The 230,686-nt window shown below is 51.8% G+C and carries 217 protein-coding genes, 4 tRNA genes, 1 other RNA gene and 4 pseudogenes (2 of these 226 running past the window's edge); 93 read left to right on the top strand and 133 right to left on the bottom strand.

Going from position 1 to position 230,686, the window contains the following annotated elements; all coding sequences use genetic code 11:
* A protein-coding gene (locus DY231_RS20400; protein ID WP_115631164.1) for a LysR family transcriptional regulator crosses the window boundary here: on the bottom strand, positions 1-112 show its 5' portion. The gene continues 779 nt to the left of window position 1, outside the view; 112 of the gene's 891 nt are visible here — the first part of the coding sequence; the start codon lies at positions 110-112; its stop codon lies off the left edge, out of view.
* Positions 113-218: 106 nt separating this feature from the next.
* On the opposite strand from DY231_RS20400, the gene DY231_RS20405 reads away from it, so the two are divergent.
* Positions 219-920: a pirin family protein gene (locus DY231_RS20405; protein ID WP_115631912.1), complete on the top strand. Its 702-nt coding sequence runs from the start codon at positions 219-221 to the stop codon at positions 918-920.
* A gap of 33 nt (positions 921-953) precedes the next feature.
* Positions 954-1,124 (top strand): protein YhaL, encoded by a 171-nt coding sequence (locus DY231_RS20410; RefSeq protein ID WP_226812040.1) that lies wholly within the window; start codon positions 954-956, stop codon positions 1,122-1,124.
* Position 1,125: 1 nt separating this feature from the next.
* On the opposite strand, the gene DY231_RS20415 is transcribed toward DY231_RS20410, so the two are convergent.
* The 8 genes from DY231_RS20415 to DY231_RS20450 form a co-directional block, all read right to left on the bottom strand.
* Complete coding sequence (locus DY231_RS20415; RefSeq protein ID WP_115631168.1) at positions 1,126-2,433, bottom strand: L-cysteine desulfidase family protein; 1,308 nt, start codon at positions 2,431-2,433, stop codon at positions 1,126-1,128.
* A gap of 43 nt (positions 2,434-2,476) precedes the next feature.
* Entirely contained in the window at positions 2,477-3,799 is a 1,323-nt protein-coding gene (locus DY231_RS20420) for an SLC5/6 family protein (RefSeq protein ID WP_115631170.1), read from the bottom strand.
* A 509-nt stretch (positions 3,800-4,308) separates the two neighbouring features.
* Positions 4,309-5,406, bottom strand: coding sequence for an AAA family ATPase (locus tag DY231_RS20425; RefSeq protein WP_115631172.1), 1,098 nt, complete (start codon positions 5,404-5,406; stop codon positions 4,309-4,311).
* Between the two features lie 104 nt (positions 5,407-5,510).
* Positions 5,511-5,889: RNase P RNA component class A (gene rnpB, locus DY231_RS20430), an RNA gene on the bottom strand.
* A 42-nt stretch (positions 5,890-5,931) separates the two neighbouring features.
* On the bottom strand, positions 5,932-7,077 hold the full coding sequence (garK, locus tag DY231_RS20435; protein ID WP_115631174.1) for a glycerate 2-kinase: 1,146 nt from the start codon (positions 7,075-7,077) through the stop codon (positions 5,932-5,934).
* A gap of 113 nt (positions 7,078-7,190) precedes the next feature.
* Entirely contained in the window at positions 7,191-8,081 is an 891-nt protein-coding gene (gene garR, locus DY231_RS20440; protein ID WP_034493014.1) for a 2-hydroxy-3-oxopropionate reductase, read from the bottom strand.
* Positions 8,082-8,108: 27 nt separating this feature from the next.
* On the bottom strand, positions 8,109-8,879 hold the full coding sequence (gene garL / locus DY231_RS20445) for a 2-dehydro-3-deoxyglucarate aldolase (RefSeq protein WP_115631176.1): 771 nt from the start codon (positions 8,877-8,879) through the stop codon (positions 8,109-8,111).
* Between the two features lie 37 nt (positions 8,880-8,916).
* The gene (locus tag DY231_RS20450; RefSeq protein ID WP_115631178.1) at positions 8,917-10,248 is read right to left on the bottom strand and encodes an MFS transporter; all 1,332 of its coding nucleotides are present in this window, start codon (positions 10,246-10,248) and stop codon (positions 8,917-8,919) included.
* A 397-nt stretch (positions 10,249-10,645) separates the two neighbouring features.
* Here DY231_RS20450 and garD point away from each other — a divergent pair, with 397 nt between their 5' ends.
* Positions 10,646-12,217, top strand: a complete 1,572-nt coding sequence (gene garD, locus DY231_RS20455) for a galactarate dehydratase (protein ID WP_115631180.1) — start codon at positions 10,646-10,648, stop codon at positions 12,215-12,217.
* A gap of 50 nt (positions 12,218-12,267) precedes the next feature.
* Here the strand turns inward: garD and DY231_RS20460 are convergent, their stop codons facing one another.
* Positions 12,268-13,197: a LysR family transcriptional regulator gene (locus DY231_RS20460; protein WP_115631913.1), complete on the bottom strand. Its 930-nt coding sequence runs from the start codon at positions 13,195-13,197 to the stop codon at positions 12,268-12,270.
* A 136-nt stretch (positions 13,198-13,333) separates the two neighbouring features.
* Between DY231_RS20460 and DY231_RS20465 the strand changes: the two genes are divergently transcribed.
* Positions 13,334-14,728 (top strand): MFS transporter, encoded by a 1,395-nt coding sequence (locus DY231_RS20465; protein WP_115631182.1) that lies wholly within the window; start codon positions 13,334-13,336, stop codon positions 14,726-14,728.
* Between the two features lie 50 nt (positions 14,729-14,778).
* On the opposite strand, the gene DY231_RS20470 is transcribed toward DY231_RS20465, so the two are convergent.
* On the bottom strand, positions 14,779-15,591 hold the full coding sequence (locus DY231_RS20470) for a DeoR family transcriptional regulator (RefSeq protein WP_115631914.1): 813 nt from the start codon (positions 15,589-15,591) through the stop codon (positions 14,779-14,781).
* Between the two features lie 251 nt (positions 15,592-15,842).
* On the opposite strand from DY231_RS20470, the gene kbaZ reads away from it, so the two are divergent.
* The 9 genes from kbaZ to DY231_RS20520 all read left to right on the top strand — a co-directional run bounded on the left by kbaZ (position 15,843) and on the right by DY231_RS20520 (position 25,212).
* Positions 15,843-17,144, top strand: coding sequence for a tagatose-bisphosphate aldolase subunit KbaZ (gene kbaZ / locus DY231_RS20480; protein ID WP_115631915.1), 1,302 nt, complete (start codon positions 15,843-15,845; stop codon positions 17,142-17,144).
* Positions 17,145-17,162: 18 nt separating this feature from the next.
* Positions 17,163-17,636, top strand: coding sequence for a PTS N-acetylgalactosamine transporter subunit IIB (gene agaV / locus DY231_RS20485; RefSeq protein ID WP_034492996.1), 474 nt, complete (start codon positions 17,163-17,165; stop codon positions 17,634-17,636).
* 10 nt (positions 17,637-17,646) lie between these two features.
* Entirely contained in the window at positions 17,647-18,429 is a 783-nt protein-coding gene (gene agaW / locus DY231_RS20490; protein WP_034492995.1) for a PTS N-acetylgalactosamine transporter subunit IIC, read from the top strand.
* Positions 18,419-19,294, top strand: a complete 876-nt coding sequence (agaE, locus tag DY231_RS20495) for a PTS N-acetylgalactosamine transporter subunit IID (RefSeq protein WP_064540468.1) — start codon at positions 18,419-18,421, stop codon at positions 19,292-19,294. The genes agaW and agaE overlap by 11 nt, the downstream gene beginning before the upstream one ends.
* 29 nt (positions 19,295-19,323) lie before the next feature.
* Complete coding sequence (gene agaF / locus DY231_RS20500; protein WP_115631184.1) at positions 19,324-19,758, top strand: PTS galactosamine/N-acetylgalactosamine transporter subunit IIA; 435 nt, start codon at positions 19,324-19,326, stop codon at positions 19,756-19,758.
* Positions 19,755-20,888 carry an N-acetylglucosamine-6-phosphate deacetylase gene (gene nagA, locus DY231_RS20505; protein WP_115631186.1) on the top strand — a complete coding sequence of 378 codons (1,134 nt, stop codon included), beginning with the start codon at positions 19,755-19,757 and terminating at the stop codon, positions 20,886-20,888. Before agaF ends, nagA begins: the two co-directional genes overlap by 4 nt.
* A gap of 303 nt (positions 20,889-21,191) precedes the next feature.
* Positions 21,192-22,346, top strand: coding sequence for an SIS domain-containing protein (locus DY231_RS20510; protein ID WP_115631188.1), 1,155 nt, complete (start codon positions 21,192-21,194; stop codon positions 22,344-22,346).
* Between the two features lie 12 nt (positions 22,347-22,358).
* Positions 22,359-23,237: a tagatose-bisphosphate aldolase subunit KbaY gene (kbaY, locus tag DY231_RS20515; protein WP_115631190.1), complete on the top strand. Its 879-nt coding sequence runs from the start codon at positions 22,359-22,361 to the stop codon at positions 23,235-23,237.
* Positions 23,238-23,313: 76 nt separating this feature from the next.
* Positions 23,314-25,212, top strand: a complete 1,899-nt coding sequence (locus tag DY231_RS20520) for an enterotoxin (protein WP_115631192.1) — start codon at positions 23,314-23,316, stop codon at positions 25,210-25,212.
* Positions 25,213-25,258: 46 nt separating this feature from the next.
* Here DY231_RS20520 and DY231_RS20525 read toward each other — a convergent pair whose 3' ends face one another.
* Both DY231_RS20525 and rsmI read right to left on the bottom strand, forming a co-directional pair.
* Positions 25,259-25,555 carry a hypothetical protein gene (locus tag DY231_RS20525; protein WP_115631194.1) on the bottom strand — a complete coding sequence of 99 codons (297 nt, stop codon included), beginning with the start codon at positions 25,553-25,555 and terminating at the stop codon, positions 25,259-25,261.
* 112 nt (positions 25,556-25,667) lie between these two features.
* Positions 25,668-26,534: a 16S rRNA (cytidine(1402)-2'-O)-methyltransferase gene (rsmI, locus tag DY231_RS20530; RefSeq protein WP_034492975.1), complete on the bottom strand. Its 867-nt coding sequence runs from the start codon at positions 26,532-26,534 to the stop codon at positions 25,668-25,670.
* A 62-nt stretch (positions 26,535-26,596) separates the two neighbouring features.
* Here rsmI and DY231_RS20535 point away from each other — a divergent pair, with 62 nt between their 5' ends.
* Genes DY231_RS20535 through dolP form a run of 4 tightly spaced genes read left to right on the top strand, consistent with a single transcriptional unit; the run spans position 26,597 to position 30,223 of the window.
* Entirely contained in the window at positions 26,597-28,675 is a 2,079-nt protein-coding gene (locus DY231_RS20535; RefSeq protein WP_115631196.1) for a penicillin-binding protein activator, read from the top strand.
* Positions 28,633-29,028: a YraN family protein gene (locus DY231_RS20540; RefSeq protein ID WP_115631198.1), complete on the top strand. Its 396-nt coding sequence runs from the start codon at positions 28,633-28,635 to the stop codon at positions 29,026-29,028. The genes DY231_RS20535 and DY231_RS20540 overlap by 43 nt, the downstream gene beginning before the upstream one ends.
* Before the next feature lie 19 nt (positions 29,029-29,047).
* Entirely contained in the window at positions 29,048-29,638 is a 591-nt protein-coding gene (gene diaA / locus DY231_RS20545) for a DnaA initiator-associating protein DiaA (protein WP_034492968.1), read from the top strand.
* 9 nt (positions 29,639-29,647) lie between these two features.
* Positions 29,648-30,223: a division/outer membrane stress-associated lipid-binding lipoprotein gene (gene dolP / locus DY231_RS20550; protein WP_115631200.1), complete on the top strand. Its 576-nt coding sequence runs from the start codon at positions 29,648-29,650 to the stop codon at positions 30,221-30,223.
* Positions 30,224-30,321: 98 nt separating this feature from the next.
* Here the strand turns inward: dolP and DY231_RS20555 are convergent, their stop codons facing one another.
* The 11 genes from DY231_RS20555 to DY231_RS20605 form a co-directional block, all read right to left on the bottom strand.
* Positions 30,322-32,232 carry a BglG family transcription antiterminator gene (locus DY231_RS20555; protein WP_115631202.1) on the bottom strand — a complete coding sequence of 637 codons (1,911 nt, stop codon included), beginning with the start codon at positions 32,230-32,232 and terminating at the stop codon, positions 30,322-30,324.
* A gap of 15 nt (positions 32,233-32,247) precedes the next feature.
* The gene (locus tag DY231_RS20560; protein WP_115631204.1) at positions 32,248-33,354 is read right to left on the bottom strand and encodes a lactonase family protein; all 1,107 of its coding nucleotides are present in this window, start codon (positions 33,352-33,354) and stop codon (positions 32,248-32,250) included.
* Positions 33,355-33,387: 33 nt separating this feature from the next.
* Positions 33,388-34,128 carry a 2-dehydro-3-deoxy-phosphogluconate aldolase gene (dagF, locus tag DY231_RS20565; RefSeq protein ID WP_115631206.1) on the bottom strand — a complete coding sequence of 247 codons (741 nt, stop codon included), beginning with the start codon at positions 34,126-34,128 and terminating at the stop codon, positions 33,388-33,390.
* Positions 34,125-35,243: a DgaE family pyridoxal phosphate-dependent ammonia lyase gene (locus tag DY231_RS20570; RefSeq protein WP_115631208.1), complete on the bottom strand. Its 1,119-nt coding sequence runs from the start codon at positions 35,241-35,243 to the stop codon at positions 34,125-34,127. Before DY231_RS20570 ends, dagF begins: the two co-directional genes overlap by 4 nt.
* Positions 35,227-36,360, bottom strand: coding sequence for an amidohydrolase/deacetylase family metallohydrolase (locus DY231_RS20575; RefSeq protein ID WP_115631210.1), 1,134 nt, complete (start codon positions 36,358-36,360; stop codon positions 35,227-35,229). Before DY231_RS20575 ends, DY231_RS20570 begins: the two co-directional genes overlap by 17 nt.
* A 48-nt stretch (positions 36,361-36,408) precedes the next feature.
* A complete protein-coding gene (locus DY231_RS20580) occupies positions 36,409-37,050 on the bottom strand; it encodes a DUF4310 family protein (RefSeq protein ID WP_115631212.1) in 642 nt (213 codons plus the stop codon).
* A gap of 11 nt (positions 37,051-37,061) precedes the next feature.
* A complete protein-coding gene (locus tag DY231_RS20585) occupies positions 37,062-37,838 on the bottom strand; it encodes a DUF4311 domain-containing protein (RefSeq protein WP_034492954.1) in 777 nt (258 codons plus the stop codon).
* Positions 37,839-37,861: 23 nt separating this feature from the next.
* Positions 37,862-38,158 carry a DUF4312 family protein gene (locus DY231_RS20590; protein WP_034492952.1) on the bottom strand — a complete coding sequence of 99 codons (297 nt, stop codon included), beginning with the start codon at positions 38,156-38,158 and terminating at the stop codon, positions 37,862-37,864.
* A 2-nt stretch (positions 38,159-38,160) separates the two neighbouring features.
* Complete coding sequence (locus DY231_RS20595; RefSeq protein WP_034492950.1) at positions 38,161-38,523, bottom strand: SFCGS family glycine-rich protein; 363 nt, start codon at positions 38,521-38,523, stop codon at positions 38,161-38,163.
* 17 nt (positions 38,524-38,540) lie between these two features.
* Entirely contained in the window at positions 38,541-38,858 is a 318-nt protein-coding gene (locus tag DY231_RS20600) for a glycine dehydrogenase (RefSeq protein ID WP_115631214.1), read from the bottom strand.
* Between the two features lie 502 nt (positions 38,859-39,360).
* On the bottom strand, positions 39,361-40,227 hold the full coding sequence (locus tag DY231_RS20605; protein WP_256682684.1) for a DUF2971 domain-containing protein: 867 nt from the start codon (positions 40,225-40,227) through the stop codon (positions 39,361-39,363).
* Positions 40,228-40,840: 613 nt separating this feature from the next.
* On the opposite strand from DY231_RS20605, the gene DY231_RS20610 reads away from it, so the two are divergent.
* Positions 40,841-41,098 (top strand): helix-turn-helix domain-containing protein, encoded by a 258-nt coding sequence (locus DY231_RS20610; RefSeq protein ID WP_256682685.1) that lies wholly within the window; start codon positions 40,841-40,843, stop codon positions 41,096-41,098.
* A gap of 243 nt (positions 41,099-41,341) precedes the next feature.
* Complete coding sequence (gene nadS / locus DY231_RS20620) at positions 41,342-41,626, top strand: NadS family protein (RefSeq protein WP_115631220.1); 285 nt, start codon at positions 41,342-41,344, stop codon at positions 41,624-41,626.
* A gap of 33 nt (positions 41,627-41,659) precedes the next feature.
* On the opposite strand, the gene DY231_RS20625 is transcribed toward nadS, so the two are convergent.
* From DY231_RS20625 to DY231_RS20635, 3 genes are read right to left on the bottom strand one after another with little or no spacing between them, the layout of a single operon-like run.
* Positions 41,660-42,967: a TRAP transporter large permease gene (locus DY231_RS20625; RefSeq protein ID WP_034492934.1), complete on the bottom strand. Its 1,308-nt coding sequence runs from the start codon at positions 42,965-42,967 to the stop codon at positions 41,660-41,662.
* A gap of 12 nt (positions 42,968-42,979) precedes the next feature.
* A complete protein-coding gene (locus DY231_RS20630; RefSeq protein WP_115631222.1) occupies positions 42,980-43,522 on the bottom strand; it encodes a TRAP transporter small permease in 543 nt (180 codons plus the stop codon).
* A 47-nt stretch (positions 43,523-43,569) separates the two neighbouring features.
* On the bottom strand, positions 43,570-44,583 hold the full coding sequence (locus tag DY231_RS20635) for a TRAP transporter substrate-binding protein (RefSeq protein ID WP_115631224.1): 1,014 nt from the start codon (positions 44,581-44,583) through the stop codon (positions 43,570-43,572).
* A gap of 271 nt (positions 44,584-44,854) precedes the next feature.
* Here DY231_RS20635 and DY231_RS20645 point away from each other — a divergent pair, with 271 nt between their 5' ends.
* Complete coding sequence (locus DY231_RS20645; protein ID WP_034492933.1) at positions 44,855-45,793, top strand: LysR family transcriptional regulator; 939 nt, start codon at positions 44,855-44,857, stop codon at positions 45,791-45,793.
* On the opposite strand, the gene mdcH is transcribed toward DY231_RS20645, so the two are convergent.
* The 8 genes from mdcH to mdcA all read right to left on the bottom strand — a co-directional run bounded on the left by mdcH (position 45,777) and on the right by mdcA (position 52,871).
* Positions 45,777-46,685: a malonate decarboxylase subunit epsilon gene (gene mdcH / locus DY231_RS20650; protein WP_115631228.1), complete on the bottom strand. Its 909-nt coding sequence runs from the start codon at positions 46,683-46,685 to the stop codon at positions 45,777-45,779. The two genes, DY231_RS20645 and mdcH, sit on opposite strands and share 17 nt — an antisense overlap.
* A gap of 2 nt (positions 46,686-46,687) precedes the next feature.
* Positions 46,688-47,305: a malonate decarboxylase holo-ACP synthase gene (locus tag DY231_RS20655; RefSeq protein ID WP_172588746.1), complete on the bottom strand. Its 618-nt coding sequence runs from the start codon at positions 47,303-47,305 to the stop codon at positions 46,688-46,690.
* Positions 47,306-48,265, bottom strand: a complete 960-nt coding sequence (locus DY231_RS20660) for an AEC family transporter (RefSeq protein WP_115631232.1) — start codon at positions 48,263-48,265, stop codon at positions 47,306-47,308. It abuts the gene before it with no gap.
* A gap of 134 nt (positions 48,266-48,399) precedes the next feature.
* Positions 48,400-49,200, bottom strand: a complete 801-nt coding sequence (mdcE, locus tag DY231_RS20665) for a biotin-independent malonate decarboxylase subunit gamma (protein ID WP_115631234.1) — start codon at positions 49,198-49,200, stop codon at positions 48,400-48,402.
* A complete protein-coding gene (locus DY231_RS20670) occupies positions 49,197-50,030 on the bottom strand; it encodes a biotin-independent malonate decarboxylase subunit beta (RefSeq protein ID WP_115631236.1) in 834 nt (277 codons plus the stop codon). Before DY231_RS20670 ends, mdcE begins: the two co-directional genes overlap by 4 nt.
* Complete coding sequence (gene mdcC, locus DY231_RS20675) at positions 50,023-50,322, bottom strand: malonate decarboxylase acyl carrier protein (RefSeq protein ID WP_115631238.1); 300 nt, start codon at positions 50,320-50,322, stop codon at positions 50,023-50,025. Before mdcC ends, DY231_RS20670 begins: the two co-directional genes overlap by 8 nt.
* Positions 50,323-50,331: 9 nt before the next feature.
* Positions 50,332-51,216 carry a triphosphoribosyl-dephospho-CoA synthase gene (locus tag DY231_RS20680; RefSeq protein WP_115631240.1) on the bottom strand — a complete coding sequence of 295 codons (885 nt, stop codon included), beginning with the start codon at positions 51,214-51,216 and terminating at the stop codon, positions 50,332-50,334.
* The gene (gene mdcA / locus DY231_RS20685; RefSeq protein ID WP_034492912.1) at positions 51,216-52,871 is read right to left on the bottom strand and encodes a malonate decarboxylase subunit alpha; all 1,656 of its coding nucleotides are present in this window, start codon (positions 52,869-52,871) and stop codon (positions 51,216-51,218) included. Before mdcA ends, DY231_RS20680 begins: the two co-directional genes overlap by 1 nt.
* A gap of 357 nt (positions 52,872-53,228) precedes the next feature.
* On the opposite strand from mdcA, the gene DY231_RS20690 reads away from it, so the two are divergent.
* Positions 53,229-53,546, top strand: a complete 318-nt coding sequence (locus DY231_RS20690; protein WP_115631242.1) for a type II toxin-antitoxin system RelB/DinJ family antitoxin — start codon at positions 53,229-53,231, stop codon at positions 53,544-53,546.
* Positions 53,488-53,793 carry a type II toxin-antitoxin system RelE/ParE family toxin gene (locus DY231_RS20695; RefSeq protein ID WP_115631244.1) on the top strand — a complete coding sequence of 102 codons (306 nt, stop codon included), beginning with the start codon at positions 53,488-53,490 and terminating at the stop codon, positions 53,791-53,793. Before DY231_RS20690 ends, DY231_RS20695 begins: the two co-directional genes overlap by 59 nt.
* Before the next feature lie 59 nt (positions 53,794-53,852).
* Here DY231_RS20695 and DY231_RS20700 read toward each other — a convergent pair whose 3' ends face one another.
* The 3 genes from DY231_RS20700 to pmbA form a co-directional block, all read right to left on the bottom strand.
* The gene (locus tag DY231_RS20700; protein ID WP_115631246.1) at positions 53,853-54,437 is read right to left on the bottom strand and encodes a hypothetical protein; all 585 of its coding nucleotides are present in this window, start codon (positions 54,435-54,437) and stop codon (positions 53,853-53,855) included.
* A 63-nt stretch (positions 54,438-54,500) separates the two neighbouring features.
* Positions 54,501-54,887: a cytochrome b562 gene (gene cybC, locus DY231_RS20705; protein WP_115631248.1), complete on the bottom strand. Its 387-nt coding sequence runs from the start codon at positions 54,885-54,887 to the stop codon at positions 54,501-54,503.
* A gap of 53 nt (positions 54,888-54,940) precedes the next feature.
* Positions 54,941-56,293, bottom strand: a complete 1,353-nt coding sequence (pmbA, locus tag DY231_RS20710) for a metalloprotease PmbA (protein ID WP_115631250.1) — start codon at positions 56,291-56,293, stop codon at positions 54,941-54,943.
* Positions 56,294-56,392: 99 nt separating this feature from the next.
* Here pmbA and yjgA point away from each other — a divergent pair, with 99 nt between their 5' ends.
* Positions 56,393-56,944, top strand: coding sequence for a ribosome biogenesis factor YjgA (gene yjgA, locus DY231_RS20715; protein ID WP_034492900.1), 552 nt, complete (start codon positions 56,393-56,395; stop codon positions 56,942-56,944).
* A 63-nt stretch (positions 56,945-57,007) separates the two neighbouring features.
* Here yjgA and mpl read toward each other — a convergent pair whose 3' ends face one another.
* Positions 57,008-58,378 (bottom strand): UDP-N-acetylmuramate:L-alanyl-gamma-D-glutamyl-meso-diaminopimelate ligase, encoded by a 1,371-nt coding sequence (gene mpl, locus DY231_RS20720; protein WP_115631252.1) that lies wholly within the window; start codon positions 58,376-58,378, stop codon positions 57,008-57,010.
* Between the two features lie 175 nt (positions 58,379-58,553).
* On the opposite strand from mpl, the gene fbp reads away from it, so the two are divergent.
* Positions 58,554-59,552 carry a class 1 fructose-bisphosphatase gene (fbp, locus tag DY231_RS20725; RefSeq protein ID WP_034492895.1) on the top strand — a complete coding sequence of 333 codons (999 nt, stop codon included), beginning with the start codon at positions 58,554-58,556 and terminating at the stop codon, positions 59,550-59,552.
* Between the two features lie 97 nt (positions 59,553-59,649).
* On the opposite strand, the gene DY231_RS20730 is transcribed toward fbp, so the two are convergent.
* The 5 genes from DY231_RS20730 to ytfQ form a co-directional block, all read right to left on the bottom strand.
* Positions 59,650-61,203 carry a methyl-accepting chemotaxis protein gene (locus DY231_RS20730; protein ID WP_115631254.1) on the bottom strand — a complete coding sequence of 518 codons (1,554 nt, stop codon included), beginning with the start codon at positions 61,201-61,203 and terminating at the stop codon, positions 59,650-59,652.
* Between the two features lie 79 nt (positions 61,204-61,282).
* Positions 61,283-62,284 carry a galactofuranose ABC transporter, permease protein YjfF gene (gene yjfF, locus DY231_RS20735; RefSeq protein ID WP_034492890.1) on the bottom strand — a complete coding sequence of 334 codons (1,002 nt, stop codon included), beginning with the start codon at positions 62,282-62,284 and terminating at the stop codon, positions 61,283-61,285.
* Positions 62,271-63,302, bottom strand: a complete 1,032-nt coding sequence (gene ytfT / locus DY231_RS20740; protein WP_115631255.1) for a galactofuranose ABC transporter, ATP-binding protein YtfT — start codon at positions 63,300-63,302, stop codon at positions 62,271-62,273. Before ytfT ends, yjfF begins: the two co-directional genes overlap by 14 nt.
* A 10-nt stretch (positions 63,303-63,312) precedes the next feature.
* Positions 63,313-64,815 (bottom strand): galactofuranose ABC transporter, ATP-binding protein YtfR, encoded by a 1,503-nt coding sequence (ytfR, locus tag DY231_RS20745; RefSeq protein WP_115631256.1) that lies wholly within the window; start codon positions 64,813-64,815, stop codon positions 63,313-63,315.
* 85 nt (positions 64,816-64,900) lie between these two features.
* Positions 64,901-65,857, bottom strand: coding sequence for a galactofuranose ABC transporter, galactofuranose-binding protein YtfQ (gene ytfQ, locus DY231_RS20750; protein WP_115631257.1), 957 nt, complete (start codon positions 65,855-65,857; stop codon positions 64,901-64,903).
* Between the two features lie 293 nt (positions 65,858-66,150).
* Here ytfQ and ppa point away from each other — a divergent pair, with 293 nt between their 5' ends.
* Positions 66,151-66,678 carry an inorganic diphosphatase gene (gene ppa / locus DY231_RS20755; protein WP_034492882.1) on the top strand — a complete coding sequence of 176 codons (528 nt, stop codon included), beginning with the start codon at positions 66,151-66,153 and terminating at the stop codon, positions 66,676-66,678.
* Positions 66,679-66,780: 102 nt separating this feature from the next.
* Here the strand turns inward: ppa and DY231_RS20760 are convergent, their stop codons facing one another.
* Genes DY231_RS20760 through tamA form a run of 3 tightly spaced genes read right to left on the bottom strand, consistent with a single transcriptional unit; the run spans position 66,781 to position 72,634 of the window.
* Positions 66,781-67,125 (bottom strand): gamma-glutamylcyclotransferase family protein, encoded by a 345-nt coding sequence (locus tag DY231_RS20760; protein ID WP_115631258.1) that lies wholly within the window; start codon positions 67,123-67,125, stop codon positions 66,781-66,783.
* 2 nt (positions 67,126-67,127) lie between these two features.
* Positions 67,128-70,904 carry an autotransporter assembly complex protein TamB gene (gene tamB, locus DY231_RS20765; RefSeq protein WP_115631259.1) on the bottom strand — a complete coding sequence of 1,259 codons (3,777 nt, stop codon included), beginning with the start codon at positions 70,902-70,904 and terminating at the stop codon, positions 67,128-67,130.
* Positions 70,901-72,634, bottom strand: a complete 1,734-nt coding sequence (gene tamA / locus DY231_RS20770) for an autotransporter assembly complex protein TamA (RefSeq protein WP_115631260.1) — start codon at positions 72,632-72,634, stop codon at positions 70,901-70,903. Before tamA ends, tamB begins: the two co-directional genes overlap by 4 nt.
* Positions 72,635-72,859: 225 nt before the next feature.
* Between tamA and msrA the strand changes: the two genes are divergently transcribed.
* Positions 72,860-73,498: a peptide-methionine (S)-S-oxide reductase MsrA gene (gene msrA, locus DY231_RS20775; RefSeq protein WP_115631261.1), complete on the top strand. Its 639-nt coding sequence runs from the start codon at positions 72,860-72,862 to the stop codon at positions 73,496-73,498.
* 676 nt (positions 73,499-74,174) lie between these two features.
* Here the strand turns inward: msrA and DY231_RS20780 are convergent.
* On the bottom strand, positions 74,175-74,969 hold the full coding sequence (locus DY231_RS20780) for a hypothetical protein (RefSeq protein ID WP_115631262.1): 795 nt from the start codon (positions 74,967-74,969) through the stop codon (positions 74,175-74,177).
* Between the two features lie 11 nt (positions 74,970-74,980).
* Positions 74,981-77,209, bottom strand: coding sequence for a type VI secretion system Vgr family protein (locus DY231_RS20785; RefSeq protein WP_115631263.1), 2,229 nt, complete (start codon positions 77,207-77,209; stop codon positions 74,981-74,983).
* Positions 77,210-77,579: 370 nt separating this feature from the next.
* Here DY231_RS20785 and hflK (DY231_RS20790) point away from each other — a divergent pair, with 370 nt between their 5' ends.
* From hflK (DY231_RS20790) to DY231_RS20810, 5 genes and pseudogenes are all read left to right on the top strand, one after another.
* Entirely contained in the window at positions 77,580-79,547 is a 1,968-nt protein-coding gene (hflK, locus tag DY231_RS20790) for a protease modulator HflK (RefSeq protein WP_115631265.1), read from the top strand.
* Positions 79,544-80,536, top strand: a complete 993-nt coding sequence (hflC, locus tag DY231_RS20795; protein ID WP_115631266.1) for a protease modulator HflC — start codon at positions 79,544-79,546, stop codon at positions 80,534-80,536. Before hflK (DY231_RS20790) ends, hflC (DY231_RS20795) begins: the two co-directional genes overlap by 4 nt.
* Positions 80,529-81,581: an SPFH domain-containing protein gene (locus DY231_RS20800; protein ID WP_115631267.1), complete on the top strand. Its 1,053-nt coding sequence runs from the start codon at positions 80,529-80,531 to the stop codon at positions 81,579-81,581. Before hflC (DY231_RS20795) ends, DY231_RS20800 begins: the two co-directional genes overlap by 8 nt.
* A complete protein-coding gene (locus DY231_RS20805) occupies positions 81,578-83,476 on the top strand; it encodes a heavy metal translocating P-type ATPase (RefSeq protein ID WP_115631269.1) in 1,899 nt (632 codons plus the stop codon). Before DY231_RS20800 ends, DY231_RS20805 begins: the two co-directional genes overlap by 4 nt.
* A gap of 22 nt (positions 83,477-83,498) precedes the next feature.
* Positions 83,499-83,639, top strand: a pseudogene (locus DY231_RS20810) (type II toxin-antitoxin system ParD family antitoxin); the annotation flags it as partial.
* Between the two features lie 93 nt (positions 83,640-83,732).
* Here DY231_RS20810 and DY231_RS20815 read toward each other — a convergent pair.
* Complete coding sequence (locus DY231_RS20815; protein WP_115631272.1) at positions 83,733-84,101, bottom strand: hypothetical protein; 369 nt, start codon at positions 84,099-84,101, stop codon at positions 83,733-83,735.
* A 143-nt stretch (positions 84,102-84,244) separates the two neighbouring features.
* Between DY231_RS20815 and DY231_RS20820 the strand changes: the two genes are divergently transcribed.
* Both DY231_RS20820 and paeA read left to right on the top strand, forming a co-directional pair.
* Entirely contained in the window at positions 84,245-84,412 is a 168-nt protein-coding gene (locus tag DY231_RS20820) for a hypothetical protein (protein WP_115631273.1), read from the top strand.
* 254 nt (positions 84,413-84,666) lie between these two features.
* On the top strand, positions 84,667-86,004 hold the full coding sequence (gene paeA, locus DY231_RS20825) for a polyamine export protein PaeA (protein ID WP_115631275.1): 1,338 nt from the start codon (positions 84,667-84,669) through the stop codon (positions 86,002-86,004).
* A gap of 62 nt (positions 86,005-86,066) precedes the next feature.
* Here the strand turns inward: paeA and DY231_RS20830 are convergent, their stop codons facing one another.
* A complete protein-coding gene (locus DY231_RS20830; RefSeq protein WP_034461209.1) occupies positions 86,067-86,273 on the bottom strand; it encodes a DUF1107 domain-containing protein in 207 nt (68 codons plus the stop codon).
* Between the two features lie 340 nt (positions 86,274-86,613).
* On the opposite strand from DY231_RS20830, the gene DY231_RS20835 reads away from it, so the two are divergent.
* A complete protein-coding gene (locus DY231_RS20835; RefSeq protein WP_034492862.1) occupies positions 86,614-87,171 on the top strand; it encodes a YtfJ family protein in 558 nt (185 codons plus the stop codon).
* Here DY231_RS20835 and cysQ read toward each other — a convergent pair.
* The gene (gene cysQ / locus DY231_RS20840) at positions 87,161-87,901 is read right to left on the bottom strand and encodes a 3'(2'),5'-bisphosphate nucleotidase CysQ (RefSeq protein ID WP_034492859.1); all 741 of its coding nucleotides are present in this window, start codon (positions 87,899-87,901) and stop codon (positions 87,161-87,163) included. The genes DY231_RS20835 and cysQ overlap by 11 nt on opposite strands.
* Before the next feature lie 203 nt (positions 87,902-88,104).
* Here cysQ and DY231_RS20845 point away from each other — a divergent pair, with 203 nt between their 5' ends.
* Positions 88,105-90,036, top strand: coding sequence for a bifunctional 2',3'-cyclic-nucleotide 2'-phosphodiesterase/3'-nucleotidase (locus DY231_RS20845; protein ID WP_115631276.1), 1,932 nt, complete (start codon positions 88,105-88,107; stop codon positions 90,034-90,036).
* Positions 90,037-90,131: 95 nt separating this feature from the next.
* Here the strand turns inward: DY231_RS20845 and DY231_RS20850 are convergent, their stop codons facing one another.
* Entirely contained in the window at positions 90,132-90,521 is a 390-nt protein-coding gene (locus tag DY231_RS20850) for a winged helix-turn-helix transcriptional regulator (protein WP_115631278.1), read from the bottom strand.
* Positions 90,522-90,612: 91 nt separating this feature from the next.
* On the opposite strand from DY231_RS20850, the gene DY231_RS20855 reads away from it, so the two are divergent.
* From DY231_RS20855 to ytfE, 4 genes are all read left to right on the top strand, one after another.
* Positions 90,613-91,461, top strand: coding sequence for an SDR family oxidoreductase (locus DY231_RS20855; protein ID WP_115631279.1), 849 nt, complete (start codon positions 90,613-90,615; stop codon positions 91,459-91,461).
* Between the two features lie 63 nt (positions 91,462-91,524).
* A complete protein-coding gene (locus DY231_RS20860; RefSeq protein WP_115631281.1) occupies positions 91,525-92,349 on the top strand; it encodes an AraC family transcriptional regulator in 825 nt (274 codons plus the stop codon).
* A gap of 86 nt (positions 92,350-92,435) precedes the next feature.
* A complete protein-coding gene (locus DY231_RS20865) occupies positions 92,436-93,410 on the top strand; it encodes a DMT family transporter (RefSeq protein WP_115631283.1) in 975 nt (324 codons plus the stop codon).
* 84 nt (positions 93,411-93,494) lie between these two features.
* Complete coding sequence (gene ytfE / locus DY231_RS20870) at positions 93,495-94,157, top strand: iron-sulfur cluster repair protein YtfE (protein ID WP_115631285.1); 663 nt, start codon at positions 93,495-93,497, stop codon at positions 94,155-94,157.
* Between the two features lie 42 nt (positions 94,158-94,199).
* Here ytfE and cycA read toward each other — a convergent pair whose 3' ends face one another.
* A complete protein-coding gene (gene cycA, locus DY231_RS20875) occupies positions 94,200-95,612 on the bottom strand; it encodes a D-serine/D-alanine/glycine transporter (protein WP_115631287.1) in 1,413 nt (470 codons plus the stop codon).
* 296 nt (positions 95,613-95,908) lie between these two features.
* Positions 95,909-96,529: a BamJ family beta-barrel-assembly machinery protein gene (gene bamJ / locus DY231_RS20880; RefSeq protein WP_034492832.1), complete on the bottom strand. Its 621-nt coding sequence runs from the start codon at positions 96,527-96,529 to the stop codon at positions 95,909-95,911.
* Between the two features lie 237 nt (positions 96,530-96,766).
* Here bamJ and DY231_RS20885 point away from each other — a divergent pair, with 237 nt between their 5' ends.
* Positions 96,767-97,372: an OapA family protein gene (locus DY231_RS20885; RefSeq protein WP_115631289.1), complete on the top strand. Its 606-nt coding sequence runs from the start codon at positions 96,767-96,769 to the stop codon at positions 97,370-97,372.
* Positions 97,373-97,455: 83 nt separating this feature from the next.
* Here the strand turns inward: DY231_RS20885 and rplI are convergent, their stop codons facing one another.
* From rplI to rpsF, 4 genes are read right to left on the bottom strand one after another with little or no spacing between them, the layout of a single operon-like run.
* On the bottom strand, positions 97,456-97,908 hold the full coding sequence (gene rplI / locus DY231_RS20890) for a 50S ribosomal protein L9 (protein WP_034461193.1): 453 nt from the start codon (positions 97,906-97,908) through the stop codon (positions 97,456-97,458).
* A gap of 39 nt (positions 97,909-97,947) precedes the next feature.
* Positions 97,948-98,175 (bottom strand): 30S ribosomal protein S18, encoded by a 228-nt coding sequence (gene rpsR / locus DY231_RS20895; RefSeq protein WP_002210155.1) that lies wholly within the window; start codon positions 98,173-98,175, stop codon positions 97,948-97,950.
* 4 nt (positions 98,176-98,179) lie between these two features.
* The gene (priB, locus tag DY231_RS20900; protein WP_034492830.1) at positions 98,180-98,497 is read right to left on the bottom strand and encodes a primosomal replication protein N; all 318 of its coding nucleotides are present in this window, start codon (positions 98,495-98,497) and stop codon (positions 98,180-98,182) included.
* Between the two features lie 6 nt (positions 98,498-98,503).
* Complete coding sequence (rpsF, locus tag DY231_RS20905; RefSeq protein ID WP_034492828.1) at positions 98,504-98,899, bottom strand: 30S ribosomal protein S6; 396 nt, start codon at positions 98,897-98,899, stop codon at positions 98,504-98,506.
* Positions 98,900-99,259: 360 nt separating this feature from the next.
* Here rpsF and yjfY point away from each other — a divergent pair, with 360 nt between their 5' ends.
* Positions 99,260-99,535 carry a DUF1471 family protein YjfY gene (yjfY, locus tag DY231_RS20910; RefSeq protein WP_115631291.1) on the top strand — a complete coding sequence of 92 codons (276 nt, stop codon included), beginning with the start codon at positions 99,260-99,262 and terminating at the stop codon, positions 99,533-99,535.
* 236 nt (positions 99,536-99,771) lie between these two features.
* Here yjfY and DY231_RS20920 read toward each other — a convergent pair whose 3' ends face one another.
* The 6 genes from DY231_RS20920 to DY231_RS20945 are packed head-to-tail and all read right to left on the bottom strand — an operon-like array spanning position 99,772 to position 104,186.
* On the bottom strand, positions 99,772-100,461 hold the full coding sequence (locus tag DY231_RS20920) for an L-ribulose-5-phosphate 4-epimerase (RefSeq protein ID WP_115631295.1): 690 nt from the start codon (positions 100,459-100,461) through the stop codon (positions 99,772-99,774).
* Positions 100,448-101,314 carry an L-ribulose-5-phosphate 3-epimerase gene (locus DY231_RS20925; protein ID WP_115631297.1) on the bottom strand — a complete coding sequence of 289 codons (867 nt, stop codon included), beginning with the start codon at positions 101,312-101,314 and terminating at the stop codon, positions 100,448-100,450. Before DY231_RS20925 ends, DY231_RS20920 begins: the two co-directional genes overlap by 14 nt.
* A 9-nt stretch (positions 101,315-101,323) precedes the next feature.
* Positions 101,324-101,980, bottom strand: coding sequence for a 3-keto-L-gulonate-6-phosphate decarboxylase UlaD (locus DY231_RS20930; RefSeq protein ID WP_115631299.1), 657 nt, complete (start codon positions 101,978-101,980; stop codon positions 101,324-101,326).
* Positions 101,981-101,990: 10 nt separating this feature from the next.
* A complete protein-coding gene (ulaC, locus tag DY231_RS20935) occupies positions 101,991-102,461 on the bottom strand; it encodes a PTS ascorbate transporter subunit IIA (protein ID WP_115631301.1) in 471 nt (156 codons plus the stop codon).
* A 9-nt stretch (positions 102,462-102,470) separates the two neighbouring features.
* On the bottom strand, positions 102,471-102,776 hold the full coding sequence (ulaB, locus tag DY231_RS20940) for a PTS ascorbate transporter subunit IIB (RefSeq protein WP_064540712.1): 306 nt from the start codon (positions 102,774-102,776) through the stop codon (positions 102,471-102,473).
* 12 nt (positions 102,777-102,788) lie between these two features.
* On the bottom strand, positions 102,789-104,186 hold the full coding sequence (locus DY231_RS20945) for a PTS ascorbate-specific subunit IIBC (RefSeq protein WP_115631303.1): 1,398 nt from the start codon (positions 104,184-104,186) through the stop codon (positions 102,789-102,791).
* A gap of 378 nt (positions 104,187-104,564) precedes the next feature.
* Here DY231_RS20945 and ulaG point away from each other — a divergent pair, with 378 nt between their 5' ends.
* Positions 104,565-105,629, top strand: coding sequence for an L-ascorbate 6-phosphate lactonase (gene ulaG, locus DY231_RS20950; RefSeq protein WP_115631305.1), 1,065 nt, complete (start codon positions 104,565-104,567; stop codon positions 105,627-105,629).
* 96 nt (positions 105,630-105,725) lie between these two features.
* The gene (gene ulaR, locus DY231_RS20955; RefSeq protein ID WP_115631307.1) at positions 105,726-106,481 is read left to right on the top strand and encodes an HTH-type transcriptional regulator UlaR; all 756 of its coding nucleotides are present in this window, start codon (positions 105,726-105,728) and stop codon (positions 106,479-106,481) included.
* Here the strand turns inward: ulaR and yjfP are convergent, their stop codons facing one another.
* On the bottom strand, positions 106,482-107,207 hold the full coding sequence (gene yjfP / locus DY231_RS20960) for an esterase (protein ID WP_115631309.1): 726 nt from the start codon (positions 107,205-107,207) through the stop codon (positions 106,482-106,484).
* A gap of 194 nt (positions 107,208-107,401) precedes the next feature.
* Here yjfP and bsmA point away from each other — a divergent pair, with 194 nt between their 5' ends.
* On the top strand, positions 107,402-107,731 hold the full coding sequence (gene bsmA, locus DY231_RS20965; protein ID WP_115631311.1) for a biofilm peroxide resistance protein BsmA: 330 nt from the start codon (positions 107,402-107,404) through the stop codon (positions 107,729-107,731).
* A 151-nt stretch (positions 107,732-107,882) separates the two neighbouring features.
* Positions 107,883-108,158, top strand: coding sequence for a YdgH/BhsA/McbA family protein (locus DY231_RS20970; RefSeq protein ID WP_034461185.1), 276 nt, complete (start codon positions 107,883-107,885; stop codon positions 108,156-108,158).
* 50 nt (positions 108,159-108,208) lie between these two features.
* On the opposite strand, the gene DY231_RS20975 is transcribed toward DY231_RS20970, so the two are convergent.
* The 15 genes from DY231_RS20975 to nnr all read right to left on the bottom strand — a co-directional run bounded on the left by DY231_RS20975 (position 108,209) and on the right by nnr (position 125,955).
* A complete protein-coding gene (locus DY231_RS20975; protein ID WP_115631313.1) occupies positions 108,209-109,843 on the bottom strand; it encodes an isovaleryl-CoA dehydrogenase in 1,635 nt (544 codons plus the stop codon).
* A gap of 102 nt (positions 109,844-109,945) precedes the next feature.
* Positions 109,946-110,677, bottom strand: a complete 732-nt coding sequence (rlmB, locus tag DY231_RS20980; RefSeq protein WP_034492799.1) for a 23S rRNA (guanosine(2251)-2'-O)-methyltransferase RlmB — start codon at positions 110,675-110,677, stop codon at positions 109,946-109,948.
* Between the two features lie 100 nt (positions 110,678-110,777).
* Positions 110,778-113,246 (bottom strand): ribonuclease R, encoded by a 2,469-nt coding sequence (gene rnr, locus DY231_RS20985; protein ID WP_115631315.1) that lies wholly within the window; start codon positions 113,244-113,246, stop codon positions 110,778-110,780.
* A gap of 39 nt (positions 113,247-113,285) precedes the next feature.
* Entirely contained in the window at positions 113,286-113,711 is a 426-nt protein-coding gene (gene nsrR, locus DY231_RS20990; RefSeq protein ID WP_034492795.1) for a nitric oxide-sensing transcriptional repressor NsrR, read from the bottom strand.
* 284 nt (positions 113,712-113,995) lie between these two features.
* The gene (locus tag DY231_RS20995; protein WP_034492792.1) at positions 113,996-115,294 is read right to left on the bottom strand and encodes an adenylosuccinate synthase; all 1,299 of its coding nucleotides are present in this window, start codon (positions 115,292-115,294) and stop codon (positions 113,996-113,998) included.
* Positions 115,295-115,396: 102 nt separating this feature from the next.
* A complete protein-coding gene (locus DY231_RS21000) occupies positions 115,397-115,594 on the bottom strand; it encodes a DUF2065 domain-containing protein (RefSeq protein ID WP_034492791.1) in 198 nt (65 codons plus the stop codon).
* A 66-nt stretch (positions 115,595-115,660) separates the two neighbouring features.
* The gene (gene hflC, locus DY231_RS21005; RefSeq protein WP_115631317.1) at positions 115,661-116,665 is read right to left on the bottom strand and encodes a protease modulator HflC; all 1,005 of its coding nucleotides are present in this window, start codon (positions 116,663-116,665) and stop codon (positions 115,661-115,663) included.
* Positions 116,666-116,667: 2 nt separating this feature from the next.
* Positions 116,668-117,930, bottom strand: a complete 1,263-nt coding sequence (hflK, locus tag DY231_RS21010) for an FtsH protease activity modulator HflK (RefSeq protein WP_034492789.1) — start codon at positions 117,928-117,930, stop codon at positions 116,668-116,670.
* Positions 117,931-118,004: 74 nt separating this feature from the next.
* Complete coding sequence (gene hflX / locus DY231_RS21015; protein WP_115631319.1) at positions 118,005-119,285, bottom strand: ribosome rescue GTPase HflX; 1,281 nt, start codon at positions 119,283-119,285, stop codon at positions 118,005-118,007.
* A gap of 76 nt (positions 119,286-119,361) precedes the next feature.
* Positions 119,362-119,670, bottom strand: a complete 309-nt coding sequence (hfq, locus tag DY231_RS21020) for an RNA chaperone Hfq (RefSeq protein WP_034461169.1) — start codon at positions 119,668-119,670, stop codon at positions 119,362-119,364.
* 102 nt (positions 119,671-119,772) lie between these two features.
* Positions 119,773-120,720: a tRNA (adenosine(37)-N6)-dimethylallyltransferase MiaA gene (miaA, locus tag DY231_RS21025; protein ID WP_115631321.1), complete on the bottom strand. Its 948-nt coding sequence runs from the start codon at positions 120,718-120,720 to the stop codon at positions 119,773-119,775.
* Positions 120,713-122,620, bottom strand: a complete 1,908-nt coding sequence (gene mutL / locus DY231_RS21030) for a DNA mismatch repair endonuclease MutL (protein ID WP_115631323.1) — start codon at positions 122,618-122,620, stop codon at positions 120,713-120,715. The genes miaA and mutL overlap by 8 nt, the downstream gene beginning before the upstream one ends.
* 9 nt (positions 122,621-122,629) lie before the next feature.
* A complete protein-coding gene (amiB, locus tag DY231_RS21035; RefSeq protein ID WP_115631325.1) occupies positions 122,630-123,961 on the bottom strand; it encodes an N-acetylmuramoyl-L-alanine amidase AmiB in 1,332 nt (443 codons plus the stop codon).
* A gap of 13 nt (positions 123,962-123,974) precedes the next feature.
* Positions 123,975-124,436, bottom strand: coding sequence for a tRNA (adenosine(37)-N6)-threonylcarbamoyltransferase complex ATPase subunit type 1 TsaE (tsaE, locus tag DY231_RS21040; RefSeq protein ID WP_034492778.1), 462 nt, complete (start codon positions 124,434-124,436; stop codon positions 123,975-123,977).
* A complete protein-coding gene (gene nnr / locus DY231_RS21045; protein ID WP_115631327.1) occupies positions 124,429-125,955 on the bottom strand; it encodes a bifunctional ADP-dependent NAD(P)H-hydrate dehydratase/NAD(P)H-hydrate epimerase in 1,527 nt (508 codons plus the stop codon). The genes tsaE and nnr overlap by 8 nt, the downstream gene beginning before the upstream one ends.
* Between nnr and queG the strand changes: the two genes are divergently transcribed.
* Positions 125,954-127,093: a tRNA epoxyqueuosine(34) reductase QueG gene (queG, locus tag DY231_RS21050; protein ID WP_115631329.1), complete on the top strand. Its 1,140-nt coding sequence runs from the start codon at positions 125,954-125,956 to the stop codon at positions 127,091-127,093. The genes nnr and queG overlap by 2 nt on opposite strands.
* A gap of 270 nt (positions 127,094-127,363) precedes the next feature.
* Here queG and DY231_RS21055 read toward each other — a convergent pair.
* The 4 genes from DY231_RS21055 to orn form a co-directional block, all read right to left on the bottom strand.
* Positions 127,364-127,439, bottom strand: a tRNA-Gly gene (locus DY231_RS21055).
* Between the two features lie 35 nt (positions 127,440-127,474).
* Positions 127,475-127,550 (bottom strand) — tRNA-Gly (locus DY231_RS21060).
* A gap of 67 nt (positions 127,551-127,617) precedes the next feature.
* Positions 127,618-127,693: transfer RNA gene (locus tag DY231_RS21065), tRNA-Gly, on the bottom strand.
* Positions 127,694-127,867: 174 nt separating this feature from the next.
* Positions 127,868-128,413, bottom strand: a complete 546-nt coding sequence (orn, locus tag DY231_RS21070) for an oligoribonuclease (RefSeq protein WP_034492766.1) — start codon at positions 128,411-128,413, stop codon at positions 127,868-127,870.
* Between the two features lie 113 nt (positions 128,414-128,526).
* Here orn and rsgA point away from each other — a divergent pair, with 113 nt between their 5' ends.
* From rsgA to mscM, 3 genes are all read left to right on the top strand, one after another.
* Positions 128,527-129,582 (top strand): small ribosomal subunit biogenesis GTPase RsgA, encoded by a 1,056-nt coding sequence (rsgA, locus tag DY231_RS21075; protein WP_115631331.1) that lies wholly within the window; start codon positions 128,527-128,529, stop codon positions 129,580-129,582.
* A gap of 79 nt (positions 129,583-129,661) precedes the next feature.
* A complete protein-coding gene (gene asd, locus DY231_RS21080; protein WP_115631333.1) occupies positions 129,662-130,609 on the top strand; it encodes an archaetidylserine decarboxylase in 948 nt (315 codons plus the stop codon).
* Between the two features lie 63 nt (positions 130,610-130,672).
* Positions 130,673-134,011, top strand: a complete 3,339-nt coding sequence (mscM, locus tag DY231_RS21085) for a miniconductance mechanosensitive channel MscM (protein WP_115631335.1) — start codon at positions 130,673-130,675, stop codon at positions 134,009-134,011.
* A 95-nt stretch (positions 134,012-134,106) separates the two neighbouring features.
* On the opposite strand, the gene epmA is transcribed toward mscM, so the two are convergent.
* Positions 134,107-135,084: an elongation factor P--(R)-beta-lysine ligase gene (gene epmA / locus DY231_RS21090; protein ID WP_115631337.1), complete on the bottom strand. Its 978-nt coding sequence runs from the start codon at positions 135,082-135,084 to the stop codon at positions 134,107-134,109.
* 330 nt (positions 135,085-135,414) lie between these two features.
* On the opposite strand from epmA, the gene frdA reads away from it, so the two are divergent.
* The 6 genes from frdA (at position 135,415) to DY231_RS21120 (ending at position 140,609) form a co-directional block, all read left to right on the top strand.
* Positions 135,415-137,208 (top strand): fumarate reductase (quinol) flavoprotein subunit, encoded by a 1,794-nt coding sequence (gene frdA, locus DY231_RS21095; RefSeq protein ID WP_115631339.1) that lies wholly within the window; start codon positions 135,415-135,417, stop codon positions 137,206-137,208.
* Positions 137,201-137,938, top strand: a complete 738-nt coding sequence (locus DY231_RS21100) for a succinate dehydrogenase/fumarate reductase iron-sulfur subunit (RefSeq protein WP_115631341.1) — start codon at positions 137,201-137,203, stop codon at positions 137,936-137,938. Before frdA ends, DY231_RS21100 begins: the two co-directional genes overlap by 8 nt.
* A gap of 10 nt (positions 137,939-137,948) precedes the next feature.
* Entirely contained in the window at positions 137,949-138,344 is a 396-nt protein-coding gene (gene frdC, locus DY231_RS21105) for a fumarate reductase subunit FrdC (protein WP_115631343.1), read from the top strand.
* Between the two features lie 10 nt (positions 138,345-138,354).
* Positions 138,355-138,714 (top strand): fumarate reductase subunit FrdD, encoded by a 360-nt coding sequence (gene frdD / locus DY231_RS21110; protein ID WP_115631345.1) that lies wholly within the window; start codon positions 138,355-138,357, stop codon positions 138,712-138,714.
* Positions 138,715-138,811: 97 nt separating this feature from the next.
* Positions 138,812-139,963, top strand: coding sequence for a CMY2/MIR/ACT/EC family class C beta-lactamase (ampC, locus tag DY231_RS21115; RefSeq protein ID WP_115631347.1), 1,152 nt, complete (start codon positions 138,812-138,814; stop codon positions 139,961-139,963).
* 112 nt (positions 139,964-140,075) lie between these two features.
* A complete protein-coding gene (locus DY231_RS21120) occupies positions 140,076-140,609 on the top strand; it encodes a lipocalin family protein (RefSeq protein ID WP_115631349.1) in 534 nt (177 codons plus the stop codon).
* On the opposite strand, the gene sugE is transcribed toward DY231_RS21120, so the two are convergent.
* Entirely contained in the window at positions 140,606-140,923 is a 318-nt protein-coding gene (sugE, locus tag DY231_RS21125) for a quaternary ammonium compound efflux SMR transporter SugE (RefSeq protein WP_034492734.1), read from the bottom strand. The genes DY231_RS21120 and sugE overlap by 4 nt on opposite strands.
* 240 nt (positions 140,924-141,163) lie before the next feature.
* Here sugE and DY231_RS21130 point away from each other — a divergent pair, with 240 nt between their 5' ends.
* On the top strand, positions 141,164-141,742 hold the full coding sequence (locus tag DY231_RS21130) for a LuxR C-terminal-related transcriptional regulator (protein ID WP_256682686.1): 579 nt from the start codon (positions 141,164-141,166) through the stop codon (positions 141,740-141,742).
* A gap of 45 nt (positions 141,743-141,787) precedes the next feature.
* On the opposite strand, the gene ecnB is transcribed toward DY231_RS21130, so the two are convergent.
* From ecnB to efp, 3 genes are all read right to left on the bottom strand, one after another.
* Entirely contained in the window at positions 141,788-141,934 is a 147-nt protein-coding gene (ecnB, locus tag DY231_RS21135; RefSeq protein WP_034492730.1) for a lipoprotein toxin entericidin B, read from the bottom strand.
* 102 nt (positions 141,935-142,036) lie between these two features.
* On the bottom strand, positions 142,037-142,171 hold the full coding sequence (locus tag DY231_RS21140; protein ID WP_115631353.1) for an entericidin A/B family lipoprotein: 135 nt from the start codon (positions 142,169-142,171) through the stop codon (positions 142,037-142,039).
* A gap of 61 nt (positions 142,172-142,232) precedes the next feature.
* Entirely contained in the window at positions 142,233-142,799 is a 567-nt protein-coding gene (gene efp / locus DY231_RS21145; protein WP_115631355.1) for an elongation factor P, read from the bottom strand.
* Positions 142,800-142,839: 40 nt separating this feature from the next.
* Here efp and epmB point away from each other — a divergent pair, with 40 nt between their 5' ends.
* Positions 142,840-143,868, top strand: coding sequence for an EF-P beta-lysylation protein EpmB (gene epmB / locus DY231_RS21150; protein ID WP_115631357.1), 1,029 nt, complete (start codon positions 142,840-142,842; stop codon positions 143,866-143,868).
* A 65-nt stretch (positions 143,869-143,933) separates the two neighbouring features.
* On the opposite strand, the gene DY231_RS21155 is transcribed toward epmB, so the two are convergent.
* The 4 genes from DY231_RS21155 to DY231_RS21170 form a co-directional block, all read right to left on the bottom strand.
* Positions 143,934-144,287, bottom strand: coding sequence for a DUF4156 domain-containing protein (locus DY231_RS21155; RefSeq protein WP_034492720.1), 354 nt, complete (start codon positions 144,285-144,287; stop codon positions 143,934-143,936).
* A gap of 157 nt (positions 144,288-144,444) precedes the next feature.
* On the bottom strand, positions 144,445-146,088 hold the full coding sequence (gene groL, locus DY231_RS21160) for a chaperonin GroEL (RefSeq protein ID WP_115631368.1): 1,644 nt from the start codon (positions 146,086-146,088) through the stop codon (positions 144,445-144,447).
* A gap of 48 nt (positions 146,089-146,136) precedes the next feature.
* Entirely contained in the window at positions 146,137-146,430 is a 294-nt protein-coding gene (locus DY231_RS21165) for a co-chaperone GroES (protein ID WP_034461121.1), read from the bottom strand.
* Between the two features lie 137 nt (positions 146,431-146,567).
* Positions 146,568-147,053 carry an FxsA family protein gene (locus DY231_RS21170; protein ID WP_115631370.1) on the bottom strand — a complete coding sequence of 162 codons (486 nt, stop codon included), beginning with the start codon at positions 147,051-147,053 and terminating at the stop codon, positions 146,568-146,570.
* A 340-nt stretch (positions 147,054-147,393) separates the two neighbouring features.
* Here DY231_RS21170 and aspA point away from each other — a divergent pair, with 340 nt between their 5' ends.
* The 6 genes from aspA to DY231_RS21200 all read left to right on the top strand — a co-directional run bounded on the left by aspA (position 147,394) and on the right by DY231_RS21200 (position 153,169).
* Entirely contained in the window at positions 147,394-148,830 is a 1,437-nt protein-coding gene (gene aspA, locus DY231_RS21175; RefSeq protein ID WP_034492708.1) for an aspartate ammonia-lyase, read from the top strand.
* Between the two features lie 113 nt (positions 148,831-148,943).
* The gene (locus DY231_RS21180; protein WP_115631372.1) at positions 148,944-150,245 is read left to right on the top strand and encodes an anaerobic C4-dicarboxylate transporter; all 1,302 of its coding nucleotides are present in this window, start codon (positions 148,944-148,946) and stop codon (positions 150,243-150,245) included.
* A 97-nt stretch (positions 150,246-150,342) separates the two neighbouring features.
* On the top strand, positions 150,343-150,666 hold the full coding sequence (gene cutA / locus DY231_RS21185) for a divalent cation tolerance protein CutA (protein ID WP_115631374.1): 324 nt from the start codon (positions 150,343-150,345) through the stop codon (positions 150,664-150,666).
* Positions 150,642-152,357: a protein-disulfide reductase DsbD gene (locus DY231_RS21190; RefSeq protein WP_115631376.1), complete on the top strand. Its 1,716-nt coding sequence runs from the start codon at positions 150,642-150,644 to the stop codon at positions 152,355-152,357. Before cutA ends, DY231_RS21190 begins: the two co-directional genes overlap by 25 nt.
* A 46-nt stretch (positions 152,358-152,403) precedes the next feature.
* Positions 152,404-152,979 (top strand): transcriptional regulator, encoded by a 576-nt coding sequence (locus DY231_RS21195; RefSeq protein ID WP_115631378.1) that lies wholly within the window; start codon positions 152,404-152,406, stop codon positions 152,977-152,979.
* A gap of 114 nt (positions 152,980-153,093) precedes the next feature.
* A tRNA-Phe gene (locus DY231_RS21200) sits at positions 153,094-153,169 on the top strand.
* Between the two features lie 63 nt (positions 153,170-153,232).
* Here DY231_RS21200 and DY231_RS21205 read toward each other — a convergent pair.
* From DY231_RS21205 to DY231_RS21235, 7 genes are all read right to left on the bottom strand, one after another.
* Positions 153,233-153,691: a GNAT family N-acetyltransferase gene (locus DY231_RS21205; protein ID WP_115631380.1), complete on the bottom strand. Its 459-nt coding sequence runs from the start codon at positions 153,689-153,691 to the stop codon at positions 153,233-153,235.
* A gap of 182 nt (positions 153,692-153,873) precedes the next feature.
* Positions 153,874-154,188, bottom strand: a complete 315-nt coding sequence (locus DY231_RS21210; RefSeq protein WP_034492695.1) for a BON domain-containing protein — start codon at positions 154,186-154,188, stop codon at positions 153,874-153,876.
* A 101-nt stretch (positions 154,189-154,289) separates the two neighbouring features.
* Positions 154,290-155,411, bottom strand: a complete 1,122-nt coding sequence (locus DY231_RS21215) for a DUF4056 domain-containing protein (RefSeq protein ID WP_115631382.1) — start codon at positions 155,409-155,411, stop codon at positions 154,290-154,292.
* Positions 155,411-156,544 carry a BamA/TamA family outer membrane protein gene (locus DY231_RS21220; RefSeq protein WP_115631384.1) on the bottom strand — a complete coding sequence of 378 codons (1,134 nt, stop codon included), beginning with the start codon at positions 156,542-156,544 and terminating at the stop codon, positions 155,411-155,413. The genes DY231_RS21215 and DY231_RS21220 overlap by 1 nt, the downstream gene beginning before the upstream one ends.
* Complete coding sequence (locus tag DY231_RS21225; RefSeq protein ID WP_172588720.1) at positions 156,544-157,518, bottom strand: hypothetical protein; 975 nt, start codon at positions 157,516-157,518, stop codon at positions 156,544-156,546. Before DY231_RS21225 ends, DY231_RS21220 begins: the two co-directional genes overlap by 1 nt.
* Positions 157,519-157,566: 48 nt before the next feature.
* Entirely contained in the window at positions 157,567-158,718 is a 1,152-nt protein-coding gene (locus tag DY231_RS21230) for a BamA/TamA family outer membrane protein (protein ID WP_256682687.1), read from the bottom strand.
* On the bottom strand, positions 158,715-160,328 hold the full coding sequence (locus DY231_RS21235; protein ID WP_115631386.1) for a mechanosensitive ion channel family protein: 1,614 nt from the start codon (positions 160,326-160,328) through the stop codon (positions 158,715-158,717). The genes DY231_RS21230 and DY231_RS21235 overlap by 4 nt, the downstream gene beginning before the upstream one ends.
* 215 nt (positions 160,329-160,543) lie before the next feature.
* Between DY231_RS21235 and DY231_RS21240 the strand changes: the two genes are divergently transcribed.
* The 10 genes from DY231_RS21240 (at position 160,544) to DY231_RS21285 (ending at position 171,820) form a co-directional block, all read left to right on the top strand.
* Positions 160,544-161,638, top strand: a complete 1,095-nt coding sequence (locus DY231_RS21240; protein WP_256682688.1) for a GGDEF domain-containing protein — start codon at positions 160,544-160,546, stop codon at positions 161,636-161,638.
* 386 nt (positions 161,639-162,024) lie between these two features.
* On the top strand, positions 162,025-163,614 hold the full coding sequence (locus DY231_RS21245) for an arylsulfatase (protein WP_115631388.1): 1,590 nt from the start codon (positions 162,025-162,027) through the stop codon (positions 163,612-163,614).
* A gap of 59 nt (positions 163,615-163,673) precedes the next feature.
* On the top strand, positions 163,674-164,969 hold the full coding sequence (locus DY231_RS21250; protein ID WP_115631390.1) for an anaerobic sulfatase maturase: 1,296 nt from the start codon (positions 163,674-163,676) through the stop codon (positions 164,967-164,969).
* On the top strand, positions 164,966-165,964 hold the full coding sequence (locus tag DY231_RS21255) for an AAA family ATPase (RefSeq protein WP_115631392.1): 999 nt from the start codon (positions 164,966-164,968) through the stop codon (positions 165,962-165,964). Before DY231_RS21250 ends, DY231_RS21255 begins: the two co-directional genes overlap by 4 nt.
* On the top strand, positions 165,964-166,869 hold the full coding sequence (locus DY231_RS21260) for a DUF58 domain-containing protein (protein WP_115631394.1): 906 nt from the start codon (positions 165,964-165,966) through the stop codon (positions 166,867-166,869). Before DY231_RS21255 ends, DY231_RS21260 begins: the two co-directional genes overlap by 1 nt.
* The gene (locus tag DY231_RS21265) at positions 166,870-167,310 is read left to right on the top strand and encodes a DUF4381 domain-containing protein (protein ID WP_115631396.1); all 441 of its coding nucleotides are present in this window, start codon (positions 166,870-166,872) and stop codon (positions 167,308-167,310) included.
* Positions 167,303-168,280 carry a vWA domain-containing protein gene (locus tag DY231_RS21270; RefSeq protein WP_115631398.1) on the top strand — a complete coding sequence of 326 codons (978 nt, stop codon included), beginning with the start codon at positions 167,303-167,305 and terminating at the stop codon, positions 168,278-168,280. Before DY231_RS21265 ends, DY231_RS21270 begins: the two co-directional genes overlap by 8 nt.
* On the top strand, positions 168,277-169,800 hold the full coding sequence (locus DY231_RS21275; protein WP_115631400.1) for a vWA domain-containing protein: 1,524 nt from the start codon (positions 168,277-168,279) through the stop codon (positions 169,798-169,800). Before DY231_RS21270 ends, DY231_RS21275 begins: the two co-directional genes overlap by 4 nt.
* Positions 169,797-170,813: a BatD family protein gene (locus DY231_RS21280; protein WP_115631402.1), complete on the top strand. Its 1,017-nt coding sequence runs from the start codon at positions 169,797-169,799 to the stop codon at positions 170,811-170,813. Before DY231_RS21275 ends, DY231_RS21280 begins: the two co-directional genes overlap by 4 nt.
* Positions 170,810-171,820, top strand: a complete 1,011-nt coding sequence (locus DY231_RS21285; protein WP_115631404.1) for an HAD family hydrolase — start codon at positions 170,810-170,812, stop codon at positions 171,818-171,820. Before DY231_RS21280 ends, DY231_RS21285 begins: the two co-directional genes overlap by 4 nt.
* 53 nt (positions 171,821-171,873) lie before the next feature.
* Here DY231_RS21285 and DY231_RS25445 read toward each other — a convergent pair.
* From DY231_RS25445 to DY231_RS21315, 6 genes and pseudogenes are all read right to left on the bottom strand, one after another.
* Positions 171,874-172,392 (bottom strand): annotated as a pseudogene (locus DY231_RS25445) (GNAT family N-acetyltransferase); the annotation flags it as partial.
* 3 nt (positions 172,393-172,395) lie between these two features.
* A complete protein-coding gene (locus tag DY231_RS21295; protein WP_115631408.1) occupies positions 172,396-172,665 on the bottom strand; it encodes a type II toxin-antitoxin system TacA family antitoxin in 270 nt (89 codons plus the stop codon).
* A 185-nt stretch (positions 172,666-172,850) separates the two neighbouring features.
* Positions 172,851-173,063, bottom strand: a complete 213-nt coding sequence (gene cspE / locus DY231_RS21300) for a transcription antiterminator/RNA stability regulator CspE (RefSeq protein ID WP_034461105.1) — start codon at positions 173,061-173,063, stop codon at positions 172,851-172,853.
* 308 nt (positions 173,064-173,371) lie between these two features.
* Positions 173,372-174,208 (bottom strand): shikimate dehydrogenase family protein, encoded by an 837-nt coding sequence (locus tag DY231_RS21305; protein WP_115631410.1) that lies wholly within the window; start codon positions 174,206-174,208, stop codon positions 173,372-173,374.
* 2 nt (positions 174,209-174,210) lie between these two features.
* Positions 174,211-175,527 (bottom strand): MFS transporter, encoded by a 1,317-nt coding sequence (locus DY231_RS21310; RefSeq protein WP_115631412.1) that lies wholly within the window; start codon positions 175,525-175,527, stop codon positions 174,211-174,213.
* A gap of 75 nt (positions 175,528-175,602) precedes the next feature.
* Positions 175,603-177,468, bottom strand: coding sequence for a bifunctional sugar phosphate isomerase/epimerase/4-hydroxyphenylpyruvate dioxygenase family protein (locus tag DY231_RS21315; RefSeq protein ID WP_115631414.1), 1,866 nt, complete (start codon positions 177,466-177,468; stop codon positions 175,603-175,605).
* Between the two features lie 193 nt (positions 177,469-177,661).
* On the opposite strand from DY231_RS21315, the gene yghU reads away from it, so the two are divergent.
* Together yghU and DY231_RS21325 are read left to right on the top strand one after the other, a co-directional pair.
* A complete protein-coding gene (gene yghU / locus DY231_RS21320) occupies positions 177,662-178,528 on the top strand; it encodes a glutathione-dependent disulfide-bond oxidoreductase (RefSeq protein ID WP_115631416.1) in 867 nt (288 codons plus the stop codon).
* A 150-nt stretch (positions 178,529-178,678) separates the two neighbouring features.
* Positions 178,679-179,071, top strand: coding sequence for a KPN_03583 family lipoprotein (locus tag DY231_RS21325; protein WP_115631418.1), 393 nt, complete (start codon positions 178,679-178,681; stop codon positions 179,069-179,071).
* Between the two features lie 109 nt (positions 179,072-179,180).
* On the opposite strand, the gene DY231_RS21330 is transcribed toward DY231_RS21325, so the two are convergent.
* The 4 genes from DY231_RS21330 to DY231_RS21345 form a co-directional block, all read right to left on the bottom strand.
* Positions 179,181-179,582 (bottom strand): Spy/CpxP family protein refolding chaperone, encoded by a 402-nt coding sequence (locus tag DY231_RS21330; RefSeq protein WP_115631420.1) that lies wholly within the window; start codon positions 179,580-179,582, stop codon positions 179,181-179,183.
* A 493-nt stretch (positions 179,583-180,075) separates the two neighbouring features.
* A complete protein-coding gene (locus DY231_RS21335; RefSeq protein ID WP_115631422.1) occupies positions 180,076-180,618 on the bottom strand; it encodes a YfaZ family outer membrane protein in 543 nt (180 codons plus the stop codon).
* Positions 180,619-180,732: 114 nt separating this feature from the next.
* Positions 180,733-181,782 (bottom strand): porin OmpA, encoded by a 1,050-nt coding sequence (gene ompA, locus DY231_RS21340; RefSeq protein ID WP_115631423.1) that lies wholly within the window; start codon positions 181,780-181,782, stop codon positions 180,733-180,735.
* Between the two features lie 309 nt (positions 181,783-182,091).
* Positions 182,092-182,721, bottom strand: coding sequence for a helix-turn-helix domain-containing protein (locus tag DY231_RS21345; RefSeq protein ID WP_115631425.1), 630 nt, complete (start codon positions 182,719-182,721; stop codon positions 182,092-182,094).
* A gap of 311 nt (positions 182,722-183,032) precedes the next feature.
* Between DY231_RS21345 and DY231_RS21350 the strand changes: the two genes are divergently transcribed.
* The 4 genes from DY231_RS21350 to DY231_RS21365 all read left to right on the top strand — a co-directional run bounded on the left by DY231_RS21350 (position 183,033) and on the right by DY231_RS21365 (position 185,976).
* Positions 183,033-183,362 carry a DUF3302 domain-containing protein gene (locus DY231_RS21350; protein ID WP_034492619.1) on the top strand — a complete coding sequence of 110 codons (330 nt, stop codon included), beginning with the start codon at positions 183,033-183,035 and terminating at the stop codon, positions 183,360-183,362.
* 16 nt (positions 183,363-183,378) lie between these two features.
* The gene (locus DY231_RS21355) at positions 183,379-184,518 is read left to right on the top strand and encodes an HlyD family secretion protein (protein ID WP_115631426.1); all 1,140 of its coding nucleotides are present in this window, start codon (positions 183,379-183,381) and stop codon (positions 184,516-184,518) included.
* A 24-nt stretch (positions 184,519-184,542) separates the two neighbouring features.
* Positions 184,543-184,932 (top strand): EamA family transporter, encoded by a 390-nt coding sequence (locus DY231_RS21360; RefSeq protein ID WP_115631428.1) that lies wholly within the window; start codon positions 184,543-184,545, stop codon positions 184,930-184,932.
* 78 nt (positions 184,933-185,010) lie between these two features.
* Positions 185,011-185,976: a GGDEF domain-containing protein gene (locus tag DY231_RS21365; protein ID WP_115631430.1), complete on the top strand. Its 966-nt coding sequence runs from the start codon at positions 185,011-185,013 to the stop codon at positions 185,974-185,976.
* Here the strand turns inward: DY231_RS21365 and yghX are convergent.
* The 5 genes from yghX to DY231_RS21390 form a co-directional block, all read right to left on the bottom strand.
* Complete coding sequence (gene yghX, locus DY231_RS21370; RefSeq protein ID WP_115631432.1) at positions 185,973-186,860, bottom strand: YghX family hydrolase; 888 nt, start codon at positions 186,858-186,860, stop codon at positions 185,973-185,975. The two genes, DY231_RS21365 and yghX, sit on opposite strands and share 4 nt — an antisense overlap.
* A gap of 64 nt (positions 186,861-186,924) precedes the next feature.
* On the bottom strand, positions 186,925-187,812 hold the full coding sequence (locus DY231_RS21375; RefSeq protein WP_115631434.1) for a DMT family transporter: 888 nt from the start codon (positions 187,810-187,812) through the stop codon (positions 186,925-186,927).
* 162 nt (positions 187,813-187,974) lie between these two features.
* Positions 187,975-189,495: a glutamate/gamma-aminobutyrate antiporter gene (gene gadC / locus DY231_RS21380; protein WP_115631436.1), complete on the bottom strand. Its 1,521-nt coding sequence runs from the start codon at positions 189,493-189,495 to the stop codon at positions 187,975-187,977.
* Between the two features lie 84 nt (positions 189,496-189,579).
* Positions 189,580-190,971: a glutamate decarboxylase gene (gad, locus tag DY231_RS21385; RefSeq protein WP_115631919.1), complete on the bottom strand. Its 1,392-nt coding sequence runs from the start codon at positions 190,969-190,971 to the stop codon at positions 189,580-189,582.
* 42 nt (positions 190,972-191,013) lie between these two features.
* Positions 191,014-191,616: a DUF308 domain-containing protein gene (locus DY231_RS21390; RefSeq protein ID WP_115631438.1), complete on the bottom strand. Its 603-nt coding sequence runs from the start codon at positions 191,614-191,616 to the stop codon at positions 191,014-191,016.
* Between the two features lie 231 nt (positions 191,617-191,847).
* On the opposite strand from DY231_RS21390, the gene DY231_RS21395 reads away from it, so the two are divergent.
* Positions 191,848-192,477, top strand: a complete 630-nt coding sequence (locus DY231_RS21395) for a YfdX family protein (RefSeq protein ID WP_115631440.1) — start codon at positions 191,848-191,850, stop codon at positions 192,475-192,477.
* A gap of 100 nt (positions 192,478-192,577) precedes the next feature.
* Here the strand turns inward: DY231_RS21395 and DY231_RS21400 are convergent, their stop codons facing one another.
* From DY231_RS21400 to DY231_RS21410, 3 genes are all read right to left on the bottom strand, one after another.
* On the bottom strand, positions 192,578-195,820 hold the full coding sequence (locus DY231_RS21400) for an ATP-binding protein (RefSeq protein ID WP_115631442.1): 3,243 nt from the start codon (positions 195,818-195,820) through the stop codon (positions 192,578-192,580).
* A gap of 4 nt (positions 195,821-195,824) precedes the next feature.
* On the bottom strand, positions 195,825-196,439 hold the full coding sequence (evgA, locus tag DY231_RS21405; RefSeq protein WP_115631444.1) for an acid-sensing system DNA-binding response regulator EvgA: 615 nt from the start codon (positions 196,437-196,439) through the stop codon (positions 195,825-195,827).
* A 433-nt stretch (positions 196,440-196,872) separates the two neighbouring features.
* Complete coding sequence (locus tag DY231_RS21410) at positions 196,873-197,646, bottom strand: SDR family NAD(P)-dependent oxidoreductase (protein WP_115631446.1); 774 nt, start codon at positions 197,644-197,646, stop codon at positions 196,873-196,875.
* Positions 197,647-197,803: 157 nt separating this feature from the next.
* Between DY231_RS21410 and DY231_RS21415 the strand changes: the two genes are divergently transcribed.
* Positions 197,804-198,718 carry a LysR substrate-binding domain-containing protein gene (locus tag DY231_RS21415; RefSeq protein WP_115631448.1) on the top strand — a complete coding sequence of 305 codons (915 nt, stop codon included), beginning with the start codon at positions 197,804-197,806 and terminating at the stop codon, positions 198,716-198,718.
* Positions 198,719-198,720: 2 nt separating this feature from the next.
* On the opposite strand, the gene DY231_RS21420 is transcribed toward DY231_RS21415, so the two are convergent.
* The 8 genes and pseudogenes from DY231_RS21420 to DY231_RS25150 form a co-directional block, all read right to left on the bottom strand.
* Positions 198,721-200,046, bottom strand: coding sequence for a PTS sugar transporter subunit IIC (locus DY231_RS21420; protein WP_115631450.1), 1,326 nt, complete (start codon positions 200,044-200,046; stop codon positions 198,721-198,723).
* A gap of 1 nt (position 200,047) precedes the next feature.
* The gene (locus DY231_RS21425) at positions 200,048-201,436 is read right to left on the bottom strand and encodes a glycoside hydrolase family 1 protein (RefSeq protein ID WP_115631452.1); all 1,389 of its coding nucleotides are present in this window, start codon (positions 201,434-201,436) and stop codon (positions 200,048-200,050) included.
* Positions 201,437-201,445: 9 nt separating this feature from the next.
* Entirely contained in the window at positions 201,446-201,760 is a 315-nt protein-coding gene (locus tag DY231_RS21430) for a PTS sugar transporter subunit IIB (protein ID WP_115631454.1), read from the bottom strand.
* A gap of 363 nt (positions 201,761-202,123) precedes the next feature.
* Positions 202,124-202,594: a hypothetical protein gene (locus DY231_RS21435; RefSeq protein ID WP_256682689.1), complete on the bottom strand. Its 471-nt coding sequence runs from the start codon at positions 202,592-202,594 to the stop codon at positions 202,124-202,126.
* A gap of 143 nt (positions 202,595-202,737) precedes the next feature.
* Positions 202,738-203,013: a hypothetical protein gene (locus tag DY231_RS21440; protein ID WP_172588643.1), complete on the bottom strand. Its 276-nt coding sequence runs from the start codon at positions 203,011-203,013 to the stop codon at positions 202,738-202,740.
* 18 nt (positions 203,014-203,031) lie between these two features.
* A pseudogene (locus tag DY231_RS25635) lies at positions 203,032-203,217 on the bottom strand (DUF6862 domain-containing protein); the annotation flags it as partial.
* Positions 203,214-203,510: a barstar family protein gene (locus DY231_RS21445; RefSeq protein ID WP_115631456.1), complete on the bottom strand. Its 297-nt coding sequence runs from the start codon at positions 203,508-203,510 to the stop codon at positions 203,214-203,216. The pseudogene DY231_RS25635 and the gene DY231_RS21445, both read right to left, overlap by 4 nt.
* Positions 203,507-205,363 (bottom strand): annotated as a pseudogene (locus DY231_RS25150) (DUF6862 domain-containing protein); the annotation flags it as partial. The pseudogene DY231_RS25150 and the gene DY231_RS21445, both read right to left, overlap by 4 nt.
* 72 nt (positions 205,364-205,435) lie before the next feature.
* Here DY231_RS25150 and DY231_RS21455 point away from each other — a divergent pair.
* On the top strand, positions 205,436-205,600 hold the full coding sequence (locus tag DY231_RS21455; protein ID WP_115631457.1) for a SymE family type I addiction module toxin: 165 nt from the start codon (positions 205,436-205,438) through the stop codon (positions 205,598-205,600).
* A 63-nt stretch (positions 205,601-205,663) separates the two neighbouring features.
* On the opposite strand, the gene DY231_RS21460 is transcribed toward DY231_RS21455, so the two are convergent.
* The 5 genes from DY231_RS21460 to crfC form a co-directional block, all read right to left on the bottom strand.
* Entirely contained in the window at positions 205,664-206,116 is a 453-nt protein-coding gene (locus DY231_RS21460; protein WP_115631458.1) for a hypothetical protein, read from the bottom strand.
* On the bottom strand, positions 206,113-216,111 hold the full coding sequence (locus DY231_RS21465) for a hemagglutinin repeat-containing protein (protein ID WP_115631459.1): 9,999 nt from the start codon (positions 216,109-216,111) through the stop codon (positions 206,113-206,115). Before DY231_RS21465 ends, DY231_RS21460 begins: the two co-directional genes overlap by 4 nt.
* A 12-nt stretch (positions 216,112-216,123) precedes the next feature.
* Entirely contained in the window at positions 216,124-217,767 is a 1,644-nt protein-coding gene (locus DY231_RS21470) for a ShlB/FhaC/HecB family hemolysin secretion/activation protein (protein WP_115631921.1), read from the bottom strand.
* A gap of 197 nt (positions 217,768-217,964) precedes the next feature.
* Positions 217,965-218,822, bottom strand: a complete 858-nt coding sequence (locus DY231_RS21475; RefSeq protein ID WP_115631460.1) for a diguanylate cyclase regulator RdcB family protein — start codon at positions 218,820-218,822, stop codon at positions 217,965-217,967.
* A complete protein-coding gene (gene crfC, locus DY231_RS21480; protein ID WP_115631461.1) occupies positions 218,819-221,185 on the bottom strand; it encodes a clamp-binding protein CrfC in 2,367 nt (788 codons plus the stop codon). The genes DY231_RS21475 and crfC overlap by 4 nt, the downstream gene beginning before the upstream one ends.
* 384 nt (positions 221,186-221,569) lie before the next feature.
* Here crfC and DY231_RS21485 point away from each other — a divergent pair, with 384 nt between their 5' ends.
* Entirely contained in the window at positions 221,570-221,905 is a 336-nt protein-coding gene (locus DY231_RS21485; protein WP_115631462.1) for a zinc ribbon domain-containing protein YjdM, read from the top strand.
* 155 nt (positions 221,906-222,060) lie between these two features.
* Positions 222,061-222,501, top strand: a complete 441-nt coding sequence (gene yjdN, locus DY231_RS21490; protein WP_115631463.1) for a VOC family metalloprotein YjdN — start codon at positions 222,061-222,063, stop codon at positions 222,499-222,501.
* Positions 222,502-222,593: 92 nt separating this feature from the next.
* Here the strand turns inward: yjdN and DY231_RS21495 are convergent, their stop codons facing one another.
* The gene (locus DY231_RS21495) at positions 222,594-223,808 is read right to left on the bottom strand and encodes a phospholipase effector Tle1 domain-containing protein (protein WP_115631464.1); all 1,215 of its coding nucleotides are present in this window, start codon (positions 223,806-223,808) and stop codon (positions 222,594-222,596) included.
* A 190-nt stretch (positions 223,809-223,998) separates the two neighbouring features.
* On the opposite strand from DY231_RS21495, the gene phnC reads away from it, so the two are divergent.
* The 9 genes from phnC to phnK all read left to right on the top strand — a co-directional run.
* Positions 223,999-224,781 (top strand): phosphonate ABC transporter ATP-binding protein, encoded by a 783-nt coding sequence (gene phnC / locus DY231_RS21500; RefSeq protein ID WP_115631465.1) that lies wholly within the window; start codon positions 223,999-224,001, stop codon positions 224,779-224,781.
* A gap of 34 nt (positions 224,782-224,815) precedes the next feature.
* Entirely contained in the window at positions 224,816-225,832 is a 1,017-nt protein-coding gene (gene phnD / locus DY231_RS21505) for a phosphonate ABC transporter substrate-binding protein (RefSeq protein ID WP_115631466.1), read from the top strand.
* A 111-nt stretch (positions 225,833-225,943) separates the two neighbouring features.
* Entirely contained in the window at positions 225,944-226,726 is a 783-nt protein-coding gene (gene phnE / locus DY231_RS21510; RefSeq protein ID WP_115631467.1) for a phosphonate ABC transporter, permease protein PhnE, read from the top strand.
* A 16-nt stretch (positions 226,727-226,742) separates the two neighbouring features.
* Positions 226,743-227,468: a phosphonate metabolism transcriptional regulator PhnF gene (phnF, locus tag DY231_RS21515; protein ID WP_034492573.1), complete on the top strand. Its 726-nt coding sequence runs from the start codon at positions 226,743-226,745 to the stop codon at positions 227,466-227,468.
* A complete protein-coding gene (gene phnG / locus DY231_RS21520) occupies positions 227,469-227,930 on the top strand; it encodes a phosphonate C-P lyase system protein PhnG (protein WP_034492571.1) in 462 nt (153 codons plus the stop codon). It abuts the gene before it with no gap.
* A complete protein-coding gene (gene phnH, locus DY231_RS21525; RefSeq protein ID WP_115631468.1) occupies positions 227,927-228,511 on the top strand; it encodes a phosphonate C-P lyase system protein PhnH in 585 nt (194 codons plus the stop codon). The genes phnG and phnH overlap by 4 nt, the downstream gene beginning before the upstream one ends.
* Positions 228,511-229,575 carry a carbon-phosphorus lyase complex subunit gene (locus DY231_RS21530; RefSeq protein ID WP_115631469.1) on the top strand — a complete coding sequence of 355 codons (1,065 nt, stop codon included), beginning with the start codon at positions 228,511-228,513 and terminating at the stop codon, positions 229,573-229,575. The genes phnH and DY231_RS21530 overlap by 1 nt, the downstream gene beginning before the upstream one ends.
* Entirely contained in the window at positions 229,568-230,416 is an 849-nt protein-coding gene (gene phnJ, locus DY231_RS21535) for an alpha-D-ribose 1-methylphosphonate 5-phosphate C-P-lyase PhnJ (RefSeq protein WP_115631470.1), read from the top strand. The genes DY231_RS21530 and phnJ overlap by 8 nt, the downstream gene beginning before the upstream one ends.
* Positions 230,413-230,686 carry the beginning of a phosphonate C-P lyase system protein PhnK gene (gene phnK, locus DY231_RS21540; protein ID WP_115631471.1) on the top strand. 485 nt of this gene lie beyond the right edge of the window, so 274 of the gene's 759 nt are visible here — the first part of the coding sequence; it begins with the start codon at positions 230,413-230,415; the stop codon falls past the right edge of the window. The genes phnJ and phnK overlap by 4 nt, the downstream gene beginning before the upstream one ends.

The raw sequence follows: 230,686 nt of genomic DNA on the forward strand, positions 1-230,686 counted from the left end.
GTGCCGACGGCACGCGCCCCAGCTCATCGGCGGCTGCGGCAAAACTTCCGCGTCGGTCAATGGCATCCATGACCCGCAACGCCTCCAGCGTCAATGCTCTCTCTTTAGCCATCTCGTTCTCATTCAGGAAATTTGAACATACCAAGCAGATTAACTGGCTAACAATGAAGCGTCCAGAGTTTTACCATGGGCATAGTGTAAAAAGAGGTCAAAAAATTATGATTACGCCAAGAACTGCCAAACAATGTGGGAAAGCGGACTATGGATGGCTGCAAGCCCGCTATACGTTTTCCTTCGGTCACTATTTCGACCCGAAATTGCTGGGCTATGCTTCATTGCGCGTTCTCAACCAGGAAGTGTTGGCGCCCGGCGCATCGTTCCAGCCACGTACCTATCCAAAGGTCGATATTCTTAATCTGATTCTCGAAGGTGAAGCGGAATACCGCGACAGCGAAGGCAACCACGTTCAGGCCAAAGCGGGTGAAGCTTTGCTGCTTTCGACTCAACCAGGGCTGAGTTACAGCGAGCATAATCTCAGCAAAGAGCACTCTCTCACGCGCATGCAGCTGTGGTTAGATGCCTGCCCGGAGCGTGAAAATCCGCTGGTGCAAAAACTCACGCTTGCAGAGGAGCCGCAGCAATTGCTGGCTTCACCTGATGGACGCAATGAGAGCCTGCAACTGCGCCAGCAAGTGTGGATTAACCAGATTGAACTGGAAAAAGGTCAGCAGTTGAGTTTCCAGTTACATGGGCCACGCGCTTATTTGCAGTCGATTCACGGAACCGTTCACGCGATCACCGCCACCGAGGAAAAAGAGGGGCTGACCTGTGGCGATGGTGCTTTTATCCGTGACGAGGCTAACATTACGCTGGTTGCAGATACCCCATTGCGAGCATTACTGATAGATTTACCGGTCTGACCAGTATCAGGAATGGACCAACAGGAGTTATCCGTGAGCAAGAAATCATCGACGAAGAAAACGGCCAAAAAAGCAGTGTCAGCGGTTGTGGTTGCGACAACAACCGCTGATGTCGAGCTGAGTTACGACGAGATGCTCAATGAACTGGAAGCGATTGTTGTCGAAGCAGATGTACGGCTGGCGGAAGAAGAAGCCAGCCTCTGAATTACGCGACCTTACTCGCCATAATCGCAATGATCTGACGATCGGTGTGTTGCATCGCCTGGCTTGCCAGGGCACAAAGATTACGGATCGACTGCTCCACATCATGAGCAACGATCCCTTCATTTCCGCTGACCGACGTATTATCGAGCGCCATCAGCACCGCTTTCCATGCCGAAGCGGCACTGGTAGACACTTTCATCGCGCAACTGTTTGAAGCACCATCACAAATCATCCCGCTAACATCGCCAATCATATTGCTGATAGCCATTGAGATACTCTTATAGCTGCCGTCGATTAACCAGGTGATCCCTGCTGCTGCACCCATTGCTGCGGTGGTTGCTGCGCATAACGCAGAGAGTGACGGCAACTGATGGTGAATATAAATCGCCGTCAGATGCGACAGTATCAGCGCCCGCGCCAGCTTTTCACTGTCACACGCGAGATGTTCAGCCACGACAACCACCGGCATTGTCGCGGCGATACCCTGATTGCCGGATCCCGAGTTGCTCATTGCCGGAAGACACGCGCCTCCCATACGCGCATCAGAAGCGGCGGCAGTGCGAATCATAATATCGCTCAACAGATCCTTTGCCATCAGGCCACGGTCGAGCTGGCGCTGTAACGTCGCACCGATATGCAAACCGTACTGCGCCCGCAAACCTTCACGGGAAAGCTCGTTATTCAACAAGGCCGCGTCGAGAATAAAACCAATCTCATCAAAGGGGACACACTGCGCAAACTCAACAATCTGCTCAAGGCTTACCTTTTCCATAGAGCAGGTTTGCGCCTTCCCTTCCGCCTGGCAATCTTCAGCGGCATCAAACAGCACATCACCGTCTTTCTCGATTCTGATGACTCGCGTGTGTTCACCCGCGATGACTACCGTTGCCGACTCTTTGGCGGTAAATACCGTCACGCAGGTATATAAAATCTCATCGCACGGTTGTTGAATGCTGACCTTCACATCACTACGCGCCAGCAGCAACTTCGCGGCGGCAATCGCTTCAACCGGCGCACCTTTCAGCACTTCCAGCCCCGCCAGTGGGTCGCCCCCGAGCGCACCCACCGCGGCGGCGATAGGCAGGCCGACCATCCCGGTTCCCGGAACGGTAACACCCATACCATTTTTCATCAGATTCGGTGAAACGCGAGCCTCAATACGTGTCACTGGTCCCGCCAGATGCGAGGCGGCCAATGCGCTTGCCAGCGCCAGCGAAATAGGTTCTGTGCAGCCCACTGCGGGCTTCACATTTTGTTTCACAGCAAGGATGAGTTCAGCCCATGCCGGGTTAATTGCAGAATTTGCCATTTTTTAGCCTTAACGCTTATATCCAGAAAACACACGCCCGCACTCAGGAGAATGCAAGGAATGGAGAAATACACAATAAGAGGCCAGTGATAATAATAATGACCAGTGAGACACCTTTATATTTATGCAATGCCGGGACTTTATAGACCAGCCACGCTGGAATTAAGCACCCTACCATGCCAAATATTGGACTACAGATTGAGGTAAAACTTAATACCGGAGCATTCAATACAATCGCACTCCACGCCAGCAATATGGCGAATACCATAATGCCGCGCTGCACCCATTTCTCATTAATTTTTTCCGCAGGCATTTTGCGACGCAGAATATTAATTACGATACCTTGCGTGGCTTCACGGAACCCGAGATAAACACCAAAGAAGGCGGTCATAACAGCGAAGATATTTAATATTACGCTGACCACCGTGACCCATGCACCGGCATTTCCGTTAATAAACTGGGCGGCAATAGCCAACGCTGAAATATTTTGTTCATACGCTTTTACCGCTTCGTCATGCCCCATAGCCAGAGTGAAAGAGACGGCATAAAAGAACACGGTCACAAACAGAATACCGAAAGCGATATTCATCGCACGCAGCGCTTTAAAACGAGCCACTTCGCGTGACTTTTCTTTAGAACGGTACGAGATAACCATCGGGCTAAGCGTCTGGATAAACAGAATAGACGTCAGTGTAAAGGGCAGCGTAATAATCGCATTCTTCAGCAGCAAGCCCATTGGCGGCAGTGTGCCTGCGTTATACAAATGCCACATGCCGACCATTGAAACACCCAGTGCGGCGACCACTAAAAGCTTGGTTAGCACCATGTATCTTGAAACTTTAAATAAGAGTTTTTCACCGCGCGATGAGATAGCAACCAGAATACAAATCAGCGCCAGGCCATAGAAAGGGTTATCCGATAACAGCCCTTCCGTGACGCCAAACGTATGTAAATAAGAGGCGCTGTCATTAGTGATGGCCGTGGAGTAAACAAACATCCAGATAACCAGCATAATGAAGTAGAGTAAACCCAATAATATTCCCCAGTTTTTACCCAAATAACCGCTTATTACACTCGGGTAGTCTTTACACTCCGGGGATTCCGCCAGCGTATTAATAAATAAACGCTGAAACAGATACATGGCTGGATAGCCGACTATCGAGGAAAGAAGGAAAACCCATAATCCCATTAATCCAACCTGAACCGGTAAGAAAACTATTCCCGCCCCGATTGCCATGCCGATACTCATAATGATCCAGCCGACATCAGTGCTGTCAAATTTGGTGGCGGCTTGCCATTCACTTTCCGTCATTCCTGCACGATTCGATGCCGGAATATTAACGGCAGTAATGCTTCCTGTTTCCATAAAAATGCTCGCTTAAATGTGTAGGTTTTAATTGTGAGTGTTAATTACAGAGTGATTTTCCAGACCATTAAAAACCTGAATGCGTGTTTTCTGGTCTTATTCGAATGTAAAAAGGATAGCGCGAGCAGAGGAGAAAAAATTTGCTACTCCATCTGTGCAATCGGAATAAAAGAGTAAAAATTTCTCCATTCAGAGAAATATCTTCAGTTTTGATTCACGTTTTGCATTTTGAGTAGTAAATAATTATCAAGGTAGTTAAGGTAATGACTTAAAGTATTGTTTTTTAAAAAGTTTTACTGAAATATTTGTCAAAAGCTAAATTCAGCCCCAGCAAGGCAATGTGAGCTGACGCAACAACCGAGGTTAATAGCCTGTGACATTAGAGCATATGTATTTTGATACACTTCACACTCTGGCAGCGCTTTAGCAGGAATCTCTGATTATTGTTTCAATAAGGTTAAGGTTGAGATTTTTTCACTGCTATTAAGACATTTCCATACAGTAAACGATCACGAGAGACGGTTAACGCAAGTTTCTCCGTTCTCAATCCCCAGTTGGTAGAGCGTAAACGGTGTGTGTTTTTCGATAAGTGTCGCCAGTTCAGGCGAATGGCTGGTGAGCCAGATTTGCGTGTAACGACTCGCCTCGGCAATCAGGCGTGCCAACGCAGGTAGCATCTGCGGATGCAGGCTATTTTCCGGCTCATTCAGAGCAATAAAACGTGGGGGACGCGGACTGAGCAATGCCACGGTCAGGCAAAGAAATCGCAGCGTGCCGTCAGAAAACTCAGCTGACTCCAGCGGGCGATTAATGCCCTGCCGGTGCATCATCATCTGGAAACGCCCGTTGCTGTTATCACAGAAAAACAGGCATTCCGGAAACGCCTCAGCCAACACCTCAAACAGCAATTCGCTATCGCCAATCTCAACGATGGTCTGGAAGGCCGCAGCCAGATTCAAACCGTCTCCAGACAAAACGGGTGAGCGATAACCCACCTGCGGCAAACGCAGACCCGCCCCTTTAGTAATGTCGAATTCGTGATAAAAGCGCCAGTTGCGTAGCGTTTCTCGAGCGCTGGAGACTTCCGGATAAAGATGCGGTTCGCCCAATTGGCCAAACAACGATTCATTTTCGTAAAGCGTCGCTGCATGCGTCACTTTCTCGCCGTTGACATCGTTGAGAAAAACCGCCTGGTTGCGGCGATGCATAATGGATGACGAAGGGCGACGACGAAAACCACTCAGCCAGATTTGCTCCTCTTTCACGATAGGATCGAGATCGAACATGGTCGGATACGGCAGTTTATCTGGGAATCCGACCTGCAATTCGTACTCGAAATCGTCGGTATCTACCGCAAGCGTCATCCGCCGAGGCGCGCTGGCATAACCTTTGGCGCGATCGCCTGCCCACATAACCTTCTGGATCCCACCCTCATCTGACAACCAGTGTGAAAGCTGCCCGGTTGCTGCACCGTGAATCAGGTGAATCGCCTTATAAATGTTGGATTTTCCGCAGCCATTCGGGCCGAAAACGACATTCAGGCGACCGAGATCGATGGAGAGTTTGCGCACTGAGCGGTAGTTGTCGATGTACAGAGACTTGATCATGGCGGTGTGGGATCCGGTGATGGCGGGAGTCATATTATGGCAATTGTTTGCGCTCATCCCAACCCAAAAACAAAAACCCCGCCGAAGCGGGGTTATTGTTGAATGGTTGAAGCTGACCGATAAGCCGGGTTCTGTCGTGGACAGTCATTCATCTAGGCCAGCAATCGCTCACTGGCTCAAGCAGCCTACCCGGGTTCAGTACGGGCCGTACCTTGTGAACCCCTATTTGGCCTTGCTCCGGGTGGAGTTTACCGTGCCACGAACTGTTACCAGTCGCGCGGTGCGCTCTTACCGCACCCTTTCACCCTTACCTGATCCCGCTTGCGCGGGCCATCGGCGGTTTGCTCTCTGTTGCACTGGTCGTGGGTTACCCCCCCAGGCGTTACCTGGCACCCTGCCCTATGGAGCCCGGACTTTCCTCCCCTCCGCCCGTCTCCCCCCGAAGAAGGACGACGACGAAGCGGCGACTGTCTGGTCAGCTTCGGCGCGGATTATAGAGGGTTTGCCCCCCCATGTCACGCATGCTTAACGAGTGATGTTCATCCCAATCTCAACGGTTGCTGCAATATCACGCGAGGCGCGGTAAATATTATCGAACGCATTTTTCAGCGCGTCTTCCAATGTGCCGATACTATTGAGCACGCTAAACACGGCATCAATGCCGTACTGATGAACAATAGCGACATCACTGGTCAGCGAACCGGCAATCCCAATCACCGGTTTGTGGTACTTTTTGGCGACCGCAGCCACGCCTACCGGGACTTTGCCACGAATGCTCTGGCTGTCCATGCGCCCTTCACCCGTCACCACCAGCGAACAGTCGTGAATATGCTCTTCAAGATGTAGTGCTTCGGTCACGATCTCTACACCGCTGCGTAAATCTGCGCCGAGGAATGCCATTAATGCAGCGCCCATGCCGCCTGCGGCTCCGGCACCTTCTGCATTTTTCACATCAACATGTAAGTCTTTTTTAATCACATCAGCAAAGTGGGCAAGATTAGCGTCCAGCTCAACAATCATCGCTTCACTGGCCCCTTTTTGCGGCCCGAAAACGCGCGAAGCACCATTGTCGCCAATGAGTGGATTGGTGACATCACAGGCCACGTTGATCACGCAATCCGCCAGCCGACCGTCGAGACCTGCAACATCAATGCTGTTTAAACTCATTAAACTGCCGCCACCGTGGCTAATCTCTTTGCCTGTCGCGTCGCACAGTTTCGCCCCCAGCGCCTGCACCATGCCCGCACCACCATCATTGGTCGCACTGCCGCCGATGCCGATAATAATATTGCGTGCACCGTTATCCAGAGCGCGTAAAATCAGCTCTCCGGTTCCATGCGACGTGGTAATCAGAGGGTTGCGTTCCTCAATCGGCACCAGCGCTAAACCACTGGCTTCTGCCATTTCGATAAATGCGGTTTTACCGTCACCAGACATTCCCCAATAAGCACTCACCGGCTCACCCAATGGGCCCGTCACTGTCGTGGTGATTTTCCTGCCCTGCGTGGCACTGATCATGGCATCGACCGTACCTTCCCCGCCATCTGCAACCGGGACCGATATATATTCCGCATCAGGAAATATTTCGCGGAAACCTTTTTCAATGGCTTTAGCCACATCAACCGCGCAGAGGCTTTCTTTATAAGAGTCGGGTGCGATTACGATTTTCATAATGTGTCCATGCCTGATCTACCGCTGACTTGCAGGTTTTGTAGGGTGGATAAGCGCAAGCGTCATCCACCAATTATTAGCGGGAGCGCACGGCTTACCCGCCCTACGATTGATTACTTGCTGACTTCTACTTTCGCCAGTTTTTCGTAGTAGCACGCGATTGCGCTGTGGTCATCGTTACCGTGGCCATCTGCACGCAGCGCCTGCATCATTTCCATGACCGCCGCTGTCAGTGGCAGTTGCGCGCCCACGCCGTGGGAAGTATCCAGTGCGTTTGCCAAATCTTTAATGTGCAGGTCAATGCGGAAACCTGGCTTGAAGTTACGATCCAGAACCATTGGCGCTTTCGCTTCCAGAACGGTGCTGCCCGCAAGGCCGCCGCGAATCGCCTGGAAGACCAATTCAGGATTCACACCTGCTTTGGTCGCCAGTACCAGCGCTTCAGACATCGCCGCAATGTTCAGCGCCACAATCACCTGGTTTGCCAGTTTGGTGACGTTGCCTGCGCCGATATCACCGGTGTGCACCACGGAACCGGCCATGGATTTCAGCAGGTCGTAATATTTGTCGAAAATCGCTTTGTCGCCGCCAACCATTACAGATAGCGTGCCTTCAATCGCTTTTGGCTCGCCGCCACTCACTGGCGCATCCAGCATGTCGATGCCTTTGGCTTTCAGCGCTTCGCTGATTTCACGACTCGCCAACGGTGCGATCGAACTCATGTCGATAACCACAGTGCCCGGCTTCGCCCCTTCAATAATTCCGTTCTCACCCAGCGCGACTTCTTTCACATGCGGGGAGTTTGGCAGCATGGTGATAATCACATCACACTGCTCGGCAATCTCTTTCGGGGTAGCAGCAGTTTCTGCACCGGCTGCGATGATTTCAGCAATCACCTCTGGATTACGGTCAGCAACCACCAGTGAATAACCGGCTTTGATGAGGTTTTTACTCATTGGTTTGCCCATGATACCCAGGCCAATAAACCCAACTTTCAGTGTCATAATTCAGTCTCTCTTTTCAGGTGGTGGTTATTTTTTAAAAGAATCAGCCAATTTCTGGGTTGCCGAACGGAAGCAGCCTAAATCACTGCCCACAGCCACAAAGGTGGCGCCCCATTCCATATAACGACGCGCGTCGGCTTCTACCGGAGCCAAAATGCCAGCCGGTTTACCGTGAGCTTTAGCACGAGCAAAGATGTGTTTGATGCATTGCTGCACTTCAGGATGCGAGGCATTTCCCAAATGACCTAATGCCGCCGCCAGATCGCTTGGACCAACGAAAATGCCGTCCACGCCATCTGTTGCGGCAATCGCATCAACGTTGTCCACGCCCTGCTGGCTCTCGATTTGCACGAGTATTGAGATGTTCTTATTGGACTGCGCGAAATAATCCGGCACGGTGCCAAACATATTGGCGCGGTGAGAAATGGAGACGCCGCGAATCCCTTCTGGCGGATAGCGGGTTGAAGACACCGCCAGCGCCGCCTCTTCCTGAGTTTCAACAAACGGAATCAGGAAGTTGTAGAAACCGATATCCAGCAAACGTTTGATGACCACCGGATCGTTGGTTGGCGCACGAACCACTGCCGCACTTTCGCTGCCTTTTAACGCCATCAGTTGTGGAATAAAAGTGGTGATGTCGTTTGGCGCATGTTCGCCATCCAGCACAATCCAGTCGAATCCGGCCAGACCCAGCACTTCGGTGCTGATAGGGTTTGCCAGCGCTGACCAGCAACCAATTTGCGTCTGGTGTGCTGCCAGTGCTGCTTTGAATTTATTGGGGAAAACGTTGGTATTCATCTGTTGCCCTTATTTATTCAGTTATCCGTTGAGTGAATTACTTCTGCAATTCCATACGTTTAATGTCACCCACTACGAACAGATAACAAACCATTGCCATCAGCGCCGAACAGCCAACAAAGATCAGCGCCGCATTGAAGGAGTGAAGTTCAGAAACCAGGTAGCCAATGACCAGTGGAGTCACGATAGACGCTACGTTGCCAAACACGTTGAATACCGCACCGCACAGGCCAACCATCTCTTTTGGCGCCGTATCAGCAATCACCGGCCAGCCCAACGCACCGAAACCTTTACCGAAGAAAGCGAATGCCATCAGCGTGACAACCAGTGCCGTGCTGTCGGTGTAGTTACACAAAATGATGGTGGAAGCGAGAAGCATCCCGAGCACAATCGGTATCTTACGAGCGACGGTCAGTGAGTAACCGCGTTTGATTAACGAATCAGAGAATACGCCGCCCAACACGCCACCAGCAAAACCGCACAGCGCCGGGATAGAAGCCACCATCCCCACTTTCAGAATCGACATACCTTTATCTTGCACCAGGTAAATCGGGAACCAGGTCAGGAAGAACCAGGTAATGGTGTTGATAAAGTACTGACCGAAGAACACGCCCAGCATCATGCGGTTAGTCAGCAACTGCTTGATGTAATGAAGTTTTGGCCCTTCAACGACTACACCTGGTTTTTTGTGGTCCATATCAACCACGGCGCCACCTTTCGTGATGTAGTCCAGTTCTTCTTTAGACATACGAGGGTGGTCAGTTGGGTTGTGAATAAACTTCACCCACAGGAAAGTCAGCACAAAACCGATTCCACCCATCACGGTAAAGACATGCTCCCAGCCCCATGCGAAGGTCAGCCAACCGAGCAATGGAGAGAACAGTGCCAGGGAGAAATACTGTGCGGAGTTAAAAATCGCAGAAGCGGTACCGCGTTCTTTGGTCGGGAACCAGGCCGCTACAATACGGGCGTTAGCCGGGAATGATGGCGCTTCGGAAAAGCCGAGCATAAAGCGCATAATAAACATGGAGATGCCCGCATACGCCAGCGGCACCATATCCACAAACCCTTGCATGAACGTAAACAGCGACCAGAAGAACAGACTATAGGTATACACTTTCTTCGAACCGTAGCGGTCAAGCAACCATCCGCCAGGGATTTGCATCAGCAGGTAAGCCCAGCCAAAAGCTGAGAAAATATAGCCCATTGAGATTGCACTGAGCTGTAATTCTTTTGCAACTTCAGTACCCGCAATAGAAAGAGTGGCGCGATCGGCATAGTTAATCGTCGTCACAATAAATATAATTAATAATATTAAGTAGCGGGTGTGCTTCCCTTTTTTTGCTTCCACAGCTGTATCTAAAATCATTTTCTACATCCTCTGTTGCGGGTACTTAATTCAAGGATTTTTTATTTATATAAAGCGTTATCTCACGAATATTTGTTCGGATAATACCGCTCTGGAAATTGACCTGGTGTTTGTCATTCGCAACACAGTATAGCCAGCACAGAACAAATGGACATTAGGCGTATGCACAATAGATAGCATTAAAAATATCTAATAGTTAAACTTATGCACATGTTTGTGGGGCGTATTGCACAATTTTATAGATTGCACCCCCTAAGGAATAAGGCGTCACGACATTAAGTGATCAACGTCACATTTTTATTTCTCGTGTCCTGACATTCTTTATTTAGCTTGTGAGACAATCACGATTAGAAAATTATTTAATTAACATTCAGGTTGATTCTGGAGAATAGCGACAATGTCAAATATAGAAATTAAACAACAACCCCCTGGGTCGTTTTATATAAAAGTTCATGAGACAGATAATGTCGCTATTATTGTTAATGACAATGGCCTGAAAGCGGGTACGCGTTTCCCGGATGGTTTGGAGCTTATCGAACATATCCCTCAAGGTCACAAAGCCGCTCTGGTCGATATTCCTGCCCACGGTGAAATCGTTCGTTATGGCGAAGTGATCGGCTATGCGGTACGGGATATTCCACGCGGTAGCTGGATTGACGAATCATTGGTGGAATTGCCAAAAGCCCCACCGCTACACACCCTGCCATTAGCGACCAAAGTACCTGAACCATTGCCACCGCTGGAAGGTTACACCTTTGAAGGCTATCGCAACGCAGACGGCAGCGTCGGCACCAAAAACCTGCTTGGCATCACCACCAGCGTGCATTGCGTCGCAGGCGTGGTGGATTATGTCATCAAAATTATTGAACGTGATTTACTGCCGAAATACCCGAATGTGGACGGCGTGGTCGGCCTGAATCACCTGTACGGCTGCGGTGTGGCGATCAACGCACCTGCGGCTGTCATTCCCATTCGCACCATTCATAACATCGCCCTGAACCCGAACTTTGGCGGCGAAATTATGGTGATTGGCCTCGGCTGCGAAAAGTTGCAGCCAGAGCGTCTGCTGGAAGGCACTGATGACGTTCAGTCAATTAATGTCGGCGATGCCAGTATCGTGCGCCTGCAAGACGAACACCACGTCGGCTTTAAATCGATGGTCGAAGATATTCTTAACGTCGCCGAACGCCATCTCTCTAATCTGAACAAACGCCAGCGCGAAACCTGCCCGGCTTCTGAACTGGTAGTCGGTATGCAATGCGGCGGCAGCGATGCTTTCTCCGGCGTGACCGCTAACCCGGCTGTCGGTTACGCATCAGATCTCCTGGTACGCTGCGGCGCCACGGTGATGTTCTCGGAAGTCACTGAAGTGCGCGATGCCATCCATTTATTAACGCCACGCGCCATCAACGAAGAAGTCGGTAAGCGCCTGCTCGAAGAGATGGAATGGTATGACAACTATCTGGACATGGGTAAAACCGACCGTAGCGCCAACCCCTCTCCCGGAAACAAAAAAGGCGGCCTGGCAAACGTGGTGGAAAAAGCCCTCGGCTCCATTGCTAAATCTGGCCAGAGCGCGATTGTCGAAGTGCTTTCGCCGGGTCAACGCCCGACCAAACGCGGCCTGATTTACGCCGCCACACCAGCCAGTGATTTCGTTTGTGGCACACAGCAAGTGGCTTCCGGTATTACAGTGCAAGTGTTCACTACCGGTCGTGGAACGCCATACGGCTTGCTGGCAGTTCCGGTGATTAAAATGGCCACCCGCACCGCACTGGCCAACCGTTGGTACGACTTAATGGATATCAACGCGGGCACCATCGCCACCGGTGAAGCGACCATTGAGGATGTGGGCTGGGAGTTGTTTGAATTTATTCTTGATGTGGCGAGCGGACGCAAGAAAACATTCTCGGATCAATGGGGGCTTCACAACGCATTAGCCGTTTTCAACCCGGCACCAGTGACCTGATTTGATTCACAAATGGCGGATGACGCTAACGCTTATCCGCCCTACAACCGCTATCCCGGCACTTTCTCGCGGCAAACCTTCAACACTAACTGCCGCAGCCAGCGATGCGCCGGATCTGCTTCCGAACGCGGATGCCACATCAACGACACCGTAATCTCATTGGTTTTCACCGGCAGCTCAAAAACATGAAGCCTCGCTTCCCCGGAATTGCCATATAACCCCGGCTGGTTAAGCAAGAAAGTCGCTGGCACCAAAGCCACTAAATCAGACGCCTGAGCCACTGCCAACGCAGCAGGAAAACCCGGCACCAACGCGGCAATCTTACGTTCTAAACTCAGCTCAGCCAGCAGCATATCAACCGGGCCGATTCCGCGATCGTGACGCGACACCACCACATGCCCCAACGCAGCATACCTCGCAGGGGTAATTTCACTTTCTTGCTCAAGCGGATGACCCTTTCTGACCACGCCGACAAACTTGTCGCGATATAACGCCGTAATGCGTATCTCTGGCCCCATTTCCCCGAGCACGCCGACTTCAAAATCAATCTGCCCCTCGCGTAAATACTTCGCCGTTTTCTCCGGTTTAGGCATAAAACGCAGTTGCACGAAAGGTGCAACAGTGGCGACCGCCGCAATCAGCGCGGCACCAAATATCTCGATAAATCCTGCATTGGTGCGCAGGGTGAAACTGCGCTCAAGCGTGGCAAGATTGAGCGCGGCTTTTGCCGGACGCAGAATCGCACGGGCCTCAAACACTGCGTTTTGCGTACGCGGCCGAATCTCTTCTGCGTAAGGTGTGAGCACCATATTGCCCCCGGCGCGCACCAGTAAAGGATCGCCCGTGGTATCGCGCAGGCGGCTTAACGTACGACTCATGGCCGACGCGCTGAGTCCCAAACGACGCGCAGCACCCGCCACACTTCCTTCAGCCAGAAGCACATCAAGCGCAATGAGTAAATTCAAATCGGGTTCATTCATATTCAGGATGGTCACTCGTCATTGAAAATGAGAGATGGCGTTTCATGCATCTTATAAGTGCAAATGCTGCGCCTTCCGCCATATCTAATACACCGCTATATTTCCGCTATCAACCCGTAAAATAGAGTTCCCACAAATGGCGTTATTTTCCAATCTACCCGGCGATGAGGGTTTACCCGGCTTCGAACGCGGTTTAGCGATGGCCGCCGTCATGACAATGGCGGCAATGGTGGTGTTCGACGGCTCGATGATTAACATCGCGCTGCCGCAAATCGCCCGTTCACTTAACGCCTCCGTTGGCGCGACCGTCTGGGTGGCGAACGGTTACCTGCTATCGGCGGCAATGACGCTGGCGATCTTCGCCGCACTTTCCAGCCGCCTCGGGTTCCGCTCCATTTTCACTTTTGGCCTGAGCGTTTTCACGCTCGCCTCTGTGGGTTGCGCGTTATCGACATCACTGGATATGTTAATCGCCATGCGCGTCTTACAAGGGATTGGCGGGGCTGCCACGTTAAGTATTGGCCCGGCCATTCTGCGCTCGGTTTTCCCTAACCGCCTGTTAGGGCGTGTCCTGGGTCTCAATGCCTTACTGATAGGCACCAGCACCGCTATCGCGCCCATTCTCGGGGGAACCATACTCTCAACTTTGAGCTGGCCGTGGCTGTTTGCGATTAACATCCCGCTGGGCATTATCGCGATGCTACTCGCCTTGCGTGTGGTGCCGCATAATCCGGCATTGAAGCGTGAACCGTTTGATTACGCAGGGGCCGTGCTTTCCGCCGTTGCGTTAGGCGCCCTGGTGATGGCCACCGATGCTTTTACACACCAGGGAAATAGCGACCTGATAACCGCATTGATTTACGGTGGCATCGCAATTTTCACCGGAATGGCGTTCATCTGGGTTCAGCGCCGCGCAACAAAGCCGCTGCTCCCGCTCAACATTTTTGCCTCTTCCCGATTTTCGCTGGCCGCGCTCACTTCTTTGGCGTCTTTTGTCAGCCAGGGAATAACCTTTATCGCGCTGCCCTTCCTGTTTCAGAGCGTTTACGGTTACAGCGCGCTGATTTCAGCACTGCTTTTCACACCGTGGCCCATCGGCATCATTCTGGCCGCACCCCATGCCGGGCGTCTTGCCGACCGCTATTCAGCGGCGATCATTTCCACCATCGGCTTGAGTATTTTTGCGGTTGGCCTGGCATTGCTGGCGATGCTCCCGGAACACGCTCAGGCGTGGGATATCTGCCTGCGTAGCCTGTTATGCGGCATCGGTTTTGGCTGCTTCCAAAGCCCGAACAACAGAGAAATGCTGTCCAATGCCTCACGCGAAAACAGCGGTTACGCTTCAGGCGTGCTGGCGATTATGCGCACCTTCGGCCAGTGCCTGGGTGCAGCCTTTGTTGGCGTGTTGATGTCGATTTATGCGCAGAGCAGCGCCATACATATCAGCCAGTGGCTGGCGGTAATTGCGACGGCGTTGGCTATTGCGCTGAGTGTGAGTCGGTTGCGGGGATATAAACTGTCGCAGGCGTAACTAATAATCGTACGGTGGATGAATGTGAAAATCATCCACCGCTTATACTCTTAACCTTCCCCCACCAGCACCACTTCAATCCCACCTTTACGCAGCCCCTTCAGGCTCTCTTCAGGAATACCCGCGTCGGTGATCACCATATGGATCCGCTGCGTATCAATAATTTTATGCAGGCTGGAGCGGTTAAATTTTGTGGAATCCGTGACTACAATTACGCGTTCAGCCACTTCGCACATACGGCGGTTAAGTCGCGCTTCATCTTCGTTATGCGTGCTGACACCGCGTTCAAGATCGATGGCATCAACGCCGAGGAATAGCATGTCGAAGTGATAGTTTTGCAGCGATTGATCGGCCTGATCGCCATAGAATGACAGCGACTGGCGGCGCAAATGCCCACCGGTCATCAGCAATTCCACGCCTTCTGCTTCAAGCAATGCATTCGCCACGTTCAAACCGTTGGTCATGGCGATGACTTCTTTATGGTTGCGCAGGTGGCGCGCAATTTCATAAGTCGTGGTGCCGGAGTCAAGAATAACGCGGTGGCCCGGCTTAATAAGATCCGCCGCCACGCGCGCGATGCTGCGTTTCAGAGAGGTATTCAGAGAGCTTTTATCTTCAACAGTCGGTTCAACCGCCGCCGTCCCTGAATCGCAGACCAGCGCCCCGCCGTAAGCACGCACCGCCACGCCCTGCTTTTCAAGGAAAGCCAGATCGTTACGGATCGTCACCGTCGAAACACCAAAAAATGAAGAAAGATCATTAACCTGCACACTTCCCTGCTGGCGAAGACGCTGAATGATTTGTTCGCGTCTTTCACTTGTACCTGTTACACGCTTGTCCGTTGCTGCGTCGGTATTGCTCATAATAGATCCTTTCATAAAACCTTTCGTTTCATTTCACTTTGCCTATTAACACCTTTCTTTTCGCGGAAAGCAAGCCTTTACATCGCCCGCTGCATTCACTGTCATCGTGTCAAATAGGCTTTCATTATGTTTCTTTTGCGAAACAGATCGCAATTCTATTATCTTTCGTTTTGTTTTTATCGCACGATACACCACTATTAAATGAAACAAATCGAAAGAAAAATAGTTCCCCAACTCATACGGAGAGGAAAGTGAAACATTTAACCGCGTTTGTGGCCGACCATAAACAGGACTCACGATGTGGCATTTTTGCCGTTTGTTCCGCTCACCCAATGGTTCTCGAAGCGGCAATGCGCCATGCAAGAGAAGCAAAATCTCTCTTATTGATTGAAGCGACGTCCAACCAGGTCGATCAGCATGGCGGTTACACCGGAATGACGCCGCAACACTTCCGCGAGTTTGTCGAGTCAATGGCAGACCAGTATCACTTCCCACGTGAAAACCTGATTCTGGGCGGCGATCACCTTGGCCCAAACCGCTGGCAAGGGCTGCAAGCTGAAGAAGCGATGCGCAATGCAGATGAGTTGATTCGTTGCTATGTCGCTGCGGGTTTTAAAAAGATCCATCTCGATTGCAGTATGTCCTGCGCTGACGACCCGGTGCCGTTGACCGATACTATTGTTGCGATGCGCGCCGCAAGACTGGCGAAAATTGCCGAACAAACCTGTGCTGAGAAATTCGGCGAGTCCGATTTAGTTTACGTTATCGGCACTGAAGTTCCGGTTCCCGGCGGCGCGCACGAAACGCTGGCGGAACTCGCGGTCACAACACCACAGGCTGCAAAAGCCACACTGGAAGCTCACCGCCACGCTTTTGAATTACAAGGCTTAAGCGATATCTGGCCGCGGATTATTGGACTGGTCGTTCAACCTGGCGTTGAGTTCGACCACACGCAAGTTATCGATTATCAGCCGGAGAAATCACTTTCCCTGAGCCAGATGATTGAAGCGTTCGACACTCTGGTATTTGAAGCGCACTCCACCGATTACCAGACCCCGCAGGCATTGCAGCAGCTGGTTCAGAACCACTTTGCGATTCTGAAAGTCGGCCCGGCGCTGACTTTTGCACTCCGTGAAGCGCTGTTCTCACTGGCCGCTATCGAGCATGAACTACGCCCGGCACATAAATGCTCAGGTCTTCGGGAAGTGCTGGAAAACGTTATGCTCGAACAACCTGAATACTGGAAACACCATTATCACGGCAATACCAGCGACTGCCGCCTGGCACGTGGCTACAGCTTCTCTGACCGCGTCCGCTATTACTGGCCAGATCGTGACATTGACGAAGCGTATTCAAGTCTTGTTACTAATCTGGCCGGTGAATCTATTCCTTTGCCGCTCATCAGTCAGTATCTGCCACTTCAATACGCTAAGGTCCGTGAAGGAAAAATCGCGGCCACGCCGCATGAGCTGATTATCGACCATATCCAGGACATATTGCATCAGTACCATTGTGCCTGTCTTAGCACACAACAATCCCCATTAACACAATGATAATAAGAGGAAAAAAACATGCCAAACATTGTATTAAGCCGCATTGATGAACGACTGATTCACGGCCAGGTAGGCGTTCAATGGGTCGGATTTTCCGGAGCAAACCTCGTCCTCGTGGCTAACGACGAAGTTGCCGAAGATACGGTACAGCAAAATTTGATGGAGATGGTTCTGGCGGAAGGAATTGCCGTGCGTTTCTGGTCGCTGCAAAAAGTTATCGACAATATTCATCGCGCAGCCGACCGCCAGAAGATCCTTTTGGTTTGCAAAAACCCTAATGATTTTCTGACGTTAGTAAAAGGTGATGTGCCTGTTTCGCGGATCAACGTCGGCAACATGCACTACGCAGAAGGCAAAAAACAAATCGCGAAAACCGTCTCTATAGATGACCAGGATATTGCTGCTTTTGATGGCCTACAAAAGGCCGGAGTGGAATGTTTTGTTCAGGGTGTGCCGACGGAATCCGCGCAGGATCTCTACAAACTCCTCTGAGGGATTTTCTATGGAAATTAGCTTATTACAGGCGTTAGCGTTGGGTATTCTGGCCTTTATTGCGGGTCTGGATATGTTCAACGGCCTGACTCACATGCACCGCCCGGTTGTCCTGGGGCCGCTGGTTGGCTTGATTCTTGGCGATCTTCATACCGGTATTTTATGTGGCGGTACGCTGGAACTGGTGTGGATGGGCCTCGCACCATTGGCTGGTGCGCAGCCACCTAACGTGATTATCGGCACCATTGTTGGCACCACATTTGCCATCACTACGGGTGTCAAACCTGAAGTCGCAGTCGGTGTTGCGGTGCCGTTCGCCGTGGCCGTGCAAATGGGGATTACCTTCCTGTTCTCAATTATGTCCGGCGTGATGGCGCGCTGCGATCGCATGGCGGCTAACGCCGACACCGATGGCATTGAGCGCGTGAATTACCTGGCATTACTCGCACTCGGTATCTTCTATTTCTTGTGCGCCTTCCTGCCCATTTATTTCGGCGCGGAACACGCCAAAACCGCTATCGACTTGCTACCTGCTCGCCTGATTGACGGCCTCGGTGTGGCGGGCGGCATCATGCCAGCTATCGGTTTTGCCGTGTTGCTGAAAATCATGATGAAGAATGTCTACATTCCTTATTTCATTCTCGGCTTTGTGGCTGCCGCCTGGCTGAAACTGCCAGTGCTGGCGATTGCCGCCGCCGCATTAGCCATGGCGCTGATTGATTTCTTACGCAAAGACCCGGCACCGCAGCAACCTACACACGTGAAGCAAGAGGAATTTGAAGATGGGATCTAACGAACAGACTCTGCCAGGCGTTAACGTCGCTGACACCGCCGAGGTTGATAAAAATGACAATGTCTATGAAGATCAGCGTATTGGTGCAGAACTGACTAAACAGGATATTAACCGTGTGGCATGGCGTTCCATGCTGTTACAGGCGTCGTTTAACTATGAACGTATGCAGGCATCCGGCTGGCTTTACGGTTTGTTGCCCGCGCTGAAAAAAATCCATACCAACAAAAACGACCTGGCTCGCGCCATGAAAGGTCACATGGGATTCTTCAATACTCACCCATTCCTCGTGACCTTTGTTATCGGCATTATCCTGGCGATGGAGCGCTCAAAGCAGGATGTGAACAGCATCCAGAGCACGAAAATTGCCGTCGGCGCGCCGCTGGGCGGGATTGGGGACGCCATGTTCTGGCTGACCCTGCTGCCCATTTGCGGTGGTATCGGGGCGAGCCTGGCCTTACAAGGTTCGATACTTGGCGCGGTTATCTTTATCGTACTGTTTAACGTGGTGCATCTCGGTCTGCGTTTTGGCCTAGCACATTACGCCTACCGCATGGGTGTGGCCGCCATCCCACTGATTAAAGCCAACACTCGCAAAGTCGGCCATGCCGCGTCTATTGTGGGGATGACGGTGATTGGCGCACTGGTAGCCACTTACGTTCGCCTCTCTACCACGCTTGAAATCACCGCGGGCGATGCGGTGGTAAAACTGCAAACGGATGTTATCGACAAATTGATGCCGGCATTTTTGCCACTGGTTTATACCCTGTGCATGTATGCACTGGTGCGCCGCGGTTGGAGTCCACTGCGCCTTATCGGTATCACGGTCGTTCTGGGTGTTGTCGGGAAGTTTGCCCACTTCCTGTAAATGAATCCCTGTAAGCGAGATAAAACAATATGTTAAGTATTATTCTCAGCGGTCACGGTGGCTTTGCCACCGGGCTGGAAAAAGCGATGAAGCAGATCCTCGGTGAACAGGAACAATTTATCGCCATTGATTTCCCTGAAACCTCTTCAACAGCACTCCTGACGGCACAGTTTGAAGAAGCGATCGGCGCATTAGATGAAAGCGAAGGCCTGGTTTTTTTAACCGATTTACTCGGCGGCACGCCGTTCCGCGTGGCTTCAACCATGGCGCTAGATAAGCCAGGGCGTGAAGTCATTACCGGTATAAACCTGCAACTGCTGCTGGAAATGGTGCTGGAGCGCGATGGCCTGAGCAGTAAAGAGTTTCGTCTTCAGGCACTGGAATGCGGCCATCGTGGGTTAACCAGCCTGGTCGATGAAATGGGGCGTTACCGTGAAGAGCAGGCGGTTGAGGAAGGAATATGACCACGCTGCTGCGCGCCAGGCGTGTTCTGACCGAACAAGGCTGGCTGGACGATCATCAGTTACGCATTGAAAACGAAACGATTGTCGCCATAGAGCCGATTCCTGCGGGCACTCTGGCGCGTGAGGCTGAACTGCTTTGTCCGGCTTACATCGACATTCATGTTCACGGCGGCGACGGGGTTGATGTGATGGATGATGACCCCGGCGTCCTCGAGCGGCTGGCAATCCACAAAGCGCGTGAAGGTGTGGGCGGTTGGTTGCCCACCACCGTTACCGCCCCGCTTGCGGATATAGAGCGGGCATTGCAGCGAATTGCACAGCGCTATTATCGCGGCGGGCCGGGAGCCAGTGTACTGGGCAGCTATCTTGAAGGGCCGTATTTTACACCGCAGAACAAAGGCGCTCATCCGCCAGAATTGTTCCGTGAGTTAGATATTGCCGAGCTGAACAGGTTGATAGAGGTGTCGCAAAACACCTTGCGGGTGGTTGCGCTGGCACCGGAAAAACCCGCAGCGCTGGAAACCATCAAGCATCTGAAAAGTCGTGATGTGCGCGTGATGCTTGGCCACAGTGCCGCCAGTTATGAACAAACACGAATGGCGTTTGATGCCGGAGCCGACGGGCTGGTGCATTGCTTTAATGGCATGACGGGCCTGCACCATCGTAATCCGGGCATGGTAGGAGCGGGTTTAAGCGATAAACGTGCGTGGCTGGAACTGATTGCCGATGGGCACCATGTTCACCCTGCTGTAATGAACATTTGTTGCCACTGCGCGAAATCGCAAATTGTGCTTATCACCGATGCCATGAGTGCCGCCGGAATGCCAGATGGCGACTATTCGATTTGTGGGCATCCAGTGACCATGCAAAATGGCATTGTGAGAACGGGAAGCGGCGGGCTTGCCGGAAGCACGCTCTCGCTTGATGCGGCGGTGCGCAATCTGGTCAACAGCGCTGGCGTAGCAGTTGAGGATGCCATTCACATGGCTTCGCTGCACCCTGCAAAAATGCTCGGGCTGGGTAACTCACTTGGCTCTCTGGCGGTGGGAAAACGCGCCAATATGAATGCGCTTAACCCACAGCTTTTACTGCAAAACATCTGGATTAACGGCCAGGCTGTCCTCCTGTAGTTCTTTCATTGTGCTCCGTTTTGGTCTGCTAACCACCCCGTGGCAGACCTTTCTTTTCCTTTCGATTATATTCACACATATTATTTAATTTTTATAAATAATCATTTAAATCAATTAATTAATCAAAAACACCGTCTTCAGGGATCACATTTTTCGTTTTATTGTTTTTCTTACATTGACCTTTCGTTTTCTTTTCTATAGATTTTATTTAAGCATGAAGTTGAGTAAATGAAACAAAACGAAAGATTGTCCTGTACTGCTTTGTGCTACTTCCGATGATCTTGCACTGCTAAGGACTGAGTTATGAGCGAAACCCAATCTGCCTGTCTTTCCGGCACATCAACCTGGACTGAAAAAGAGATCCGCCAACAACCGGCAAGCTGGATCCAGTCACTAAAAAATATTGGCCATCAACGTAGCAACATCGACGCGTTCCTGGCACCTTTGCTACAAAACACCTCATTAAAAATCATCCTGACGGGTGCAGGAACCTCCGCATTTATTGGCGACATTATTACGCCATGGCTTTCGCGCCACACCGGGAAAAACTTTGTTGCCGTGCCGACCACCGACCTCGTGACCAATCCGGTGGACTATTTAACCGAGCAAGAGCCGACGCTACTGGTTTCGTTTGCACGCTCAGGCAACAGCCCGGAAAGTGTAGCGGCGGTCGATTTAGTCAACCAGGTCGTGAAGGACTGCTACCACCTGATAATCACCTGTAACGAAGCCGGTAGCCTGTATCAAAACGCCGCGACCAGTGGAAATTCGCTGGCATTGTTAATGCCGCCAGAAACCCACGATCGCGGTTTCGCGATGACCAGCAGCATTACCACCATGATGGCGAGCTGCCTTGCAGTGTTTGCACCCGACGTCATCAATAGCGCCACTTTCCAGGATGTTGCCGAACGCTGCGAACAAATTATTGCCTCGCAATGTGACCTCAGCGAAAGCGTGTTTGGCGACCTTCCTTTCAAACGTGTCGTCTACCTCGGCAGCGGGGGTTTACAGGGTGTTGCGCGTGAATCCGCGCTGAAAGTTCTGGAGCTAACAGCAGGAAAATTAGCCGCGTTTTATGACTCCCCAACGGGTTTCCGCCATGGTCCAAAATCGCTGGTCAATAACGAAACGTTAGTCGTGGTCTTTGTCTCAAGCCACCCTTACACACGCCAGTACGATCTCGATTTGCTGGCTGAACTGCGTCGTGATCAACAGGCGCTATGCGTGGTGGCTATCTGCGCTTCACCGTGCCCAGAAGTCGAAGCCGAGCCACATATCTGGCTGCCCCCTTCTCGAGAGTTCATCGACGTCGAGCAGGCTTTCTGCTTCCTGATTTATGCGCAGATTTTCGCGCTGACCGAATCAATTAAAGCAGGCATTACCCCTGACACGCCATCTGCCACCGGCACGGTTAACCGTGTTGTGAAAGGTGTGATTATTCATCCGTGGAAAGGCTGAGAGGACTACAACATGAGTATTATTTCCACTAAATATCTTCTGCAAGATGCGCAGGCTCGAGGCTACGCCGTACCTGCGTTTAATATTCACAACGCCGAAACTATCCAGGCGATTCTGGAAGTCTGCAAAGAGATGCAGTCTCCGGTCATTCTTGCGGGCACGCCCGGCACCTTTAAACATATCGCGTTTGAAGAGATCTACGCGTTGTGCGAAGCCTACTCCGAAAGCTATGACATGCCACTGGCGCTGCATCTGGACCATCATGAATCGCTGGCCGATATTAGCCGCAAGGTGAATGCTGGCGTGCGCAGCGCCATGATTGACGGCAGTCACTTCCCGCTGGCAGAAAATGTACGGCTGGTGAAATCAGTGGTCGATTTTTGCCACCGTAGCGATTGCAGCGTCGAAGCCGAATTAGGCCGCCTCGGCGGCGTGGAAGACGATATGGATGTGGATGAAGAAAGCGCTTTCCTCACCGATCCGCAAGAAGCACGCCGCTTTGTCGAACTCACCGGGATCGACAGTCTGGCAGTAGCCATCGGCACCGCTCACGGGCTTTACACTAAACGGCCAAAAATTGACTTCCAGCGCCTGGGCGAAATTCGCGAAGTGGTGGATATCCCGCTGGTGCTGCACGGTGCGAGCGATGTGCCAGATGAATACGTCAGACGCGCCATTGAGCTTGGCGTGTGCAAAGTGAACGTGGCAACAGAATTAAAAATCGCCTTTGCCGCAGCGGTGAAAAAGTGGTTCAGCGATAACCCGGAAGGCAACGATCCACGCTACTACATGCGCGTTGGAATGGACGCAATGAAAGAAGTGGTACGCAGTAAAGTCACCGTTTGTGGTTCTGCTAATAAATTAATTCTCGAAACAGAAACAACGCTTTAAATCCTTTCCCTTCAGGGTATTGCCTGCGAATGCGGGTAATACCCTACGTTTGAAAATACCCTGACAGGAAACTCAGATGAATAGAATGATTAAAAGCTCGTTATTACTTTTACTGGTCAGCAATGGCGCATTGGCTTCCGAATATCTGCTCAATAACAACAATATCTCCATCTCATTTGACGATACCAATTCTGCGCTCTTAATTAAGGACAAACTTTCCCAGAGTAAACTCGCGCCTAAAGAGTTGTTCTTTTTAACGCTCCCGAACGAAGATGTTATCCACGCTGCCGATTTTAAAATCAAAAACGTCAGCCAAAAAGATGACGCTATTCATATCGATTACGACCACAAAGATTTTGCAGTTACTGTCGTTTTGAATGTTCTGAAAGGAAAATACGCCAGCATCGACTACACGATTAAAGCAAAAGGCAAAGCACAGGATGTCGCGAAAATCACGTTCTTCCCGACCAAAGGGCAATCGCAAGCACCTTATGTTGATGGCGCGATTAATAGCTCACCGATTATTGCCGACAGCTTCTTTATTCTGCCGGAAAAACCTATCGTTAATACCTACGCGTACGAAACCACAACCAATCTGAATGTCGGTCTGAAAACCCCGATTAAAACTGATGCGCCAGTGACCTACACCACCTATTTCGGCACCTTCGAGGCGACAAATCAGCTACGCCGCAGCTTTAACGAATTCATTAACGCGATGCGCCCGCGCCCGTATCAGCCGTATTTGCACTACAACAGCTGGATGGATATCGGCTTCTTTACGACGTATACCGAACAAGATGTCCTTAACCGGATGGATGCTTACGCCAATGAATTAATAAAAAAACGTGGCGTAAAACTGGACGGTTTTTTACTCGATGACGGCTGGGATGACCGCACAGGAAAATGGCTATTTGGCCCGGCGTTCAGCAATGGATTTGGCGTTGTAAAAGAAAAGGCTGACAGCTTAAATACCTCCGTCGGTTTATGGTTATCACCATGGGGAGGTTATAACAAACCGCGTGATATTCGCGTTTCTCATGCCAAAGAAAATGGATTTGAAACCGTAGACGGTAAATTTGCCCTTTCCGGACCCAATTACTTCCGCAACTTTAACGAACAGATTATTAAGCTCATTAAGAACGAACATATTACTTCGTTCAAATTAGATGGCATGGGGAATGCCAATAACTGGATTCAAGGTAGCCAGTTTGCTTCAGATTTTGATGCCTCAATTGAGCTGATTAAAAACATGCGGGCAGCGAATAAAGACCTGTTTATTAACCTGACCACCGGTACTGATGCCAGCCCTTCATGGCTATTTTATGCCGACTCTATCTGGCGCCAGGGCGATGATATCAACGTATATGGCAAAGGATCGCCGGTTCAACAATGGATGACCTACCGCGATGCTGAAACTTACCGCTCTATTGTGCGTAAAGGCCCGCTCTTCCCAATCAACTCGCTGATGTATCACGGTATTGTGAGTGCAGAAAATGCCTATTTCGGGCTTGAAAAAGTACAAACGGACAGTGATTTTGCCGACCAGGTCTGGAGCTACTTTGCTACCGGAACTCAGCTACAAGAGCTGTATATCACGCCATCCATGCTCAACAGCACAAAATGGGACACGCTGGCTGACGCTGCGAAATGGTCGCGAGCAAATAGTGCCGTGTTAGTTGATACCCACTGGATTGGCGGCGACCCAACAGCGCTGGAAGTGTATGGCTGGGCATCGTGGAGCAAAGATAAGGCTATCATTGGTTTACGTAATCCTTCAGATAAAGAACAAAGCTACTATCTCGATTTGACGAAAAGCTTTGAAATCCCTGATGGCGAAGCGACACAATTCACACTTAAACCTGTCTATGGCGCAAATACCACTCTGCCTGGAGACTACAACAAACCGGTTATTGTGACGCTGAAACCGCTGGAAACACTGGTGGTAGAAGCCACGCCAGTGGCAGGGAAGAAATAGCGTTTATTCACTGTGCTTAAAACAAAAAACCCGCGAAAGCGGGTTTTCATACATTTTGTGAAACAGCCTCAGATTCCCAGTAGCGTTTAACGGCCAGAATGGACTCTCTGTGCTCAGCACTTTTGCATGGAATCAAATCCAGTTTTGCTGCCACGAGATGACGAAGCTCACCTCTTTCTTCCAACGAAGGTTCAGCATAAACAATAGCCGCAGCTGTTTTATCCTTTCGCAATACAATCCATGCTGGCACGCCGAGAATATCGGTAGTCCCAGACACATCAAATGCACGTTCCAGAGCGGAAGGGCTATAGCTGATAGGGTATCCCTGATACAACACCGGCATAATTTGCTCATCCTGAACAGACTAAAGTATGAGCAAACTACCATCGCTTATTAAAACCATACGAATAATAGTGATACCTGTAATCACAGAGTGTGAGGCTACTCGAAAATCTCTACTTCTCGCTGTTTTCTAACGCATATTTGTACAGCGCATTTTTCTTAACGCCGTGGATTTCAGCCGCCAGCGCAGCCGCTTTCTTCAGTGGCAACTCAGTTTGCAGCAGTGCCAGAGTGCGCAACGCATCGGCCGGAAGCGCGTCATCGGCAGGTGCTTTGAAGCCTTCAACAATCAGCACCATCTCACCTTTACGGCGGTTTTCGTCTTCTTTCACCCACGCCGCCAATTCGCCAATCGGCGCACCATGGATTGATTCCCAGGTTTTCGTCAGCTCGCGCGCCAGCACTACATAACGCGATTCCCCCAGCACAGCGCATATATCGTCTAAACTATCGAGCAGGCGATGCGTAGACTCGTAGAAGATAAGCGTGCGGGGTTCTTGCTCAATCGCTTTAAGCGCGTCGCGGCGGCCTTTGGATTTTGCAGGCAAAAAGCCTTCGTAGCAGAAACGGTCTGAAGGCAAACCGGCCGCGCTTAATGCAGCAATCGCGGCGCATGGGCCCGGCAACGGCACCACGCGGATACCCGCTTCACGGCAAGTACGCACTAAATGGTAGCCAGGATCGTTAATTAACGGCGTTCCTGCATCAGAAACTAACGCGATGCTCTGCCCTTCTTGCAGCTTAGCCAGCAAAGTTTCGGATTTTTGCTGCTCGTTATGATCGTGCAATGCGAACATCCGCGCATTAATCGCAAAATGTTGCAGCAGCAAACCGGTATGGCGAGTATCTTCGGCAGCAATCAGGTCAACGCTTTGCAACACGGATAACGCCCGCTGTGTGATATCGCCGAGGTTACCGATGGGTGTCGGAACGATGTAGAGCGTGCTGGCAGAAATAGCCGCCGTTTCGAGTTGTTTCATTGTTTCATCCGTATTGCCGATTTAATATTGAACACTGAGATAAAAATTACACTGGATACAGAATGGTACCGTCTAAAATTATTCGTTCTAAAGCCGGGCGCTGTCTGCCGGTTGTACTGGCCGCGCTAATATTCGCTGGCTGTACCACGACAAAAGCACCAGATCAGGCAACCGCGCATATGCAGGGCGAAGCCACGGCGGATTCCGCCTATTATCTGCAACAGATGCAGCAAAGCGGTGATGATAGCAAGACCACCTGGCAATTACTCGCCATTCATGCGCTGGTGAAAGAAGGCAAAACTCAGCAAGCCGTTGATCTCTACAATCAGCTGCCAAAAGAGATGAATGACAAACAGCGCCGTGAACAACAGCTGCTGGTGCCTGAAATCAAAGTCGCGCAGAAAGATTACGCCGCCGCGAACACCGCGCTGGCAAAAATCAATCCGGCTGAATTGAGCAAAAACCAGCTGGCGCGTTACTACCAGGCGATTATCGACGCCAGCCAGAATCGCCCGTCACTACCACTGTTGCGTTCGTATATCGCACAAGAGCCGATGTTGACCGGCCCTGCGCATCAGAAAAATATCGACGGTACCTGGCAGGCATTATCTCAGATGACGCCAGAACAGATGAATGCGCTGGTCATTAATGCCGACGAAAACACACTGCAAGGCTGGCTGGATCTGCAACGAGTATGGAACGATAACCGCAACGATCCAGAAATGTTGAAAGCCGGGATCAAAGACTGGCAAACACGTTACCCGCAAAATCCGGGTGCGAAAACGCTGCCGACTCAGCTAAGCAATATGCAGAATTACAAAGCGGCATCGACCGAGAAAATTGCCCTTCTGCTCCCGTTGAGCGGCCAGGCGGCAGTATTTGGTCGCACCATCCAGCAAGGTTTTGAAGCCGCCAAAAATATGGGTTCTGCTCCGGTTGCGCAAACGACGGCACCTGCGCAAGCACCAGATGCTAACGCGCAGCCTGTTGATACCACCCAGGCAGCATTACCGCAGCCAACCGATCCTAATATGGTGGCAGCGCCTTCGGCAGCATCCGTTGATGATTTAACGCAGCAACCAGCAGAAACAACGGCGGCACCAGTTCAGGCTCCGCAAACGGCAACGCAAACAGCGCCAGCGCCAGCCGCTCCGGCGAATCCTTCAGCGGAAGTGAAAGTCTACGATACCACCACGCAACCGCTCGCTCAGTTACTGGCTCAGGCGCAGCAAGATGGCGCAACACTGGTCGTCGGCCCGCTGCTTAAAAACAACGTGGATGAACTGGCCACCAGTACCTCGCCACTGAATATCCTGGCCCTCAACCAGCCGGAATCCGTTCAGAACCGCGCCAATATTTGCTATTTCGCGCTGTCGCCAGAAGATGAAGCCCGTGATGCCGCCGATCATATCTGGCAGCAAGGCCACCGTGCGCCGCTGCTACTGGTGCCGCGTAACGCCTTGGGCGACCGAGTGACTAAAGCCTTTGCCGAAGAATGGGTGAAGCTTGGCGGCGGCACAGTCCTACAGCAGAAGTTCGGTTCAACGGCTGAACTCAAGCAAGGCATTAACAGCGGTTCAGGCATTGCATTAAGCGGTACGCCAGTTACACCAGCCAGCGCTCAACCCGCAGGCGTGACTATTGGCGGGCTGACAATTCCGCCACCGCCAACGGATGCGCAAATAACAGGTGCCACTTCCGGCGGCGTAGATGCAGCCTACATTGTGGCGACATCTGACGAAGTCGCATTGATCAAACCGATGATTGCCATGCGTACCGGCAGCCGCAGCCCGGCGCAACTGTATGCCAGTTCACGCAGTTCTCAGGGTGTGAACGGCCCGGATTTCCGCCTGGAAATGGAAGGTTTGCAATTTAGCGAGATCCCAATGCTCGCAGGCAACAATCCGTCACTGATGCAGCAAGCACTGAGCAATGTGCATAACGATTACTCGTTAGCGCGACTGTACGCGATGGGCGTTGATGCCTGGTCACTGGCAAACCACTTCTCTCAAATGCGCCAGGTACCGGGTTATCAGGTGAATGGCAATACCGGCACGCTGTCTGCAAATCAGGACTGCGTCATTAACAGGAAGTTAAATTGGCTGCAATTCCGTCAGGGGCAAATCGTTCCGGCGTCCTGACCCGTCAACAAACTGGCGCGCACTACGAGTTAGCCGCGCGCCGTTTTCTTGAACGCAAAGGACTGCGTTTTATCGCCGCCAACGTGCATTCCCGCGGCGGCGAAATCGACCTTATCATGCGCCATGGCAGCGTTATCGTGTTTGTTGAAGTGCGATACCGCCGCTCAAATCACTTTGGTGATGCCGCCGCCAGCGTCACACACCGCAAGCAACAAAAATTGTTACATGCCGCTTCGTATTGGCTAGCCCGCACATCAGGAAGTTTTGATACTGTGGATTGCCGTTTCGATGTGTTAGCCTTCACCGGCAATGAAATAGAGTGGTTAACCAACGCGTTCACCGCAGATGTTTAAAGAAACCAGGTAAATAAACGTGCTCGAAAGAATCAAAGTCTGCTTCACGGAAAGTATTCAAACCCAGATTGCCGCAGCGGAAGCTCTGCCAGATGCTATCTCCCGTGCAGCCATGACGCTGGTTCAGTCGCTGCTCAACGGCAATAAAATCTTGTGCTGTGGTAACGGCACATCTGCGGCGAATGCCCAGCATTTTGCCGCCAGCATGATCAACCGCTTTGAAACTGAGCGCCCGAGTTTACCTGCCATTGCACTTAATGCTGATAATGTGGTCTTAACCGCGATCGCAAACGATCGTTTACACGAAGAAGTGTATGCCAAACAAGTACGTGCGCTAGGTCATGCCGGTGATGTTTTGCTGGCTATTTCGACCCGCGGCAACAGTCGTGATATTGTCAAAGCGGTAGAAGCCGCCGTGACACGTGATATGACTATCGTTGCGCTCACAGGCTACGATGGCGGGGAACTGGCAGGACTGTTAGGTCCGCAGGATGTGGAAATTCGCATCCCTTCTCACCGCAGCGCACGCATTCAGGAAATGCATATGCTGACGGTAAACTGCTTATGCGATCTGATTGATAATACGTTATTCCCTCACCAGGACGATTAAGGAGTACAGATGAAGGCATATAAGCCACTTGCAGTCCTTATTACTGCGTTACTGCTACAAGGTTGTGTTGCTGCCGCAGTAGTGGGTACCGCCGCAGTTGCCACTAAAACGGCGACAGATCCGCGCTCAGTCGGTACTCAGGTTGACGATGGTACGCTGGAATTGCGCGTAAACAGCGCATTGGCTAAAGACGAACAAATCAAGAAAGAAACACGTATCAACGTCAGTGCATACCAGGGCAAAGTGCTGCTGGTTGGGCAGTCGCCGAACTCAGAACTCTCATCGCGTGCCAAACAAATTGCGTTGGGCGTTGATGGCACCACCGAGGTGTATAACGAAATCCGTAACATGGCACCCATTGGCCTGGGTACGGCGTCAAATGACACCTGGATAACGACCAAAGTGCGTTCGCAGTTGCTGACAAGCGATCAGGTGAAATCGACGAATGTGAAAGTCACGACCGAAAATGGCGAAGTGTTCCTGTTAGGTTTGCTGACTGACAGAGAAGCCAAAGCCGCGGCAGATATTGCCAGCCGGGTCAGTGGCGTGAAGCATGTGGCCACTGCGTTTACTCTTCTGAAGTAACTTTTCCCCTCACCCTAACCCTCTCCCTAAGGGAGAGGGAATTATACGGTGTTCCCCTTCTCCCCCAGGGAGAAGGTTGGGATGAGGGTGGCTTCCCCTTAAAACCGACTCAAACAATCCATTGCCACCGCTTTAAACTCGTCAAAACTCCTGCTGTCCCGCAAGCGCGGCATCGCCCGTTCACGCAGAAAAGTCACAAACAAATCGTAAATTGCCATCGCCTCTTCGTACTCACTTTTGCTGATAGCAAGCAGGAAGATGACGTGCGCCGTTTCGTCGCCCCAGGCGATCCCCTGAGGGGCAAGAACGGTATACACCACGGTTTTGTTGGCCATGAGTCCCAGTGAGTGCGGGAGCGCAATCCCCTCGCCCAACACCGTACTGACAATGGCCTCGCGCTCAACGACTGACGGATAAAAGTCCGCACCGACAAACCCTTCCTGCTCAAGTTGCTGGCACAACGAGCTGAACAACTCCTGCTGTGTGACAGGCTCATCAATCACTCGGAAGTGGCTGGCATCAAAGAATTTTTCCAGCATGTACGGGCGGGTTCTGTCCACCAGCACCAGCTTGCCAAGCTGTTCGAGCTGATACTCCGTTGGGAACGGGGCGACGACCACCGTCGGTTTTTGTTTATCCGTTACGCGCGCCGTGGAAATCACAAAATCTTCTTCAACACAGTCGAGCTGTTCGTAATCGCGCAACGAGATAATCCGCGTCACTTCAATTTGCGGGTATTTACGCAGCAGCATCGCCTGAATCATACGCACCGTGGAATTGCCGGTGTCGCATACCAGTAGCACACGCGGATGGCGCTGATAACCAATGTTGTAATGCCGCTCCAGCCCCACACCAATATGCAGCACCAGAAAACCAATTTCGTTTTCGCTGATGACATAAGGGGTGTATTTCCCCCAGCTCGACACCGCCGCCAGCGTCATGTCATAGGCCATCGGATAGTGCTGTTTAATGTTGTCGAGCAGCGGATTCGGAATGTTTATCTGATACCGCACCCGGGTGATCATGGTTTTAATATGGGTAAGCAAATCAGCGTGCAACTGCTTATCGGTCAATAAGTTGTAGTTATAGTTGCTGTTGATAAAGCTCAGAATGTAATTCACCAGCGCTTCGTCATCGTCGGCACTGATGGCGCTCGGGGCCACATCCTGAACCTGGCGCGAGGCGATATGCACTTGCAGCCATTGTTCTTCCGCTTCCGAAAGCGGCTTATCGGCAAGTTTCTGAATCAACACCGTAATTTCGCGTGCGGCTTCACGTACGGCTTCGTCCACATTGTCGGCGCTAAATTCCGGTAGCGGATAACCTTCGCTGATACGGCGCACAGCCACGGCGCAATACAACCGGATAAACTGCTCGCCCTCGTCCGTCAGACGAATGCGGCAGCGCGTAAAGCAGTTGTGTAATTCCGCCGCCAGTTGCTCTGGCACGCCAGCATTCAGCGCTTCTTCAGTCAGCAGCGGGTTATCGCTATCTTCCTGAGTCAGTTGCCAAAGTAGTTCCGTCAGGCAGGCACGCACCGACATTTCGCTGCCAAACAATTTCATGCCGTGACGCGGGCGGGTTTCAATCGTCAGGTTGTAACGCGCCAGCCATTCACGCACTTCTGCCATATCGCTTTGCAAGGTAGCGCGGCTGACAAACCACTCTTCCGCCAGCTCTTCGAGTTTTAATGAGAAGGCAGATGTCAGAAAGCGCACCACTAAATAATGGACGCGTTCCGGAGAATTACGTGGGATCCGCAACTGGCGCGAAGGCTGCTGCACCAGCTCCTGATAGAGCGAGCTGTCGGCAATATTGAGCTGATACCCCGCACCACGACTGAGCACGAACTGCGCACCATGCCCGGCCATCAATGCGTTTAGAGCAGTAATATCCGCGCGCACCGTGCGGGTAGAAACCGATAAGCGCCGCGCCAGTTCATCCTGGGGCAGCGTTTCGTTTTGCAGCATTTCAAACAACTGGGCCAGACGTTGGTTTGGGAATCTCACTGCCGTTTCCTTTCTTTAATCGGGCGTGATGCCTGTCATCACCATCTGTGACGGACTTCCCACCGCAATATAATCCTCAACAAAAGTCAGTTTTCCATTGCCGTGCGCCACACTAAAACGAGTGATGTTGTCACTGCGCTGATTCATGACGTACAGATACTTTTCATTATGGTCGAGGGTGAGCGTGCGTGGGTAATCTCCCCGCGTCCAGACATGTTCCTGAAGCACCAGCTTGCCGTTCGCGGCGACGGTAAAATGGCCAATGCTGTTGTGTAAACGGTTAGCGATGTATAGCTGTTTTCCGTCTTTACTCAGCATTAAACCCGAAGCATAACTGGTGCCTTTGAAGCCTTCGGGCAGCGAAGAAATGCTTTCGCCTTCGGTCAATGTTCCCAGGTTTTCATCAACCTGGTAATACGTCAGCGTGGAAGCCTCTTCGTTGATCAGCCACAAACCCTCACCGCCTGGCGTAAACACAAAGTGGCGAGGCCCGGCACCTTTTGAAGAAGCATCAATATAAGGAGGATCGTTAGGCACGAGCTTGCCGTGAGCTTCGTCGAAACGATATTGATAGATTCGATCCAGACCCAGATCGGTAGTAAAAACGTATTTTCCCGTGGGATCGGCGGCGATCATATGAGCGTGCGCACTGCTGTGGCCGCTGGCAGCAAAACTGCCTTCTACGGCGGCTTCCGGCTTTTTAGCTCCCGCTGGCCCTGAATCTTGTTGAATATCAGTGGCCTCACCGAGGCTGCCGTCGGCTCTCACGGGCAACACAGCAACGGAACCGCTGCCGTAATTGGCCACCAACAGATAGCACCCATCCGGCGTGAGTGTGAGATAAACCGCCCCCGAGCCGCCCGATGAAACCTGATTCAGCTCGGTAAGATTACCGTCATCCCCCACACGCAACGCTGCAACAATGCCTTGTTCTGCTTCGCTTGCCACATACAACGTTTTGCCATTTTTAGCGGCGGTTAGCTGCGCGGCATTGGGCAATTCGCAAACTAACGTTTTGTGGGTCAGCGCACCGGTTTCGGCATCGACCAGGAATCGGTACAGGCCTTCTCCGTTGGGATGGTAAGTGCCAATCCAGGCATACTGCGGCCTTGTTGCAGACATTGATGATCCTCATTGTTGTGAAATTATTCGCCCTCAGCCGACCAGGTTTCTGGTCATTTCCAGCAAAGTGCGCACATCTTGCGGACGCGTATTGCCGCTCGCTTTATCAATAATTGAACTGTAAATATGCGGAATCACTTTGCTTACGCCCGCATCCAGTGCGATTTTCAGAATTTCTTCGTAGTTCTCAAGGTCAATTCCGCCGGTTGGCTCGAGCCAAAAATCATACTTCGCGCAAGCTTTCGCTACCGCTTCATATTCATCACGGCATTGCAGCCCGCCCATCGGGAAATATTTGACTGAGCTGCCGCCCATATCTTTGAGTAACTTAATCGCGGTTTCGACAGGTACGATGCCGTCTGGCGCGCCAGAACTCAACGGGCCGGTGGAAATTTTCACCATGCCGACCGTGCCGGTTGGGGAAATCAGGCCGTTGACCACACTTTCATTTTGCCCAAGCAGCGCACGACTGGTTCCCACGCCGGTAAATACCTGGTTTACATGCTGCGGTTGCACCTCGCGGGAGATTTCACTCACCATTGCCGATTGATTCGGGTCGCCTGCACCAAGGCCAACAGAGAGCGCATTTTCGATCAACGCCGCATATTCGCGCATATCCGCAACAGCACTGGCGACATCCGGGTAATTTTTGGAAAGCACGCCCACCAGCACATGTCCTTCGGCAGCATCATAAATGGCTTTAGCATTCTCTTTGGAACCCGCCAGCACGTTCAGGCAAACACGATCGCGGTAAAAGTTCGGGGTCAATTTCATGCCTGTTTCTCCTTGCTGACTAACGCGTTAATGCTGTGATAAATAATCTCTAGCTGCTGCGGGCTTACGCTGCGCACATCGGCTTCGATAATCCCTTCGTTAGCTTTGTAACCACGGAAGAAAATCGCATACTCGCCTTGTTTCAGCGCGCTGACTAACTCTACGGTGCTGGTGCCAATCACCGCTTCATCGAACTTAATTTCAGTACGCGCGATATCACGACCGGCGGCATCCCACACGACGCGGGCGCTGATACCCTCAATCGTATTGAGATTAGCGATAAACGGCGTCATTTTTTCCACCATCTGTTCACCGCTCTCTTTTTCCGCACTCAGATAATGTTCGATGGCGCAGGTCAGGCCAAGAATGCCTTCTTTACCGACTTTCATGGCGCGTCCAATGCCGCTGGTTTGCAGTTTCACCCACTCGACGTACTGCGCTTTGCCGATCACCAGACCGCTGGTTGGCCCTTCAATCGCTTTTGCGCCGCTGTAAATCACCAGGTCCGCACCTGCGCGGTAGTAACACTGCAAATCTTCTTCAGCCGCAGCATCAACAATTAACGGCAGGTTATGCTTGCGGGCCACGACCGCCGCCTGCTCAACGCTAAGCATGCTTTTCTGCACCGAGTGGTGAGATTTGATATACAGAATGGCCGCCGTGCGCGGGGAAATCGCCGCAGCCAGTTGATCGGCGGAACATTCGTTGGCGTAACCGGCTTCAACCACTTTGCCGCCACCGAGATAAACCATGGTGCCCACGGGTGCGCCAAAGTTCACGTTGTGGCCTTTTGGCAACACAATTTCATTGTTCTCAAGCGGGGTGCCATGCAGGTTTTCAATCAGCCACGCGTTGTCTTTCACCAGCACCGCCGCCACCGATTGTGCGATACCCGCAGAAGCACAGGACACTACCGTCGCCGCTTCCACATCCAGCAATTTTGCGATGTATTCCCCAGTTTTGTTCACCAGGTCTTTCATTTCAAAGTAGTGATTCATGCCGTTCGTCACGGCATCCACCACTTCCGGGCGCGGAGTAGAAACACCGAGTGCCGTCATGCGGCCAGATGCGTTAATGACTTGTTTTAAATTGTATTTTTCATAAATCGAAGACATGTTCTTGCTTCCCTTGTTCGGTCGTAAACCATTTTCCAGCGCGGACGGCGGCAAGTGCCACCAGCAGTTGTTCACCCTGGAGTGTCTGATTTTCTGAGTCGGTAAATACCGTCGGCTGGCGGCGTTTGGCAAAAATGGTCAGGTCGCTATCAAGGCCAATCGACAATCGGCCTTTGTTCACCAGGCGCAGGCCGTCGGCTGCATGTGCCGTCACACAATCAATCACTTGTGGCAGCGACATGCCGATGGAGAGGAATTTGGACATCACCACGCCGAGGCTATGCACCGGGCCGTTAATGCGGTTGCGACAGTAAATATCGGAGCTGATGGTGTGTGGCAAAATCCCTTTGCTGATGGCGATTTTCGCCACTTCAAAGCTGAAACTGGCCGTGCCGTGGCCGACATCAAGGCGCACGCCGCGCTGTATCGCGCTGGACACTGAGGCACGTAATTCACCCGCAGGCGTCAGAATGCGGTTCGGTTTGCCGTTGTAGCAGTGGGTGATGATGTCGCCGCTGGTCAATAAATCGGTGATTTCATCGAGGTCCGGCGGATTGTTACCAATGTGCACCATCAGCGGCAGCTCGCCGTTTTCATGCTGGATTTGTTTGGCGATTTCAAGGGGTTTAATGCCGTTCGCACCCACCACGCTGCTGCTCATGCGTGCTTTGATGCCGACGATAAAACCCGGGTGGCGCGTGACGGCATCGCGCACCGCCACTTTGTCGATATTCGCCATATCAGAGAGTTCGTTTTGCGCAATCAGCCCGACCTTCGAGATATTCAGCAGAGCGTAAACGTCGGTGCGCGCACTGCGAGTCAGCTCGTAAAACTCGTCGATGTCATCCGCACCGGTGCTTCCGGCATCCACCACCGTCGTCACCCCCGTATGAATGCCGATACTGTCAGGGTCATCGTGATAAATCGGGGATTTTTGGTAGCAGTGAACGTGTGAATCAATCCAACCAGCGCTGACGTAATACTCGCCGTTAAGCTGGCGCTCTTCGCATGTTTCGCCCGTGACTCCGCCCAGTGCCGCAATTTTTCCATCTTTAATCGCGATGTCGATAACCGTATCGTCCACCAGGCGGGCGTTGCGCAGGATTAAGTCGTACATGATTTTTTCCTTATTGGCGGATGGGACGCGCCATCCGCCAAAAAAGTTCTACAAAGCAATCGGGAAGAAAGCGCCAAATAGCATCGCGCCAAGAATTGCGCCGCCGGTAATCGGTTTGTTCCACAGGTAAAACAGCAGCGAACCAATCAAGGAGCCGATACCAATTGGAATCGAGGCGGCCATCGCGCTGAGGATAATTAACGGGCCAAGGAAGCGGCCGGATGCGTTACCCGCGCCCATCATCACGTCAGCACCGTAAGTAGAGTTGCTTTGGTTGATGGTGAATTTACGCGCAAGAATGATCAGATAACCAATCGCCAGGCCAATCACCAATCCAGTTGCTAAAGAAGCGGCGAAGTTAGCGACCGGGAAGATAATCCCGGCGCCCAGCAACAGCGCAGGAACGCCAAGCCCGACACCGGTTTGAATCGCCCCGCCGATGTCCAGAATCCCGACCAGCGAACCTTCAATGATGCGGGCAAACAGGAAGCTGGCACCAAATGCTGCGACTGCGCCATACACGCCGGTGTCGATTCCGGCACGCAGCATGGAAACAAACGCTACTTCGTTAAATGCGCCGATTCCGTAGAGGTAATACATGTGTGTCCCGGCGAACACGCCGGATGAAAGCAGGCCAACAAAAATCGGGAAAGACCAGTCGGCGTACCAAAAACCTTTATTCTCTTCCATCATTGGCTCCCTTATTTTCCGCTCAGCGAGTTATGAATCAGATCCAGCCAGTTCGGCACGGTCAGATGGAAAGATTCGATCATCTTCATGTCGAAGCCACGGAAGAAACCACTCAGGACAAACAGCGCGATAATCGCGACCATCATCACTTTAGTGACATGGTTCCAGCCGCTCTCTTCCACACCTTTACCAATCAGGATGCCCAGCACCAAACCCGGTACGGCGTTACCCATAATCAGCTGCGCGCAGCCGCCGAAAATCGTCGCCCAGAAGCCCGATTTCTTACCGGCATCAATCGCCGCCAGCCAGAAAATCACTGGCATGATGATGTTAACCAGCAGGTTAGCGGCAGGCACCAGAACTTTTACCGCCGTGACCTGCAATGCAGCCGGAACCGCAGAAGCCGTGGTGTTAAGGAAGGCGACCACAATCATGCCGATGATGCCGCAGGCGATAGCCATCTTTCTCGGATCGTGCAGGGTTTCGGCGACGTTACGGTTTTTCACCATCAACGCGGCAGCACCCCAGTTTGGGATAATGCGGTGGTCAACATCTTGTGTGAACGCCCCTGCTGCAACCGAGGATGCCCATGCGTTAAAGAAGAAGCCCAGACCAAATGAGAAGTGTGAAGCCGGATCGCCTTCGCAGGAATTTAGCTCACCGAGAGTACGAAAAGCGCCCATCCCTTGAGTGGTAGGCGCGTGAAACATACGTGCAGCCCCGGCGCCAACTCCAACGCCCACCAGACCGCCGATGATTAGCGATTTTATTAATATAATTAAGAACATCTGTCTGTCCTTTCTGTGTGATTTTATTGGGGAATGAAATCGACTTTGTCCATGTTGATTGCCGTAACATTGACTGAAACATCCAGCTCCACGCTGAACATTTGTTTTTCACGCTTCAGGAAGAAGAACAAAAACGCTTCTTTCTTAACCTGGACTCGCGCCTGAATAACCTGCACATCCTGTGGCTCAATGCGCAGTAAAATGTGGGGAGAAGATTTCATCACCGAGCCCTGAACATGATTCAGGGCGTCAGCAAAGGCTTTGGCTTTGGTATCGCCGCGCCCTTTCACTCTCACCGTTTCTGAGAAGTGTTCTTTCATACTCACTGACCGTACTTCTTGGCCCAGGCCTGCACCAGACGCTCGCCCAGCTCTTCTTTATCCATAAAACCAAAGCCCAGAACGTTATTGCCTTCGTTAATTGCGGTCACGCCTTCATCCACTGAACGCATGCCGTACTTGGCTTTGTAACCGTGTTTGGTTTGTGCGGTGATAGCACCTGCGCCACCGCTGCCGCAGAAAGAGATACCAAACGTGGCGTTTTCTGCTTTCATCACGTCGCCCAGTTTCATATCAGCGGCAACACCAGGAATCACCACGGCACGACCGCCCGCTTTCTCAATCCCTGCTGCCACTTTCTGGCCTTTGCCCAGACGATCGCCAATCACTACGGTAATTTGTTCCATGTGTTTCTCCTGATTATTCAAAGATTGTCTTTCGCGACTTCAAAATGCACCGACAATAGCCACGCCTCTTCAACGGGGAGATTGCCAAACTGTTCCACCACTTCTTTCGCCATCACCAGCGAGTCATCAGAGATTTCCTCAAACAGACTCTCTTCAACTTCTGGCAGCGGTTCGCCGGTCAATGACCGATGAGCCATGGCACGAACGTGGGATGTCAGCATCTGTTCCTGCACCGCGTTCGGCGTGATGTTTCTGTTCATAAGCAGCGTATTGATAAACGCCAACACGCGTTGCGTGAGTCGCGTTTCCTCGGTACACCCGGCTTCATTAACCATTACCGCTCCGTCATTCACACTACGACCCTCTTCGCTGTCAGGCTTTTAAGGTATCGGGCAGGGTTAAAGGTTTGTAGCGAGTTGTTTTCCACTTCGAAGTGGAAATCGCGGCTTCAATAGTGATTTGCGCCACAAAAAAGGGCTGAATCGTGATGATTGGCTGGTTTAGTGTGATTACAGTCACGCATTAGCAATGCTTAAGTGAGAGTTCTCAGTGATAGTTTTTGAGCAAATTTGTGAGCCAGGGGGTGTTTTGGGGGAAATATTGGAAAGGCTTATGGTTGGGGATAGTTTAGGACTGAGATACCCGGGGCGACCACCAGGTTTGGCGTCCCTCCGGGAACCAAATCCCGGCGTTTCCCCTAATTCATTGGCTTTAGTGAATGATGTTAGCCAGGGCAAGGGGGGGATTTATGGCGGCACTAGAACAGCTTTTATTAGGGGGCAGTCGCCTAAGTGCCTGGAGTGGACATTGCTGACATGGTAATCGCCACCAATAATCTCAATCCCCTATGTGGTTACGTTCCATCGCTCTTAAAACCTTCTCTGCAGAATCAAATATATCCATTCTCTGCATATCATGCGGGTATTTGGTGTATTCATAACCCTCTATGGCGAGATCCCATGTACTTTTCTTAAATTCACACTGATATAACTGCACTGTATTGTTTAAAATTAATGCTTCTAATGTACTGTTATTTCTAATAATTTCATCAATGCCCTTGTTGTTGATCCCGATATAGATACCTGTTACCGATTTTAGATCAACTATTTTATCAATTAATACAGTGTCTTGCTTTTGTAATGATTCCGTCTTTTTTATTATTCTGATTTCTTCTTCATATTTCCAATGCAATGATTTAGTAAGCAATAATTTACTAATCATATCAGTGTCATAGATATTTTCTTGACTGATCTTTAGTTTGCTTTCTATTCGACTCCCTAAATAATCAATTTCACCTTTCGGAGCTGTAATCAGGCATTTTGCTTCATCATCGTATCCTGCCTTCTCAGTATCGATTGCTACAACAAAACCCTGATGCTTATCTGCATAATGTGACCACATCAATACGTTGAGTGGTTCTTTAGAAAGGCATAAGCAGGCAAGGTTTTGATTGATTTCATATCTCATAGTTAATGATTCAATTGATTCATCATCAAGTGCATATCCATAACTTTCGAAAGGATCATTAAACTCACTGTGTGGGGTGAACTTTATAGAGATGTAGCCATCTTTGAAGAATCGATCTAATGATGCATTGTCTATGTATTTGTACAAAATCATAAAATACTCAGAATCATTTATAGGTGTTATCAGTGTACAGCCTTTCGACAGGCTAGGTGTAAGTACCCCGCTTAAACGACCCATTCTCTTTTAGAGTTTGAAATACGCCCTCGGTGGTCGGAACAATTTCGTACTTCCGCTCCTCGCTCAAAGCAGGCCATCAAAATTAACACTAGCTATTTTCTACCCTGCTGCGCAAAGCGTATGAACTTATCCCCTTTAGAATTACGTCGTAGCGGGTGAGTTCATTGATTCAGTACCACCCACTTTTCGTGTTTCACTCAGATCCGGAAGACGCCTCGCAATCCTATAACCCCAGCAGTGACAGGTAGTTAAACGTTGCGGTATTATGCGTGCGCTGCGGCACATCCGCAGTCGGGAATTGCAGCCCGGAGTACTGGAAGCAAAGAATACGCTTGATGCCTATTCTTTGTTGCGCTTTGCCACATCCGTCAAAAATCAGATTCTCGGGATTAGACGTTCAATGGTGGCTCAGGCGGGGCTGACTTCGGTCAGGCCGGTTTCCAGTATCCCGGTACTGCAATCCCTTCCTGGGCTACCACCAATAAGAGAATTGCAGCTCTGGTGGTAGCGATATGCTAGAACTGGAGATGCAAATGAAAAGAATTTCACACAGCCCCACTTTCCTGCCCTTCCTCACGGCTTCCCGCACATTAGCTGTATGCGGAGGCAAAAAATGACAACGCCTTCCGACTGGCATAAAGCCGATATTATTGCCGCGCTTCATAAGAAAGGTACTTCGCTGGCTGCACTTTCGCGCGAAGCAAATCTGGCTTCCTCAACACTCGCGAATGCACTGACTCGTCCGTGGGCAAGAGGTGAATTAATGATTGCACGAGCGCTAGAGTTACCCGCTTCTCAAATCTGGCCGAGCCGTTATTTTGATGAAAAAGACAGAGAGTTGAAAAGAGTGATGAGAAAACCGGTTAACTGAGTCGTCGCATCAATTGGCGGGTGCGCTTCGCTTACCCGCCCTACGAAATAATCGATCTGAGAGTTTCATATGGCTACTTTTGAAATTGAGAAATGAAAAAAATTGTCGGGGGCATTACTTGCCAAACTGCGAGTCACACATCGTTTATCCGACGATAACCGAAAAGCACTAAAGATAATCTGACTGATGCGGAAAAAGCAGATCTCAAGAAATTGACGAAAATACTGAAAAACGAGGTGTGATATGAGCTTTTTTGACGACCTGAAAACGTCCCTTGAAGAAGCGGTCGACATTAAAAATGGCGTTCAATCTCCCACCCGTGTTACCCGCTATGAGATTGCTGATGTCAAAGCAATCAGGGAACAGTTGAATGTTTCACAGAGCGAAATGGCCAGGGCACTGGGTACTAGCATTGATACCATAAAAAGCTGGGAGTCAGGGAGACGTAACCCAACCGGGCTTGCTGCAAAGGTGCTGGCAACCATCCAGGCTAACCCTGCTTTCTTCCAGGAATTAGCTGCGCATTAGTGATGAGCGGGGATAATCCCCGCTCTACTTCCCTTACTTCACCAGCCCCATACTCTGTGGCAGTGCCATGGTGATAGCCGGTAAATACGTCACCATCATCAGAACAATCGCAATCACCGCAAAGAATGGCAGCAACGGTTTAATGACGCGCTCAATTTTAATATCCCCGACTTTACAACCGGTAAATAAGATTGGCCCCACCGGCGGCGTTATCGTGCCGAGCGATAAGTTGAACACCATCATAATACCGAAATGCACCGGGTCCATTCCAAACTGCATACAGATTGGCAGGAAGATTGGGGTGAAGATTAATACCGCAGGCGTTGGGTCCATAAAGGTGCCGACCACCAGCAATACCAGATTCATAATCAGCAAAATAACAATAAAGCTATCGGTAGCAGAAAGTAAACCAGAGGCAATCAGTGCCGGTATTTTGGTGAAGGCCATAACCCACGACATAATAGAAGATGCCGCCAGCATGAAGATAACAATCGCGGTCATTTTCGCCGTGGCGAGGAATATCTTCGGCAAATCGTCAATTTTAATGTTGCGATAAATAATGCCGAGTACCAGGGAATAAACGACCGCAATCGCCGATGCTTCCGTTGCCGTAAATACGCCACCCAGAATACCGCCGATAACAACGACAATCATCATCAGGCTTGGAATAGCATCAAACAAAATACGCAGCGTCTGGCCTTTATTTGCCGAACGGTCGGCCACATAGCCACGGCGTTTTGCAATAAATCCGGCGACCAGCATGACGCCCAGGCCCCACAGAATACCCGGCACATAACCGGCCATAAACAGCGCGGAAATAGACACGCTACCCGCCACCGTTGCGTAAACAATCAAAGAGTTGCTTGGCGGAATCAGCATGCCTGTTGGTGCAGAAGCGATATTCACCGCCGCGCTGAACGCCGGGTCGTACTGCTCTTTTTTCTGAATCGGCGACATGATGCCACCGACCGCGGCAGCCGATGCCACACCAGAACCGCTGATCGAGCCAAACAGCATATTGGCAACAACGTTAGTTTGCGCCAGTGGGCCGGGCAAGAAATTACTGACCATTTTGGCGCAGTTAATTAAACGAATGGCGATCCCGCCATTATTCATTAAATTCCCCGCCAGTATAAAGAAGGGAATGGCTAATAAAGCAAAGGAGTCGAGGCCAACAAAGACGCGCTGTGCCGACGTTAATATCGCACCATCGAAAGGTAAGATAAGTAACATTGCGGCAAAAGAAGAAATCCCGATGCTGATACTAATTGGCGTGCCCGCCAGCAGTAAAATAAACACACCGCTAAACATTACAAGAGCAACAATAATTGCAATATCCATATCAACACCCAATCAATCTTGTTTCGAAGAGAACTTTCTGAACAGCCCATATTGGTTATACAGGCAATAGAACAGCGTCATTGCACCACTTAGAGGAATTGCAATGTAGATAATGCCGATTGGAATTTGTAATGCGGAATCGAGCTGCGCCATCTGGCGGCTCATCCCGATATAACCCCCGATAGTTAGCACCAGCAAGGCAAATACAGAGGTGGCAAGCTCGCCGATGATTTCCAGCGAAAGGCGTAATTTGCGCGGCAATTTATCGCGCATAAAAGTGATAGCCATATGCTCGCGCAGACCGAAAACATACGCTCCGCCAATCAGCACCAGCCAGATAAACAAATAACGCGCCAGCACTTCGCTGACCGCACTTGGGCTATTTAATAAATAACGGGAAGCAACCTGCCAGGTCACCAGCAGCGTCATTAATCCCACAATTAAAATACATAGATATGACGCCACTTTATCAACGGCCTGTTTCACTCGGGTGATATGCGAATAAAAATCAGATTTGGATACGGCGGCGGAGGGGGCGGTTTGCGTCACTTTCATCATATTCTCCACAGGGGGCCAGAAAGCCCCCTGGTTACTAAGCCGAGTTACTCGGCCAACTCACGAATTTTTTCGTACAACGCTTTTTGTTCCGGCGTAGTCAACATGGCAGATTGCAGCGGTTTGCAACGTTCCTGGAATGGCTTGATATCCACTTCAGTGAAGGTCGCGCCGTTGTCTTTCGCGGTTTGACGTGCGCCATCGAGCGCTTTATCCCACAGCTCAAACTGAGTCTGGGTACTCTCTTTGGCTAATTTGCGGAACAGCTCGCGGTCGCCTTCATCCATTTTGGCGAGGAAACTTTCGTTAGCGACGAGCAGGTCGGCCACCATCACGTGGCGAGTGGTGGAGAAGTAAGGCGCCACTTCGTACTGTTTCAGGTCGGCGTAGGTGATTTCATTGTTTTCAGCACCGTCTAATACGCCCTGCTGAATCGCTGAGTAGACTTCACCCTGACCCATCGGTACGCCCGTTCCGCCCATGCAACTCAGCATTTTGATCATCGTGTCAGACTGCATGACACGGATTTTCTTGCCATTCATGTCAGCCGGACTTTTGACGGCGGCACCTTTGGTGTACACGCTGCGCGCACCGGCGGTATACGCAGTGACGACTTCAAAACCGGTTCCTTTGGTGGACGCAAACAGGCTGTCTAGCACGCCAGACGTAAACACTTTGCGCTGATGTTCCGGGTTGTCGTACACGTACGGCATGGCCAGAACCGAGAAGTTTTTATTGAAGTTTTCCACCAGCGGGTTAGCCACAACCGCCATCTGAATCGCACCAGACTGAACCAGTTCAAGTGAAGCACGCTGGTCGCCCAACAGTTCATTGGGGTGGATTTCTAATTTGTAACGACCATTGGTCGCCGCTTCCAGCTTATCGCTGAAGGAAACTAACGCTTTGTATTGTGGGTTATTTTCAGATTGGTTAAACGCGGTTTTTAGGGTAACGGTGCCTGTTGGAGCAGCGTCATCGCCACATCCGCTCAGCAAAATCGTTGCAGCAACAGCGGTAGCAACCAGCGAAATTTTTGGCAAAACATGTTTCAAATGCAGCATCCTGAGATTCCCTTATCCATGATTTCTGTGTGGAACTATTCCGTTTCGAAAGCATTTACGCATTGAATGGATTAAAAATGAAACGTTATTTCACTCAAAAAGAAATTTTGATTCATTTTGCTATTCAGATCTCAAAATGCCGAAAACGGCTGCTCATAAAAAACACAATCGGTGCATGCAAAAACAGTAAACAAGCGTGGAGTCAGTGATGCAGGCAGGGATTTAAGGTACTTTATGGCAATCTTGCAGGGATGAAACATTTAGGACATCCATGAAAATTGACGCAGAAATCACTTTCCGAAAACTCGAAATATTCATGGTGTTTATGGAAAAGGGGAATATTGCCCGTACCGCAGAGGCTCTGGGCATCAGTGGCGTGAGCGTTCATCGCGCCCTGCACACCCTTGAAGAAGGCGTTCGCTGCCCGCTGTTTATTCATAAAGGCCGCAATCTGGTGCCGTTGCCTGCGGCAAATACGCTGCTTGAACATAGCAAAGAAGCGGTCGCACTGATGGTGCGCGGGATCGCAGAAACTCGCCAGACCGCAGGTGTCGGGCAAGGACGTTTGCGCATCGGTACGTTGTATTCTCTCACGCTCGAAACCGTGCCACGCCTGATTATGGGCATGAAATTACGCCGCCCGGAATTGGAAATGGACCTCACCATGGGTTCCAACCAAATGCTGCTCAATATGCTCGAAGACGGCGTCCTGGATGCGATCCTGATTTCGATTTCAGAAAGCGAAATCGACAGAAATAGACTCGAAGTGTTGCCTTTGTTCCAGGATGACATTTTCCTCGCCGCATCCAGCACGTTTCCGCTCGATACCAGCAAGTTAGCCGATCTTCGTGAGTACCATAACGAGAAGTTTGTTTCGCTAGCCGAAGGCTTTGCGACCTACAACGGTTTCCAGGAAGCGTTTCACATCGCGGGTTTTGAACCAGAAATTGTCACGCGTGTGAACGATATTTTCTCGATGATAAGCCTGGTGCAGGCGGGTGTGGGGCTGGCTTTAATGCCGGGACGCATGAAGAAAGTGTATGAAAATTCAGTACAATTGCTGAAACTTGCCGACCCTTATCAGATGCAGCAATCCATCGCGATTGTCTTTGCCCGCAACCGCGAACACGATCCTAATCTCCTGGCACTTGCTGCCGAAGGGCGCATGTACGCCCGTTCGTTTATTGATACGCCTAACGCGCCTCTTTAACGCGCTCGGTGAGGCGTTTTATCAGCGCGACGCTGTTTTGTTCTGCGCAAACCATTTCACCTTCACGGAACGCCTGGCGCGTGAGTCCGGTCAGCACGCTACCTGGCGGCATTTCGATGGCCAGGCGCACATCGCGTTCGTTAGCGGCAATCATCGCATCACGCCAGCGCACGGTGCGCGACATATTCAGCGCTAAATCTTCGGCAATTTTCTCCGGCTGCCAGGCCACGCGAGCGGTACTGCCGCTGAGATAGGTACAGCGTGGACGGGTTAGCGTCACATCGGCAAACGCCTGTTTTAGTTTTAGCGCGGGTTCAGCCAGTAAATCGCAGTGCGATGGCACGCTGACCGCCAGTTGTTTAGCTTTCTGCGCCCCAAATTTCAGCGCTCGCTGGGCCACTTTCGCCATGTCTTCGTCACGCCCGGCAATCACAATTTGCTGCTCGGCGTTGATATTAGCGATGTACGTTCCGCTGCCTTCCACCAGTGTTTCGACCTGACTGAGTTGCAAGCCGGTAATCGCCGTCAAACCATAACCTTGTGGATACGCCTGCTCCATTAAATCACCGCGCAGAGCCACTAAACGTAACGCATCTTCAAAGCTTAACGCGTCCGCCACCACGGCCGCCGGAAACGCGCCGATGGATAAACCACACACCATATCGGGCACGATGCCATTGCGCTCAAGTTCCTGTGCGCAGGCCACACCTGCAATCAGCAAACAAAGTTGAACAGCACGGGTATGTTTCAGCGCATCAAACGTATCGAGCGCGTCGGCTTCATCACCTAAAACTGCACGAACTCGCGCCATAATGTCGCTATCTTGCGGTAATTTCTGCAACATACCGACACGTTGCGTTCCCTGTCCGGGGAAAGTGAAGAGAATTTTCATGCTTATCCCTTTAATGCCCATGGGTCAGTGACAATTTCTGGCCCACTGTTGGTTTTCAGCAACACACGCCCGTCACGTAACCATTCCGCCAGGGCAAAAGCCCCCTGTGGCGTTTCAATTTGCGTATCGGCACGGCATAACAACTGGCCGATAACCGCCTGCCATTCGAGCAGAGATTCGCGCTCAACACGCTGCGGGCAGCGAATCAGCAAATCGAGATCGCTGTCGGCATGTAGCACCGGGACTTCCGTCGCCAGCGCGTAGCCGCAGCTTCCGGTAATACCCCAACTCCATGGCCATTCACGCAGGGCAAGTTGAATTGCGCCCTGAACAGGCGGCATTGAAACAAACGGGGATTTTACTAATAAATCGCGGGAGGCCAGTTCTTCCGGGGAAACGATGCGTTTAACTTTTGCCGCATTTACCCAACCGGCCGCCCGCTGGTCGCGGCGCATTCCACGAACACCTACCGGAATGCGCGCATCACGACTCACATCACGCCGCACCACCACTGGAAGCCGGGGCTGCCATTGGCTTGCCACCCACTCTTCACTCACATCTTCAAGCGCGTCGCTATCGGTTAGCCAGAGTAAGTCGTGTGGGCGTGGTGTGTTCATGATTTACATTCCTGAAGTCAGAGAGATAAACAGCGGTAACGACAGGATAGAGAGCACGGAGCTAAGCAGCAAGACGGCTTCTGCATCCGGCGACTGTACGCCGAAACGGTTACCGAACACCACGCCAAAGAAGCCCGCAGACAGTGCAATCATCAGGATCGCAGTAATCGCAACCGGCCCAGTCAGACCCAGCGCCAGCACGATACCCCAGGCGATGAATGGCTGAATCAGCAGTTTGGTCACGGTCGCCACGCACACTACGGTGTTAATTTTCAGCTTACGAGCAGACAGAATAACGCCGGTCAGGAACAGCGCCGCAGCGGTCGCAGACATGCCCAGCGGCTTGATTGACGACAGCAGCAGGTCTGGCATACGAATGCCGATCGCTGACAAAATCACACCCAGCAGCGGGCCCCAGACGATAGGTTTTTTCAGCGAACGCCACATCAGAACCGGCAGCATGGCGAGGGTAGAACCGACAGATTCGCCAGCCGCACGCGCTTTTTCACGTTCCAGAATCATCAGGCAGAACGGTGTCATCAACACAGAACCACAGGCGATAGATACCGCAACGGAAAGTGAAGTCGCAGAACCTTCGCCCAGAACGCTGCCCAGAATTGGCAGGCCAAGTGCTGCATAGTTTGGTAACGCAACAGTCAATGTCAGTACAGCCGCATCCTGCGGAGATTTTTTGAATACTTTGGTCGCCAGGAAATAAATCGCAGCGTAGGTAATCCACATCGCCAGAACCAGCACCACACTCATCGGTGACTGTTTGACGATACCTGCCCACGGAGTTTGAACCGTTGCGCTAAACAGCGCGGCTGGCAGGGCGAAATCCATTACAAAGATATTGAGCAGGGAAACATTTTTGTTATCGACCATCTTTGCTTTGCCAGCGAAAAAGCCGAGCAGCATGATGACAAAAATGGGCGCAAGCGCATGAACAATTACGTAAGTCATAACTTCACCTGTAGTTAAAAAAAGAATTCCAGCACCGGTGCGATGATTATTATTTTTCAGACGGTTAATGGTTATCGGGCACTCTAACGGTGCCCATTATTACCGTCTGGCAGGTCTGTCTTTTTAAACCATCGTTACCAGGCTGCGCGCATACGCTCACGAACCAACGCCGAGCTATGGCGATTCTTGGCATTCAGTCTGTTTTTCAGTGTGTTATCGGTGCGAGCTTCACGAACGGCCGTGACCAGCGCGGCATTCACTTTGTCCATATCGGCACTTTCTGGTGCTTCTGGACTCGCAATATCTAACAGCGCAGATAACAGGCCGAGAGTTTCGTAGTTGCTGATGTCATAAGCCATCGGCGGAATGGATGCGGCCAGTTTTTCCAGCGCTTCCACGGTACGCAGCGTGATACGTGCGGCGGACTCTTTACCCATCGCGTGGATCATCACGCCGGAGTCGTTGAAAGCAATCAGGCGGTTAGCCTGGTAGCCGTGTGCCAAAAACGCGCCAGACATCGCTTTGCCCACAATCAGGCCAACAACCGGGTGCCCGGCCAGACGCGCATTGGCATAAGCTGCTGCTGCGCCAGCCAACGCCTGGTGGATACCAAACGCTTCTTCACGACGGCCATAAGCCTGACTCGGCACGTCGATAACCGCCACAATGGCGCGTTTTTCTGCACTATTTGCATCTTCAGCGATCGTTTCGCTAACCACTTTTGCCAGCGTCCAGCCTTCGAGCAGGCCCACTTCACCGCCTTTTGCACGCGGATAATGGTTATTTTCGTCCGGCACAACCGCGATAAAACGGGCGGCTTTGCCATCCACGCTGCCGTCGGCAACTTGTACGGAAGCACACAGGCCAGCTATGTGTGGCGCGTTAGCGGTGAGTTTGTCCAACCAAATGGCGGCGCGATTCAGTTTCTGGCTCATGCGCGTTTCTCCCCAAAAAGCTGTTTAATCTGTTCGGAATCAGCCTGTTTCGTGGTGTCGAAATTGCTTAAACGTTCGAGATACCACGCATAATTATCAGTGCGATGTTGTGCCGGAACCCCTTTTGCAAGAGCGTCGTTAACCGCTTGCTTAACCGCGTTGACACCATCACCCACCAGCGTTTCTACCAGGCCGCTCTCATAGCGAACTTCGCCGCCGGTCATGCTCCAGATAAACGGACGGTTACGTGAATCGTATTCGTCGATCCCCGCTTCCTGCTCGATAACCTGCGGACCGTTCAGGCCAAGGCGCGCTTCGCGAGTCACAATTAAGTGGCTGCACAATGCGGCGGCGATAGACATCCCGCCAAAGCAACCGACTGTTCCTGCAACGACGCCGATAACTGGCGTGTAACGGCGCAAATCCACGATCGCTGCGTGAATATCAGCGATGGCCGCAAGGCCGAGGTTCGCTTCCTGTAAGCGCACGCCGCCGGTTTCGAGGCATAAAACGGCCTGAGTTGGGATGCCGTTACGGTTATCTTCCGCTGCCAGTTCAAGGGCTGCGGCCATTTTCGCGCCGGAGACTTCACCCATGCTGCCGCCCTGGAAAGCGCCTTCAATCGCAATCACTACTGCCGGGCCGCCATTAATGGTGCCTTTGGCAACGACCATGCCGTCGTCAGACTGCACCACGATGCCCTGCGCTTCCAGCCAAGGTGAAACAATGCCTTCGAACGGGTCGAGTAATTCGCGGAAGCTGCCGTCATCCAGCAGCAGGCGAGCACGTTCACGCGCTTTGAGTTCGATAAAGCTGCTGTCGTTACGCATGGCTCACCTCTTCAAAAACTTGTTCGATACGAATGCGCGCCACGCCTGGCGTTGCGCCAAAATCGTGGATTTGCATCTGCCCGGCGGGAATGCTGCTCAGTGCGCCAAGGCGCTCAAACAGTGCCTGCCAGCGCTGCTCGCTGTTATCAACAGACGTGGTGATGGCGATTGTCAGGGTGTCGCCCTGAGTCGCGGTAAACAGAACTTCCATATCACCGGAGCCAACTACACCCGCCAGCGCTTTGCCGCTAACGGTGCGAGTTGCCGGAAATGACAACGTAATGTGTTCCATAACACCCTCTTAAAAGTGTGAATGTTGCGGTAATGGGGTAATCGTCGCGTCATCGCAGGCGATGCGGTCAATCAGCAAGGTAGCAGCCAGTAAATCTGCGGCTCCGCCCGGAGATGCATTCAGTGTGAGCATCTCTTTATCGAGCCAGGCCAGCGCCGCTCGGCCTTCAACCGTCGCCGTCCCGCCTGCCACCAGCACGCTACGCGCACCGTTTTGCATCGCTTCAAGCCCTTCAAGCCCGGCGCGAGAAAGTACGCAGGTATCGCTAAGCGTCGTCATGATGGCCATCAGCGCATCAAGGCGAGCCTGCTGTTCCTTCGCACCCTGCGCGCGGCTGCGGCGCAGTTGCGGCAATGCCAGACGCATGATGTGTGGGAAGCCAAGTTGTGCTTCTTCACGAGCGCCAGGTACGCGATAACGCCGCGTGGCGAGTAACCCCTTACTGAAAACTTTTGGTGCGCAGCTGTCCGGCAGGCTGGCAAGTTTTGCGGCACTTGCCGCAATCTGCGAACTGCTGCCTTCGCAGCCATGCATTGCCGCCGCAGCGACCAGCAAACCGAGTGCCCAGATAGCGCCCCGGTGAGTATTCACTCCGCCTGTAGCCGCCATCATCTGCGCCTCGCCTTCACGACCTAAACGGCCGACGAGTTGGCGCAGAGCGATATCTGCCGGGCGCTGCCAGCTTTGTAATGCCAGAGCATGAAACGTCGGAGAAAGGCTGTGCGCCGAGCGCTCCATCAAATCCAGATTCAGATCGTGATGTGCGCCGCTTCCCCGGCTGTCCACAAGACCGGGTTTCGGGCTTAAACGTGCTTCTTCAATCAGGCTTTGGGTGGCAACCCGTGCAAGCCATTGCGCGCTGCCTTCTGCCCCGATTTGTGGCTGTAGTTTCATTACCAGCTCCGGAATTTCGCAGGTGGGTTGTACAGGCCGCCGGACCACTCGACTAAATCCGCCACGCTGCTGGCTGCCAGCAGGGAACGGGTTGCGTCGGTGCGACGAATGCCCATGTCTTCCGGGAAGACCACTTTGCCACTCTGGCGCAGTGCGGCAACGCGTTTAGCGTCAACGCCCAGGCCGATGTCGGTGATACCCGCAACGGAGGCGACCATCGCACGGCGTTCTTCAAGGCTTTCAGCGCGATACAGATACGCGATGCCTTCTTCGGTCAGAACGTGAGTGACGTCGTCGCCATAAATCATGACCGGAGCCAATGGCATACCGGAGGATTTTGCGACTTCAACCGCGTCGAGTTTTTCCACGAATGTCGGCTTAACGCCAGCCTGGAAGGTTTCAACCATCTGCACGACGAGCTTACGGCCACGCTGCATCAGGTCTGGCTGGGCCTGCATCGCAAGCCAGGCGTCAGTTGCATGGCGACGACCGTGTGGGTCATGCCCCATGTTTGGCGCGCCACCGAAACCGGACAAGCGACCGCGCGTCACCGTTGAGGAGTTGGCATAGCCATCAACCTGCAAAGTAGAACCGATGAACATATCTACCGCGTACTGGCCTGCTAACTGGCAGAACGCACGGTTGGAGCGCATGGAACCGTCGGCACCGGTAAAGAACACATCCGGGCGAGCGCGAACATACTCTTCCATTCCCAACTCACCGCCGAAGCAGTGCACGGTTTCAACCCAGCCGCTTTCGATAGCAGGAATCAGCGTTGGGTGCGGGTTCAGCGTCCAGTGTTTACAGATTTTGCCTTTCAGGCCGAGCTGTTCGCCGTAAGTTGGCAGCAGCAGTTCGATGGCGGCAGTGTTAAAGCCGATGCCGTGGTTAAGCGATTGCACGTTGTGCTCGGCGTAGATGCCTTTAATCGCCATCATCGCCATCAGGATGTGTTCTTGCTTAATCAGGCGCGGGTCGCGGGTAAACAGCGGTTCGATAAAGAACGGTTTGTCCGCCACTACCACGTAGTCAATCCACGAACCCGGAATATCCACACGCGGCAGGTCGCATTCGTCATCCACCAGTTCGTTAACCTGGGCGATAACAATGCCATCGTGGAAGGCCGCCGCTTCGACCAGCGCTGGCGTGTCTTCGGTGCTGGCACCGGTATACAAGTTGCCTTTGCGGTCAGCTTTAAAGCCGGCAATCAGCGCAACGTTCGGCGCAAGATCGACATATAAGCGGGAGTAGAGTTCGATATAAGTATGAATTGCGCCAATCTCTAGCTGACCGTCTTCAAGCAGCTGCGAAATGCGCAGGCTCTGGGTGCCAGAGAAGGAGAAATCGAGCTTGCGAGCGATACCTTTTTCAAAAATATCAAGGTGTTCGCTGCGCCCGACGCTCGGCATAATCATATGCAGGTTGTGAACTTTTGATGGGTTTACTTCGGCCAACATGCGGGAAAGGAAATCCGCCTGTTTTTGGTTGTTCCCTTCAAGCACCACACGATCGCCTGGAGCGATCAGTTTTTCCAGCATATCGACAAGGCCTTCGGTTGGAAGCACCTTGCCCTGCACGTTGGTGGTAGCCATACGACGCTGCTTCTCAGTGCGGCGTGTGTTCCAGACTCGTGCTGGGGTTTGCCCGGACAACATATTTAACCTCCTGATTCAGCCAATCATTTTGATTTGCTTTAGTCTGGTTAAATTGTGCGCCTCACTGGTTAGACCATCAATTAAGCTCAGGGGCCAATCATTAGCCTTAGAGTAATAATGGATATTGGGTTTTGTGACGAAGGTGGAAGGCGGGAATGGGGAATGTGGGCTAGCTGGCCAGGAAAAATCATGATTGCGAGACACGCCGCAGTTCACTACTTTGCCGCTTTGTAAGCTGCCAGAAACTCGTAGAATCCGTGAGAAAGATGAGATGTGTTGTCGATAGAATTGCTTTGTTTGGGTTGAATAAGCCTGACTTGTAGCTACAATGAAACCACACAAACAAAGGAGGCAACAATGGACTCAGTCATTCGTACTCGCATTGACAGCCAGACAAAACAAAAAGCGACCGAAATTCTCGAAAGCTGCGGGCTGACAATGAGCACTGCCCTCCGACTTTTTGTCGAACAAGTGGTGATTAATGATGGTCTGCCATTCGATATCAATCGTAAACCTAGCCCTCGTTTGATCCAGGCAATGCGTGAAACGCAAGAGATCCTTCAAAACGGAAAAAGTGGATTTTCCGATGTAAACGAGCAAATGGATGTCCTCAATAATGGCGAAGAACAATCGAGCGAAGCTGCCGTTTCAGACAAAACACACAAAATCATTTAGTAAAGCCTGGGAACGTTATAACAAAGCTGGTCGCCATGACATGAACACGGTTTCCGTAGCGATGTGGCTTATCGCCTCACGTAATCCTTTACCGGCTTATTACTTCGACCACGCGTTAACGGGGGAATATGGCGGGTACAGAGAACTACATATTGGGGGGGATTATTTACTGGTGTATTACGTAGATGAAGCCACCAGAACTATTATCTTTTCAGATTTAGGCACTCATGCCGAGCTGTTTGAATGAATGGTTATTATTGTTCCCCCTCTTCCCACAAACAGAAAGAGGGGTTTAACGCACGGCTATTATGATTTAGCTGGGCGAGCGGTGATTTTAATTGAATCGGTATAAGTCACGCGCACGCTTTGGTTCACTTTCAGATCTTTCAATTTCGCCTGAACTTTAGGGTCTTCAACGGTCACCGTTTTTTCCTGACCTTTTGGTCCTACGAAGGTGATTTCATTCTTTTTCAGATCGATGTGTTTAATTTTCAGCTGAACGTTAACCTGGCGGAAGGCTTCGTGCTCAGGTGAACCGCTAGTCGCTTTTTCCATCCCTTTGGTGGTTGAAGCCGTAGGTGCGGATTTATCAACGTTGGTATCAAAAGCGATAGCAACGGAACGCGTCACGGTGGTATCAATGGTATCGCCCGCTTTCAAATTGGCCAGCGTACCGGCTTCTTCAGGAACATTAAGGGAAACTTTGTTCCCTTGCTCACCCTCAAGCACCACAACATGATTTTTTTGATCGACTGATACAATTTTCGCGGAGAAATGATCGGCCTGGAAATCGCCCGCAACCGGCAGGACTGTAGCATTAGCGGAAAAAACACTGAAAGCCAGCAGCGAAACAGTAGCAGCACCTTTGATAAAGGTTTGAATCGGTTTCATAAATCAGATGTCCTTATAAGATAAGCGAATATTTTTGGCCCTGTAGGCAGGGCCAGTATGAGCTTAGCGGTATTTCTTGTGGTAGGCATTGCGAGTGGTTTTAAATTCTTCGGCAGCCGCCTGCGCTTCCTTAACTTTGCCTTCGTTTGCCAGTTTCAGCGCACCGTCAATTTGGCCGACCAGCAAATCCAGGCCGTGGCGATAATCTTTCATCTCCGCGCTGTCTGGAGCTTTGTTTTCAAGTTTAGGTGGGGTGCCTTTTTGCGCGTCTAATGCTGCCGCGCGCATATTGTTAAGCGAGGTTTTTAACTCCGCCGCATTATCAGTTTTCAATACGGTTTTGTAGTTTTCAGCGATGGTATCCATATCATCGCCAACATCTTTCGCCATTACAGCGCCAGTAAATAACACGGACGATACTGCCAACATTGCAATTAATTGCTTACGCATTGACTCACCTTTTTTATTAGAAAGGCGCGGCAGGACGCGCCTGTTTCGGTTGATTATTGGCCGGCGATTTTCATCTCCGGTAACAACACTGAACCACATTGAATATTACTGCGCTTCTCAATATCGCTACCTACTGTAACAATTTCTCGCCACATATCTTTAAGATTTCCGGCAATAGTGATTTCGCTCACCGGATATTGAATCTCGCCGTTCTCGACCCAGAAACCAGACGCGCCACGAGAATAGTCGCCGGTAATGCCACTCACGCCCTGGCCCATCAGCTCAGTCACGACCAGCCCGGTGCCCATTTCTTTCAGCATGCCGTCGAAATCCAGGCCGCGCCCTTCAATGCGCCAGTTGTGGATGCCGCCCGCGTGGCCGGTGCTTTTCAGTCCCAGTTTGCGTGCAGAATAGTTGGTCAGCAGCCACTGTTGCAGGATGCCGTCTTTGATGATGTCACGGCGTTCTGTGCGTACACCTTCGCTATCGAACGGTGTGGAAGCCAGCCCTTTAAGCAAATGCGGATGCTCTTCAATGGTCAGCCATTCCGGCAGAACTTGTTTGCCTAAGTAATCCAGCAGGAAGGTCGATTTACGGTAAACCGAGCCACCCGCAATCGCACCTACTAAATGCCCGAACAGGCCAGTTGCGGCTTCGGCGGCAAAGATAACCGGTGCTTTCATGGTGGAAAGCTTACGCGGAGAAAGACGCGCCAGCGTGCGGCGTGCGCACTCAGCACCCACAGATTCCGGGCTGTCGAGGTCTTCCATCGCACGACCAATGGTATAGGCGTAATCACGTTCCATTTCGCCGTTTACTTCGGCAATAACACAGCTGGAAAGTGAGTGGCGCGTGGAGCAATAGCTTTGCAGCATGCCGTGGCTATTGCCGAAAACTTTGATGCCGTAGTGGCTGTTAAAGCTGCCGCCTTCGGTGTTGTTGATGCGCTTATCGACGTTCAGCGATGCGTTTTCCGCACGCGCTGCCAGTTCAATGGCGCGGTCGGCGTCCATTTCGGTCGGGTGGAACAAGTCCAGATCTGGCGCTTCGAAAGCCAGCAACTCTTTTTCGGCCACACCGGCAAACGGGTCTGGAGAGGTGTAACGGGCGATATCCAATGCTGCCTGCACGGTACGCGCTACGGCATCCGGGCTAAGATCGGTTGTGGACGCGCTGCCTTTACGGTTTTGATGATAAACGGTGATGCCAAGCGCACCATCGCTGTTGAATTCGACGTTTTCCACCTCACCGTATCGGGTGCTTACGCTGATACCAGTGGTTTTACTGACGGCGACTTCTGCGCCGTCGGACTGAGCGGAAGCCAATTCCAGCGCCTGAGATACCGCTTGTTCCAGAACCTGACGTTGTTGTGCTACTTGCGTGTTTACTTTCATCGCTACTGCCATAATGTAAGGTGAGTGAATTAAGTCTAACCCAGAACAGAACAATTTCGCAGTGAACAGGCTTTACTGGTAGAATTAGCCACTTTTTTTAAGGAGCCTAATATGACTAAGCAGCCCGATGACTGGCTCGACGACGTCCCAGATGACGAAAATGAAGACGAAGATGATGAGATTATCTGGGTCAGTAAAAGCGAAATTAAGCGTGATGCCGAGGAATTAAAACGCCTGGGTATGGAGCTGATGGAGTTGGGCAAGAACGCGCTCGACAAAATCCCTCTGGATGAAGATTTGCGTGCCGCGATTGATCTTGCACAGAAAATCAAAAAAGAAGGCCGTCGCCGCCAGGTTCAGTTGATTGGCAAAATGATGCGTTCTCGCGATATGGACCCGATCCGTGTGGCGCTGGACAAGCTGAAAAACCGTCACAACCAGCAGGTTGCGCTGTTCCATAAACTGGAAGCATTGCGTGACCGCCTGGTTGAAGAAGGTGATGATGCGATGACCGAAGTGTTAAGACTTTACCCGGAAGCTGACCGTCAGCAATTGCGCGTACTGATCCGTAACGCTCAAAAAGAAAAGGCAGCCAACAAGCCGCCAAAATCTTACCGCCAGATTTTCTCTTATCTGCGCGAACTGGCCGAAAGCCAGGGCTAAGAAACTAAAGTAGCTGAATGAATTTTGCCACACATAAAAAAACCCGCATTTGCGGGTTTTTTATTACTGTTTTTCAGCTTTCTTCGCCAGCGCATCCAGCAATTTCTGATGAATCCCGCCGAAACCACCGTTGCTCATCACCAGAATATGGTCGCCTGGTTGGGCAGTTTTCACCACCATATCCACCAGCGTATCGACATCCGCACTCCAGTGCGCAGGTTGAATACAGGCTTCTGCGACTTCCACCACTTGCCACGGAATATGTGGCGGCTGGAGCAAGAACACTTCGTCTGCACGACCTAACGATGGCGCGAGGTCATCTTTGCTCAGGCCCATTTTCATGGTGTTGGAACGAGGCTCAAGCACCGCCAGAATACGCGCCGTGCCGCCCACTTTGCCGCGTAATGCCGCAAGCGTTGCCAGAATCGCCGTCGGGTGATGCGCAAAATCGTCATACACCGTCACGCCATTTTCTTCGCCACGTAATTCAAGGCGACGACGCGCATTCACAAAACTATCCAGCGCTTTAGCCGCGTCAGCTGGCGTCACACCCACATGGCGTGCGGCGGCAATCGCCATCAAACCATTATGCATGTTGTGTTCGCCCACCAACTGCCAGTGAACTTCGCCGACACGTTCGCCATCCAGATACACTTCCCAGTTGGATGCGTCAGGATTCAGTTTCTTCGCCTGCCAGTGACCTTGCTCGCCCACCAGCTCTTGCTCACTCCAGCAACCCATCGCCAGCGTTTGCTTGATGTTGCTATCGCTTTCAGGCCAGATGATTTTCCCCTGACCCGGCACGATACGTACAAGGTGGTGGAACTGTTTCTGAATCGCTTTCAGGTCGTCAAAAATGTCCGCATGGTCGAACTCAAGGTTATTGAGGATCAACGTGCGCGGGCAGTAATGCACGAATTTGGAACGCTTGTCGAAGAACGCACAATCGTATTCATCGGCCTCAATCACGAAGAACGGGCTATCGCCCAGACGTGCAGAAACATCGAAGTTCCCCGGTACGCCGCCAATCACAAAGCCAGGTTTATAGCCACAGGCTTCCAGAATCCATGTCGCCATGCCCGCAGTAGTGGTTTTACCGTGCGTTCCCGCAACGGCAATCACCCAACGGTCACGCAGCACGAAATCGTGTAGCCATTGCGGGCCAGACATATAAGGAATGCTTTTCTCGAGAACGGCTTCAACACATGGATTTCCACGCGTCATCGCGTTACCGATGATAACCAGGTCCGGCTGTGGATCGAGCTGGCTCGGATCATAACCCTGAATTAATTCAATACCTTGCTCTTCAAGCAAAGTGCTCATTGGTGGGTAGACGTTGGCGTCCGAGCCAGTCACCTCATGGCCGAGTGAGCGTGCCAGCATAGCCAGGCCGCCCATAAACGTGCCGCAAATACCCAAAATATGAATGCGCATAAAAACCATCCTTTCATTATTTGGCGCACATTCTAACCGTATGTGAGGTGGTGGCAAATCGCATTTAAGTTAATTCCGTATTTTGCTGGCGCGATTCACCTGTACGCTACTATTTGAATCTTTGTTAGGATTGTTGCAATCGTTTTATTTAACTGACTGATGCAGGGAAAGTGTTATGAAAACGTTAGGTGAATTTATTGTCGAAAAGCAGCACGAGTTCTCCCACGCAACCGGTGAACTGACTGCCTTGCTGTCGGCGATAAAGCTCGGCGCAAAGATCATCCACCGCGACATCAACAAAGCGGGTCTGGTTGATATTCTGGGTGCCAGCGGAGCTGAAAACGTTCAGGGCGAAGTGCAGCAAAAACTCGACCTGTTCGCGAACGAAAAACTGAAAGCCGCACTGAAAGCCCGAGGGATTGTGGCGGGTGTGGCTTCCGAAGAAGAAGATGACATCGTTGTTTTCGAAGGCGCGGAACATGCCAAGTATGTTGTATTGATGGACCCGCTCGACGGCTCATCAAACATCGATGTGAACGTGTCAGTAGGAACAATTTTCTCTATCTATCGCCGTATTACACCAGTCGGCACACCTGTAACTGAAGCTGATTTCCTTCAGCCAGGCAACCGCCAGGTCGCCGCCGGTTATGTGGTTTACGGTTCCTCAACCATGCTGGTTTACACCACCGGTTGTGGCGTTCACGCCTTCACCTACGACCCTTCCCTTGGCGTGTTCTGCCTGTGCCAGGAGCGCATGCGCTTCCCGGAAATTGGCAGCACCTATTCCATCAACGAAGGGAACTACATCCGTTTCCCACAGGGTGTGAAAAAGTACATTAAGTTCTGCCAGGAAGAAGATTCAAATACTCAGCGCCCGTACACCTCGCGCTACATCGGTTCGCTGGTGGCAGATTTCCACCGTAACCTGCTGAAAGGTGGAATTTATCTCTACCCAAGCACCGCCAGCCACCCGCAAGGGAAACTGCGTTTGCTGTATGAAGGCAATCCGATGGCGTTCCTGGCAGAACAGGCCGGGGGGAAAGCGAGCGACGGTAAAGAACGTATTCTGGATATCATCCCGGAAACCCTGCATCAGCGCCGCCCGTTCTTTGTGGGCAACGAACATATGGTTGATGATGTAGAACGTTTTATCCGTGAGTACCCGGACGCTTAATTGCCCTCACCCTAACCCTCTCCCACGGGAGAGGGTATTGCCCGGTTTTCGCCCTCTCCTTCAAGGAGAGGGTCGGGGTGAAGATGGATTTACGGCGTTAACAACGAAACGTCGCCATTGCCGCCACCAAATGCTGTGACTGCTCTTCAAGCGATCGCGTAGCCGCTGTTGATTCCTGAACCAGTGCCGCATTTTGCTGCGCCGCTTCATCCATCTGGCTGACCGCGATATTCACCTGCTCGATACCATAACTTTGTTCGTTCGATGCATTGGCGATTTCACTGACCAGTCGGGTCATACGCATCACTTCTTCGGCGATTTCATCCATCGTTTCCCCGGCTTGTTGCGCCAGTTCACGGCCTTCGCCAACGTGGTTTTGCGAGTCAGAAATCAAGGTGCGGATCTCTTTTGCTGCATCAGCACTTCGGCTTGCCAGGGTACGTACTTCGCCCGCCACCACCGCAAACCCGCGCCCTTGCTCACCTGCACGCGCAGCTTCTACCGAGGCGTTAAGCGCCAGAATATTGGTCTGGAAGGCGATGCCGTCGATAACGCTCAGGATATCGGCGATACGATCGGAACTGCTGGAGATATCACGCATTTTCTCAATCACGTAGCACACCATTTCGCTGCCACGATCGGCGGTATCAGAGACATCTTTCGCCAGCTTATGTGCCTGCTCCGCGTTGTCGGCGTTCTGTTTCACCGTCGCGGTAATTTGCTCCATGCTGGCAGCGGTTTGCTCCAGAGAAGTCGCCGTGGATTCAGTCCGTTGCGCAAGATTCTGGTTGCCCGCCGCCAGTTCACGGCTGCCGGTGTCGATTTGCGAACTTGCGTCGCGCACACGGCTCACCGATTCCATCAGGGAATCACGCATTACCGTAATCGCCGCCGCGAGGCGACCAAATTCATTATTCCCCGCCGCAGGCAGTTGCTGAGTTAAATCACCTTTGGCGACAAACTCCAGTTGCTCAATTGACTGATTAAGCGGTTTGAGCAGCAAATGACGCAGCGCCAGCCACACCAGCACGATAATCCCGGCGGTGAGTAAGGCCGCAATGATGATGAGCGTCAGGACGATGGTTTTGTGCCGTTGTACGGCGTCCACTTCGCTGTTGCCGCGCTGTTCGCCCCACTGCTGGAAAATCTCCACGTCGGTATCAAACTTCTGCGATAGCGGGATCAGCGTGTGCTCAAGCAAATCGTAGTAATCATCGGGGTTTTGTTTGGTGAGTGCAGCCAGCATCGGATTAATGCCTTTTGCGAGATAGTCCGCATAACTTTGCGATAAGTTTTGAATCAGGCGGTTGCCCTCTTCGTCTCCGACACCGCTATCGATAAACTCTTTCAGCTTCTGCTGCGCCGCAGTGACGTCACTTGCGACGTAATCGGTAGATTTTGTCGCATCATCCAGCAACCCGATTTCCATCTGTCGAACCGCCTGCCCGGCACCATTACGCGCGCGCAGCAAAGAGACATAACCATCAGACAAGCGCACCATCTGCTCGCCCTGTAGGCTGTTGATTTTCTGGAGTGAAGTCGAGCTTTGTTGCAGAGCGTAAATGCCCATGCCGCTGACAAATAACAACAGGAAGGTCATAACTGCCAACAGCGTCAGCAGCCCCGTGCGAATAGACAAATTTTTCAACATGCTCTTTTCCCGGTGACAGAACGATAGAAACGATTGAAGTGTTATCGACCATCACCGGAGAAAGTTTAGGCAAAGCGATTCAGCTTTGACCAGGCGTCACGTTAATGCGCTTCACTGGCGAGCTTTGGCGGTTTTCCCACAGCACCGTCAGGCCGCGCTGTAGGGCAATGAAAATAAACAGCAAAATGCCGATGGCGATTTTCGTCCACCAGGAACTGAGCGTGCCATCGAAGTTGATATAGGTCTGAATCAGCCCCTGAATCGCCACGCCAAACAGCGTGCCGAGCACGGTTCCCACGCCGCCGCTTAACAACGTGCCGCCGATAACCACCGAGGCAATCGCGTCCAGCTCCACGCCCATTCCCGCCAGCGCATAACCCGCTGAGGTATAGAGCGAAAACACAATTCCAGCGAGCGTGGCAAGCCCGGTTGAAAGCATATAAATGCGAATGGTGGTGCTGCGGGTGGAAATCCCCATCAGGTTGGCCGACGTGGCGTTGCCGCCAATCGCATAAACCTGGTTGCCAAAACGGGTGCGGTGCGCAAGGAAAATACCAATCACCACCACGGCCAGCATCAGCAGGCCCATAGCACTTAATCGCCCACCGCCGGGAATGCGCCAGGCAAGGTTAGACAGCGTGTCGTAAATCGGGTGATCAATCGGAATCGACTCTTCGGACACCAGGTAACTGACCCCGCGCAGGAAGAACATCCCGGCAAGCGTAATTATAAACGCCGGGATTTTCAGCGCATCAATGAGCAGCCCCATAAACGCGCCGAATGCGCAGCCCATCAGCAGCACCAGCGGGAAAGCGACCAGCGGCGATAATCCCCAGAAGCCAATCGCTTTGGCGAGGAATACGCCGGTAAAGGCGATCACCGAACCGACGGAAAGATCGATGCCGCCGGAGAGGATCACAAACGTCATACCAACGGCAATAATCCCCAGAAACGCGTTGTCGGTCAGAATGTTGCAAATTACCCGCGTTGAGGCAAAACCGGGGAATTGCGTCAGGCAGTACAGATACCCCAGCACAAACACCGCCAGGGTAATCATCAACGGCAAGTTACGTTTGATCATGGCGACGGAGTCCTTTGAGCAAAGCAATAAAACGCGGTGACTGAACAATCAGCACACACATCACCACTACCGCTTTCACCACCTGGTTAAGCTCAGGCGGGAAACCAGAAAGCAGAATGCCGGTGTTCATCCCCTGAATAATCAGCGCCCCAATTACCGAAAGCGCGATGTTAAACCGTCCGCCCATCAGCGAACCGCCACCGATAACCACCGCCAGAATGGCGTCCAGTTCCAGCCACAAACCGGCGTTATTGGCATCGGCACCGCGAATATCGGCGGTCACGATAATCCCGGCGATAGCGGCGCACAGGCCACTCAGTACGTAAGTCAGCATCACGACGAGGCGCGTATTCACCCCGGCGTTTTTCGCCGCACGAATGTTAATCCCGACCGATTCAATAAACAGACCCAGCGCCGTTTTACGGGTAAACAGCCAGAAGAGCAGCAGCGTTGCCAGCACGATAATCACCGGCGTCGGGAAGAAGAACAGCGCGCCGCTGCCAAGGTATGAAAGGTTGGGCGAGTTGAACGTAACGATTTGCCCGGCAGTGATAAGTTGCGCGACACCGCGCCCGGCGACCATCAGAATCAGGGTGGCGACAAACGGCTGGATCTTGAGAATGGCGACCAGAATCCCGTTCCACAATCCGGCCAGAATGCCGACACCCAGTGACGCCAGGATCACAACCACCAGGCTGTGTCCGTCGACGGTTAACGTCGCGGCGGTCGCACCCGCAATCGCCATCACCGCGCCCACGGAAAGATCGATACCGCCGGTGGCGATCACCAGAGTCATGCCAATCGCCAATAATGCGACCGGTGCCGCACGGTTGAGAATATCTATCGGACTGCCGAACAGGCGTCCGTTTTGCACCACGATATCAAAGAAATGGTTGGCGACCAGGCTATCAACTAACAGCACCAACACCAGCGCGACTAACTGGGGAATACCCGGCGGCCAGCGGAAATTCCGCTTTGGCTTTTCGGCATCCGTTTGCGGCAATGAACGAGGCATCACGTGTTACTCCTTATGCCGCAATGGCATTCATAATTGCCGATACGGAAAGTTCAGCGAGCGGGATCTCCGCCACTTGCTGCCTGTCACGCATAATGATCACGCGATCCGCATAACCCACCAGCTCTTCGAGTTCGGAAGAAATAACCAGCAGCGCCAGACCATCGGCACATAAGGTTTCGATCAGGCGGATAATTTCGGCGTGCGCACCCACGTCGATCCCACGCGTCGGTTCATCGAGGATCAGGAATTGCGGTTTGGTTAGCAGCCACCGCGACAGCAGAACTTTTTGCTGATTGCCGCCAGAGAGAAATTCAATCGGTTGATCCGGGCCGGGGGTTCGAATCCCCAACTGGCGGATAAAGCGTTCGGCTATCTGGTACTGCTCACGCTTAGGGATTGGGCGCAGCCAGCCGCGCTGGGCCTGCAATGCCAGAATGATGTTTTCACGTACCGAGGCGGCGGCAATAATGCCGTCGGTTTTCCTGTCTTCCGGGCAAAAACCAATGCCGAGCGACGAGGCTTTATGCGGCGATCGCAGCGATTGCTGTTTGCCTTTGATCCACGCGTTACCGCTGTCTGCGGGCTTGATCCCAAATATCACTTCGGCGGTTTCGGTGCGACCGGACCCTAATAATCCCGCCAGGCCGACGATCTCGCCTGGACGGACTTCCAGATCGAATGGGTTGATCACCCCTTTCTTTCCGAAATCTTTAAACGCGGCGACCGGTTTATCGCTCAGTAACGTGCGGCCCGCACGGTTCAGGGCGTTAGTTTCCAGTTCACGCCCCAGCATCATTTTCACCAGCTCGATCTGCGGCAGATCTTTTGTATTGCGCGTGCCAACAAATGATCCGTTGCGCAAAACGGTGATGCGATCGGTGACTTCATAAACTTGATCGAGAAAGTGGGTGACGAAGATCAGACTCACCCCCTGATCGCGCAACTGACGCATCAGGGTGAAAAGCATTTCGACTTCTTTGGTGTCGAGGCTAGCGGTGGGTTCATCGAGGATCAGCACTTTGGCCGACAGATCGATGGCCCGGCAAATCGCGACGATCTGCTGCATCGCCACGGAATAGCGGTTGAGTGGTTCGGCGACATCGAGTGAAAACCCGTAGGATTCCATCAGCCGGGTGGCGCGTTTTTCCATCTCTTTGCGTTGTAAAAACCCAAAGCGACGCGGCTCGCGGCCAATAAACAGATTGTCCGCCACCGACATATTCGGCAGCAGGTTCACTTCCTGGTACACCGTGCCGATGCCAAGCTGTTGGGCATGGGCGGTATTCTTTGGTGAGATAAGCTCACCTTCGAGGTAAATATTGCCGCTATCGCGCTGATAAACACCGGTCAGGGCTTTAATTAGCGTTGATTTCCCTGCTCCGTTTTCACCCAGCAACGCCATGATTTCGCCGCGATTGAGGCTGAAGTCCACTTTGTCTAGCGCCTTAACCCCTGGGAAATGTTTCGATAAGCCTTCCGTGCGCAGAATTTCCTGGTTGTTGTTGGTGTTCATTATTGTCCTCTGCACGCTACAAGTCCGGACGCCCTCACCCCGGCCCTCTCCCCAAGGAGAGGGTTAGGGTGAGGGGTAAAGCAGCTTAGTAGCCCATCGATTTTTTCTTCTCAAGCTCTTCTTTCGCGGTATCCGGGAGATACAAAGTAGACTTGGTGATGGTCACTTTTTCCGGCATGGTGCCGTCTTTTTTGAACTTCTCGAGTGCGTCAAACGCCGGGCCTGCCATGTTTGGCGTCAGCTCTACGCTGGCGTTAGCTTCGCCATCAATCATCGCTTTGTAGATATCCGGCACGCCATCGATTGAACCGGTCAGAATGTCTTTGCCTGGTTTCAGGCCCGCTTCTTTGATGGCCTGGATCGCACCGATCGCCATGTCATCGTTATGCGCGTAAACCATGCAGATGTTTTTGCCGTTGTTCTCGGCTTTGATGAAGCTTTCCATGACTTCTTTACCTTTGCTGCGGGTAAAGTCGCCAGACTGGGAACGAATGATTTTCACGTTAGACGCTTTAGAAATGGCGTCGGCAAAACCTTTCTTACGGTCGATTGCCACGCTCGCGCCCACGGTGCCTTGCAGCTCAACCACGTTACATTGTTTACCGTTAAGCTCTTTGAGCAGCCACTCGCCGATCAACTGGCCTTCCAGCACGTTGTTGGCGGTCACTACCGTCATGTACAGCGATTTGTCTTTTACATCGATATTACGGTCGAGCAGGAATACCGGGATTTTTGCCTCTTTTGCTTCTTGTAGTACTGGCTCCCAGCCCGTGGCGACGATTGGCGCGATGAAGATAGCGTCAACGCCCTGGGCAATGAATGAACGCACTGCTTTAATCTGGTTTTCTTGTTTTTGTTGTCCATCAGCGATTTTCAGCGTGATGCCACGCTTCTGAGCTTCGCTCTTTGCAACCGACGTTTCTGCCGCACGCCAACCGGATTCAGATCCTACCTGCGAAAATCCGACCGTTAACGGAGCAGCTATCGCCATAGACGACATAGCTGCGGAGACAGCAGAGACCAAAAGTAAGCGCTTCCACATAGGTACATCCTCGTAGGGTTATTGTTGGTTAATACCTGACCTTCGAGAAAACTATAGACGACATAGTGGCTAACAGAATGAGTTACATCACACTTCAAACAAGTCATACGCATGGCTGTAACCGCTTACACAATTTTATAAAGAATATGGCTATGTTTATGGATTTTCCCGTTGTCGGAAGGTTCTGGAAACGGTTGCGGCTAAGAAGTGAAGGCAAAAAGAGGCGAAGACATTTAAATCGAGTTAGCTATAATACGCGGCACTTGAATGACATCAGTTTAAAGGAAAAAGACATGAGCTTACTCAACGTCCCTGCGGGCAAAGATATGCCGGAAGACATCTACGTTGTTATCGAAATCCCAGCGAACGCTGATCCTATCAAATATGAAATTGATAAAGACACCGGCGCGCTGTTTGTTGACCGTTTCATGTCCACCGCGATGTTCTATCCGTGCAACTACGGCTACATCAACCATACCCTGTCTTTAGACGGTGACCCGGTTGACGTTCTGGTTCCAACGCCATACCCACTGCAACCAGGTTCTGTGATTCGCTGCCGTCCAGTTGGCGTGCTGAAAATGACTGACGAAGCGGGTGAAGATGCCAAGCTGGTTGCCGTTCCGCACACCAAACTGAGCAAAGAATACGATCACATTAAAGATGTGAACGACCTGCCAGAACTGCTGAAAGCGCAGATCTCCCACTTCTTCGAGCAGTACAAAGCTCTCGAAAAAGGCAAATGGGTTAAAGTTGAAGGTTGGGACAATGCAGAAGCGGCTAAAGCTGAGATCGTTGCTTCCTTCGAGCGCGCTAAGAAGTAATTCTCGCCTCGCTGAATGCTTGTGAAAACACCGCCAGATGGCGGTGTTTTTTTATGCAGCTTATGTCGAATGTCGCTTTCGCTAATCCGACCTAAGAAGTCACTAATACTTATCTTTATCCAGCCAGTCACCGCTTTCGATGCGGGTAAGGCCATCCACCGGCCTTTGGTAAACGTACATCCATGCACTGCCGTATGGGGTCTGAATGAGCTGGCGTTTGTACTCTCCGCCTTTGGTGCGAAGAGCATCCAGCTCAGAGAGTGTGGACGCATCAATTCGATACACTTCACCCATCACGGAACCTTCACCCGGGACGACGCCCGGATAGTGGCCGAGGCTGTATAAAGCGTAGTTTTCGACATGATGCTCCCCAAGCCACTGGGCGTTTGTCATCCAGTGGCTGTTACCTTGCTTGCGTCTTAAACTGCCGTAAACAAATATTCGCATTGCTAAAACTCAAACTGATAAAGCAGATCAAGTGCCTGATCGATACCAGACACCGCTTCCAGATACAGCTTAGGCATCAGGCGATAACGCAGTGTTAGTGTCGCCAATGAGTCAAAAATACCCACTCCATATTTCACCTGGAGACCTGGCAGTACATAGCCACTGACCACCACTTGTGAGGAATCCCCCACCCCTGCGGTATCAAGCGCCAGATTGCTTACGCCAAACGTCTCGCCGATTTTACCCACAACCTGCCCACTTTGTGCAACCCCCAGACCCACAAGCATTGACGTCATGGCGTTGCCATCGTCGCCAGAACTGTCTAAACCTTGCCCGCGAAGCAGGTAGGACAAGGCTTCTTGCTGTGACATAGCAGGATCAGAAAATATTTCAGCTTTTGGCTCATCAGCCGATCCTGTGACACGAACACCAGCAATAACGTCGTTTTCTGTAGATTCCGGGTTACGAATCGCTTCGATATTCAGCAAAGGTTGATCCGGCGGGCCTGAGAACAACAGCTCGCCTTTGCGCACAATCAGATCCTGCCCGTAAGCGTGGAAGCGCCCTTCTGGAATATTGATCTGCCCGTTCAAGCCCAAGCCCTGGCGATCCTGCACCATTTTCAAATCGCCGCTTAAGCGCGCTTTCAGGCCAAATGCATCCAGACGCACATTGTTGCCGACGTGGATCACCAGATTGCTGTTGATCGGGATCCCCGCCGTTTGCGGTTTAACGGGTTTCAGATCTTTATCCAGCATCACTTCATCGCTGGAAACCCCCACCGAGCTTTCCGGAACTTCATGCACCACAATTCGCGCCCAAGGAATATCGACGCTGCCATCAAGCGTAAACAGACTTGGCGTAGCGACAAACTCAACATCCGGTGACACATCGAGTCGTACCATTGGCGGCACCGTAATGCGCACCTTATTACCTTTCGCCGCCACCCGCGCTCGCCAGTTATCGATTTGCGTCCAGTCCGCATCGCCGCTCAGGGCAATGTCGCCCTGTTTGGTGCGCACCGTTCCGGCAAGCGTCGAGTTCATGCCATTAAAGTTCATGGCAAGCTGGCTTGGCTGCATGTCGAACGGCATAAAGTTGCCATCAACATCCACACCATTAAGCTGCAACTGGCCGAAGATTTGTGGTCGCTCGGCATTGCCCGCGAGGCGCAAATTGGCGTTAAGTTTGCCAGCGGCTTTTTCCCCCCGGGCGAACACCGCATTGGCGATGGCCAAATCAAAGTTGCGCATATTCACATTACCGGCGAGATTACGGCGGTTCTGCGGATCGCTAATTTGAACCTGGCCGTCGAACTGGCCGTTTTGAGCAACACGAATCAACCAGCCCAGCTTCGCCTGGTTGTTTTTGAGTTCCGCATTCAAATTAAGCGTGTCGAACGCCACCAGCAGCGGGCTGTCGTTCACCATCTGCGTGACTTTCACGCCGTTGCCCGCGAGCGTCACAGAACCCTGCGGCAAGCCTTCAGATTCTGCATCCCAACTGACATCCGCCCGGCCACTGAACGTGCCTACCGCCTGCGTATCGGCTGGCATAAACGGTTTGAGCATCGCCAAATCAAAGCGATTCAGATTGACCAACGCCCGCCCTTTCGCACCAGCATCAATCGGTTGCGGCACGCAAAGTTCAGCATTCGGGTTCGTCCAGCAATGCGCGCCAATATTGATTTTCTGCTCTTTGTTGCGGTAATCGAGCGCCAGCGTGCGGTTCAGCGACCACGGACCAACCGGCGTTTCAAAGCGCGTATTGCTGAGATTGCCACGCCAGCGTTCTTCTTCGCGAGAGAAGCTGCCACTCAAATCTAACTGCCCGGAAACCGGCTCCCCCTGAATTCGCACTTGCAGCTGGTGCTGTTTTTCAGAACCTTTTGCAGCCAGCGTCACAAGGCTAAGATCAACGCCCGGCTGGGAAATTCGCTCAACGCGTAAATCCAGAGTGCCCGCAATTTGATCGGTGGACTTCACGTCCCCTTTCAGCAGAACACGTGCAATCGAAAGCTCCTGCCAGCGCAAATTATTCGCCGTGACATCCGCCAGCAACTGCGGTGCTTTCACATCGCCGCGCACTTTAATCGTGCCTTTCGCCGTACCGCCCAGACCTGGCAGCGCATTGTCGAGATTAGGCGCGTCAATGGTGGCATCCAGCGCTAAATCTTTCTGGCCCAGTTCACCTTTGACATCCGCGCTATTGCGCCCCAGTTCAATGTGCAGGCCAGGGATCTTCCACTGCATATAGCTGTTGCCGTTGAGCTTCCCGGCGACATTCACTTTGTTATTTTTGACGTTACCGGCGAGTTTCAGGTCAGACACATCCACCTGCCAGCTCCCGCCGTACAAACTGCCGCTGGTTTTCACCAGACCGTCGAGTTTGGCAGGCCAGTCCGGGAATTGCTTCGCCGTGTTGATGCCGTCGAGTTTCAGCTCGCCGCGCCAGCTAATGGCTTTGCTCCAGTCGAGCACGGCTTTCAGGTCGGTGTTGCCCTGCAAAGCTGCCACGCGCAGTTTGTCGAGATTGAGCTGTTGCTCATTGCCTTTAGCGTCAAGCGTGATGGTGGCTGGCGGGATTTGCTCGCCTTTCACATCGGTGCGCAATGACAGCGTGTAGTCAGTCATTTTGCCGCTGAATTTCAGCTTAAGGTTATCGGCCTGATACTCCTTTTTGCCGGTAAACGGCCAGTAAAGCTGCTTGCTCACCACTTCGAGATTAAGCGGCAAACCGGCTTCGGCAAGTTGCGTATGCGCGGTGAGTTCCATATCAACCGGGCCTGAGAGATTCATGCCGACTTTCAGCACATCCCGCAGCTCCCCGCCAATTTTCATCTTCACCTTTTCGCCTTTTATCGGGTCGATATTCAGCGTGGTATTGAGCGTCAAATCGACCGGCCATTTGTCGCGCAGTTCCGCGCTCCCGGTGGCATTGACGATACCTTGTGAGGAGTCGACATCCAGCGCATCAAGCTTCAGAGAGCCGTCGATGCTGCTGACTTTCAGCAACAGGCTGCTGACCAGCAAATCGGTGTCACCCGTCAGGCGCAGTTGCGAGCCACGGAACTCCTGAATATTCAGGTTCAACGGCAAATGCACATCGGTCATTTCTGGCAAAACAGGTTTTTCAAAGAGTTGCTTGAGCGTTTCGCCCAGCGGCAACTCTTCCGGTTGCGGGTTCTGAATTTTCGGTTCGACCACCTGTTCCTGAGCGACTTTCGCGACCTTTGGCAAGGCAATCAATAAGCCTTCGAGGTTGGTCGGCGTAACCGTCAGATTACGCTCCTGCCAGTTAAGGCCCGAGGTGAATTCCATCACCGAAACGGTGGTGTTATCAATTTTGATATTGACGTTATTGAGCGCCACGCGGCTTAACGTGATGGGATACGGCGTGGTGAGATTGAGCGGGCCGGTGTCTTCTTCCTGAACCGGGGCCGACGGCGGCATTTTTTTGCTGTCGATAACCACGTCGATATCTTTGAGCGAGAGATTATTCACGCACAGGCTGCTGTCACGCAGGCAGCCGAGTTTGACCGCGAGGTTCACTTCCCCCGCCCGAACGTCCACGCCCGGTTGTTGGTAGCGCAGACCTTTGATGGTCAGATTACGCCAGCCACCGGTAACGCTGGTGATATCTAAGCCCGGCACCCAACGGTTCGCGGCATTAAATAATACGTGTAGCCCGGTGGTTGTTCCCACCAGGAAACCCACGGCGCCAATCAGCAGCACCACAAATACCAACACCGCGAGGCTTATCTTCTTCCAGCGACTCATAGTTCAGGCCCCAGACCGATGTAAAACTGTACGCCATGCTCATCTTTATCCGCCACCGGAACGGCGAAATCGAGCTTGATTGGCCCAACGGGTGACTGCCAGCGCACGCCAACACCTGCGCCAGTTTTAAAGTTGCTCTGTTTAATATCATTCACCGCTTCGCCTGAATCGACGAACACCGCGCCCCACCATTTCCCGGTCACGTTGTATTGATATTCCAGCGAACCGGTGAGGAGTTTGGATGCCCCGGTCAGTTCGCCTTTCTCGTTTTCAGGTGAGATAGATTTGTAGGAATAGCCGCGAATACTGCGGTCGCCACCGGCAAAGAAACGCAAGTCTGGCGGCACTTTGTCGAAGTTATTGGTTTCAATCCAGCCCACATTGCCGCGCACCACAAAGCGGTGCTTTTCCTGCAAAGTACGGATCCAGACCTGTTGCGCCTGCGCGACGGCGAAGTCCACATCGGAACCCCACATGGTGTCGGAAACGTCTATCGAATAGCGTTGTGAGTCGCCCCAGGTCGGCATTAAACCACCGCGAGAACGGGTGCGGTTAAGGCTCACGCCCGGATAAAGCAGCATCGTGGTATTGGTGACGTCTGCCTGCGTAAAGTGGTCGAGACTCCAGCGCAGGTTGATGGCATGTTGCCAGCCACTGGATAAATCCCAGTAACGCGAGACGGCAAGCGTGGTGGAATCTGACTTGGTATCGTTCAGGTCGGTGGCTTTAAAGCCGCCCTGCACCAGATAATATTGCTCGAGCGGATTTTTCAGCAGTGGCATTTTGTAGCTGAAATCGAAAATCTGCTCTGGCGCTGACAGGCTGATACTGCTGGTCAGGCTGTGGCCGTAAGAGTTCATCCACGGCTTTTTCCACGAGGCTTTCACACGAGGCCCAACGTCGGTGGAATAACCCACACCGGTTTCGATGGTGTTTTCAGTACGCGGTGAAACCACACCGTGCAGCGGCAATATTTTGGTTTTGCGCGCTTCGTCGAATTCTGGTGCAACCACCACGGAATTAAACCAACCCGTGGCAGACAAACGGCGGTTCAGTTCAGCCAGGTCTTTCGACTGGTAATAATCGCCCTGCTTAAACGGTACCAGGTTTTGCAGATATTCTTCGCGAATCTGCGAACCTTCAAACGTTACGGCACCAAAACGGTAACGCTCGCCGCTGTTGTAATCGATATCCCAGAACGCCTGACGGCGCTCAAGCGACACACCGAGCTGGCTTTTGGTGAACTCGCTGTCGAAATAACCTTTGCGCACCGCAATATTCGAGAGATCTTTTTTGAAACTGTCGTAATCATGATGATTCAGAACGGTGCCAATTTTCGGGCGTTCGCCCAGCAGCGCGATGTAATCTTTATCATTGCGCGCGCCGCCACGCAGAATCACATCGGTGCCGCCAATTAATACCGGCGGGCCGGGATCGACTTTGGCAATCAACACCTGGCGCCCTTTGGCTGGCGGCGGCCGCAGGTCGAAATCAATAGTCGGTTCGTAATAGCCGAGCGCTTTCAGGCCATTACGAATAGCATCGTCCACACGGGCACGGAAACGCCGGTCCGGCGTCACTTCATCACTCTGAATGGTAGAAAGCTGTGCGCGAACGTTTTTTTGTAGTTCGCCGCTTAGCCCATCAACCTGCAAACGCACGTTGGCAGCTCCGGCCCACGTGCTTACCAGGCACAAACAGGCCGAGCAAATAATACGGATTTGTGGCACGTTTTCTCCTGAATATCCTTGTTCCCACCCCTGGAAGGAAACGTTTAGCCGCCCTTAGGCTTAACAAAACCCCAACAATTGGGGTTGAAAATCGCACAATAACCCAAATATTTCTTATATGTACTGTAGTCTCATAAGGCGTGGTTATTGTCCGCAATAACGCACTTCGTTACAACCGCACGCAGGTTGTTGTTAAATTTAGTCAACATCGGGAGATCACGACTGATGAAATTATTTGAGAAAACCCATCGCGTCACCCAGTCGGAAGCGCTGCCTGGCCGCAATACCCCGATGCCAATCGCCACTTTGCATGCGGTTAACGAGCATTCCATGACAAATGTACCAGATGGCATGGAAATCGCTTATTTTGCGATGGGCTGTTTCTGGGGCGTTGAGCGTTTATTCTGGAGATTACCGGGGGTTTACAGTACCGCCGCCGGGTATGCCGGAGGTTTTACCCCTAATCCCACTTATCATGAAGTTTGTAGCGGCATGACCGGGCACACCGAGGCCGTGCGCGTGGTTTACGATCCCAACGTGGTGAGTTACGAACAATTGCTACACGTGTTCTGGGAAAACCACGATCCCGCTCAGGGCATGCGTCAGGGCGGCGACACAGGCACGCAATATCGTTCCGCAATCTACCCGCTCACACCAGAACAAGATGCGGCGGCTCGCGCCAGTTTTGAGCGCTTCCAGCAGGCAATGACGCAATCCGGGGATGACCGAAAAATCACCACCGAAATCGCTAACGCCGGGCCGTTCTATTACGCCGAAGATGACCACCAGCAGTATCTGCATAAAAACCCGTATGGTTACTGCGGCATCGGTGGCATTGGTGTTTGTTTGCCGCCACAAGGCTAAATCACAGGTCGGATAAGCGGCTGCGACATCCGACATGATCAGCAGGAACATGAATATCAGTGAGGTTCAGGCGATGCGCTAACACTTGTTGGCTCTCGCCGAATTCAGCCCTGCAACGACAACGCAGATCGCCAGCGAGGATTTCATATAATTTTATTGAAGTTTTCTATTCATCCAGGAAATAAAGAAAAATAGAGCAATAATACAAGCAATGAATATTGACACACGCCTAAACATCTCTTGTTCAAAGAACAGACAAACTGGATATATCACTAACAGGATGGTTTTCAGGTATCTTATGCATTTAGAAAATCCAGATATTGATTGTTTAAATTGAAAATTACATATAAAAACAAACGAATATGCCAAAGCAGCCGCAAATATGAACAATAATGCCCGATACGGCAAACCCTCGTTAAAAATACCCCCCCCTAAAACTAGAGTTGAACATATTGCCACTGCAATACCTATGGATTGCTTAGATATAACTGTCACGATGAAAATAAATGCAGCAAGAAACAAATATGAATAAAAAACAGAGAGATTCGTTGATATGTAAATTTTATGAGGAACGAAAAAATGAGTATAAATTGTTGCAAGTGATATAGAAACGACTCTATAAACCATACATGCAAACAAACCAACCAGTAGTCGACCATTTAATAAATCAATGTTTTTATTTTTTCCAGATTGCATATGTATCATACTCTTCAGGTGTTATTGAATTACCTAATGTATCGTCTGGCGTAGCATTATCTTTTTCAACAACATCCACCGCAGGATAGGTACCATCGCCAGATTTAATGCCGTATGTGAACCTTTGACTTGCATATAAAGTCCCTCTTAGTACAAAGAAGTTATCATAAGTATTTGTCCTGTCAGCTGCGTCAGAACGTCTCCCTGTCCCCCATATCATTCCCGTTTCAACAGTCGACGGTATATTTCTATTCATTCTGTAAGTATCGATTGAAAATGGTATTTGCCCTACAGCATCCGTCCAATATGGAATTTTATTTATCATGACGAGCAGATATCCACCCCCACCTACAGAATTACTCTTCCAATCTCCCTCACAATTTGGACGAAAAGCTAATGGGGTGCGATCTATAAGAGAGAATGTTACGATATCCGTCCATGTAAATAATTTGTAGGCATCCTTAGCATAATCCGCATCGTTAACGTACAATAACTCACGATAGTTATCAGCCAATGGTTCAAACCACTGATATTTAAATTTATCGTATAAGTCCTGAGCTGTCACAACCTTAAAAGAGTCTGTATCTCCACCTCTCAGAACAAATAAAACATCAGCATTTTTCCTTGTGATAATTAAAACGTTAGGAATATCTACATCATGAGATTCCTCCTCCGTTTCAGGTGTGGTGTTTCCTTTAAAGCCTAACTCCGTCTTTTCATCTTTTGTTATTATCAAATAAGGTTGACCATCAATGTCCAGATCTATTTTTTCCATTTTTTTATCTCTCAACTCACAAATACCCAATATTCCGACTGACTATCTTTTTTGCCGATATATCCACTTACTCCAGACCCGGAAAGAATTTCCTCCCCCTCAGTTGTTTCTACCCTGTAAGTAATGTCTGATGAAAAACGAAGTTTTCGGTCGAAATACTGTGTCAATAATTCCCCAGGTAAGGAACCGTCCCCGGCTATCTTAACTGGCGTCCCCGGACTTCCCCCACCGTTAAGATTGATTTTCAGCCCGGTGATGTCCACGCCGCCGGGGTGGATGACCACAAACGAACTCCCCACCCGCAGCGTGATTTTGATTTGACTCTGCAGCACGATATCACCCTGCGCATCCACACCCAGCGCCCCCGCCACTTTCTGCGCCAGGTCGCCTTTCACTTCCAGGCTGTGATTGCCTTTCACCAGGCTGATATGGTCTTTTGTCGTGTTGTGTTCCTGATTGCCTTTTACCGTCACTTTGCGGTCGCGTTCCACATACAGATTGTCATCGCGCCCGCTGTTTACCGTCCGGTCGCGGGTGACTTTCAGCGTCTGGTCATTGCGTACGGTGATGCTGCGGTCGTGCGCCACGGTGATGTTCTGGTCGTGCCCGGTGGCGTTCTCCTGGCCGACTTTTACCGTCTGCCCCAGCCCGACTGTGACCTGCTGGTTATGGCCGATGGTTTCGCTGTGGTCGACTTTCACATTCGTATCGCGGTTATTGAGCACCACCGTTTTCATGTCCTTCTGGGCATGCATCGACAGCAGTTCCTGGCCGGTCTGGTCGTCAAACATTAATTCGTTGTATCCATTACCCTTATACGTCTGCGAGCGTATCGCCATCTGGGTTTTGGTCCCTGGCAGGTCGCCCGGTGCGCGGTTGGCAGCGTGGTATGTGCGCCCGGTGATAATCGGCTGGTCCGGGTCGCCGTTCAGGAAATCGACAATCACTTCCTGGCCGACGCGCGGGATGGCGATGTTGCCGAATCCGGTGCCCGCCCACGCCTGAGAGACGCGCACCCAGCACGAGCTTTCCTCGTTGCTTTTGTTATACCGGTCCCAGGCAAATTTCACCGTCACGCGCCCGTGTTCGTCGCAGTAGATTTCTTCCCCGGCAGGACCGGTGACAATGCCGATTTGCGGGCCATCCACCAGCGGTTTCGGTAACGGCGCAGGGCGCCAGGTCTGGGTGGCCGGGATAACATGAAAGCGGTTGGTGAGCGTGGTACCCTGGCCGGCGCTGCCGATATGCGCCTGCGGCTGGCTGCCGGTCATCTCGCACGACACCACCTGCCACGGGCTGTTTAAATCTTCACGCGGGTGGTCGGTGAGGGTGAACCAGCGCCCCGGCTGTAACTGCGGGCAATTACTGGTACCGCTGGCAAAATCGACGTTATTGCGCCAGCCGTCCATCTGATATTTGGCAAAATCGGCCCCGTGCTGTTCATCCTTAAAACGCCCCGGATAGTCAAAAATCTCATAATCCGGGCGCTGATATGACAGGTCCGCCCCTTCTTCCTGGTACTGCGCCTGCCAGCCGGGGGCGGTGAAGGTGTAATCCTTTGTGGTGACTTTCGCCGGGCGGATTTGCGCGCTGCGGCGAAAGGTGTTGATGCAGTACGTGGACGATTCAGAGGCGGCATTCGGGTTATACGGAAAAGCCCCGAGGCCGCGCAGGTTGCAGCGGTCATCGGTGAAGGTCAGCTTCTGGTCTCTGTCGTCGAGGTATTCATCCTCGAAAAAGAATATCCCTTCTTCCGCGGCGAGGCGGGCAATAAAATCGTAATCCGATTCCATAAACTGAACACAGAATTCGCGCGGCGGATGCGAGCGGCGGAACAGCGCGTCATGCGTGCGGATACGCATTTCTTTCAGCAACTTTGCGAAGATGTACTGGATGTCGTAATTCTGAAAGCTGCGGCAGTTCTGCCGCTGTGAGCTGCGCCAGAACTCCGGGCGCACCGTCATCGAGTAAAGCGTCTGGTGCTTGCCGCTGTCACCCTGTTCGCAGAAGGTGACGATACCGCGCACCCGGCGCTTAATGACCTCGCCCTGCCAGATGGTGAGCAGCGCGTATTCATCGAGAATGGCTTTAAAGCCAATCGCCGGGTCGTTACAGGACACGGTGATATCCAGAGCGAATAGCGAAGAGAGGGATTGTTTGAGCTTAAAACCCACCACCGCAAAAGTGTCCGCCGGAGTACGCCCGGCGGTGAAGGTAAAGCGGGTGCCGTCTGAAGCCATGAGGGAGGTCCTTTCCTGTCCGTGGAGTTATTGACCAGAGCTTATAGTCGAAACTAAATCATCACCCTAATAAATATAATAAAATCAATATGATGATCGGCAATAAAGATAGGATTGATGAAGGTATTTGACTGTGATGGGTATCACGAAGATTGATTTTGTTGGGTAGGGAAACGTACCGGGGAAATAATTGTTCTAAAGGTGGTGGATGACGCTAACGCTTATCCGGCCTACAAAACCGCGCTCCACGCCCCCTTTGTACAAACCGTTACCCGCACTCCATTTACGGATAATTCATCTCCGTGATATGTTATATGGTAACAATTAACCTCAATGATGCAGACACCTTGCGTCTGAAAGTAATCATTCCATGCAGCCCTCCCCATTATCTGAACCGACGGAACATTCGCCGTTAGTCGCTCAGGCTCGATATTCTTTGGCGTCTTCGCAGGCCATGCTGGCCGCAAGAGTCGTTTTCGGGCTAGGTGCGACGATTTTCCTTATGCTGGTTGTGGCGCTGATCACTCATATTTTCGAGTCATCTTCCCGCTGGACAGCGTTGTTAACCAGCAATGCCGCGGTGCTGGTTTTGTTAGCCGTCGCGTTTTATAACGCACAGCGAATTTGCCAGTGGCGTGCTGATATCTTCGCTCCACCGTTGAAAATTGAAGAAGCTCTCACGGAAACTGAAGCCTCGCCGACCATTTATCAGCGGCTTGGCTCGCTCATTCCGGTTAACGTCAAACGCATCAACGCGGCGCTCAAAAGCGATGGAATTAGCCTTGCCTTGATGGCGGCACTCGTGTTGTTTGTCACGCTTTCAGGCTGGGGCGCTCATTATGTCGGGCTGGATGAAGGCACACTGCGCTGGGCGGCGGTCGGCATAATTGCGGCGGCGATGTTTGCCACTCTGGTTGCCGAACGTCATCTGGCGGCGACTGCCAGCGAAGCCTGGCCGGAAGCGAAATTCATTGCGCCGATATTGCGCCTGGCGCTTGCGGTGCAATTCCTCTCTTTACCGCCGTTGGTTTTCCCATCCGTCACGCTATCACTGCTGATTAACCTGCCCGCGATTCTGGTGTTACTGGTGGCGATTGAGTTCCTGCTGCGCGGTCTTTTTTCGCTGTTTATGCCGCCAAAAGCGGAAGACGCAGAACCGGAATATCTGGCAAAAAGCCAACTGGCGGCACAGCTCGTCTGGCCGCCGCGCCCGCTGCTGTTTCTCCAGCACGAAATCCATCAGCACTTTGGCATTGATTTGCGCCAGCTTTGGGCGTTCATCGTCCTGAAACGTGCTTTTGTGCCGGTTGTTGCGGTGATGATGCTTTGCGGCTGGCTGTTGACGGGTATCCAGCAAGTTTCTACCACCCAGCGCGGCATTTACGAACGTTTTGGTAAACCTGTTGTGGTCTTACCTGCCGGACTGCATTACGGGCTGCCGTGGCCTTTCGGGCAGGTGATGCTGACTGAAAACGGCCAGGTGCATGAACTGGCTGCCGGAGAAGAACCGGATGCCGCATCCGAACCGCTGGCAAGTGCGGAAGGTAACGCGCCGCAAAGTGCGGACCGCCTGTGGGATACCGTTCATAGCTTTGATAAAGCGCAGATTATCGCCTGCCAAAGTGGCGACCAGCAAAGCCTGCAAATCATTAATAGCGATGTGCGTTTTATGTGGCGCATTGGCTTAACCGATAACGCAGCGCTGGCGGCGACTTACCGCAGCAACAATCTGCCAGAGCTTATCCGCAGCACCGCCAATCAAGTGCTGGTGCATCAGTTTTCCTCGCTCACGCTTGAACAGTTACTTGGCGAGCAACGCAATGCCTTAGCCAGCCAGATTAACCGGTCGGTGCAACAAAGGCTCGACGAGTTACACAGCGGCGTGGAGTTGCTTTCAACGGTGGTCGAAGCCATTCACCCGCCAGCGGGTGCCGCCGACGCGTTTCATGGCGTGCAGGCCGCGCAAATTTCAGCGCAGGCACTGGTATCGCGCGAGCGTGGGCACGCGGCGGAACTCGCGGCCAGCGCGCAAACCACTGCGACAACCCGCCAGAACCAGGCACAAATGAACGCCACCGATGTCACCAGCAAGGCGCAGGCAACTGCCGTGCGTTTTGCCGCGCAAAAGCAGGCGGTCGCGCAATCTGGCCAGGTTTTTGTTGATGAGTTGTGGTTCAGCCAGTTGCATCAAACCTTAGGCCATAGCCCATTGATGATTATCGACAGTCGTATTGGCGCAGGTTCGCCACCCACCATCGACCTGCGTGAATTTCCTTCTTTGAACGAAGCAGCACGGCGTGACGCGCCTTCCAAACCGACACAGGAGTCTTCCCGTTGAGCCATTCACATCAGCATGGTTGCAGTCACGGTTGCCACCACAGCCACCACAACCATCACTCTGAAGCGCCTAAATCCGGAGTCTGGAAGCGTATTGCAGGCGCCGGTTTACTCGTGCTGATCCTCGTCGCTGCCGCCAGTCTGGTTCAGGTTCGCTCCGGCGAATCGCTGATCATTACCCGTTTTGGCAACCCGGTGCGCGTGCTGCTCAATCCAGGGCTTGCGTGGCGGCTACCAGCGCCTTTTGAAACGGCTACCACCGTGGATTTGCGGATGCGCACCACCTCAAGCGGTTTACAGGATGTCGGCACGCGTGATGGGCTGCGGATCATCGTTCAGTCTTATGCGGTGTGGCAGGTCGATAACACGCCGGAACATGTGCAGCGTTTTATGCGTGCGGTACAAAATCAGCCTGACGAAGCCGCACGGCAGATCCGGGCTTATTTGGGTTCGGCGCTGGAAACCACCACCAGTGGCTTTACCCTCTCGCAGCTGGTGAATACCGACAGCAAACAGGTACAGCTCGGTCAGTTTGAATCGCATTTACAGGCGCAAATCAGCCAGCCGCTGCTGGAAAGTTACGGCATTCGTCTGGTGCAGGTGGGAACCGAACGTCTGACGCTCCCTGCGGTCACGCTCAACGCCACGGTCGATCGGATGCGGGCCGAACGTGAAACCATTGCCACAGAACGCACCGCCGAAGGCAAACGTGCTGCCGCAGAAATCCGCTCGGCGGCCGAGCGCGACGCACGTATTGTCGAAGCGCAGGCGCAAGTTCAGGCCGCCGATATCGAAGCGCAATCTCAGGTGCAGGCGGCGGAAATTTATGGCAAGGCTTACGCCAGTTCGCCACAGCTTTACAGTCTGTTACGCCAGCTTGATGCCCTTAGCGGCGTGGTGAATTCCAGCACTCGCCTGGTGTTGCGCACCGATGCGGCCCCCTTCCGCCTGTTGGTAGAAGGGCCGAAGCTGGATAAAACCCATGAGTGAGCATCAGCCGAAATCATCCGCAGGCCCGTGGACGCAATCCATACGCCTCGCCTTTTACGCGCTGCTCGGGCTGACGCTGCTGGCCGCCGCAAGCTGGCTGTTCTCCAACATCCGCCAAATCCCTGCTGACAGCCGCGCCGTGGTGCTTCATTTTGGCGCCCAGCAACGCATTGCCGAACCCGGTTTATTACTGAGCTGGCCAAAGCCGATTGATGACGTGGTGATGGTGCCTGCACCAGACCGCGTTATTGAACATCGCGTTAGCGCACTTTTACGTTCGCCCAACGCGCTGAATGCGGACATGCGCGACGATAACAGCAGCGACGCGCTGGCAGGGTCCGGCTACTTGCTCACCGGCGATGCGGGTGTGGTACAGCTGGATATCAGCGTGTTTTATCGAGTCAACAGCCCGATGGATTATGTGTTGCAGGGTGAACACGTTATTCCCGCGCTCGATCGCCTGGTTGAACGTGCCGCCGTTGCGGTGTGTGCCGCGCGCGATCTCGACACGATTCTGGTCGCCCGTCCGGAAATGATCAGCAATGATATGAACGTCGCGAAGCTGCGCGAACGCCTGCGTGCGGATGTGCAGCATAACGTCGAGCAGAATCTGCAACGCCTGGCGCAATCGGGCAGCTCGCTGGGAATTACCCTTGAGCGTGTCACCGTCCAGTCGACGCTGCCTGCCACGACCGTCACCGCCTTTAACGCCGTGCTCACCGCCAGCCAGAAAGCATCACAGGCCATCGCCACCGCGAATACCGATGCTTCTTTAATCCGGCAAAAATCGACCCAACTTGCCGATCAGACGCGCCAGACAGCCCAGGCACAAGCGCAAGAAAAAGTCGCAAAAGCCCAGTCCGATACGGCGATGGTCGCTCGGTTAGCCAACACCCCACACGATCCAGACCTGCTGCCACGCGTTTACCGCGAACGCATTGCGGCGATTCTGGCGCAGGCCGAATCGGTGATCACCGTTTCACCGCAGGATGATGCGAATTTGATTCTGCAAGCCGCCGGGCAAAAGGAACCTTCTCCAAAATGAGTACCGATTCTATTAATCCTGGCGGCGCGTTAAGCCATCAGGAGCAGCGCCAGATTACCCGTCAACTGATTCTGGCGCTGGTCGCCAGCGGCACGTTAATTCTCGGTCTGCTGTGGCGCGGCCTGGCACCGGAACAAGTCGCCGTGGCGGATATTCTGTTGGGTGTGGCCTCGCTGATGGTCGGCATTCCGGTGCTGCGCCACGCCTTTTACAGCTTGCGCTACCCGAGCCTGCACGGCATTACCGATCAACTGGTGGCGCTGGCGCTGATTGGCTCCTGGGCGACGGGTGATTTGCTCACCGCCGCCTTGCTTCCGTTGATCATGACCGTTGGCCACATTCTTGAAGAACGCAGCGTGATTGGCTCGCAAGAGGCGATTGAAGCGCTCGGCAAGCTCACCCGCAGCCGGGCGCGACGTTTTGATGTAGACGGCAATCTGCACGATATCGACAACCACGAACTGGTGGCGGGCGACATCGTGGAAGTGCGGGCGGGCGACCGTTTACCCGCTGACGGTCGCGTGCTGGAGGGCCAGGCGAGCCTCGACACCGCGCCCATTACCGGAGAGTCCGTTCCGCTGGAAGTGAAACCCGGCATGAACGTTTATGGTGGCGCGATTAATCTCGACGGACGGCTGCGTATTGAAGTCACGCGCACGGGAGAAACCTCAACGCTTGGCCGCGTTATCGCGCTGATGCAAAGTGCCGAACAGGCCAGCCCGCCGATTACCCGCTTGCTGGAACGCCACGCCGCACGCTACTTGCTGCTGGTTTTACTGATTGCCGCCAGCACGTGGTTTTTGACGCAGAATAACCAGGCGATGTTAGCCGTGCTGGTTGCCGCCTGCCCGTGTGCGCTGGTGCTTTCCGCACCAGCAACGTCGATTGCCGGGCTAACCGTCGCCGCCCGTCACGGGATTTTGATTCGCGGTGCGGCGTTCCTCGAAGAACTTGCCGAACTCAATGCGGTGATTATCGACAAAACCGGCACGCTCACGCACGGCAAACTGCAATTGCATGAATTGCTTGCTGAACCCGGCGAATCACCGCAAGCGCTGTCCGCTCTGGCGGCGAGTCTCGGCGCGACCAGTAACCACCCGGTCAGCCGGGCGCTGGTCAATATCGCCCCGCAAAGTGCGTGGCCCGCGCTTGAAAATGTTCATGAACATCAAGGTTTGGGCATTTCTGCCACCACAGCGGCGGGCGAGGCGTATCTTGGCCGACATGAATTGTTAAAAACTCAGGTTGCTGATTTACCAGAAGAACCGCCACACGACGGGCCAATTGTCGGCCTGGTGCTGGCGGGTCGTTTCCGTGGCTGGATTTTACTGGCCGACAGCCTACGCGACGAAGCGGCAGAGGCAATGACCGAACTGCGCGACCTCGGGCTGAATCAGCAATTATTACTGACCGGCGACCGTGAAGCTGTGGCGCAACGCATCGCCAAAAAAATCGGCATCAACAACGTCATCGCAGGTGCACTTCCCGCCGATAAACTGCACCAGGTCAGCGTGCAAATCGACAACGGCTTCCGACCAATGGTGGTCGGCGATGGCATCAACGACTCGCTGGCCATCAAAGCAGGCGTGGTCGGTGTCGCGATGGGCGCAGGCGGTTCGGATATCGCCATGGCTTCCGCCGATATCGTACTGATTGGCGGGGATTTACGCCGCCTCGGCACCTGCGTGCGCTTAAGCCGCCGCTGCCGCCGTACGCTGCAAGTCAACGTGATGATTGGCCTGGGCTGGACGCTGGTGATTGTCGCCGCTGCGGCTTTCGGCTGGCTCGGCGCATCTGGCGCAGTGATTGCCGCCATTTTGCATAACCTGAGCACGCTGCTGGTACTGGGGAATGCCGGGCGTATATTACGGTTTGAAGAAAAGTTGAGCGGGTGATGGACTAATGCAAAACCAAGACGTACGCGAAGAACAAGCAGAATCCAGATTGCAGCAGTTACGCGACTTGCTGGCTGAAGGCATCAGCAGCGGCGCTCCGCAAATTTGGGAACAGGATAGTTTTCTACAACGGATGAAAGAAAAACATCAAAACAAGGGATAAAAACCGCAGTTGTAGGGCGGATAAGTGAAGCGTCATCCGCCGTTTTCACCCATGCTGGCGGGGGCGCTGCGCTTGCCCGCCCTACGAAAACCGCTACACCTGATTCATCCCCACCAGTAAGCGATCAGCTTTTTGCTCAAGCCGATGCAGCACAGGTATAAGTGAGCTAATCGCCGCAATCCCGTGCCCCGCCTGGCAAAGTGTTTCTTGTGAAAACTCCACCACGTTGTGATCGGCAAAGGTTATGAAGGATTTACCGATAAAGCGCAGTGTATGGCAAAGCCCTGCGATACTGTCCTCGCAATGGCTAGCAAGCTCCAGGGCTTCCTCACTCGTCAACGATTCAAGGTTAATTGCAGATATCGCGTATGCCATATCCGAATAGAGAACATCCGTATCAGCAAGGTGCGCAAAGGTGTGGTCGGTAGATTGTGCTGCTGTGTTACTATTAGCGTCAGCCATAGCATTATCCTAAGTAATGGTGGTGGTTAGACGCCCTGCATGTGTTCGAGCACATTCGGGGCGTTGTCATTTCTGTCATGTGATAGTAATGTGTCATCACACATAACCACCATACTCCAAGTGTAATTTAGGTATCAACACACATGAATGAAAGAAGAGGAAATCCCCCGTTCCAGTTTCGGTTAGATCCCGAACTGCGTAAGGCGATGGAAGAAGCACAACGTCAGGATGGTGACGAATCTTTGGCGGCATGGATTAAGCGCATCATCAGGAAAGAATTGCAGTCGAAGGGAATTAAGGCTGATGAATGATTTGTCAGTTGTAGGATGGATTAGCAGTTAGCGTCATCCGCCGTTTTCACCAATGCTGGCGAGGGCGCTGCGCTTGCCCGCCCTACGAAAGGCCGTCTGCGGCCAAATTCTACCCTCTGGCAGCCCCATACACCCTTACGCTATACTACCCGTTGAAATTGCTGGCCCAACCTCCACGGACTGGCAGTCAAAATGTACTAACCCTTAGATTTTCAACTTTCCTTCCGAGGCTCTGGCTCTAAGCCGGATAAACTATGTTAAACAGTATTTTATTAATACTTCTTCTTATCTCTGTCAGTGCGTTTTTCTCGATTTCCGAGATCTCGCTGGCTGCTTCCCGCAAGATCAAACTCAAGCTGCTGGCGGATGATGGCAACGTTAACGCGCAACGTGTATTGAAAATGCAGGAAAGCCCTGGCATGTTCTTTACCGTGGTGCAGATTGGCCTGAACGCGGTCGCGATTCTCGGTGGTATCGTCGGCGATGCAGCGTTTTCTCCGGCCTTTAAAGTACTTCTGGAGCGTTTCTTCTCCCCAGAAATGGCTGACCAACTGAGCTTTATCATCTCCTTTACGCTCGTCACCAGCCTGTTCATTCTGTTTGCAGACCTCACTCCGAAACGCATCGGTATGATTTCGCCTGAATCAGTTGCTTTGCGAATCATCAACCCGATGCGCTTCTGTCTGTTTATCTTCCGCCCGCTGGTGTGGTTCTTTAACGGCCTGGCGAACGTCATTTTCCGCATTTTCAAACTGCCGATGGTGCGTAATGACGACATCACTTCTGATGATGTTTACGCCGTGTTTGAAGCTGGCGCGTTGGCTGGCGTGTTGCGTAAGCAAGAACATGAGCTGATTGAAAACGTGTTTGAACTGGAATCGCGTACCGTACCGTCGTCGATGACGTCGCGCGAAAACGTCATCTGGTTTGATTTGCATGAAGACGAGCAAAGCCTGAAAAACAAAATCGCCGAACATCCGCACTCGAAGTTCCTGGTGTGTAATGGCGATATCGACCATATCGTCGGTTATGTGGACTCCAAAGAGCTGCTCAACCGCGTGCTGGGCAACCAGAGCATGGCGCTTAACAGCGGTGTGCATCTGCGTAATACGCTGATTGTGCCGGATACCCTGACGCTTTCCGAAGCGCTGGAAAGCTTTAAAACGGCCGGTGAAGACTTCGCAGTTATCATGAACGAATACGCATTGGTGGTGGGCATCATCACGCTCAATGATGTGATGACCACGCTGATGGGTGATCTGGTCGGCCAGGGCATGGAAGAGCAAATCGTGGCTCGCGATGAAAACTCGTGGCTGGTTGAGGGCGGTACGCCAATTGACGACGTCATGCGCGTGCTGGATATCGACGAGTTCCCGCAGTCTGGAAATTACGAAACCATCGGCGGCTTTATGATGTTTATGCTACGAAAAATCCCGAAACGCACCGATTCGGTGAAGTTCTCCGGGTATAAGTTCGAAGTCGTGGATATCGATAACTACCGAATTGACCAGCTGCTGGTGACGCGAATCGACAATAAGCCGACACCGTTGACGCCAAAATTACCTGATGGTGAAGAGCAGAACGCGGCGTAATTATCAAAACTTAGAAACACTAACGGCACCCTCGGGTGCCGTTTTGGGTATGACTTATGGCTTCATGCCATTTCCGCCTGCATGCGTATAACCTGGCGGTTTACTTCAGACATAACAGATAGATGCTGCTTATCTTTCACTTTTGGGATAAGAATCTTGCCCTTATCAAATTCAAAAGCGCCAACGTCCTTGATGTACAACCGTCCACGGAACAGGATTTTCACGTACTTCGCCACCTGAAGCGGGTTGTACCGTTGGAAAATTTTCATTCTTCTTTTCTCCTGCAGTGTTAACGCCCCTGCGGTTCCACATTTGGTCCGACAAAACGAGGCGAAAAATTTGGTGCCTGGAAACTATAGTCCATATACAAACCGACACCTAGTTTGCACAATCTTATTTACCGTATGATTACAATTTCTCAGAATATTCTTTTCAATTGTAAACAAAACTTAGTTTAAGCCTTCAAAAAATAGGGATATGTGCGGTCGCCCGCAAACTGGCATTGTTGTTGCGGGACAGAAACCTATTCAGCACATATGCTTAAAACGTCACGACGAAGTGGTCGGAGCACCTGCAAACTTTTCACAAATAATAAGATAAGGAGTCCTCATGTCTCTACGCAAAACCCTTGCGCTTGCCCTGCTGCTACTGCCTCTTGCGGCATCGGCACATAACTTTGAGAAAAATCAGCGAGTCTCGCCTATTGGCATTACGGATAAAGGCGAGTTGATGCTCGACAATGATAAGTTTAGCTATAAAAACTGGAATAGTGCGCAGCTCGTGGGAAAAGTGCGAGTGGTGCAGCATATTGCCGGTCGCACCAGTGCTAAAGAGAAGAATGCTGGTTTAATCGAAGCGATTAAAGCCGCAAAATTCCCTCATGACCGCTATCAAACCACCACTATCGTCAATACCGATGATGCGATTGTGGGCACCGGAATGTTTGTGCGTAGCAGTCTTGAGAGCAATAAAACCCAGTATCCATGGTCGCAGTTTATTGTCGATAGTAATGGCGTTGCGCAGAAATCCTGGCAACTAGAAACCGGCAGTTCAGCGATTGTGGTGTTGGATAAGGAAGGCCGCGTGCAGTTTGCCAAAGATGGCTCACTCACCCAGGAAGAAGTGCAGCAGGTGATTAGCCTGCTGCGTGGATTGCTTAGTAAATAGAAACCCGGAAGCCAGGGTTTAAGAATGACTCACGCGGGGTGTAGTCGAGTGGCTTACCCTGCCAGTCATGAACGTGCGCGCCAGCAGCGGCAGCAACCGCATGCCCTGCTGCGGTATCCCAGATATTGGTTGGCCCAAAGCGTGGGTAAAGCTGCGCTTGCCCCTCTGCTACCAGGCAAAATTTAAGCGACGAGCCGATAGATGTCGTCTGGTGTTCACCCAATTGATGAAGATATTCTTTCAGTTCGTCATCACTATGAGATCGGCTGATGACCACCAACGGCGGGCGAGCATCGCGCACCTGAATCTGATTGCGCGTGCCGTTTTCTTCTTTCCAGGCTTTGCCTTCTGCCGCGCTGTACATCACGTTCAGCACTGGCGCATATACCACGCCCAACACCGCTTTGCCCTTTTCGATAAGCGCGATGTTAACGGTGAATTCGCCATTACGTTTCAGGAATTCTTTGGTGCCGTCGAGCGGGTCCACCAGCCAGTAGCGATCCCAACTTTGGCGAGTTTCCCAACTCTGAGGATCTTCTTCTGAAAGCACCGGTATTTCCGGCGTCAATGTTTGCAGTCCTTTCAGGATAATGGTGTGCGCTGCGATGTCCGCTGCCGTCACAGGTGAATCATCGGATTTTTGGGTCGCCTCCAGCGGCTTTTGCCCTTCATACACCTGCATGATGGCAGCTCCAGCCTCCCGAGCCAGTTGGCAAATTTTATCTAACATTCTCCACCTCATGTTGTGTCATGCAAATAACCTATTGTTTTGCTTAGACCCTAGGGTATATATCTCATCGCATCCGATTGCGCTAGATGTGAAGCGATTCCGGTTTAATGATTCTTATTTCTGGCACACTTCACAAAAATGTAAGCAACAACGTTTTATATACATAGCCTTGTGTGGACTACCTCGAAAAAAGGACCTTAATCATGATCAAGTTTAGCGCAACGATCCTTGCCACGCTGATTGCAACCAGCGTTAGCGCGGCAACCGTTGACCTGCGTATCCTGGAAACCAGCGATCTTCACAGCAACATGATGGATTTCGATTACTACAAAGACACACCGACGGAGAAATTCGGGTTGGTGCGTACGGCGAGTTTAATCAATGCCGCCCGTGGTGAGACAGTCAACAGCGTCCTGGTGGATAACGGTGACCTGATTCAGGGCAGCCCGCTGGGTGATTACATGGCGGCAAAAGGGCTGAAGAAAGGTGATATCCACCCGGTTTATAAGGCACTGAATACGCTGGATTACGCCGTGGGAAACCTGGGGAATCACGAGTTTAACTATGGTCTCGATTACCTGCATATGGCGCTGTCTGGGGCAAAATTCCCGTATGTGAATGCCAATATTATCGATGCTAAAACCAATAAACCGCTGTTCACGCCGTATGTGATTAAAGAAACCGTGGTTAAGGATAAAGACGGCAAAGAGCAGACGCTGCGCATCGGTTATATCGGTTTTGTGCCGCCACAAATTATGACGTGGGATAAAACGAATCTGGAAGGCAAAGTGACGGTGAAAGATATCACCGAAACCGCTCGCCAGTACGTGCCTGAAATGCGTAAGCAAGGTGCTGATTTAGTGGTGGTTATCGCCCACTCAGGCCTGTCCAGTGACCCGTATCATGCGATGGCTGAAAACTCGGTTTATTACCTCAGCAAAGTTCCGGGCGTGGATACCATCCTGTTCGGCCATGCTCACGCTGTCTTCCCAGGCAAAGACTTCGCCAATATCAAAGGTGTTGATCTCGAAAAAGGTACGCTGAACGGCATTCCAGCGGTGATGCCGGGCATGTGGGGCGATCATCTTGGCGTGGTTGATTTAGTGCTGAACAACGATAGCGGCGCCTGGAAAGTGGTCAGCAGCAAAGCGGAAGCACGCCCGATTTATGACAGCGTGGCGAAGAAAGCACTGGTGTCAGAAGATGCCAAACTGGTTGATGTGCTCAAGCACGATCATGATGCGACGCGCGAGTTCGTCAGCAAACCTATCGGCAAATCTTCCGACAACATGTACAGCTACCTGGCGCTGGTGCAGGACGATCCTACCGTGCAGGTGGTGAATAACGCGCAAACTGCCTACGTTGAAAAATACATTCAGGGCGATCCGGATCTGGCGCATCTGCCGGTGTTGTCGGCTGCTGCTCCGTTTAAAGTCGGCGGGCGTAAAAACGATCCGGCCAGTTTTGTCGAAGTGGAAAAAGGCCAGCTCACCTTCCGTAACGCCGCCGATTTGTATCTCTACCCGAACACGCTTGTTGTGGTGAAAGCGTCCGGGAAAGAGGTCAAAGAGTGGCTGGAATGTTCTGCCGGGCAGTTTAATCAGATTGATGTGAACAGCACGAAACCGCAGTCATTGATTAACTGGGATGGTTTCCGCACTTATAACTTTGATGTTATCGACGGCGTGGATTACCAGATTGATGTGTCGCAACCGGCACGTTACGACGGCGAATGCCAGATGGTGAACCCGAAAGCCGAGCGCATTAAAGGGCTGACGTTCAAGGGCAAGCCAATTGACCCGAACGCGACTTTCCTGGTGGCGACCAATAACTATCGCGCTTACGGCGGCAAGTTTGCCGGAACTGGCGATAGCCATATCGCTTTCGCATCGCCTGATGAAAACCGCTCGGTGCTGGCAAACTGGATTACCGCGAGCAAAGAAATTCACCCGGCGGCGGATAACAACTGGCGCCTGGCACCGATTCACAGCAATCAGAAATTAGATATTCGCTTTGAAACCTCACCGGGCGACAAAGCGGCGGCCTTCATCAAAGAGAAAGGCCAGTATCCGATGAAGAATGTGGGAACGGATGAAATCGGCTTTGCGATTTATCAGTTGGATTTAGGTAAGTAGGTTTAACCACGCGTCGGATGACGCTGCGCTTATCCGACCTACAAGTGCATGATTTTGTAGGGTGGATAAGCGCAAGCGTCATCCACCGGCGAGTGTTAGCGTTCCGAACGGGACGCCATAACTCTTGGCAAATTCCCTTCAATCCAGTCGGCAAGTCCAGCCACTTTTTCGGCGACCTCAAAACCTAACGGTGTCAGGCTGTATTCCACATGCGGAGGCACAACCGCGTAGGATTTGCGATTCACAAACCCATCCGCTTCTAACCATTGCAGAGTTTGCGCGAGCATTTTTTCACTCACACCACCCATTTTGCGGCGCAATTCGCTAAAACGGTGCGTTCCCTGCTGCAAAGCCACCAAAATCAATACCCCCCATCGGCTGGTGACATGTTTTAGCACATCGCGAGAGGGGCATTGTTCGGCAAACAAATTGCCGTCACGCATCTGCTCGGTTAACGACGGTGCGCGAGTTTCAATCTCACTCATTTCATACTTACCTTTTTGTGCGTACTTACTAAAAGTTAGTGCTGGTGATAGTGTGGCACAACTTAAGCAGAACCCCCACAGGAGATTTACCATGATTGCGATTACCGGTGCTTCTGGCCAACTGGGCCAACTCGTTGTTGAAGAATTACTGAAATCCGTAGCAGCTGACCAACTGGTTGCTATTGTCCGTAACCCATCAAAAATTCAGGCGTTTGCAGACCGTGGCGTTCAGGTTCGTGCTGCCAGCTATCAAGATAAAGCCGCACTGGTGAAGGTGCTGAGTGGCGTGGAAAAACTGCTGCTGATCTCTTCAAGTGAAGTAGGACAACGTGCGGTTCAGCATCGCAATGTGATTGAAGCCGCCAAAGAAGCAGGCGTGAAACTGATTGCTTACACCAGTGTGCTGCATGCCGACTCTTCGCCACTGGGCCTTGCAGAAGAACACGTTGCGACTGAAAAAATGCTGCAAGAGTCCGGCGTTCCGTTTGTGCTGCTGCGCAACGGCTGGTATACCGAAAACTACCTCGCCAGCGTGCCGCCTGCACTGCAACACGGCGTATTTATTGGTAGCACTGGCGAAGGCAAAATCGCCTCCGCAACGCGGGCCGATTATGCGGCTGCGGCTGCAAAAGTGATGACCCTCGACAACCAGGCAGGCAAAGTTTACGAGTTGGCGGGCGACCACGGCTGGACGCTGTCTGAGCTGACTGCTGAGTTGACCAAACAGAGCGGCAAAACCGTGGTGTATCAGAACTTGCCGGAAGCTGATTTTAAAGCGGCATTGCTCGGTGCTGGCTTGCCTGAAGGGTTAGCAGCAATGCTGGCAAACTCTGACGTTGGCGCGTCCAAAGGTGGCCTGTTTGATGACAGCCGCCAGTTAAGCGCGCTGATTGGCCGCCCGACCACCCCGCTTGCCGAAAGCATTCGCGCCGCGCTGTAATTGCTAACTTTCCGTTAAACCAGGACATCCCTATACTGATGGGGTGTCCATACGGAGATTAGTGTGCAAGGCGTTCCTGAACAGTTCAGCGATGAAAAAGACAACGCTCAATTCCGGCATTTACCGCAATTGCCCGGCGTTGAGCTTTATCACGCCCATATTTCTCGTTACGCCTTTGAACCGCACACCCACGAAGCGTTTGGCATTGGGACGGTAACGCGTGGCGCTGAGCGTTTTCGCTATCGGGGTGTTCAGCATGTTGCTGCGCGGGATTCGTTAGTGCTGATGAACCCGGACGAGCTTCATACCGGAGAAGCCGCGACGGAAGACGGCTGGCAGTACCGCATGATTTATCTCGAACCGGATCTTGTTGAGAGAGTGACCGGTTCGCGAAACTGGTCGTTTAGCGAGGTCGTGAAGCACGATCCGCAACGGGCAGGAAATATTTCCCAACTGATCAACCAGTTGTGGAGCGAGAATGACTCGCTGGCACAGCAAGGTTTGTTACTCAATCTGATCGAAACTTTCCGGCCCTACGCGCAACATCAGTCTGGCGGAGTGCAAGACCCGGCGCACCGTTTCGAGCAAATACGCGATTATCTACACGATAATTATATGCACCCGGTAATGCTTGATGAACTGGCGGCCGTGGTGTCACTGAGTCCGTATCATTTCCAGCGCATGTTTAAAGCTCACTATCACGTCACGCCGCACCAGATGCTGATGGCGATTCGCCTGTGGCACGCCAAACGGCTGCTGACGAGCGGCATGCCCGCCGTACACGTGGCGGCAGCCTGCGGTCTAACCGACCAGGCGCATCTGACTCGTGCCTTCTCGCAGCGCTATGGCATCACGCCTGTGCGTTACCAGAAGCAGGTCGCCCGCTAGTTAAAGCCGCTAAACCGCAAGCTGGTACAATATTTTCCTGCGCACGCCACCTACACTCTACGCAAAGAGTTAAGTGGATAAAGAAGATGTTAACTGGTGTGTTGTACGCCCTGCTGGCAGGGCTGATGTGGGGACTGATTTTTGTCGGCCCGCTGATTGTTCCTGATTACCCCGCCGCCATGCAGTCAACCGGCCGCTATCTGGCTCTGGGATTTATTGCCCTGCCTTTGGCCTGGTTTGGACGCCAACGTTTACGGCAGCTCAAGCGCGAGGACTGGTTTACCGCGCTTAAATTGTCGACCGTTGGCAATCTCATTTATTACGTCTGCCTCGCGAGCGCTATTCAGCGCACCGGTGCGCCGATTTCGACCATGATTATCGGCACGCTTCCGGTCGTGATCCCGGTGTTCGCCAATCTGCTTTACAGCAAACGTGATGGCAAATTGCCGTGGCATCGGCTGGCGCCTGCGCTGGTGATTATCGCGCTGGGTCTGGTGATGGTGAATACCGCCGAGTTACGCACCGGGCAACTCGATTTCAGCTGGTGGCGTTATGTGAGCGGGATTGGTCTGGCGTTTATTTCGGTGGCCTGCTGGGCGTGGTATGCGCTGCGTAACGCTTGCTGGCTGCGCGAAAATCCGGACAAAAACCCTTTAATGTGGGCGACGGCGCAAGGCCTGGCGATCCTGCCTTTTTCACTGATCGGCTATATTGCCGTTTGCCTGTGGATGTCGCACACCGAGAGCAACTTCGCCCTGCCCTTCGGCCCGCGCCCGGAAGTGTTTTTAACGCTGATGTTAGCGATTGCCCTCTTCTGCTCCTGGCTTGGTGCATTGTGCTGGAACATTGCCAGCCAACGATTGCCGACGGTGATCGTCGGCCCGCTGATTGTCTTTGAAACGCTGGCGGGACTGGCTTACACCTTTATGCTGCGCCACAGCTGGCCGCCGCTGCTGACGTTACTCGGGATTATTTGCCTGGTGGTTGGCGTGGTGATGGCGGTGCTGACAAAACCGCAGAAAAACACGCTCGCGGAAGTGGTTATCACGGCGGATAAATAACGCGTTACCTCGAAATAGTCATAGCGCCGACTTAAAGATGCATTTAATATGCATCTTATATTATCGACAACGAGGTAACTGCTCATGGCTTTTCGCGATCAAGCATTAGGTGAACTGGCTTTAACTATTCCACGCGCTTCTGCGCTGTTCCGTAAATTGGATCTCGATTTTTGCTGCGGCGGGAAGCAGACGCTTGAGCGTGCCGCAACGCGCAAAGAGTTGGACCTGGAAGCCATCGAAACCGAGCTTGCAAAGCTTGCTCAAGAACCTGTCGAAAAAGACTGGCAAAGTGCGCCGCTGGCCGAAATCATCGACCATATAATCGTGCGCTATCACGATCGCCACCGCGAACAATTACCGGAGTTGATTCTTCAGGCGACCAAAGTTGAACGCGTTCACGCCGATAAACCGAACGTGCCGAAAGGGTTGGCGAAGTACCTCACCATGCTGCATCAGGAACTGAGCAGCCACATGATGAAAGAAGAGCAAATCCTGTTCCCGATGATTAAACAGGGAATGGGAACCCAGGCCAACGGCCCGATTAGCGTGATGGAAAGTGAGCATGACGACGCAGGCGAATTGCTGGAAGTGATTAAGCACACCACGAATAACGTGACGCCGCCACCGGAAGCCTGCACGACATGGAAAGCGATGTATAACGGAATTAATGAGTTGATTGACGACCTGATGAATCACATCAGTCTTGAGAATAACGTGCTGTTTCCGCGAGCTTTAGCTGGGGAATAGTTGAAATTAGCTCCTTCCCCGCCATGGAGAAGGCGCTAATAATTACTTACGCATTGTCGCGATGCGTTTCTTGCCGATAAACATCCAGCACACACCCAACAACACAAACCACAATGGCGTTACGATCAGCGCCTGGCGGGTATCTGCTTCCAGTGTCAGCAGCACAATCACAAACACGAAGAATGCCATACACATCCAGCACATAAACTTGCCGAGCGGCATTTTATAGATGGATTTTTCATGCAGGTGTGGGCGTTGTTTGCGGTACACCAGATACGAACACAAGATAATCGTCCACACGAACATGAACAAAATCGCCGATACGGTGGTGATCATGGTGAATGCAGCAATCACGTTCGGGTTAACGTACAGCATCACCACACCGCCCAACAGGCAGATACAAGAGAAGGTTAAACCCTTCGCAGGAACCGCGCGTTTAGAGAGCTTGGCGAACGCTTTCGGTGCCATACCGTCTTGCGCGAGGCCGAAGAGCATACGGCTGGTCGAAAACACCCCGCTGTTTGCCGAAGAAGCCGCAGAAGTCAGCACCACGAAGTTGATGATGCTCGCGGCGGCAGGAAGACCCACCAACACAAACAGTTCAACAAACGGGCTTTTATCCGGCACGACTGAACGCCATGGTGTGACTGACATAATCACAATCAGCGCAAACACGTAGAACATGATGATACGAATCGGAATGGAGTTGATTGCGCGGGGCAGGGATTTTTCCGGGTCTTTAGTTTCAGCCGCCGTCGTGCCCACCAGCTCAATGCCGACAAACGCAAACACCGCTATCTGGAAGCCCGCGAAGAAACCACTGATACCTTTCGGGAACCAGCCGCCGTCATTCCACAAGTTATTGATAGAGGCTTCGACACCCGACGGAGAATGGAAATGGGTCAGAATCATCACCAGGCCAATCACAATCAGCGCGACAATGGCGACGATTTTAATCATCGCGAACCAGAATTCCATTTCCCCGAACATTTTCACGGTGGCGAGGTTTAAGGTCAGCAGCAGGACGACAACCGAAAGCGATGCGACCCAATCTGAAAGCCCTGGGAACCAGAACTGCGCATAGGCCGTTATCGCCACCACGTCGGCCATGCCGGTAACGACCCAGCAGAACCAGTAAGTCCAGCCGGTAAAATACCCCGCCCACGGGCCGAGTAAATCGGCTGCAAAATCACTGAAGGATTTGTATTCGAGGTTTGAAAGCAGCAGCTCCCCCATCGCACGCATCACGAAGAACAGCATAAAGCCGATAATCATGTAGACGAAAATGATGGATGGCCCTGCGAGGCTAATTGTTTTACCGGAGCCCATGAACAGGCCTGTTCCGATGGCTCCGCCAATCGCGATAAGTTGAATGTGACGGTTGGTTAAATTACGCCGTAGCGACTGCTCAGCCGGAGCCTCAGCTTCGTCTGCAACTTTTATCTGATCTACCATGTTGTGTTTATCCTGTACCTGTCTGTTGTGTTCAGGCTCTGCTGGCCTTTATTAAAATTTTGAGGATGTGATGTTGTTGTTCCAGGGAACGCAATGATAGTAGGGAAGAATTGGCGGGTTGAATACTAAGAATGAAATTATTTGTTAATTTGATGTTTGTTTTGAGTGCAAAATCACGGCTAAAGAGTGAGGAGCCTCACACAAACACTTATGAAGGAAGTGTTTACCAGATAAAATCGTGTTGGTTTTGTTAATAGCCAAATAAAAACCCCGCCGCAGCGGGGTCGTTTGAACGCTTACAGAATTTCCAGCAGTTCAACCTCAAATACCAACGTGCTGTACGGAGGAATGGACGCACCTGCGCCACGCTCGCCGTATGCCAGGTTATGAGGGATAGTCAGTTCCCACTTAGAGCCAACCGGCATCAGAGTCAGTGCTTCAATCCAGCCTGCGATAACACCGCTTACCGGGAATTCAGCTGGCTCGCCACGTTGTACTGAGCTGTCGAACACGGTGCCATCAACCAGTTTACCGGTGTAATGCACGCGAACGTGATCTTTGCGAGCCGGGATTGGGCCTGTACCCTGAGTCAGAACGCGGAATTGCAGACCAGATTCGGTGCTGCTCACGCCTTCTTTGCTGCTGTTTTCTTGCAGATATTTCTGACCTTCAACAGCCATTTCTTTCTGGCGTTCCTGGCGAACAGCATCAGCACGCTCGTGAACTTCACGCAGTGCGCGATGAACCACGTCAACCGGAACTGCCGGAGCATTCCCTTCCAGCGCATCACGCAGACCAGCTACCAGTGCTTCTGGCAGCAAACCTTGCAGACCAGACTCGCTCAGTTGTTGACCTACCTGTAAACCAATACCGTAACTTGCTTGCGCTTCGACGCTGTCAAAAGAAGGGGTCGTCATGGGATTTCCTTTAATGTATTTAAAAGCAAGCCCGCAGCATAACAGCGTCATCCGGACGGGTAAAATGCAAAAGCGGCAAAGGTGACAAATGCAGAGGAAACAGGAACAATGGTTTAGCTGGACGTTAAATTGCTGTTGAGCGTCACGTAAAGCTGGATTGTTCAATGCATCAAACAGTTAGCGTTCTATAATGGAGTGGATAAATGAACCGAGCACATTGTGTGGAAATGAGGAGTAATGCCGATGCGATTCGCTGTTAAACCCTGGCTTGCGCGGATTTGGCATGCACCCGATAATTTCCGCCTGATGGACCCACTTCCGGTCATGCATCGACGTGGAATTATTATTGCCGCGATCGTGGTGGTACTCGGTTTCCTGTGGCCTACGCCAGATGAAACCACTCGCCCGGTCACACGCGACGCGCAGCTTTCCATTGAATCGCAATCCCCAATTCGTGCCCACTTAGTCAACCCGCCAGCCAATACCGAGCCTGCGACTCCTGTCGAACCTTCTCGCATTGAAGAACAGCCGCAAGTCGAAACTCAGGCACCTGTTCCGCACGCTAATAATGACATTGAGCAGCAATGGCGTTCGTATCGTGTGGAATCCGGGCAGACGATGGCGCAGCTGTTCCGCGATCATAATTTACCGCCCGCAGATGTCTATTCGATGGCGCAGGTAGAAGGCAGCAATAAGCCGCTGAGTACTTTGCAAACCGGGCAGATGGTGCAGATTCGCCAGAATGCGAATGGCGTAGTGACGGGGCTGACGATTGATATTGGTAACGATCAGCAGGTGCTGTTTACACGCCAGCCTGATGGCAGCTTCGTACGGGCGCGTTAATTTTTTGGGGATTTATTTTTAGATTCAGAAATGCAAAACGCCGGCACAAGGCCGGCGTCTTAACGTATATACGTCCGCGTAAATTACGCTTCAGCAACCACGTTTACAGTCAGTTTAGCGAATACATCGCTGTGAACCTGGAAGTCCACTTCGTGCTCACCAGTAGTACGCAGAACGCCGTTCGGTAAACGAACTTCGCTCTTAGCCACTTCAACGCCAGCTGCAGTTACTGCATCAGCGATGTCACGGGTACCAATGGAACCGAACAGTTTACCTTCGTCGCCAGCTTTAGACGCGATAGTAACAGTTTCGAGTGCGTTGATCTTCGCAGCGCGAGCTTCAGCAGCAGCCAGAACGTCAGCTAATTTAGCTTCCAGTTCTGCACGGCGTGCTTCGAAGAATTCAACGTTTTTCTTGGTAGCAGGAACAGCTTTACCCTGTGGTACCAGGAAGTTACGAGCGTAACCCGCTTTAACGTTAACCTGATCACCCAGGCTACCCAGGTTTGCTACTTTATCAAGCAGAATAACTTGCATTACCTTATCCTCTCAAAGTCATTAATGGACAGTGGCCGATTACTGATGACGATCAGTATATGGCAACAAAGAAAGGTAACGAGCGCGCTTGATGCAGCGAGCCAACTGACGCTGGTATTTTGCACGAGTACCGGTAATACGGCTCGGGACAATTTTACCACTTTCAGTGATGTAGTTTTTCAGTGTAGCGATATCTTTATAATCAATCTCTACAACGCCTTCCGCTGTGAAACGGCAGAACTTGCGACGACGGAAATAACGTGCCATTAGGCTAGTCTCCAGAATCTATCAATTCAATCTGCTCGGCATGCAATACCACTTTGTTCAGCCCATTTTTTGCCTGATGGCAACTAATGAAACCAGAAACGGTGAGTACCGTGCCGACCGTTATACTTTGAGTAATGGCTGAGTGTGCGTGCCCGCTAATAATAACTGGCATACGGCACCACGCCTGCCGATCTAAACCGGCTTCCTTTTGCACAGAACGGTGCTCAAGCACGAACTGGCAATGAGGAATTCCTGACGGGCTAACCTTGCGAAGGGGCGTCTTGCACACAGTGCCAGACAACACCAGGCGGTTGACCGTCATTGGAAATTACTCTTCAGAATCCCCAGCATCCGCATCATCAGCAGTTTCGCTAGCGAAGTCATCGCGACGATCACGACGTTCGTCTTTAGCTTTAACCATTGGTGAAGCTTCGGTTACAGCGTGCTTAGTACGCATAACCATGCTACGGATAACGGCGTCGTTGAAGCGGAAGTTAGTTTCCAGCTCATCGATCACTTCCTGCGGAGCTTCAACGTTCAGCAGAACGTAGTGTGCTTTGTGCAGTTTGTTGATCGGGTAAGCCAGCTGACGGCGGCCCCAGTCTTCCAGACGGTGGATCGTACCTTCTGCTGCAGTAATTGCACCAGTGTAACGTTCGATCATACCCGGAACCTGTTCGCTCTGGTCAGGATGGACCATAAAAACGATTTCGTAATGACGCATCGAATTGCTCCTTACGGATTATTCAGCCTCCTGTCAGGGTCAGCCGCGGCCCATGGAAGCAAGGAACGTGTTTATAAAGGCGGCTGAAAAATTGACGCGTAATCATACAAGCGCAGCCCAATTAACTCAAGGTGATATGGAAATTAATTCTTTTGCATGAAGGATAAAGTTTCAACAACAGGCTAACCCGGTGAAATTTATAACTTTGAGCTGAATCGCTTAAATTTTTTGACCAACACCATCAGAAATGGTCGCTTTTTATTCAATGATGAGGGATTACACTTGTTGTCATAGGCCGCCACTTTTTATTAACAGGAACGACGACCGCAGCAGACACATTAAGTTGTAGTGGAGCGGACCATGAAAATGATTACTTTAGCTTTTGTCGCTGTTTTCTTGCTTTGCTCGAATGCGACAGCCGCTATCAAAATCGACAACCATCAGGCCAAAAATATGGATGATGTAATGAGTTTGGGCGTGATTTACATCAATCATAATTTTGCTACTGAACAAGAGGCTGAAGTCGCGATCGAAAACGACGCGGATCAACACGGAGCAAAGTACTACCACTCGATATTGATGAGAGAACCCGGTAGCAACGGCAATATGCATGTCAGCGCCGACATCTACCGCTAACTGAATGCAATGAAGTAGTGAAGTAATGCGTTAACACCAGGAATACCACAACGACATAGAAAGCCAACGTTGCCCCCGCTTGCGGGGGCCTTTTTATTACGCGAACTCATTCAAAATAAAGAGGTGTTGGCTGCGTTCACTCACCCCAGTCACTTACTTGAGTAAGCTCCCGGGGATTCGCTCGCTTGCCGCCTACCTGTATTTCGAATGAGTGCGCGTAATTGTCGATTAACACTCTACTCATGTTGGCCGTAATAGGCATTTTTGCCGTGTTTACGTTGGAAGTGCTTGTTCATTAAATAGCTATCGATCGGTTTTAACTGCGGATTAATGCCGCGCGAGATCCATGCCATTCGTGCGACTTCCTCCATAACCACCGCGTTATGAACGGCGTCTTCAATACTTTTTCCCCACGCAAATGGCCCGTGCTGATAAACCACAATACCTGGAGTGTGCAACGGATTAGTATTGTTCAGCGTTTCAATAATAACGTTGCCGGTATTTAACTCGTATTCACCCTGCACTTCTTCGCTGGTCAGCGGGCGCGAGCACGGAATATCCCCGAAAAAATAATCGGCATGGGTAGTGCCAAGCGCCGGAATACTTAGTCCGGCCTGCGCCCAGGCCGTAGCGTGAGTGGAATGAGTGTGAACCACACCGCCAATTTCTGGGTATTGCTTATAAAGCGCCAGGTGCGTTGCGGTATCTGACGATGGTCGATACTTGCCTTCAATCACCACACCGTTCATATCCACGATAACCATGTCGTTAGCAGACATTGTCTCGTAAGGCACCCCACTAGGCTTGATGGCTATACACTGCTTCTCACGGTCGATACCACTGACATTTCCCCAGGTAAATGTCACCAGCCCATGGCGCGGTAACGCCATATTCGCTTCAAAAACCTGCTGCTTAAGCTGTTGCATGATTAGTCTCCACAAGCCCGGCAGTTACCATGCGCGCTAATACCCAATCGCGAGCGGCGATGACTTCAGCAATCGGATCAGCGGCATTTTCGCTCCACATTTCAATCAAATACGGACCGCGATAACCACTGCGTTTCAAGGTCTCAAAACAGCGTTCAAATTCCACCACACCGCTTCCGAAAGGAACGTTTTTAAATACGCCGGGGCGGGTGTCTTTTACGTGAACCGCAACGATGTGCCCTCGCCCGGCCTCAAGCTCCATCTGCACGTCGTTATCCCATGCGGATAAATTGCCGATATCCGGGTAGAGCTGGAACCATGGATTATTCAAATAATGCGCGTATCCCATCGCTTTACTAATGGAATTCATCAGCGGGTAGTCCATGATTTCCATCGCCAGCGTCACCTGAGCGCGGCTCGCCATTTCAACTGCCAGCGTCAAACCCTCGCGGAAACGACGACGCGTTTCGTCATTCGCTTGCTGGTAATAAACGTCATAACCTGCCAGCTGAATAACGCGGATCCCGACATCCTGCGCAAACTCGATGGCTTTACGCATGATCTCCAGCCCATGATTACGCACCGCGTCGTCTTCACTTCCTAATGGATAACGACGATGAGCGCTCAGACACATCGAGGGAACACGAACCCCGGTTTGCGCGACAGCCTGCACTAGCGAAAGACGCTGCTCCCGGCTCCACTCCAGACGCGCCAGTCGCTCGTCTGTTTCATCAACCGACATCTCAACAAAATCGAAATCCAGGCGGGCTGCCAGTTGCAACCTCTCCAGCCAGCACTCCCCGGCGGGGAGTGCTTTTTCGTAGATGCCCAGTGGAACTTGCTTATGTAACATGAGCAGTCCTTAACCCCAGAGCTGGGCGATAGCGCGCTTGAACTGGCGAGCGGCTTCTACCGGCGAAGCCGCATCACGAATGCTGCGACCGGCGATAAACACATGAATAGGAATACCTTTAAACAGCGGTAAATCTTCCAGCGCCAGGCCACCCGTAACCGTCACTTTAAAGCCCATATCGGAAAGACGCTTTATAGCGCTGATGTCGGCTTCACTCCAGGCTACACCCGCTGCCTGTGCGTCACGACTACGGTGATAAACCACCTGTTCAATACCTGCCGCACGCCATTCTTGCGCCTGCTCCCAGGTCCAGAAACCGGTCAGTTCAATCTGCACATCGCCGTTAAATTCGCGGGCCACTTCCAGAGCGCCTTTGGTGGTATTGATATCGGCACAACAAATCACCGTTACCCAATCTGCATTCGCTTCAAAACACATACGTGAGAGAATTTTCCCGGCATCCGCAATTTTGGCATCGGCCAGAACGATTTTATGTGGGTAAAGCGCCTTAAGGTCACGTACCGCGCGAACCCCTTCGCCGACACAAAGAATGGTTCCCACTTCAATAATGTCGACTTCCTCGGCAATCAGGCGCGTGGTTTTGTAAGCGTCTGACATCGTCTGGTTATCCAGCGCAACTTGCAGCATCGGTAATGAATGAGACATATAAAACTCCTTAAACAGTAGCCGACGCCGTAGCGCGGTCGATTAAATCCAGAACGTCCTGCTCGCAACGGCAGGCACGTAAGCGGTCAAAATTAGCTTCATCTTCAAACAGATTGACGATTTGCATGATGCCCACTTCCTGATGAGTTGTGGCATCAACGGCGGCCATGGTGATGAGGATATCCACCGGGTCGTTATCGTCATGGTTAAACACCAGCGGTGTTTTCAGCGTGACCAGAGAAAAACCGGTGCTTTTCACCCCTTCTTCCGGGCGACCATGTGGCATAGCGAGGCCCGGAGCGATGACAAAGTAGGGGCCAAATTGCGCTACGCCATCGAGGATGGCCTGGTAATATCGCGGTTCGACGATGCCTGCATCCACCAGCAAATCGACGCCTATTTTTACCGCTTCCTGCCAAGTGTTGGCTTCCGCCTGCAAACGTACTGAATGATTTTGTGCCAGAGAATCACGTAATTTCATTGGCGTTCCTTACTTCAGATCCTGAGGAAAATGCGCGGTGATCACTTCCATCAGCTTCGGTCCGAAATCCGCCGCAGACAGCATGTTGCGCACTCCCACCACATGTTTGTTGCCAGTCACAGTGATTTCGCCAGCGATATGCGTCGAGGCAATAATCACATCAGCACCGCTTAGTTCACTTTTGTACTCACCCACGGCACAACTGTTTACGGAATGATCCACCCCCTGCTGAGTCAGAAACTGATCCACTTTCATTTTCATAATCATGGAACTACCTTGCCCGTTACCACACACTGCCAGAATTCGTACGGTCATAATCTCAATTCCTTAATTAGCGGAGGATTCCGTCAGTTGTTTTTCTGCATCTTCTTCCTGGCGCAAAGTGCGACTGGCGAAGAACATGTAAATCAATGCAATCACGATAACGACACCCATGAACCACAAGCCCAGCGTTAATCCCTGCATCAGTGGGGGTGCCAGAATTGACCAGTCGGCCATGCCCATCCAGGCACTCAGACCTGTCAGTTTTATTGCCCACACGCAGCCGAAGATTTCAATCATGCCCATCACCAGACAGATTTTTAGCGCTGCACGCCAGCCACCGAAGTGATTTGCAAATACGCCAATGGTTGCGTTGGAGAAGAACATCGGGATGAAGCCAGGGATAATCATGATGGAAGAGCCCATGGCGATGAGAATACCGACGGCGATAAGCTGGCCGATGGTTCCCCAGATAAAGCCCCAAACCACGGCATTGGGAGCGAAGCTATAAATTGCCGCGCAGTCGATGGCGAGCACCGCTCCGGGGATTAATCGCTGAGAGATACCATTGAAGGCTTCGGAAAGTTCAGCCACGAACATTCGAACACCCTGGACAATGATGAAAATCGCCACGGCGAACTGGAAGCCGGTTTGCAGAATGTAGATAGTCCAGTGAGTTTTACCCGCCATCGCTTGCATGACATCAATGCCGAAGGAGCAAAGAATCACGCCGAAAAACAGAGTCATAACAATGGCTGTGGAAACAATGTTGTCGTGGAAGATATTGAGCCAGCCCGGCAGTTTCAGGTCCTCAACGCTTTCCTCTTTTTTGCCCAGGTATGGTGCGATTTTATAAGCTATCCATGAAGCAAATTGTTGTTGGTGCCCGATAGAGAAACCACTGTTTTCCGTCACCGCTTGTGTTGGTTTAAACATCATATTTGACGTGATGCCCCAATAAAGGGAAACCAGAACAGCCGTACAGATAATGGTCGTCCACATCGAGTAACCGAGAATGAAGAAGAACACCGCGATTAACCCAGCTTGCTGGAACATAATATGGCCAGTAAGCATGATGGTGCGGATCCCGGTAATGCGCCGCAACAACACATAAAAAATGTTGAGCGCCAGGGCTAACAGCACGGCATAACCTACCCAACTATAAGCATCACCCATCCTTTCAACAGTGGCCATCATGGATGCATAGGTGTCTGAAATCGCGCCGTTAATGCCATACACCTCAGACATTTTTGCCACCACGGGCTTAAATGTGCCGGTCAAAATCCCGGACCCCGCCTGCAACAGCATGAAGCCGATAATGGTTTTGATGGTGCCTTTGATAATGACGCTGGCGCTTTTTCGCAGTAACAGGTAGCCCAGACAAGTCACAATCCCCAACAACAATGGGGCATTAGTCATTACCTGGTTAAAGAAAATGGTAAAGACGTTGTAGAGGGTCTCCATAAAGCTCTCCGTAGGATCGTCGCTCCCTGTCCCGATACGAAAGCAGGGGAAGTAAGGTTTGCACTACTTTATTTATCAAAAGTAATCACAACAAGATTGAAAATGATTAATTGTGAGATGCCACGCAATTTATTTTCCACAATTACATCGCGGTTAAATGGCAGCACGCCAACAAACTAAATAATCACTACAAATCATAAAATTACATTTAATTTATAGATGTAACGGCAACTTTTCATGTGCTTTTAAGCACTGACATCGCAAATCACACTGTCAAAAAATGCTTCTAAACTTACTTTTTTGATGTCATTATTTATCAAATAAAATCACTATATGATTAATATTGATTTAAAAGACCAAGCGAAGAGGAGAGAATTGATGAGTAAGGTAAAAACGATTACCCGCGAATCCTGGATTTTAAGCACGTTCCCGGAGTGGGGAAGTTGGTTGAATGAAGAGATTGAACAAGAAGTTGTCGCCCCTGGAACCTTTGCGATGTGGTGGCTGGGCTGTACCGGTATCTGGCTGAAATCCCAGGGTGAGGCAAATATCTGCGTAGATTTCTGGTGCGGTACGGGTAAGCAAAGCCATGGTAATCCGCTCATGAAAGCAGGTCATCAGATGCAGCGCATGGCTGGAGTAGAAAAATTACAGCCTAATCTGCGCACCACTCCGTTTGTGCTCGATCCTTTTGCCATTCGCAAGATTGATGCGGTGCTTTCAACACACGATCACAACGATCATATCGACGTCAACGTAGCCGCTGCCGTGATGCAAAATTGCGCTGAAGACGTGCCTTTTATTGGGCCACAGACCTGCGTGGATTTATGGATTGGTTGGGGCGTTCCACGTGAGCGCTGCATTGTGATGAAACCGGGCGATATCGTGAAAGTGAAAGATATTGAAATTCACGCCCTCGATGCTTTTGATCGCACCGCGCTTATCACACTGCCCGCCGGGGAAAAGGCGGCAGGCGTGTTACCCGACGGCATGGACCAGCGTGCGGTGAACTACTTGTTCAAAACACCTGGCGGCAACCTTTACCACAGCGGTGATTCCCACTATTCCAACTATTACGCGAAACACGGAAATGACCATCAGATTGATGTTGCGCTAGGCTCCTACGGTGAGAACCCACGTGGCATCACGGATAAAATGACCAGTGCCGATATTTTACGCATGGCTGAGTCACTCAATACCAAAGTTGTCATCCCTTTCCATCATGATATCTGGTCGAATTTCCAGGCCGATCCACAAGAGATCCGCGTTTTGTGGAACATGAAGAAAGATCGCCTGAAATACGGCTTTAAGCCGTTTATCTGGCAGGTGGGTGGTAAATTCACCTGGCCGCTGGATAAAGATTTGTTCGAGTATCACTACCCACGCGGGTTTGACGATTGCTTCACTCTGGAACCAGATTTACCCTTTAAATCGTTCCTGTAAGTTTAAACAGCCGGGTAAAATGCCCGGCTTTTCTTTTAGGTATTTCATTCTTTTTCAAATATCATCTTTAAAAATCATCTTTCATCGGGAATACGCATGACCGAAGCACAACGCCATCAGATCCTGCTCGAGCTGCTCCAGCAAACAGGGTTTGTAACCGTCGAACAAGTTATGGAACGACTTGCCATTTCTCCTGCAACTGCACGACGTGACATTAATAAGCTGGATGAAAGCGGCAAGCTGAAAAAAGTCCGTAACGGTGCCGAAGCCATCAGCCAACAGCGCCAGCGCTGGACACCGATGAACATTCATTTGACGCCTAATCACGATGAGAAAAGCCGTATTGCCACTGCGGCCTCGGCTCTTGTAAAGCAGGGTGAAAGTGTTGTGATCAACTGCGGATCGACCGCTTTTTTACTCGGCCAGCAGATCTGCGGAAAACCGGTGCAAATCATCACTAACTACCTCCCTCTTGCGAATTACCTTATCGATCAAGAGCATGACAGTGTTGTTATCATGGGAGGGCAGTACAATAAGAGCCATTCGATTACCCTCGGCCCCCAGGATAACGAAACATCTCTATATGCCGGGCACTGGATGTTTACCAGCGGCAAAGGTTTAACTGCCGAGGGTCTTTATAAGACCGATATGTTGACGGCTATGGCAGAACAGAAAATGTTGGGGGTGGTGGGTAAATTGGCGGTACTGGTCGATAGTTCTAAAGTCGGGCAACGGGCTGGGATGCTATTTAGCCGGGCAGAACAAATTGATTTAGTGATTACTGGCAAGCAAGCCAACCCTGAAGTGGTCAAAAAGCTTGAGGATCAGGGCGTGCAGGTCATTCTGGTTTGATTAAAGGTTTTCACAAAAGAAGCGCCTGGCGGCCTCTAAGGCCGTAGGCGTAATACGATGCTTTACGCCTGCTTCCCGTAAACAGAGCATGTGTTTATCCAGCCCATTTTCGATCAGCGCGTGTTCCAGACGCCATGTTTCTGTTGCCGGAACGACATCATCCTGCTCACCATGCCACAGCAAAAGTGGTCGGTTCCCAATTTTTTCGAGTTGATGGCTAATGTCGTAGTCAGCAAGTTTGTTAAGGGAGTCGAGGTCCAACGCCTGCGGGGGGAACAAATTCTTCCCAAGCGACATGAAATATCCCGACCCCATCAGGCACGCCACGCAGCGCACTTGCGGGTAACGCGCCATAATTCCCAGCGCTGTCATTCCTCCCATTGAAGCGCCACCCACGGCAATTCGTTGCTCATCGACTGGATAACGTTCAGATAAAGCCTGCTGAAGCTGTGAAAACTCATCAATGTTACTTTTGAGAATCGACCAGAATTGGTACAGACGGGCGCTTTCATCACCATCAAAACGCGCCCCGTGTTGTTGGGCATCGGGCATAATCACCCGCATTCCAGACTGAGCTAATGCCACGGCAAAGTAGCTGTAAACCAGTTTCGATGATGTAAAACCATGATAGAAAAACACGACGGGAAGTTGGCTCTCTTTTTTCCCGGCAGGTACAGCATGCAGAACTTCAATACCGGCCAACTGTTCGGTGTACATTTCTATCATGGGATTCGTTCCGTATCAGGGTGAGACTTCCTTTGTAAGCCAGCAACCACGGGATGGCAAGCTATTGGCACCAGGGGAGAATTCTTAACTATGAGATCTGCTTAGCGATTTTCATTCGAAAGTGATTAAAAAGCGCGGGGGAGCTAACAGAATGGGAACATTCCCTCTTCTTCGAAAAAAACCGGAGCTACAATATGTGTATTAAGAGACGAGAAACGATCATGCGACTGTTATCAGCTTTGCTAATTGCGATGACGCTCAGTGCCTGTAGCGTGTTACAAGGTACGCCGCAGCCTGCACCGCCAGCAACCGGAACGCCTCAGGAAATTCAGCGTTATCAAACGCAGGGTTTAACCAAGATAGGAACGGTAACAGCACTTGAGCGCGGCTCACCAATGGACTCTGAGACAGCGCTAAAAGAAAAGGCAATTGCTGCAAAAGCAGATTACTACGTCATCTTGTTAAACGATGAGACGGTGGTGCCGGGCCAGTGGTACGCCCAGGCGATTTTATACCGTAAGTAATTAGCGCTGACTTATTTATGCAGATTTACAAAGCCTTGCACCAATTGATCGTTTGTTATGCACAATGAACTTCAGCCAACGGACAGGTCTGGGGTTCGCCAACGCGAAGGAATGCCCTGCTGATTTAGGGTAAGTATTAAAGGAGCTAATTATGAAACGATCGCTTGCCTTAACCTCGCTATTATTGTCGGTTGGGTTAATCACAACGTCGGCGCAATCGGCAGAAGATGTTGCCGCAGATTGTGTGACGGGTTTGAATGAAATCGGCATGATTTCAGTAAACGGTATTGCCGGTAGCGTGCAAGATGTGGAAAAAGTGATTGCCTTAAAGGCTGATGAACACGGTGCATCGTATTATCGCATCGTAAAAATGCAGGAAAACCAGCTTGCTGAAGGCTGGCGTGTACAAGCCATTATTTATGCATAAGTAAGCCAGCGACCATGTCATTCAACTCTATGGCGCTGGCTTATATTTTTCTATCCCGTGCGTCCCGTCGCCCGCAGCAATACATCAATTAATACCTGATTTGGTAATACACTTTCTCCTCGCGAGTCCAACATCATTCGGCACCAGGCTTCCCCTGACGGTGGAGACAGATGCTTCAAAACTTGTGCGCCTGTCGCCAGCAGAGCCAACAATCGGGTGAGCTCTCTCCCCCACTCCTCTTGTGGCTTATGCAGCCGCTGTTGCAGTTGCCGCCAACTGCGATCGAAATGTCGGTTTTGCCCTTTCACCTCATCAAATTCTGCATGCAGCATTTCCATCGTACCGGGCTGTTTTGCCAGCACTCGCAACACATCCAGGCTCATAATATTGCCGGAGCCTTCCCAGATGCTGTTCACCGGCATTTCACGATAGATACGCGGCAGTTCGCTGTCTTCGCAGTAACCGACTCCGCCAAGGACTTCCATCGCTTCTGCAACAAATGGGATGCCTGCTTTACAAATGCTAAATTTGGCAGCCGGGGTAAACAGGCGGCTGTAGGCTAATTCATGTGGATTGCCTGGTGATTCCCAGGCTCGAGCCAGGCGGAACAAAAATGCGGTTTGCCCTTCAAGCTGTAAAGCCATACGCCCAAGCACCTGGCGCATAAGAGGTAAATCAATGAGATTTTTACCGAATGCCTGCCGTTGATGTGCGTGATACAACGCAACGGACAGCGCACGACGCATCAAACCATGGCTACCCAGCGCACAGTCAAAGCGGGTGTAACCGCCCATTTTTAATATCGAGCGCACCCCCTCGCCCTCTTCACCTATCAGCCAGGCGGTAGCATCGCAAAATTCAACTTCACTGCTGGCGTTGGAACGGTTGCCAAGTTTGTCTTTCAAACGCTCAAAGCGAACCTGGTTACGTTGGCCGTCGGGTAAGAAGCGTGGCAAGAAGAAGCAAGACAGCCCGCCTTTTGCCTGAGCCAGCACCAAATGAGCATCACTTTGTGGAACCGAGAAGAACCATTTGTGTCCCACTAAACGATACATTTCACCAGAACCTCGTCTCTCAATGGGTTCAGCGCGAGTGGTATTGCTCAACACATCGGAACCACCTTGTTTTTCGGTCATTCCCATACCAATCAGCAGGCCACGTTTTTGCGCACCGGGTGAGAGATGGGCATCATAACGGTCGCTCAGTAATGGTTTAAGCCATGACTGAAACTCTTTCGGCAAGTGCTTTTGTAAGAGGGGAATTGCGCCGAACGTCATGGTTATCGGGCATAACGTACCGGCTTCCACCTGGGCGTGCTGAACAAATCGCGCGGCACGAGCAACAAATGAGCCATGACGAGCATCTTCTTGCCACGGTAAGTTATGTACCCGGTTGGCGCACAATCCCTGCATCAACAAATGCCAGGCGGGATAAAAGCGGACATCATCAAGCCTTTCGCCACTGGAATCATAACGAAGTAATTCAGGGGGATTCGCGTTTGCCAGTCGCCCGAGCTCCAGGGATTCAGCCGAGCCGAGTTGTTGGCCAATACTCGCCAGAAGTTCAGCATCCCAGCCAGCGCCTTCACGGGCTACAGCCTCAGTTAATGAGATATCGGAAAGGAAAAGGTTACTGTTATTGAGGGGTATTGGTTGGTTAAAAACGGTATGAGTTTGCCAGCGCATCGTGTTCCCTCCATTTATGGCAATGCCATTAGTATGGACGGTGACAGCAGTTATGCATGGAGGAGGATCACAAAGCGGGGTGCGAGCGCACCCCACAGGAGATTAACTGCGTTGACGCACAGCTTCAAACAGGCAAATACCGGTCGCAACGGAGACGTTCAATGAAGAAACCGTCCCGGCCATTGGGATGCTGATAAGCTCATCGCAATGTTCACGCGTCAGGCGACGCATACCTTCACCTTCAGCGCCCATCACCAGCGCCATTGGGCCGGTCATTTTGCTCTGGAATAAAGTGTGGTCAGCTTCGCCAGCCGTACCGACGATCCAGACGTTCGATTCCTGCAATAAACGCATGGTTCGAGCCAGGTTGGTCACACTGATAAGCGGAACGTGCTCTGCAGCACCGCAGGCCACTTTCTTGGCCGTCGCGTTCAGTTGCGCAGATCTGTCTTTTGGTACGATAACCGCATGCACACCAGCAGCATCTGCGCTACGCAGGCAGGCACCGAGGTTGTGGGGATCGGTAACGCCATCGAGAATGAGCAGGAACGGGGTATCGATACTGGCAAGCAGGTCTGGAATATCATTTTCCTGATACTGACGACCCGGTTTCACGCGAGCAATAATGCCCTGGTGCACCGCGCCTTCAGATTTTTCATCCAGCCATTGGCGGTTTGCCATTTGAACCGGCACACCCTGAGCTTCCAGCGCATGAATTAAAGGCATCAGACGTTTGTCTTCACGGCCTTTAAGAATAAAGACTTCCCGAAAACGCTGAGGGGCGTTATCAAGCAGTGCCTGGACGGCGTGGATGCCGTAAATCATTTCACTCATTACTGTTACTCATTTCAGGTGCTAATGCACCAGTGTTAATTTGCTCGTAAAGGTCGGATGTCGCTTACGCTAATCCGACCTACGAAAAGCAATTGGAGACTTAGCTCGGCTGCTTTTTCGCAGCGCGCTTGGCTTTTGTAGCGGCGGCTATTTTACGAGTTTTGTCCGACTGCGTTTTTGGTTTCTTCGCTTTCGGCTCGGCTTTTGTGTCGGCGCTTTTCTCGGCTTTCGCTTTCTTCGGCTTGGCTGGCCCTTTCTCTTTACGGAAAGTGCTGTCTGGCTCGAAGTTCGTGCGTTTACCGCCCTGACGACGTTTTGGCCCGTTGCCGTTTGCGCCTTTTTTCGCTCGGTCTTTCTCAGTTTTACCCGCGCCACGAGGAACACGAGTGCTGGAGATCAGAGCAAAATCAATTTTGCGCTCGTCCATGTGGACGGCTTCAACGCGCACTTCGACACGGTCACCCAAACGATAAGTCTGGCCGCCGGACTCACCAATCAGGCGCTGCCCGATTTGGTCGAAACGGTAGTAATCGTTATCAAGAGTAGAAACGTGTACCAGGCCGTCGATAAACAGATCCGTCAGGCGGACAAAGAAGCCGAAACCGGTAACGCTGGCGATGATGCCAGTAAAGGTATTACCGACCTGATCCTGCATAAAGTCGCATTTCAGCCAGTCGGCAACATCGCGTGTCGCTTCATCAGCGCGGCGTTCAGCCATAGAACAATGCTGACCCAGTTGCAGCATCTCTTCCATGTCATAGTGCCAGCCACCCGATTCGGTGCTGTTGCCTTTGTGACCCTGCTCTTTTGCCAGCAAATATTTAATTGCACGGTGTAACAGCAAATCCGGGTAACGACGAATCGGCGAGGTAAAGTGCGCATAGGATTGCAGCGCCAGGCCAAAGTGACCACGGTTTTCTGGATCGTACACCGCCTGTTTCATGGAACGCAGCAGCATCGTTTGCAGCATTTCATGATCCGGTCGATCGGCAATCGAGTTCAGTAATTCTGCGTAATCACGCGGTTCTGGTTTCTGCCCGCCAGGCAATTCCAGACCCAGTTCGGCCAGCACAGAACGGAACGCGGTGATGGCGTCGTTGCTTGGACGATCGTGATCGCGGAACAAAGATGGCTCGTTGTTCTTCTCAACAAAGCGCGCCGCCGCGATATTCGCGAGGATCATGCACTCTTCGATAAGTTTGTGCGCATCATTACGAACGGTTTGTTCAACACGTTCAATGCGGCGCTCGGCGTTGAAGATAAACTTCGCTTCTTCGCTTTCAAACGAGATACCACCGCGCTGCGCACGAGAAACATCCAGCACTTTGTAGAGGTTATGCAGCTCTTCGATGTGCTTAACCAACGGCGCGTACTGCTCGCGCAGTTCCTGATCACCTTGCAACATGTGCCACACTTTGGTGTAGGTCAGACGCGCATGGGAACTCATTACCGCTTCGTAGAATTTAGAGCCGGTCAGGCGGCCAGTCGAAGAGATGGTCATTTCACAGACCATACACAGACGGTCAACCTGCGGGTTCAGCGAGCACAAACCGTTGGACAGCACTTCCGGCAGCATCGGGATAACCTGCGATGGGAAGTAAACTGACGTACCACGGTTGCGAGCTTCTTTATCCAGCGCAGTTGGTGGGCGAACGTAATAGCTTACGTCGGCAATAGCGACATATAAACGCCAGCCGCCGCCACGTTTCTTCTCACAGAACACAGCATCATCGAAGTCACGCGCATCTTCACCATCGATGGTGACAAGCGGCAGGTCACGCAAATCCACGCGGCCAATTTTGGCTTCTTCCGGCACTTGTTCTTTCAGCGAAGCAACCTGAGCTTCCACTTCTGGCGGCCAGACATAAGGGATTTCATGGGTACGCAGGGCCATATCGACAGCCATGCCGGTGCCCATGTTGTCACCCAGCACTTCAACGATTTTACCCACCGCTTTGGTGCGGCGAGTTGGGCGTTGGGTGAGTTCAACCACCACCACAAAGCCCATGCGTGCGCCCATCACACCTTCTGGTGGGATAAGGATATCGAAGCTCAGACGGCTGTCGTCTGGCACCACAAAACTGATACCAGCATCGGTAAAGTAGCGGCCCACGATTTGCCCGGTTCTTGGCTCCAGCACGCGTACAATACGCGCTTCGCGACGGCCTTTACGGTCGGCACCCAGTGGTTGTGCCAGCACGATGTCGCCATGCATACACATTTTCATCTGTTCAGATGAAAGGTAGAGATCGTCTTTACGGCCTTCTACACGTAGGAAACCGAAGCCATCACGGTGGCCAATGACTTTGCCTTTTAGCAAATCGAGACGTTCTGGCAGGGCGTAACACTGGCGGCGGGTAAAGACCAACTGTCCATCGCGTTCCATGGCTCGCAAACGGCGACGCAGCGCTTCAAGTTGTTCTTCACCAGTAATATTCAGTTCTTCAGCCAGTTCGTCACGATTGGCTGGTTTTTCACGTTTGGAGAGATGAGCGAGAATAAACTCCCGGCTTGGGATCGGGTTTTCGTATTTTTCGGCTTCTCGTTCCTGAAAAGGATCTTTTGACATTGCGGTTCCTCCGTTGTCATTTGCTGAGGAAATCGTGATTTATTCCACCAGCAATAATTTGTAGAGCGGTTGGTTTTGGTCCACCAAATCGGCCAGGGTGTGCTTATCCAGCTCTGTAAGAAAGCTTTGCACCGCCTGGGCCAGTGCCTGTTTCAGACGACATGCGGGGGTGATATGACAAAACTCACTACTACAGTTCACCAAAGAAAGCGGTTCCAGCTCGCGCACCACATCACCGACACGGATAGATACCGCCGGCTTGCCGAGGCGAATGCCACCGTTTTTGCCGCGCACTGCCGTCACATAGCCTGCGCGACTGAGTTGATTGATGATTTTCACCATATGATTACGTGATACACCATACACTTCTGTTACCTCAGAAATGCTCGTCATCTTGCCTTCTGGCAAAGACGCCATGTAAATCAAAGCACGTAAACCGTAATCAGTAAAACTCGTTAACTGCACATCAACCTCTAGGGTGGGAGGGGAAACGCTTAATAGCTGTAAATACTATACCCTAAATAATTCGGGTTGCAGCCAGGCGGCCGGCTCAAGAATCCCCGGGAGCTTACTTAAGTAAGTGACTGGGGTGAGTGAGTGCAGCCAACGCCGCTGCAACGTGAAGTATGACGGGTATAGATTGATGATAAACCAGCCATATGGTTGCCAGCTAATTTATTTGACGGGGAAGGGTGATAAAACGGCAGGATAAAGCAGTTGGGGCGTGCTAAGCACACCCCATCACATCATTATGCGTCGAACGGATCGCGCAGAATCATGGTTTCAGAACGGTCCGGACCGGTAGAAATAATGTCTACTGGTACTTCAGTCAGTTCTTCAATGCGCTTGATGTAGTCCAGCGCTGCTTGCGGCAAACCACTACGCTCTTTCACGCCGAAGGTCGTTTCGGACCAGCCTGGCATGGTTTCGTAGATTGGCTCGATGCCTTCCCAGTCGTCAGCAGCCATTGGAGTGGTAGTCACTTCACGGCCATCTGGTAGACGGTAACCGACGCAGAGTTTAACTTCTTTCAAGCCGTCCAGTACGTCCAGCTTGGTCAGGCAGAAACCTGACAGGGAGTTGATCTGCACTGCGCGACGCACAGCAACGATATCCAACCAACCTGTACGACGACGACGACCGGTAGTTGCACCGAACTCATTACCTTGTTTGCACAGGAACTCGCCGATATCATCAAACAGTTCAGTTGGGAACGGACCTGCGCCAACGCGAGTAGAGTACGCTTTGATAATACCCAGAACGTAATCAACATAACGTGGACCAATGCCGGAACCTGTTGCCACGCCACCCGCGGTGGTGTTGGAAGAGGTCACGTACGGATAGGTACCGTGATCGATGTCCAGCAGCGTGCCTTGAGCACCTTCGAACATGATGAAGTCGCCGCGCTTACGTGCCTGATCCAGTAGATCGGACACATCAACTACCATACTGGTCAGAATGTCAGCAACTGCCATGACATCGTCCAGAACTTTCTGGTAATCAACCGCTTCAACTTTGTAGAAGTTAACCAGTTGGAAGTTATGGTATTCCAGAACTTCTTTCAGTTTGTCGGCAAAGGTGGCTTTGTCGAACAGGTCGCCAACGCGCAGGCCACGACGGGCCACTTTGTCTTCATACGCAGGTCCGATACCACGACCGGTTGTACCGATAGCTTTCGCGCCACGTGCTTTCTCACGAGCCACATCCAGCGCTACGTGATAATCAAGAATCAGCGGGCAAGCTTCAGATAACAGCAAGCGCTCACGTACCGGAATCCCACGGTCTTCCAGCTCTTTCATCTCTTTCATCAGTGCAGCAGGAGACAGCACAACGCCATTACCGATGATGCTGGTAACGTTATCACGCAGAATACCTGATGGAATAAGATGAAGAACGGTCTTTTCACCGTTGATTACGAGAGTATGGCCTGCGTTGTGACCGCCCTGGTAGCGCACAACATATTTAGCCCGTTCAGTCAGAAGATCTACGATCTTTCCTTTACCTTCGTCACCCCATTGGGTGCCCAGTACGACGACGTTGTTACCCATTTTTCAAAATCACCGTTTGCTTAAAAAAGGATTCTACCATCGGTTTCCTAGATGATCAGCCCTTTTAGTATACAAAATGGTAATCGTCCACCTCAATGCGGTTCAGCCAGCGGCTCGACTCAACATGTAGTAGATAACGATACCTGCAACCACTAGTCCGCCACCAAAACGACGAAGCGTATTGTCGGGAAGTTGTGTTAACGCGGCGATCATTCGGCGCCACATGCGTGGATAAAGCATCGGTCCGAGTCCTTCGAGCACCAAAACCAGCGCTAATGCCATCCAGATAGTCGAATTCATAATTCCCTCTAACACCAATAAAAAAAGAGCCGGTCAGACCGGCTCTTGATAAGTTTTTTGCGACTATTAACGTGTGCTATTCGCAGGTGTTTTCATGTAGCGGAAGAAATCGCTATCCGGGCTTAACACCATCACGTCCTGACCACTACTGAAGCTTGCTTCATAAGCACGCAGGCTACGAATGAATGCATAGAAGTCTGGATCCTGGCTGAATGCATCAGCAAACAGTTTGGCAGCTTCTGCATCACCTTCACCACGGCTAATACGGCCCTGACGCTCGGCTTCTGCCAGAGTACGAGTCACTTCGTAGTCGGCGGTAGCACGCAGCTTCTCAGCTTCTTCCTGACCTTGTGAACGGTGACGACGAGCAACAGCTTCACGTTCGGCACGCATACGGTTGTAGATGGCTTCAGAAACCTCAGCAGGCAGGTTGATCTGCTTGATACGCACATCGACCACTTCGATACCCAGCGCCGCCATACTGTTCGGGTTAACCACTGGTACTTTACCTTTGGTTTCCGCAGTGACACGCGCAGCAGCAGAGGCAATTGCATCATCCGCAGCAGGTGTAGCCACTTCATCGTCAGTACCCGCGGTACCTGAGTTCAGCGCATCACGCACATCCAGAGTCAGACGGCCACGAGAATCGGTCACGATGTCTTTCACATCAAGACGACCAATTTCAGAACGCAGACGGTCACTGAATTTACGTTTTAACAGCACTTCTGCCTGAGAAACGTCACCACCGCCTGTTGCCAGGTAGTAGCGGCTGAAATCACTGATACGCCATTTGATATAGGAATCGACGATCAGGTCTTTCTTCTCTTTGGTCACAAAGCGATCGGCCTGGTTATCCATGGTCTGAATACGCGCATCAAGCGTTTTAACCGACTCGATAAACGGTACTTTGAAATGCAGACCTGGTTCGTAGACCACCGGCTTGTTTTCATCATCACGCAACACTTTACCGAAGCGTAACGTAATCCCGCGCTCGCCTTCCTGTACCACGAAGACCGAGGTAAACAGCACAACCAGCACGATGATAATTAAAGCAATGACTGACTTACGCATCGTTATTCACTCCCTACGCGCTGGTTATCAGTGCGCTGCGCGTTCACGCGGCGCTGATCCATGATATCGCCCCGGCTTGACGAGGACTGTGTGCTGGCGCTACCGCTGCTTGAACTTGATGCAGGTGGCAGACGCAACAAGTTGTTCGCCCCTGTGTTATCAGTCTTTGCCGCTGGCTGTGAGCCACCTTTGAGCATCTGATCCAGAGGCAGAACCATCAGGTTGCCACCTTTGTCGTTAACCAGAACTTTACGGGTATGGCTAAGCACTTTTTCCATGGTTTCGATATACAGACGCTCCCGGGTAATTTCCGGTGCAGCTTTGTATTCCGGCAACATTTTGGCGAAGCGAGCCACTTCACCCTGCGCTTCTAACACGGTCTGTGTTTTATAAGCACGCGCTTCTTCAAGAATACGCTGCGCCTGACCGTTAGCACGCGGCTGAACTTCGTTGGTATACGCTTCTGCTTCACGGATATATTGCTGTTCGTTTTCACGCGCGGAAATCGCATCATCAAACGCAGCCTTCACCTCTTCCGGCGGACGAGCAGCCTGGAAGTTGACGTCCAGCAAGGTGATACCCATGTTGTAAGGACGAATGGTTTCTTCCAGTTCGCGCTGCGTATCATTACGAATAATGGTACGACCCTCGGTGAGGATTTTATCCATGGTGTATTTACCAATAACACCACGCAGTGCGCTGTCGGTTGCCTGACGCAGGCTATCGTCCGCGCTGGTTACGCTAAACAGATAACGACGCGGATCGGTAACACGGTACTGCACGTTCATTTCAACGCGAACCACGTTCTCGTCGGAAGTCAGCATCACACCTGACGCAGCCAATTCACGTACCGCTTCCACGTTTACCGCTCGGACGCTATCAATGAATGTCGGTTTCCAGTTCAGGCCCGGCTCAACCAAATGGCTGAATTGACCAAAACGCGTTACTACACCACGTTCAGCTTCTTTGATGGTATAGAACCCGGTTGCAGCCCAAATAACGACAGCGACGGCGGCAACGATACCGACCATACGACCACCGATGTGCGGACGCGGAAGCTGTGAAGAACCGCCACCGGAACCACTGCCACCACTTTTACCGCCGCCCAGGCCACCCAGTTTTTTGCTTAATTTACGGAAGATATCATCCAGATCAGGTGGACCCTGATCCCGCCCTCCTTTGTTACCCCCAGAGTCGCCGCCAGGTTTGCTGCTTCCCCACGGGTCGCGGTCCTGTCCGTTATTACCGGGCTGATTCCACGCCATGTTTATGCTCCATATTTGTTGTGCGGTGATATCCCCCGAAGGGGAAAAAGTCTTCAGGACATTCCCTTGACTGGCTAGACAATATAGTCAGCGAGTGCCGGTTCTTGTTTACAGAGGCGACGCCAGTCAACAATAGGCATACGAATTTGTAAGCCAACACTGCCGTCTTCCTCCATCCACTCTTTTTCTATTGCCTGAAGCTGATAAAACCGGCTCCGAAGTCGCCCAGCCTGGGGGGGCAAGCACAACGTATGCTGTGCAATTTCACCAGATAAACGCTCTGTCAAAGCCTGGAAAAGCAGTGGAATACCGTCACCGGTCTGGGCAGAAAGCCAGACCCGAATCGGCATATTTTCATCATCTCTGTCGATACGCGGAACAAAATCTTCCAACATATCTATCTTATTCATCACCATCAGCGTAGGAATTTCATTAGCCTCAATCTCTTCGAGAACGGTATCAACCGCGGCAATGTTTTCCTCGATCCTCAGGTCACTTGCGTCAATCACATGTAATAACAGTGTCGCCTGACGTGTTTCCTGCAAGGTCGCTTTAAACGCTGCCACCAAATCGTGTGGCAAGTGACGAATAAAACCTACTGTGTCGGCCAATATTGTTTCACCGACATCCGCGACGTTAATACGGCGCAATGTAGGATCCAGTGTGGCAAACAACTGATCTGCGGCATAAACGTCAGCCGCTGTTATTTGGTTAAACAGGGTGGATTTACCGGCGTTGGTGTAGCCCACCAGAGAAACGGTTGGGATATCAGCCTTGGCACGCGATCGCCGACCTTGCTCACGTTGTTTTTCAACTCGTTCTAAGCGATTAAGGATCAGCATAATCCGGTTGCGCAGTAAACGGCGGTCGGTTTCGAGCTGAGTTTCCCCAGGGCCTCGCGAACCTATCCCCCCTCCCTGACGCTCAAGGTGGGTCCAGCCGCGCACAAGGCGAGTTGCCATGTGACGTAACTGAGCCAGTTCAACCTGCAACTTACCTTCATGGGTACGCGCACGTTGAGCAAAAATATCTAAAATCAGGCCGGTTCTGTCGACGACGCGACATTCACACAGCGCTTCGAGGTTACGCTCCTGGGCTGGAGACAACGCGTGATCAAATAAAATGACCGATGCCCCAGTGGCTTTCACTGCATCGGCAATTTCAATTGCCTTACCTTCACCAACAAAATACTTCGGGTGAGGAGCTTTACGGCTACCAGTAACCACCTGCAATGCTTCGACACCGGCTGAAGAGACCAGAGATTCAAATTCCTCTAGATCTTCCTTGTCTTTGTCTTGCGTAAAATAGATGTGTACCAGCACCGCCTGCTCACCGGCATCATAACGGTCAAACAAGCGTATAACCTCTCAAAAAGACCAGCGGGGAACCCAGCATCCCTGGTTCCCCGGCTTGGAAAAACAACGTTACGCCTTATTCAGCGTCTTCGTTGTCTTGTTGTGGCGCAGAACCTTGCGCACTTCCACCATGGTGGTAGCTGCCAGAACCGCTAGTACCGGTGTTATTGCTGTGATGAGATACCGGACGAGACGGAACAACAGTAGAAATCGCGTGCTTATAGACCATCTGGCTAACCGTGTTTTTCAACAGGATTACAAACTGATCAAAAGACTCAATCTGACCTTGCAGCTTAATACCATTCACCAAATAAATAGAAACTGGAACACGTTCGCGACGCAGTGCGTTCAAGAACGGATCTTGTAATGATTGCCCCTTAGCCATTCTATCTTTTCCTTATATGCTTGTTGTTTGTAACTCAAGAACCCTGAGGCTCTGAAAAACTGCGTAAAATATTGCGCACCATAACGATTCAATTGTACACATTCATTGGTGCTTCGCACTAACAACCTGTAGTACATCGTTGTAAGATTGAGACGGATTCTCACTGTCTAACCAGTGAACACCCTCCCAACCTCGCAACCAGGTCATCTGGCGCTTAGCCAATTGTCTCGTCGCGCAAATACCACGATAAACCATTTCATCATGTGAAATTTCCCCTGCCAGATAAGACCACATCTGCCGGTATCCCACACAACGAATGGAAGGCATGTCCGTATGCAAATCACTACGGGCAAAAAGAGCCCGCACTTCAGCTTCAAATCCAGAAGCTAACATCTGATGAAAACGCTGCTCAATTCTTTGATGGAGCAGTTCACGGCTCGCCGGGGCGATGGCGAACTGATGCACCTGGTAAGGCAGAGCTTCTCCTGACGTTTCCGTCAGTTCCGTTAAAGTTTTACCCGAAATGAAAAAAACTTCCAGTGCACGGGAAAGCCTTTGTGGATCATTTGGATGAATACGTGCAGCGGCGACAGGATCAACCTGTGCTAACTCACGATGCAACGCTTCCCATCCTTGCTCTGCAGCCTGTTTTTCTATCCGTTCCCGTACTTGCGGGTCAGCGGATGGTAAAGGAGACAAACCCTCTAACAATGCCTTGAAGTAGAGCATTGTTCCCCCGACTAACAAGGGAATACGCCCTGCCGCGGTAATTTCAGCCATTTCAGCCAACGCATCACGCCGGAAATCAGCGGCGGAATAGGATTGTGCCGGGTCGAGAATATCAAGTAACCGGTGCGGAGCCTGGGCCAGTTCTTCAGCCGTTGGCTTCGCGGTACCAATGTCCATCCCTTGATAGATAAGGGCCGAATCAACGCTTATCAACTCTACCGGCAACGTTTTACGCAAATTAATGGCTAACGCTGTCTTACCTGAGGCCGTCGGCCCCATCAAAAAAATTGCCTGTGGCAGGCTTTGCTTAACTTCAGTCATGTTTCAGGGCGTTCATCGCCATATGTAAATCAACAGGTTGTAACAAACCGCCAGGTGGTAATTTCACCAGCTGCGGACAAAGACGCTCCACATCAGCCAGCAGGGCAATCGCCTGCGCCTGATTCCATTGTTCATGATTACCGTCCATTTGACGAGCAAACCATTGAGCAATCTGTGTTGCATTCACCTCTGTCTGTCGCGCCAGGTATCCTGGCAGTTCGTGAATCAAGATTTGTAAATTTTGTTTACGCAAAGGTAAAGGTACAGAGCGAATTGTTATCTGACGCGACTCAATGGCGAATTCAATGCCCATTTCCAGTAAAAGCGGCTGATTTTTAATCAGAACGTCCTGTTCTTCTTTGGTGACTTTCAAACGAATGGGGATCAGCAGCGGTTGAGCACGTGCCCCTTCGGAGCCTGGCACTAACTGCGCCATTTTCAACCACCGTTCAGCCACGCTTAAGGAAAGCAGCATGATTTTGCCGTCACGCTCGAGCAATGCGATATCCGGATTGATGACGGTCAGCACGCGCCCAAAACTTTGTGCGTGACCGTCTAAAGCCTCGTAAAGCTCAGACTCAGGTTCAGCAACTCGATGTTTTGAGGCTACGGATGTCGATGTATTTAGCAATTCACGATACACCGCCCCTTCTTTCTTCTGAAAACCAGGTGCCGCATGCGGCCATAAAGGCGCACTGCCTTTACTCGCACTTCCTTCACTATAGCCACCAGAAACCGGGGCCGTATTACGAGGTGTTGATTCGCGAGGTATTGATTCGCGAGAAGCTGTGGGAGCAGCAGGCGTGGCAAACTGGTTACGCCCGGATGCCACGCGGTTTTCCGGCTGCCAGCGCGGTTGCGGTTCTTCCGCCGTTTCTTCCAGCGGCAGGCGATTTTCACTTTGCTGTTGCAGCACGCTCAACACGCCCTGGTAGATAAAATCATGCACCAGACGCGACTGATGAAAACGCACTTCATGTTTTGCAGGATGTACATTCACATCCACTTGATGCGGGTCGATTTCCAGGTACAGCACAAACGCCGGTTGCTGGTCGGCACCGAGTTTGTCTTCACAGGCCTGGCGGATAGCGTGATTGATCAGGCGGTCGCGCATCATGCGGCCATTCACATAGCAATATTGAATCTCTGCCAGAGCGGAAGTCGTCGCCGTGGGTTCAGCCACCCAGCCGCGTAATGCCAGGTCACCATGCTGCCATTCAATGGCCAGCGCTTGTTCGAGGAAAGCCGTGCCGCAAATCGAGCCAAGGCGGCGTTCGCGAGGAGCACCCTCCGCCACCGCGCGGTACTGACGAATCACCTTGCCGTTATGGGTGAGGTTTATCGATACATCAAAACGCGCCAGCGCAATACGTCTGACTATCTCATCAATATGATTAAATTCGGTTTTTTCGGTACGCATGAACTTGCGACGTGCGGGCGTGTTGTAGAACAAATCCAACACCTCAAGCGTGGTTCCGACTGGATGTGCCGCAGGTTTTACCGTCACATCCTGTTCACGCCCTTCGGCATAGGCTTGCCACGCTTCGCTTTGCTCGGCGGTACGCGAGGTTAACGTCAGTCGTGCGACCGAGCTAATACTCGCAAGCGCTTCACCACGAAACCCGAGGCTAATAATGGCCTCAAGGTCATCAAGTGTGGCGATTTTACTGGTCGCATGACGAGCCAGGGCTAATGCCAGCTCATCTTTTTTGATACCGCAGCCGTTATCACGAATACGAATGAGCTTGGCGCCACCGCGTTCAATATCAATATCAATACGCGTGGCACCTGCATCAAGACTGTTCTCAACCAGTTCTTTCACCACCGATGCGGGGCGCTCTACCACTTCGCCAGCAGCAATCTGGTTGGCAAGTTGCGGCGGCAGAACCTGAATCGGCATGAAATCTCCTTATTGAGTCATCGCGACGGGATCAATACCCGCAGCTTGCGAGCGTGCAGTTTGACCAGTTGGGGGCGCGGATTGCAACGGATGCGTCAGGAAATAATCCCTAAGCCCTTGATAAATAGCCTGTGCAATTTTTTGCTGGTAGTCATCGCTATCGAGCAGGCGCTCTTCCGAGTTGTTGCTGATAAACCCGGTTTCCACTAACACCGAAGGAATATCCGGCGAACGCAATACGCCAAGGCTTGCGTGTTCCGGGCGACGTTTGTGCAACGAGCCTACGCGCTGCATTTGCGCCAGCACTTTTGTTGCCACATCATACCCGACACGCTGGGAATGGCCGAACTGCAAATCCAGAACCGCTTGGCTTAAATACGGGTCAGCCTGGCTATTGGCCAGCACATCACCCGCCCCGCCCAACAACTCCGATTGTTTCTCGTGCTGTTCGAGCCAGCCTGCCATTTCACTGTTCGCGCGACGATTCGACAGCACCCAAACGGAGGCGCCCGTCGCATCGCGATTAGGCGCGGCATCAGCATGAATAGACACCAGAATATTGGCATTCTGTTTACGTGCGACGTCTGAACGCCCCATCACCGAAATAAAATAATCACCATCTCGGGTCAGCACGCCTTTAAACATCGGGTCGTCATTTAGCAATGAGCGAAGTTTGCGGGCAATCGAAATAGTGACGTTTTTCTCTTTCGTGCCACCAGGGCCAATTGCCCCCGGATCCTGCCCACCGTGCCCCGCATCAATAGCCACAACGACGGTATCGGATTGAGTCGTGGTGCGCTGAGTCCGTGCAGGGTGCATCGCCGTATTAGAGCTGATGGCTCCCGTCACGGTCTGCGGATTAAAGGGATTTTTTGCCGGCTCGGTTGAACGGGTGACGGGTGGCGCTTCAACACGTTTAGCCACAACCGGAGGTGGTGGTGGCGGAGGCGGAGCATCGGCGTTGATCGTAAACACTACCGTGTAATTAGAACCATTTTGCTGTTTTACAGCGCGAGTTTTGCCAGGCTCAGTGAGATCAACCACCAGGCGTAAAGAATCGCTGTCTTTTGGTTGCCCTGAACGAATGCTTTTCACCAGGTTATTGCCACTGAACAACAGCGGTAAACCTCGGATCACACCCGTTTGTTTGATATCCAGAGCGACGCTTTTCTTATCATCCTGAGAAAAAGCATATTCAGGATCGCCAATAAAACTAAACGTGATCCGCGCCTGAGAATCGCCGTTCGATACCTGAATATCCGCTAAACTGGCCGCGCTTGCTTGTGCCGCCAGCACCAATAAACACAACGCCATCCACACACTTTTCACGCGATAGATCATCCCGTCATCCTTGTTATTTGGCCAACCGCGCCAGTAACGACTCACCAGATGAGGAAACTGCTTTCAGGCACGCTTCGCGCCCTTCGGCCTGGTAACTTAGGTGGATTTCGACATCCGGTTCTGGAAGCACACCCTGACCTTTTTGCGGCCATTCCACCAGACTGATTGCGTCATTGGTGAAATAGTCACGAATTCCCATAAACTCGAGTTCTTCTGGATCGGCAAGACGATATAGATCAAAGTGATACACCATCAAATCACCGAGTTCATACGGTTCTACCAACGTATATGTTGGGCTTTTCACGTTCCCTTTATGACCCAGCGCTTGCACAAAACCACGGCTAAACGTCGTTTTCCCCGCGCCAAGATCACCATACAGATGAATAACGGTGGCACCGATGCAGGCTTCTGCCAGGCGTGCGCCCAGTTCTAAGGTCGCGGCTTCATCAGGTAATGCGATAACTCGATTAATCATTTTTTTGGCTATTCAAATCCGGGTTAACAAAAGGGTACAACGTCGATAATAAATCGGTCGCTAACATGCCACGTGTACCAAAGCGATGAGCCAGCACATCAGCGGCAGCGCCATGAGCCACGCATCCGGCACAGGCTGCATCATACGGGGTTAACTTCTGTGCCAGCAATGCTCCGATGATTCCGGAGAGCACATCCCCCATGCCGCCGCTGCCCATACCTGCATTACCAACATCAACAATGGCGCATTCACCACACTGACTGGCAACAACCGTACCGACACCTTTTAAGACCACAATTCCGCCATAACGTTTTACCAGGCGGTCTGCGGCAAGTAAGCGGTCACTCTCAATTTGTGACACGGCGCAATTTAGTAGCCGCGCAGCCTCGCCAGGATGTGGTGTAATCACGCGATTCTGACGTTTATCGGGATTGATTGCCAGAAGGTTCAGCGCATCTGCATCCCACAGCATCGGTTTACGGCTGTTCTCTACTTTTTGTAAGGCTTTTTTGCCCCACTCTTGCTGCCCTAATCCTGGGCCAATCACTATCACATCGGCCCACTCAAGACTTTCATCAAGCGTTTGTGAAGTCAGTTCCTGAACCATTAACTCGGGCCGCGCGGTCAGCAACGGTGCGATATTTTCAGAGCGAGTCAAAACCCTGACCAACCCCGCTCCAGCCCGCAAAGCCGCTTCGCCCGTCATACGAATCGCCCCCGCCGTGCCGTGGTCGCCGCCTATTATCACCAGTCGCCCGTTATCGCCTTTGTGCGAGGTGGGCTTGCGTGGCGTTAACCAGCCCGCTAACTGTGCGCTATCCACGCGAGTTATCGGCGCAGTCTGCCCATTCAGCCAGGTTTCAAGGCCAAGCGCATCAAAGTGCAGTTCACCCACCACATCGCGCGCTTTTCCGGTCAGAAGACCAGGCTTAAGGGCAATAAACGTAATGGTGTGCGAAGCGTTTATCACCGCACCGGGAATGGCGCCCGTTTCTGCGAGCAAGCCCGAAGGAATATCCAAGGCAATCACAGGAGCAGAATGGTGATTACATTTTTCAATAAGCTGCGCGGCATTATCTCGTGGCGCGTGCGCAAACCCGGTACCCAGAATGCCATCGATGACCAGGTCGATATCATCAGGCCATAAATGCTCCGGCGCATGAATAAGCCCTGCGGCATCCAGCCAGGCATCACGCGCGTACGCCGCCTCCTGCGGCAATGGCTTCTCACTTTCCAGCGCCAGAAGTGTAACGCGCACACCCGCAGCCTGAGCAAGGCGTGCTAATACATAACCATCGCCGCCGTTATTGCCGTGTCCACATGCGACCAGCCAGTGTTGGCTTTGCGGATAAAGTTCGCGGGCAAGGTTAAATGCCGCAGCGCCTGCTCGTTGCATCAATTCATAGAGCGTTAACCCTAATTCATCCGCCGCCTGCTTTTCAGCGGTGCGCAACCAGTCTGCTGACCAGACTGAATGTGGTATACTTTTGGCGGTTATTTTTAGGCTCAGGTCCGTCATGTCACAGCCCCTCGATCTCAATCAGTTAGCGCAAAATATCAAACAGTGGGGAATCGAACTCGGCTTCCAGCAAGTGGGGATTACCGATACCGATCTCTCCGCCAGTGAACCCGCGCTTCAGTTGTGGCTGGATAAACAATACCACGGCGAGATGGACTGGATGGCTCGTCACGGCATGATGCGCGCCCGCCCTCACGAATTGCTGCCGGGGACATTACGCGTAATTAGCGTGCGAATGAACTATCTCCCGGCAAACGCGGCCTTTGCCTCGACGCTCAAGAACCCCAAAATCGGTTACATCAGCCGTTACGCCCTCGGACGTGATTACCATAAACTGCTGCGCAATCGACTCAAAAAACTGGGTGAAATGATCCAGTCCCATTGTTCCACGCTGAATTTTAGACCTTTTGTGGATTCAGCGCCGATTCTTGAGCGCCCATTAGCGGATAAAGCAGGCCTGGGATGGACAGGTAAGCACTCACTTATCCTGAATCAGGAAGCAGGATCGTTCTTTTTCCTCGGTGAGCTATTAGTCGATATTCCATTACCCATAGATAAGCCAGTCGAGGAAAAATGCGGGCGCTGCGTGGCTTGCATGACGATTTGCCCGACCGGCGCGATAGTTGAACCGTACACGGTCGACGCGCGGCGTTGCATTTCCTATCTCACTATTGAGCTTGAAGGCGCAATCCCCGAAGAATTCAGACCGCTAATCGGAAACCGAATTTACGGCTGCGACGATTGCCAGCTGATTTGCCCGTGGAATCGCTTCTCACAATTGACCGGGGAAGATGACTTTAGCCCGCGTCGCGCCTTGCATGCTCCGCCGCTGATTGAACTGTTTGCCTGGAGTGAAGAATATTTCCTGCGCGTGACTGAAGGTTCAGCGATTCGCCGCATCGGTCATTTACGCTGGCTGCGAAATATTGCAGTCGCATTAGGAAATGCCCCCTGGGAAGAAGTGATTCTGGAAGCATTGCAACAGCGAAAAGGTGAGCACCCACTTCTTGATGAGCATATTGACTGGGCGATTGCGCAACAATTAAGCAAACGGAGCGCTAACGCAACTGAGGTTCAGTTACCGCAAAAGCAGCGTCTGGTTCGGGTCATTGAAAAGGGGTTAAAACGGGATGCGTGAAATGTCCACAGGATGTGAATAAAAATTTGAAAGCCTTGTCCCACAAGCGATGTAAAATCTGCAAGCGATCGAGTTAACATTTTTAAACATTATAAAAATGAGTTAAATCAACAAGTTAACCTAAAGGTGTAAAAGTTAATAAATAATTAGCGATCGAAGGGAATAAACGTAAGCTGTGGATAAGTCTGTTTACAATAGTTTTGGAGGAGCGTAAAAACCACCACCGACGCGACTTAGCGTTGTGGATAATTTGTACTGAAGATTAGAATTTGGAGCGGGAAACGAGACTCGAACTCGCGACCCCGACCTTGGCAAGGTCGTGCTCTACCAACTGAGCTATTCCCGCTTGGGTGGTGCTGGCTTTAAAAGCCAAATCAAATTTGGAGCGGGAAACGAGACTCGAACTCGCGACCCCGACCTTGGCAAGGTCGTGCTCTACCAACTGAGCTATTCCCGCATATTCTTCGTCTTTCAAGCTGATGCTTAAAAGCCATCGAATTTGGTGGTACTGCTGTAATCAAATTTGGAGCGGGAAACGAGACTCGAACTCGCGACCCCGACCTTGGCAAGGTCGTGCTCTACCAACTGAGCTATTCCCGCTCTGTGTAACGCTGCAAATTCTGCATCGGTACGGGAGGCGCATTATACGAGAAATCGTTTTAGTCGCAAGCCCTTCAAAAGGTTTTTTTCACAAAATTAGTTTGAATGGTGATTTAAACGTCAAAATGATTAATTTCTCAGCGAAGGAGGAGTTTAGCTCCTCCCGAACGCCTGTCAAAGCTTAATAAAATTCTCACGGTAGAACGCAAGCTCTGCCACAGACTCACGAATATCATCCATTGCCTGGTGCGTACCCTGCTTTTTGAAGTCAGCGAGAATTTCAGGTTTCCAACGACGCGCCAGCTCTTTCAGCGTGCTGACATCCAGATAACGATAGTGGAAGTACTCTTCCAGCTCTGGCATGTACTTAAACAAGAAACGGCGATCCTGGCCGATACTGTTACCGCAGATTGGCGAGCTATTCGCTGGCACCCATTGCTTCAGAAACTCAAGCGTTGCCAGTTCAGCCGCGCGATCGTCCAGCTGACTTGCTTTCACACGCTCAACCAGGCCGCTACCGGTATGAGTACGCACATTCCAGTCATCCATCAGCGCCAACTGTTCGTCAGACTGATGAACCGCAATCGTTGGCCCTTCGGCGAGGATATTCAAATTGGCATCAGTAACCAGCGTGGCAATTTCAATTATGCGATCCCGCTCGGGGTCCAGGCCGGTCATTTCTAAATCAATCCAAATCAGATTGTTTTCATTTCCACTCATGCTATTTTCCACCCTTCTTGTGCGTAGCCCACCGTTGTCGATGGGTTAATTCGTATAAAATAGTGTGTATCATAGAGGTTTTGCCCATCACGGGCGACCAGGAGCCAGTAAGATTGAGCAAAAATAAACTCTCCAAAGGACAGCAGCGCCGGGTTTCAGCAAACCACCAGCGTCGGCTTAAACAGACTGTGGAGAAAGCCGATCCTGACGACTCTCAGTTTGGTGAACCACGCGATGGTCGCGTCATTAGCCGTTTCGGCCAACATGCCGATGTCGAATCACCCGGTGGTGAAATTCACCGCTGCAATATCCGTCGTACCATTCGTTCGCTGGTAACAGGCGACAACGTAGTCTGGCGCCCGGCTAAAGAAGCGGCGGCAGGTGTCACGATTAAAGGCATTGTGGATGCAGTACACGAGCGCACCACCGTTCTGACACGCCCTGATTTCTATGACGGCGTAAAACCCATTGCCGCTAACATTGATCAGATAATTGTGGTTTCCGCCATTTTGCCTGAGCTGTCGCTAAACATTATCGACCGTTATCTGGTGGCGTGCGGAACCCTCGACGTCGAACCACTGTTGGTATTGAACAAAACCGACCTGCTGGACGAAGCAGGCCTGGCGTTCGTCAACGAACAAATGGATATCTACCGCAAGATTGGTTATCGCGTTCTGTTCGTGTCCAGCCACAAAGTTGAAGGTCTGAAAGAGCTTGAAGAAGCATTGATTGGCCGCGTCAGTATTTTTGCCGGGCAATCAGGCGTGGGCAAATCTAGCCTGCTGAACAACCTTCTCGGCTTTAAAGAAGTCCAGATTCTGGTTAATGACGTTTCTGATAACTCAGGTTTAGGCCAGCACACGACGACCGCTTCGCGTCTTTACCACTTCCCTGGCGGCGGAGATGTTATCGACTCCCCAGGCGTGCGCGAATTTGGTCTCTGGCACTTAGAGCCGGATCAAGTCACTAATGGGTTTACTGAATTCCACGACTATTTAGGTCGTTGCAAATACCGTGACTGCAGCCACACCAACGATCCAGGCTGCGCGCTGCGCGAAGCCGTTGAGCGTGGGGAGATCGCTGAAACGCGTTTCGACAACTACCATCGCATACTGGAAAGTATGTCCGAGGTAAAATCGCGTAAAACCTTTTCCGATACTGACCGCTGACAATTAAGCTGGGCATCGCTAAAATCGCGCTCCTTTTTGTGTATGCCCGCTAAAATGGGTACTTAGCCAGGAGGCTATCTTGTTAGACAACTTTAAACTTTCGCTCCAGTACATCCTGCCTAAACTATGGCTGACCCGCCTGGCAGGCTGGGGTGCAAGCAAACGAGCTGGCTGGTTGACCAAACTGGTTATCGACCTGTTCGTCAAATACTACAAAGTCGACATGAAGGAAGCACAAAAGCCGGACACTGCCAGCTATCGCACCTTCAACGAATTCTTCGTCCGTCCACTGCGTGACGACGTGCGCCCGGTTAACACCGACCCAAGTGTACTGGTGATGCCAGCCGACGGCGTAGTGAGCCAGTTAGGCCCCATCGAAGAAGACAAAATCCTGCAAGCAAAAGGCCATAATTACAGCCTGGAAGCCCTGCTTGCCGGAAACTATTTAATGGCCGATCTGTTCCGTAACGGCAGCTTCGTGACCACTTACCTGTCGCCGCGTGATTACCACCGTGTTCACATGCCGTGTAACGGTATTTTGCGTGAAATGATTTACGTGCCGGGCGATTTGTTCTCCGTGAACCATTTAACCGCGCAAAACGTACCGAATCTGTTTGCCCGTAACGAACGTGTTATCTGCCTGTTCGATACTGAATTTGGCCCAATGGCGCAAATTCTGGTCGGCGCGACCATTGTTGGCAGCATCGAAACCGTCTGGGCTGGCACTATCACGCCACCGCGTGAAGGCGTGATCAAACGCTGGACGTGGCCTGCGGGTGAAAGCGAAGGCTCTGTAGCTCTGTTAAAAGGCCAGGAGATGGGTCGCTTTAAACTGGGTTCAACGGTGATTAACTTGTTCGCACCAGGCAAAGTGAACCTGGCCGAGCTGCTGCAAAACCTGTCTGTGACTAAGATTGGTGAACCGCTGGCCGTATCTACCGAACCTATGGGCGAACCGGAAGTGCCTGTCAGTGAGATTACTGAAGCAGAAGTTGCTGCCGATCAGGAAACCAAACCGGACGTTTAAATCTCCCTACCCCACAGTCCTTGCGACATCGCCGCAAGGGCTGATTCACCTATAGGTATTGACGTGCGCCTGATAATCACACTTCTGATGGCCTGGTGCCTAAGTCTTCCGGCGTATGCCGCCACCGCCCCCGACGCCAAACAAATCTCCCAGGAACTCGAACAAGCTAAGTCTGCAAAAGACAAACCTGGCAGTGCTGAAACCGTGGAGGCGCTTCAGGCAGCGCTCAACGCACTTGATGAACGAAAAGTCTCTCTCGAAAGAGCGACGCAATATCAGCAAGTTATAGATAACTTCCCCAAGCTCTCTGACACCTTGCGTCGGCAGATAAATAATCTGCGCGATGAACCGCAAAAAGTGCCAGAAACCATGAGCACCGATGCGTTAAACCAGGAAATCCTGCAAGTTAGCAGTCAGTTGCTGGATAAAAGCCGCCTTGCACAGCAAGAACAGGAACGCACCCGGGAAATCACCGACTCACTCAGCCAACTGCCGCAGCAGCAAACCGATGCCCGCCGTCAGTTAAACGAGGTTGAACGGCGGATGGGCACGCAAACCGCCACCAGCACGCCGTTATCGCAGGCACAGAATCTCTCTTTGCAGGCTGAATCTTCACGTCTGAAAGCCCTGGTCGATGAACTGGAACTGGCGCAGCTTTCCGCCAGTAACCGCCAGGAACTTTCTCGCCTGCGGGCTGAACTTGCTCAAAAGCAGAGCACGCAACTGGATGCTTATCTGCAAGCGTTGCGTAACCAATTGAATAATCAGCGTCAGCGTGAAGCAGAACAAGCGCTGGAAAGCACCGAACTGCTGGCTGAAAGCAGCGCAAATTTACCGCCGGACATTGTTGCCCAGTTCAAAAATAACCGGGAGCTGTCTCAGGCGTTGAATCAACAGGCTCAGCGCATGGATTTAGTGGCCTCCCAGCAGCGCCAGGCGAGCAGTCAGACGTTGCAGGTGCGTCAGGCGCTCAACACGCTGCGTGAACAGTCACAATGGCTTGGGGTCTCTAACGTGCTGGGAGAAGCATTACGTGCCCAGGTGGCTCGTTTGCCGGAGATGCCAAAGCCGCAGCAGGTGGATACCGAACTGGGCCAGTTGCGTGTTCAGCGGTTGCATTACGAAGATCTGCTAAGCAAACACCAGCAACTGCGCCAGATTCGTCAACTCGATGGTCAGCCGCTCACCACCGAGCAAAATCGCATTCTGGAAGCGCAGTTACGTACCCAACGCGAGCTGCTCAACTCCCTCCTACAAGGGGGCGATAACCTCATTCTCGAGCTAACCAAACTGAAAGTGGCCAACAGCCAACTGGAAGATGCGCTCAAAGAGGTGAACGAAGCGACGCACCGTTATCTGTTCTGGACATCAGACGTCAGCCCAATAGGCTTCAGTTGGCCGGTTGAGATCGTGCAAGATTTGCGCCGGCTGGTCTCGATGGACACCTTCAGCCAGCTTGGCAGCGCCACCGTCATGATGCTGACCAGCAAAGAGACGCTGCTGCCGCTGTTTGCCGCATTGATCCTGGTAGGCTTCAGTATCAGCTCGCGCCGCCACTTTACGGCTTTCCTTGAGCGCTCCAGCGCCAAAGTGGGGAAAGTGACGCAGGATCATTTCAGTTTAACGCTGCGCACCGTGTTCTGGTCGATTCTGGTGGCATTGCCGTTGCCGGTGCTTTGGGCAACGCTTGGTTTCGGGCTGCAAGCCGCCTGGCCATACCCGCTCGCGGTAGCGATTGGCGATGGCGTAACCGCCACGGTTCCGCTGCTTTGGGCGGTCATGATTTGCGCGACGTTCGCCCGTTCAAACGGTTTGTTCATCGTGCATTTCGGCTGGCCGCCGCAACGTGTTGCTCGCGCCATGCGTTATTACCTGATGAGCATCGGGCTAATCGTGCCGCTAATTATGGCATTGATTATGTTCGATAATCTCAGTGACCGGGAGTTCTCCGGTTCGCTTGGGCGGCTGTGCTTTATTTTGATTTGCGGTGCAATGGCCCTGGTCACGTTAAGCCTGAAACGGGCAGGAATTCCACTGTATCTTGATAAGCAGGGCAACAGCGAAAACATTGCCAACACGATATTATGGAACTTGTTGCTGGCGGCTCCATTGCTGGCTATTTTGGCCGCTGTGGTGGGTTATCTGGCAACCGCGCAAGCACTGCTGGCAAGGCTTGAAACCTCGGTCGCCATCTGGTTCTTGTTACTGGTGGTTTATCATATCTTCCGTCGCTGGATGCTCATTCAGCGCCGCCGCCTGGCATTCGATCGCGCCAAACATCGTCGTGCGGAAATACTCGCCCAACGTGCTCGTGGCGAAGAAGAACCCGCTCACAGCCACAGCACTGAAGGTTCGGCAGAAACTATCGAAGAGCCAGAAATCGATCTGGATACTATCAGCGTGCAGTCTCTGCGCCTGGTGCGTTCGATTCTGATGCTGATTGCGCTGCTGTCGGTCATCGTGCTCTGGTCGGAAATCCATTCTGCATTTGGCTTCCTTGAGAACATCACGTTGTGGGATGTCACCTCAACGGTACAAGGTGTAGAAAGCCTCGAGCCGATTACGCTCGGAGCGGTTCTGATAGCAATTCTGGTGTTGATTATCACCATGCAACTGGTGCGTAACCTCCCTGCTCTGCTTGAACTCGCACTCCTCCAGCACCTCGATTTAGCACCTGGCACCGGTTACGCCATCACGACTGTCACCAAATATCTGCTTTTATTGGTGGGGACATTGGTCGGCTTCTCGATGATTGGCATTGAGTGGTCGAAATTGCAGTGGCTGGTCGCAGCCCTTGGTGTTGGTTTAGGTTTTGGTTTGCAGGAGATTTTCGCCAACTTTATCTCGGGCCTGATCATTCTGTTCGAGAAACCGATCCGTATTGGCGACACCGTGACGATTCGCGATCTTACCGGCAGCGTCACTAAAATTAATACGCGAGCCACCACCATCAGCGACTGGGACCGCAAAGAAATCATCGTGCCGAATAAAGCGTTTATCACCGAGCAGTTTATCAACTGGTCGCTGTCGGATTCGGTAACGCGTGTGGTGCTAACTGTTCCAGCCCCGTCTGATGCAAACAGCGAGGAAGTCACGAAGGTGTTGTTGCAGGCAGCCGAGCGCTGTTCGTTGGTAATTGATAACCCTCCGCCAGAAGCATTCCTTGTGGACTTGCAGGCGGGTATTCAAATCTTTGAGTTGCGAATTTATGCCGCAGAGATGAACCACCGTATGCCGCTGCGCCATGAGATTCACCAGCTGATTCTGCAGGGCTTCCGCGAACACGGTATCGAACTGCCGTTCCCACCATTCCAGATGCGTCTGGATAGTCTGGGCGGGCAACGTAGCAGCAAGACGCTGACATCTTCAGGGAAAGCGGGCAGAACGCCGGGGAGTTTGTAAGTCAGAACGCCCTCATCCCAACCTTCTCCCCCAGGAGAAGGAGAAGTGCGATACATCCCCTCTCCCTCAGGGAGAGGCTCAGGGTGAGGGTGGATCTAAGCCCTGTCCACCGGGAACGCCAGCACGTCGGCCAGGCTTTCGGCCTTCAGCGCCAACATAATCAAGCGATCCACGCCTAGCGCAACACCAGAGCAATCAGGCAGCCCTGCTTTGAGTGCTTCGAGCAAATTCACGTCAATCGGCTGCTGCGGCAAACCGCGAGCGGCACGTTTGCGGTTCTCCTGCTCGAAACGCTGCTGCTGCTCACGCGCATCGGTTAATTCGTGGAAACCATTCGCCAGCTCAATACCTCGGAAATAGACCTCAAAGCGCTCTGCTACGCGATGGTCTTCGGTGCTGATCTGCGCCAGGGCGGCCTGGCTTGCCGGGAAGTGGTAAACAAACGTTGGTTTTTCTTTACCAATATGCGGCTCGACACCCATGCTGAAAAGCAGTTGTAGCAAGGTATCGCGGTCTTCTTCCTGGTCGGCAATGTTGCTTAAATCGAGTTTTTTCGCAACTTCACGCAACTGGGTTTTGTCCGCAGAAAGCGGGTCAATTTCCAGGTGGCGTTGGAAAGCCTGCTGATAAGAGAGCGTTTCTGCCGCATCAGTTTCCAGCACCTGTTGCAGTAAATCATCAACTTCATTCATCAAACGATACATGTCGTAGCAGGGGCGATACCACTCCAGCATAGTGAACTCTGGATTATGGTGACGGCCCATTTCTTCATTACGGAAACTGCGGCACAGCTGAAATACCGGGCCAATGCCCGCCGCCAACAGGCGTTTCATGTGGTATTCCGGGCTGGTCATCAGGTACAAATTCACGCCCTGAGCGTGGCCTGGGCCAACAAAACGGGTTTCAAACGGGAACAGATTGATATCCGTTACCGTAGCCTGACTCATGCACGGTGTTTCCACCTCCAGTACACCGCGATCGGCAAAAAAGCGCCGAATAACCGCCATGATCGCGGCGCGTTTCAACAGGTTGGGGATGGATGCGCTCGGCTGCCAGGTGGCCGTTTCGCTCATGGGGGAGTCTCCGTATTCATACAAGGCCGAGAAGTCTACCCGCAACGCATAGGCGAGACAAATTTTGCGCAGTAAATTTTCAACGTTGCTAAGGCCACGATGGCGCGAAGAATCCTGATTTCGTGACATAAATCATCACTACAATTAATTAATTGCTGAACTGAACAGCAAAAAAATCGAACACGTCAAATTTCCTTAAAAAGCCTGCGGCTATAATCCGCTACCTACAAAGGAGCAGGGAAAACCCTTTCGCTATAGCTGCCGCCGTATCGGTGAACTACCTTTGGTTAAATTAGCTATGCGAAATAACTAAAAATCTGGAGGAATGTCGTGCAAACCTTTCAAGCCGATCTTGCCATAATTGGCGCTGGCGGAGCGGGCTTACGAGCAGCCATCGCGGCGGCCCAGGCCAATCCACAAGCCAAAATCGCTCTGATCTCCAAAGTCTACCCAATGCGTAGCCACACCGTGGCCGCCGAAGGGGGTTCTGCTGCCGTTACGCAGGATCACGACAGCTTCGAATATCATTTTAACGACACCGTTTCCGGTGGCGACTGGCTGTGCGAGCAGGATGTGGTCGACTATTTCGTCCATAACTGCCCGACCGAAATGACGCAGCTTGAGCAATGGGGTTGCCCATGGAGTCGTCGCCCGGACGGTTCCGTCAACGTGCGCCGCTTCGGTGGCATGAAGATTGAACGCACCTGGTTTGCCGCGGATAAAACCGGCTTCCATATGCTTCACACCCTGTTCCAGACATCATTACAGTTCCCGCAAATCCAACGTTTTGACGAGCATTTCGTGCTCGACATTCTGGTTGATGACGGCGCTGCGCGTGGCCTGGTTGCCATGAATATGATGGAAGGCACGCTGGTACAAATCCGCGCTAATGCGGTCGTGATGGCAACCGGTGGTGCGGGTCGCGTTTATCGCTACAACACCAACGGCGGCATTGTGACCGGTGATGGTATGGGCATGGCACTCAGCCACGGCGTACCGCTGCGTGATATGGAATTTGTGCAGTATCACCCAACCGGCCTGCCAGGTTCCGGCATTCTGATGACGGAAGGCTGCCGTGGTGAAGGCGGTATTCTGGTCAACAAAGACGGCTATCGTTACCTGCAAGATTACGGCATGGGCCCAGAAACTCCGCTGGGCGAGCCGCGCAACAAATATATGGAACTCGGTCCGCGCGACAAAGTTTCTCAGGCCTTCTGGCACGAATGGCGTGCAGGTCGCACCGTTCCGACTCCGCGTGGCGATGTGGTTTATCTCGATTTACGTCATCTGGGCGAGAAAAAACTTCTCGAACGTCTGCCGTTTATCTGCGAACTGGCAAAAGCGTATGTTGGCGTCGACCCTGTAAAAGAGCCGATCCCCGTTCGCCCTACCGCGCACTACACCATGGGCGGTATCGAAACCGACAGCCAGTGCGAATCCCGCATTAAAGGCCTGTTCGCAGTTGGCGAATGTTCGTCTGTTGGTCTGCATGGCGCAAACCGTTTAGGTTCTAACTCACTGGCAGAACTGGTGGTGTTTGGTCGCCTGGCGGGTGAAGGCGCGATGCGTCGTGCAAACGAAGCATCGCCCGCCAATGACGCTGCATTGAATGCACAAGCCGCAGACGTAGAAACTCGCCTCAAGAAACTGGTTAATCAGGAAGGCTCTGAGAACTGGTCGAAGATTCGCGATGAAATGGGTCTGTCGATGGAAGAAGGTTGCGGCATTTACCGCACGCCAGAGCTGATGCAGAAAACCATTGATAAGCTGGCTGAGCTGCAAGAGCGCTTCAAACGCGTTCGCATTACTGACACTTCCAGCGTGTTTAATACGGATTTGCTGTACACCATCGAGTTGGGCCACGGCCTGAACGTTGCGGAATGTATGGCGCACTCAGCGATGGCACGTAAAGAATCACGCGGCGCACACCAGCGCCTGGACGAAGGTTGCACCGAGCGTGATGACGTGAACTTCCTGAAACATACTCTCGCTTTCCGTGATGCCAATGGAACCACGCGTCTGGAATACAGCGATGTGAAAATCACGACTTTGCCACCGGCTAAACGCGTCTACGGTGCGGAATCAGAAGCGGCCGACAAGAAGAAGGAGACGTCGAATGGCTGATGTGATGAAGACCCTGAAGATTGAAATCGTGCGCTATAACCCGGAAACGGACAACGAGCCGCACAGCGCAATCTACGAAGTGCCTTACGATGAACAAACCTCGCTGCTGGATGCGCTGGGTTACATCAAGGACAATCTGGCACCAGATCTGACCTACCGCTGGTCATGCCGTATGGCTATCTGCGGCTCTTGCGGCATGATGGTCAACCGCATACCTAAACTGGCATGCAAAACCTTCCTGCGCGAATACACGCAGGGCATGAAGGTTGAAGCGTTGGCGAACTTCCCTATCGAGCGCGATTTGGTGGTCGATATGACCCACTTTATCGAAAGCCTGGAAGCGATTAAGCCGTACATCATTGGCAACCCGCGTACGCCAGATCAGGGGCCAAACAACCAGACTCCGGCACAGATGGCGAAATACCATCAGTTCTCCGGCTGCATCAACTGCGGCTTGTGCTATTCAGCTTGCCCACAGTTTGGTCTGAACCCTGAGTTTATTGGCCCGGCGGCCATTACGCTGGCTCACCGTTACAACCTGGATAACCGCGACCATGGCAAGAAAGAGCGTATGGCGCAGTTAAACGGCAAGAATGGCGTCTGGAGCTGTACTTTCGTGGGCTTCTGCTCCGAAGTGTGCCCGAAACACGTCGATCCGGCCGCTGCCATCCAGCAGGGTAAAGTCGAAAGTTCGAAAGACTTTTTGATTGCCACCCTGAAACCACGCTAAGGAGTGCAAAATGACTACGAAACGTAAGCCTTATGTACGGGCGATGACGCCAACCTGGTGGCAAAAACTCGGCTTCTACCGTTTTTATATGATTCGCGAAGGTACTTCGGTGCCAACGGTCTGGTTCAGCATTTTGCTGATCTGTGGTCTGTTTTCGCTAAAAAGTGGGCCAGAAAGCTGGGCGGGATTTGTTGCATTCCTGCAAAACCCGATTGTGATTATCCTCAATCTCATCACTCTGGCAGCCGCTTTACTGCATACCAAAACCTGGTTTGAACTGGCACCGAAGGCCGCCAATATCATCATTAAAGATGAAAAAATGGGACCGGAGCCGGTAATTAAAGGTTTGTGGGCGGTGACGATTGTCGCCACGGTCGTCATTCTGTTTATTGCACTGTTCTGGTAAGGGGGACGTCATGATTAATCCAAATCCAAAACGCTCCGACGAGCCGGTATTCTGGGGTCTGTTTGGCGCAGGCGGCATGTGGGGCGCCATCATCGCGCCAGTTATCGTGCTGCTGGTTGGCATTATGCTGCCGCTGGGTCTTTTCCCAGGCGACGCATTGGGCTATGACCGTGTGCTGGCATTTTCGCAGAGCTTGATTGGCCGCCTGTTCATCTTCCTGATGATTGTGCTGCCGCTGTGGTGCGGGCTGCACCGTATTCACCACGCGATGCATGACCTGAAGATTCACGTGCCATCTGGCAAATGGGTGTTCTATGGTCTGGCTGCGATTCTGAGCGTCGTGACACTGATTGGCGTCATCACGCTTTAATCACTCCGATGATTTAAACAAGGCCTGCCATTAATTGCGCAGGCCTTTTTATTTGTAGCACTCACGGCTAAAGTGTCACTTTCATGGAGGATCGCCAATGATCAAAAGAACCCTTTGCAGTGCGCTGGTACTCAGCGTTTCATGTGCCACTTTTGCTGCCCCGAAAGCTCTCACCGAACAACAAATCGGTAAAACCGTTGCGCAGACGATTTCCCCCCTACTCAAGGCGCAGGAGATTCCCGGCATGGCCGTGGCGGTGATTTATCAGGGCAAACCGTACTATTTCACTTATGGTAAAGCGGATATCGAGCAAAACATCCCGGTGACAAAACAGACGCTGTTTGAACTGGGCTCCGTGAGTAAAACCTTCACCGGCGTTCTGGGTGGCGACGCTATTGCGCGCGGTGAAATCAAATTAAGCGATCCGGCAACGAAATACTGGCCTGCGCTCTCGGGTAGCCAATGGAAAGATATCACTCTTCTGCATCTGGCGACCTATACGGCGGGTGGCCTGCCGCTGCAAGTCCCGGATGAAGTCACCCACCAGGCGGCGCTGCTGAATTTCTACCAGACCTGGCAGCCGCAGGCAGCGCCTGGGGAAAAGCGCCTGTACTCCAACGCAAGTATTGGCCTGTTCGGCGCGCTGGCGGTTAAACCGTCGGGGAAAACGTTTGAAGAGGCGATGACGGAGCGTCTGTTCCAGCCGCTGAAACTGGCTCATACCTGGATAAAAGTCCCTGCGTCAGAGGAAAAACAGTACGCCCATGGTTATCGCAACGGCAAGCCCGTGCGCGTATCGCCCGGAATGCTGGATGCCGAAGCCTATGGGGTGAAATCAAGCATTGAAGATATGGCGAGCTGGGTGCAATACAACATCTCTCCTGAACTCGTGGCCGATAAGACCTTACGCCAGGGAATCGAGCTTGCACAATCGCGCTACTGGCGCGCTGGCAGCATGTATCAAGGCTTAGGCTGGGAGATGCTGAATTGGCCATTGCAAGCCAATACGGTGATTGACGGGAGCGATAATAAGGTCGCTCTTGCCCTGACCCCCGTCACAGCGATAAACCCACCAGTGGCCGCAGTAAAAGCATCGTGGGTGCATAAAACGGGTTCAACGGGTGGCTTTGGCAACTACGTGGCGTTTATTCCTGAGCAGCAACTTGGCATCGTGATGCTGGCGAATAAAAGCTATCCCAATCCTGAGCGCGTAAAAGCGGCCTATACGATTTTGAACGCATTGCAGTAGCCTATTTTGTGGCGGGTGACGTTATCGATTACCCGCCTTTTTATTTCTTCCCTCAGCCACCTTTTTTAAAGCCGCAATCTACACTTAGCAAAAAACCGAGAAGGAATTTGCTATGCGCATCTGGCCGATTATCTCCGCCCTTGCAGTTGCGTTTCTCGTTGTGTCCTGTAGTTCCCCCACTCCTCCACCTGGCACCACGGTAGTTAATCATTTTGAGGCTAAACGGTATCTGGGAAAATGGTATGAAATAGCCCGTATGGACCACAGTTTTGAGCGCGGGCTGGAGCAAGTCACGGCAACTTACAGCACCATGGATGACGGGGGCATTCAGGTCATCAACCGAGGTTTTAACCCTGACAGGCAAATGTGGCAGCAAAGTATTGGCAAGGCCTATTTCACCGGCGACCCAAACCGGGCTGCCCTGAAGGTTTCATTCTTTGGGCCGTTTTATGGCGGATATAACGTGATAGCCATTGATAAAGATTACCGGCACGCACTGGTGTGCGGGCCGGATAAAGATTATCTGTGGATCTTGTCCCGCACGCCGACCATCAGCAATGAAGTGAAACAGCAAATGCTGAACATCGCCACGCAGCAGGGCTTCTCAGTCGATAAACTTATGTGGATTAAACAGCCTGCCAGTTAGTGGGTGCTAAGTTTCAGGCCAATAATACCGATGACAATCAACGCCAGGCTCGCGATGCGGGCCAGGCTTGCTGATTCACCTAACAGTATAATGCCGGTGGTTGCAGCACCAACGGCGCCAATCCCGGTCCAGACGGCGTAAGCCGTGCCCGTCGGCAGCGTTTTCATCGACCATGACAACAGCGCGACACTGACAATCATCGCCACAACCGTGATGACACTTGGCCACAAGCGGGTAAAACCGTGGGTATATTTCAGGCCAACGGCCCAAACGACTTCTAGCAAACCGGCGATAACAAGAACAAACCAGGCCATATACAGCTCCAGTCAATGGGGCCGTCCCCGGAATAAAGACGCGCTTATGGGTCGTCCCATAAGGCGGGTGAAGGCGCTATTCTAGCAATCAGATGGTGAGTTGTTAAGCCAGGAATTGGCTGCAAAACGACCCGTATATCCACAATTCACTTTTAGTATTTTTTCATATTATGTGCACTCTTCAGAATTCAGAAAAGGCTGTATCAGTGAGTTACGCGAACGGTAAGTATGCATAAGATATTGTTAATTGACCGCTGCCATTATACCCGGCAGGGTTTTAAGAACTGGCTCAGTCAAAATACTGCATTTACTATTTCTGAAACTGATAACTTACTTTTAGCACGTGAAAAAATAATACAGTGGCGACCTAATCTGGTTATTGCCGATTTTACAAGTTTTGCCAGCTCGCTACATAATATCCAACAACTCTCGTCGATTTATTCCGCCTGCGGCACATCGATTCGTTTGATGCTACTTAACAGCATGCGTCATGAAATGATTGAAGAGTATTGCCTGGCGCAAGGCTCACGTTCGATATATAACAAAACCGTGCCACTGCCTGAGCTGTACGCAACCATTCACAAACAACTGAGCGCTCGCCCACCCTTTAATTCTGACAGGCAATTCACATCGCCATTACTCACCTTACGTGAGGAACGCATATTAAAGTTATGGACCGACAGAGCCAATAATGATTTTATTGCCAGCATGATGGGGATTAGCACGAAGACGGTATATACCTATAAGCGTAATATTCGTATGAAACTCGGTATTAGCAATCGCTTTTCATTATTTATCGAACAGTATCAGTCATCATGAAATAAACAACGGTACGGCGAAGATACCGTACCGTCCGCTAATACATTAATTCTGCGCTTTTGTTGCGGCACCGGAAATCGCCTGACCACCATCCTGAATATCTTCACCCATACCTTTGGTGGTATTACACGCAGTAAGTAACGACGAAAGCACTATGAGAGAAAAGAACGCTGCAATAGTTTTCTTAATCATGACCGTTTCCTTTTTTGACCATATTGTTTGTGTATAGCAGTTAAAGCATAGACAAAAATTGGCAGGCTGAAGGAAAAAGCAGATTTTTAGGAGTGTTGGTAATTACTTGTTTGCAGCGCGTTCGATGGCACCGCCGAGGTGTTGCAGGTCTTCGCCAAAGCCACGGGTAGCGTTACAGCCAGTGAGAACAGTGGTTAACAACGTGATGAAAAGTAAATGTTTAATCAAACGGCTCATCTTCCCTGCCTTTTGCAAGCGGCGGTGATGCGCAAAGCGCGCCACCGCCAACCTTCACGTATTACTTAACGCGAGAAACGTATTCGCCAGAGCGGGTATCAACTTTGATGATTTCGCCAGTCTGAACGAACAAAGGTACTTTAACCACAGCACCAGTAGACAGTGTTGCAGGCTTACCGCCAGTACCAGCAGTATCACCTTTCAGACCTGGATCGGTTTCCACGATTTCCAGCTCTACGAAGTTTGGTGGCTGAACAGCGATTGGACGGCCGTTCCACAGGGTCACGATACACTCGGCCTGATCCAGCATCCATTTAGCGTTGTCGCCAATGGCTTTCTCGTCAGCTGCCAGCTGCTCGAAGGTTTCGTTATTCATGAAGTGGTAGAACTCACCGTCGTTGTACAGGTAAGTCAGGTTCATATCGATAACGTCTGCGCCTTCAGCGGAGTCGGTAGATTTGAAGGTTTTCTCTACGCGGGTGCCTGTCAGCAGGCGGCGCATTTTAACGCGAGCAAAGGCCTGGCCTTTACCTGGTTTCACGAACTCACTGGATTCAACCGCGTAAGGTTCGCCTTCGAACATGATTTTAAGACCGGCACGGAAATCGTTGCTAGAATAAGTCGCCATAAGGCCCTCTGAAATTGTTAATTGGTAGCTTAGCCAAAAAATGGCACACATTGTAACCCTAAATCCCCCCCGCAGAGAAGATTGGTTGACGCAACTTGCCGATGTTATAACCGATCCTGATGAACTGCTGCATATTTTAGAGCTAAACGCTGACGAAGAGCTGTTGGCGGGACGTGATGCGCGTCGACTTTTTGCTTTGCGCGTACCGCGAGCTTTCGTTGCGCGCATGGAAAAAGGCAATCCGAACGACCCACTCTTACGCCAGGTCCTAACCTCAAAAGAAGAGTTTATTGCCGCGCCCGGTTTTAGTACCGATCCTCTCGAAGAGCAGCACAGCGTGGTGCCGGGTCTGCTGCACAAATACCGCAACCGCGCGTTATTGCTGGTCAAAGGCGGATGCGCGGTTAACTGCCGCTATTGCTTCCGTCGCCATTTCCCGTATTCCGATAACCAGGGAAACAAGCGCAACTGGCAGGCCGCTATCTCGTACATCAGTGAACATCCGGAACTGGACGAAATTATTTTCTCCGGCGGTGATCCGCTGATGGCGAAAGATAATGAACTGGACTGGTTGATTAGCGAACTGGAAGCCATCGGGCATATTAAGCGGCTACGTATTCACAGCCGTTTGCCTATAGTCATCCCGGCTCGTATCACCGAAACACTGGTGGCTCGCATTGCGCGTTCACGTTTGCAGGTGATTCTGGTTAATCATATTAATCACGCGCAAGAGATTGGTGACAAGTTCAGAGCAGCGATGGCGAATTTGCGCCAGGCTGGCGTGACGTTACTCAACCAAAGCGTTTTGCTGCGCGATGTGAATGACAATGCACAAACTCTCGCGCGGCTGAGTAACGCGTTATTCGATGCAGGGGTAATGCCGTATTACCTGCATGTGTTGGATAAAGTGCAGGGCGCGGCGCATTTCATGGTGAGTGACGATGAAGCACGCAAGATTATGCGTGAATTGCTGACGATGGTATCCGGCTATATGGTGCCTAAACTTGCCCGAGAGATTGGCGGCGAACCGAGTAAAACGCCGATAGATTTGCAGTTACGGCAGAGTTGATTCAGAAATGAGTTTTGTAGGTCGGGCAAGCGCAACGCCACACGACCTACAAAATTAAACTTAGATCAGTTCGGGCACTTATATACCTGGCCAGTCATGGTGCTGGCAGTCGGAGCGAAGCTCGACAGCAAGTTTTGACTCGGGCTGCTCACGCCGTACAGCACGTTACCGCCCATTGCCGCTGCGTTATTACGCAGAGCATTTGCCGCACCACGCATAGAACCGCCTTCACTGCCCTGCTGCCCGGAAAACCAGTTACTTTGCTCACCGGTTGCATTTCCTAATAGCTGGCATTCAGTGCCTGGCTTATCCTCAACAAAACGGACGCCCTGCCCACCAGCAGAAAGATCATTGCTGGTGCTACAGCCTGCCAGCAGCAGCGCTGCTACAGCCATTCCTGCTGAAACTTTAATGCGCATGTTGTTCCCCGTTATCAATGCTGTCTTGAAAAGTAGCGGGCCGTCTTCGCCCGGTGAGATCTTATACCAGACTGCGACCAAAAAGAAAAAACCCTCAGACATTTCTGCCTGAGGGTTTTCTTAACACGATGTGACTAGCACATAAGTGTCAGGGCAATTACATCATGCCGCCCATGCCACCCATACCGCCCATACCTGCGCCGCCTAAGTCAGGACCGTCAGATTTTGGCATATCGGTAATCATGCACTCGGTGGTGATCATCAGGCCAGCCACGGATGCTGCGTACTGCAGAGCAGAACGAGTCACTTTGGTTGGATCCAGGATACCCATGTCGATCATGTTGCCGTATTCTTCGGTTGCTGCGTTGTAACCGTAGTTACCGTCGCCCGCTTTCACGGTGTTAGCAACAACAGATGGTTCTTCGCCGCAGTTCAGAACGATTTGACGCAGTGGAGCTTCCATTGCGCGCAGCGCAACTTTGATACCCACGTTCTGGTCTTCGTTCTGGCCACGCAGTTCAGACAGTTTAGAAGCCACGCGAATCAGCGCAACACCACCACCGGCAACCACACCTTCTTCAACCGCAGCACGGGTAGCGTGCAGGGCATCTTCAACGCGTGCTTTCTTCTCTTTCATTTCAACTTCGGTAGCTGCACCGACTTTGATTACTGCAACGCCGCCAGCCAGTTTAGCTACGCGCTCTTGCAGTTTCTCACGGTCGTAATCAGAAGTTGCTTCTTCGATTTGCTGACGAATCTGAGTCACACGACCAGCAATCGTAGGTTCTTCACCATTACCATCGATGATGGTGGTGGTGTCTTTGTTGATCACGATACGTTTAGCAGTACCCAGATCTTCCAGGGTCGCTTTTTCCAGCTCCATACCGATCTCTTCAGAGATAACAGTACCGCCAGTCAGGATAGCGATGTCTTGCAGCATAGCTTTACGACGGTCGCCAAAGCCTGGTGCTTTAACAGCAGCGACTTTCACGATACCGCGCATGGTGTTCACAACCAGAGTTGCCAGCGCTTCGCCTTCAACATCTTCCGCGATGATCAGCAGTGGTTTGCCTGCTTTCGCAACGGCTTCCAGAACTGGCAGCATTTCACGGATGTTGGAGATTTTTTTGTCAGCCAGCAGGATGAACGGGCTGTCCAGTTCGATAGAACCGGTTTCTGGTTTGTTGATGAAGTACGGAGACAGGTAGCCACGGTCAAACTGCATACCTTCTACAACGTCCAGCTCGTCTTGCAGGCCAGTGCCTTCTTCAACGGTGATAACGCCTTCTTTGCCCACTTTTTCCATCGCTTCAGCGATAAGTTGGCCAACGGTTTCGTCGGAGTTAGCAGAGATAGTACCAACCTGAGCGATTGCTTTAGAGTCAGAGCAAGGAACAGACAGGGCTTTCAGCTCTTCAACAGCGGCGATAACAGCTTTATCGATACCGCGTTTCAGGTCCATTGGGTTCATGCCTGCAGCAACAGCTTTCAGGCCTTCAGTGATGATGGACTGAGCCAGCACGGTTGCAGTGGTAGTACCGTCGCCCGCAGCGTCGTTCGCTTTAGAGGCCACTTCTTTAACCATCTGCGCACCCATGTTCTCGAACTTGTCTTCCAGTTCGATTTCACGCGCTACAGAAACACCATCTTTAGTGATAGTCGGTGCACCGAAAGATTTATCCAGAACAACGTTACGGCCTTTAGGACCGAGGGTAACTTTCACTGCATCTGCCAGTACGTTAACGCCACGCAGCATTTTCACACGAGCGTCATTACCGAATTTTACGTCTTTAGCTGCCATTCTTAACTTTCCTTAAATTCGTTTATGTTCGTTCAGTTAGTGCGCGTATTACGCTTCAACAATTGCCAGGATGTCGCTTTCTGCCATGATCAACACTTCTTCATTGTCGATCTTCTCAGACTTAACACCGTAACCATCGTTGAAAATCACGATATCGCCGACTTTAACGTCCAGCGGTTGCACGTTACCGTTTTCCAGGATGCGGCCTTTACCGACAGCGATGATTTCGCCACGAGTTGATTTGCCTGCTGCGCTGCCAGTCAGAACAATGCCGCCCGCAGATTTGGATTCAACTTCTTTACGCTTGACGATAACGCGGTCATGTAATGGACGAATGCTCATGTGATAGCTCTCCTTTGAGAAAGTCAGTATCAATTGTTTAGGTAACGCCGGCCCAAAATGGGTTATCGGCTGGTGACCTGAGAGATGGGGATGAGCCTTCCCCCCTTCAAGGGGGAAAACAAAAAAATTTTCGATTTTTAACGATTATGACGATCGTCGTTATCGCGATCGTCGAGCTGCTTCGGCGCATCATCTTTACGTTGATACTCACCGTCGAACGTTGAACCACCGCCAGTACCGGCGCTAAAACCGCCGCCCGGAGTGCGTGAGAAACGCAAATGCGGCATCAATTTCAGCGTCAGATGCTTTTGCACTGGCGGCAGTAGCAGCAACAAACCGAGGAAGTCGGTGAAGAAGCCAGGTAACAGCAACAGCAGGCCAGAAATGATCAGCGAAACGCTTTTAATCATTTCAGCGGCCGGGCTTTCACCTGCCGCCATTTTTTGCTGCATCAGCATGAAGTTTTTAAAGCCCTGGTTGCGAACCAGAGACATACCAATAACTGAGGTGAATATCACCAGCACCAGTGTCAGGAAGACACCCATCACATGAGCGACTTGAATAAACAACGAAATCTCTATGTACACATAGAGAAAAACGGCAATTAACGGTATCCAGCGCACCGTACACTCCTGTAGTTGGGCAAGCGCCTTCAGGCATTTGCGAAAATAGGTTAGCGATTATGCTTAGCCAAAGAGATGGCGACGCCTTAGCCAAAAATCAATCTTCGTGCCGCATTATTTTTTTGGAAATTTTCAACAATTGATCGGCATCACATATTAATAATTGTTATGTAAGATGACCTTTAATAAGTGATCCAGATTACTGCTTTTCGCTATCATCAGCATATCATCACGGCACGCAGACCGAATATGGACATAATCGTCGGTCTATTCATCGCACAGCCAGAGATCCTGTGTGTGCAATGATCAATCAATGGCAGCTTTAATTAAGAAGGTTCACATGTTAAATAACATTCGTATCGAAGAAGATTTGTTGGGTACCAGGGAAGTGCCAGCGGATGCCTATTATGGTGTTCATACTCTGAGAGCGATTGAAAACTTCTACATAAGCAACAGCAAAATCAGTGACATCCCTGAATTTGTACGCGGCATGGTTATGGTTAAGAAAGCAGCGGCAATGGCGAACAAGGAGTTGCAAACCATTCCGAAAAGCATTGCAAACACCATTATCCAGGCCTGCGATGAAGTGCTGAATAACGGCAAGTGCATGGACCAATTCCCGGTGGACGTTTACCAGGGCGGTGCCGGTACTTCCGTCAACATGAATACCAACGAAGTGCTCGCCAACATTGGGCTTGAGCTGATGGGCCACCAGAAAGGTGAGTACCAGTACCTGAACCCGAACGACCACGTCAACAAATGCCAGTCCACCAACGATGCCTACCCAACCGGTTTCCGTATCGCGGTGTACGCTTCTATTGTGAAACTGATTGATGCCATTAATCAGTTAGGCGACGGCTTCCAACGCAAAGCAGTTGAGTTTGAAAACGTTCTGAAAATGGGCCGTACTCAGTTGCAAGACGCCGTGCCAATGACGCTGGGCCAGGAATTCCATGCTTTCAACGTCTTGTTGAATGAAGAAACCCGCAACCTGCTGCGTACCGCAGAACTGCTGCTGGAAGTGAACCTCGGTGCGACCGCAATCGGTACTCGCCTGAACACGCCAGAAGGTTATCAGCAACTGGCCGTGCAGAAGCTGGCTGAAGTCAGCAACCTGCCATGCGTACCCGCCGAAGACCTGATTGAAGCGACCTCCGACTGTGGCGCATACGTCATGGTTCACAGCTCGCTCAAACGCCTGGCAGTGAAAATGTCGAAGATTTGTAATGACCTTCGCCTGCTTTCTTCCGGCCCACGATCCGGCCTGAACGAAATCAACCTGCCAGAACTGCAAGCCGGTTCTTCTATTATGCCAGCCAAAGTAAACCCGGTAATTCCAGAAGTGGTTAACCAGGTTTGCTTCAAAGTGATTGGTAATGACATCACCGTTACCATGGCTTCCGAAGCGGGCCAGTTGCAGCTGAACGTAATGGAACCTGTAATTGGGCAGGCGATGTTTGAGTCCATCCACATCCTGACCAACGCGTGCTACAACCTGCTGGAAAAATGCATCAACGGCATCACCGCGAATAAAGAAGTGTGTGAAAGCTATGTCTACAACTCGATTGGTATCGTCACCTATCTGAACCCGTTCATTGGTCACCACAACGGTGATATCGTCGGCAAGATTTGTGCTGAAACCGGTAAGAGCGTGCGTGAAGTTGTGCTGGAACGCGGCCTGCTCACCGAAGCCGAGCTGGACGACATTTTCTCCATCAACAACCTGATGCACCCGGTCTATAAAGCAAAACGTTATACCGATGAAAATGAACAATAATCTTCTTCGGTAGTCGACAAAAGGCACGTCCATTGGACGTGCCTTTTTCATTTGCACCAATCACAAAAACACAACAAATAATTATCAAATAATCAAACACAAGGAAGGAAATCATGTTTGGAGCTGAACTTGTTATCGTGCTGCTAGCGATATACCTGGGAGCCAGACTCGGCGGCATAGGCATTGGCTTTGCTGGCGGTTTTGGTGTGCTGGTTTTAACGCTATTTTTCCAGATTAAACCCGGGGCTATCCCCTTCGATGTCATCGAAATCATCATGGCCGTTATTGCCGCCATTGCTGCCATGCAGGTGGCGGGGGGAATGGACTACCTCGTCAGCCTCGCCGAAAAACTACTGCGTCGTCATCCCAAATACATCACCTTCCTGGCACCGTTAGTGACCTGGTTTATGACGATTCTTGCCGGAACAGGCCACACGGCGTTTTCCACGCTGCCGGTTATTACCGAAGTGGCAAAAGAGCAAGGCATTCGCCCATCTCGTCCACTGTCTATTGCCGTTGTCGCCTCGCAAATCGCGATTACTGCATCACCGATTTCTGCGGCAGTGGTGTTCTTCGCCGGGATTCTGGAGCCGTTAGGCGTCAGCTATTTGACCCTGCTGTCTATCTGCATTCCCGTCACACTGGTTGCCGTTATGCTGACGGCTATCGTCTGTAACTTCCTCGGCTGCGAGCTGAAAGACGATCCTGTTTATCAGGAACGCCTCGCTAAAGGTGAAGTGAAACTGCGTGGCAGCAGCGTCTTTGAGCTGAAACCACACGCCAAACGCTCCGTTTTACTGTTCCTGATCGGTATCGTCGCGGTGATGTTCTATGCCACCGCCATCAGCGACACCGTGGGCCTGATTCAAAACCCAATTCTGCCGCGTAACGAAGCGATTGTGGTGTTCATGCTGACCATCGCCACCCTGATTTGCATCACCTGCAAAATCGACACCGGTGAAATTCTCAATGCCAGCACCTTCAAATCAGGCATGAGCGCCTGTATTTGTGTGCTGGGTGTGGCGTGGCTGGGCGATACCTTCGTCAAAAACCATATTCAGGATATTCAGGCTGTTGCAGGCGACTTGCTGCAAGGCTATCCATGGCTGTTAGCGGTGGTACTGTTCTTCGCTGCCACTCTGCTTTACTCCCAGGCGGCGACCACCAAAGCGTTGATGCCAGCGGCTCTGATGCTCGGTGTTAGCCCATTGACGGCGATCGCCTCTTTCGCTGCCGTTTCTGCGCTGTTCGTACTGCCAACTTACCCAACTTTGTTGGCGGCAGTAGAAATGGACGACACCGGTTCCACCCGCATTGGTAAGTACGTGTTTAACCACGCATTCTTAATTCCTGGCGTGATTGCGATTTCGCTGTGCGTCATCCTCGGCTTCATCGTCGGTGGGCTGATTCTGTAAATCTTTTAAAACACGGGTCGCCCTGCGGCCCGTTTAACACCTCCCCTCGCTCCCCCATGCTATAGTCACCGCTGACCCACCAGATACGAGGTTAGCTATGCCGACTACCCAGGCTGTTGTCATCCTTTGTACTGCCCCGGACGAAGCCACCGCGCAGGAACTTGCCGCGCTGGTGCTGGCTGAAAAACTGGCGGCTTGCGTCACCTTATTACCCGGTGCCACCTCGTTGTATTACTGGGAAGGGAAAATGGAACAGGAGTATGAGGTGCAAATGCTGCTCAAAAGTGACATTGAGCATCAGGAAGCCCTGCTGGCTTGCCTGAAATCGCATCACCCATACCAAACCCCTGAATTACTGGTTTTGCCAGTCACCCACGGAGATAGTGACTACCTCTCATGGCTCTACGCATCTTTGCGCTAATCTTTGCGCTCTTCAGTTCACACGCATTCGCTGGTCTGTTCGACAACCAGAGCAAATCTCAGTTTGTTCCCGTCGACCAGGCTTTTGCCTTTGATTTTCAGCAGTCTGAAAACCAGCTCAACCTGAACTGGCAGATAAAACCGGGCTACTACCTTTATCGCCAGCAAATCAAACTCAACCCCGCCCAGGCCGAACTCGCGCCGCTGGACCTGCCGAAAGGCACCTGGCATGAAGACGAGTTCTACGGCAAAACCGAGATTTACACCCAACGGCTGAATTTGCCAGTGACGGTAAAATCGGCGGCCAAAGGGGCGACGGTCAGCGTGACGTATCAGGGCTGCGCCGAAGCCGGATTCTGCTACCCGCCAGAGACGCGCATTGTGCCGCTCAGTGAAGTGGTGGCATCGGCTGACTCGCCTTCCTCCCTCTCCCCAGGGGAGAGGGACGGGGTGAGGGACTCAAGCAACACCGCCCCCACCCAACTGCCGTTCTCCGCACTCTGGGCCTTCTTAATCGGTATCGGCATCGCCTTCACGCCCTGCGTGCTGCCGATGTACCCGCTGATTTCCGGCATCGTGCTGGGGGGCAAACAGCGTTTATCCACCGCTCGCGCTCTGCTGCTGACCTTCATCTATGTGCAAGGCATGGCGCTGACTTATACCGCGCTCGGCCTTGTCGTCGCTGCCGCTGGCCTGCAATTCCAGGCCGCGCTGCAACACCCTTACGTGCTGATCGGTTTATCAGCGCTGTTTGTGCTGCTCGCCGCGTCCATGTTTGGCCTGTTTACTCTCCAACTGCCGTCATCGCTGCAAACACGTCTTACGTTGATGAGTAACCGCCAGCAAGGGGGGTCAGCCGGTGGCGTGTTTGCCATGGGGGCGCTGGCCGGGTTGATTTGCTCGCCCTGCACCACCGCACCGCTGAGTGCAATCCTGCTGTATATCGCCCAGAGCGGAAACATGTGGCTCGGCGGTGGCACACTGTACCTGTACGCTTTAGGCATGGGCTTACCGCTGATGCTGATCACCGTTTTCGGCAACCGTCTGCTGCCAAAAAGTGGCCCGTGGATGGAAACTGTCAAAATCGCGTTCGGTTTTGTGATCCTCGCCCTGCCGGTTTTCCTGCTGGAACGCATACTGGGAGAACCGTGGGGCATTCGGTTGTGGGGCTTGCTTGGCGTGGCGTTCTTCGGCTGGGCGTTTATCACCAGCTTGCAGGCGACCAAATCCTGGATGCGCGTGGTGCAGATAATCCTGCTGGGTGCCGCGTTAGTGTCGGCAAAACCGCTGCAAGACTGGGCGTTTGGTGCCCCCGTCGCCACCAGCCAGGCGCATCTTAATTTCACTAAAATTGCCAACGTTGAGCAGTTGGATAAAGCGCTTGCTGAGGCAAAAGGTAAGCCGGTGATGCTCGATTTGTACGCCGACTGGTGCGTGGCTTGTAAAGAGTTCGAGAAATACACCTTTAGCAATCCGCAAGTTCAGCAGCAACTGGCCAATACCGTTTTACTTCAGGCAGATGTCACCGCTAACAATGCGCAAGACAATGCCCTGTTAAAGCATTTACAGGTTTTAGGGCTGCCAACCATCCTGTTCTTTGATACAACAGGGCAAGAACAGCCCGATGCACGCGTTACCGGTTTTATGGATGCCAACGATTTCCGTACGCATTTGCAGAAACACGCGCAGTAAACAACACTAATGTGGGACAAACCGTTGAACGACGGAGGAGAAAACCGTGCAACGCGAAGACGTACTTGAGCACGCCCTACACGTCCTTGAACGTGAAGGCATTGCCAGCACCACCCTTGAGATGGTCGCAACCGAGGCTGACTATCCAGTCAATGAGATTCGAAACTTCTGGCCTAATGGCGAAGCGCTGCTGTACGACGCCCTGCGTTATTTGAGCCAGCAGGTGGATATCTGGCGTCGCCAGCTCGTGCTTAACGAAGAGCTATCGCTTGAGCAGAAGCTATTGAAACGCTACGAAGCTCTGACCGAATGCGTCAACAACCATCGTTATCCGGGCTGCCTGTTTATCGCTGCCTGCACGTTTTACCCGGACGCGTCGCACCCGATTCACCAGTTGGCCGATCAGCAGAAAAAGGCCGCGTGGGAATTCACCCATGAGATGCTGACGCAACTGGAAGTGGACGACCCAACGATGGTGGCTCACCAAATGGAACTGGTGCTGGAAGGCTGCCTGAGCCGTTTGTTGGTCAAACGCAGTCAGGCGGACATCGATACTGCCCGTCATCTGGCCGAAGACATTCTGCGCTTTGCGCAATGCCGACAAGGTGGCGCATTAACCTGATGAGTGATTTTCTCGCCAATATGAATGAAAAGCAGGCAGTTAAACGCATTTAACCCGTTTTTTATGACAAAGCCGTTGACGCCCAACGGCCTTTACGGTTTAATGCGCCCCGTTGCCCGGATAGCTCAGTCGGTAGAGCAGGGGATTGAAAATCCCCGTGTCCTTGGTTCGATTCCGAGTCCGGGCACCACATTTAGAAGAACCCGCCTATGGCGGGTTTTTTGCTTTCTGAGATTTGAGTTTCTAACTCCCCTCACAAAACCAGCGTCATAAAGCGGCTGTTCGGGTCGAGTTGATAATCCGCGAACGGTTCGCAATCCACAAAGCCATGCTTGAGATACAGATGATGGCAGGCCGCAAACCCTGGCTGAGTACCTGTTTCAAGGCTGATGTGCTGAAAACCCCGTTCACGCGCCACGCTCAGGATATGCAGCAAGAACTGATTCGCCACGCCACGGCGTAAAAACTCCGTCGCGGTGCGCATGGATTTCAGCTCGCAGTGCTCATCATCGAGCATTTTCAGCGCACCAATTCCGGCTAATTGCTCCCCTTCCCACGCCGACCAAAATGTTACGGTCGGGTCACGGAGTTTTTGCACATCTAAAGCATGGCTGCTTTCTGGCGGAGATTGCTCCAGCATGCCGGAAATATGATAGGCCACTAATGCCTGCACCGCCGGGTGCGAAAGATCGTCGGTTTTGATGGTGAACATGCTCGGCTTCCTGGTTGTTAGTTACATACTTGTAACATCAAATCGAACAACCGAATGCCAGTCCAATAACGATTACTTATGACGCTGATTTTTAAATACGATCACAACTCATTTTTTGAAATGAGTATAAGCAGGAAAATGACAACGCCCTTTTCCTGCTTATTTGAAGTTAAATTTTGTTATTACTTCACGATCAGATCGTTCTCAACGGCCTTCACGCCTTTAACCGATTTGGTGACTGAAACGGTTTTATTGGCTTCTGCCGCAGAAGAGACGAAACCGCTGAGCTGTACGCGGCCTTTGAAGGTTTCAACGCCAATAGCTGTGGATTTAATAGATTTTTCAGCAAGTAACGCAGATTTCACTTTTGTAGTGATCACGCTGTCGTCAATGTAACCACCGGTGCTTTCTTGTTTTGATGAACCCGCGCAAGCTGTTAATAGAGTCGCCGCCACGGCTAACGCACAAATATTAAAAAACGTGTTTTTATTTTTCACAATTAATACCTCACATTGAGTCCAACGAATATATTACCCTACAGATGCCCGGTAGACAGTATCCCTACCCAGCAGTCATTTCTTATTTTGCACAAATAGACTCACTTCTTCATTTGTTGGAGCTGTATCTGGTCGGCGTATTTGGCTTGTTCTGCCAGCGCCGGGAACTGTGCCGGAAGGTAAAAACTTTCTGGTACTTTAAGGCCGCGCATGTCACTGCCGGTATGGATTTGCAACTCGCCAAGCTGGCTTATTGTTACACCCGCGACGGTTGCCGGCATCAGCAGACGGTAAGGTTTTGCCCTTTCAAATGGCACGGGCGTCGGGAAGCGGTTTTCGCTTAAATCGTAGTTACGATTGAGCACCAGAAATTTATCCGGCACCCGGCGTTTGCTGTTCCACCAGTCGCCGTCCACTTCGCGAAATTGTCGCTCCGTTTCAGTTTTCCGCACCGCGCCAAGTTGCACCAGCGCTTTGTGCAACGCTTTATCCATCGCGGCATTGTAGGCCTCAACCGAGCGGCCATGTCCATGCAGAATCACGTTTATCGCAAGCCTGGCTCCCAACAAATTCGAGTACAAATCTTCTGGCGAGAAAGCGGAAATTTCCTCAGAAAAGCCGGGGACCGACTGGAACCCATACCACTGGGCAATTTCATGCCATTGCGCCAGTTGAAATGCGAGATGCCCCGCAAGCCAGGCCGCAATCGTGTAGCGTTCAACCATAGAGGCTGGCGGCGTGAAGGCATGAAGCTGGATACGCCGCACGCCCAGTTCTTCGCTATAAAACAGGCGCCAGTCCTGGCCGAGTCGGGAATAAATCTGCGTAAAAAGGTAGAAGGTGTTATCGGCAGTATCACGGACGTGGGCGATATCAATAAAACCCCCACGGTGGGTGTAAATCAGGCCGCTTTTCTCTTCGCTCAGGCCAACGATATTTTTAACCGCCCCCAGCGCGCTGTCATTATAACGATGCTGGCCGAGCGTCGAGAGCGTCAGAATATTACCAATCTGATAGACCGGAATCGGCACGCCCACCGCACGGACTTGTAAATCGTAGCCAAACGCGCAACAAGGGCGCAGCGACTCAGGTGCGGTAAGATCTTGCGCCACCGGCCACACGCGTCTCGCCTGTTCGAAAGGCAAAATATCCGTAGAATTTGGCGGTGCGCCAATACTTTGAAATGCCACGCCCAATAGCGCTGCCAAAAACCAAACCCGCATTAAAATGCCTCCGCCACTTGAAAGTAAAACCCAGCGCTTTCTTTTCCAAATCCTAAGTCGAGGCGGATGTTCATGTCTGGCTTCACCTCGAAACGATAGCCTGCGCCCACGGTCGGTAGCAGCGGGTTATCTGACAAATGTTGTGGGCTGTCGCCCAGCGCCCCTGCGCCAATCCATAAAACGTAGCCGTGTCGCCAGTTAAGCTTTTTACGGTATTCCAGTTGCGTGCTCACCACATCTTTATCGCGATAACGCCCCTGATAATAACCGCGCATTCGGTTGTCATCCCCAGCCTCGGACAAACGATCCCAGGGCACATCACCCCGTGCAAAACGTCCCCAAAGATCAAACGCCAGAACGTCCTGATCGTTGAGCGGATAGTAATAATTATATTGCAGCTGCAACACGGTGAAGTGGGTATCTGAGCCAACCGCGGGATCAAACAGGCTGTATTCCGCACTGAAAAATTGCCCGTGCAGGGGGCGGGTGATCACATCCCGCGAATCGTAGTTAATGGCAGCGGTGACACCGGAACTGTTCGAGTTACCGCCCGCATCGTAGCGGGAAAAGTTATCGTCAGGATGTTGATCATCAATATCTTCAGCGTCGTAAGTTGAATAATCCCAGCCTAAGCCTGCATAAAGATTATCAACCACCTGACGCATAATCTGCGGATGGAGGCTAAATGACTGCTGAGTATATTTTTGTTCGTTACCTTGCGCGGCGTTGTAGCCAATCCCCCAAAACCCGGTTGGGATTTTTGCCAGAGAAGCATCAACAAAAAGTCGCCATTCATCGCCGCTAAAGAAGGTGTAGTTCTTCATACCCATTCCCAACGCGCCGCTGCTGCTGACGAACCCGGTAAACGATACCGAAGAGTTCTGGGTCACATGATCGTTCGGATCAGTACGATAAATCCCGGCGATCGCCGTTCCTAAACCGAGTTTCAGCTCCGGGGTATAAAATGGCCCTGGCAGCACGCTCCAGTTAATACCTTTGCTGGCATCATACTGGTTATCGGCACCGAGCTTTCCCAGAAAACCGTCGATCTCTTCGCGCGTCATTGCGTCCGTGGTGGCCGGTATCATCATGAGGCTTAATAAACTCAAAAATAGCGCGCCACTGTTGTTCATTAGAATCGGTATTCGCCTGCGATAAAGAAGCTATTACGCTCGTTAAAACCAATCTCAGTCAGCACATTAAAGTTTTGTGTGAGTTCGTATTGCGCACCGATAAGCGTGTTCCACGGTGAGGTAAGGTGCTGCTTAACGTCAAAGCGCCCTTCGTTATCCTTATTCACCGCACTAATCAGCGGCTGAAGTTGGGGAGGCATCTTCAGATCAGCGAGGCTACCTTTGAACTCCTGCTGAACGTCCTGATACATCGCACCCACCCACACGCTTAAATGCGACGGGCCGGAAATCGATGGCATATCAAAACGATAACCCACGCGTGGCGATATCGTTACTGCCGAGATTTTGCCGTCGAGAATGTCGAAATCCGTGCGCGTGTAGTTGGTGTCCACCAGGGTAAACCAGTTTTTATAGCCGCCCGCCAGCGTAAAACCGGTGCCGTAGGTTCGGCCTTCGAAATCGAGTGTGAAATCAATATCCTGCAAATCACCGCTTTGGTTAAGGCGGTGTACCGACGAGGCAATAATCCGGTCAATACCGGTATACAGCGACGGATCAGCATCAACCGAAACGTTCGAAACCGACGAGCCTTTGGTGTAGCCCACAATCCCATAGATATTCAAAAACGGGAAAACCCACATATCGAGGCGCAAGTTTTCCGATTTGCTGCGCTCGCGTGTGTGGCCGACGTCAATATTAAACATATCGCTGGGAATCGGGTGCGCCCCCAGTTTCAGCCCGGAGAAAGTAATGCTATCGACATCAACATTCTGGCGCATATTCATGTAGCTGAGATTCACGCCAAACGGCAGCGGGATGGAGTATCCCCGCGCGCGTGCTTCATCTCCCCAGATAGGAAACGTGCTGCTCTCTGTCGCTGTATCCGTTGCCGCGCCAAAAGCCGCTCCGGATAAAAACAGTAACGGCAGTGCAATCAATTGACACTGTTGCACGCCCCTTAGCCTTGTTTTCATTACGTTCTCTTTTAATGTCTGCGTTGTCAGTCAGGCGGCAAATTCCTTTTACAGCCCCGCCCCTACGTTGAAATAGACCGCTTGTTCATTGTCGCTAAACGCAACATCAATTCCGGTATGTAAACCAAACTGGCGAGCAATCAGGTAACGGAACCCGCCGCCATAGGCCACTTCGGTTTGCTCATAAAGTTCATCCGCCTCTTTGCTGGCACTCCCCGCGCCGACAAACCCCTGCAATACCCAGCGCGGTGTCATCTGCCATTCGAGCTGCGCTTGCACGGTGCTGACGTAATCCCCCTGATAACGATAGCGCGAGATCCCTCGCAAATTAATGTAGGGCCGCGCCATTGGCGGTAAATGTTTATCGTGACGTGACAGCGATTGATAATTTGCCGCCAGCGCCAGGGTGAAATCCGTGCTCAACGGTTGGAAATATTTCCCGTCGAGCGTCAGCGTGTCGTAGCGATAATCGCCACCGAGGAAGTTGGTATAAAACTGGTATTCCCCAGTGACGGACACCCCATTACGCGGGTAGAAAAAGTTGTCCGTGGTGTCATATTCTGCCAGTAACCCGACACCAGAGGTAGAGCTTTCCTCACCCAGGACACGTTGTAACCCACGGTTAATAAAGGTGTTATCGGCAGAGATTTCCATGTTCGCATAAAACTGCGACGCACCGACAAAAAATGGCGAATCGGCCACACGAAACAGCAGTTTTTGTATTCCGCCGTAGCCTTTCGTTTGAGTGCTAACGCCCTTTCCCCGGTCAAAGCCTGCAATATCGCCGGAATAGATATCCAGATTAATGTCGGCATAACCGAGCGCCACCAGATAGCGAATGCCGTCATTGTTCCACGTGTGGCGATGACCGCCGCCGACAAACCAGGTACCGTTTTGCGTCGCCCCGCCGCCAAATGCCGACATCGCTGGCGGTATTTTTCGCCCGTCAGTGCGGGATTTTGACGCTTCGCTATCAGCCGTGTCATGCAAGAAAAGACCAAACAAGCCGCCGCCGTAGCCTATCGCCGGTTCGGTGATCACCACCGGAATTGGCAAAAAGCCGTAGCGGTTTTCACTCAGATACTGGCTCATGTCCAGCATGCCGTCGGAGTCGTCGATAAAGCCGCTGGCACGCGCATCTGCGGGTATCCACAGTCCGACGCAAAGAAGTGCTGCAAAGGTGCGCGTGAAATTATTCATGACGGCTTTTCAGGCTGTATGGCCGGGGGGGCAAACCAATTTTCCGGCGTCACCATCACGGCATTTTCCGGCTGGTTGACGAAATTCGGCGACATAATCTGCACGTTAAATTCGTTAAACACATCCTGAATATGGCTATGCAATTCACTTTTCACCCCTGCCAACGATTCACCCGGGCGCAGTTTGACCTGCAATTCATAGGCGATATACCAGTCCATCAAATTAAGCTGGCGCACCAGCGGCGGCGTATTTTTTTCAATGCCGTTGGTACGTTTAGCGGCCAGTTCCAGCATCGCGTGAACCTGCCGCCACGGCGTGTCATAGCCGATGGTGACGCTGGTGGTCAGATTGACGCCACCACCCGGATTTTGCGCACTGAGATTGGTGATTTTGCCGCTGACCACCACCGCATTTGGCACCGTAACAATGTAGTTTTCACGGGTCAGAATTTTGGTCGCCAGCATACCAACTTCATTCACCAACCCTTCGTTATCGCCGATTCGAATCACGTCGCCTTTGCGCAGCGCGCGGGAATAAGTTAGCACCAGGCCGCTCATGGCGTGGTTCATCACCCCCGCAGAGCCAAGCGTTAACATCAAACCAAAGAACACGCTGATCCCCTTAAAGGCCAGCGAATTCGCACCGGGCAGGAACGGATAAGCCGCCGAGAGAGCAAACAGCCAGACCATGACGGAAATGAGTTTGCGCGTGGCACCGACCGTTTCAGGATGCAGGCCCGGCACCATCATCTTGCCGCCCTCAACACGTGTCAGCAGGATTTTCAGCAACTTCAGAATGAAGGCGGTGATTAAAAAGATAATCAAAACAATCAGCAAACCGGGGAACGCGGAAACTATAGATAACGCGATTTTCTGAAATACATTAATCGACCAGTCACCTAATGATTCTCCCCAGACTCGCGTCCACGGAAAAAGCCGGAAGATCCAACTCAGCCAGACATAAAACGCGGCGATCCCCAGCAAAATCATCAGTAAACCGTAGAGATAGCCTTCGATTGCACCAACCAACTCACGCCATTTCGCCGGAATAAGCCCCTTTTTCTGGCTGACTCTAGCCTCAAAGTAACGCTTCACTCTGCGCCAGGATCGGAACGCGCCATAGAACAGCAACCCTAAAGCGGCCGTTCCGACCAGCGTTTTTACCGTCGCGATGGCGAGATAAGACGAAGAATACTGATCCTTTAACGAAGTGCGCTGTTCATCCATGCGCGTTAATACCCGCTGTGCGGCCTGGTCGAGAGTTAAATCATCGCCCTCATCCAGATCGCCTTCCGCCAGTAGCATCACGACTTTACCGTTAATGGTGAAGAGCCGTCCTTGCTGGTTGTAGCGCTGAACCGGGATAATTTGCACAGGATGGCGGATATCGTCTTCACTGAGCGAACGAAGCATCTGGCGGATGCGCAGCACACGTTCTTCCGGTGTCGTCAGGCCGAATTTGGCCTGCAACATAACAATCGGATGGTGAAAAATATAAACCGTGCGTGCTTTATCCTGTTCAGAAGGAAGTTGCCGTGGTTCCGCCGCGTGCAACGCACCAGAGGCATACAGAGTGGTCCATGCCAAAAAAATTAGCAGCGCCCTAATCATATTTATCACCCGGAAAAGAAAGAATTTTGTTTTATTATTCAATCACACGAGATCAATCGCACCCGTCTCTATACTACGTTGAGCATAGACCAGCGTGAGGCATATTCAAGATAACTTGAGAGATGTTAAGGAGTTGCCTGACGCGCATTTCACCCGGTGGCATCTCAAGGGCACGCAGGTTATCATTTGTTAAATTTATAAAAGGAGCGGGATGAGTGGACATTAATCACAGCACGGGCGAAAGCGTCATTACCAGCACCAAAGGCTATATGTGGTTTTTGTCTTTGAATATTATCTTCTGCGCCTGGTTATTATTACGTGGCACGCACCGGAGCGACGTTGAAGACCTGCCGCTGATGCTGCAAATACTGTGCGGATGCATCATTACCCTTTCATTAATCAATCTGCTGATTACGGTAAAATTAAAGAAGAACATTAACGACGGTTTCTACCACAAACTGCTGCCCTTCGTGGTGCTGGCATTTGGGCTATTGTGGTCAGTGTTATTTTTGAACTTCACGCTTTATTATCAAAACCCCCTCATCACGCTGATGTTGACTGTCACGGTATTATTACCGGCGACCATTACCTTCTACATTTCAGGGCGTTTACTGCTGATATTCTCCGCGCCACTGGTTATCTGCTTGCTGTATGTCGAATTCTTTTTACAGGATAAATTCAGCGTCGCGCAGGTTGTCGGGGCCGTGATCATGCTGATGGTGATTTATTCTGCCCGCTACATTTTGCTCGAGTGGTACCAGCGCGTTCAGCGCAGCGAATACGAGAAAAATATTCTGATTAAGAAGCTGGTGCAGCAGGCGCATTACGATGCGTTGACCGGATTGTTTAACCGACTCAGCATGACGAGTTTCTTTGAAGAGTGTGTCAGCGCGCTTGCTGGCAACAAAAAGAAGCTGTTCATGATTGTGATGGATATCGATTTCTTCAAACAATACAACGATATGTATGGTCACGTTGCCGGAGACAAGTGCCTGATTAAAGTCTCACAATGCATTGAAAAATCTTTGCGTAAAGACAGCGACAGCGCGTTTCGATTTGGCGGTGAGGAGTTCGTGGTGCTGACCGTCTGCGATGACATCTCGCAGGTAAAAGCCATCAGCCACCGGATTCAGCAAAATATTGCCCATGCGCATATTCCCCACAAAGGCTCGCGTATCTCCTCGGTGCTCACCATCAGCCAGGGCATAGCACAATGGCAAGAAGGAATGACGCTCGAAGCACTGGTTGAAAAGGCCGATCAGCAGCTTTATAAAGCCAAGGAACAAGGTAGAAATCGGGTAAATTACTAAAATATTTAATTAAGATAATTTAAATAATTCCAGAATGTAATTACATTTATATTTGCTCTCCCCATCCCCTTTCACCAATAAAATAGCCGGGCAAAACAATTATTTTGCTCGGTTATTCCTGTCTATTATCTTGTACTCGCGCCAGATTTTGATTCTTTCCGTTTATTTTTAAATGAGTTACTTAAAATCCTCTTTAGTGAAAATGTTACTGTATATGCCGCTATTTCTTTTTATTCAAAGAGTTATATAACAACCCGCTATTTATACACTCAAGAACAATCTCATCTCATTTATTTAGCTAATTTTCATGAGAATTCAAAACGTAATAGCAAATTTCAGGTCTTTACTATACTCACTGAGTCCCTTAAATGAACGGAGTCCCAAAGATGCTTAACAACGTCCCTTTCAAAAGGACAATGATAGCCAGCATGCTGACATTAATGTCTGGCGCCGTGTCCGCTGTTCATGCCGCTCCTGCAACAGCCTCGCCCGAAAATGCACCGAAACAAGACGCCTCAAAACCTAACATCGTCGTTATTTTCGGTGATGATATTGGTTACTGGAACCTCAGTACCTATAACCAGGGAATGATGGGTTACAAAACGCCGAACATTGACAGCATCGCCAGTGAAGGCGCGAAGTTCACATCCTATTACGCTGAACAAAGCTCGACCGCAGGGCGTTCTTCGTTCATTACCGGGCAAATGCCATTCCGTACCGGGATGAGTAAAGTGGGGATGCCTGGTGCTCCGCAAGGCCTGCAAAAAGAAGACCCAACCATCGCCAACATCCTCAAACAGTTGGGTTACGCGACCGGGCAGTTTGGTAAAAACCACCTCGGCGACCGCGACGAATTCCTGCCAACCGCGCACGGTTTCGATGAATTCCTCGGCAACCTGTACCACCTGAATGCCGAAGAAGAACCTGAAAACCCGGATTACCCGAAAGATCCTGAATTCCGTAAACAATTTGGCCCACGCGGCGTGATTAAGAGCACCGCCGACGGCAAAATTGAAGATACCGGCCCACTGACCATTAAACGTATGGGTACGGTTGACGAAGAAACCCTCGCCGCCAACAACGACTTCATGGAACGACAGACCAAAGCCGGGAAGCCATTCTTTACCTGGTTTAACACCACGCGTATGCACAACAAAACTCACCTCAAAGATGCCAGCAAAGGCGTGACGGGGCTTGGGGATTATGCAGACGGCATGGTTGAGCACGACAAAATGGTCGGCGAGGTGCTGCAAAAGATTAAAGACCTCGGTATTGAAGACAACACCATCGTTCTTTACACCACCGATAACGGCCCGATGACAGCAACCTGGCCTGATGCGGGTATCACTCCATTCCGCGGTGAGAAAAACACCGGCTGGGAAGGCGGTTTCCGCGTACCAGCGATGATCAAATGGCCGGGCCATATCAAACCGGGCACGCTGATTAACGACATCTTCGGCAGTAATGACTGGTTCCCTACTCTGGTTGCCGCCGCAGGTATTCCGGATATCAAAGAGCAGTTGCTGAAGGGCTACAAAACCCCGTCCATCACCTACAAAGTGCATCTTGACGGTTACAACCAGCTCGATTTCATCCAGGGCAAAGGTGAAGACCCGCGTAAAGAGTTCTTCTACTGGAGCGATGACGGCGACCTGCTGGCGATGCGTTACGGTCGCTGGAAAGCGCACTTCATGATCCAGGAACACACCGGCCTTGATCTGTGGCGTTATCCGTTCACCAAACTGCGTGCACCGATGATCTTCGACCTGGAAGTGGATCCGCTGGAGAAAGGTTCCGACGGTATGGGTTACCAGAGCTGGTTCTACGACCGTCTGTTCCTGATGGGCGGCGCGCAGAAATACGTTCAAGAAATGCTGGCAACCTTCAAAGAGTTCCCGCCACGTCAGAAACCAGGTTCATTCACGGTTTCCGATGCAGCAGCAATGATCGAACAAGGCTCCAATATCAATAAATAATGACCTGTAACCGGGTGGGCAACCACCCGGTTAATTCGTCGTGCTCTCAGGGGTTCGCTATGAAGTACAGCACAACATTGCCGGTTAAAGCATTACCGTCAGCAGAGAAATATGATGGCAAAGGCCCTGAATACAAGCGCCGTTTTCACGTTATGGCGAAGCCTACCGGCTCCACCTGTAATCTCGATTGCACCTACTGTTTTTACCTGAGTAAAGAAGATCTGCTGCATCAAGACCGCCACACCGGCATGAGCGACGAAGTGCTGGAAAACTTCATTCGTCAGTACATCGACGGGCAAGATGGCGAGCAAGTGGTTTTCTCCTGGCAAGGTGGCGAACCCACATTGATGGGGCTGGAGTTTTTCGAAAAAGTCGTCAAATTCCAGAAACAGTACCAAAAGCCCGGCCAGCGCATCGAAAACGACTTACAAACCAATGGCGTGCTGATTAACGACAAATGGGCTGAATTCCTCAAAGAACACCGTTTTCTGGTTGGCTTGTCGATTGACGGCCCACGAGAATTACACGACCGCTACCGCGTCACGCGCAGCGGCAAACCGACTTTCGACTTAGTGATGAAAGGCGTCGAAGCGCTCAAAAAATACAAAGTCCCTTTCAACGCGCTCGTCACCGTCAACCGCACCAACGCTCGATTCCCGCTGGAAGTTTACCGTTTCGTCACCAAAGAACTGGGCGCGACCTACGTGCAATTTAACCCGTGCGTAGAAGCGGTTGATTTCAAAGTCACCGCCCCGCAATTCTGGCGCGATGAAACCATCCCCATTACCGGAACGCGCCGCGCAAAACCGGGCGACCTGGACTCCATCGTCACCGACTGGTCAGTGGATCCTGATGACTGGGGCACCTTCCTGAAAACGGTGTTTGAAGAGTGGGTGAATAACGATTTAGGCCGCGTGCAAGTTAACCTGTTTGAAACCGCCGTCGCCCAAACCATGGGTATGCCCGCGCAAATTTGTACCGCCTCCGAGTTTTGCGGCAAAGGTCTGGCCATCGAAAAAAATGGCGATATCTATTCCTGCGACCACTACGTTTACCCCGAATATCAGATTGGCAATATCGAAGACACCAAACTCGCGCACCTGGCATTTTCCGAACGCCAGAAAGCCTTTGGCATGGGGAAAAAAGACACGCTGCCGGAATACTGTAAACAGTGCCCGTATCTGAAATTATGCTGGGGCGAATGCCCGAAAAACCGCCTTGTCCGCACGCCAGACGGCGAGCAAGGCCTTAATTATCTTTGCCCAGGCATCAAAGCTTTCTTCAATTACGCCGAGCCGATTCTTGTCGGACTCGCCACGCTTTTGAAACGTGACTTTGCAGGATTGCGCAAATGACAAACAGAGAGAAACTGCTCGAACTTGAGCAGCGTATGAATCAACAGGTTTTGGGTCAGGAATCGCTGGTACGCATGTTAATTGTCGCGCTGCTTTGCGACGGACACGTACTGCTCGAAGGCTTGCCGGGTCTGGCAAAAACCCGTGCGGTGCGTGAACTCGCCCGCCATGTGGAAGGTGAATTCCGCCGCATACAGTTCACGCCAGATCTTCTGCCGTCAGACATTACCGGCAGCGAGATTTACCAGCAAAATGCCACGCGTGAAGAAGACCAGTTCCGTTTCCGCCCAGGCCCGGTGTTCGGCAATATTATTCTTGCCGATGAGATAAACCGCGCCTCGGCACGTGTGCAATCGGCATTGCTCGAAGCCATGGAAGAACGCCACGTCACGGTGGCCGGGAAAACCTGGCCGCTACCGGGCATTTTCATGGTGCTGGCGACGCAAAACCCGGTGGATCAAGAAGGCACCTGGCCGTTGCCCGAAGCGCAGCTTGACCGCTTTTTGATGAAAGTTCTGGTGGATTATCCGTCCAAAGAAAACGAGCAAAAAGTGATGCAACTGGTGCGTTCGGAGCAGCAGCAAAAATATCTGGCAAGCGGCGATGGACAAACGGAAAAACCGGCTGAAACGCTGATGTTATCGCAGCAAGATATTGCCACCTGCTGGCAGGAAATCTCGGCGGTTTACGTCGCGCCAACTATTGAAAACTACATCGTCAATCTGGTGGATATGACCCGCCATCCGCAGGGTATCAGCGACACGCTCGCCAGTTACATCACGTTTGGCGTCAGCCCGCGCGGCACCTTAGCACTCGATCGTTGTGGCCGCGCACTGGCCTGGCTCGAAGGCCGCGACGCGGTATTGCCAGAAGATATCAAGCTCGTCGCCCCGGCAGTGTTACGCCATCGCCTGATGCTCAGTTACCAGGCCAACGCCGATAATACCTCTCCGGACGACGTAATCCGGATGTTGCTCGACGCAGTGGTGGCGTAATGAATAGCGCGTTACAGGTGGATCGCCAAACCCTGATGGCGCTGGCAGGCGAAGCACGTTTGCTGTCGAACCCGCCTGGGCAGATCCCACCGGGAGCGCTGGCGGGTGAGCGTGTTTCACGCCAGCAGGGGCGCGGGCTTAATTTTGATAGTCTCCGTCGCTACCAACCAGGTGATGACGTGCGGTTGATCGACTGGCAAGCCACCGCCCGCCTGCGATCGCCGTGGATCCGCATGTATAACGAAGAGCGCGAGCGCCCGGTGTTCTTGATCGTCGATCAGCGGCTGGATATGTTTTTTGCCACCCGCGGGCAAACCAAATCTGTCGCAGCCGCCAAAATTGCGGGCCTGCTCGCATGGCGAAGCTGGCACGATGGCGACCGCATCGGCAGCGCGGTGTTCAGCGATGCAAATTACAGCCTGCAAAAATGCCGCGCCCCACGCACCAATCTGCCCGCAGTGCTCGATGACCTGCTGCAATACAACCAACAATTACCCGAACGCTACCCTGATGAAACACCCGCAACCGTGACGCTCGGCAGCGTGCTGCAACACGCCATGCATCTGATCCCCGCCGGTTCCTGGGTGGCCGTCATCAGTGATTTCCACGATCTCGATGCGTCCGGTGAAGCCTTGCTGGCTGCCCTGCGGCGGCGCTGCGAGATTAGCGCATTTGTCACGCTCGACAACCTGCATCTCACCCTCCCGACGCAAGGAAACCTGGCCGCCAGCTATCAGGGTCATGAAGCCGCGTTTTCGCTTTCGCCACGGCTAAAAGATGAGATTCAACAGAGCGTGACTGCGCGGCTTTCCGGCCTGCAAAACCGACTGACACGGCTTGGCGTCCGCGTGAATCAGATAGTCGTCACAGACGATCTTCTCAAGCAGCTACAAAAGGGAGTCTGAATGCTCGAGAAAGGATTTAGCGTGCCGGAGCTGTTAAACCCGGCGCTTCCACGAAGTATCTCCTGGTTTCCCTTGCCGCCCGGCTGGTTTGTGCTCGGCGGCGTGTTACTTATCGCGCTGATTATCTTCGGGTTATTCCACCTGGCGAGATGGCGGCGCAACGTGTGGCGTCGTGAAGCGCTGGCGGCATTGCAGCAGCCGCACAGCGCCGATAGCTGGCTGGAACTGATAAAACGCATTCTGCTGATGCACCAGCCGCGCAGCCAAATTAGCCACACGCTTTCGCCAGAACAACTCTTGCAGCATGTTGAAATCGACGCCGATTTGCGCCAGCAATTGAGCGCCAAATATTGCCAGCCGGATAACCAGCTCGAGGCGAATCAAAACGCACGTCTGCAAACACAACTGAAACACTGGCTGGAGAAACTGCCTTATGTCTGAGTTTCTGAGCCGCCTCGATTTCGCCTGGCCGTGGGCGTGGTTACTGATTTTCCTGCCGCTGCTTGGTCGCTATTTTTTACCGCAGGATCGCGAAGTGAAAGAACATGTTCGCGTACCGTTCTTGCCGGAATTAATTGATGAGCTGAAACTCAACAGCCAGCCGGTGCGCACCAGCAAACTCTCAAGCCTGATTTTTTGGCTGACGTGGATTCTGCTGGTTGCCGCCCTCTCGCGCCCGGAATACCTGACTCCGCCGCAGCATATTCAAAAACCGATGCGCGATGTGGTGCTGATTCTGGATGTCTCCGGTTCGATGGGCAAAAACGACGTTCAGGGTGGGATCACGCGCTTACAGGCCGTTCAGGAATCGGTGCGAAAATTCGTGGCGGCGCGTAAAACCGACCGCATCGGGCTGGTGATTTTTGCCAGCCAGGCGTGGCCATTCGCCCCGGTTAGCGAAGACAAACAGGCGCTGCAAACGCGCATTAACCAACTCGCGCCCGGCATGATTGGTCAACAAACCGCGATTGGCGACGCGCTGGGAATCGGTGTGAAACTGCTCGATACCACCGCTAACAAAGACGCCAGCAAACTGGCGATTTTACTCACCGACGGCAACGACACCGCATCGCAATTAGCGCCACCGCTCGCCGCACAACTGGCGGCAACGCATCACGTTCAGGTACATACCATCGCCTTTGGCGATCTGAACAGCACTGGCGATGACAAAGTAGATTTGCCGCTGATGCAGGATATCGCGCGCATTACCGGCGGAAAATCCTGGACTGCCGCCGGTTCCGGTGCGGCTCTCGACAGCGTATGGCAGGAAATCGACGCCATCACCCCCGTGCAGGTGAAATCCATCGGCTGGTCGTGGCACATCCCGCTGTTCCAGTGGCCGCTGCTACTGGCGCTGGCTTTGCTGATTTTGCTCGCGGTCACGCGATTCGTGCGGGAGAAAACAGCATGAGTGACTTCCATTTTGTTTACCCATGGCGGCTGCTCGGTCTGCTGATTTGCGCGCTGCTGTGGTTTGTTGCCAGCAGCCAACGTAGCGCCTGGCACCAGATTATGGATAAGCCGTTTGCCAAAGCGCTGATTATTGGGCGACAAAAACGCCTGACCCAGATTTTACCGTGGTTGTGCGCACTCGGTGTCATCGCTCTGGCAGGCCCGACCTGGCAGCGTGAACTCCCGGCCGCACTGACGCAGCAAAGCAACATGATGGTGGTGTTACAGCAAGATCCGGCGATGTACGCGCAGGATTTAGCTCCGAGCCGCCACCAGCGTATGCAGAGCAAAATCATGGACCTGATGAACCGTTCAACAGGCACGCATTTCGGCCTGGTGGTTTACAACGCTCATGCATATCTGACCACACCACTCACTTCCGACCCGACGTTTTACGCGCTGTTCTTGCATGCCCAAAGCCCAAATTTATTGCCAGAAGGTGAAGGCTCGGGGCTAAAACAGGCTATCGCCCTGGCGATGAAAAACATGCCAGAAACGCCGAATATGCCGCGCAATATTTTACTGATTGCCGACACCGTTTCGGCGCAAGACGCAACGTGGCTTGCCCAACAAAAAGCGCCCATTCAAATCTGGGTTCCGGGGACCGCACGCGGGGGTGAATTACCCGAAAGCTACGCCCAGCGTGGGATTGATACGCGTCTGAACGTCGAACGCTTTAGCCAAATTCGCGATGGCGGCATTCCGGTCACGCTCGTCACCAGCGACGACAGCGATTTATCGGTACTCGCCAGCCACATCCAACAATCGGTGAGCGCGCAAAATAACGCTCGCGGCGATTTGCACTGGAAAAACAGCGGCTATCTGCTGGTGATCCCAATGCTTTTGCTACTGCTTCTCGGGCGGCGACAGCTGATTTGCTGGCTGATTGTGCTGGTGCCGCTGCTGTATCTGCCCCAAAGCCAGGCCGCATGGCAGGATGCGTGGATTAGCCCGGATATGCAGGGGCAACTCGCCTTCAATAAAGGCGAATATAAAAAAGCCGCAGAGCGTTTTCAGGACCCGCTGTGGCAAGGCATCGCCTACTACCGCGCCGAAGATTTTGTCGCGGCCACCTCCGCATTTCGCCAGGCACCGCAAACCGCTGAATCGCTATTATGGACGGGCAACAGCTACGCCCAGCAAAAGCAGTGGCAGCAGGCCATTAACAGCTATGACCGCGCCTTAAGCCTGCGCCCGGACTGGAAAACGGCGCAACAAAACCGCGCTGCCATCGCCAAAATCATTATGGAATTGCGCCAGAAAGAACGCGATCGCCAGGCGGCTCAGGGCAAAGAACAGGACTATAAACCGGACGAAATTAAACACGATTTAAGGAAAGATCAGGGCGTCAATCAGAAGGATATCCAACCCGTTGCCAGCAGCAGCCCGCAGGTCAATCAGTGGTTTGAAAACCTGGAGGTTTCCCCTTCCGGCCTGCTGGAAAATCTCTACCGCGCCAACACGGAGGAGGCTCCATGAGAACCTTGCTGATGGTGCTTTTGCTGGCCGTTCTGCCAGCCCGAGCGGCGATGGACATTACGCGGGAGCTTGAAGCGCCAGAGCATGTCGCGCCCGGTCAGCCCGTGCGGGTGGCTATCACCTTCTGGACGGATAGCTGGTTTAATCCGCCGCCGCAATGGCCTGATTTTAAAATTGAGAACGGCTCGTTACTCACCACGCCGCTGCCAAACCAACTGCTGAGTCGCCAGAAAAATGGTATTAGCTGGAGCGGCGTGCGCCTTGAACGACAAATCACCGCGTGGGATCAGGGCGTGCTGCTGATGCCTGCGGTGGAAATCACCCTCACTTCACCCAACCAACCGCCCGTCACGGTGCAATTACCCGAGCTGAAAAAAGAGGTGGTCTGGCCGAAAGGTGTGGAGCAGCCGGATCGCTTCCTGCCCGCCAGCAACTTAACGCTCACCCAGAAAATCACCCAGTATCACGCAAGCAAAGACGACAAACTCCACGCTGGTGACGTGATCGAGCGCACCGTCACGGTTAAGGCCAACGGGATTGTTGCCACACAAATCCCGCAATTGCTGTACGCCATTCCTGGCACCGAAACCCAGCGCCTGACGCCCGTGAACACCATGCTGAAAACGGGACGGGGTGAAATCGAAGGCGCACAGCGTGAAGAAACCCTGCGTTATTTACCTTCACAAGCGGGCGCCATCACCATTCCGCCGCTGAAATTACGCTGGTGGGACACGGCAAATCAGCAATGGCAAGTGGCGCAATTACCCGGCTCCACCCTGCAAGTTGCCGAAGCGCGCGCCGCAGGAAGTGAATCGGCACTGCGCGGCGCCACCGATGATGGAAAATGGCGCATCGCGACGATGATCATCACCGTCGTACTAATGGCGCTGCTTCTCTGGTTTACGCGCCGCCCGCTGCGGCGCAGTTTGAGGTATCTGCACCGTGTCTGGCAGCGCTTCTGGAACCCTGTCCCATTGCCCAAACTAACTCCCACCAAAAGGGGTGAACGATGAAACATAAACTGTTACTCACAACGCTAATTCTGGGTGCAATGGGTGCGGCTCACGCCGCCGACCCGCTGTCTGCGTGGAAGGATACGGCGGCGAAACAATCCATTGAACAATGGGTGCAAAATGCGACCAATCAAGACCGCTCAACCTATATTCCGCCCCAGAAGCGCTATGTGGTGTTTGATAACGACGGCACGTTGTGGCCCGAAGCACCGCTGACATTCCAGCTCCAGTTCGCTATTGATGAAGTAAAACGCCTCGCGCCAGAGCACCCGGAATGGAAAAACGATCCCATTGTGAGCGCGGTGCTGAATAACGATTTAAAAACCGTTGCTGCCGCGGGTGAAAAAGGGCTGATGCAGCTTTTAGAGCTGACGCACAGCAACATCACCACCGACGAATTCGACCAGCGCGTCGCCAATTGGGTCGGTAGCCACCGGGATAATCGCTTTGGCTGCCGGTACGATCAAATGGGCTACCAGCCGATGCGCCAGTTGCTCGATTACCTGCGTGAAAACGGCTTCAAAACGTGGATTGTGTCCGGCGGCGGCATTGATTTTATGCGCGTGATAGCGGAGAAAATGTACGGCATTCCACCCGAGCAGGTGATCGGCTCGTTCTCACTTAGCGAGTTTTCCCTGACCGACAACGGCACGCAGTTGCGTAAAACCATGAAAGGCGCGTTTAACGACGATGCAACCGCCAAGCCCGTCGCGATCCATCTGTTTATGGGCCAGCGCCCGGTTGCGGCGTTTGGTAACAGCGACGGCGATTTAGCGATGATGCAGTACACCGCAGCCAACCCGGACTATAAAACCTTCGGTTTGCTGGTTCACCATACCGATGCCGAGCGTGAATATGCTTACGATAGCCATCCACCTGCCAGCGGTAAACTGGTCGAAGGACTAAGTATGGCGAAGGAAAAAGGCTGGACGGTGGTGGATATGAAGCAGGACTGGAGAACGGTGTTTGACCCGAAATCGTGTGTTCCGGAATCGCCAAAACAGTAAAATAAGGGGTGGATAAGCGTGAGCGCCATCCACCTTAAAATGAAGTGTTGTTGTTCTGCAAACAGCTGTTCGATGGACTTAGTGGGGTAGAACAGTGAGTTCGCATTGTCGCCGACCAATGCAGTAAAGCCGAGTTTGAGATAGAACTGCATCGCCCCCGCATTGACGGCATCCACAAACATTCCATGAATCCCCACCGCCTGCGATGCAAGCCAGGTGATTTTCATCGCGTGCGCGACAAGCGTTGTACCCCACTCTTGCCCATGAAGGTCTTTATGAACCGCCAGACGCCCTAAAGTGACGCTGGGAACATTGGCATAAGGGACTTTCCGCTTCTGCGTATTCGACGGAAGTGTCGCCTTTTCAAAGCAGCTGCCCGACAACGTATAGTAGCCTAACACTTTCGATTTCTGCTCTTTAGCAACAAGCAAATAGCCGCGTAAGATCCGGCCACTATGCTGACGTGCAAGATGATCGGTTAGAAAAGTATTCAACGGTTCTTCACCGCAGTCGAAACCTGAAAAATCGTATTCTGCATCCTGCGAAAAAATCTCAATCATCAGGTCAGCCACGCGTTACTCCATATTTTGTAAGCGTTTAGCGGCACTTTTAAGCCTGGCGTTCGGTGCGGGCGGATTGCTGAGAGCCTCCATCACCAAATCCCACGATTCTTCATTCAGAACCAGGCGACGATGTTGCTCAATGACTTGCGCGGCACGTTCAGAAGCGCTGGCTACCATAAACTGAGTGATAGTCTGGTTGGACATTGCCGCAGCTTCTTCGATTAAGCGCTTGTCGTCGTCAGTTAATCTGAGATCGATGCGCTGTTTTTTTAATGCTGGCATAGTGCGCTCCATAACTGCTCGCGTTGTGCATCGGAAATTGTGTACGGTGTTTTTCCGTACGCAGACTATAGAGTGGAATGAATGAATTTTCAACAAGTGATCCGGCGGGGAACCGTATCGGACAGAAACGAAAAAACCCGCCGAAGCGGGTTTTTAAATTCTTTAGAGCTTAGTTAACGCTAACCTTACAGGCTAGTTACGTTACCAGCTGCTGGGCCTTTAGCGCCGTTCTCGATGGTGAAGGAAACTTTCTGGCCTTCATCAAGAGATTTGTAACCGTCGTTCTGGATTGCAGAGAAGTGAACGAACAGGTCTTTAGAACCGTCGTCTGGAGTGATGAAGCCGAAACCTTTATCAGCGTTGAACCATTTTACCAGACCAGTCATTTTGTTAGACATGTGTATTACCTTTTGAATTGAGTGTGCCTTACGGCGATTTGGTATGCTTTACAGATTTTATGAAGCGGTAGAGGAGCACACGACAAAGGGTATCCAGGGATGACTCTTGAAGGACTGCTTTACTAGGTTGCTTTAAAGGTCTGTACGTCAAACCGATGGGGCGTATTAACTCATGCTTAGGCGATGAATGACAAGGATTATTTTAGCCGTCCACAGCTCTGTAGTTAAATTACGTCTCATTTAGCGCTTCGCTTAGCGGGTGTAAATCATACGAAGTTACACCCGCCTCGCTATGTTCTAATGCGTTGTTAATAATCTATTTTTGCGACTTTCCGCAGGGCTTCTGGCGTCACTTCCGGCAGGCCAAAAAACTCCATATATGCAGGAATCATCTCAAATAACATATCTGTTCCAGGTTGTATCTGGCAGTCTCTTTTCATTGCAGCGCGCAGAAATGGCGTGATTTCGCTCTTCATCACCACCTCGCCAACGAAACTTCCGGGCGTGAGCGCGTGAATATCCACGGGCAATTCATCCCCTGCATCCATGCCCAGCGGCGTTGCGTTCACCACTATCGAAAACCCCTGCGGGTTGCGCAAACCGGTTTGCACCGTCAGCGCCGGGTAGTGCCTACGCAGGCGAATGGCCAACTCTTCGCTGCTTGACGGGCGGCTGTCATAAAGCGCCAGAGATTCAACGCCTGCCGCCGCCAGTGAGGCCGCAATCGCCGACCCCACCCCGCCGCTACCGACCACCAACGCACGCGCTCCTTGCGCCTGAATCCCTTTGCGCAACATGCCACGCACAAAGCCGTCGCCATCGAACATATCACCGCGAAGATGACCGTCCGGTTCCAGGCGAATGGCGTTACAGGCTCCGGCAATTTGCGCCGCCGGGCTGAGGCTTTGCACTAAGTCGCAGGTCGAGACTTTGTGCGGCATCGTCACCAGCGCGCCAATGATGTTGGTCATGCGAAATAAAGAAGGAATCAGTTGCGCGTAATCCTCAGCCCTGACCCCCATCGGCACCACCTTGATATCAATGCCCTGGCTTTCAAACCACGGGTTGTAAATCATCGGCGCTTTAAACGTGGTGGTGGGATAGCCCAGGTGCGCGATTAAACGGGTATTGCCACTGATTTCCATGATTAATCTTCCATCTCAATACGTTTGATATCGCCAAGAATAAAGACGTAAGCGAAGACGCCCAGCAGCGCAGCACTGCCGATGTACACCAGCGCGTAGAAGAAGTTGCCGGTTGCCGCGACGATAAAACCGACGATCAGCGGCGTGATAATGGAAGCCAGGTTGGAGCAGAAGTTGAATAAGCCACCGGTCAGTCCTGCCAGGTTCTTCGGCGCCATATCGGAAATCAGCGTCCAGCCAAGTCCGACCATACCCTGCCCGAAGAAAGCGACGGACATCACCGTAATTACCAGCGCGTCGGTTGGCATCCAGTTCGCTGAGATAATCAGGCTCGCCATCAGCAGGCCAGAAATAATCGGCAGCTTACGGGCAATATTCACCGACCCGGTGCGTTTCAGGATTTGGTCTGAAACCCAACCGCCAAACATCACGCCCACGGCCGCCGCGAGGAACGGCAGGATCGCGAAGAAGCCCACTTTCAGCCACGGCATATGGCGTTCCGTCGCGAGATACGTCGGGAACCAGGTGAGGAAGAACACCAGCGTCGTGTTTCCGGCAAACTGCCCGATACCCGCGCCGAGAATTTGACGGCATTTCACCAGCTTGCCGACGTTCGCCCAGCTAAAGTTCATTTTCGGTTCAGGTTCGGCCGATTGCTGGTCGTGGCCGATGTATTCAAGCTCGAGCTGGTTAGCCGTTTTAGACTCATGCGGCTCGTGGTAATAACGCCACCACACCAGCACAAATAAAATGCCTACCACGCCCACGGAGATAAACAGCGCGCGCCAGCCGAAGGTTTCCATAATAAAGAACAACAGCGGCGCAAACGCGGCAAGACCGACGTATTCTCCGACCGTGTACACGGCCGTGGCGCGAGCGCGTTCATGTTGCGGGAACCATTTTCCCACGACACGGCTATTGACCGGGAAACACGGCGCTTCACTAATGCCCAATCCCAGGCGGCACAGCAGCAAGGTTTTCAGGCCCATCGTCAAGCCGTGGAATAAGGTAAATGCCGACCAGAAAAACAGCGCCAGCGCGTAGGTAATTTTATTGCCGAAGCGGTCCAGGAAGATGCCGCCGGGAATTTGCATTGCGGCGTACGTCCACGCAAATGCCGAGAATACGATGCCCATAGTGGCGGCACCGATTCCAAGATCGGCACTCAGTTGCGGCGCAGCAATACCTAATACCGTCCGGTCGAGGTAGTTAATCATGGTCCCGATAGCCAGCAGCGTCAGGATGACCATTCGAGTGCGCGAACGTTTTTCAACAGCAGTTTTCGGGGCGGCGATATCGCCCTGTTCATAACTTGCCATCAGTAATTCCTTCTTATGTCGTAGGTTACAGGTGCCTTTTTGAACCTTAAGGTTCATTTATTGTTTTAAATCGAGTTACCGCATCTGCATTGCAGCCAGACGAACCGCCGCATTAGTCGCACCGTACTGTTGATAATCACCCCGCCGTTCGACCAGTTCAAAGAAGAAACGGTCAGGACGGAATGCCGGTGTGTAGGCATGCAAAAACTCATGCTGCTGCGCATCCCGCTCATATAGAATATCCAGACGCTCAAGCCCTTGTAATAACGCGTTATTGACTCCGTAGCGCGCCAATAAATCGCCGTAATAATTCGCCGGAATAGGAAGTAACTTCAGTCCTTTAGATTGCAGGCTTTCTACCGTCGAAGGTAAATCATCACAGGCAAATGCCGCATGTTGCAGGCCGGTTCCCTGATAACTCGCCACCGACCGGGCAATTTGCGTATCGAGACTGTGCGACATATTCAGCGGCAGGCGAATCGAATGACACGGGCTGTGCATCACCTGGCTCCTGACCAGACCATACGGGTCCGGCACGCTCAGTTCGGTATCCAGCTCGAACCCAAATACCGCCCGGAAGAACATAATCCAGTTATCGCGACTGCCTTCCACCAGGCCAAGCGCCAGGTGATCAATGCCGCGCAGCATGCCTTTGGCGGCAGTTTCTGAGAGCGTGAAATCGGTTTGATAAATGTCGCTTTCGCCCTGCTCAGGCGCTTCAATCAAGTAAATCAAGCTGCCATCTGGCGCACAAACCGCTGCCAGTGCACGCTCATCCGGGCCGTGTTTTTCATGCCAGACGGGGTAGCCGTAATCTTGCGCGCGCTGCAAAACGTTTGCAGCGCCCTGCACCCGCCACGCCATCGCGCACAGCGAAACACCGTGGCGGCGATGAAATTCATCCGCCCAACTGTGCGACTGGTGGTTGATAATGATATTCACGCCGCCGTTGCGCCACAGCGAAACGTCTTTGGAACGGTGCTCTCCGGCATGGTCGAAACCCAGCGGTTGCAAGGCTTCGCCCATTGCCACGGCATCTTTATCATCGGTGGCAAACTCTAAAAACTCAATGCCCTGATAGCTCGCCTGCGGTGCACTGTGAAAAAGTGGCGCGTCAATTTGCGGGTTGGTCTGCCAGGTTTGCTCCTCCAGCCATAACAGCGAGCGATAACCATCTTTGGCCGTTGGCGCGTTCGGCGTGGCGCGGAAACTGTCGTTGAAAATCTCCAGCGACCATGGCCCGCGGAAACCTTTCTCAGTCAGCAAACGAGTGAACTCCACCACCGGCAATTCACCCTGCCCTGGGAAGCAACGGAAATGGCGGCTCCACTCCAGCACATCCATTTTCATCAGCGGCGCATCGGCCAGTTGCAGGAAGGTGATCTTCTCGACAGGAATATCGTCGAGATTAATCAATTGATCGCCGAGCGAAAGCACGTGGAAGCTGTCGAGCACCAGCCCCAACGCCGGGCTGTTAACCTGTTTTACCCGCTCCCACGCCTGGCGATAACGATTCACGTGCGTGCCCCACGCTAACGCTTCATAACCGACGGTGATTTCATTAAGGTGTGCAAGTTCAGCAAGATGGGCGAGATCGCTGACCTGCAAATCAATGTTGGCGGAGCAATCGGGTGCCACATTGCTGCACAGCAGCATGGTGTCGCAGCCCAGCTCATGCATCAGAGCGAATTTGCGGCGCGCCCGTTCCAGATTGTTGGCAAACTGCGGGCGCGATGCTCCTTCAAAATCGCGAAACGGCTGGAAGAGCGTGATGGTCAGTCCCAAATCCGCCGCCATTTTGCGCACGTCGGCCGGGGAGCCTGGGTAATAAAGCAGGTCGTTTTCAAAGATTTCGACACCGTCAAAACCAGCAGCCGAAATTGCGGCCAGTTTTTCAGGCAACGTGCCAGAGATAGATACGGTTGCAATTGAACGCTGCATGATGGCTCCTGGTCTGTCGGGATAAGTCGGTTAATGTTGTATCATTTGGTTCATATTGCAAATTTATAGTTAATTAATTGTTACCCCAGATCACACGCCCGGAAGTTAAAAAAAATAGCGGGCGATTACCGAACAAAACAAAGTGGGGTTACACTTTCCAGTCACTCCCTGGCAACTTAAAGGCAAACACAACATGTCAGATAACAACTATCAGCCACCAAAAGTCTGGACGTGGATAAAAGGCGAAGGCGGCACCTTCTCTAATATCAACCGCCCCATTGCAGGCCCGACCCACGAGCGCACGCTGCCGATTGGCAAGCACCCGTTGCAGCTTTATTCCCTCGGCACACCGAACGGGCAGAAGGTCACTATTCTGCTTGAGGAGTTGCTGGCGCTGGGCGTGAGTGAGGCTGAGTACGACGCGCATTTGATTCGCATCGGTGAAGGAGATCAGTTCTCAAGTGGCTTTGTGGACGTGAACCCGAACTCGAAAATCCCGGCATTGATGGACCATTCGGCGACACCACCGATTCGCGTGTTTGAGTCCGGTGCCATCCTGTTTTACCTGGCAGAGAAGTTTGGTCACTTCTTGCCAAAAGAGATTGCGGCGCGGACTGAAACGCTGAATTGGCTCTTCTGGCTGCAAGGCTCCGCGCCGTATCTGGGCGGTGGTTTTGGCCATTTCTACAATTACGCACCGATGAAAATTGAGTACGCAATTAACCGCTTCGCCATGGAAGCCAAGCGCCAGTTGGACGTGCTCGACAGGCAACTGGCTACGCATCGTTTTATTGCCGGCGATGAATACACCATTGCAGATATCGCGATTTGGCCGTGGTACGGATCTCTTGCAAAAGGTGGGCTGTACGACGCGGCGGAATTCCTCGATGTTGCCTCGTACAAAAACTTTGTCCGCTGGGCCGATGAAGTGGCAAGCCGCCCGGCGGTGAAGCGTGGGCGTATTGTGAACCGCACCTTTGGCGAACCGTCACAGCAATTGCATGAGCGCCATGATGCATCAGACTTTGAGTTACGCACTCAGGATAAATTAGAGAAGTAATTCCTCCACATATATGTCCGTGATACTGCAACTTGCAATATTACGGATATATAAAATTTAAAATTAAACAAACTTTTTATAGTTTCAGCCTGACCGTTGCAGGTAACTTGCCGTCTGAATTATTAAGTCAGCAAACTGCAAGGAACTACTGTGTTAAAGAACTGCGTATTACTACTCGCCTTTGTTATTGTCGGATGTGCTGAACCAGCAGATAAAACCGTAGAAGCATTGAATACGATTAATTTCCAGCCGGTTACATCAGCCCCAAGTGAAAGCAAGAATCCGGAAGAGTTAAAAAACCTGCACACTCTGAATAAAAACACCATTGCCAACCTGACCGCAGGCATTAAATCAGCGCGGGTTGATGATCTCAGAAGCGTGGATGTTTTTGATAATCGTTATGGTATTGATAATGTGTTCCAGGCGTTAACCAAACTGGAAGAAATTAATGAACTCAATGATATCTATCTACACGACGAGAATAAGAGCGGACTGATTCAGATTAGTAAGATATTAAAACCGGTATCGGATACCGCGTCATGATGAAAATAAAAAGGAGTTTTGTAGGGTGGATACGCGCAAGCGTCATCCACCCTTCTTCCTGTTTTGTCGGATGACGCTACCGCTTATCCGACCGACAAAGAGAGTTCATTTAATAGAGCTGTTTCTCAATCAATATTTGCTGCAAATGTTGCTTTTGCTCTCGGTTCAGTATCTGACTGACCTGAAAAAGATATTTTGCTCTCTGGAACCGCACCTGATTCTGAATATCACCAACGGCATCGAGCTGCTTCTTAGCCTCAGCATCACTCCACATTCCGGAACTGAACATATCAATGATCGCATCTTGCTTTAAAGCATCGGTGTTGATTTTGCCAATTTCTTGTTCCGTGTTCTTACGCAGTGATTTTACTTGCTGAATTTGTTCAGGTGTCAGCTGTAATTGTTTAACCAGCGAATCTTGCGGTAGCGTGTCAGTAGAATGAGAAGCCAAAGCCACACCGCAAAATGACAGCACAGTTGCCATCACGACAAGCTTAAATATTTTATTCATTCCATATCCTTAAATTTTAAACACAGGACGCCACACTATGTTGCCATAGTGTGGCGTTTGCTGCTTACTATTTGCGACTGACTATTTGATGATTGCTTACATATCCCACATCCGTATGGGATAAATGAAGAATAAGGCTAGCGAGGCTGGCATTCAATTCGCTTTTCGTTTAAAAATAAACTCCCCGCTTTATACCAAAAATAATTCAAGTTGCATCGCGGCGGCAAGAGAAAGAATCCCGATGAGCTTAGTAAACTAAGTGATTCGGGTGAATGAACGCAGCCAACAAAGAGGCAGTTTGAAGTATGAAGGGTATAAAAAAAACCCGCCGGACAGGCGGGTATACTGCATTGGCATAAATATATGCGCTAACAATATTAAAGGATCGATTGCTCGAGGTTGATAATAGCAATGAGACTCAGTGCATCAACATAATAATTTTAACCAGATACTTATTAACCAGCAATTATATAAATGTATAAAAATAAATAGATCAGAAATTGAAATTAACCCCGGCATAAGCGCCGTCCGCTAAGATATTATCACTATGCCCATCTTTCCCTTCCATTCCCAAATAGCGGTATCCGGCATCAACAGAGAAGGTTGGGTTCACTTTCCAGCGCACACCCGCGTTCGCTTCACCATATTGTTTCACGCCGCTTGAAAGCGAGTCAGGCGAGAAATAGGCATCGCCATATAAAGAAAAGTGATCGCCAAGGGGAAGTTGCGCGCCGCCGCCGACTGCCACGGCATAACCTTCATCGTTATCATCCGGGTTGAGATAAAGCGTCTTGCCGCCCAGCGTCACGAGTACCGAACCCAACGGAATATTCCATCCCATTCCCAGGCTGGCGACGTCGCCGTCGTTATCGTTGTGCGCCCAATTTCCGCTGAACGTAAAACCCGGTTCGTTCGCGCCAAAGCTCACGCCGAAATTGGTCCATTTGGAACCCGCCTCACCATGAATCGACACGGCATGAGCCGAATTTGCGGCGCATACCGCACCAATCAGAAAAACCATTTTTAATAATTTCATCGCGTTCCTTATTTTTACTCGTGGGGTTAGCAGACAAAAAAAAGCCCGACTGGCACAAATGCATCGGGCAAAACGAACATCACTGCTTTTTTATGACTACTGGGATTATTAAGGTTATTCGCCGACACCGGCGATTTCGACCACCACGCGGCGGTCAGGTGCCAGGCAATTAATCAGTTCGCTGCGTTCTTGCAGCGCATCACACGTTGTTCCGGTCACTGGTTCACTTAAACCGCGGCCTTCGGCCTGCACGTTTTGAGCGGGCATCCCTAAACGCACCAGTTCATCGGCCACGGCCTGGGCGCGTTTTGTCGAAAGGTTGAGGTTGTATTCAGCCGATCCGAGGCGATCGCTAAAGCCAATCACCATCGTGGTTTTTTCTTTAGCGACCTGAATTTCAGGGCGATTGTAGAGATCACGTACCGCCGATTCCCCCTGTGCAGAAAGCACCGCAGAGTTGAATTCAAACATCACGTCAGATTTGAGGTTAAAGCGCTGTGGTTCTGGCGGGCCTTCTACCACTGGCGCTGATTCAGCAACCGGTGCTGCGGAATTTTGCCCAAAGCGATAGACCACGCCTGCGGTGACGGTATTGATATCAGCGGACATGCCAATCTGGTTTGAATTTCCGACGTTGCTCACCCACTGATATTCCAGGCGGCCAGCCCAGTTATCATTAAATTCGTATTCCGTACCAATGGCGGCCAATGGACGAACACCGGTTTCAAAATTACTGTGTTCAGCCTGGTCAGTTTCCGCACGATACCCCATGGCACCCGCGCGACCGTAGATATCCCAATTTTCGTTGAATGAGTAGCTGGCTTTCATCGAAAATTGCAGACCCTGAGCCTTCATTTTGCCATTCTCTGCGCCGTTATTTCCCTGAACCTGCATATTACCGAGATAATCGTATCCGCTTTCTACCGCCAACCAGGGAAGAATTTGATAGCCCCAGAATACGCCGCCACCCACATTGTCACTGTCAGTATCAAATTCGGTAGAGTTATTCTGGTTGCCATTAAAATTATTATTGCCACTGATATCTGAGTAATGTGACCAACCTAATTTCGCACCACTGTACCAGGTATTAGCATCCGCTGCGGCATTAGCATTGGTTACTGCGCAGGCATTGATGACGATTAACGCAATAAGAGTCTTTTTCATATTAATCCTTGAAGTGGTCCCGGAGAGATTACTCAGTAGCATGACTATTTCAGCGACGGATGGTATGCAGAGATCACGACGGAAGGAATTTCATTTTTATTTAATTTTACATTAAAAAAGGCAAGCAAAATTATCTGATTATTATAAGAAGATCGACATGCGGCTTTCAAATGAAGCAAAGCCATCCTGACTTCATAATTTTGATTAGCAGGATAGCTATTACCTGTGGAATTAATTTTAATAGCGATGTGTTGGCAGGTAGCGGAAAGCGTAAGTCTCTTCCGTTTGAATATTTACAGTGAAATAATCTCAGAACCTCTCGGGTAAATTAATCACCTCGATCAAATAGCCACCCCGTTTGATTTCAATGTAACCACCGCTCTTTAAGGCAAACATCACATTCAAAATACTGCTACGGGATAAATGCGTTCGTTCCTGAATATAGTCAAGAATAGAAACTCTTGAACGTAATTCTGTTGAAAGGCGGTTCATTTCAAGAAGATGACCGCGAATTATCGAATAGGTCCGCTGCTGCACAACGACTGAATCACGATAGAAAAGATGAGTGGTGTAATAAGCCAGAATGATAGCAATATCTTTCCATAACCCTTTCTCGGTGATGAGTTCATGCCCGAGGCTGGCATCAAGACGCAGCATGGTACATTCAGTTTCTGCACGCAGAATATGGCTGCGCAGTGGCTGGATGCTCTCTGCAATGCCAAACAAATTCTGATCATACACCGTGGTGATGACCAGACCGTCTGTGGCTCGCAGAACAGAAAGCTCACCACTTTTAAAGACATAGAACTGAGGGATCTCTTTATATTCCCAGTTTATCCTTTTACGCGGAATAACCTCCATGGGGGTTCCATAGGGTTCCAGGGCTGTAATGAGATTCTGAATGGCAGCTTCTGGCCGCGTGGGAGGGGGTATAATCATTTTTAATCCTAAGATGCCTAATCTTTCCTTGAAGTATATACCATGCCAACGATCTGGCAGGGAGCCATACCATGCGGTGTTTCACTCATAGATTCAACTGTCCATAATAAAATCTAAACAAGTTGTAGCAATTTTCTCACAACTGTTTCAGCGATGAAAAGAAGTGTAATTTTCCGTTCTTCCTATTGCACAATATTGGCGCTTTGTGCAATTGAAAAATGACTCATTATTTATTTTTAAACAAAATAAAAGTGGTGCCATTCACGCCTTCTCATTAGTGTCTGCTGAAATTTCTTCATGGGACTCCAGGTATGTTTCTCGATTATGTTGCCTTAGTGGCACTTATCTTTGTTGGGTTGACGCTATTTTATGGCGTGATTGTGGTACACGATATTCCCTATGAAATAGCCGTGCATCGGAATCATCCTCATCAGGATGCTATTCATGCTGCGGGCTGGGTAAGTTTATTCACTCTCCATGTTTTGTGGCCATTTTTGTGGATCTGGGCAATGTTATATCGCGAAGACCGGGGCTGGGGATTCACGGTTAAAAATAACGAAATGGATGCCTTGCGAGAAAGAATAGCGCAACTCGAAGCCCAGCATCAAAAAACGCAAACAAAGCCATCAACGGCCGAATAACCGATCAGGATTTATTGTGGACTTATTACTTATTCTGACTTATACCGCGATCTGTTTCGGTATATTTAAATTTTTCAAAATCCCGTTAAATAAATGGACGGTTCCTACCGCAGTCTTGGGCGGTATTGTTCTGATTGGTTCGCTACTGTTATTAATGAATTATAACCATCCGTATTCTGAGCGAGCGCAGATGGTGACGGTGACGCTGCCGATCATTCCTGAAGTGGAAGGCGTGGTGGTTGAAGTCACCCCACACGCAAATCAGAAATTGAAAAAAGGCGATTTCCTGTTCCGTATCGACCCGACGGCCTACGAGGCAAAAGTCGAAGCGCTAAAAGGTGAGGTAGAAACCGCCCAGCAAAACGTGGAAATGCTTAAAGCGCGCCTGGCTTCCGAAAATGCGGATATCGCCCAGGCAAAAGCCGTTCGCGATTTAGCATTGAAAGATGCCAATCGCTACCAGAACGGTAGCAAAGACAAAATGAAAAGCCCGTTTACCGACCAGGAAGTGGTTCGCGCGCAACAAAATTACCTCGCAGCACAGGCCCAGTGGCGCTCGGTTCTCTCAAAACGAGATGAAACCGCGGCCCAGTTAAATGCCATGATCAACGGCGAAAACGCGGCAGTCTACCGGATTAAATCTAAACTCAAAGAAGCGGAATATTTCCTGGCAAGAACCGTCGTTTACGCGCCGAGCGATGGCTACGCTACACAGCTTCTTCTGAAGCCTGGTATGTTCGTGCGCCCGCTCCCGCTGCGCCCGGTGATGGTGTTCGTTCCGGAGCAGAAAAACAGCGTGTATGCCGTCTTCCGCCAAAACTCAGCCCTGCGTTTAACCGCTGGTGATGAAGCGGAAGTGGTGTTTAACGGCCTGCCAGGCAGCGTGGTGAAAGGGAAAGTGAAGCAAATTCTGCCGGTAGTCGCCAGCAGTAGCTACCAGGCGCAAGGCCATCTACAAGGCTTAAGTCTCGACCCGAAACTCGACGGTATTTATGCAGAAATCGAGCTGAATAATATGGCTGATATGAAGAACTTACCCGCCGGGACGATGGGCCAGGTGGCGATTTATTCAGACTATTTCAAACACGTTTCTATTATCCGCAAAATCCTGCTGCGCATGACAAGCTGGATGCATTATCTGTATATCGATCATTGAGTTAACGCCAGAAGGAGGCTTCCCATGCATCAAGCGAAAGTGTTATTCCCAACAGGGCATCGGCTTTTCCGGTTTTGCGTGTTTTTGTTCTGTTTCTGCCTACCCCTTACGCTGGTGATTTATGGCGGGCAGTTCATCAGTCTCAGCACCGTCGCTGTCATTTTTGCCGCGATGCCGGTGGCTATTCTTCTGGTATCCATTGTGGTGCTCAATGCCCCGACCAGCCTGTTACAGCTTGCAGGCGCGTCGCTGGCATTGATGTCGCTGCTATTTTTCCTGCAAGAAACGTTCCGCGATGCGACGAGCGATAGCTGGAAAGGTGCGCTGGCCGTGGTCGTCGCGGTCATCATGTATGCGTATCTTTACGTGCAACGCAAAAAGCGCGTCTCTGAATCGCAACTTAACTTAAATTAGAACGATTTTTTCTCAGCCATATTTACAACACATTAATAGCTGTTAAGAATGGATATTATTTGAACATAACTACGGTCAATGTCAGAAGAAATCCTCAGGCAGCAGATCCAGAACCTCAAAAGGCACAACGCCCGTCTTAAGAGAATTGCGCACGACTCGCGTAACAAGCTGAGTGCGGCTCTGGACGGGACGGGTTTGTGCTTATGGCAGCTCGATATCGCGAGCGGAAAGTTAATTATTTTTAACCGCCGATGGGGTTCCATGCTGGGTTATCAGCCCAAAGAACTTAGCGCTCATTTTGACGTGTGGCGGGAGCATCTTCATCCTGAAGATAAAGAAATGGTGCTGTCTGCGTTTTATAACCATCTCGAAGGCAAGACGCCATTCTACGAAGCGCTGCACCGGATGCAGGCCAAAAATGGCACTATTTCCTGGGTGCTTGATCGGGGTCGTGTGACGGAGTGGAGTGATGATGGGAAACCGCTGAAAGTGACCGGCACCCACATCGATATGACCAAAGAAAAGCAGTATGAACAGCAGCTTGCCACGCTGGCTAATCACGATCCGCTTACCGGGCTTGCCAACCGCTATGCGCTGCATGCGCAGTTCGATTTGCTCAAAAATCTCGGCTCGCTATCCGTGGCGTTTATCGATCTTGATGATTTCAAAAACGTGAATGATACGTTGGGGCATCGCAGCGGCGACGAGGTATTACTGCAACTCAGCCAGCGTCTGCGTGATGCCTGCCCGGCAGAAGTGACCATTGGCCGCATCGGAGGCGATGAATTTATCCTGCTGTTGCCGTGGACGCTGGATAATCAGGAAATTATGCGGATCGCCCTGCGCTGCCTGGATGCCGCGATTACTCCGTTTGAGCTGGGTAACGGGGCGGCAAAAGTCGGCGCTTCAATTGGCGTCAATGAATCCTGGGCCAGCGACAATTTCAGCGATGCGGTGATACGTGCCGACGAATCGATGTATCTGATTAAACGCACCGGTAAAAATGGCGTGGCGCTGGGGGCCAGAATTCTCATTCAAAGCTAAGCCAGATATTTATTAAACCAATCAATCGTGCGCTTCCACGACAGTTCCGCTGCGGCTTTGTCATAACGCGGTGTCGAATCGTTATGAAAACCGTGATTCACGCCGGGATAGATATAACCTTCGTAGACTTTATCGTTCGCTTTGAGCGCCGCTTCATACGCGGGCCAGCCCTCGTTGATGCGCGAATCCAGCTCACCAAAATGCAGCAATAATGGCGCTTTGATGCGTGGCACATCTTCGATTTTCGGCTGACGGCCATAGAACGGCACGGCAGCGGCGAGTTCCGGGTAAGCGACCGCCGCGGCATTCGCCACGCCGCCACCGTAACAAAAACCGGTGATGCCGACCTTGCCTGTCACCGCGTCGTGGTGCATCAAAAATTCGATAGCGGCGAAGAAATCATTCATCAATTTGGTGGGATCGACCTGCGATTGCAGCTCGCGACCTTTTTCGTCATTACCCGGATAACCGCCCACCGAGCTTAAACCGTCCGGTGCCAGCGCAATAAATCCGGCTTTGGCAACGCGTCGCGCCACATCTTCAATGTATGGATTCAGGCCACGGTTTTCATGCACCACCACCACGCCAGGCACTTTGCCCGCCGCTTTTGCCGGGCGCACCAGATAAGCCCGCACCTGCCCATGTCCCTGCGGGCTGGGGTATTCAATGTATTCCGCCACAATATCCGGGTCGGTAAATTCCACCTGCGTGGCGAAAGCGTAATTCGGCGTTAATAAGGTGCCAAGCGCCACCGCCGAAAGCCCGCCGACGACAAACTTGCCCGCGATATCGAGAAACTCACGTTTGCTGATTTTGCCATGAACGTAAAAATCGAAGTATTCGAGTAATTCAGGAGGGAAATCTTTCGCGGTAAGTCGTGTCATTTGCAGGCCCTTTATCGATAAAAGATGCGTAAATAATGGCCTGCATTTGAGGATTTTGCCTGGTCTAATTTAAGCGCGACTTAACCACGTTCACGCGCCAGATGCCGAAGCACACCAGCACTAACGCCAGCGCATAGCGCCATTCAAGAATGCTTTCTTGCAAGAAAATAGCCGACAATACCGCGCCCGACACCGGGATCAGGAAGTTAAATGGCGCAATCATGCCCACGCGATTGTGTTTCAAAAGCAGGCTCCACAGCGCGAACGCCACGGAAGATAACAGCGCTAAATAGCCAAGAATTGCCACCGATTCCCAGCCGTGGAACGTCAGTGTGCCACCGCTGGCATACCCGCCAATGGTCAGCACCAGGCCGCCTATCGCCAGTTGCCAGCCGGTCATAATGGTGGCGTCCATGGTCTGCGAAATCCGTTTACCATACAGCGACGCGGCAGAAAGAATAAACGCCGCCAGCACCACGAAACCATCGCCCATCAGGCTAAAGCTAAAATCCATCAGCTGACTGTTGAAGTTCACCACCATCACACCGGCAAAACCGAGCACGCAGCCCACCACTTTATTGATGCTGAGCTTGTCGTTCTGATAAATAAAGTGCGCGAGTAACACGCTAAAGAAGGTGCCGGTGGCGTTCATGATTGAACCTTTCACCCCGGTGGTATAGGCAAGGCCAATATAAAAGAAGATGTATTGAATCGCGGTTTGCGTCACGCCTAATAGCGCGAGTTGCGAAAACTGCTGGCGTGATAAACGCGCAACAGACTTGCCTTGCAGAGACGCAAACGCCAGCAACAGCAGGCCTGCTATCACAAACCGATAACCGGCAAAGACAATTTTCCCCGCCAGGTCATCCGTCGCTATCTGAAATATTTCATAGCCGTTTTTAATTGCCGGGTAAGCGCTACCCCATAACAGGCAACAAAAAGCGGCCCCCATCCATGCGATTTTCTTATTAGTAAACCGTGAAACGTTATTGCTCACGCCTCTTCCCTTAACCAAAATTAAACTGTCGTTTCAGAATCGACCATTATCCTTCAATAAAGAAAAATAGCGAGAGTGCCATCCACACTTTGCGCGGTGGATGGCACGACAGCCGTTTTAAGGTTTTGGAAGGTGCGAAGGACGCGCTTTCGGATGCACCGCAAAGTGCCCATCAGGTGCGTTATCGACTTTCACGTGGACCATCTCAGGCGCTTGTTTTTTATTGGCTTTATCGCGGAACAGATAAACATTAAACGGCAGGATAAACACCAGCACAAAGCAGACAACCAGCAAGCCGCCGTAAACATCGTGAGCATGTGCACCCGGCAAAGAACTCGGTGGAATAAACGAAACGACAAACGCCAACACCGAAACCACCAGGCCGGAACACGCCACCACCAGTTTGACTTTTTGGCCACCAGGGATCTGGAAAGCGCGTTTTTTATCACGTTGTTTACGCACCAGTTGAATGTATCCCAGGAACAACATCAGGTAACTGCACAGATAAATCACCACGGTGAGTGACAAGGCAATCAGGAACGACATATTGCTCCCCCCTCCAGTATTAGTGAGAACAATCAACGCAATAGTCGTAATGATTAACTGGGAAATAACCAGCGCGACCGGCACGCCATTTTTATTCACTTTGGCAAAACGCGCAGGCAGCAGCCCTTTTTGCGCCGTCACCAACATGCCGCGCGATGGGCCGACAATCCACGAAGCGATTTCCGCCAGCACGCCCAGCATTAACAGTGCGGCAACCACACGAATCGCCCATTCAAACCCTGGACCGTAATAACCAATCAGCGTGCTGAATGCTTGCATCACACCGGCAGAAAGATTGATTTCGTGTTCTGGGATCACTGCCGCAACGGAAAGCCCGCCCACGGAACTGAGCACGATGGCGGCAATCACCAGCAAGATCATCGCCAGTGGGTAATCGCGCGCCGGATTGGTCATTTCATTGACGTGAGTCGCCGAGGCTTCAACGCCCATGTAACTGAGCACGAACGCTACAAGCACCACTAACGTGCCAATCTGGGAAAAATCAGGGAAGAAGGTGTGCGCCGACATCTCAATCGCCAGCGGCTGGCCGTTATACAACCAGGCCACAGCCAGCGCGACCAGTACGACAGCCGGGAATAAAATCCCGAAGAAGAAACCGAGTTTTGCGATGCGGGCGGTGTAACGCGTGCCTTTAAATTGGGTGAGCGCCAGCCCCCACAAAATCAGCACTGCCGCCACGGTTCTGACCAGCGGGTCGGTATTCAGCGCAGGCCAGTTGAGAATGTAGGAAAGCGCGCCGAGCACAAAATAAAGCATCGGAATAAAGCCGATAGCGATTTGCAAATAGCTAAAGGAAATAGCCGCAAAACCCCAGCGTTCCCCTAGCGTATTGGAAACCCAGGCGAACAAACCGCCCTCTTCCCAGCCTTCAACCGTTGCCATTTCAGCCGCACACAGGCCAACGGGAATAAACCAAAACAGGCCGCCCATCAGCAGGAAGAAAATCAGGCTAAAGCCTGAGGTCGCAAAAGTCGGATATTCATAAACCGCCATCACCATCGAAGCGGTAATAGCAAAAAAGCCGAGCAAAGTGAGTTGCCGGGCTGGGGGATTGGTCGTTGTGGTGGACATAAATCTCTCCGCATCCGCAGGCAGCGTGGCCCACGGATGATGATTTGTGTGGGTCGGATAAGCGTTAGCGTCATCCGACATGAATCATGCGTGGTTAAAACCACCCGCTTCTTCAGCGGTCAACGAATGGGTGACGGGATTTTTTTCCAGCGCGTCGAGGGTGCGTTTCAGGTCAGCAATCAGCAATTCAGCCAGGTCAGTGCTCATGCCGTGGCGAACCAGGATGCGCTGCACTACTAAGTCTTCGCGATGGGTCGGCATTGAATAAGCAGGCACCTGCCAGCCACGGCTGCGCAAGCGATCGGCAAGATCATAAAGGGTATAACCGCAATTGCGATGTTCCGGTTTCAGCGCCCAGGTCAGTGCCGGAATACCCTTTTTGTGGCTGCCATCAAAAATGATTTCAAACGGACCAATGGCGGCAATTTCTCGGGCCAGGTACTGCGCGGTGTTGTAACAAGCCATATGAATTTTGCGGTAGCCTTCACAACCAAGACGCAGAAAGTTGTAATACTGCGCGACAATTTGCCCACCCGGACGCGAGAAGTTCAGCGCAAAGGTCGGCATATTGCCGCCGAGGTAATTCACGTTAAAGATGAGCTCCTCTGGCAGATCCTGTTTTTCACGCCATACCACCCAACCTGCACCCAGCGGGGCCAGGCCGAATTTGTGGCCGGATGCGTTGATAGATTTCACGCGTGGCAGACGGAAATCCCAGTCGATTTCAGGTGCGCAGAATGGAGCAAGGAAACCGCCGCTCGCCGCATCAACGTGCATTGGAATATCCAGCCCTGTGCGCTCAAACAAATCATCCAACGCATCATGAATCTCTTTCACCGGCTCGTACTGGCAAGTGAAGGTAATCCCCAGAGTCGGCACCACGCCGATGGTGTTTTCATCGATGTATTTCAGCGCTTCTTGCGCGGTCATCATCAGGCGATCGCCATCCAGCGGCACTTCGCGCAGCTCAACGTCAAAGTAGCGGGCGAATTTGTGCCAGCAAATCTGCACCGGGCCACACACCATATTTGGCTTGTCGGTTGATTTACCTTCCTGTTCACGACGTTTACGCCAACGCCATTTCAGCGCCAGGCCGCCTAGCATCGCCGCTTCGGAAGAACCAATTGTGGAGCAACCCAGGGTGTCGGTAGCCGCGGGTGAGTGCCACAAGTCGGCCAGCATGTTCACGCAGCGCTGTTCAATTTCAGCGGTTTGCGGATACTCGTCTTTATCAATCATATTTTTGTCGATGGACAAATCCATCAACTGACGAATTTCGTCATCCACCCAGGTCTGGCAAAACGTCGCCAGGTTTTGACGGGAGTTACCATCGAGCATCAATTCATCGTGGATAGCGTGAAATACATTACGCGGGTTACTTTCCTGCACCGGAAATGCGGTTTTTGGCAATGAAGTGGATAATTCCAAGGAAGCATAAACATCGTCATTATCATTTTCTACGGGCTGATTGAGCATAGTCATAGTTATTCCTTAATATAAATTAAATAATTCCAGTGATTATTGTGAATCTTTCATCGCCAATGTTTTTGGCTGGGCAAGAGAGAGTTTCTTACGCAGAGAAATAAAACCTCCAGCGCTGAAGATCATCTCCAGACCAATAAAGGCGGTGGTGAATAAATAAGATTGTTCAGTGTTGAGGCCAAGCCAGATGGCGGCAATCAACAGGTCGAAAACACCGATGAGCACGTTCCAGATGGCACCTGCCCGGCCACGCATAGTAAAGCCGGATACGATGCGTGAAGCCCCGCCGATAATGAACAAGCAGCAGAAGACAATCGACAAAGAGTTCATTCCTACCAGCGGGTTAGCGATGAAGCTGTAGCCCAGCAATAGCCAGGCTATCGCGAAGACAGCGCTAATCAATTTCGATTTCCAGTGCTGGGTGCGGAACACCAGCAGGCAATAAAGAGTATAAAACCCGAAAATCATAAACATCATGCCGGTTATATAAGCGAGATACATGCCAGCCATAAAGGGAAAAAGTAAGCAGCAGGCACCACAAATAAGCAGTAATATCGCCATGACCAAAGCATGCTTTTTATAATGAAGGCGAGAAACTTCACTCAACGCTTTCATTATATATTGGTTAAATATAAACATAACAACTCCGCCGTATAATTAATGATTGAAATGGTAGTGCTTGCCACCAGGCAGAGTAAATAAGAGTGGCGGGTCATTATTATACGCTGAGCCTGACATCTGTATTCGCTTTCCGACATTTGTAAGACTGCACCTGCATTATTCACCCGGCGCTCTGATTTTCATCGTGACAGTTATTTTTTATTCTGATGGCGTTCGGTGATAACCACCTGGTTTATTAAGGAGAAGAAAATGAAAAAATTAATTCTGGCAGGCATGATGGCAACGATGATGTGTTCCGCACCGGTTATGGCGGCAACTGCAAATACTGCGGTGCAAACTGCGGCAACCGCTCAGATACAAAAAGAAGCCACTGATGTGATGCAGATTGCCGTTCAGGGTGCAAATGCGATGCGTGATATTCAGCTTGCCCGTCTCGCGCTGTTCCATGGCGTTCCAGCCAGTGCCAAAAAGCTGACAGATGACGCCGCAACGCTTCTGAAAGACGACAGTACCGACTGGAAGAAATTCGTTAAAACCGACGCTAAAGCGAAGATGATTGACGACCAGTACGTGATGATTAACGCCACCGTTGCGCTGTCTGAAGACTATATCGCGACGCCAGAAAAAGAGAGCGCCATCAAATCTGCCAACTCAAAACTGGCTAAAGGCGACCAGAAAGGCGCGATTGATACACTGCGTCTGGCAGGGATTGGCGTGATGGAAGACCAGTATTTAATGCCGCTGAACCGGACCCGCAAAGCGGTGGCTACAGCGCAAAAAATGCTGGCTGATGGCAAATACTATGAAGCGAATCTGGTGCTGAAAAGCGCGGAAGACGGCATCGTGGTGGATAGCGAAATGTTTGCTGCCAGCAACTAAAATTATCGTGCTGGATGTCGGATGACGCTGCGCTTATCCGATCTACGATTTCGATTCCGGTTTCGTAGGGCAGATAAGCGCAAGCGTCATCCACCTATTTTTAATGGCTCATCAAGCTCTCAATCTCCAATTCAATTTCCCGCATCACTTCACGGATTTTCTCTAACGTTTGCTGGCGCTCCTCAAGAGGGAGTGAATCATGTCGGCGTGCTTCAAAAGGCTCGCACAGCGCCTGAAGAGCAGTGATTTCCAGTATTTGCGCCGAGCCATGCAAACGGTGTAACGCATGCAAAAATTTCTGCGGCTCATCCTGTTCGATGGAGCGCACGACCGCCTGCAAATCATTGGCAGAGGCTTCGCGGAAAGTTTCCAGAATTTCATTCATTAACTTCCTGTCACCACCCGTATTCTCGGTCAGAATACTGAGTTTTAAATGACGGGTGACGCCAGGCGACGAACGGCCAGTATCGAGTTTGCTCAACTCATGCGTCAGCGTTTGAACCGACACCGGTTTAAACAGGCACTCATCCATCCCGCTTTGCAGGCATTGCTCGCGCGATTGCGAAAGCGCGCTGGCGGTCAGCCCCCAAATTTGCAGGCGCTGATTCTGGCGGCGCAAAGATGCCGTCAATTCCAGGCCATCTTTCTTCGGCATATTGACGTCCGTTATCAACAAGTCATACGGCTTGTTGAGGATTTTCGCCTCCGCTTCTTCACCGTCACAGGCTTCATCCACGTTGTAGCCAATGGCGTTCAACTGGCGCTTGAGCAACAGACGGTTAGTCGGATTATCGTCCGCAATCAGAATCGACAAACGCGGCAGGGGCGATAGCGCTGCGGGATTATCACGCGTCGGCGTCAGCGTTTGGCGCCCGGTTTCAACAGCCATCGTTATCGTAAAAGTGGTGCCCTGCGACTGGCGGCTACTCAACTCAAGGGTGCCGCCCATCAGCGTCACCAGCTCTTTGCAGATAACCAGCCCTAAGCCCGAGCCGGTTTGTTCGCGCCCCTGGCGGGCCTGCGCATAACGGTGGAACAGCATCTCCTGTTCTTCCGGGCTAATGCCGCAGCCGGTATCACTCACCGTGACAACCAGCGTACCGTGTTTTTCATCTTCAGGAATCAGGCGGGCCGAAACCTGGATATGCCCTTTTTCGGTAAACTTCAGCGCATTTCCCACCAGGTTCGTGAGTATTTGCCGCAATGCCTGTGGGTCAACCAACACCCGCTGGTCGGCAGCCAGGTGGCTGATGCAACGCAGCGCAATCCCTTTTTGCCGGGCAAGCGCATCGAACGAATGGCACTGCAAGTCGATCAGTTGCGATAAATCCGTCCATTGCGGAGCAATTTGATATTTACCAGACTCAATCTTGTCGACATCCAGAATCTTACCAATCAGCCCCAGCAATGATTGCGCCGTCGCTCCCGCCAACGCTATCGCCTCCTTACGCTGGCTGGCACTGAGATCTGACCCGGATAGCAACTCTAAAAAACCGACTATTGAACTCACCGGCGTGCGCAGTTCATGGCTCATGCTCGCCAGGAAGCGGCTTTTCGCTTTAGTCGCCTGAATGGCTTTATCTTTTTCCGCTTCTAACTCGTGAGAAAGTGCCTCTTTGAGATAAAGCTGTTCTTCAAGTTCACGCTGGGATTGTTTTCTTTTACGCACTTCTCGCGACAGCGACAGCCCCCAGGCGAGGCTGATGGCAATCAACACCAACGCGAAAATCACCAGTTGATAGAACTGCTTGCTGTACAGGCTCCAGGTATCGATTTGCACGCTGGATATTTTCGACCACTTCTCCGTCATTTGTAGAATGTCGCGCGGAGGAATCGCCTGTAGCGCCTTACCCAAAATAGACTTGAGTTCTGGTTCGTCACGCGCCATCGCAAAACTCAGCGACGCACTCGGCATGCCCGGCAACCGCATGTAGTGCATGTTCTGCGGGTAGTAATGGTCAATCATGTAACGTGCTGAAAGCTCGGTAGTGATCGCGGCGTCAACCTCGCCCTCCTCCACCATTCCCATCGCCACGCTGACATTGTCCGTTTCAACCCAGGTCGCCTGCGGGAACCGTTTCCTTAAGTCACGCGTCAAAATTTGCCCTGCGGCCACGGCAATACGCTGCGGTTTTGAAAGCAGCAGACTGGCGTTTTCGCGGTGTGCAGTCACCAGCACAAACGAGACATTCATCAGCGGGTCGCTAAACGAGATAAAGCGCTGCGGCTCACTGCTGAGCGTGGCAGCGGGAATCATATCCCATTGACCCGGTTTCATTTTCTCCGTCATTTCGCGGTTGGAATTGACGATGATCGGTTGAAACTCAAGGCCGGTTTGCAACTGAATAATATTGAGTAAATCCGCCATAATGCCGCGCAATTCACCGTCGCTATCGACCAGCGTAAACGGCGGGTAGTTTGGGTTAATCAACACCCGGACTTTAGGGTGCTTTTTAAGCCACTCCTCCTCTTCACGGCTAAAAGGGATCGGCGAATTAAGATAGGAGAGATTGCCGCGATTCAACCAGTTCTGCATCACCCGCATATGCGTTTCGTTACTGATAGAAATAATGAAACGCTCAAGGATATTTCGCAACAGCGGTTGATTTTGGCTGGTGACAAAATAGTTATATTGCTCCTGCTTATTAAAGTAGTGAGTAATAACCAGCGATTGTGAGAAATATTTCGAGATGCAATTTCCGGTGGTGACATTGTTGCCAATAAAATATTGGTTAACCCCGGACATGACCGATGACAGCGCCTGATAATCACTGTCGTAAAAGGTAATTTTTGCGTTCGGGAAAGCCACTTTAATCACATCGAGAAACGAACAACCGCGCACACAAGCCAGCGTCACTTCTTTGTGACTCTTGAGCGGCAGCAGCGTGTTTTTGAGCGACGTGACCAGCGTCGGCCAGGTCTTTATCAGCGCGGAAGTGCGCAGCAAATGGCTGCCAACCTCTTCACGGTCGGAGAGTTGAGTCAGCAAAGTGTCGACTTCATTTCGCGATAGCGCAGCCAACGCTTCTTGTTCGTTATCATATTGTTTGATAGCGATTTTAGTGTTGATATTTTTTTGCAGCAACGCGAGGTAATCCGCATTCACGCCCTGGTAAAGTTCGCCACCGCTTTCGTAATCAATAGGCGAGACTTCCGGCAGCCAGGTGCCGACAGTTAAGGTGTTTTTATGCGCCAGCCAACGCGTTTCTTCAGCGTTTAAACGGACATCCAGTTGCGCCGGATGATAATTACTTTTCAGCTCAATGGAATGCGTCGCCGCCGGAACCGAAAATATACTTAAGCAAAACAGTGCTACCAGATAAATAGATAAACCAGATCGCATCGTATCACCCTATTTTATTTCTTTGCGCGTAGTCGTAAAGTTCCATTAATGAAGAACAATCTAACTTTTCCATTAAGCGGCTTTTATAGGTGCTCACGGTTTTATTACTGATATTCATTTTGCTGGCAATGGTGGTGTAATCAATGCCATTGAGGATATAGCGTAATACCTTCATCTCCTGGGTAGATAAGGTATCCAGTTTATCCTGCTCGGTGAGGGTCGAACCGCTAAAGCGTTCGAGAGAGAAAGGAAAATAGCTGTAGCCATTTTTTGCAGCCTCAATAGCCGCGAGGATATTGTTCATCCCCTCTTTTTTGCTCACAAATCCATTGGCACCAAATTCGGCGCTACGTTTACCGTAGAACAGTTCATTTTTGGCAGAGATGATAATAATAATGCCGATATAGTGCCGCTTTCGTAATTGCTCCAGCACTTCGATACCGCTAAGGCCAGGGATATCGACGTCAATAATCAGCAGCTCAGGTTTGATTCTTTCTACGGTTTGCACCACCTGCTCACCGCTGTCCAGCTCGGTGGTGACAGTGATGCCATTGGTGTCCAGCAAATTGCGAATGGCTATCCGCGCCAATGGGTGATCGTCAACGATTATCGCGTTCATTGCGTTAAAACATCCTGGTATGAAAAGGAATAATAGGAAAGCCGGAAAAACAGATGTGGTTGTTATATTATTATTTTTAGCGGAGATTCTGGAGCGGAATGAATTTTAGCATAACTGCCAGAGGTGTTCTTAAATATTTACACCTTGCAAGGAAAATGGCAAAAATTGATTTCGATCATATTTAAATAATCTATTTGGACTACATGCGTAGGATGGGGATTTCAATTATTAGGGTGGGATCTTAATTGATATTTGAATATTGTTTTGGAAAACAACCCTCTCCCGCGAGAGAGGGTTATATACCCTAAATAATTCGAGTTACAGGAAGGCGGCGACGCAGGGAGTCCCCAGGAGCTTACTTGAGTAAGTGACTGGGGTGAGCGAGGAAAACCAACGCACATGCAACTTGAAGTATGACGGGTATAACTCAATCTTAATTACGTCCCGCCATCACACCACCATCTACATCCCACAACGCGCCTGTCACCCAGCCCGCTTTATCAGAAAGCAAAAATCCTACGGTTTCAGCCACATCGCGCGGGGTGCCAACTCGGCCAATTGGGTGGAAACTGTTAAAGCTGTCCATGACGCCGTGGACTTCTCCTTTCGGAATAAAGCCTTCATAAATAGGCGTTTGTACAACCGCTGGCGATACCGCATTCACACGAATGCCATTGCCGCCCAACTCAATCGCCATGTTTTTGGTCAGCGCATGCAAGCCTGCTTTTGCCATGGAGTAGGCAGAAGACGGTGTCGCACCAATCGCCTGCTGCGCCCACATCGAACCGATGTTCACGATGGAGCCTTTAATCCCTGCGGCCACCATGTTTTTCACCACATCCCGGGTGATGAAGAACGTCGCGCGGTTAATGTTCATATACATGTCGTAATCGGCTTCTTCATGCTCGGTGAAGGCTTTCGGGAAGAACACACCGGCGGCATTCACCAGCAGGTCGATATCTTTATGTTCAGCATTCACCGCCGCCATCACGTGTTTCATACCTTCTGTTGTCATCAGATTTGCGGTAATGGTCGCAACTTCACCTAACGGGGCGAGTGCTGCACGCGCCTCATCCGCTTTTTCCTGGCGATTGCCCACTAACACCACGCTGCCGCCCTGCTCCAGAACCAGACGCGCCGTTTCCAGGCCCATGCCGCTTGTGCCACCAACAACCAAAAGTTTTTTACCTGCAAATACGTTGCTCATGATTTTCTCCACAATAATTTCTTTGTCAGTTAATACAGAGAAGACGCTGTTTCTCTGTCGATGAGCAAAGAATGCCAGTTACTCTCGACTCTCACGAACCATAAGAACTACACTTGTGAGATAGAAAATCTATCTCACAAAATGCAAAGAGATCGGAATGCGTACTCTGAATCGACTCAAGTGGCTGCAAGCTTTTGAAGCCACCGCGCGCCATGGGAGTTTTACTGGTGCAGCAAATGAACTGGGCGTGACGCCCGCAGCAGTGGGCCAACTGGTGCGCGCACTCGAAGATTGGGTTGGACACCCGTTGCTTAACCGCAGTCGCTCGGGCAACGAACGTTTGACGCTTATTCATGAAGCACAGGAAGCGCTCGACGATATTTCCCTTGGGCTGGATAAACTGGAAAGCGGGCTTAAAAAACTACGTGGGCGCAAAGCCCGATCGATGCTGGTGATTACGGCTTCGCAAGTGCTGGTGATGAACTGGCTCATGCCACGTCTGAATCGTTTTTCGGAACGTTATGAAGCGATAGATGTGCGCCTGGATGTCGCCGACCGGCTTATCGATCTCACACATGGCGAGGCGGATGTGGGGATTCGGTGTGGACCCGGCAACTGGAAAGGATTAGTCGCTGACTGGATGATGGACGAAGAAGTGGTGATGATTTGCAGCCCGGCGTTGCTGCCCGCCGAAGGCAGCGCGAGTACGGCCTGGCTTGCGCATCAAAAGCTGATTCAGGATGATACGCCGCATCCTGGCGCTAACTTCCCGAGCTGGGAAAACGTGCTGATGCACATCGGGCTGGACACCCTGTTCCAGACTCGCCAGCACATTAACTCCACTGCCACGGTCATTCAGGCGGTGTTAAACGGACGCGGAGTGGCGCTGGTTCGCAAGGCGCTGGTGCAGCAAGATTTGGATATAGGTCGCCTGGTGCAACTGTTTCCGGAGCACCGTTGGCCAATCGACTGGTCATATTTTGTGGTGTGTTCCGCAGCGGTGTTGCAGCGGCCAGAAGTGAAAGCCTTTCACGACTGGCTGCTGCAAGAAGTCAGAGAAGAAGTTAATTAACCTTATGCATCAGCCAGTTGCTTCGCTTTCTCTTCTTCTTGTTGCTGCTGCTGCTGAGTTTCCAGCATCTTTTTCTCGTATACCTTAAAGAACGGGTAATAAATCGCCAGAGAAATAAAGAAGCAGATAAACACCAGCCCGCAGGCAATCAGGTTCCAGTTGGTGGTAATCAGCGCACCGAGCGGGGCTGGAATGGTAAACGGCGGTTTAACCATCATGCGCGGAATAAGCCCGGTGATGGTAAACAGATACACCACCACGGTATTCACCATCGGTGCCAGAATAAACGGCACCGCCAGAATCGGGTTCATCACTATCGGTGCACCAAATATCATTGGCTCATTGATATTAAATAACCCTGGAATAAACGATAGTTTCCCCAGCTGTTTCAGATATATCGCTTTAGAACGAATAAACAGCACCACTAACGCCAGTGTGGACCCAGTCCCGCCCATCTGCGCATACCACTGGAAGAATTGCTCGGTGAAGATATTCGGCAGCTCATAAGCACTGGTTCCGGCCTGGAACATCTCCATATTCTGCACAATCGCCTGATCCCAAAGCGGACGAATCAGCGGCCCCATCACTGCGTGACCGTGGATACCAAACACCCAGAACAGGTCAATAAAGAATTGAGTCACAATACCGCCAAACAGATTCGTGCCGGTCATAAACCCTTTGAGCGGCATAATAATGAAGCTGATGATGGCGTTAATATCGATATTAAAGAAGTGACGCGGGATCCAGAAAACCAACACCACGGCGAGCGTCGGGAACAACGCTGAGAACGAGCTGGCTACAACCGGCGGCACGCCTTCCGGCATTTTAATTTCTATATTTCTGACTTTTATAAAGCGATAAATCTCGATGGCGATTAACGATGAAATAATTGCGCCAAATAACCCCTGGGAACTTAGCGATGTGATTGGAATATAACGCCCCGACACCACATCTCCGGCAACAGTAACCCCTTGTTTAATGTTGACGGGCACAATCATGAGCAGGGTCGCCAGCATCGCTAATAGCCCGCTGGTTATATCATTGAGCTTATAACTTTTCCCGAGGAACGAGCCGATGGTAAAGGCGGCGTACAGCGACATCAGCCCGACGGTGAAGCGAAAGGGAACATCCAGCATATCGCGCCATGGCGCGATAAAGTCCATATACCCTTTGATCGGAATATTGAGCAAAATAACGAAAAATGAACCCACAATTGTCAGCGGCAAAATAGAAATCAGCCCGTTGCGGATTGCCTGCATATGACGCTGATTTCCGATGGCATTCGCCACCGGGAGCATCTTTTCAGCCAGTCTTTCAAAGTAAGACATCTTATGCCCTCTCGAAGCCATTATTTTCAATTACCGAACGGAACCAAAGCCCTGACTTTTTCAATGAGCGGTGCTGAGTTTCTAAATCCAGGCGGTAAAAACCGTAGCGGTTTTTATAGGCATTTTGCCATGACCAGCAGTCGATAAACGTCCACATTTGATAGCCCAGGCAGTTGCTGCCATCCGCCATCGCTTTATGTAAATAGCTCAGATGTTCCTGAAGGAATTCAATCCGATAATCATCCTGAACCTGGCCGTTAACCATGAACTGTTCTTCATCAGAAATACCGATTCCGTTTTCAGAAACAAACCAAGGTAAATTGCCGTAACGCTCCTTCACCACCATCGCAATGTCATAAAGCGCAGCGGGATAAATCTCAATGCCACGAGATGTATTCATCCTGCGACCCGGCATGATGTATTCTTCAAAAAAACGTTCCGGCACAAAACCATGCGGTTCTTCGAGTAGCGTTTCACGTGCTTTGACGCGGCGAGGGCGGTAGTAATTTATTCCCAGTAAATCAATTTTGGTGCTGGCAATAAGCTCGCAGTCACCCGGTAAACTCTGCGGTAGCTGATCGTGTTCTTTCAGCAGCGCTATCAGTTCGTCGGGATATCGCCCCAGCAAAATAGGTTCGTTAATACTGCGGGTATAAAACAAGTCTGCCATTTCAGCGGCGTGTAAATCCTCCGGTGAATCACTGCGCGGATAGACCGGAATAACATCCATGATAATGCCGATTTTTCCCGGCAAATTCATACGTCGCCAGGCCGCAACGGCTTTGCAGTGCGCCAGTACAATATGATGGAGCACCTGAGCTGCGCGACGGAAATTGGTCACATACGGATAATGACGCGGATGCAAATATCCTGCTTCTGCCGGGATAAGCGGCTCATTAAACGTGAACCAATAACGGACGCGATCGCCAAATAGGTCGAAGCATATTTCTGCATATCGGGCGAACGCCTCCACGACTTCGCGGTTTTCAAATCCACCTTTTTCCTGAAGCGCCATCGGCATATCAAAATGATACAGGTTGATAAACGGCTCAATCCCCTGGTCATGCAGTTCGTTAATGACTGAATTGTAAAAATCGACTGCCTGCGGGTTAATTTCCCCATCACCATCAGGGATTAATCGTGACCAGGAAATAGAGGTGCGAAACGAGTTCAGACCGATATTTTTGGCAAGCTGAATATCTTCCTGATAATTCTGGTAAAAGGTCGAGGTGTCATCGGCAGTTACGCCATTATGAAATCGCTGATTAAAATGGTGCGAGGCATAATCCCAGATATTCTCCCCTTTACCATCACCGGATTTATGCCCTTCGGATTGTGTTGCACTGGTAGCGGTTCCCCACCAGAAATTATCAGGAAATTCGTAATTCATAGCCTGCCCTTATTGTGGGTTATTCAGTAAAGACAGGGCGTGATCCAGCACTTTGTCACCTTGCATAGAGCCATACTGCATCATATCAATGGCTGCAACAGGGACGCCGTGCGAAGCGGCAGCGGTGGATAAACTCTTCAGTTGAAATTTCACCTGCGGACCCAGCAAAATGACATCTGCTTCGGTGATGATTTGGTCAAAATCAGAAACCGGCACCGCCGTAATTTCAACGGTAATATCGCGTTGAGTAGCGGACTGCTTCATTTTTTCCACTAACATGCTGGTAGACATTCCGGCTGCACAGCATAAAAAGATCTTCTTCATCATATCCCCTTTTGTAATAAGTCTTGTTCTGCACGACACGCGTTAAATTAGATTCTGCGGCGAGCCGTAAAAAGCAGCAAGAGAGGCGCCACACAGAATGAATTTTAACAATTGGTACTTTTCAGGTAGATGATGGTACTTCTTAATTTTTAGGTATGATAAACAGTAAGATAGAGGTGTTACTTCCCTCGCAAATATTATTCATATTTGCGAGGGTATGGGATTATTCTCTAATGGGGATTATTTCAAGAAAAAATCATGGTTTGTAAACCTTTTGGCCCAACAGACTTATATTGTAATCACACTCTTTTATATCCCATTCCGGCGCTGCATCATTTTTGTGATTAGTAATATCAGTAATCATTATTGGATTAATATAATACCCCCCGCAACGGTATAAGCCTCATAAGAGTGGCCAGCTTTTGGTATAAAAGAACGATAAGAAGTATGAAGCGTTTGAGTATACATAGTCTGGCTTGTTGTCCTGTAACCAACTTTAAGATATTGCCCTGGTTGTATATTATATTCCATATAATCCACACCTCGTAATGGAGAACCTTCAGGGAGAGGCTCAATATCATTTATTTTTTTAAATTTAGTTGATTTAAAACCTAAAATGTTCACACCAGGGGCAAGTGATCTTGAATCTATCTCCTGAAGACACCTTCCAACCTTCTTATAAAATTTCATTGAGAGAGGATCGGAGGTGTTAGCAACTCGTATTTTAGCTGCATCAGTACCAGAATAATCCTCCATAGAAGACAAACTAATAACACAACCACTTAGTGGAAGCACAATACCTAATAAATATAATCCTTTAGTAAAGCTATACATTTACATCCCTTATTGAAAATAACATTAGGTGAATAAAAAAAATAACTACAGTCCCTATCAATATTGAGTCAGAGGGACTGTGAATCGGCTAGCGCTGGAATGGTCTGTCAAAAAGCACCCGGCGACTTAGCCGGGATTTGAGCTTACCTGTGACGATATAAATTAAAGCGATATATCAGCCAAACACCAAAACCAGCGATACATCCTCCCCCAGCTCCCGCTCTTACGAATACCAATATATTATTTAAATCAATATCTAATACACCTGTATAAAAATATACGAAAGCTATAAAAACCATTTGCAGTATAAGGGCACATAAAGCGATGGCAATAATACTCGCTTCCTGCAGGCCCGCAGCCAGTATACTCAACCCCACGAATTTCTGCTTTCCCACTTCCGTCAGGTCTTCATGCTTCACATTCGGATAACTGTCCAGCGCCGTCTGCGCCTTTATCACCAGTTGCGTACAGGCTGCACTGCTTTTATTACCCTGCGTACAGATATCACCGATTAACGCATCACGTGCTTTATCCGTGGCATTGATATCCGCCAGCTCCTGCTGGAGTAGCCGCTGAGTGACAGATAAAAAGATCCCGGCTCGATGGCCGGGATTCTTGATTATTTCAGCACATAATCAAATTTATCATCCCAAGAAAATTTAATATCTTGCTGTTTTGTACGCTCGAAAATTTGGATTATTTTCTCAAAACTCTCTCCGAGACGTTCTTTTGATAAACCTGAATTCAGCCAAGTTATTTTGATTGGTCTTTCAATATCTGTACTAAGGCGATCCCATAAAGCATCTAGGTTCCGCCCATAATAAGGCCCAAAATCCAGCAACTCGGCCAGAACACGATGCACATCAGATTCTGTGTATATATGCAGGCCATCTATAATTATATCGTTTTTACTCATTTCCACTTACCTATAGAGGTGGCTGTCTCATAGTGATCTGTAGTGATATAGAGCAGACCGTCATCTGAATACAGCAATCTTGTTCCTGCCTGATTGCTTCTTGACATAGTATTATCTAATCCAACGTCTGCTTCACGCCATACTCTTCCTGATGAGGATGGTAATAAATTATTTGAGTTTGCAAATATATCACCTCCTATCTGCTTCCCTGGCGATGTATTATTCAGCGCTTTGCCCGGCTTCCAACCATTCTCGATAGCTTGAGCTTTATTGACATAACTTTCAGGAAGTTGCCCGGTATTTCGCAAGCTGTCCACAAGTCCATTTGCTGCCTCAGTCGTTTTTAAATCCAGCTTCAGACCAGCATAGCTTGCCGCGTTGTGAGCTGTATTACCTGCTGCTTCAGTCTTACCAGCCCCTTTTGCCGCATCAGGCTTAACGCTGCCCTTACCACCCTGAGCCGCCTCATCACCCGCCACTTTGTAGCCCGCAATGATACTCACGATACCGTGCAACTGCATCGCATCGTCATAGGCTTTTTCAACTTCTGCCCATGATTTTGTGTTACCGGGGCTCTCCACTATCCCCTTAATCGCCGCATCACGCGTGATATTCCCCGCATCCAGCCCTTCCATAATAGCAGCGGCATTCGCGTAATCTTTCGGGAAAATATCTTTGTACGACAGGTTATATGTCGCTGCACCACCGTAACTGTCCAGCGCCGTCTGCGCCTTTATCACCAGTTGCGTACAGGCCGCACTGCTCTTATTCCCCTGCGTACAGATATCACCGATTAACGCATCACGCGCTTTGTCCGTGGCATTAATATCCGCCAGTTCCTGCTGGAGTACCTGTCGTTCTTCCGGGTTCAGCTCACCGTTTGCTAACTGATGTTCTACCTGCTTTTTACGCTCGGCTTCTTTATGGTCCAGGTAGTTATAACGCACCGAATCCAGTGCCGTCGCCGCACCCGACTGCGCACCGTTACTGCCCCCTGCCACACCGCCAACCGCTGCGCCACCCAGCGCCGCTGCCCACTGGGTTATCGCCGCTTTTTCATTCACACCCAGTTGAGTATTGCTGCTCAGGTAGTCATCAACAAATTGCCCCAGGGCCTCGCTGCCCATTCCCGCCAGGCCACCTGCCAGCGCATTGCCGCCGCCGAAGCTCGCCTGTATCGCACCTATCACTCCATGAATGGCCGCTTTCTCCGGACCATCAGCCGCCCAGCCCATCTCTGCACCCAGGTCTCCGGCATACTTGTTCGCCATCTGCCCGAACACCGCTGCCAGCTCCTGCTGCTCCTCGATTTTTTCCTTATCGAAGATTTTATCGATGTGACCATTGGCGTTGTCCGTATCGCGGCTCAGGTCCGCCACATCCTGCTGCTGGTTTTCCTTGTCACGAAGGGTGATGTTGCCTGCTGCAATGGCTGACTGGGTGGTGCCCGAGGCATCATCGCTGGCTTCGATGCCAATCAGTGGCACGCCACCCCCGCTGAACATCTGCCCGCCATGGCTGTCCTGACCTGTCGCTCCGCCCGCGCTGATGCCCTTGCTGCTGGCACTGTATTCAGCGTGGTTGTCGAGGCTGCTCCAGCCCAGCGTCCCAGTGTCGAGGCTGTTTTTGCTGGCTTCCGCCGTGCTGGCAATCACCCCGCCATCCAGCTGCGTGTGTTTACCGACGGTAATATCGAACCCTTTGTCCCCGGCAAATAACCCGCTTTGCTCGCCGACGCTGGCGTATTCACTGTCAGTTTTGCTCTGGTTGATAACGCCGGGATATATTTCTTGCGCGATGAACTCGCCGATGGTGGCACCCGATGCGCCTGACAATGCGCTATTGTCTAGCATCTGAGCGACCACCGCACCGAGAGCCGCGTGGGTAATCAGATTGGTTTCTCGATTAACTAGTCGTTTTCTATAATGTTGTTAAAGAACATGATGCTGTTTCGCCACGAAGACCGCAGAACCCATATGACCACCTATTACAACCGCCATCCCAGCCTGCACCTGAAGGGCGACTGGCTAAAAGAGGCGGGGTTTGGGACGGATACACCGGTTATCGTGACCGTGGAGCGGGGCAACTAGTGATCCGGCCTGCTGAATGACAGGTGAAAAGATCCCGGCTCAAGGGCCGGGCTGTGAAACCACTTATATAGAAACATCTTCACTTGAACCATTCATAAAATAGATGGACAACTTATTTCCATTTAATTTCACATGATCTATATAATCAATAAATTCAAAGTGATACCTCTCATGTAGGTTATTTAACGACAGAACAATAACCTCAATCTCACATACGATAAAAATATATGCGTCTGTTACTTCAAAGTTGTAGAAAAAAGATGAAGATAATAAAGTTCTCATCAACTCATTGTTTTTTATACTAAAAAATGCAACCAATTGATCGCAACCAATAGCAATTATATCATTTACTATTATAGCAACGGGTTGTATCTCACTTTGCACTGAAAGTTTTAATATAACTCTATTTTTGTAAGAGAGATGATAGTAATGCCTCGCACATTCTTCATCATGGAACGCGATAGGCATTTGGCTATGATAAAAATCATGCTTAGTTATAGGGATAATTTTTATCATTTGTTTTTACTCGCTATTTTTGGAATCAATGTCGTGATTTTTGGCGTTACATTTAAGTCACCTCCAGGATAAAAGAAACTAACATTAATAGCTCCCTTATCTGAAACAGTAATATTTTTGGTTATTGTAGTTCCAAAATTATTAGATTTCTGAGAGACGATAACACCATCACTAGCTGCTTTATTAAATACATCTACTAACGATTGCTCGTTATTAATCCCTAACGTATTAAGATCTTTCAAGTTTTGAGCCGACCTTTCAATGTTATGAGGGTTGCCCTCAGTAACTTTACCAAAGAAGTAATCAAATTTATTAGGATCGACATTATAAGCTTGAGGTGCGATCTCTTTTGAAACACTACTCGCCTCAGCCGCCCCCGCTCTCCCCGCATTCCAGACTCCGGCTCCCGCCGCACTCAGTTGTGACAGACCATAGATCCCTTCTGAGTAAGCCGGTGGTACACCCGCCTCTTCCAGCAGCCATGCTCCGCTGGTCTGCTGACCGATACCCGTCACAAAGGCATTTGAACCAGCCCAGGCCATATCTATCCCGCTGGCTGCCAGATACGTCCCTGCCGCACAACCGATACCGGAAACACACAGCGCCCCACCGCCCAGCGCCTGCAATTCCCCACCTGCTGTCTGCACCAGACCGCCAATACGCGTACCCACACCATAGCGGGACAGCGTATCTGCAACCTGGTCACTGGCCGAATACCCGAACATCGGCAGACTGCCTGTGCCATAACTGCCCATCGCATAAATCGTCTGGTTACTGCCCTGGGAAACCAGCAATGCCCGCTCACTGGTATACGCCTCGCTGTTACCCAGTTGCTCTAGGGCCAGCGCTTTGCTGTAAGCCTCCGTACCTTCTTTGAACTCTGCCGAGCACTGGACCAGCGCACAGGCCGCCGCTTTCAGCCGGGTTTCCTTGTCTTTGTCCCCACCGGCCAGCGCCTGGATACGTGCCACCTCATCTGGGTGTAACTGGCGGTTATAGCGTTCTGCATCAAGCGACGCAGCCGCACCCGACTGCGCACCGTTACTGCCCCCCGTCACACCACCAACTGCTGCGCCACCCAGCGCCGCTGCCCACTGGGTTATCGCCGCTTTTTCATTCACACCCAGTTGAGTATTGCTGCTCAGGTAGTCATCAACAAATTGCCCCAGAGCCTCGCTGCCCATTCCCGCCAGGCCACCTGCCAGCGCATTGCCACCGCCGAAGCTCGCCTGTATCGCACCTATCACTCCATGAATGGCCGCTTTCTCCGGACCATCAGCCGCCCAGCCCATCTCTGCACCCAGGTCACCGGCATACTGGTTCGCCATCTGCCCGAACACCGCTGCCAGCTCCTGCTGCTCCTCGATTTTTTCCTTATCGAAGATTTTATCGATGTGACCATTGGCGTTGTCCGTATCACGGCTCAGGTCCGCCACATCCTGCTGCTGGTTTTCCTTGTCACGAAGGGTGATGTTGCCTGCTGCAATGGCTGACTGAGTGGTGCCCGAGGCATCATCGCTGGCTTCGATGCCAATCAGTGGCACGCCCCCCCCGCTGAACATCTGCCCGCCATGGCTGTCCTGACCTGTCGCTCCGCCCGCGCTGATGCCCTTGCTGCTGGCACTGTATTCAGCGTGGTTGTCGAGGCTGCTCCAGCCCAGCGTCCCGGTGTCGAGGCTGTTTTTGCTGGCTTCCGCCGTGCTGGCAATCACCCCGCCATCCAGCTGCGTGTGTTTACCGACGGTAATATCGAACCCTTTGTCCCCGGCAAATAACCCGCTTTGCTCGCCGACGCTGGCGTATTCACTGTCAGTTTTGCTCTGGTTGATATTCAGGCTGGCCGAGCCGGTCATCGAACCAAAGGTGAAACTGGCTCCGCCACTCACATCTTTCTGCTTACTGTGGTACTCGTCCGTATCCTGCAGACTGCTGATGGTTAAATCACGCCCCACATCGGCAGTGATTTTGTCGCCCAGAGCCTGCGCACCGGAGATTATCGTGTCCCGCCCGCTGCTCATGCTCAGCTCATTGCTGGCATTCACCCGGCTGTTGACATATTCGGTGGTTTTACCGTCTGCGGTACCTTTCGACTGAAAACCACTGGCTGACACACCTATCCCGGTTTCCTGTCCCAGCGAGACATGTACCCCGGCATTCCAGCCACTGCTGTTATTTTTGCTGGTCTGCTCGCTGTTGTTGGTCGCAGCGTCCAGGATCAGGTCATTCTGCGCAACCAGCGTGACGTTATGACCCGTTACCCCACTGCCGCTGATGTGCAGGTCGCCGCTGGTGCCTTTCCCGCCGGTCGCCACCATGGTGACATCGCCACCCGCCGTAAGCGTACTGCCCCGCACCTGATTTTGTGTCGATTCAGACTCGAACTGACTTTTGCTTGAGCCGACGCTGACTTCCACTTTCACTACGTTCATATCGCCCTGCGCAGCCCCCCCTGCTATTGAGGAAGCACCAGAGCCTGCAGCCCACGCATTTTCTGCTGTTTTAACTGCATACAACGCTTTAAGGCGATCATCGCTGACCTCCTCACCACGTTTGAAGGTATCGTTAGCAGCCATCGCGGCACCGGTCACAGCCGACGAAACCGACACCGTCACCCCACTCTGTTTTTGTTCATAACGTTCTTTGCGGCGCTGCTGGTCATTGCCCGGATCGACAATAATCTCGCCTGCAGCCACATTAAGATTTTTACCGGCCACCACATCCGCACCACCGATATGTGCTGTGTTGCCAGCAATGATGCTGACGTTACCGCCTGTGGAGCCAATAGTGCTGACACTCTGGCTCTGGGTTGTTCCGTCCTCGTTCAACTCATGCAGGGAGGATTTGCTGCCAATAGTGACACCCAACCCGCCCGTCCCCATCAGACCACTGGTTTTCTTCTCCTTGAAACGGTATGTCGACTGTTCATCTGTGGCTGCCAGGATGTTGACATCATTTCCTGCCTGGAGAGTCACCGAGCCATCACCCACGACACCAGAGCCTTTCACGTTCAGGTCGTTACCCGCTGAGAGCGAGACGTTATTTCCGCTCAGTGCACTGCCTTTTTCGTAGGTGGCGTAATCTTCCTCAATGGTGTGCGTGGTGGTTTTGTTCAGGAACCCTTTTTTGGTTTTGGTCTCTTCTTCAAAGTGGTAATCGCTTTCAGTGGCGGTTTCGAGATGAATATCGCGACCTGCGCCGATGCCGATATCACCGCTGGCGATGACCTGTGCGGCCTGGCTGTTGACGTCACGCCCGGCAACGATAGTGGTGTTGCCGCCGCTGGCGATTTCTGTGCTGTCCTGGCGTACCGATTCGTTGATTTCGACCTTTTTCTTCGCGTGATAACTGTCGCCTGCGGTGGTTTCTTCCGCCATCAGGTTGACGTCGCGCCCGGCCTGCATCGCCACATCGCCTTCTGCGGCAAGCCCTGCCGCCTGGCTGTTGATGTCCTGGCCCGCCGCCAGCGCCAGGTCCCCACCTGCCGTTATCGTGGTGCGCGCATTGTCTGTGCTGTGGGTTTCGCTGTTACCTTTGCTGCTCGACTCGCTGGTCTGCCCGGCATTCAGGTTCAGATCGTTCCCTGCAATCAACGTGGCGTTGTCGCCCGCACTGGCTGAACTGGCCTCGATGGTAATGTCATTACCCGCCTGCACGCCCAGATTGCCGCCAGCAGAAATGGTGCTGCCTTGCTGCGTGACGGATTCGCTGCTGGTCGCGTCTTTGCGCCAGAAGCCGGACTGACTTTCGCTGTCCGTCATCTGGTTGGCGGTGACGTTGATGTTGCCGTCGGCCAGCATCAGTAAATCGCCACCAGCGGTGACATTGGCACCGGTAATGTTGATGTCTTTCCCAGCACTCAGGCTCATGCCGTCCTGCGCGGTGATACCCGCCACCGGGCCGCTGACGGTCTCGCTGAAACTCACTGATTCACCGCGTTTTCCCGTACCGCCCGCCTGCCACTGCTCGGTCTGCGTGACGTTATTAATGCTGCCGCCTAGGCTTTCGAGCTGGACGGTTTTGCCGGAAATAGTGGAACCGATGTTGTTGATATCGCCCAGCGCCCCCAGTTGCAGCGCACCGCCCGCCTGCATCAATCCAGCGTTCAGGTTGTTGATACTGTTCTGGCTGTCGAGGCTCAGGCCGTTTTGGGCGGTGATAGTGCTGCCACTATTGGTGATGTTGCCGCCCGCAAGCTGGACATTGTTACCGGAAATCACGCTACCACTGTTTACCGTGACGTCTTTTGGCGACAGGTAAACTTTCGGCACCATGACCGTCTGGCCATTCACCTGAGTGGCTTCCCACCACAGAATGCTGGTGTCGAGCGCGGCAATCTGGTTTGCCGTCAGAGCCACCCCAAAGGCTAACCCCAGCGACTGTTGCGCGGTGGCTGCGTTATCCATCAGGTACTGCATCTGTTCCAGGTCAGATCCCAGGCCATTGATGTAGCGGCTGCCGGTCTGGTTAAGCATAAAGTTGCTGACGTAGCGCGTGTCGAAGGCTGCATCACCGAGGAAACGGTAGTCGTATTCCGGGTGCAGGTTCAGCCGTTCGAGGAAGTAAGACGAACCGAGGAATTTATTCTGATCGGTGTAGTTGGCGTTAGTTTCACGCGGCGCAACACCGGGTTGTGTTCCCATCAGCGCATACAGGTCGCCAAACAGGCTTTGATCCAGCTCGCCGAGGCCATCTAGTTTCGGGTTAGTGGTGATCAGATATGGGCTGTTCGGGTCGGTTGAGGTGACAAAGTAGCCGTTATTGCCGGATGGCAACGGGTACAGGCTGGTATCAACGCTGCTTCCTGTCTGTCCGTTCAGGCTGCTGCCACCGCTGATTTGTGCCACCGCATCAGCCAGATTGTCGCGCCATTGCGGCGAGTTGATTTCTGCAATGTCAGCGCTGGCAAGGTCTTGCTGGGTGATACCGCCATCGATTGTCTGCTGGCTGAGGGTGTTTAGCGTCGGAACAGTGATGGTGTTGCTGATACCGCCCGTATGCGCCGTAGTGGTGGTGTTGCTGATGTCGCTGGTGAAGTTGGCTGTGACGTTGCCGCCAGCCTGGATTACGGCGCGGTATGCGGCTGAATCATCACTAAATTCCGTATGCTGATCACCAGTGAATTCATAGCGGATGTAGCGTTTTCTTTCATTTACAGCTCGCCCCAAACGAGCGTAAATCTCATCAAGAGTTTCTTTATTGAAAACCCTGGTTTCCATAACTTCAGGGGAAAGATACTCAAAATCATCTTGTGTTAAATGACTGGCAGGAACTCCTAAATATTGGTAAGTGCGGTATTCTGTCTCCGTTCCCGAAACCCATGACTGATTACTTAGAGTGTCCCCTTGCAAAAATAGATCACGGCTTGCAAGGATATGACTGGCGCTATTATCTAGACTCCTCGCGGAAATTGTTAAATCACGCCCTGAACTGATTCTCCCTGCTGAGCCATCACTACTTACGCTAATAGTGTTCGATGCAACAGGAATATCCAGAAATTGGTGGTCAGGAGTTGCCATTCCGTAGTAGTAAACATCATGGTGAAGCGTGTCATTACCTTTTCCATGCCCCTCCAACCAAGTAACTGAATAAGTGTAAAACTGATATTCGCCATATTTCAGTTCACTGAAAGGAACATCAGCTGTGGTCTCCGTCAGCCAGCTATAATCATTAAAATAATTATGCTGCTCACTTGTTACCACCAACCCTTCCCGCTCATTCAATAAATGCCCGGTCTTAATCGTAATATCGCCATTGACCGTCTCGATATTCCCAGAGGTATTCACCACCTCGGCATTCGCATTGCCCGCCATATCGCGCTGCATCCACAGGCTATTACCTGCCAGAATATCGCCACGGGTATTTTTGATACTGTTTGCCAGCAAATACATATTGTTGCCCGCATACAGCAGCGCGGTATTCAAAATACTGCCTGCTGCATTGAGAGTCAGCGAACTGGCGGTGCCAACAAAACCGTCCACCGTGATATTGCCACGGCTGTTTAGCGCCACGTCGCCGCCTGCCTGCAATGTGCCTGCGGTGTTCATCGCAATCTGGCTGCCGGAAAGTGTGCTGCTGCCGCTGCCGGTGGTGATTTGCCCGTTATTGGTCAGCGCCTCACCCGCCGTCAGATTCACCGCCTGGCCCTGCATCACGTTCTGGTTAGTGATGCCGCCGTTACTGGTGATATCGAGGATGTTGCCCGCAGCAATCACGTTTTTACCGGTAAATGCGTTGGTGAGTTTGAGTGTCAGATTGCCCAGAGCCACCACCTGGCCGAGGGCATCAAAACCGGTGCTGTTCAGCACTAAATTACCGCCGCTGAACAGTTTCCCCGCGGCCATATGGTTGACCTGGCCGGCATTAACGGTCAGCGAGGTGGTGCCAAACAGCGTGCCGCTATTCGTGATCTGCTGATAATTCACGCCCAGATTGCCGCCCTGCGCGGTGCCGGTGTTGCTGAAGGAGTTACCGGTTAACGTCGCGGAATCAGCCAGTAATGATCCGCTGTTGGTCAGCGTGCTGGCGTTAAGTAGCAGTGTTGACGCCTGGAGCCAGTTGTTATTAGTAAAATCTGCGGAGTTCAGCGTGAACTCGCCGCCGGAAAGCAGTTTGCCGCCGTTGCGTGCCGAGGTTGCGGCATCAATGCGTGTGGTGCTTCCCCCCTGAATCAGCCCGTCGTTCACAAGCGCAGGCGACGTGATATTCAGTGTGTTCTGGCTGAGGATAATCCCCGCTGCGTTGTTGGTCAGATTGCCGCTGAGCGCAAGGCTATCATTCGCCTGAATGCGCCCGCTGTTGTTAACCATTGCGCTGTTGAGCTGGAGATCCGCGCCCTGAATCTGCCCGGCATTTTCCACGGAGGCGGCACTGAGATTTAACGCCCCGCCGGTCAGCAGCGTTTTGCCCTGTTGCTGGCTGAACGCGCCAGTTAGCGCCACGTTCAGCCCGTCCACCCCGCTGATGTCGCCGTTGTTATTCAGCGAACGGGCGTTTATTGACAGGTTTTTAGCAATCCACTGGCCGTTATTGGTCAAATCCAGCGCCTGAATGGCCGCGCTGCCATTGGCGGTGATTTTGCTGTTGGCAGTTGATGCCAGATTGCCGGAAAGTTGCAACGTCAACGCATCAGCACTTTGAATCGCCCCGCTGTTACTGAGTTGCTGGGCATTAAGCCCGATCTGTTGCCCCTGCCAGGTGCCGCTGTTAGTGATGTCGCCGCCGCGAATGTTCAGCACCCCGCCACTCAATAGCTGCCCGCCGTTAAGCAGCGTCTGCACATCGAGGTTCAGCGCAGTCAGGCCGATGATCACCGCCTGGTTCTCCACCTGCGCCTGGTTCAGTGCCAGGGTATTTCCCTGAACCGCGCCGCTGTTGGTGAACTGATTTCCGGCGAGCGTCATATCGCCCGCACTGAGCAGCGAGCCACGGTTATCGAGCGTTTGTGCGCGAAGCGTGGTGTTCCCCTGGCTGAGTACATCACCCTGGTTTGTCAGCGTCTGCGCAACATTCACATTCAGGCCACCAATGCCCAGCAGCGATCCGCTGTTCTGCCAGTCAGTCGCGGTGACGCTGGCGTTTTGCCCCTGAATGATGCCGAAGGTGTTGAGTTGCCCGGCATTGAGCATCAGATTTCCCCCGCTCAATACCCGGCTGGCGTTGCTCGTATAGAGATCATCCGCCTGAATGATCAGGGAGGAATTGCCCTGCAACAGCCCGGAATTGCTCAACATTTTGCTCTGGATGGCGAGTGAAGCACCCGCCATGCTTCCGGCGTTGGCAACACGATCGCTGTGAATATCAAGATGTCCGGCGCCCAGCAGCAGGCCGTTTGCCTGGTTGTCGATTTGCGTATTATTGAGGGCCAGCGCCACCGCGTTAATTTCGCCGCTGTTGGTGAGCTGATTGCCATTGAGCGTCAACCCGGCGTCGCTGGTGATAAGCCCGGCATTGGTCAGTGTCGGCACCGTTAGCACAAAATCCTGCATGCTGTAGACGCTGCCGCCGAACTGGTTATCGAGGCGTTCCGCAGACAGGTTTAATGCTCTGTCGCCCTGGAGCAGACCGGTATTGACGATCGTCTGGCTATTGAGGCTAAGTTCCGGCGCCACCAGGGAGCCGCTGTTGTTGACGTTGCCCGCATTAATGTTGATGGCAGCGGCATTCGTTTTACCGCCATGTGCCAGGTTATCTGCGCGGATAGCGAGTTTGCCACGAGCAGCTTGTGTGCCGTTAAGCGTGGCGTCTGAGGCGTTGAGCGTCAGCTGTCCGTCACTTTGCAACTGCGCGTTTTGTTGGCTGGTGAGCCGCTGTGCCTGCACCGTAAGATCGCCGTGGGCGATGATTTCACCATCCACACTGGCATCATCCGCATTCAGGGCGATATTGCCCTGGCTGGTGCTCAACGAGCCGCTTGCAGTGGTCAGGGAGTTAGCCTTCACCGTCAGCGCATTTTTGCCCGACAGCGTGCCATTTTGTTGAATATTCCCCGCGATAACCGTGAGTGCGTCATCGCTCAGGATTTGCCCGCTGGCACTGTTATTCAGTGAGTTAGCCGCGTTGATACTGGCGCGGCCTTTGGCGCTCAGCGTGCCATTTTGTTCGAGAGTTTGGGTGGTGAGATCCAGCTCGCCGCCGCTCAGCATCTGGCCGCCGTTGGTCAGGGAATTGGCGTTTAACGCCATGTTATTCTGGCTTTGCACGGTGCCGGTGTTATTCAGCGTGCTGGCGTTAAGTTGTGCAGTACCATTGGCGGTAATCGTGCCGCGGTTGGTCAACGCGCCGCTGTTTAAGGCGGCATTGTTCCCGGCAACCAGCAGACCCTGGTTATCCGTCGACCCGGCGACTTCAGCCGTGATATCACGCGCCGCGTCAGCGCGGCTGCTACCATCCTGAGTGAAATCATGGGCGTTGAGACTGAGGTTGTTTCCGGCGGTCAACGTCGCGCTGGATAAACTCAGTTTGCCATCACTGTTCAGGACAATGTTGTTGTCGCTGACAAAGGTGCCGCTGTTAAGCGCAATTTCCTGCCCGCTAACATTGATATTACCGCTGGCTTTATGCTCACCATTTAACGCAACACTTTCACCTTTTGCCGTCAGGCTGCCGCTGGCGAGACTGTTTTTGACCGTCAGTTTGCCGTTAACATCCAGGGTGATATCCCCCTGGCGTGCAGTCAGGTTGCCAAGGTTTACCCCCACACCTTTGTCGCTGGAAACCAGGCGAATACGGTTGGCGTACATGCCGCCAAGCGCGCCGGTGTCCACCGCAACGACCGGAGCCGCACCGTCCCCGGCAATCGCCGTCGCGCGCCCATCAGCAGTCACACGATTTGCCCCGGCAATCACCGTCAAATCTTTGGCATGAATGTCGGCGTTAATTTCGGTGGCACGGGAAATTATCGACAACGCATCTGACTGGCTGGCGTTCAGCCCTTGCCCTTCAACGGTGATAGAACCCTTCGTCACATCAAGCGATTGCAGATTGCCGCTGGCATCGAACACCGGTTTGCCGGTGGTCAGCGTCGCGTTTGGGGTATTGATAAACCCGCACCCATTGCAGGTGATGCCGTACGGGTTGGCGACCATCACGTTCGCCGCTTTGCCCGCCACTTCGGTGTAACCCTGGAGCTGCGAGCGGTTAGCACCCGTCACTTCGTTGATGATGCCGCGCGCTTCCTGACCTGCTTTCAGATTGGGGTTGTTCTGGATAAGCCCGCCGAGCTGTGTCTGATTCAACTGCCCGGTGGCGTTATTGAGGATTAAGCCCTCAGGGCCCACGTTGTAATCCTGGTACTGGTTATGGGAAATCCCCGCCCCGTTGGGCGTGGCGATGTTTACCACCGGCACCCCGTTCCCGGCTTTATCCATTTGTGTCGCGTTATTCGCCGGGGTCGTGGCAGCAAACGCAGGGAAAACAGGCTGACCCGCCAGCAACGCGCAAATCAGGTAACTCAGTGTGCGCCTTGCAAAACACACAGGTTTTTGATGATTATCCATAATCGTTTTCCCTTAAATCACAAACGCGATGCGGTAATAAATGCTGACGTGGTCAGGTGCGAGCCAGTCCGGATATTGCAACGGTGTTCCCACCGTGAACTGGCTGGAGTAATAACGGTTAGCGCTTGATAACCCTACCGCTGCGCCCCACAACGTGCCGGAGGCCCAGGGGTCTTTGTTGTCTTTTTGCAGCCAGCCGCCATCAAGAGCCACGACGCTGCTGACCTGGCCGATAAACGGCAAAGTGAATAGCGTGTAGTTGAGTTCGTTGCGCAGGTAGCCGCCGTTATCGCCGGATAAATACTGCTCTTTAAAACCGCGCACCGAGCTTTCGCCGCCGATTGTCAGGCGTTCGCTGCCGTAAAGTCGGTCTGGCGACCATTGCCCGTAAACGCTGGTCAGCCACCATAAATCGTTGGTGACTGGAAGCTGGAAGCTGCCATTCGCGCTCCATTTTTTGAACTCGGCTTTCGGCATGTTGTCGTTTTTGCCGTTGTCGTTTTCCGCACCTAGCCAGGGCACGCCATGGCTGAAGGTCGGGTTAAAGGTCGCCACGCCACCGAAGATTTTTTGCGTATGGTTCAGGCCAAACAGCAGACTGGAAAGTTTGCGGCTGCTGCTGTCGAGCTTTGCGTCGTTAAGGTAGTTATTGCTGATTTGGTGGGTCAGGCCGATGGAGGCGCCGGTTTTAATATCGCCATTGCGAAATAGCACGTGCGAAGCGGTAAAACGGTGTGTCTGGCTGTCGCCCGTTGACGCCCAGCCGAAGCCATTGTTATCAATGGTGCTGAGGTAATTGCTCCAGCTGTAGCTGTAATCAAACAGGCTGTATCCGTAAGGGATACTCAGCCCGGCCTGCACACTTTGGGCATCATGAGAGGAAGAAAAGTCACTGCTGCGCGCACCGCTGACAAACCATTTATCCGCCAGCCCCAGCAGGTTATTGCCCGTCAGTGACCCGTTGAGTTGTCCGGTGCCGGTACTTTTCTGGCCGCTGTTATCGAACCCCAGTGAAACACTGAGCGGAAACTCCGGCGTGGCGGTGAGGTTGACGATGGAATAGCCCGGTTTTTCACTGGGCAGAATTTCAATCTGCACCGGATTACTGCGTAAGCGGTTGATTTGCTCCATGCCCTGTTCAATGTCACGCAGGTTGAGAATTTCACCTTCCAGGCCCGGAAACGCCATGGTTAACTGTCTTGATGAAGCGCCTTCGAGATGTATTTTCTCAAGACGCCCTTCCAGCACCGCAATCTTTAATTCCCCCTGAGATAAATCTTGTTCGGTGAGAAAAGCGCGGCTGGTTATATAACCCTGCTGAATATACCAATCAGATATTTCTCGCGTTAATTGCGTGATTTTATCCATGCCAATGCATTGGCCGATATAAGGTTGCTTAAATTCTTTTTGTTTTTGACTGGAAAGCAGCGTGGCATTATTAATATTGATGGTGTGAATAGTAAAACAAGGACCAGAACTTGCCACAGGCTTTGGCTGGGCAGGTTGCACAAGAGGAGCGCTGCGCTGTAATTCATCTCGTTGCTGTTGATTTTGTTGTAATAAATCTTGTTGACCCTGGCGAATTAAATCGCGATCGGCAGGGCTGAGTGGTGCCGCAAATAAGGGAGTAACAGATAGCGCTATACAACACACCATAGCGTAGAGGGTGATATTCTTTTTATTACGCACGTATTTCATCCATGAATATAAGTGCCAGTGCGAAAATACACACACTGACATAGAATTTAATTGAAACTTATAATTGGGTGAATATGACCATATCCTTTGATCATGTTCAACCTATTATGTTAACTCTGAGGCACGCTGCGCAATAATGATTATTTAAGCCACGCTTAACTAAACATTTCATCGACCATCGCACTACCCAGCCGCATTGCCGAACAAATACGCGGCATCCCCAGTGAAACGCCCTGATGTGTCTGCGTTGTAGCAAAACTAACCGGGTGTTTTTCGCCGTCACAATCATCGCCAAGCCATGCCAACGCTTCTTTGCTTTGCATCATTTCGGGCGTTGTTGGGAACATCAGCCATTCATAGTAGTAATGGCGGGTGCGGACAGACGCATTCACATCTTGCGCTAATTGCCTGATAGCCAGCGCACGTGCTTGCTCAATTAACTCCGTGGTTTGCAACGCATTACCGAAGCGTAGCGCCTCACCAAACGCGCCCCAATACAGCTCTTGTAGCGCGATATAACAGCGACCAGCCGGAGAAAATGCCGAGTAATGCCCGGACTGCCAGCGGGCAATAACCTGCTCGCAATGCACCAGCCCCAGATGGGTCATATCGCTGCCGTTCAATTGAATTTCCAGTTTGTCGATACGCTGCGCCAGCAGTTGCTGTAACTGCATGAACTGCTGGCGAATCTCAGGAACATCATAGGGGACACGCGTACGCATGCTCTCATGTACCTTGACCATCGCCCGGTGCTTTTTGGCAACCCGCTGGCAAAGTTGTCCGAGCATCGCCAACGTCACTTCTGGCGCATCCAGTAATACGTCGTCCAGCGCCCATTTCTGCAACTGACTTTGGCCGATGAATTCCTTCGTCAGACGTTGATAAAAGGCTTTGCTGTGCTGACTGCGCCACGATTCGCGCATGGCACCACTGTTTCTGGCAAAGTCGACGACAAACTTCTCTGCAACACATTCCAAAGCGCGTGTTTGCGTTCCGGGTAATAAACCACTCATTGCTGTTCTACCGTAAAAAGCGTCTGAATATCATCCCGCAACAGGCGGGTGTCCTCGTGGATATAGCGTGTGGTTCGGACACACTGTTGAAGCTGCTGGCGCAAGATCATCACCGCCTCTTCATTTTGCGAACGTGCCATCAGGCTTTGTTGCAGGTTCAGGCGTATCGCATCCAGCGCCTGCGAAAAATCAGCGAAGAAGGCGGTCATTCCCTCCGTTACAGACATTTCGATTTGTGCCGCCATGTTCTGGTTAAGCTGCAACAAGAACTCCGCCACGTGCTGGCACAGCCTGTGTTGCACATCGGCCAGGGAAATCACGTAGCGACTTTGCATGACGGTGTAGCCTTCCCAGCCCCAGTCGTCACTATTGAGCCAACGGGCCACTGTTCCACGCATTCCCTCCGGGCGACGTAATCGTGCGACGGGAATATCTTGCTCTTCGATAAGCTCGTTAAATGCCTGATTAGCATTGAAGTTTAATAAGCCGACGTGAAACACCGGCAGGCTAATATTGGTGCGAAATCCGGCCTGCGTTAGCCCCTGCGTAACGCGAGATTCAATCGGTTTTAGGGTATTTCGCAGCGTATCGGCCAGTTCGACTTCGAGATAACTGAAAAGATGAGTTAACTCCTCGGTCATTTTTTCCTGTGCGGCAGTCAGAATGACTTCGCATGAAGCGCGAATTCTGTGCAGCGCAATTTGCGCCGAAGGCTCGTCGTCAAAGCTGAGAGTGGCGTGGCGGGCGTCAAAGTCGCGCCCGCGCTGAGTGCCAAACGAGAGCGCCTGGCGCGTGAGTTTTTCTGGCACCATGCCATTGCGAAAGTAATCTTCAATGTGGGTGATAATTTGCAGCTCATAGCGACGAATAAAATCACCCATTGCATCAATGGCTTGCTTGACGTTATTGCGTGCAACGATATTGGCCGTCTGCTGGCTGGACGCCGCCAGATTCATGTCATCTTCCAGTGCTGCGATATTTTGCTGCAATTGCTCGCTGGCAATTTGCAGGCCCTGGCAACGGAAATTCAGGTAATCTTCCGCGCGCTGGGTGTAGTTCAGCAATTTCTGGCAGGCAGAACGCAGCGCGTACATCGACGCATTAGCATGAGCGGCATGGAGCACTGTTTTGACCGGCGCTTCAAACATCGAATCTTCCCACAGTAATTCTGCCGCGTGGCGCAAGGCATCAGCATCCGCCAGATCTTCATTGCGCCAGCGACGGCCAAGAGCGGCGTCAGCGAAATCCTGCACCCAACGTTGCTCATCGGGAGGCGGTAATTTGCCGTGTAATGTCAGTTCATGGCGAGCGCGATTGGCCAGATATCCCCACATTGATGACACCGGGAAAACATGGCTGGGATCGATTGCCCCTTTCATTAAGGTTCCAGAAATCAGCGTCTTAATTTGGTCTTCATCGTCGCTATTGCGATCTTTCTGGTCGAACTTATTCACCAGCGCATAAAGCGGGACGGAAGTTCCTGCGCCCAAAATAGCTTTACGCACATCTTCATCAGAAACCGATTTTAATTGGGTGTAATCCAGCACCGCCAGCACTGCCGATGCCTGCGCCAGTTGTTCCTGAAGCATTTTTTGCAAATGTGGCTGCCCGGCTTCATTTGGCCCAGGCGTATCTAATAATGTCAGCTGGCCATGGGTTTCATCCATTCCTGCAAGATGGACAAATTCCACTTCAATGACCGGAACATGTTCAATTGCGGCATAGGCTTTAAATGGAAAAGGCACATCCAGCGCTTTGGATAAGCGCACCAGATCATTCAAGCTTTTCAGGCAATGAAATATTGGCTGCGCACCAAGATAATGCTTAGCAAATGAATTTCCTTCGGCAATTCGGGTTAATAACCCCGCCATATCCTTGTCAATTTCCAGATGTTTTGTCAGCGTTTTGCTGTCCGCTTGTTGCAAACGGGTTTGCAATACCTCCATCAGCTTTTCAATGGGCTGAACATAGGGAAAATGCAGCACCGGTTCACGCTGGCCGGGCGTATGGCGAATAAGCGTCGGTAACGCCGTCATCGGACGGTTGCGATTGGGCAAAACTTCCGTCCCAATAATGGCATTGATGGTGGTGGATTTTCCCGCTTTTACCGTTCCAACTATCGCCAGCACCATTTCATGCTGGGTTATTTTCCGTAGCTCATTTTGCAGTAGCGCCTGTTGCGCCTGAATGCTGCGTGGGCAAAATTGCGAGGCTGCAACCTTGCCTGTTGACTGTTGAGCGAAATAATTATTGTTATGCTGCGTCGTAAAAGAGGTTGTTTTTAAAGTATTCAGGTTTTGCAGGGCGAGTTGCAATAACCGTTCTGCTTCCTGACTTAACTCAAATATTGCTTGTGTGTGCATAAAAAATCCTTACTTAAATCAAATTACGCGGATTTTTAAAAGTCTTTATATTTTTGTGGGAATGCAGTACCGGTAATTATAATTACGTGCGGAAATCATTTATTCGTTAATATTATAATTAAGGTTTAATTTTCATATGAAAGGTGCCCAGACAAATAGCCGAGAGGAAATACAATAACGCATTTCAATAATCCAATTCTGTATTTTCGTCGCGAATTTGGCAATTAAATAACGTTTTAAAATAGCACTTTCTTATTGCTGCTTTCCTTACGGCAATAAGTGCCACGCCATTTCTCCCCACAAAAGTAAGGTTTTAATGTATAATCGCGCCACTTTTGGCGGTAACACGCTATTTTTAAAATTTTAATGTTCGAGACGACTAACATGACTCTTCCTCATTGCCCTAAATGCAGTTCCGAGTACACCTACGAAGACAATGGTATGTTTATTTGCCCGGAATGTGCCCATGAATGGAATGATGCCGAACCGGCGCAAGACAGCGACCAACTGATTGTTAAAGATGCCAATGGCAACCTGCTGGCAGACGGCGATAACGTCACCGTAGTGAAAGATTTGAAGGTTAAAGGCAGCTCTTCGATGTTGAAGATTGGTACTAAAGTCAAAGGTATCCGTCTGGTTGAAGGCGACCATAACATTGATTGCAAGATTGATGGTTTTGGCCCGATGAAGCTGAAGTCTGAGTTTGTGAAGAAGAACTAGTTAAGCTGCAATGGCAGGACGGTGATTTTCCGTTCACCTGAACGGATAATCACCGTACCGGACATAAGATCCCTCCCCCCGCCTGGCTAGCCCCGCGCCCCGCATCTAAACTTGTTCTGTCCATAAAATAATCTCTCTCTATGAGGAATTAGACCATGTCTATTGGCCCCTACATCTTTTTTGACGGCACCTGCGAAGAAGCTATCGAGTTCTACAAGCAAGCCGTCGGTGCTGAGTTACTGTTTAAAATGACTTTTGGCGAAATGCCGAAGGATGAAGCAAGCGACACCGCCGAGGGTTGCGGCAGCGGATTTAACTGGCCTGACGATAAAATCATGCATGCCAATGTACGAATTAGCGGCGGCGAAGTGATGATGAGTGACGGCAATATGTGCGCCGATAAAGTGAAACACACGGGTTACGCGCTGAGTCTTACCAGCAAAGATGTCGACGAGGGCAAACGCTGGTTTGATAACCTCTCTGCCGGGGGCGATGTCACCATGCCGTGGGGGGAAACCTTCTGGGCAAAAGGCTTTGGCATGTTGACCGATAAATACGGTATTCCGTGGATGGTGAATGTCGAAAAACCGATGTAACCGGTCGTACAGCAGCGTCATCCGACAAATCTGACGAAAAGGGTGGATGACGCTAGCGCTTATCCACCCTACGCAACCCATTCTCTATCTTTTTACCGCGCAATCGCCCAATTAATGGGAATCACGTTTGCCGCATGCAGGTAATCCAGCAGTGGATGCGGAACATAAGGCCCGGTCTGCCACTCCCCGCTTATCGCCGACTGTTGCAGCAACGTTTTCCCCCCATTAAGCCGCTCGATAACCGACTGATGCACCATCATTGACGAGCTGACGGGGGCAGGAAGCTGGCGCGGCATAATGCGCAAATAGCGCGTTGGCGGATACCATTCACAGTGCATCGGGCCAAGCGCATCAGACACCACTTCGCCCCGCGCCAAATGAATGCCCAAATCATCGAGCGCATCGTGCATCCACAAATACGCGCCATTAGACAAACAGCGATCTTCATCAGTGCCGCTGTAATAGCCGCCCACATCATGATGAATACCCGGAAACATCACCTGCAAAATACGGTCGCGGTTGTCCCACAGCACCGGGGTTAAATCCACGCGTTGTTCATCTATTGCAATTGCCTGTAGCCCGTATTTGACCCGCGAATGCAGTTCCGTACTGTTAAAGCGAAAAATACCGTAACGCTTGTCGTTGAAATATTTAGGAATGCCCATCTGCCCGACGGTTTCCCAGACCGCAACCGCTTCAATGGAAGCCGGGCGCGTAATACAAGTGGGATCGACGCTGTCGCAGAAAAACCCCGGAAGCTCGCGCAATAGGCTGCCCAAAATACTCGGGCTCATATCCGGCGCATGAGCCAGATATTGCGCCCAAATGGACGAACCAAAACGCCAGGCTTCTTCTTTATTGCGCACGTTTAAATGCAGCCTTTCACGATTGAGCAACCCACGATCGACGATCATTTCTGCCAGCATTCGCGCGGTATAAGCCCCGTGGCTAAATCCGACAATATAAATCCGATCGCCAGGCTGCCAGTGGCGGCTAATAAACGTATAACCACGAATGATCGGAATGATCAGGCTCGCACCAAATGCGCCGCCCAGTCGTTTTACCAGGCCGTTATGCGGATCGCCCATGCCATGAATATATTTGGCCACTTGCAGCACATTGCCGCTGTTATCGGTAAGCGTCTTTTCTTGTTCATTTGCCAGCAGCAAACTTTGCTGGTCTACGGCACCTTTTAAATCAACAAATAACTGATAAACATTACTTGCCGCGGCTTCGTCATCCGCTTGTTCTTCAACACCAGGAGCGCTCCATGTGCCATCGGCACAAAAAATAATATTTTTGCTCATTGCTGAATTCCCAAGGCCAGAGGGTATCTGTAAGCAAAGCCAAAAACGAAACGCTAAACAATACGACAAATAGTTGATTAGCCTGATGACTTCCAGGCCGAGACTCACTCTTCATCATATGTACACTTATCCTTAACAAAATCGTCACATTTCATCGGCACCATGAGGCAACTTTTTAAGGAGCCGTGTGATGCAAACTATTATTCGCGTCAACAAACTGAGCAAAACCTTCAACCAGCATCAGGTATTAAATGCTGTTGATTTGGAAGTCAATGAAGGTGAGATGGTCGCTTTGCTGGGGCCGTCTGGTTCAGGCAAATCCACTCTCTTACGTCATCTGAGCGGCCTGATTACTTCTGATAAATCAGCCGATTGCCACGTTGAATTGCTTGGCCGCACCGTCCAAAAAGCGGGCCGCCTGGCAAGCGATATCCGCAAGAGTCGTGCTCACACCGGCTACATCTTCCAGCAGTTCAACCTGGTGAATCGCCTGACGGTACTCGAAAACGTGCTGATCGGCGCACTCGGTGCCACGCCGTTCTGGCGCACCTGTTTTAACTGGTTTACCCGCGAACAAAAGCAACGTGCGTTGCAGGCGCTGACCCGCGTCGGCATGGCGCAATTTGCGTATCAACGCGTCTCCACCCTGTCCGGTGGGCAACAGCAGCGCGTGGCGATTGCCCGGGCGCTGATGCAGCAGGCGAAAGTGATTCTGGCCGATGAGCCGATTGCCTCACTCGACCCGGAATCCGCACGCATCGTGATGGAAACGCTGCACGACATTAACCGTCTGGACGGCATCACCGTCGTGGTGACGCTGCATCAGGTGGATTACGCCCTGCGCTATTGCGAACGCATTGTCGCCCTGCGCCAGGGTCATGTTTTTTACGACGGAAGCAGCTCGGCGTTCGACAACGAACGGCTGGGAAATCTTTACCGCAGCATAAATCGCGTTGATGCGGTTGCTGCTTAACCACTTTGCTATCTACTTCAAGGAATAGTCAGCCATGAGCTACAAAGCCGTAAAAGCACTCGCCTTTACCAGCCTCCTGAGCGTTAGCGCCCTGTTCAACGCAGCCCATGCGGATGAGCAAGAAAAGTCCCTGAACTTCGGCATTATCTCCACCGAATCCCAGCAAAACCTGAAACCGCAGTGGGAACCGTTCCTGAAGGATATGGAGAAGAAACTGGGCGTGAAAGTGAATGCTTTCTTCGCGCCGGACTACGCCGGGATCATTCAGGGTATGCGTTTTAACAAAGTGGATATCGCCTGGTACGGCAACCTTTCGGCCATGGAAGCGGTGGATCGCGCCAACGGCCAGGTGTTTGCTCAGACGGTAGCGGCTGACGGATCGCCGGGTTACTGGAGCGTGCTGATCGTTAACAAAGACAGCCCAATCAATAATCTGCAAGACATGTTAGCGAAACGCAAAGAACTGACTTTTGGCAACGGCGACCCTAACTCAACCTCGGGTTATCTGGTCCCTGGATACTACGTTTTCGCCAAGAACAACGCGGCACCGAACGAATTCAAACGCTCAGTGAATGCCAACCACGAAACCAACGCGCTGGCAGTGGCGAACAAACAGGTGGATGTGGCGACCAACAACACTGAAAACCTCGATCGTTTGAAGCAAACCGCCCCTGAGAAATTCAAAGATCTGAAAGTCATCTGGAAATCCCCGTTGATCCCAGGCGATCCGATCGTGTGGCGTAAAAATCTTTCTGAAGCCACCAAAGACAAAATCTATGACTTCTTCATGACTTACGGCAAAACGCCAGAAGAAGCCGCGGTGTTGAAAGGCCTGACCTGGGCGCCGTTCCGCCCATCCAGCGACCTGCAACTGGTGCCGATTCGCCAGCTCGCCCTGTTTAAACAGATGCAAGGTGTGAAGGACAACAAAGGGTTAGCCGAGCCGGAAAAAGCCACCAAAGTCACTGCCCTGCAAAACCAGCTTAGTGACCTGGATCGTTTGACCGCCGCGCTTTCTGCGATGAGCAACGTGAATAAAGCGGTTCAGTAAATTGTTGGTGGATGACGCTTCGCTTATCCCCCTACAAAACCTTTCCTTGTAGGTCGGGTAAGCGCAGCGTCACCCGACAGTGTTAAGCCAAACCCAAACACGGAGCACCTCATGCAACAAACCATTCAGGTCGCCGCACCAAAACGTAGCTGGTTCTCGCTACTGAGCTGGGCGATTTTGTTAGCGGTCCTCGTTGCGTCCTGGCAAGGCGCGGAAATGGCTCCGCTGACTCTGTTCCGCGATGCGGGCAACATGGCGACCTTCGCCGCCGATTTCTTCCCGCCTGATTTCAGCCAGTGGCAACAATACCTCGGTGAAATGGGCGTCACGCTACAAATCGCCGTCTGGGGCACAGCGCTGTCCATCGTGCTTTCCATTCCCTGCGGCCTGATGTGCGCCGACAACCTGGTGCCGTGGTGGATTTACCAGCCGATGCGCCGCCTGATGGACGCCTGCCGCGCCATCAACGAAATGGTGTTTGCCATGTTGTTCGTGGTCGCCGTCGGCCTGGGTCCCTTCGCTGGCGTTTTAGCGCTGTTTATTCACACCACCGGCGTGCTGTCCAAACTGCTTTCTGAAGCGGTGGAAGCTATCGAACCCGGCCCGGTAGAAGGCATTCGCGCCACCGGCGCCAACAAACTTGAAGAGATTATCTACGGCGTGCTGCCGCAGGTGATGCCCCTGCTGATTTCCTACTCGCTGTATCGCTTTGAGTCGAACGTCCGTTCGGCAACGGTGGTTGGTATGGTGGGCGCAGGCGGGATTGGCGTCACACTTTGGGAAGCGATTCGTGGATTCCAGTTCCAGCAAACCTGCGCGCTGATGATTGTCATCATCGTCACCGTCAGCCTGTTGGATTTCATGTCGCAACGGTTACGTAAGCATTTCATTTAACGAGGCTTTGTTGAAAATGCACTTATCCAGACATCCGACCAGTTACCCGACGCGTTACCAGGAAATCGCCGCCCTGCTCGAAGTGGAGCTGCGTAAAAACTACCGCTGCGGCGACTACCTGCCAGCCGAAAGCCAACTGGCAGCGCGTTATGAAGTGAATCGCCACACGCTGCGCCGCGCCATCGACCAGTTAGTTGAGAAAGGCTGGGTGCAGCGCCGCCAGGGGATTGGTGTGTTAGTGCTGATGCGCCCGTTCGACTACCCGTTAAATTCGCAAGCCCGCTTTAGCCAGAACCTGCTCGACCAGGGAAGCCACCCCACCAGCGAGCGCTTACTCGCGGTACTGCGCCCGGCCTCAAATAGTGTGGCAGACGCGCTCGGCGTCACCGAAGGCGAGAACATTATTCACCTGCGCACACTGCGCCGCGTTAACGGCATCGCGGTGTGCCTGATTGACCATTACTTTGCGGAACTGGCCTGGTGGCCCACGCTGCAACAGTTCACCAGCGGTTCGCTGCACGACGTGATTCAGACCCAACTCGGTATCAACCTCACCCGCACCCAAACACGCATCAGCGCACGCCGCGCTCAGGCCAAAGAAAGTCGCCTGCTGGAGATCCCGAATATGTCTCCGCTGCTGTGCGTGCGCACTCTCAACCACCATGAAGGTGACGCCTCGCCTGCGGAATACTCCGTCAGCCTGACGCGCGCCGACATGATTGAATTCACCATGGAGCACTAAATGGACGCACCGCATTTTGACACCGCACAGCGCCAGCAGTGGATGGCCGTGCTCGCCCACAGCCTGCCGCAAGAGTTGGCCGCCATTTGGGCAGAACAAAATCTCAACCCTGAATATCAAGTTATCCGCAAGGCCGAAACCGGACTTGCACAAATTCAGGCGCGAATGGGCGCAACCGGGCAACGCTTTTTTGCCGGTGACGCCACGCTCACCCGCGCCGTGGTGCAGCTCGCCAACGGGACTTACGGCTACAGCTACTTATTAGGGCGCGACAAAGCCCACGCCGAACGCTGTGCCGTGATCGACGCGCTAATGCAGGAAAAAGTTCGATTTCAGACTTTACAAGAAACCGTCATTGCGCCTCTGGCCGCAAATCGCGAACAGCGTTTAGCTGCTCGCCGCACCCAAATTAACAGCAGCCGAGTCGACTTCTTCACTCTGGTTCGCGGAGATAACGCATGACCCTGATGACCGCTTTCAACCTGCCCGTCCAGGATGCCCAACAGAGTTTCCGTCGCCTGCTAAAAGCGATGAGCGAGCCGGGCGTAATCGTCGCACTGCATTCCCTGCAACATGGCTGGAAACCGCTGAATGTCGCCTCCACCAGCGTGCTGCTGACGCTTGCCGATAACGACACTCCGGTGTGGATTAGCGACGCGCTGAGCAATGACGTCACGCTGCAAAATGTCCGATTTCATACAAATGCTTCAATTTCCTTGACGCCTGAGCACGCGCAGTTTGCCGTTGCCGACGCAGAAATCACCGCCGGGCAGCTCAACGCGCTGGCGCAAGGCACAGACGTCGCCCCCGACACCAGCGCGACGCTGATTTTGCAGGTGCCGAGCCTGAGCGGCGGGCGCATGTTGCGCTTAACCGGCGCGGGTATTCGCGAAGAACGCATGATTGCCCCACAACTGCCGGACTGCGTGATCCACGAACTCACCGAACGCCCGCACCCGTTCCCGCTGGGCATCGACCTGATTCTCACCTGCGGCGACCGCCTGCTGGCAATCCCTCGCACCACTCATGTGGAGGTGTGCTGATGTACGTCGCCGTCAAAGGGGGCGAGAAGGCAATAGCCGCCGCCCATCAATTGCAGGAACACAACCGCCGTGGCAATCAAAACCAGGCCGAACTAAGCGTCGCGCAAATCGAGCAGCAGCTTGGCCTGGCAGTGGATCGCGTGATGACCGAAGGCGGCATTGCCGACCGGGAACTCGCCGCTCTCGCCATCAAACAGGCCAGCGGCGACATGGTCGAAGCCATCTTTCTGTTGCGCGCTTACCGCACCACGCTGCCACGCCTGGCGGTGAGCGAGCCGCTGAACACCGCCGAGATGCGCATCGAGCGCCGAATTTCTGCGGTCTATAAAGACGTGCCGGGCGGGCAATTACTCGGCCCGACTTACGATTACACCCACCGTCTGCTGGATTTCACCTTGCTGGCAAACGGCGAAGCGCCACAGCTTAAAACCGCTGATGACCACGCCGAACCCGCGCCGCACGTATTCAGCCTGCTGGCAAAACAGGGGCTGGCGAAAGCCGAAGAAGATAACGGCGAGAAACCTGACGACATCACCCGCCAACCGCCGGTTTACCCGTGTTCTCGCTCCTCGCGCCTGCAACAACTGGTGCGCGGCGACGAAGGTTATTTGCTGGCCCTCGCCTATTCCACTCAGCGCGGCTACGGACGCAATCACCCGTTTGCCGCAGAGATTCGCAGTGGCTATGTCGATATGGAAATTGTGCCGGAAGAGCTGGGTTTTGCAGTCAACATCGGCGAACTGCTGATTACCGAGTGCGAAATGGTCAACGGCTTTGTCGCCCCGGAAAATGAAGACCCGCACTTCACCCGCGGCTACGGGCTGGTGTTCGGCATGAGCGAACGCAAAGCGATGGCGATGGCGCTGGTTGACCGCGCGCTGCAAGCGCCGGATTACGACGAAACGGTGGCAGGCCCGGCGCAGGACGAAGAGTTTGTGCTGGCCCACGCTGATAACGTCGAAGCCGCCGGGTTTGTCTCGCACCTGAAACTGCCGCACTACGTCGATTTCCAGGCCGAACTGGAACTGCTCAAACGTCTGCAAAAGGAACGTCATCGTGACTAAGGCACTCTCCGGCTACAACTTTGCTTATCTGGATGAACAAACCAAACGCACCCTGCGTCGCGCCATTCTCAAAGCGGTCGCGATTCCGGGTTATCAGGTGCCGTTTGGCGGGCGAGAAATGCCGATGCCCTACGGCTGGGGAACCGGCGGCATCCAGATCACCGCCAGCGTGATTGGCGAAAACGACGTGCTGAAGGTGATTGACCAGGGCGCAGACGACACCACCAACGCGGTGTCGATTCGCAACTTCTTCAAGCGCGTCACCAACGTGGCGACCACCGAATCCACCGCCGACGCCACGCTGATTCAGACGCGCCACCGCATCCCGGAAACGCCGCTGACGGAAGATCAAATCCTGATTTATCAGGTGCCGATCCCTGAGCCGCTGCGCTTTATCGAACCGCGTGAAACCGAAACCCGCACTATGCACGCGCTGGAAGAATACGGCGTGATGCAGGTGAAACTGTACGAAGACATCGCCCGTTTCGGCCATATCGCCACCACTTACGCCTACCCGGTGAAAGTGAACGAACGCTACGTGATGGACCCGTCGCCAATCCCGAAATTCGACAACCCGAAAATGGACATGATGCCCGCGCTACAACTGTTCGGTGCCGGGCGTGAAAAACGCATCTACGCGGTGCCGCCGTTCACCCGCGTCGAAAGCCTCGATTTTGACGACCATCCGTTTACCGTCCAGCAGTGGGAAGAACCTTGCGCGATTTGCGGCTCGCACCACAGCTACCTTGACGAAGTGGTGCTCGACGACGCGGGCAACCGCATGTTCGTCTGCTCCGATACCGATTTCTGCCGCCAGAACAGCGAGGCCGCAAGCTCATGACTCAACCCTTACTTTCGGTCAATAACCTGACCCATCTGTACGCACCGGGCAAAGGCTTCAGCGACGTGTCATTCGAGCTTTATCCTGGCGAAGTGCTGGGGATTGTCGGCGAATCTGGCTCCGGTAAAACCACGCTGCTGAAATCCATTTCCGCACGCCTCGCCCCACAGAATGGCGAAGTGGTGTATCTCGACTCGTCACTGTACGACATGAGCGAAGGCGAGCGCCGCCGCCTGTTGCGCACCGAGTGGGGAGTGGTTCACCAGCATG

It is taken from the genome of Buttiauxella agrestis, assembly GCF_900446255.1.
GTDB lineage: Bacteria > Pseudomonadota > Gammaproteobacteria > Enterobacterales > Enterobacteriaceae > Buttiauxella > Buttiauxella agrestis.

Coding starts and splice junctions, on each gene's coding strand:
- DY231_RS20405 (WP_115631912.1), top strand. CDS start 219: ATGATTACGCCAAGAACTGCCAAACAATGTGGGAAAGCGGACTATGGA.
- DY231_RS20415 (WP_115631168.1), bottom strand. CDS start 2,433: ATGGCAAATTCTGCAATTAACCCGGCATGGGCTGAACTCATCCTTGCT.
- DY231_RS20420 (WP_115631170.1), bottom strand. CDS start 3,799: ATGGAAACAGGAAGCATTACTGCCGTTAATATTCCGGCATCGAATCGT.
- DY231_RS20425 (WP_115631172.1), bottom strand. CDS start 5,406: ATGATCAAGTCTCTGTACATCGACAACTACCGCTCAGTGCGCAAACTC.
- garK (WP_115631174.1), bottom strand. CDS start 7,077: ATGAAAATCGTAATCGCACCCGACTCTTATAAAGAAAGCCTCTGCGCG.
- garR (WP_034493014.1), bottom strand. CDS start 8,081: ATGACACTGAAAGTTGGGTTTATTGGCCTGGGTATCATGGGCAAACCA.
- garL (WP_115631176.1), bottom strand. CDS start 8,879: ATGAATACCAACGTTTTCCCCAATAAATTCAAAGCAGCACTGGCAGCA.
- DY231_RS20450 (WP_115631178.1), bottom strand. CDS start 10,248: ATGATTTTAGATACAGCTGTGGAAGCAAAAAAAGGGAAGCACACCCGC.
- garD (WP_115631180.1), top strand. CDS start 10,646: ATGTCAAATATAGAAATTAAACAACAACCCCCTGGGTCGTTTTATATA.
- DY231_RS20460 (WP_115631913.1), bottom strand. CDS start 13,197: ATGAATGAACCCGATTTGAATTTACTCATTGCGCTTGATGTGCTTCTG.
- DY231_RS20465 (WP_115631182.1), top strand. CDS start 13,334: ATGGCGTTATTTTCCAATCTACCCGGCGATGAGGGTTTACCCGGCTTC.
- DY231_RS20470 (WP_115631914.1), bottom strand. CDS start 15,591: ATGAGCAATACCGACGCAGCAACGGACAAGCGTGTAACAGGTACAAGT.
- agaV (WP_034492996.1), top strand. CDS start 17,163: ATGCCAAACATTGTATTAAGCCGCATTGATGAACGACTGATTCACGGC.
- agaW (WP_034492995.1), top strand. CDS start 17,647: ATGGAAATTAGCTTATTACAGGCGTTAGCGTTGGGTATTCTGGCCTTT.
- agaE (WP_064540468.1), top strand. CDS start 18,419: ATGGGATCTAACGAACAGACTCTGCCAGGCGTTAACGTCGCTGACACC.
- agaF (WP_115631184.1), top strand. CDS start 19,324: ATGTTAAGTATTATTCTCAGCGGTCACGGTGGCTTTGCCACCGGGCTG.
- nagA (WP_115631186.1), top strand. CDS start 19,755: ATGACCACGCTGCTGCGCGCCAGGCGTGTTCTGACCGAACAAGGCTGG.
- DY231_RS20510 (WP_115631188.1), top strand. CDS start 21,192: ATGAGCGAAACCCAATCTGCCTGTCTTTCCGGCACATCAACCTGGACT.
- kbaY (WP_115631190.1), top strand. CDS start 22,359: ATGAGTATTATTTCCACTAAATATCTTCTGCAAGATGCGCAGGCTCGA.
- DY231_RS20520 (WP_115631192.1), top strand. CDS start 23,314: ATGAATAGAATGATTAAAAGCTCGTTATTACTTTTACTGGTCAGCAAT.
- DY231_RS20525 (WP_115631194.1), bottom strand. CDS start 25,555: ATGCCGGTGTTGTATCAGGGATACCCTATCAGCTATAGCCCTTCCGCT.
- rsmI (WP_034492975.1), bottom strand. CDS start 26,534: ATGAAACAACTCGAAACGGCGGCTATTTCTGCCAGCACGCTCTACATC.
- DY231_RS20535 (WP_115631196.1), top strand. CDS start 26,597: ATGGTACCGTCTAAAATTATTCGTTCTAAAGCCGGGCGCTGTCTGCCG.
- dolP (WP_115631200.1), top strand. CDS start 29,648: ATGAAGGCATATAAGCCACTTGCAGTCCTTATTACTGCGTTACTGCTA.
- DY231_RS20560 (WP_115631204.1), bottom strand. CDS start 33,354: ATGTCTGCAACAAGGCCGCAGTATGCCTGGATTGGCACTTACCATCCC.
- dagF (WP_115631206.1), bottom strand. CDS start 34,128: ATGAAATTGACCCCGAACTTTTACCGCGATCGTGTTTGCCTGAACGTG.
- DY231_RS20570 (WP_115631208.1), bottom strand. CDS start 35,243: ATGTCTTCGATTTATGAAAAATACAATTTAAAACAAGTCATTAACGCA.
- DY231_RS20575 (WP_115631210.1), bottom strand. CDS start 36,360: ATGTACGACTTAATCCTGCGCAACGCCCGCCTGGTGGACGATACGGTT.
- DY231_RS20580 (WP_115631212.1), bottom strand. CDS start 37,050: ATGGAAGAGAATAAAGGTTTTTGGTACGCCGACTGGTCTTTCCCGATT.
- DY231_RS20585 (WP_034492954.1), bottom strand. CDS start 37,838: ATGTTCTTAATTATATTAATAAAATCGCTAATCATCGGCGGTCTGGTG.
- DY231_RS20590 (WP_034492952.1), bottom strand. CDS start 38,158: ATGAAAGAACACTTCTCAGAAACGGTGAGAGTGAAAGGGCGCGGCGAT.
- DY231_RS20595 (WP_034492950.1), bottom strand. CDS start 38,523: ATGGAACAAATTACCGTAGTGATTGGCGATCGTCTGGGCAAAGGCCAG.
- DY231_RS20600 (WP_115631214.1), bottom strand. CDS start 38,858: ATGGTTAATGAAGCCGGGTGTACCGAGGAAACGCGACTCACGCAACGC.
- DY231_RS20605 (WP_256682684.1), bottom strand. CDS start 40,227: ATGGGTCGTTTAAGCGGGGTACTTACACCTAGCCTGTCGAAAGGCTGT.
- DY231_RS20610 (WP_256682685.1), top strand. CDS start 40,841: ATGACAACGCCTTCCGACTGGCATAAAGCCGATATTATTGCCGCGCTT.
- nadS (WP_115631220.1), top strand. CDS start 41,342: ATGAGCTTTTTTGACGACCTGAAAACGTCCCTTGAAGAAGCGGTCGAC.
- DY231_RS20625 (WP_034492934.1), bottom strand. CDS start 42,967: ATGGATATTGCAATTATTGTTGCTCTTGTAATGTTTAGCGGTGTGTTT.
- DY231_RS20630 (WP_115631222.1), bottom strand. CDS start 43,522: ATGAAAGTGACGCAAACCGCCCCCTCCGCCGCCGTATCCAAATCTGAT.
- DY231_RS20635 (WP_115631224.1), bottom strand. CDS start 44,583: ATGCTGCATTTGAAACATGTTTTGCCAAAAATTTCGCTGGTTGCTACC.
- DY231_RS20645 (WP_034492933.1), top strand. CDS start 44,855: ATGAAAATTGACGCAGAAATCACTTTCCGAAAACTCGAAATATTCATG.
- mdcH (WP_115631228.1), bottom strand. CDS start 46,685: ATGAAAATTCTCTTCACTTTCCCCGGACAGGGAACGCAACGTGTCGGT.
- DY231_RS20660 (WP_115631232.1), bottom strand. CDS start 48,265: ATGACTTACGTAATTGTTCATGCGCTTGCGCCCATTTTTGTCATCATG.
- mdcE (WP_115631234.1), bottom strand. CDS start 49,200: ATGAGCCAGAAACTGAATCGCGCCGCCATTTGGTTGGACAAACTCACC.
- DY231_RS20670 (WP_115631236.1), bottom strand. CDS start 50,030: ATGCGTAACGACAGCAGCTTTATCGAACTCAAAGCGCGTGAACGTGCT.
- mdcC (WP_115631238.1), bottom strand. CDS start 50,322: ATGGAACACATTACGTTGTCATTTCCGGCAACTCGCACCGTTAGCGGC.
- DY231_RS20680 (WP_115631240.1), bottom strand. CDS start 51,216: ATGAAACTACAGCCACAAATCGGGGCAGAAGGCAGCGCGCAATGGCTT.
- mdcA (WP_034492912.1), bottom strand. CDS start 52,871: ATGTTGTCCGGGCAAACCCCAGCACGAGTCTGGAACACACGCCGCACT.
- DY231_RS20690 (WP_115631242.1), top strand. CDS start 53,229: ATGGACTCAGTCATTCGTACTCGCATTGACAGCCAGACAAAACAAAAA.
- DY231_RS20695 (WP_115631244.1), top strand. CDS start 53,488: ATGGCGAAGAACAATCGAGCGAAGCTGCCGTTTCAGACAAAACACACA.
- DY231_RS20700 (WP_115631246.1), bottom strand. CDS start 54,437: ATGAAACCGATTCAAACCTTTATCAAAGGTGCTGCTACTGTTTCGCTG.
- cybC (WP_115631248.1), bottom strand. CDS start 54,887: ATGCGTAAGCAATTAATTGCAATGTTGGCAGTATCGTCCGTGTTATTT.
- pmbA (WP_115631250.1), bottom strand. CDS start 56,293: ATGGCAGTAGCGATGAAAGTAAACACGCAAGTAGCACAACAACGTCAG.
- yjgA (WP_034492900.1), top strand. CDS start 56,393: ATGACTAAGCAGCCCGATGACTGGCTCGACGACGTCCCAGATGACGAA.
- mpl (WP_115631252.1), bottom strand. CDS start 58,378: ATGCGCATTCATATTTTGGGTATTTGCGGCACGTTTATGGGCGGCCTG.
- fbp (WP_034492895.1), top strand. CDS start 58,554: ATGAAAACGTTAGGTGAATTTATTGTCGAAAAGCAGCACGAGTTCTCC.
- DY231_RS20730 (WP_115631254.1), bottom strand. CDS start 61,203: ATGTTGAAAAATTTGTCTATTCGCACGGGGCTGCTGACGCTGTTGGCA.
- yjfF (WP_034492890.1), bottom strand. CDS start 62,284: ATGATCAAACGTAACTTGCCGTTGATGATTACCCTGGCGGTGTTTGTG.
- ytfR (WP_115631256.1), bottom strand. CDS start 64,815: ATGAACACCAACAACAACCAGGAAATTCTGCGCACGGAAGGCTTATCG.
- ytfQ (WP_115631257.1), bottom strand. CDS start 65,857: ATGTGGAAGCGCTTACTTTTGGTCTCTGCTGTCTCCGCAGCTATGTCG.
- ppa (WP_034492882.1), top strand. CDS start 66,151: ATGAGCTTACTCAACGTCCCTGCGGGCAAAGATATGCCGGAAGACATC.
- DY231_RS20760 (WP_115631258.1), bottom strand. CDS start 67,125: ATGCGAATATTTGTTTACGGCAGTTTAAGACGCAAGCAAGGTAACAGC.
- tamB (WP_115631259.1), bottom strand. CDS start 70,904: ATGAGTCGCTGGAAGAAGATAAGCCTCGCGGTGTTGGTATTTGTGGTG.
- msrA (WP_115631261.1), top strand. CDS start 72,860: ATGAAATTATTTGAGAAAACCCATCGCGTCACCCAGTCGGAAGCGCTG.
- DY231_RS20780 (WP_115631262.1), bottom strand. CDS start 74,969: ATGGAAAAAATAGATCTGGACATTGATGGTCAACCTTATTTGATAATA.
- DY231_RS20785 (WP_115631263.1), bottom strand. CDS start 77,209: ATGGCTTCAGACGGCACCCGCTTTACCTTCACCGCCGGGCGTACTCCG.
- hflK (WP_115631265.1), top strand. CDS start 77,580: ATGCAGCCCTCCCCATTATCTGAACCGACGGAACATTCGCCGTTAGTC.
- DY231_RS20800 (WP_115631267.1), top strand. CDS start 80,529: ATGAGTGAGCATCAGCCGAAATCATCCGCAGGCCCGTGGACGCAATCC.
- DY231_RS20805 (WP_115631269.1), top strand. CDS start 81,578: ATGAGTACCGATTCTATTAATCCTGGCGGCGCGTTAAGCCATCAGGAG.
- DY231_RS20815 (WP_115631272.1), bottom strand. CDS start 84,101: ATGGCTGACGCTAATAGTAACACAGCAGCACAATCTACCGACCACACC.
- DY231_RS20820 (WP_115631273.1), top strand. CDS start 84,245: ATGAATGAAAGAAGAGGAAATCCCCCGTTCCAGTTTCGGTTAGATCCC.
- paeA (WP_115631275.1), top strand. CDS start 84,667: ATGTTAAACAGTATTTTATTAATACTTCTTCTTATCTCTGTCAGTGCG.
- DY231_RS20830 (WP_034461209.1), bottom strand. CDS start 86,273: ATGAAAATTTTCCAACGGTACAACCCGCTTCAGGTGGCGAAGTACGTG.
- DY231_RS20835 (WP_034492862.1), top strand. CDS start 86,614: ATGTCTCTACGCAAAACCCTTGCGCTTGCCCTGCTGCTACTGCCTCTT.
- cysQ (WP_034492859.1), bottom strand. CDS start 87,901: ATGTTAGATAAAATTTGCCAACTGGCTCGGGAGGCTGGAGCTGCCATC.
- DY231_RS20845 (WP_115631276.1), top strand. CDS start 88,105: ATGATCAAGTTTAGCGCAACGATCCTTGCCACGCTGATTGCAACCAGC.
- DY231_RS20850 (WP_115631278.1), bottom strand. CDS start 90,521: ATGAGTGAGATTGAAACTCGCGCACCGTCGTTAACCGAGCAGATGCGT.
- DY231_RS20855 (WP_115631279.1), top strand. CDS start 90,613: ATGATTGCGATTACCGGTGCTTCTGGCCAACTGGGCCAACTCGTTGTT.
- DY231_RS20865 (WP_115631283.1), top strand. CDS start 92,436: ATGTTAACTGGTGTGTTGTACGCCCTGCTGGCAGGGCTGATGTGGGGA.
- ytfE (WP_115631285.1), top strand. CDS start 93,495: ATGGCTTTTCGCGATCAAGCATTAGGTGAACTGGCTTTAACTATTCCA.
- cycA (WP_115631287.1), bottom strand. CDS start 95,612: ATGGTAGATCAGATAAAAGTTGCAGACGAAGCTGAGGCTCCGGCTGAG.
- bamJ (WP_034492832.1), bottom strand. CDS start 96,529: ATGACGACCCCTTCTTTTGACAGCGTCGAAGCGCAAGCAAGTTACGGT.
- DY231_RS20885 (WP_115631289.1), top strand. CDS start 96,767: ATGCCGATGCGATTCGCTGTTAAACCCTGGCTTGCGCGGATTTGGCAT.
- rplI (WP_034461193.1), bottom strand. CDS start 97,908: ATGCAAGTTATTCTGCTTGATAAAGTAGCAAACCTGGGTAGCCTGGGT.
- rpsR (WP_002210155.1), bottom strand. CDS start 98,175: ATGGCACGTTATTTCCGTCGTCGCAAGTTCTGCCGTTTCACAGCGGAA.
- priB (WP_034492830.1), bottom strand. CDS start 98,497: ATGACGGTCAACCGCCTGGTGTTGTCTGGCACTGTGTGCAAGACGCCC.
- rpsF (WP_034492828.1), bottom strand. CDS start 98,899: ATGCGTCATTACGAAATCGTTTTTATGGTCCATCCTGACCAGAGCGAA.
- yjfY (WP_115631291.1), top strand. CDS start 99,260: ATGAAAATGATTACTTTAGCTTTTGTCGCTGTTTTCTTGCTTTGCTCG.
- DY231_RS20920 (WP_115631295.1), bottom strand. CDS start 100,461: ATGCAACAGCTTAAGCAGCAGGTTTTTGAAGCGAATATGGCGTTACCG.
- DY231_RS20925 (WP_115631297.1), bottom strand. CDS start 101,314: ATGTTACATAAGCAAGTTCCACTGGGCATCTACGAAAAAGCACTCCCC.
- DY231_RS20930 (WP_115631299.1), bottom strand. CDS start 101,980: ATGTCTCATTCATTACCGATGCTGCAAGTTGCGCTGGATAACCAGACG.
- ulaC (WP_115631301.1), bottom strand. CDS start 102,461: ATGAAATTACGTGATTCTCTGGCACAAAATCATTCAGTACGTTTGCAG.
- ulaB (WP_064540712.1), bottom strand. CDS start 102,776: ATGACCGTACGAATTCTGGCAGTGTGTGGTAACGGGCAAGGTAGTTCC.
- DY231_RS20945 (WP_115631303.1), bottom strand. CDS start 104,186: ATGGAGACCCTCTACAACGTCTTTACCATTTTCTTTAACCAGGTAATG.
- ulaG (WP_115631305.1), top strand. CDS start 104,565: ATGAGTAAGGTAAAAACGATTACCCGCGAATCCTGGATTTTAAGCACG.
- ulaR (WP_115631307.1), top strand. CDS start 105,726: ATGACCGAAGCACAACGCCATCAGATCCTGCTCGAGCTGCTCCAGCAA.
- yjfP (WP_115631309.1), bottom strand. CDS start 107,207: ATGATAGAAATGTACACCGAACAGTTGGCCGGTATTGAAGTTCTGCAT.
- bsmA (WP_115631311.1), top strand. CDS start 107,402: ATGTGTATTAAGAGACGAGAAACGATCATGCGACTGTTATCAGCTTTG.
- DY231_RS20970 (WP_034461185.1), top strand. CDS start 107,883: ATGAAACGATCGCTTGCCTTAACCTCGCTATTATTGTCGGTTGGGTTA.
- DY231_RS20975 (WP_115631313.1), bottom strand. CDS start 109,843: ATGCGCTGGCAAACTCATACCGTTTTTAACCAACCAATACCCCTCAAT.
- rlmB (WP_034492799.1), bottom strand. CDS start 110,677: ATGAGTGAAATGATTTACGGCATCCACGCCGTCCAGGCACTGCTTGAT.
- rnr (WP_115631315.1), bottom strand. CDS start 113,246: ATGTCAAAAGATCCTTTTCAGGAACGAGAAGCCGAAAAATACGAAAAC.
- DY231_RS20995 (WP_034492792.1), bottom strand. CDS start 115,294: ATGGGTAACAACGTCGTCGTACTGGGCACCCAATGGGGTGACGAAGGT.
- DY231_RS21000 (WP_034492791.1), bottom strand. CDS start 115,594: ATGAATTCGACTATCTGGATGGCATTAGCGCTGGTTTTGGTGCTCGAA.
- hflC (WP_115631317.1), bottom strand. CDS start 116,665: ATGCGTAAGTCAGTCATTGCTTTAATTATCATCGTGCTGGTTGTGCTG.
- hflK (WP_034492789.1), bottom strand. CDS start 117,930: ATGGCGTGGAATCAGCCCGGTAATAACGGACAGGACCGCGACCCGTGG.
- hfq (WP_034461169.1), bottom strand. CDS start 119,670: ATGGCTAAGGGGCAATCATTACAAGATCCGTTCTTGAACGCACTGCGT.
- miaA (WP_115631321.1), bottom strand. CDS start 120,720: ATGACTGAAGTTAAGCAAAGCCTGCCACAGGCAATTTTTTTGATGGGG.
- mutL (WP_115631323.1), bottom strand. CDS start 122,620: ATGCCGATTCAGGTTCTGCCGCCGCAACTTGCCAACCAGATTGCTGCT.
- amiB (WP_115631325.1), bottom strand. CDS start 123,961: ATGATCTATCGCGTGAAAAGTGTGTGGATGGCGTTGTGTTTATTGGTG.
- tsaE (WP_034492778.1), bottom strand. CDS start 124,436: ATGATTAATCGAGTTATCGCATTACCTGATGAAGCCGCGACCTTAGAA.
- queG (WP_115631329.1), top strand. CDS start 125,954: ATGTCACAGCCCCTCGATCTCAATCAGTTAGCGCAAAATATCAAACAG.
- nnr (WP_115631327.1), bottom strand. CDS start 125,955: ATGACGGACCTGAGCCTAAAAATAACCGCCAAAAGTATACCACATTCA.
- orn (WP_034492766.1), bottom strand. CDS start 128,413: ATGAGTGGAAATGAAAACAATCTGATTTGGATTGATTTAGAAATGACC.
- epmA (WP_115631337.1), bottom strand. CDS start 135,084: ATGAGCGAAACGGCCACCTGGCAGCCGAGCGCATCCATCCCCAACCTG.
- DY231_RS21100 (WP_115631341.1), top strand. CDS start 137,201: ATGGCTGATGTGATGAAGACCCTGAAGATTGAAATCGTGCGCTATAAC.
- frdC (WP_115631343.1), top strand. CDS start 137,949: ATGACTACGAAACGTAAGCCTTATGTACGGGCGATGACGCCAACCTGG.
- frdD (WP_115631345.1), top strand. CDS start 138,355: ATGATTAATCCAAATCCAAAACGCTCCGACGAGCCGGTATTCTGGGGT.
- ampC (WP_115631347.1), top strand. CDS start 138,812: ATGATCAAAAGAACCCTTTGCAGTGCGCTGGTACTCAGCGTTTCATGT.
- DY231_RS21120 (WP_115631349.1), top strand. CDS start 140,076: ATGCGCATCTGGCCGATTATCTCCGCCCTTGCAGTTGCGTTTCTCGTT.
- sugE (WP_034492734.1), bottom strand. CDS start 140,923: ATGGCCTGGTTTGTTCTTGTTATCGCCGGTTTGCTAGAAGTCGTTTGG.
- ecnB (WP_034492730.1), bottom strand. CDS start 141,934: ATGATTAAGAAAACTATTGCAGCGTTCTTTTCTCTCATAGTGCTTTCG.
- DY231_RS21140 (WP_115631353.1), bottom strand. CDS start 142,171: ATGAGCCGTTTGATTAAACATTTACTTTTCATCACGTTGTTAACCACT.
- efp (WP_115631355.1), bottom strand. CDS start 142,799: ATGGCGACTTATTCTAGCAACGATTTCCGTGCCGGTCTTAAAATCATG.
- epmB (WP_115631357.1), top strand. CDS start 142,840: ATGGCACACATTGTAACCCTAAATCCCCCCCGCAGAGAAGATTGGTTG.
- DY231_RS21155 (WP_034492720.1), bottom strand. CDS start 144,287: ATGCGCATTAAAGTTTCAGCAGGAATGGCTGTAGCAGCGCTGCTGCTG.
- groL (WP_115631368.1), bottom strand. CDS start 146,088: ATGGCAGCTAAAGACGTAAAATTCGGTAATGACGCTCGTGTGAAAATG.
- DY231_RS21165 (WP_034461121.1), bottom strand. CDS start 146,430: ATGAGCATTCGTCCATTACATGACCGCGTTATCGTCAAGCGTAAAGAA.
- aspA (WP_034492708.1), top strand. CDS start 147,394: ATGTTAAATAACATTCGTATCGAAGAAGATTTGTTGGGTACCAGGGAA.
- DY231_RS21180 (WP_115631372.1), top strand. CDS start 148,944: ATGTTTGGAGCTGAACTTGTTATCGTGCTGCTAGCGATATACCTGGGA.
- cutA (WP_115631374.1), top strand. CDS start 150,343: ATGCCGACTACCCAGGCTGTTGTCATCCTTTGTACTGCCCCGGACGAA.
- DY231_RS21190 (WP_115631376.1), top strand. CDS start 150,642: ATGGCTCTACGCATCTTTGCGCTAATCTTTGCGCTCTTCAGTTCACAC.
- DY231_RS21205 (WP_115631380.1), bottom strand. CDS start 153,691: ATGTTCACCATCAAAACCGACGATCTTTCGCACCCGGCGGTGCAGGCA.
- DY231_RS21215 (WP_115631382.1), bottom strand. CDS start 155,411: ATGCGGGTTTGGTTTTTGGCAGCGCTATTGGGCGTGGCATTTCAAAGT.
- DY231_RS21220 (WP_115631384.1), bottom strand. CDS start 156,544: ATGAACAACAGTGGCGCGCTATTTTTGAGTTTATTAAGCCTCATGATG.
- DY231_RS21225 (WP_172588720.1), bottom strand. CDS start 157,518: ATGAAAACAAGGCTAAGGGGCGTGCAACAGTGTCAATTGATTGCACTG.
- DY231_RS21230 (WP_256682687.1), bottom strand. CDS start 158,718: ATGAATAATTTCACGCGCACCTTTGCAGCACTTCTTTGCGTCGGACTG.
- DY231_RS21235 (WP_115631386.1), bottom strand. CDS start 160,328: ATGATTAGGGCGCTGCTAATTTTTTTGGCATGGACCACTCTGTATGCC.
- DY231_RS21245 (WP_115631388.1), top strand. CDS start 162,025: ATGCTTAACAACGTCCCTTTCAAAAGGACAATGATAGCCAGCATGCTG.
- DY231_RS21250 (WP_115631390.1), top strand. CDS start 163,674: ATGAAGTACAGCACAACATTGCCGGTTAAAGCATTACCGTCAGCAGAG.
- DY231_RS21255 (WP_115631392.1), top strand. CDS start 164,966: ATGACAAACAGAGAGAAACTGCTCGAACTTGAGCAGCGTATGAATCAA.
- DY231_RS21260 (WP_115631394.1), top strand. CDS start 165,964: ATGAATAGCGCGTTACAGGTGGATCGCCAAACCCTGATGGCGCTGGCA.
- DY231_RS21265 (WP_115631396.1), top strand. CDS start 166,870: ATGCTCGAGAAAGGATTTAGCGTGCCGGAGCTGTTAAACCCGGCGCTT.
- DY231_RS21270 (WP_115631398.1), top strand. CDS start 167,303: ATGTCTGAGTTTCTGAGCCGCCTCGATTTCGCCTGGCCGTGGGCGTGG.
- DY231_RS21275 (WP_115631400.1), top strand. CDS start 168,277: ATGAGTGACTTCCATTTTGTTTACCCATGGCGGCTGCTCGGTCTGCTG.
- DY231_RS21280 (WP_115631402.1), top strand. CDS start 169,797: ATGAGAACCTTGCTGATGGTGCTTTTGCTGGCCGTTCTGCCAGCCCGA.
- DY231_RS21285 (WP_115631404.1), top strand. CDS start 170,810: ATGAAACATAAACTGTTACTCACAACGCTAATTCTGGGTGCAATGGGT.
- DY231_RS21295 (WP_115631408.1), bottom strand. CDS start 172,665: ATGCCAGCATTAAAAAAACAGCGCATCGATCTCAGATTAACTGACGAC.
- cspE (WP_034461105.1), bottom strand. CDS start 173,063: ATGTCTAACAAAATGACTGGTCTGGTAAAATGGTTCAACGCTGATAAA.
- DY231_RS21305 (WP_115631410.1), bottom strand. CDS start 174,208: ATGGAAATCAGTGGCAATACCCGTTTAATCGCGCACCTGGGCTATCCC.
- DY231_RS21310 (WP_115631412.1), bottom strand. CDS start 175,527: ATGGCAAGTTATGAACAGGGCGATATCGCCGCCCCGAAAACTGCTGTT.
- DY231_RS21315 (WP_115631414.1), bottom strand. CDS start 177,468: ATGCAGCGTTCAATTGCAACCGTATCTATCTCTGGCACGTTGCCTGAA.
- yghU (WP_115631416.1), top strand. CDS start 177,662: ATGTCAGATAACAACTATCAGCCACCAAAAGTCTGGACGTGGATAAAA.
- DY231_RS21330 (WP_115631420.1), bottom strand. CDS start 179,582: ATGAATAAAATATTTAAGCTTGTCGTGATGGCAACTGTGCTGTCATTT.
- DY231_RS21335 (WP_115631422.1), bottom strand. CDS start 180,618: ATGAAATTATTAAAAATGGTTTTTCTGATTGGTGCGGTATGCGCCGCA.
- ompA (WP_115631423.1), bottom strand. CDS start 181,782: ATGAAAAAGACTCTTATTGCGTTAATCGTCATCAATGCCTGCGCAGTA.
- DY231_RS21345 (WP_115631425.1), bottom strand. CDS start 182,721: ATGATTATACCCCCTCCCACGCGGCCAGAAGCTGCCATTCAGAATCTC.
- DY231_RS21350 (WP_034492619.1), top strand. CDS start 183,033: ATGTTTCTCGATTATGTTGCCTTAGTGGCACTTATCTTTGTTGGGTTG.
- DY231_RS21360 (WP_115631428.1), top strand. CDS start 184,543: ATGCATCAAGCGAAAGTGTTATTCCCAACAGGGCATCGGCTTTTCCGG.
- DY231_RS21365 (WP_115631430.1), top strand. CDS start 185,011: ATGTCAGAAGAAATCCTCAGGCAGCAGATCCAGAACCTCAAAAGGCAC.
- yghX (WP_115631432.1), bottom strand. CDS start 186,860: ATGACACGACTTACCGCGAAAGATTTCCCTCCTGAATTACTCGAATAC.
- DY231_RS21375 (WP_115631434.1), bottom strand. CDS start 187,812: ATGGGGGCCGCTTTTTGTTGCCTGTTATGGGGTAGCGCTTACCCGGCA.
- gadC (WP_115631436.1), bottom strand. CDS start 189,495: ATGTCCACCACAACGACCAATCCCCCAGCCCGGCAACTCACTTTGCTC.
- gad (WP_115631919.1), bottom strand. CDS start 190,971: ATGCTCAATCAGCCCGTAGAAAATGATAATGACGATGTTTATGCTTCC.
- DY231_RS21390 (WP_115631438.1), bottom strand. CDS start 191,616: ATGTTTATATTTAACCAATATATAATGAAAGCGTTGAGTGAAGTTTCT.
- DY231_RS21395 (WP_115631440.1), top strand. CDS start 191,848: ATGAAAAAATTAATTCTGGCAGGCATGATGGCAACGATGATGTGTTCC.
- DY231_RS21400 (WP_115631442.1), bottom strand. CDS start 195,820: ATGCGATCTGGTTTATCTATTTATCTGGTAGCACTGTTTTGCTTAAGT.
- evgA (WP_115631444.1), bottom strand. CDS start 196,439: ATGAACGCGATAATCGTTGACGATCACCCATTGGCGCGGATAGCCATT.
- DY231_RS21410 (WP_115631446.1), bottom strand. CDS start 197,646: ATGAGCAACGTATTTGCAGGTAAAAAACTTTTGGTTGTTGGTGGCACA.
- DY231_RS21415 (WP_115631448.1), top strand. CDS start 197,804: ATGCGTACTCTGAATCGACTCAAGTGGCTGCAAGCTTTTGAAGCCACC.
- DY231_RS21420 (WP_115631450.1), bottom strand. CDS start 200,046: ATGTCTTACTTTGAAAGACTGGCTGAAAAGATGCTCCCGGTGGCGAAT.
- DY231_RS21425 (WP_115631452.1), bottom strand. CDS start 201,436: ATGAATTACGAATTTCCTGATAATTTCTGGTGGGGAACCGCTACCAGT.
- DY231_RS21430 (WP_115631454.1), bottom strand. CDS start 201,760: ATGAAGAAGATCTTTTTATGCTGTGCAGCCGGAATGTCTACCAGCATG.
- DY231_RS21435 (WP_256682689.1), bottom strand. CDS start 202,594: ATGTATAGCTTTACTAAAGGATTATATTTATTAGGTATTGTGCTTCCA.
- DY231_RS21445 (WP_115631456.1), bottom strand. CDS start 203,510: ATGAGTAAAAACGATATAATTATAGATGGCCTGCATATATACACAGAA.
- DY231_RS21455 (WP_115631457.1), top strand. CDS start 205,436: ATGTTGTTAAAGAACATGATGCTGTTTCGCCACGAAGACCGCAGAACC.
- DY231_RS21460 (WP_115631458.1), bottom strand. CDS start 206,116: ATGATAAAAATTATCCCTATAACTAAGCATGATTTTTATCATAGCCAA.
- DY231_RS21465 (WP_115631459.1), bottom strand. CDS start 216,111: ATGGATAATCATCAAAAACCTGTGTGTTTTGCAAGGCGCACACTGAGT.
- DY231_RS21470 (WP_115631921.1), bottom strand. CDS start 217,767: ATGGTGTGTTGTATAGCGCTATCTGTTACTCCCTTATTTGCGGCACCA.
- DY231_RS21475 (WP_115631460.1), bottom strand. CDS start 218,822: ATGAGTGGTTTATTACCCGGAACGCAAACACGCGCTTTGGAATGTGTT.
- crfC (WP_115631461.1), bottom strand. CDS start 221,185: ATGCACACACAAGCAATATTTGAGTTAAGTCAGGAAGCAGAACGGTTA.
- DY231_RS21485 (WP_115631462.1), top strand. CDS start 221,570: ATGACTCTTCCTCATTGCCCTAAATGCAGTTCCGAGTACACCTACGAA.
- yjdN (WP_115631463.1), top strand. CDS start 222,061: ATGTCTATTGGCCCCTACATCTTTTTTGACGGCACCTGCGAAGAAGCT.
- DY231_RS21495 (WP_115631464.1), bottom strand. CDS start 223,808: ATGAGCAAAAATATTATTTTTTGTGCCGATGGCACATGGAGCGCTCCT.
- phnC (WP_115631465.1), top strand. CDS start 223,999: ATGCAAACTATTATTCGCGTCAACAAACTGAGCAAAACCTTCAACCAG.
- phnD (WP_115631466.1), top strand. CDS start 224,816: ATGAGCTACAAAGCCGTAAAAGCACTCGCCTTTACCAGCCTCCTGAGC.
- phnE (WP_115631467.1), top strand. CDS start 225,944: ATGCAACAAACCATTCAGGTCGCCGCACCAAAACGTAGCTGGTTCTCG.
- phnF (WP_034492573.1), top strand. CDS start 226,743: ATGCACTTATCCAGACATCCGACCAGTTACCCGACGCGTTACCAGGAA.
- phnG (WP_034492571.1), top strand. CDS start 227,469: ATGGACGCACCGCATTTTGACACCGCACAGCGCCAGCAGTGGATGGCC.
- phnH (WP_115631468.1), top strand. CDS start 227,927: ATGACCCTGATGACCGCTTTCAACCTGCCCGTCCAGGATGCCCAACAG.
- DY231_RS21530 (WP_115631469.1), top strand. CDS start 228,511: ATGTACGTCGCCGTCAAAGGGGGCGAGAAGGCAATAGCCGCCGCCCAT.